Origin of the sequence: Emticicia sp. 21SJ11W-3 (assembly GCF_024138715.1) — a bacterium.
Lineage (GTDB): Bacteria > Bacteroidota > Bacteroidia > Cytophagales > Spirosomataceae > Emticicia > Emticicia fluvialis.
The window spans coordinates 2,133,062-2,363,747 of the sequence record NZ_CP092074.1; the positions used below are offsets into that span (position 1 = coordinate 2,133,062).

191 protein-coding genes, 1 other RNA gene, 1 pseudogene and 1 riboswitch (2 of these 194 cut by a window edge) are annotated in these 230,686 nt (G+C 41.4%); of the genes and pseudogenes, 92 read left to right on the top strand and 101 right to left on the bottom strand.

Translation table 11 applies throughout. The features are described 5' to 3' along the window. The 3 genes in view from MB380_RS09010 to MB380_RS09020 are tightly spaced (at most 26 nt apart) and all read left to right on the top strand, a layout consistent with a single transcriptional unit that may run on beyond the window. A protein-coding gene (locus MB380_RS09010) for a Maf family nucleotide pyrophosphatase (protein ID WP_253534743.1) crosses the window boundary here: on the top strand, positions 1-168 show its 3' portion. 408 nt of this gene lie to the left of the window's left edge; the window shows 168 of its 576 coding nt (coding positions 409-576); its start codon lies beyond the left edge, outside the window; it ends in the stop codon at positions 166-168. 26 nt (positions 169-194) lie between these two features. Beyond that, positions 195-1,922: an alpha-amylase family glycosyl hydrolase gene (locus MB380_RS09015; RefSeq protein ID WP_253534745.1), complete on the top strand. Its 1,728-nt coding sequence runs from the start codon at positions 195-197 to the stop codon at positions 1,920-1,922. 2 nt (positions 1,923-1,924) lie between these two features. After that, positions 1,925-2,167: a T9SS type A sorting domain-containing protein gene (locus MB380_RS09020; RefSeq protein ID WP_101727861.1), complete on the top strand. Its 243-nt coding sequence runs from the start codon at positions 1,925-1,927 to the stop codon at positions 2,165-2,167. A 3-nt stretch (positions 2,168-2,170) separates the two neighbouring features. Here the strand turns inward: MB380_RS09020 and rho are convergent, their stop codons facing one another. Then, entirely contained in the window at positions 2,171-3,898 is a 1,728-nt protein-coding gene (gene rho / locus MB380_RS09025) for a transcription termination factor Rho (protein ID WP_253534747.1), read from the bottom strand. A gap of 475 nt (positions 3,899-4,373) precedes the next feature. Then, positions 4,374-5,303 (bottom strand): homoserine kinase, encoded by a 930-nt coding sequence (locus MB380_RS09030; protein ID WP_253534748.1) that lies wholly within the window; start codon positions 5,301-5,303, stop codon positions 4,374-4,376. 365 nt (positions 5,304-5,668) lie between these two features. Between MB380_RS09030 and MB380_RS09035 the strand changes: the two genes are divergently transcribed. The 7 genes from MB380_RS09035 to metX all read left to right on the top strand — a co-directional run bounded on the left by MB380_RS09035 (position 5,669) and on the right by metX (position 12,485). Continuing rightward, complete coding sequence (locus MB380_RS09035) at positions 5,669-6,199, top strand: hypothetical protein (protein WP_253534750.1); 531 nt, start codon at positions 5,669-5,671, stop codon at positions 6,197-6,199. 283 nt (positions 6,200-6,482) lie between these two features. After that, entirely contained in the window at positions 6,483-7,049 is a 567-nt protein-coding gene (gene purN, locus MB380_RS09040) for a phosphoribosylglycinamide formyltransferase (RefSeq protein ID WP_253534752.1), read from the top strand. Positions 7,050-7,063: 14 nt separating this feature from the next. Continuing rightward, complete coding sequence (gene corA / locus MB380_RS09045; protein WP_253534754.1) at positions 7,064-8,008, top strand: magnesium/cobalt transporter CorA; 945 nt, start codon at positions 7,064-7,066, stop codon at positions 8,006-8,008. A 69-nt stretch (positions 8,009-8,077) separates the two neighbouring features. After that, a complete protein-coding gene (locus MB380_RS09050) occupies positions 8,078-9,070 on the top strand; it encodes a YheT family hydrolase (RefSeq protein ID WP_253534756.1) in 993 nt (330 codons plus the stop codon). Between the two features lie 29 nt (positions 9,071-9,099). Next, the gene (locus MB380_RS09055; protein WP_253534758.1) at positions 9,100-10,218 is read left to right on the top strand and encodes a mechanosensitive ion channel family protein; all 1,119 of its coding nucleotides are present in this window, start codon (positions 9,100-9,102) and stop codon (positions 10,216-10,218) included. A gap of 18 nt (positions 10,219-10,236) precedes the next feature. Then, entirely contained in the window at positions 10,237-10,989 is a 753-nt protein-coding gene (locus tag MB380_RS09060) for an SDR family NAD(P)-dependent oxidoreductase (RefSeq protein WP_253534760.1), read from the top strand. Between the two features lie 221 nt (positions 10,990-11,210). Beyond that, positions 11,211-11,330: riboswitch (SAM riboswitch) on the top strand. Positions 11,331-11,450: 120 nt separating this feature from the next. Next, entirely contained in the window at positions 11,451-12,485 is a 1,035-nt protein-coding gene (metX, locus tag MB380_RS09065; RefSeq protein WP_253534762.1) for a homoserine O-acetyltransferase, read from the top strand. Positions 12,486-12,565: 80 nt separating this feature from the next. On the opposite strand, the gene MB380_RS09070 is transcribed toward metX, so the two are convergent. Together MB380_RS09070 and MB380_RS09075 are read right to left on the bottom strand one after the other, a co-directional pair. Next, positions 12,566-13,153, bottom strand: coding sequence for a hypothetical protein (locus MB380_RS09070; protein ID WP_253534764.1), 588 nt, complete (start codon positions 13,151-13,153; stop codon positions 12,566-12,568). 76 nt (positions 13,154-13,229) lie between these two features. Beyond that, positions 13,230-13,832 (bottom strand): DUF502 domain-containing protein, encoded by a 603-nt coding sequence (locus MB380_RS09075; RefSeq protein ID WP_101727852.1) that lies wholly within the window; start codon positions 13,830-13,832, stop codon positions 13,230-13,232. Between the two features lie 342 nt (positions 13,833-14,174). On the opposite strand from MB380_RS09075, the gene MB380_RS09080 reads away from it, so the two are divergent. Continuing rightward, entirely contained in the window at positions 14,175-16,976 is a 2,802-nt protein-coding gene (locus MB380_RS09080; protein ID WP_253534766.1) for a pitrilysin family protein, read from the top strand. A 175-nt stretch (positions 16,977-17,151) separates the two neighbouring features. Here the strand turns inward: MB380_RS09080 and MB380_RS09085 are convergent, their stop codons facing one another. The 5 genes from MB380_RS09085 to MB380_RS09105 all read right to left on the bottom strand — a co-directional run bounded on the left by MB380_RS09085 (position 17,152) and on the right by MB380_RS09105 (position 21,173). After that, entirely contained in the window at positions 17,152-18,327 is a 1,176-nt protein-coding gene (locus MB380_RS09085; RefSeq protein WP_253534768.1) for a DUF4105 domain-containing protein, read from the bottom strand. Between the two features lie 85 nt (positions 18,328-18,412). Further along, a complete protein-coding gene (locus tag MB380_RS09090) occupies positions 18,413-19,417 on the bottom strand; it encodes a LiaI-LiaF-like domain-containing protein (protein WP_253534770.1) in 1,005 nt (334 codons plus the stop codon). 106 nt (positions 19,418-19,523) lie between these two features. Next, positions 19,524-19,997 (bottom strand): PspC domain-containing protein, encoded by a 474-nt coding sequence (locus MB380_RS09095; RefSeq protein WP_253534772.1) that lies wholly within the window; start codon positions 19,995-19,997, stop codon positions 19,524-19,526. A 59-nt stretch (positions 19,998-20,056) separates the two neighbouring features. Continuing rightward, positions 20,057-20,278, bottom strand: coding sequence for a PspC domain-containing protein (locus MB380_RS09100; RefSeq protein WP_253534773.1), 222 nt, complete (start codon positions 20,276-20,278; stop codon positions 20,057-20,059). Positions 20,279-20,570: 292 nt separating this feature from the next. After that, positions 20,571-21,173 carry an N-(5'-phosphoribosyl)anthranilate isomerase gene (locus MB380_RS09105; protein ID WP_253534775.1) on the bottom strand — a complete coding sequence of 201 codons (603 nt, stop codon included), beginning with the start codon at positions 21,171-21,173 and terminating at the stop codon, positions 20,571-20,573. A gap of 125 nt (positions 21,174-21,298) precedes the next feature. Between MB380_RS09105 and mnmA the strand changes: the two genes are divergently transcribed. Continuing rightward, positions 21,299-22,402: a tRNA 2-thiouridine(34) synthase MnmA gene (gene mnmA, locus MB380_RS09110; protein ID WP_253534777.1), complete on the top strand. Its 1,104-nt coding sequence runs from the start codon at positions 21,299-21,301 to the stop codon at positions 22,400-22,402. A gap of 168 nt (positions 22,403-22,570) precedes the next feature. Continuing rightward, positions 22,571-24,205 carry a S8 family serine peptidase gene (locus MB380_RS09115; protein ID WP_253534779.1) on the top strand — a complete coding sequence of 545 codons (1,635 nt, stop codon included), beginning with the start codon at positions 22,571-22,573 and terminating at the stop codon, positions 24,203-24,205. A gap of 64 nt (positions 24,206-24,269) precedes the next feature. Here the strand turns inward: MB380_RS09115 and MB380_RS09120 are convergent, their stop codons facing one another. Beyond that, positions 24,270-25,142 carry a glycosyltransferase family 2 protein gene (locus MB380_RS09120; protein ID WP_253534781.1) on the bottom strand — a complete coding sequence of 291 codons (873 nt, stop codon included), beginning with the start codon at positions 25,140-25,142 and terminating at the stop codon, positions 24,270-24,272. Beyond that, positions 25,139-25,681, bottom strand: coding sequence for an NUDIX hydrolase (locus MB380_RS09125; RefSeq protein ID WP_253534783.1), 543 nt, complete (start codon positions 25,679-25,681; stop codon positions 25,139-25,141). The genes MB380_RS09120 and MB380_RS09125 overlap by 4 nt, the downstream gene beginning before the upstream one ends. Before the next feature lie 65 nt (positions 25,682-25,746). Here MB380_RS09125 and MB380_RS09130 point away from each other — a divergent pair, with 65 nt between their 5' ends. After that, positions 25,747-26,628: a DUF2911 domain-containing protein gene (locus MB380_RS09130; protein ID WP_253534784.1), complete on the top strand. Its 882-nt coding sequence runs from the start codon at positions 25,747-25,749 to the stop codon at positions 26,626-26,628. Positions 26,629-26,861: 233 nt separating this feature from the next. Then, entirely contained in the window at positions 26,862-27,647 is a 786-nt protein-coding gene (locus MB380_RS09135) for a queuosine precursor transporter (protein WP_101727840.1), read from the top strand. A 67-nt stretch (positions 27,648-27,714) separates the two neighbouring features. Here MB380_RS09135 and MB380_RS09140 read toward each other — a convergent pair whose 3' ends face one another. The 3 genes from MB380_RS09140 to MB380_RS09150 are packed head-to-tail and all read right to left on the bottom strand — an operon-like array spanning position 27,715 to position 29,228. Beyond that, on the bottom strand, positions 27,715-27,876 hold the full coding sequence (locus MB380_RS09140; RefSeq protein ID WP_253534785.1) for a FeoB-associated Cys-rich membrane protein: 162 nt from the start codon (positions 27,874-27,876) through the stop codon (positions 27,715-27,717). Further along, positions 27,873-28,400 carry a YfiT family bacillithiol transferase gene (locus tag MB380_RS09145; RefSeq protein ID WP_253534786.1) on the bottom strand — a complete coding sequence of 176 codons (528 nt, stop codon included), beginning with the start codon at positions 28,398-28,400 and terminating at the stop codon, positions 27,873-27,875. Before MB380_RS09145 ends, MB380_RS09140 begins: the two co-directional genes overlap by 4 nt. Positions 28,401-28,421: 21 nt before the next feature. Beyond that, positions 28,422-29,228 carry an inositol monophosphatase family protein gene (locus MB380_RS09150; RefSeq protein ID WP_253534787.1) on the bottom strand — a complete coding sequence of 269 codons (807 nt, stop codon included), beginning with the start codon at positions 29,226-29,228 and terminating at the stop codon, positions 28,422-28,424. Between the two features lie 260 nt (positions 29,229-29,488). Here MB380_RS09150 and MB380_RS09155 point away from each other — a divergent pair, with 260 nt between their 5' ends. The 3 genes from MB380_RS09155 (at position 29,489) to MB380_RS09165 (ending at position 33,513) form a co-directional block, all read left to right on the top strand. After that, on the top strand, positions 29,489-30,562 hold the full coding sequence (locus MB380_RS09155; protein ID WP_253534788.1) for an Ldh family oxidoreductase: 1,074 nt from the start codon (positions 29,489-29,491) through the stop codon (positions 30,560-30,562). A 130-nt stretch (positions 30,563-30,692) separates the two neighbouring features. Further along, on the top strand, positions 30,693-31,559 hold the full coding sequence (locus MB380_RS09160) for a carbon-nitrogen hydrolase (protein WP_305882501.1): 867 nt from the start codon (positions 30,693-30,695) through the stop codon (positions 31,557-31,559). 49 nt (positions 31,560-31,608) lie between these two features. Beyond that, on the top strand, positions 31,609-33,513 hold the full coding sequence (locus MB380_RS09165) for an ABC-F family ATP-binding cassette domain-containing protein (protein WP_253534789.1): 1,905 nt from the start codon (positions 31,609-31,611) through the stop codon (positions 33,511-33,513). A gap of 143 nt (positions 33,514-33,656) precedes the next feature. On the opposite strand, the gene lepB is transcribed toward MB380_RS09165, so the two are convergent. From lepB to MB380_RS09190, 5 genes are all read right to left on the bottom strand, one after another. Continuing rightward, complete coding sequence (lepB, locus tag MB380_RS09170; protein WP_253534790.1) at positions 33,657-34,802, bottom strand: signal peptidase I; 1,146 nt, start codon at positions 34,800-34,802, stop codon at positions 33,657-33,659. A 60-nt stretch (positions 34,803-34,862) separates the two neighbouring features. Beyond that, on the bottom strand, positions 34,863-35,582 hold the full coding sequence (gene dapB / locus MB380_RS09175) for a 4-hydroxy-tetrahydrodipicolinate reductase (RefSeq protein WP_253534791.1): 720 nt from the start codon (positions 35,580-35,582) through the stop codon (positions 34,863-34,865). Between the two features lie 18 nt (positions 35,583-35,600). Continuing rightward, positions 35,601-36,308 (bottom strand): DUF5683 domain-containing protein, encoded by a 708-nt coding sequence (locus MB380_RS09180; protein ID WP_253534792.1) that lies wholly within the window; start codon positions 36,306-36,308, stop codon positions 35,601-35,603. A 97-nt stretch (positions 36,309-36,405) separates the two neighbouring features. Further along, positions 36,406-37,329: a ParB/RepB/Spo0J family partition protein gene (locus MB380_RS09185; protein ID WP_253534794.1), complete on the bottom strand. Its 924-nt coding sequence runs from the start codon at positions 37,327-37,329 to the stop codon at positions 36,406-36,408. Between the two features lie 72 nt (positions 37,330-37,401). After that, positions 37,402-38,184, bottom strand: coding sequence for a ParA family protein (locus MB380_RS09190; protein ID WP_101727831.1), 783 nt, complete (start codon positions 38,182-38,184; stop codon positions 37,402-37,404). A 213-nt stretch (positions 38,185-38,397) separates the two neighbouring features. Between MB380_RS09190 and truA the strand changes: the two genes are divergently transcribed. Genes truA through MB380_RS09205 form a run of 3 tightly spaced genes read left to right on the top strand, consistent with a single transcriptional unit; the run spans position 38,398 to position 40,577 of the window. Continuing rightward, on the top strand, positions 38,398-39,144 hold the full coding sequence (truA, locus tag MB380_RS09195; protein ID WP_253534796.1) for a tRNA pseudouridine(38-40) synthase TruA: 747 nt from the start codon (positions 38,398-38,400) through the stop codon (positions 39,142-39,144). A 6-nt stretch (positions 39,145-39,150) separates the two neighbouring features. Beyond that, entirely contained in the window at positions 39,151-39,621 is a 471-nt protein-coding gene (locus MB380_RS09200) for a GNAT family N-acetyltransferase (protein WP_253534798.1), read from the top strand. An 8-nt stretch (positions 39,622-39,629) separates the two neighbouring features. After that, positions 39,630-40,577: an L-threonylcarbamoyladenylate synthase gene (locus MB380_RS09205; protein WP_310587378.1), complete on the top strand. Its 948-nt coding sequence runs from the start codon at positions 39,630-39,632 to the stop codon at positions 40,575-40,577. Positions 40,578-40,580: 3 nt separating this feature from the next. On the opposite strand, the gene MB380_RS09210 is transcribed toward MB380_RS09205, so the two are convergent. Further along, positions 40,581-42,851, bottom strand: a complete 2,271-nt coding sequence (locus MB380_RS09210) for an OmpA family protein (RefSeq protein ID WP_253534802.1) — start codon at positions 42,849-42,851, stop codon at positions 40,581-40,583. 105 nt (positions 42,852-42,956) lie between these two features. Between MB380_RS09210 and MB380_RS09215 the strand changes: the two genes are divergently transcribed. From MB380_RS09215 to MB380_RS09245, 7 genes are all read left to right on the top strand, one after another. Further along, the gene (locus tag MB380_RS09215; RefSeq protein WP_253534804.1) at positions 42,957-43,598 is read left to right on the top strand and encodes a WbqC family protein; all 642 of its coding nucleotides are present in this window, start codon (positions 42,957-42,959) and stop codon (positions 43,596-43,598) included. Between the two features lie 153 nt (positions 43,599-43,751). Continuing rightward, complete coding sequence (locus tag MB380_RS09220; RefSeq protein ID WP_253534806.1) at positions 43,752-46,289, top strand: ATP-dependent Clp protease ATP-binding subunit; 2,538 nt, start codon at positions 43,752-43,754, stop codon at positions 46,287-46,289. A 70-nt stretch (positions 46,290-46,359) separates the two neighbouring features. Further along, positions 46,360-47,130: an O-methyltransferase gene (locus MB380_RS09225; protein WP_253534808.1), complete on the top strand. Its 771-nt coding sequence runs from the start codon at positions 46,360-46,362 to the stop codon at positions 47,128-47,130. Between the two features lie 84 nt (positions 47,131-47,214). Then, the gene (locus MB380_RS09230) at positions 47,215-48,432 is read left to right on the top strand and encodes a cysteine desulfurase (protein ID WP_253534809.1); all 1,218 of its coding nucleotides are present in this window, start codon (positions 47,215-47,217) and stop codon (positions 48,430-48,432) included. 18 nt (positions 48,433-48,450) lie between these two features. Beyond that, on the top strand, positions 48,451-48,879 hold the full coding sequence (locus MB380_RS09235) for a SufE family protein (RefSeq protein WP_253534811.1): 429 nt from the start codon (positions 48,451-48,453) through the stop codon (positions 48,877-48,879). Positions 48,880-48,886: 7 nt separating this feature from the next. Continuing rightward, positions 48,887-49,198 (top strand): DUF59 domain-containing protein, encoded by a 312-nt coding sequence (locus tag MB380_RS09240; RefSeq protein ID WP_101727822.1) that lies wholly within the window; start codon positions 48,887-48,889, stop codon positions 49,196-49,198. Between the two features lie 106 nt (positions 49,199-49,304). Further along, positions 49,305-49,727 (top strand): BrxA/BrxB family bacilliredoxin, encoded by a 423-nt coding sequence (locus MB380_RS09245; RefSeq protein WP_101727821.1) that lies wholly within the window; start codon positions 49,305-49,307, stop codon positions 49,725-49,727. A 92-nt stretch (positions 49,728-49,819) separates the two neighbouring features. On the opposite strand, the gene MB380_RS09250 is transcribed toward MB380_RS09245, so the two are convergent. Next, positions 49,820-50,548: a TIGR00730 family Rossman fold protein gene (locus MB380_RS09250; protein WP_253534813.1), complete on the bottom strand. Its 729-nt coding sequence runs from the start codon at positions 50,546-50,548 to the stop codon at positions 49,820-49,822. Positions 50,549-50,667: 119 nt separating this feature from the next. Here MB380_RS09250 and rpiB point away from each other — a divergent pair, with 119 nt between their 5' ends. Beyond that, positions 50,668-51,096 (top strand): ribose 5-phosphate isomerase B, encoded by a 429-nt coding sequence (gene rpiB, locus MB380_RS09255; RefSeq protein WP_253534814.1) that lies wholly within the window; start codon positions 50,668-50,670, stop codon positions 51,094-51,096. Positions 51,097-51,120: 24 nt separating this feature from the next. Here rpiB and MB380_RS09260 read toward each other — a convergent pair whose 3' ends face one another. After that, positions 51,121-52,530 (bottom strand): hypothetical protein, encoded by a 1,410-nt coding sequence (locus MB380_RS09260; RefSeq protein WP_253534816.1) that lies wholly within the window; start codon positions 52,528-52,530, stop codon positions 51,121-51,123. A 120-nt stretch (positions 52,531-52,650) separates the two neighbouring features. Here MB380_RS09260 and rbfA point away from each other — a divergent pair, with 120 nt between their 5' ends. The 6 genes from rbfA to MB380_RS09290 are packed head-to-tail and all read left to right on the top strand — an operon-like array spanning position 52,651 to position 60,232. Next, a complete protein-coding gene (gene rbfA, locus MB380_RS09265) occupies positions 52,651-53,031 on the top strand; it encodes a 30S ribosome-binding factor RbfA (RefSeq protein WP_253534818.1) in 381 nt (126 codons plus the stop codon). A gap of 31 nt (positions 53,032-53,062) precedes the next feature. Then, positions 53,063-54,268 (top strand): ABC transporter permease, encoded by a 1,206-nt coding sequence (locus MB380_RS09270; protein ID WP_253534820.1) that lies wholly within the window; start codon positions 53,063-53,065, stop codon positions 54,266-54,268. A 19-nt stretch (positions 54,269-54,287) separates the two neighbouring features. Beyond that, on the top strand, positions 54,288-55,292 hold the full coding sequence (locus MB380_RS09275) for a hypothetical protein (protein WP_253534822.1): 1,005 nt from the start codon (positions 54,288-54,290) through the stop codon (positions 55,290-55,292). A 5-nt stretch (positions 55,293-55,297) separates the two neighbouring features. Then, entirely contained in the window at positions 55,298-57,898 is a 2,601-nt protein-coding gene (locus MB380_RS09280) for a M1 family metallopeptidase (protein WP_253534824.1), read from the top strand. Between the two features lie 45 nt (positions 57,899-57,943). Then, complete coding sequence (locus tag MB380_RS09285; RefSeq protein ID WP_253534826.1) at positions 57,944-58,966, top strand: SPASM domain-containing protein; 1,023 nt, start codon at positions 57,944-57,946, stop codon at positions 58,964-58,966. Between the two features lie 60 nt (positions 58,967-59,026). Next, the gene (locus tag MB380_RS09290; protein WP_253534828.1) at positions 59,027-60,232 is read left to right on the top strand and encodes a nucleoside permease; all 1,206 of its coding nucleotides are present in this window, start codon (positions 59,027-59,029) and stop codon (positions 60,230-60,232) included. A gap of 75 nt (positions 60,233-60,307) precedes the next feature. On the opposite strand, the gene MB380_RS09295 is transcribed toward MB380_RS09290, so the two are convergent. Beyond that, positions 60,308-61,528: an FtsX-like permease family protein gene (locus tag MB380_RS09295; protein ID WP_253534830.1), complete on the bottom strand. Its 1,221-nt coding sequence runs from the start codon at positions 61,526-61,528 to the stop codon at positions 60,308-60,310. Between the two features lie 184 nt (positions 61,529-61,712). Between MB380_RS09295 and MB380_RS09300 the strand changes: the two genes are divergently transcribed. The 12 genes and pseudogenes from MB380_RS09300 to MB380_RS09355 all read left to right on the top strand — a co-directional run bounded on the left by MB380_RS09300 (position 61,713) and on the right by MB380_RS09355 (position 74,518). Next, entirely contained in the window at positions 61,713-62,675 is a 963-nt protein-coding gene (locus MB380_RS09300; protein ID WP_253534832.1) for a hypothetical protein, read from the top strand. Between the two features lie 28 nt (positions 62,676-62,703). After that, positions 62,704-63,669, top strand: coding sequence for a hypothetical protein (locus MB380_RS09305; RefSeq protein WP_253534834.1), 966 nt, complete (start codon positions 62,704-62,706; stop codon positions 63,667-63,669). A 34-nt stretch (positions 63,670-63,703) separates the two neighbouring features. Next, positions 63,704-65,167, top strand: coding sequence for an MBOAT family protein (locus MB380_RS09310; RefSeq protein ID WP_253534836.1), 1,464 nt, complete (start codon positions 63,704-63,706; stop codon positions 65,165-65,167). A 319-nt stretch (positions 65,168-65,486) separates the two neighbouring features. Next, positions 65,487-66,710: a sterol desaturase family protein gene (locus tag MB380_RS09315; protein WP_253534838.1), complete on the top strand. Its 1,224-nt coding sequence runs from the start codon at positions 65,487-65,489 to the stop codon at positions 66,708-66,710. Positions 66,711-66,847: 137 nt separating this feature from the next. Then, on the top strand, positions 66,848-68,134 hold the full coding sequence (locus MB380_RS09320) for an O-acetylhomoserine aminocarboxypropyltransferase/cysteine synthase family protein (RefSeq protein WP_253534839.1): 1,287 nt from the start codon (positions 66,848-66,850) through the stop codon (positions 68,132-68,134). Between the two features lie 166 nt (positions 68,135-68,300). Further along, positions 68,301-68,441: pseudogene (locus MB380_RS09325) on the top strand (hypothetical protein); the annotation flags it as partial. Between the two features lie 254 nt (positions 68,442-68,695). Beyond that, positions 68,696-69,130 (top strand): Rrf2 family transcriptional regulator, encoded by a 435-nt coding sequence (locus tag MB380_RS09330; protein WP_101727808.1) that lies wholly within the window; start codon positions 68,696-68,698, stop codon positions 69,128-69,130. A 102-nt stretch (positions 69,131-69,232) separates the two neighbouring features. Continuing rightward, positions 69,233-70,666, top strand: a complete 1,434-nt coding sequence (locus tag MB380_RS09335) for an NAD(P)/FAD-dependent oxidoreductase (protein WP_253534841.1) — start codon at positions 69,233-69,235, stop codon at positions 70,664-70,666. 58 nt (positions 70,667-70,724) lie between these two features. Then, on the top strand, positions 70,725-71,984 hold the full coding sequence (locus MB380_RS09340; RefSeq protein ID WP_253534843.1) for a YeiH family protein: 1,260 nt from the start codon (positions 70,725-70,727) through the stop codon (positions 71,982-71,984). Positions 71,985-72,194: 210 nt separating this feature from the next. Further along, the gene (locus MB380_RS09345) at positions 72,195-72,827 is read left to right on the top strand and encodes a redoxin domain-containing protein (RefSeq protein WP_253534844.1); all 633 of its coding nucleotides are present in this window, start codon (positions 72,195-72,197) and stop codon (positions 72,825-72,827) included. 54 nt (positions 72,828-72,881) lie between these two features. Further along, entirely contained in the window at positions 72,882-73,463 is a 582-nt protein-coding gene (locus MB380_RS09350; protein WP_253534846.1) for an alpha/beta hydrolase, read from the top strand. A gap of 152 nt (positions 73,464-73,615) precedes the next feature. Then, positions 73,616-74,518, top strand: a complete 903-nt coding sequence (locus tag MB380_RS09355) for an aldo/keto reductase family oxidoreductase (RefSeq protein ID WP_253534848.1) — start codon at positions 73,616-73,618, stop codon at positions 74,516-74,518. Between the two features lie 52 nt (positions 74,519-74,570). Here the strand turns inward: MB380_RS09355 and MB380_RS09360 are convergent, their stop codons facing one another. The 5 genes from MB380_RS09360 to MB380_RS09380 form a co-directional block, all read right to left on the bottom strand. Continuing rightward, on the bottom strand, positions 74,571-75,431 hold the full coding sequence (locus MB380_RS09360) for an MBL fold metallo-hydrolase (RefSeq protein WP_253534850.1): 861 nt from the start codon (positions 75,429-75,431) through the stop codon (positions 74,571-74,573). Further along, positions 75,418-76,338, bottom strand: coding sequence for a serine hydrolase (locus MB380_RS09365; RefSeq protein WP_253534852.1), 921 nt, complete (start codon positions 76,336-76,338; stop codon positions 75,418-75,420). Before MB380_RS09365 ends, MB380_RS09360 begins: the two co-directional genes overlap by 14 nt. A gap of 170 nt (positions 76,339-76,508) precedes the next feature. After that, the gene (locus MB380_RS09370) at positions 76,509-77,168 is read right to left on the bottom strand and encodes an oxidoreductase (protein WP_253534853.1); all 660 of its coding nucleotides are present in this window, start codon (positions 77,166-77,168) and stop codon (positions 76,509-76,511) included. Positions 77,169-77,248: 80 nt separating this feature from the next. Continuing rightward, a complete protein-coding gene (locus MB380_RS09375) occupies positions 77,249-78,529 on the bottom strand; it encodes a type IX secretion system plug protein domain-containing protein (protein WP_253534855.1) in 1,281 nt (426 codons plus the stop codon). A gap of 232 nt (positions 78,530-78,761) precedes the next feature. After that, the gene (locus tag MB380_RS09380) at positions 78,762-79,427 is read right to left on the bottom strand and encodes an ABC transporter ATP-binding protein (protein ID WP_253534857.1); all 666 of its coding nucleotides are present in this window, start codon (positions 79,425-79,427) and stop codon (positions 78,762-78,764) included. 181 nt (positions 79,428-79,608) lie between these two features. Here MB380_RS09380 and sucC point away from each other — a divergent pair, with 181 nt between their 5' ends. Beyond that, a complete protein-coding gene (gene sucC / locus MB380_RS09385; protein ID WP_253534859.1) occupies positions 79,609-80,829 on the top strand; it encodes an ADP-forming succinate--CoA ligase subunit beta in 1,221 nt (406 codons plus the stop codon). A 223-nt stretch (positions 80,830-81,052) separates the two neighbouring features. Here sucC and MB380_RS09390 read toward each other — a convergent pair whose 3' ends face one another. The 11 genes from MB380_RS09390 to MB380_RS09440 all read right to left on the bottom strand — a co-directional run bounded on the left by MB380_RS09390 (position 81,053) and on the right by MB380_RS09440 (position 90,092). Next, positions 81,053-81,403, bottom strand: coding sequence for a heavy-metal-associated domain-containing protein (locus tag MB380_RS09390; RefSeq protein WP_253534861.1), 351 nt, complete (start codon positions 81,401-81,403; stop codon positions 81,053-81,055). A 32-nt stretch (positions 81,404-81,435) separates the two neighbouring features. Further along, positions 81,436-82,473 (bottom strand): YncE family protein, encoded by a 1,038-nt coding sequence (locus MB380_RS09395; protein ID WP_253534863.1) that lies wholly within the window; start codon positions 82,471-82,473, stop codon positions 81,436-81,438. Between the two features lie 63 nt (positions 82,474-82,536). Next, positions 82,537-84,792: a TonB-dependent receptor gene (locus tag MB380_RS09400; RefSeq protein ID WP_253534865.1), complete on the bottom strand. Its 2,256-nt coding sequence runs from the start codon at positions 84,790-84,792 to the stop codon at positions 82,537-82,539. Between the two features lie 45 nt (positions 84,793-84,837). After that, positions 84,838-85,590 (bottom strand): heavy-metal-associated domain-containing protein, encoded by a 753-nt coding sequence (locus tag MB380_RS09405; protein WP_253534867.1) that lies wholly within the window; start codon positions 85,588-85,590, stop codon positions 84,838-84,840. Positions 85,591-85,650: 60 nt separating this feature from the next. Beyond that, complete coding sequence (locus MB380_RS09410) at positions 85,651-86,238, bottom strand: AraC family transcriptional regulator (RefSeq protein WP_253534869.1); 588 nt, start codon at positions 86,236-86,238, stop codon at positions 85,651-85,653. 108 nt (positions 86,239-86,346) lie between these two features. Further along, a complete protein-coding gene (locus tag MB380_RS09415; RefSeq protein ID WP_253534871.1) occupies positions 86,347-86,790 on the bottom strand; it encodes an HYC_CC_PP family protein in 444 nt (147 codons plus the stop codon). Positions 86,791-86,858: 68 nt separating this feature from the next. Continuing rightward, on the bottom strand, positions 86,859-87,212 hold the full coding sequence (locus tag MB380_RS09420) for a tRNA-binding protein (protein WP_253534873.1): 354 nt from the start codon (positions 87,210-87,212) through the stop codon (positions 86,859-86,861). Next, positions 87,205-87,807 carry a M949_RS01915 family surface polysaccharide biosynthesis protein gene (locus MB380_RS09425; protein ID WP_253534875.1) on the bottom strand — a complete coding sequence of 201 codons (603 nt, stop codon included), beginning with the start codon at positions 87,805-87,807 and terminating at the stop codon, positions 87,205-87,207. The genes MB380_RS09420 and MB380_RS09425 overlap by 8 nt, the downstream gene beginning before the upstream one ends. A 13-nt stretch (positions 87,808-87,820) precedes the next feature. Then, a complete protein-coding gene (locus tag MB380_RS09430) occupies positions 87,821-88,666 on the bottom strand; it encodes an HAD-IIA family hydrolase (protein WP_253534876.1) in 846 nt (281 codons plus the stop codon). A 14-nt stretch (positions 88,667-88,680) separates the two neighbouring features. After that, positions 88,681-89,724 (bottom strand): hypothetical protein, encoded by a 1,044-nt coding sequence (locus tag MB380_RS09435; RefSeq protein ID WP_253534878.1) that lies wholly within the window; start codon positions 89,722-89,724, stop codon positions 88,681-88,683. Further along, positions 89,721-90,092, bottom strand: a complete 372-nt coding sequence (locus MB380_RS09440; protein ID WP_253534880.1) for an MmcQ/YjbR family DNA-binding protein — start codon at positions 90,090-90,092, stop codon at positions 89,721-89,723. The genes MB380_RS09435 and MB380_RS09440 overlap by 4 nt, the downstream gene beginning before the upstream one ends. A 136-nt stretch (positions 90,093-90,228) precedes the next feature. On the opposite strand from MB380_RS09440, the gene MB380_RS09445 reads away from it, so the two are divergent. Together MB380_RS09445 and MB380_RS09450 are read left to right on the top strand one after the other, a co-directional pair. Next, on the top strand, positions 90,229-92,970 hold the full coding sequence (locus MB380_RS09445; RefSeq protein ID WP_253534882.1) for a DUF1553 domain-containing protein: 2,742 nt from the start codon (positions 90,229-90,231) through the stop codon (positions 92,968-92,970). After that, on the top strand, positions 92,967-94,451 hold the full coding sequence (locus tag MB380_RS09450) for a DUF1501 domain-containing protein (protein ID WP_253534884.1): 1,485 nt from the start codon (positions 92,967-92,969) through the stop codon (positions 94,449-94,451). The genes MB380_RS09445 and MB380_RS09450 overlap by 4 nt, the downstream gene beginning before the upstream one ends. A 103-nt stretch (positions 94,452-94,554) precedes the next feature. Here MB380_RS09450 and fumC read toward each other — a convergent pair whose 3' ends face one another. Next, on the bottom strand, positions 94,555-95,955 hold the full coding sequence (gene fumC / locus MB380_RS09455) for a class II fumarate hydratase (protein ID WP_253534887.1): 1,401 nt from the start codon (positions 95,953-95,955) through the stop codon (positions 94,555-94,557). 199 nt (positions 95,956-96,154) lie between these two features. Further along, positions 96,155-96,547, bottom strand: coding sequence for a Co2+/Mg2+ efflux protein ApaG (gene apaG, locus MB380_RS09460; RefSeq protein ID WP_253534888.1), 393 nt, complete (start codon positions 96,545-96,547; stop codon positions 96,155-96,157). Between the two features lie 193 nt (positions 96,548-96,740). Between apaG and ung the strand changes: the two genes are divergently transcribed. Both ung and guaA read left to right on the top strand, forming a co-directional pair. Continuing rightward, positions 96,741-97,406: a uracil-DNA glycosylase gene (gene ung, locus MB380_RS09465; RefSeq protein ID WP_253534891.1), complete on the top strand. Its 666-nt coding sequence runs from the start codon at positions 96,741-96,743 to the stop codon at positions 97,404-97,406. A gap of 219 nt (positions 97,407-97,625) precedes the next feature. Then, positions 97,626-99,155, top strand: coding sequence for a glutamine-hydrolyzing GMP synthase (guaA, locus tag MB380_RS09470; protein ID WP_253534893.1), 1,530 nt, complete (start codon positions 97,626-97,628; stop codon positions 99,153-99,155). A 210-nt stretch (positions 99,156-99,365) separates the two neighbouring features. Here guaA and MB380_RS09475 read toward each other — a convergent pair whose 3' ends face one another. The 3 genes from MB380_RS09475 to MB380_RS09485 all read right to left on the bottom strand — a co-directional run bounded on the left by MB380_RS09475 (position 99,366) and on the right by MB380_RS09485 (position 102,541). After that, positions 99,366-100,598 (bottom strand): glycosyltransferase family 4 protein, encoded by a 1,233-nt coding sequence (locus MB380_RS09475; protein WP_253534896.1) that lies wholly within the window; start codon positions 100,596-100,598, stop codon positions 99,366-99,368. 105 nt (positions 100,599-100,703) lie between these two features. Continuing rightward, positions 100,704-101,270 carry a WcaF family extracellular polysaccharide biosynthesis acetyltransferase gene (locus tag MB380_RS09480; protein ID WP_253534898.1) on the bottom strand — a complete coding sequence of 189 codons (567 nt, stop codon included), beginning with the start codon at positions 101,268-101,270 and terminating at the stop codon, positions 100,704-100,706. Positions 101,271-101,284: 14 nt separating this feature from the next. Further along, positions 101,285-102,541 carry a prephenate dehydrogenase gene (locus MB380_RS09485; protein ID WP_253534900.1) on the bottom strand — a complete coding sequence of 419 codons (1,257 nt, stop codon included), beginning with the start codon at positions 102,539-102,541 and terminating at the stop codon, positions 101,285-101,287. 210 nt (positions 102,542-102,751) lie between these two features. Between MB380_RS09485 and MB380_RS09490 the strand changes: the two genes are divergently transcribed. After that, positions 102,752-103,078: a DMT family protein gene (locus MB380_RS09490; protein WP_253534901.1), complete on the top strand. Its 327-nt coding sequence runs from the start codon at positions 102,752-102,754 to the stop codon at positions 103,076-103,078. A gap of 70 nt (positions 103,079-103,148) precedes the next feature. Here the strand turns inward: MB380_RS09490 and MB380_RS09495 are convergent, their stop codons facing one another. The 3 genes from MB380_RS09495 to MB380_RS09505 all read right to left on the bottom strand — a co-directional run bounded on the left by MB380_RS09495 (position 103,149) and on the right by MB380_RS09505 (position 109,003). Next, on the bottom strand, positions 103,149-104,459 hold the full coding sequence (locus MB380_RS09495) for a hypothetical protein (protein WP_253534904.1): 1,311 nt from the start codon (positions 104,457-104,459) through the stop codon (positions 103,149-103,151). Between the two features lie 126 nt (positions 104,460-104,585). Continuing rightward, positions 104,586-105,890 (bottom strand): amidohydrolase family protein, encoded by a 1,305-nt coding sequence (locus MB380_RS09500; protein WP_253534906.1) that lies wholly within the window; start codon positions 105,888-105,890, stop codon positions 104,586-104,588. A gap of 41 nt (positions 105,891-105,931) precedes the next feature. Then, positions 105,932-109,003 carry an amidohydrolase family protein gene (locus MB380_RS09505; protein ID WP_253534908.1) on the bottom strand — a complete coding sequence of 1,024 codons (3,072 nt, stop codon included), beginning with the start codon at positions 109,001-109,003 and terminating at the stop codon, positions 105,932-105,934. A gap of 120 nt (positions 109,004-109,123) precedes the next feature. Here MB380_RS09505 and MB380_RS09510 point away from each other — a divergent pair, with 120 nt between their 5' ends. Continuing rightward, positions 109,124-110,176, top strand: a complete 1,053-nt coding sequence (locus MB380_RS09510; protein ID WP_253534910.1) for an aminodeoxychorismate synthase component I — start codon at positions 109,124-109,126, stop codon at positions 110,174-110,176. A 7-nt stretch (positions 110,177-110,183) separates the two neighbouring features. Further along, positions 110,184-110,729, top strand: coding sequence for an aminotransferase class IV (locus tag MB380_RS09515; RefSeq protein ID WP_253534912.1), 546 nt, complete (start codon positions 110,184-110,186; stop codon positions 110,727-110,729). Positions 110,730-110,779: 50 nt separating this feature from the next. Here the strand turns inward: MB380_RS09515 and MB380_RS09520 are convergent, their stop codons facing one another. The 7 genes from MB380_RS09520 to MB380_RS09550 all read right to left on the bottom strand — a co-directional run bounded on the left by MB380_RS09520 (position 110,780) and on the right by MB380_RS09550 (position 124,417). Beyond that, positions 110,780-112,903 carry a PQQ-binding-like beta-propeller repeat protein gene (locus MB380_RS09520; protein WP_253534914.1) on the bottom strand — a complete coding sequence of 708 codons (2,124 nt, stop codon included), beginning with the start codon at positions 112,901-112,903 and terminating at the stop codon, positions 110,780-110,782. 37 nt (positions 112,904-112,940) lie between these two features. Beyond that, on the bottom strand, positions 112,941-116,237 hold the full coding sequence (locus tag MB380_RS09525) for a hypothetical protein (protein WP_253534917.1): 3,297 nt from the start codon (positions 116,235-116,237) through the stop codon (positions 112,941-112,943). 80 nt (positions 116,238-116,317) lie between these two features. Next, entirely contained in the window at positions 116,318-117,487 is a 1,170-nt protein-coding gene (locus tag MB380_RS09530) for a Gfo/Idh/MocA family protein (protein ID WP_253534918.1), read from the bottom strand. Positions 117,488-117,654: 167 nt separating this feature from the next. Then, entirely contained in the window at positions 117,655-119,781 is a 2,127-nt protein-coding gene (locus MB380_RS09535) for a heavy metal translocating P-type ATPase (RefSeq protein ID WP_253534921.1), read from the bottom strand. Positions 119,782-119,816: 35 nt separating this feature from the next. Next, on the bottom strand, positions 119,817-121,979 hold the full coding sequence (locus MB380_RS09540; RefSeq protein ID WP_253534923.1) for a TonB-dependent receptor: 2,163 nt from the start codon (positions 121,977-121,979) through the stop codon (positions 119,817-119,819). 88 nt (positions 121,980-122,067) lie between these two features. Further along, the gene (locus MB380_RS09545) at positions 122,068-122,391 is read right to left on the bottom strand and encodes a DUF6660 family protein (RefSeq protein WP_253534925.1); all 324 of its coding nucleotides are present in this window, start codon (positions 122,389-122,391) and stop codon (positions 122,068-122,070) included. Between the two features lie 169 nt (positions 122,392-122,560). Next, positions 122,561-124,417 (bottom strand): CocE/NonD family hydrolase, encoded by a 1,857-nt coding sequence (locus MB380_RS09550; protein WP_253534928.1) that lies wholly within the window; start codon positions 124,415-124,417, stop codon positions 122,561-122,563. Between the two features lie 441 nt (positions 124,418-124,858). On the opposite strand from MB380_RS09550, the gene hisG reads away from it, so the two are divergent. From hisG to hisD, 3 genes are read left to right on the top strand one after another with little or no spacing between them, the layout of a single operon-like run. Then, on the top strand, positions 124,859-125,728 hold the full coding sequence (gene hisG, locus MB380_RS09555; RefSeq protein ID WP_253534930.1) for an ATP phosphoribosyltransferase: 870 nt from the start codon (positions 124,859-124,861) through the stop codon (positions 125,726-125,728). 22 nt (positions 125,729-125,750) lie between these two features. Then, positions 125,751-126,056, top strand: a complete 306-nt coding sequence (locus MB380_RS09560) for a phosphoribosylpyrophosphate synthetase (protein ID WP_253534933.1) — start codon at positions 125,751-125,753, stop codon at positions 126,054-126,056. After that, positions 126,057-127,325, top strand: a complete 1,269-nt coding sequence (gene hisD / locus MB380_RS09565; RefSeq protein ID WP_253534935.1) for a histidinol dehydrogenase — start codon at positions 126,057-126,059, stop codon at positions 127,323-127,325. Positions 127,326-127,439: 114 nt separating this feature from the next. Here hisD and MB380_RS09570 read toward each other — a convergent pair whose 3' ends face one another. The 5 genes from MB380_RS09570 to MB380_RS09590 form a co-directional block, all read right to left on the bottom strand. After that, positions 127,440-129,197, bottom strand: a complete 1,758-nt coding sequence (locus MB380_RS09570) for a glycoside hydrolase family 9 protein (protein ID WP_253534938.1) — start codon at positions 129,195-129,197, stop codon at positions 127,440-127,442. Positions 129,198-129,282: 85 nt separating this feature from the next. Continuing rightward, the gene (locus MB380_RS09575) at positions 129,283-129,690 is read right to left on the bottom strand and encodes a Dabb family protein (RefSeq protein ID WP_253534941.1); all 408 of its coding nucleotides are present in this window, start codon (positions 129,688-129,690) and stop codon (positions 129,283-129,285) included. Positions 129,691-129,892: 202 nt separating this feature from the next. Beyond that, the gene (locus MB380_RS09580; protein WP_253534944.1) at positions 129,893-131,773 is read right to left on the bottom strand and encodes a glycoside hydrolase family 44 protein; all 1,881 of its coding nucleotides are present in this window, start codon (positions 131,771-131,773) and stop codon (positions 129,893-129,895) included. Positions 131,774-131,900: 127 nt separating this feature from the next. Beyond that, complete coding sequence (gene mgrA, locus MB380_RS09585) at positions 131,901-132,893, bottom strand: L-glyceraldehyde 3-phosphate reductase (RefSeq protein WP_253534947.1); 993 nt, start codon at positions 132,891-132,893, stop codon at positions 131,901-131,903. A 9-nt stretch (positions 132,894-132,902) separates the two neighbouring features. After that, on the bottom strand, positions 132,903-134,861 hold the full coding sequence (locus MB380_RS09590; RefSeq protein ID WP_253534949.1) for a sialate O-acetylesterase: 1,959 nt from the start codon (positions 134,859-134,861) through the stop codon (positions 132,903-132,905). A gap of 363 nt (positions 134,862-135,224) precedes the next feature. Between MB380_RS09590 and MB380_RS09595 the strand changes: the two genes are divergently transcribed. Then, positions 135,225-135,689: an SRPBCC family protein gene (locus tag MB380_RS09595; RefSeq protein ID WP_253534952.1), complete on the top strand. Its 465-nt coding sequence runs from the start codon at positions 135,225-135,227 to the stop codon at positions 135,687-135,689. Positions 135,690-135,766: 77 nt separating this feature from the next. Here the strand turns inward: MB380_RS09595 and MB380_RS09600 are convergent, their stop codons facing one another. The 5 genes from MB380_RS09600 to MB380_RS09620 form a co-directional block, all read right to left on the bottom strand. Then, entirely contained in the window at positions 135,767-137,119 is a 1,353-nt protein-coding gene (locus tag MB380_RS09600; protein WP_253534954.1) for a serine hydrolase, read from the bottom strand. A gap of 38 nt (positions 137,120-137,157) precedes the next feature. Then, positions 137,158-137,865: a LytTR family DNA-binding domain-containing protein gene (locus MB380_RS09605; RefSeq protein ID WP_253534956.1), complete on the bottom strand. Its 708-nt coding sequence runs from the start codon at positions 137,863-137,865 to the stop codon at positions 137,158-137,160. Positions 137,866-137,868: 3 nt separating this feature from the next. Beyond that, positions 137,869-139,413: a sensor histidine kinase gene (locus MB380_RS09610; protein ID WP_253534958.1), complete on the bottom strand. Its 1,545-nt coding sequence runs from the start codon at positions 139,411-139,413 to the stop codon at positions 137,869-137,871. A 131-nt stretch (positions 139,414-139,544) separates the two neighbouring features. Further along, positions 139,545-141,527 (bottom strand): S9 family peptidase, encoded by a 1,983-nt coding sequence (locus tag MB380_RS09615; protein ID WP_253534960.1) that lies wholly within the window; start codon positions 141,525-141,527, stop codon positions 139,545-139,547. A 99-nt stretch (positions 141,528-141,626) separates the two neighbouring features. Beyond that, entirely contained in the window at positions 141,627-142,481 is an 855-nt protein-coding gene (locus tag MB380_RS09620; RefSeq protein WP_253534963.1) for an AraC family transcriptional regulator, read from the bottom strand. Positions 142,482-142,757: 276 nt separating this feature from the next. Between MB380_RS09620 and MB380_RS09625 the strand changes: the two genes are divergently transcribed. Both MB380_RS09625 and MB380_RS09630 read left to right on the top strand, forming a co-directional pair. Then, positions 142,758-143,759 carry a phytanoyl-CoA dioxygenase family protein gene (locus tag MB380_RS09625; RefSeq protein WP_253534964.1) on the top strand — a complete coding sequence of 334 codons (1,002 nt, stop codon included), beginning with the start codon at positions 142,758-142,760 and terminating at the stop codon, positions 143,757-143,759. Positions 143,760-143,761: 2 nt separating this feature from the next. After that, positions 143,762-144,583, top strand: a complete 822-nt coding sequence (locus MB380_RS09630) for an aldo/keto reductase (protein ID WP_253534967.1) — start codon at positions 143,762-143,764, stop codon at positions 144,581-144,583. Positions 144,584-144,699: 116 nt separating this feature from the next. Here MB380_RS09630 and MB380_RS09635 read toward each other — a convergent pair whose 3' ends face one another. Further along, the gene (locus MB380_RS09635; protein ID WP_253534969.1) at positions 144,700-145,851 is read right to left on the bottom strand and encodes a LacI family DNA-binding transcriptional regulator; all 1,152 of its coding nucleotides are present in this window, start codon (positions 145,849-145,851) and stop codon (positions 144,700-144,702) included. Between the two features lie 443 nt (positions 145,852-146,294). Here MB380_RS09635 and MB380_RS09640 point away from each other — a divergent pair, with 443 nt between their 5' ends. The 7 genes from MB380_RS09640 to MB380_RS09670 all read left to right on the top strand — a co-directional run bounded on the left by MB380_RS09640 (position 146,295) and on the right by MB380_RS09670 (position 155,189). Next, positions 146,295-148,229, top strand: coding sequence for a sialate O-acetylesterase (locus MB380_RS09640; RefSeq protein WP_253534971.1), 1,935 nt, complete (start codon positions 146,295-146,297; stop codon positions 148,227-148,229). Between the two features lie 18 nt (positions 148,230-148,247). Continuing rightward, entirely contained in the window at positions 148,248-149,450 is a 1,203-nt protein-coding gene (gene uxuA / locus MB380_RS09645) for a mannonate dehydratase (protein ID WP_253534973.1), read from the top strand. A 39-nt stretch (positions 149,451-149,489) separates the two neighbouring features. Continuing rightward, a complete protein-coding gene (locus MB380_RS09650) occupies positions 149,490-151,589 on the top strand; it encodes an alpha-glucuronidase family glycosyl hydrolase (protein ID WP_253534976.1) in 2,100 nt (699 codons plus the stop codon). Beyond that, on the top strand, positions 151,586-152,389 hold the full coding sequence (locus MB380_RS09655) for an SDR family NAD(P)-dependent oxidoreductase (RefSeq protein ID WP_253534978.1): 804 nt from the start codon (positions 151,586-151,588) through the stop codon (positions 152,387-152,389). The genes MB380_RS09650 and MB380_RS09655 overlap by 4 nt, the downstream gene beginning before the upstream one ends. A 43-nt stretch (positions 152,390-152,432) precedes the next feature. Next, positions 152,433-153,479, top strand: a complete 1,047-nt coding sequence (locus MB380_RS09660; RefSeq protein WP_253534981.1) for a glycoside hydrolase family 43 protein — start codon at positions 152,433-152,435, stop codon at positions 153,477-153,479. Between the two features lie 29 nt (positions 153,480-153,508). Continuing rightward, the gene (locus tag MB380_RS09665; protein WP_253535551.1) at positions 153,509-154,558 is read left to right on the top strand and encodes an endo-1,4-beta-xylanase; all 1,050 of its coding nucleotides are present in this window, start codon (positions 153,509-153,511) and stop codon (positions 154,556-154,558) included. Positions 154,559-154,769: 211 nt separating this feature from the next. Continuing rightward, positions 154,770-155,189, top strand: coding sequence for a hypothetical protein (locus tag MB380_RS09670; protein ID WP_253534984.1), 420 nt, complete (start codon positions 154,770-154,772; stop codon positions 155,187-155,189). 69 nt (positions 155,190-155,258) lie between these two features. Here MB380_RS09670 and MB380_RS09675 read toward each other — a convergent pair whose 3' ends face one another. The 9 genes from MB380_RS09675 to MB380_RS09715 form a co-directional block, all read right to left on the bottom strand. Continuing rightward, positions 155,259-158,396, bottom strand: coding sequence for an efflux RND transporter permease subunit (locus tag MB380_RS09675; RefSeq protein WP_253534988.1), 3,138 nt, complete (start codon positions 158,394-158,396; stop codon positions 155,259-155,261). Positions 158,397-158,405: 9 nt separating this feature from the next. Further along, positions 158,406-159,467, bottom strand: a complete 1,062-nt coding sequence (locus MB380_RS09680) for an efflux RND transporter periplasmic adaptor subunit (RefSeq protein ID WP_253534990.1) — start codon at positions 159,465-159,467, stop codon at positions 158,406-158,408. A 45-nt stretch (positions 159,468-159,512) separates the two neighbouring features. Next, positions 159,513-160,862 carry a TolC family protein gene (locus MB380_RS09685; protein WP_253534992.1) on the bottom strand — a complete coding sequence of 450 codons (1,350 nt, stop codon included), beginning with the start codon at positions 160,860-160,862 and terminating at the stop codon, positions 159,513-159,515. 74 nt (positions 160,863-160,936) lie between these two features. Then, entirely contained in the window at positions 160,937-161,404 is a 468-nt protein-coding gene (locus MB380_RS09690) for a GbsR/MarR family transcriptional regulator (protein WP_253534995.1), read from the bottom strand. Positions 161,405-161,546: 142 nt separating this feature from the next. Then, the gene (locus MB380_RS09695) at positions 161,547-162,434 is read right to left on the bottom strand and encodes an AraC family transcriptional regulator (RefSeq protein WP_253534997.1); all 888 of its coding nucleotides are present in this window, start codon (positions 162,432-162,434) and stop codon (positions 161,547-161,549) included. 11 nt (positions 162,435-162,445) lie between these two features. Next, a complete protein-coding gene (locus MB380_RS09700; RefSeq protein WP_253534999.1) occupies positions 162,446-162,829 on the bottom strand; it encodes a DUF983 domain-containing protein in 384 nt (127 codons plus the stop codon). 187 nt (positions 162,830-163,016) lie between these two features. Then, a complete protein-coding gene (locus tag MB380_RS09705; RefSeq protein WP_253535001.1) occupies positions 163,017-164,735 on the bottom strand; it encodes a GMC oxidoreductase in 1,719 nt (572 codons plus the stop codon). A gap of 48 nt (positions 164,736-164,783) precedes the next feature. Further along, on the bottom strand, positions 164,784-165,302 hold the full coding sequence (locus MB380_RS09710) for a gluconate 2-dehydrogenase subunit 3 family protein (protein WP_253535002.1): 519 nt from the start codon (positions 165,300-165,302) through the stop codon (positions 164,784-164,786). 103 nt (positions 165,303-165,405) lie between these two features. Then, entirely contained in the window at positions 165,406-166,734 is a 1,329-nt protein-coding gene (locus MB380_RS09715; protein WP_253535004.1) for a DEAD/DEAH box helicase, read from the bottom strand. A gap of 220 nt (positions 166,735-166,954) precedes the next feature. Here MB380_RS09715 and MB380_RS09720 point away from each other — a divergent pair, with 220 nt between their 5' ends. Next, entirely contained in the window at positions 166,955-167,956 is a 1,002-nt protein-coding gene (locus MB380_RS09720) for an amidohydrolase family protein (RefSeq protein WP_253535006.1), read from the top strand. Positions 167,957-168,022: 66 nt separating this feature from the next. Here the strand turns inward: MB380_RS09720 and MB380_RS09725 are convergent, their stop codons facing one another. Beyond that, positions 168,023-168,469: a DUF2059 domain-containing protein gene (locus MB380_RS09725; protein ID WP_253535007.1), complete on the bottom strand. Its 447-nt coding sequence runs from the start codon at positions 168,467-168,469 to the stop codon at positions 168,023-168,025. Positions 168,470-168,765: 296 nt separating this feature from the next. On the opposite strand from MB380_RS09725, the gene MB380_RS09730 reads away from it, so the two are divergent. Next, complete coding sequence (locus MB380_RS09730; RefSeq protein ID WP_253535009.1) at positions 168,766-169,977, top strand: nucleotidyltransferase family protein; 1,212 nt, start codon at positions 168,766-168,768, stop codon at positions 169,975-169,977. 49 nt (positions 169,978-170,026) lie between these two features. Here MB380_RS09730 and ssrA read toward each other — a convergent pair. Continuing rightward, positions 170,027-170,400, bottom strand: a transfer-messenger RNA (tmRNA) gene (gene ssrA, locus MB380_RS09735). 125 nt (positions 170,401-170,525) lie between these two features. Continuing rightward, a complete protein-coding gene (locus tag MB380_RS09740) occupies positions 170,526-172,637 on the bottom strand; it encodes a Tex family protein (RefSeq protein WP_253535011.1) in 2,112 nt (703 codons plus the stop codon). A gap of 151 nt (positions 172,638-172,788) precedes the next feature. Between MB380_RS09740 and MB380_RS09745 the strand changes: the two genes are divergently transcribed. Together MB380_RS09745 and MB380_RS09750 are read left to right on the top strand one after the other, a co-directional pair. Further along, positions 172,789-173,214 (top strand): hypothetical protein, encoded by a 426-nt coding sequence (locus tag MB380_RS09745; protein ID WP_253535014.1) that lies wholly within the window; start codon positions 172,789-172,791, stop codon positions 173,212-173,214. A 115-nt stretch (positions 173,215-173,329) separates the two neighbouring features. Next, the gene (locus MB380_RS09750) at positions 173,330-174,553 is read left to right on the top strand and encodes an NAD(P)/FAD-dependent oxidoreductase (protein ID WP_253535016.1); all 1,224 of its coding nucleotides are present in this window, start codon (positions 173,330-173,332) and stop codon (positions 174,551-174,553) included. On the opposite strand, the gene MB380_RS09755 is transcribed toward MB380_RS09750, so the two are convergent. Together MB380_RS09755 and MB380_RS09760 are read right to left on the bottom strand one after the other, a co-directional pair. After that, positions 174,548-174,967, bottom strand: a complete 420-nt coding sequence (locus tag MB380_RS09755) for a DUF1801 domain-containing protein (protein ID WP_253535018.1) — start codon at positions 174,965-174,967, stop codon at positions 174,548-174,550. The genes MB380_RS09750 and MB380_RS09755 overlap by 6 nt on opposite strands. Continuing rightward, positions 174,945-176,336, bottom strand: a complete 1,392-nt coding sequence (locus MB380_RS09760; protein ID WP_253535021.1) for a sodium:solute symporter family protein — start codon at positions 176,334-176,336, stop codon at positions 174,945-174,947. Before MB380_RS09760 ends, MB380_RS09755 begins: the two co-directional genes overlap by 23 nt. Positions 176,337-176,570: 234 nt before the next feature. Here MB380_RS09760 and MB380_RS09765 point away from each other — a divergent pair, with 234 nt between their 5' ends. Next, positions 176,571-177,404, top strand: a complete 834-nt coding sequence (locus tag MB380_RS09765) for a tyrosine-type recombinase/integrase (protein ID WP_253535024.1) — start codon at positions 176,571-176,573, stop codon at positions 177,402-177,404. Positions 177,405-177,453: 49 nt separating this feature from the next. Here the strand turns inward: MB380_RS09765 and pdxA are convergent, their stop codons facing one another. After that, the gene (pdxA, locus tag MB380_RS09770) at positions 177,454-178,530 is read right to left on the bottom strand and encodes a 4-hydroxythreonine-4-phosphate dehydrogenase PdxA (protein ID WP_253535027.1); all 1,077 of its coding nucleotides are present in this window, start codon (positions 178,528-178,530) and stop codon (positions 177,454-177,456) included. 170 nt (positions 178,531-178,700) lie between these two features. Between pdxA and MB380_RS09775 the strand changes: the two genes are divergently transcribed. Beyond that, positions 178,701-179,657 carry an NAD(P)-dependent oxidoreductase gene (locus tag MB380_RS09775; RefSeq protein WP_310587379.1) on the top strand — a complete coding sequence of 319 codons (957 nt, stop codon included), beginning with the start codon at positions 178,701-178,703 and terminating at the stop codon, positions 179,655-179,657. 18 nt (positions 179,658-179,675) lie between these two features. Here the strand turns inward: MB380_RS09775 and ybeY are convergent, their stop codons facing one another. Beyond that, positions 179,676-180,092: an rRNA maturation RNase YbeY gene (ybeY, locus tag MB380_RS09780; protein ID WP_253535029.1), complete on the bottom strand. Its 417-nt coding sequence runs from the start codon at positions 180,090-180,092 to the stop codon at positions 179,676-179,678. Positions 180,093-180,118: 26 nt separating this feature from the next. Then, on the bottom strand, positions 180,119-181,102 hold the full coding sequence (meaB, locus tag MB380_RS09785; RefSeq protein WP_253535032.1) for a methylmalonyl Co-A mutase-associated GTPase MeaB: 984 nt from the start codon (positions 181,100-181,102) through the stop codon (positions 180,119-180,121). A gap of 162 nt (positions 181,103-181,264) precedes the next feature. Here meaB and gcvH point away from each other — a divergent pair, with 162 nt between their 5' ends. The 8 genes from gcvH (at position 181,265) to MB380_RS09825 (ending at position 187,695) form a co-directional block, all read left to right on the top strand. Next, on the top strand, positions 181,265-181,642 hold the full coding sequence (gcvH, locus tag MB380_RS09790) for a glycine cleavage system protein GcvH (protein WP_253535034.1): 378 nt from the start codon (positions 181,265-181,267) through the stop codon (positions 181,640-181,642). 84 nt (positions 181,643-181,726) lie between these two features. Then, complete coding sequence (locus MB380_RS09795) at positions 181,727-183,007, top strand: dihydroorotase family protein (RefSeq protein WP_253535037.1); 1,281 nt, start codon at positions 181,727-181,729, stop codon at positions 183,005-183,007. 23 nt (positions 183,008-183,030) lie between these two features. Continuing rightward, entirely contained in the window at positions 183,031-183,561 is a 531-nt protein-coding gene (locus MB380_RS09800; protein ID WP_253535039.1) for a DUF4199 domain-containing protein, read from the top strand. Positions 183,562-183,610: 49 nt separating this feature from the next. Continuing rightward, positions 183,611-184,126 (top strand): DUF4199 domain-containing protein, encoded by a 516-nt coding sequence (locus MB380_RS09805; protein WP_253535051.1) that lies wholly within the window; start codon positions 183,611-183,613, stop codon positions 184,124-184,126. 3 nt (positions 184,127-184,129) lie between these two features. Further along, positions 184,130-184,852 (top strand): gliding motility-associated ABC transporter permease subunit GldF, encoded by a 723-nt coding sequence (gene gldF / locus MB380_RS09810; protein WP_253535053.1) that lies wholly within the window; start codon positions 184,130-184,132, stop codon positions 184,850-184,852. 19 nt (positions 184,853-184,871) lie between these two features. Continuing rightward, positions 184,872-185,660 (top strand): PhzF family phenazine biosynthesis protein, encoded by a 789-nt coding sequence (locus tag MB380_RS09815; RefSeq protein ID WP_253535055.1) that lies wholly within the window; start codon positions 184,872-184,874, stop codon positions 185,658-185,660. 192 nt (positions 185,661-185,852) lie between these two features. Continuing rightward, the gene (queA, locus tag MB380_RS09820) at positions 185,853-186,905 is read left to right on the top strand and encodes a tRNA preQ1(34) S-adenosylmethionine ribosyltransferase-isomerase QueA (RefSeq protein ID WP_101727173.1); all 1,053 of its coding nucleotides are present in this window, start codon (positions 185,853-185,855) and stop codon (positions 186,903-186,905) included. A 91-nt stretch (positions 186,906-186,996) separates the two neighbouring features. Then, positions 186,997-187,695, top strand: coding sequence for a 2-C-methyl-D-erythritol 4-phosphate cytidylyltransferase (locus MB380_RS09825; RefSeq protein ID WP_253535056.1), 699 nt, complete (start codon positions 186,997-186,999; stop codon positions 187,693-187,695). Here the strand turns inward: MB380_RS09825 and MB380_RS09830 are convergent. The 12 genes from MB380_RS09830 to MB380_RS09885 all read right to left on the bottom strand — a co-directional run bounded on the left by MB380_RS09830 (position 187,677) and on the right by MB380_RS09885 (position 207,597). Beyond that, on the bottom strand, positions 187,677-188,483 hold the full coding sequence (locus tag MB380_RS09830; protein ID WP_253535058.1) for a hypothetical protein: 807 nt from the start codon (positions 188,481-188,483) through the stop codon (positions 187,677-187,679). The genes MB380_RS09825 and MB380_RS09830 overlap by 19 nt on opposite strands. 1 nt (position 188,484) lies before the next feature. After that, complete coding sequence (locus MB380_RS09835; RefSeq protein ID WP_253535060.1) at positions 188,485-189,201, bottom strand: SDR family NAD(P)-dependent oxidoreductase; 717 nt, start codon at positions 189,199-189,201, stop codon at positions 188,485-188,487. Positions 189,202-189,269: 68 nt separating this feature from the next. After that, complete coding sequence (gene sprA / locus MB380_RS09840) at positions 189,270-196,523, bottom strand: cell surface protein SprA (RefSeq protein WP_253535063.1); 7,254 nt, start codon at positions 196,521-196,523, stop codon at positions 189,270-189,272. 190 nt (positions 196,524-196,713) lie between these two features. After that, positions 196,714-197,307, bottom strand: a complete 594-nt coding sequence (gene ruvA, locus MB380_RS09845) for a Holliday junction branch migration protein RuvA (RefSeq protein WP_253535066.1) — start codon at positions 197,305-197,307, stop codon at positions 196,714-196,716. A gap of 105 nt (positions 197,308-197,412) precedes the next feature. Continuing rightward, positions 197,413-197,958 carry a hypothetical protein gene (locus MB380_RS09850; protein ID WP_253535069.1) on the bottom strand — a complete coding sequence of 182 codons (546 nt, stop codon included), beginning with the start codon at positions 197,956-197,958 and terminating at the stop codon, positions 197,413-197,415. Positions 197,959-198,178: 220 nt separating this feature from the next. Then, a complete protein-coding gene (locus MB380_RS09855) occupies positions 198,179-198,634 on the bottom strand; it encodes a DUF3299 domain-containing protein (protein ID WP_101727167.1) in 456 nt (151 codons plus the stop codon). Positions 198,635-198,737: 103 nt separating this feature from the next. After that, positions 198,738-199,949 carry an FtsX-like permease family protein gene (locus MB380_RS09860; protein ID WP_253535072.1) on the bottom strand — a complete coding sequence of 404 codons (1,212 nt, stop codon included), beginning with the start codon at positions 199,947-199,949 and terminating at the stop codon, positions 198,738-198,740. 45 nt (positions 199,950-199,994) lie between these two features. Continuing rightward, a complete protein-coding gene (locus tag MB380_RS09865) occupies positions 199,995-200,624 on the bottom strand; it encodes an ABC transporter ATP-binding protein (protein WP_253535075.1) in 630 nt (209 codons plus the stop codon). A 215-nt stretch (positions 200,625-200,839) separates the two neighbouring features. Continuing rightward, on the bottom strand, positions 200,840-203,224 hold the full coding sequence (locus MB380_RS09870; protein WP_253535078.1) for an ABC transporter permease: 2,385 nt from the start codon (positions 203,222-203,224) through the stop codon (positions 200,840-200,842). Positions 203,225-203,357: 133 nt separating this feature from the next. Further along, on the bottom strand, positions 203,358-205,754 hold the full coding sequence (locus MB380_RS09875) for an ABC transporter permease (protein ID WP_253535081.1): 2,397 nt from the start codon (positions 205,752-205,754) through the stop codon (positions 203,358-203,360). Between the two features lie 268 nt (positions 205,755-206,022). After that, positions 206,023-206,961, bottom strand: a complete 939-nt coding sequence (locus MB380_RS09880) for an NAD-dependent epimerase/dehydratase family protein (protein ID WP_253535083.1) — start codon at positions 206,959-206,961, stop codon at positions 206,023-206,025. 66 nt (positions 206,962-207,027) lie between these two features. Next, positions 207,028-207,597 (bottom strand): Crp/Fnr family transcriptional regulator, encoded by a 570-nt coding sequence (locus MB380_RS09885; protein WP_253535086.1) that lies wholly within the window; start codon positions 207,595-207,597, stop codon positions 207,028-207,030. 134 nt (positions 207,598-207,731) lie between these two features. On the opposite strand from MB380_RS09885, the gene MB380_RS09890 reads away from it, so the two are divergent. Further along, on the top strand, positions 207,732-208,541 hold the full coding sequence (locus MB380_RS09890) for a metallophosphoesterase (protein ID WP_253535089.1): 810 nt from the start codon (positions 207,732-207,734) through the stop codon (positions 208,539-208,541). 85 nt (positions 208,542-208,626) lie between these two features. Here the strand turns inward: MB380_RS09890 and MB380_RS09895 are convergent, their stop codons facing one another. From MB380_RS09895 to MB380_RS09905, 3 genes are all read right to left on the bottom strand, one after another. After that, positions 208,627-209,412, bottom strand: coding sequence for a sialate O-acetylesterase (locus MB380_RS09895; protein WP_253535091.1), 786 nt, complete (start codon positions 209,410-209,412; stop codon positions 208,627-208,629). Further along, a complete protein-coding gene (locus MB380_RS09900; protein ID WP_253535094.1) occupies positions 209,409-210,701 on the bottom strand; it encodes a Na+/H+ antiporter in 1,293 nt (430 codons plus the stop codon). The genes MB380_RS09895 and MB380_RS09900 overlap by 4 nt, the downstream gene beginning before the upstream one ends. Positions 210,702-210,799: 98 nt before the next feature. Beyond that, positions 210,800-213,499 carry a carboxypeptidase-like regulatory domain-containing protein gene (locus MB380_RS09905; RefSeq protein ID WP_253535097.1) on the bottom strand — a complete coding sequence of 900 codons (2,700 nt, stop codon included), beginning with the start codon at positions 213,497-213,499 and terminating at the stop codon, positions 210,800-210,802. Between the two features lie 279 nt (positions 213,500-213,778). Here MB380_RS09905 and MB380_RS09910 point away from each other — a divergent pair, with 279 nt between their 5' ends. The 4 genes from MB380_RS09910 to pgi all read left to right on the top strand — a co-directional run bounded on the left by MB380_RS09910 (position 213,779) and on the right by pgi (position 217,792). Next, entirely contained in the window at positions 213,779-214,321 is a 543-nt protein-coding gene (locus tag MB380_RS09910; protein ID WP_253535099.1) for a hypothetical protein, read from the top strand. 183 nt (positions 214,322-214,504) lie between these two features. After that, a complete protein-coding gene (locus MB380_RS09915) occupies positions 214,505-215,140 on the top strand; it encodes a peroxiredoxin (protein WP_253535102.1) in 636 nt (211 codons plus the stop codon). Between the two features lie 125 nt (positions 215,141-215,265). Next, on the top strand, positions 215,266-216,072 hold the full coding sequence (locus MB380_RS09920) for a glycoside hydrolase family 25 protein (protein ID WP_253535105.1): 807 nt from the start codon (positions 215,266-215,268) through the stop codon (positions 216,070-216,072). A 76-nt stretch (positions 216,073-216,148) separates the two neighbouring features. Beyond that, complete coding sequence (gene pgi, locus MB380_RS09925; protein WP_253535108.1) at positions 216,149-217,792, top strand: glucose-6-phosphate isomerase; 1,644 nt, start codon at positions 216,149-216,151, stop codon at positions 217,790-217,792. 467 nt (positions 217,793-218,259) lie between these two features. On the opposite strand, the gene MB380_RS09930 is transcribed toward pgi, so the two are convergent. Further along, complete coding sequence (locus MB380_RS09930) at positions 218,260-219,198, bottom strand: formylglycine-generating enzyme family protein (protein WP_253535111.1); 939 nt, start codon at positions 219,196-219,198, stop codon at positions 218,260-218,262. 48 nt (positions 219,199-219,246) lie between these two features. Further along, entirely contained in the window at positions 219,247-220,605 is a 1,359-nt protein-coding gene (locus MB380_RS09935) for a hypothetical protein (protein ID WP_253535114.1), read from the bottom strand. Positions 220,606-220,732: 127 nt separating this feature from the next. On the opposite strand from MB380_RS09935, the gene MB380_RS09940 reads away from it, so the two are divergent. The 5 genes from MB380_RS09940 to MB380_RS09960 all read left to right on the top strand — a co-directional run bounded on the left by MB380_RS09940 (position 220,733) and on the right by MB380_RS09960 (position 225,789). Then, a complete protein-coding gene (locus MB380_RS09940) occupies positions 220,733-221,881 on the top strand; it encodes a glycosyltransferase family 4 protein (RefSeq protein ID WP_253535117.1) in 1,149 nt (382 codons plus the stop codon). After that, the gene (locus MB380_RS09945; RefSeq protein ID WP_253535119.1) at positions 221,868-222,920 is read left to right on the top strand and encodes an acyltransferase; all 1,053 of its coding nucleotides are present in this window, start codon (positions 221,868-221,870) and stop codon (positions 222,918-222,920) included. The genes MB380_RS09940 and MB380_RS09945 overlap by 14 nt, the downstream gene beginning before the upstream one ends. A 237-nt stretch (positions 222,921-223,157) precedes the next feature. Beyond that, entirely contained in the window at positions 223,158-224,120 is a 963-nt protein-coding gene (locus MB380_RS09950) for a VWA domain-containing protein (protein ID WP_253535120.1), read from the top strand. Positions 224,121-224,141: 21 nt separating this feature from the next. Beyond that, a complete protein-coding gene (locus MB380_RS09955) occupies positions 224,142-224,807 on the top strand; it encodes a hypothetical protein (protein ID WP_253535122.1) in 666 nt (221 codons plus the stop codon). A 34-nt stretch (positions 224,808-224,841) separates the two neighbouring features. After that, positions 224,842-225,789, top strand: coding sequence for a phosphoribosylaminoimidazolesuccinocarboxamide synthase (locus tag MB380_RS09960; RefSeq protein WP_409014700.1), 948 nt, complete (start codon positions 224,842-224,844; stop codon positions 225,787-225,789). Positions 225,790-225,865: 76 nt separating this feature from the next. On the opposite strand, the gene MB380_RS09965 is transcribed toward MB380_RS09960, so the two are convergent. Both MB380_RS09965 and gltB read right to left on the bottom strand, forming a co-directional pair. After that, positions 225,866-227,371, bottom strand: coding sequence for a glutamate synthase subunit beta (locus MB380_RS09965; protein ID WP_253535124.1), 1,506 nt, complete (start codon positions 227,369-227,371; stop codon positions 225,866-225,868). A 99-nt stretch (positions 227,372-227,470) separates the two neighbouring features. Next, positions 227,471-230,686: the 3' portion of a glutamate synthase large subunit gene (gene gltB / locus MB380_RS09970; RefSeq protein ID WP_409014701.1), read on the bottom strand. 1,329 nt of this gene lie beyond the right edge of the window; the window shows 3,216 of its 4,545 coding nt (coding positions 1,330-4,545); its start codon lies beyond the right edge, outside the window; its stop codon occupies positions 227,471-227,473.

Here is a 230,686-nt window from a genome sequence, read left to right on the forward strand (position 1 = left end):
GAGTATTACATACAAAAATGGCAGCCGTTTGATAAAGCAGGAAGCTATGGCGTGCAGGATTTTATAGGTATGATAGGTATTACAAAAATAGAGGGGTCGTTCTATACCGTTATGGGTTTACCTATTCATAAGGTTTATGAGCAGCTTCAGCGGTTTATGGTTGTATAGTTTCTGCTGTTTAAAATTTAATCGGAATGATTGAGTACCTGACTGATACCAGTCTGACCTTAAGCCTGATAGCACCGTTAAAGCATACGGTTCATGTGGTGGGCGAGTTTAACGCATGGCAGGTAATTGATGAATATGAAATGCAAAAACAGCCTGATGGTGAAACTTTTGTAATTACCATCAATAATCTGAAGCCTGACCGCGAATACGCCTATCAATTTCTGATTGACCGCAAAATTGCTATCGCAGACCCTTACAGCGAGAAAATTCTGGACCCTCAGTTCGACAAGCAGATTTCTGCCAATACGTATCCTAATCTGAGAAGCTACCCATTCGATAATCCATTTCGCGGCACGGTATCCGTATTACAAACGAATCCTGAAAAGTATAATTGGCAGGTTGAGTCATTTTTGCCACCTGCCAAAGAAGAACTGGTTATCTATGAATTATTGATTAGAGATTTTGTTGAGTCGCGCAAATACAGAGATGTGGCCAACTATATTCCTTACTTTAAACAACTGGGTATTAATGCCATTGAGCTGCTACCGGTGCAGGAATTTACCGGAAATGATTCGTGGGGATACAACCCCACTTTTTATTTTGCCTCTGACAAAGCCTACGGTACCAAAAACGACCTGAAGTATCTGATAGACAAATGCCATGAAAATGGCATAGCAGTAATACTTGATGTAGTTTTTAACCATGCCGATAAGCATTTTTCTTACTACAAGGCTTATGAGAAGCCCGGCAAAGCTGATGAGGAGAATCCTTTCTTTAATGAGCAGGCTACGCATCCTTTCTCGGTGTTCTTTGATTTTAACCATGAAAGCAGGTACACGCAGGCCTTTTTTGATGACGTATGCCATTTCTGGCTTACTGAATACAAAGTTGATGGGTTACGGTTTGACCTCACCAAAGGTTTTACGCAGGTGTTATCATATCCTGATGTGCAGAGGTGGTCAAGCTACGATGCCAGCCGGATAAAATTGCTGAAACGATTTTATGATAAAATAAGAACTTACCATAAAAAATGTTATCTGATTCTGGAGCATCTGGCAGCTAATGACGAAGAAACCGAACTGGCCGATTATGGTTTTTTACTCTGGGGGCATCTGAATCATCAGTTCAGGAATCTGGTTAGAGGTAAAAAAGATAGCGTATCCTGGTTGAGCCATCAGAACAGAGGTTGGAAATACCCACACCTGGTAGGATATATAGAAAGCCACGACGAAGAACGCCTGTTATTTGACGCCCTCAGAAAATTAAAAGACTTACCCACTGCGCTGGTCCGCGCAAAAGCTGCAGCGGTTTTGTTTTTTATTTACCCCGGGCCAAAGTTATTCTGGCAATTTGGCGAATTCGGGTACGACATCCCCATTGATTTTAACGGCCGCACTGGTGTAAAACCCATCAGTTGGGAATACCTGAAAAACCCCGGCAGGCAAGCCTTGATGGAAGTTTACAGCCAAATGATTCATTTCAGAAAAAATATTGTTGCATGGAAAGATGGAGAATTCATTGAGGATTCAGACAGTTTAGTGAAGCAAATCAGTATTAATCACCCTGAAATGAAAATCAGACTACTGGTAAATTTTGGTTTGAAAGACGCATCGGTAAGAAGTAACCTGGAAGCAGGAATCTGGTATGATTTTTTTGGCGAGACAACCCGGGAAATTGCAGAGGGGAAACAGAAAATATTATTAAAGGCAGGCGAATACTACCTGTTTACTACAAAGAAGATAAACAAATTTTAAAAATGAGAAAAGACGACCTGGTGATATTTTATAACGAGCCCGATGAAAAAGTATATGTAAAAGTGCCACCGGGTTATGAAACGCATTACCAGCTATCTAATCTGGCCGGGAAAATCCTGCAGGAAGAAGTACATACAAAAGCCCTGCACGATTTTGATCTGGCAGGGCTTCCGGAAGGTATATATTTTGTTATCGTTAATCAGGATGATGTAATCCGTTCAAAGAAAATCATCAAAAATACCTGATTCCTAACGGTTCATAGTCATTAAAAACTCTTCGTTGGTACGTGTTCCTTTCATTTTGTCAAGCAAGAACTCCATAGTTTCCATAGGGTTCATGTCTGCCATATATTTACGCAGCAACCATACTTTCTGAAGGGTTTCTTTGTCCATCAGGAGGTCTTCACGACGGGTACCCGAAGCAAGAATATCAATAGCCGGATACACACGTTTATTAGACAACTTACGGTCAAGCTGCAACTCCATGTTACCGGTACCTTTAAACTCTTCAAAAATTACCTCGTCCATTTTAGAGCCGGTGTCTATCAGGGCAGTAGCAATAATGGTAAGCGAGCCACCATTTTCTACATTACGGGCTGCACCAAAGAAACGTTTTGGCTTATGGAGTGCGTTGGCGTCAACACCACCGGAAAGTATTTTACCCGACGATGGAATAACCGTGTTATAAGCACGTGCCAGACGCGTAATAGAATCGAGAAGAATAACAACATCATGACCGCACTCAACCAGGCGTTTGGCTTTTTCAAGTACCAGACCAGACACTTTTACATGGCGGTCGGCGGTTTCGTCAAACGTAGAAGATATTACTTCTGCGCGCACACTGCGCTGCATGTCGGTTACCTCTTCCGGGCGTTCGTCAATCAGTAGTATAATCAAGTATATTTCCGGATGATTACGGGTAATAGCATTTGCAATTTCTTTCAGCAATACAGTTTTACCTGTTTTGGGCTGTGCCACAATCATACCACGCTGGCCTTTACCAATAGGCGCAAACAAATCAAGCACACGCGTAGAATAAACATCTGGTTTGCTGCTTAGTTTGATATGTTCGTTAGGAAACAAAGGCGTGAGGTATTCAAACGGTATACGGTCGCGTATCTCTTCGGTAGTTTTACCGTTTACAGATAACACCTTAAGTAAGGCAAAGTATTTTTCACCTTCTTTAGGGGGGCGAATGGCACCCTTAACGGTATCTCCGGTTTTAAGGCCAAAAAGCTTTATCTGCGACGGCGACACGTAGATGTCGTCGGGGCTTGCCAGATAATTGTAGTCGGCAGAACGAAGGAAACCATATCCGCCTTCCTGCATTATTTCCAGCACACCTTCGTTTTCAATCAAACCGTCAAACTCTTTAATAAGATTATTGAACTGTTTCTTGATAACCTTGGTGTAATCGTCAACAAAGCGTTTGTCTTCTTTTTGTTCAACAATATCCGGAACGATGTCGTCTGTCAGGCCTTCAAATTCGCTCATTTCTGCGTCAATTTCCGACAAGTCAAAGTCTTCTGCTTCTTCCAGATTCATAATCGGCTCAAGGTCTGGCACAAGAAGCATATCCGGCTGTGGCTGGGCATCTTCATTCACCGGCTCAGGGGCAAATGATGGAGAGAATTCAGGTGCAGGGGCTTTATCAAACAGCTTTTTGCTGCCAACTTTTTTCTGTGGCTCTTTTGGCATGGCATTCATATCAGCTGCTTTGTTGTCGGCTGTTTTATTTATTCTAGTTCGGCCTTTCTGAACTTTATTATCGTTAAAGAGGGGCTCTTCAAAGTTACTTCCGGTTGCTTCGGCAACTTCCTTGGGTAAATTAAAAGTTAATTTATGGGACTGGTGTTCCAAAATCTTTTCAATTAATTCCGGCTTCGAGGCATTGCGGACATCCTTAATGCCCACTTCAATACAAATTTTTCTTAACTCTGATAGAAGTTTCAGATTCAGTTCTTCTGATGTATACATACGTGAGAATCAACTATACTATTTTGCGATGGTTAGAGACTAAAATCGATGCTGAAAAAAGAAAAGGACATTATAAGTTTGTGAACAGTTGAAAGCAAATTACAGGCAGTATTTGAACACTAACGGTTAAAAAGTATTTTACTTTAACTGGAGATTAATTTTAATTTTACTTAGTATCAAAATTTAACTATAATCAGGGATAAACCCGAATTAAGAAATTAGCAAGCAATATTTGGATTGTAATTTCAGAAATTGATTGATTCAAAGAGGGTGTTTTCTTAATTCAGAAAGCCTATTGAAGTTAAACTGGGATTTGAATGCAATTATATGGCAAATATTTTAGAAAATCAAAATTTTCTTAAAATATTTTTTTATCGGTACGCTTTTTTGATTCAACCGTATCGGTATGTCCTAAATTTCAGCCTTATGATTTTGTAACACTAAATTACAGGCTGAAAGTTCAATCTTTTTTAAATTAATTTAAAACTTTGGGGCCTTGTGTGTTTACACCAGAAACATAAGCATTGCAGTGTATGCTTGCTTTTTCGAAGGCTGTTTTCATAGCCATAGATACTTTCTCGGCGGTTTCCTGCCCACGGCTGAAAGCAAAAACAGATGGCCCGGCACCAGAAATACTGCACCCTAAAGCACCGGCTTCAAGGGCTGCATTTTTTACCTCCCAAAATTCCGGAATCAATATAGAACGAACAGGCTCAATAATAAAATCTACCATTGAGCGGGCAATCAAATCATAATCAGACTGCATAAGCCCGGCAATCATACCGGCTACGTTACCCATCTGAGCAATGGTATTTTTCATTGATACCTCATTACGCAGTATATAACGGGCATCTTTGGTGTTTACTTCAATATCGGGGTGAACTATTGTTACAAAAAGCTCTTGCGGGGTAGGTACATTAAAAAAATCAAGCGGGCTATAACTACGTATCACTACAAATCCTCCCATTAAAGCCGGTGCTACGTTGTCTGCATGGGCTGCCCCACAGGCTATACGTTCGCCTTCCATGGCATAAGGCAGCAGGTCTTTAACCGGTACAGGCCTGCCCAGTAATTCGTTTACGGCAAATACCCCGGCTACCGAGCTTGCCGAGCTACTACCCAGACCACTGCCCAGTGGCATTTTTTTATGCAGCTCAACATTAAAGCCTTGCGCCAGCCCCAATTTTTTAAGGTAGGTAATAACCGGAACCGTCACCGCATTTTTTTGAGGGTCAAGCGTTAGTTTGCCATCCTCACCACTTATTTTTGTAATTACTATCTTCGAATCGTCCCTTTTAGAAATGATAACTTCGTCGCCGGGTGCATCAACAGCAAAGCCAAAAATATCAAAACCGCAGGCAACATTAGCAACAGTGGCAGGTGCAAAAACTTTAATTGAATCCATCAGGACAAAATGAGATTTAGGTTCGCTCAAAATTAATCTTTTTGAAGCATTTACAGAAATATTTTTAAGTGCGCCATTAATTTGAATATGCAGGATGAACGATCATTGGTTTTTTTCTGCAAATTTAATAAAGAAATGCCACCTAAATGATTGCACTTAGGTTACTTTTTACTACTTTTCGCGCTTTAAATTGATTTGGTCCGCAAATTAATTTTAAACCTTTTCATTTTGTTATTTACAAAGTGTTTAGGTTATGGGGTTACAACGGCGCGAATCAATAAAATAAGGGTTTATAAACGGCATGAATATTAATTTCTAACCTAACCAAATATTAATGTATACAACAATTAAAAGAAATTGAGACCATGGAAAATCTACGCACAATTTTTACTGATTTCCCACTGGAAGTTTTAATAATATGGTTTTTGCTAACAGGGTTTTTGTGGTGGTTTATGAACAGGGAGCTTGGTAAGTGGAAGTCAAAATCTACAGAGTTATTGAATAGAATAAAATTTCTGGAAGGAGAGTTAGACGCCTGCCGTAAAACCAGAATATCGGTATCAGTTGATTCGGGTGCTACTACCGGCCAGACGGCTGGCTTTGCAGGCACCAGTGTAGCAAATGTTACATTGCCCCCGCCAGTAAAAGACGACCTGAAAATTGTTGAAGGCATTGGGCCTAAAATTGAAGAGCTTTTCAATAAGGCAGGTATTTATACATTTGCACAATTGGCTGAAACCCCGGTTAGCAAAATGAAAGAGATTCTTGACAAAGCAGGTAGCCGGTTTCATATACATGACCCTACTACCTGGGCCGACCAGTCTTCGCTGGCACGAGATGGGAAATGGGATGAACTAAAAAAATGGCAGGACGAACTCTATAAAGGGCGGCTATAATTCAGGCGCTTAGGGTGGTGATATAAAAAGTAATTTTAGGGTCTCCTGCATTATAAATGTCGGAGATTTTTATTTTTAAGGCTTAAAGGTTAATATCTTAAAATTTAAAAGAAAATCTAAGTGTAATAATAATCTGCGGGTTGCTTTTTTCTGGCTGAAAATGCAAATCTTTAAAAAAAAATACCGTGATTCGCATTCTGATTTGAAGCAGACCCGGTTTTTTTTTCGATTTCTGAAAGCTGGCAGATGGGTGCTTCAAAGCGTTGGAAATTATTTTTGAAAAATGAAACGACTTGCCATTTTAGCCTCGGGTTCTGGTAGTAATGCTGAAAAAATCATAAACTACTTTGCCAATAATGAGGCCGTTAGCATAGACTTATTACTTACCAATAATCCGCAGGCAGGTGTTATTGAAAGAGGCCGCAGGCTTGGTGTGCCGGTAGTGGTTTTTGATAAAAAATCATTTTCGCATACAGACAGGGTAGTAGAAATATTAAAAAAACAGGAGATTGACTGGATTATTCTGGCGGGCTTTTTATGGTTGGTACCTGTCAGTTTAATCAGCGCTTTTCCTGATAAAATTATCAATATTCATCCGGCGCTTTTGCCGAAATATGGTGGTAAAGGTATGTGGGGGCATTATGTGCATGAAGCCGTGCATGCCAACAAAGATACCGAGTCGGGCATTACTATTCATTTTGTGAATGAAAAGTATGACGAGGGAAAAATTATTTTTCAGGCAAAATGTGAACTGGCAGCGAGCGATTCGCCTGACGATATAGCTGCGAAAGTTCAGGTGCTTGAGCACAGGCATTTTCCTGAAGTGATAGAGGAATTGATTTCAGGCTAAAAAATCTTTGGCTTATGGTACGTATTTATTATAAAGAGGGTAAGCAGGTAAAGAAAGAAACAGATGTGCGTGAGATGGCACATCTTAAAAATGTAATGTGGGTTGATTTGCAGTCGGCGTCTCAGGACGAAGAGGAATGGATTGAGGCCAAAAGTGACATCAGTTTTCAGACACCGCAGGAAATAGTAGAAATTGAAAGCAGCGCCCGCTACTTTGAACAGAATAATACAATTAATGCCAACTCTAACTTTTTAAAAGCAGACCACGACGGCTATCATTTTTATCCGGTATCGTTTCTTATCCGCGACAACGTTTTGTTTACTTATCGCCATGGCGATTCCAGAACTTTTGCTGATACCGTAAAAAAAATTAAGCTGGGCGAAGAAGTTTTTAAAGACGGCGTAGATATTCTTTTGCTGCTGCTTGAAACCCGTATAGAATCTGACGCTGACCTTTTGGAGAACATGACCAAAGAGGTAAAGAATATCAGTAAGGCCCTAAGCAGAGAAAAGAAGCCGAAACAGGCATCATTGCTTAAAATCAATAACCTGCAGGAGAACACGATGCTCATCCGCGAAAGTATCATAGATAAGCAGAGGGTGCTCTCTCAGATACTCCGCAGTGCGTATTTCCCAGAAGACCGCAAAGAGCGGCTCCGAATTGTGTTGAAAGATATTACCTCACTACTTGAATACACCACTTTCAATTTTGAGCGTTTAGAGTATTTGCAGGATACCTTCATGGGTTTGATTAACCTTGAGCAGAACGAAATTATCAAGATTTTTACGGTAGTTACCATAGCCTTTTTACCACCTACGCTTATTGCAGGCATATTTGGTATGAATTATCAGGTTATACCTTCTTCTGAATATAAGTATGGTTTCTGGATAGCGGTGTTTCTGATGGTTTGTTCATCACTGCTGTTTCTTTTCTTTTTCAAAAAGAAAAAATGGATTTAATTCCTGATGTGTAAGGCACATTGCTTTATATTTTATTTAGTACGCTTAACAAATTAATTGTGACGGGTTATGCCAGTTTTACCAGTTAATACCGAGTATCGTCCTCCCAGATGGCAGTTCAATGCCCATATTCAGACCATTTATCCAAGTGTTTTCAGAAAAGTTGCAGTGCAATACCAGAGAGAAAGGGTAGAACTGGATGATACAGACTTTCTTGATCTGGACTGGTCTTTTGCGGGACCTAAGCCCGGCAAAAAACTGATTATTGTTACGCATGGCCTTGAGGGAGACTCCACCCGCCATTATGTAACCGGAATGATAAAGAAATTTAACAGTGCCGGGTATGACGGCCTGGGTTGGAATTGCCGCAGTTGTAGTGGAGAAATGAATCGCCTGCCAAGGTTTTATCATCATGGCGATGTAGACGATATACGTTTTGTGGTAGAGTATGCCATTAAAAAGCACCAGTATGAAGAGGTAGTGCTGGTGGGGTTCAGCATGGGCGGCAGCATGACACTCCGCTTAATGGGCGATAAACCAGAAGCGCTGCCTGAACAGATAAAATGCGGTATAGCGGTGTCGGTACCATTAGATTTATTTACCTCTGTTTACGAGTTATACAAACCCGGCCGCCAGTTTTATATGAAGCGGTTTATAAACAAACTGGGTAAAAAAATAAAACTGAAAGCCACGCAGCACCCGGGTAATGATTTGCTTAATCATGAAGGATACGAGAAAATAAAAAACTTTGAAGACTTCGATAACCGGTATACTGCCAGGCTTTACGGGTTTAAAGATGCGCATGATTTTTATAATCAGGCAGGAGCCAAGCCTTACCTGAAAAACATTACCAGACCCACTTTGATTATTCAGGCGCAGAACGACCCATTTTTGTCGCCGGAGTGTCTTAACCTGGGCGATGCCGCCGAAAACCCGCACCTATATTTACAGATACTGCATTTTGGAGGGCACGTAGGCTTTATGTTACCCAATTCTAACGAAACCTGGGTGGAAAGAAGAGTACTTGACTTTGTAAATACAGACATCAGCAAACTAAAATAGAACCTTACGGTTGATAAAAAGTAACAGAGATGGAAAAAATGCTAAAAACCACATTCTTTTATAATACATTCGAAAACTGGCTATGGTTTTTAGGTATACTAATTATCGGGTTTCTTTTTAAGAAAATTCTTTCGGTTAATTTAACCAGACTCTTTTACAGGGTTATGAAAAGAGAGACCAGGAGTATTCCGGCAACGCAATTTGTTGACCTGCTCAGAAGCCCCACAGAGTTTCTTTTATCATTGCTGATAATTTACGCTGCATTTAATGAGATTATCTTCCCGCGCAAATGGCGGATAATTCCATTAGGTAAAATGCGGGTTTCTGATTTTTTTGACCGTGTGCTTGATACCCTTTTTGTGGTGGCCATTACCTGGATTCTTATCAGGCTTGTCAGATTCTTTGCTTTGGTGTATTTAAAACGAGCAGAAGAAACAGAATCAAAAAAAGATGTACAGCTGGTGCCTTTTTTCAGAGACATCATCATTGTAGTTGTTTCATTCGTTTCTTTTTTTATGTTGCTGGGTTTTGTTTTTAAACAAGATGTGGTAAGTCTTATTACCGGTTTAGGTATTGGTGGTGTGGCTTTGGCATTGGCTGCGCAGGCAACTTTACAAAACCTTTTTGCCTCTTTTACTTTGTTTACCGAACAACCCTTTATAGTGGGCGACGATATTGAGCTGGGCAACATGGTTGGCAAGATAGAAAAAGTAGGTTTCAGAAGCACCCGTATCAGAAATGTGGATGGCAGCCTGGTGGTGGTACCCAACCAGATGCTTGTGTCACAGTCTTTAAATAATATATCGCAGCGAATGGAGCGCAGACACAAGTTTTTTGTAAGGTTGCAGCTGGATACACCCATACATGAGGTGAAAAAAGTGATGGAAGATGTACAAAGCCTGCTCGATAATCATGAAAACATAAGTACCGGGGCTCATGTGAAGCTAGACACCATTGGTGAGTACTCGATAAATGTATTGGTGGTGTTTATGGCGGCAACTGCCGATTACTGGGAAAGCAAGAGTATCCGTGAAGATATCAACCTGGGTATTATGAACATACTGGATAAGCACCAGTTAGAGCTGGCCATGCCTACCACCACACTAACCAGCCCGGCTGATGAAAAAAATATTGATAACGACTATTAATAAAGCACAGAAAACAATATGGCTCGTATTGCATTAATAACCGGCGCAACTTCTGGCATTGGCAAAGCCACGGCTATTGCTTTTGCTAATAGCGGCATTGATTTAATAATTTGTGGGCGCCGGCAGGAGCGTTTAGACAGTCTGAAAGATTACCTTTCTGCCAAAGTAAAGGTAACCACTTTAAAGTTTGATGTAAGCAATAAAGTAGAGGTGGTTAATGCCATAAATTCATTGCCGGATGAATGGCGGGCAATTGATATTCTGGTTAACAATGCCGGTAATGCACATGGGTTGTCGCCCATTCAGGATGGCGATACGGACGATTGGGATGCTATGATAGACGGCAATGTTCAGGGGCTTTTATATGTTTCCAGGGCAATTATCCCCGGCATGGTAGAGCGCCAGGCAGGTCATATTATTAATCTTAGCTCTGTAGCGGGTAAGTACACCTATGCCAACGGCGCGGTTTATTGCGCTTCAAAAGCAGCTGTTGAAGCCCTCAGTGAGGGTATGAGATTAGACCTTACCCAGCACGGCATAAAAATAACCAATATTGCCCCCGGGGCAGTAGAAACAGAGTTTTCTTTAGTGAGATTCAAAGGAGACACAGCACGTGCCGAAAAGGTATATGAAGGCTTTGAACCCATACAGCCCGAAGATGTGGCCGACGCTATTTTATATGCCGTAAATACCCCGGCGAGGGTAACAATTGCCGACATAGTGCTGTATGCCAAAGCGCAGTCGGCGCCCACAGTTATACACCGAAAATAAAGTAATCTTAAAACTTAATTTAATTATCAGGATGGCCTTTTTATTTGGAAAGGCCATTTTTTTTGCTGTAAATCAATCCGTATGGCCAGGCCTGTTTTAAGTGCCACATGGGTTTTTGAAGGTTGTATTTTAAAAAAGAATTCAAAATCTTGTTTTCTAACAATTCAAGTCAGATATTTGCAACATCAATTCAAAAGATACTTTCTTGTAGCTCATGGATTGATTTATACAGACGAGAGGAGAGAATAGGCTCTGAGAACCTCGGGCAACCTGTCCCGCTACTTGCGATAAGGTGCCAAAACCTACCGGAAGGTTCAACCAACCATTCGGGCTTATAAACCAATCATAGACAAATCGTTTTAAAATTGGTTTTGTTTGCCGTACTGCCGTAAGGTAGGCTTTTTTTATGTACGCTGAGTTTCTGTATGTCAGAAATCAGGTTGAAGATTTTGTATAAAAAAATGGAGAACCAACAGATATTTCGCTACGAAGAACCTTTTAAACTTGAGTCAGGCCAGTGGCTGCCTGAGTTCCAGCTGGCTTATACCACCTTTGGCAAACTGAATGCCGCAATGGATAATGTCATTTGGGTTTGCCATGCTTTTACGGGTAATGCCAACCCAACCGATTGGTGGAATGGCCTGATAGGCGAAAAACGATTGTATAATCCTTCCGAACATTTTATTGTTTGTGCCAATATTCTGGGGTCTCATTATGGGTCTACTAATGCTCTCAGCAAAAACCCGGTAACAGGCGAGCCTTATTTTCATGATTTCCCGTTTATTACCATCCGTGACGTAGTGCGGTCATTAGACCTGCTCCGCCAGCATCTGGGCATTTATAAAATCAATACCGTACTGGGTGGTTCGTTAGGAGGGCAGCAGGCTTTGGAGTGGGCCATTATGCAGCCAGAACTGATAGAAAACCTGATTTTGTTTTCAACCAATGCCATTCATTCGCCTTGGGGTATAGCCTTTAACGAGTCGCAAAGAATGGCAATCTCGGCAGACCCAACCTGGACAGAACGCAACCCTAAAGCCGGCATGAACGGCATGAAAGTGGCGCGTTCAATTGCTTTGTTATCTTACCGCAATTATGCTACCTATAACCGTACGCAGTCGAGAGATGAAGGGCAGGTTGACTTTTTCCGTGCCAATACCTACCAGAATTATCAGGGCGAAAAGCTAGGCAAACGTTTTAATGCGTTTTCTTACTGGACACTCTCCAAGATGTTTGATTCGCATGATGTAGGCAGAGGGCGCGGTAAAGTTGAAGAAGTGCTGGCAACAATACAATCAAAAACACTGGTGATTGGTATATCTTCTGACGTGCTTTTTCCGCCGGAAGAGCAAGAGTTTATTGCGCGTTGTATTCCGGAGGCCTCTTATACTGTTATAGAATCTTTATATGGTCATGATGGCTTTCTGATTGAGTTTGAAGCCATGACAGATACAATCAGAAATTGGAGTAAAAACCTGAAATTAATTAATGAATGATTGAGCAAGCAGCGATTCCAGATTGCAGACAATAAAGCAATCTATTCGCAAATCATTCATTTGCCAGTACATACCTCAATTTAAAAGCTCTGAAATACCCGTAGTCGGTAGTTTTCGGTTAGCTTTTTGCTTCTTAAGCTATTCTGTAAAATGGTAAATAACGGAGATACAGCCGTAAGGCCTGCCGCCAGAGGCAACTTAGGGTTAGTTATGGGGTCTACACCCCATGCCGCCCATTCAATAAGCAGGTAAGCAAAAGGTGAAAAATTGGCTATGCCAAAGTTAATGCGCTTTTTAGGATACTTGTAAATGCTTTTTACTTCGCTCAGTTTTATTTCTACGTATTCATACCTGTTCATTACTTCATTGAAAGTCGTGATTACAAAAGAAGAATCTGAGATGCTGAATAAATCATCTTCGTAGCTGATATTGTCTTTCGTTGTAAACCTGAACACATCTCCTTTATAGAACTTTTTACGTTTGCCTGATCTTACTTTTTCAAGCACCAGATATTTGTCTTTAGAGAACAGGCTTCTGGCCTGTGCAGGGTCTTTTTTATATAAAAGCTCTTCTACCGATTTGGCGTCCTGATGGTGAATCTCCTGCGCAATGGCAGCAGTACTAAGGCACAGCAATAACAAGCAAAGTATTTTTTTTAGTTTTGGCATACAATTGTATCAGCTAATAATATAGAGCAAATATAGAGTATAGATTTAAAAATCAGGAATAAAGAAAGCCGTCGACTCACATTTTGTCGTTAACAGACACCCCTCCCGAAACAATCAGTTTCATAATTTCTGCACTGGGTAAATCAAGCATCTGCACGTTTTCTCTGGGTACCAATACCAGATTCCCCGAAAAAGCATAGCTATGCGGAAAATACACAGCCACTAAATCATTAACGCCCAAACTACTTAAATCATTTTGCGTAATAAAGCCAATTTTATAAATGCGTGCATCTTTGTTCATCAGCACAATGGCACCCTGATTAAACTTTCGTTTGTCGCCCACAAATGCCGATATTAAATCTTTAAATGCAAAATAAAAGATTCTTACCAAAGGAAGATGTCTGATGGTGTTTTCAATAATGTTCTGAAGTGTCTGCGGAAGCAACACAGAAAAAATAAAACCAATCAGCATAGTTCCGAAGATAATAATCAAAGAGCCAAGCCCCGGAATAAACAGGTCTTCGTTCGGATTGGCCGTAGGGATACGAATCCTGATAATGTTATCTACAAAATCAAAAGCGCCCAGCAATATAAAGAAAGTAAACCCAAGCGGAGCTACGAAAAGCAGGCCACGAATAAAATAAGAAAATAAGCGACCAATAAATTTTCTGCCGGACATAGTTAAATTATTAATAGTATCATGTTATAAGGTAGCTAATATTTCTAACGCTTTAACTATTTGAAAAGTTTTGAAAATACTAATTATGATTATAAGACCTGCGATTACCTAAACAACACGCCAGCTTTGACAGCCAATTTATAATCCGTATTGTGCAAACGTAGCATCGGGCTTTTAAAATATAGTGCGGTTAATAGCGTTTTTACAATGAAAATTTACGGGTATGTTTGGGCTTAAAAACATTTTGCGAACCCAATAAAAAGTACTACTCTTGCAATGAATTAAAAAACGTACATAACCGGTATTACAGTAACCGATTAACCATTTCAATAATTATTATTTATGAAGAAGATTCTGCATCTGTTTTTGTTTTTGCTGCTGACGGCCCACACTTTTGCACAGAACCTGAATATACCCATTCAGAATGACCCTGCCGTAAAAACAGGAACCCTGAAAAACGGTTTAAAGTATTACATAATGAAAAACAGTGAGCCCAGGAATAGAATGGAGCTTCGGTTGGTTATAAATGCAGGCTCTATTCTTGAAACAGACCAGCAACGTGGGCTGGCGCATTTCATGGAGCACATGAACTTCAACGGTACAAAAGAGTTTCCTAAAAATCAGTTGGTTGATTTTCTCCAGAAATCAGGTATGAAATTTGGTGCAGACCTGAATGCAGTTACCAGTTTTGATGAAACCATATACCAATTGCAGGTGCCAACAGATTCAGCCAGATTGTTTGAGCGCGCCTTTCAGATATTGGCTGACTGGTCTCATTATGCAACGCTTGACACCGCAGAAATTAACAAAGAAAGAGGTATTGTGCTGGAAGAAGAAAGAGCCAGGCTGAAAAACGCACAGGGTAGAATTCAACAACAATTATTGCCCTTGTTGTTGAACAACTCAAGATACGCAGAACGCCTGCCAATTGGAAAGACAGAAGTGCTTACTACCTTTAAACCCGAACAGATTGTTAAGTTCTATCATGACTGGTACCGCCCTGACTTAATGGCCGTTGTTGTGGTGGGCGATTTTGACCCTTCAAAAGTAGAAAACCTGATTAAAGAAAAATTTGCGAATATACCTACGGCTAAAAATGCTCCGAAAAGAGTAAAATATGAAGTAGCGCCAAGCAAAGGCACACAAACCAAACTGATTGTAGACAAAGAAATGCCACAGTCGGCTTTTCAGATGCTTACTCGCTTTCCTAAAAAGACGATTCGTACCCAAGCCGATTTACGTGATGCCTATGTTGATATGCTTTTTAACCAGATGGTAAATACCCGCCTTCAGGAAATCACTAAAAAGCCCAATCCGCCGTTTATATTTGCCATTATGGGCTATGCTCCGTTTATGGCAGGGCTGGATGTATTTCAGGTTATTACGGTTCCTAAAAATGCTGATGGCATGGAAACCGCCATAAAAGCAATTATGAATGAGCATGAGCGAATCAGACGTTTCGGTTTTACAGCCGGTGAAATGGAACGCGCCAAAAAAGAAATTTGGACATCGGTAGAAAAAAGTTACAAAGAAAAAGACAAAACGAAGTCGGCCTATTTTGTGAATCCACTTGTTGTCAATTACCTGACAGGCGCTGCGTACCTTAGCAGCGATTTCAGATATGAGTTTGCAAAAAAATACCTGGAGGGCATTTCGCAAGCCGATATAACTGCCATGATAAACCGGATTTTTAAAGAAGATAACCGTCTGGGTGTGGTGATAGGCTCTGAACGTGACAAGGAAAAACTGCCATCAGAATCTAAAATTCTTGAGCTTATCAATGAAAAAAATCCTGATCTGAAACCTTATGAAGATGAAGCAGTGGCAAAGTCGTTACTTGAAAACATACCTGCGGGCACAAAGGTAGTAACAGAAAAGAAAATAGATGGGGTAGGGGTTACCGAACTTACGTTTGGCAACGGAGCAAAGGTAGCTTTGAAACCAACAACTTTTAAAAACGACCAGATTCTGTTTTCGGGGGTTAGTAAAGGAGGAACCTCACTTTATAGTGATGCTGATTATTTTTCAGCCGAACTGGCCTCGATGGCGGTGTCACAAGCAGGAGTAGGTAAAATGTCTGACACCCAGCTTGATAAATTTCTTGCCGGAAAAGTGGTAAATGTGTATCCTTACATTAACGAGTTAACAGAAGGGGTTTCTGGCAGCACAAGCCCTCAGGACCTTGAAACAGCGCTACAGTTAATGTATGCTTATTTGGTACAACCACGCCGTGACGATGAAGTGGTGAAGAGTTTTCTTAAAAACCAAAAAGAACTGATTGCCAACTCATTGAAGACACTTACGCCAGAGAAGGTTTTTAACGATACCATTAATACGGTGTTGTATCAGAACAATTTCCGCAGGGCATCTATCAGACCAGAGCATATAGACAAAGTAAATCTTGACCGGGCGTACGAGATATACAAAGACCGTTTCAGCGACTTCAGCGATTTCACCTTTGTGTTTACCGGTAGTTTTGAGGTTGATAAAATAAAGCCTTTATTGGAAAAGTACATTGGCGGGCTGCCTTCAACCAAACGTTCGGAAACATATAAAGACCTGCACATTGATAAAGTAAAAGGCAAAGTAGAAAAAACTGTTTTCAAGGGTCTGGAAGAGAAGGCCTCAGTCAGTCTGCAGTTCTACGGCGATTTTGATTTCAATGAAGAATTGCAGGTGAACCTGGATGCGCTTGCCGAGGTACTGGATATTAAACTGACAGAGAAACTACGTGAAGAAGCCGGTGGTGTTTACTCGCCCAGTATTGATGCTTCTTATGAAAAACTACCTACCCCAACCTACAGCCTAAACATTTCGTTTGGTTGTAGCCCTGCCAATGTTGACAAGCTGGTTAAAATAGCGCTGGATGAAATACAGAAGATTAAAACAAATGGCCCCGAAGCAGTAGATATAGAGAAAGTGAAAGCGGAGGAAAAACGCTCAGCCGAATTGCAGGTTAAAGAGAATGGTTTCTGGGACTCTTACCTTACCGAACAATACCTCAACAGCGAAGACCTGAACTATATTAACCGTTACAGCAAAGAACTGATTGATAAGTTAACCGTAGAAAGCGTGAAAAAAGCCGCAAAGCAATTAATAGGCGATAATTTTGCCAAATTTGTATTGCTGCCAGAAAAGAAGTAAGCAGCTATAAACACAAAAAAACGGGAGCCGATTGTAAAAAATACGGCTCCTGTTTTTGTATATATGAACCAGTTTTAACCCGTAATTCAATGCAATAGGTAAGATAACCAGCCACACAGGGGCGTGCCATTTAACCGACGGCAGGCGGTAAAAGTTAACATCTATTGGTGGGCAATTATTTCTTTAATCGCCACCAAACAAACAATGCACGTATGGCTAAAATCAATACTACTGGTATTAATGAATAATTGATTTGCTGTGGCAAAAATGCCCAGCTCATGAGGAGCAGAGTCAGAACAATGCCATAAACCAGAAAGCTTTTGACCAACCAATCAGGCGATTTGTCTTTCTTTAAAAACAAGGCCACTGGAAAAAGAAACGGGAAAGCCCAAATTATATTAAGATTGTATTCTGTAACGCCGTGATTGGTAAAGAACCACAGAAAAGCAATTATCCAACCCGCAATACCAGTTGCGGTAAAAAACACCTTATCGAACAGAAAAGTATTATTATTCTTTTTAAACTGAAAAAAGGTGCCTATGCCAACCAATACAAACAAGCCCCAGAATAAAACATTAGGTGTTATTTTTTCTTTTTCAATGACTTTGCCATCAAAAATATCCGGGTTTAAATCGTATTTTCTCAATACTAAAGGTTGCCAGTTGCCATTTCTTTTTATTCTGGCTTTATCAAAAGCATCCATGAGGTTGTCTGGCAAAAACATAGCACCCGATGCCCCGGTTAATTGGTCAGCCGGTAGCCCAATGGCCAGGTCCATGCCAAAATCTGCCCATAGTTTTTCGTTTTTACGGGCATATTTATCAATCCACTGGCGGTAGGTGCTGTCGTTATGCAAAGTAGCCGAAAACTGTAAGCTGTCTCCGCAAACACTTTTCATCACGTCGCGCAGCCTGCTCGAACAATTATCATAAAAAAACTTATAGGCATATTCCCGGTTTTCCGGCCTTAAATTATTTAACAGAAAATCATAAGTGGCCTGCTTCTGCTCTATTGATAAATTGAGCATCTGCTCGGTTACCAGGCGGCGTTCGTAGCTCCAGCCGTAAATTTCGTTATCAAAATAATCGGCGCTTATTTTATATGGTAGAGTACCTCTCAGAAATTTAATGTAGAAACCTTCAGTGCTAAACTGAAAAGACCCATAATTGTAGACAATATCTATACCCTGCATTGGGTCTTTAACCCTGATGGCACTATGACCAAAAGTTGAATAGAGGGCGTCGCCCGGAGAGATGGTCAGTAAACTAACAGAAGCGTATGGAGAAAGCTTTTGTGCATTAGAAACAACAGACAGAAAGGTAAATATCAGAGCTAAGGTGTATTTTCTCATTCAGAATAGTGTTTTATGCAAAGTTAAAAATAAAAGCACACAGGTATCAAATACCCGTGTGCTAATTTAAAAAGGTTTGCTAAAATTAATACCGGTTTATTTTAATTGAAGAAAGACCGGCATCTGCATCAATCTTTATTTTTTTAGAGGTGCTTTCGTAGCCCGGTGTTCTCCATAGCCCGCTTTTAACTTTTTCAAAGCCATCCAGTTCTTTAGAGTTCAGCGCGCCGTCCATGTGTAATTCGCAGCCTACACCCTGCGGAACACTGATTTTTACGCTTGTAACACCAGAATTAATGTCTACGTCTACGTTATCAACTTTATCGCCCAGTTTAACATCAATGTCGGTGGCTCCGGTGTTCAGGTCTAGTCTTTTAACTTTGTAATCACTGAAATCAAAATCCAGTTCACCTGCGCCAATGCCCATTTCAATGTCCCATACAGGGGCTTTGTTCAGTTTAATCAGCACAGTATTGTTTGAATTTTTATCGCTGTCAAAATTCAGGTTAAAACCTTTTCCTTTTTTACCTTTTTGCTCAAATTCAACTGTTTTTATACCATTATTCACTTCTTCGGTAAGGGTATATCCGGTTTTGTAACTCAGGTTGGTTTTAGCTTCAAATAGATTGGATGTTGTTTCTTCCAGGTCAAATTCTGCAGCACCACCCGCCAGTTTCAATTTGGCTTCCATTACGTCTGTTCCCATCGGAACCGAGTAGTCGTTTTTGTATCCATCATTGCTTGACGAGTCACTGTCTGAGTTATAGTTGTCATCATCATCATCGTCAATGGTTACGTGCCAGTCGTTATCAAACTCGTCTTTGAAATTGCTTACGCCGTCATCAACACAGGTAAAAATGCCAAGAGGTATAGCAAAGGCAATTAACAAAGCAGAGGCGGCATTAAAAGCGGTACGACTGCGATTCAGGAAAGCAAAGACCCCGGCTAAAATCAGCATTAGTGGCCAGAAGCGGGCAATCTGGCGAAAAGACCAGTTGAGTTCGAACCAGTCAAGATTGGTGCCCAAAAACAGGATACCTATCACAATAAGTATGGCACCCAGAAAGATATTACTGCTTTTTCGTTCCATTGTGTTATGAGTTTAGAGCCCTGTTATTTACCTGATGGGTAATAAAAACCCTTCCCCGTTTTTTAGGTGATACTCATAGCGGGAAAGGGTAAGGGAGTGAGCGTTATTAAAGGTTAATATCTGAATCTTGTTTTGGATAATTCGGAAAATTATCATCCTTACGGTCTCTGACAATTAACCATACACCTAAACCAACCAGAATAAGTGGCCACATCTGGCCAATGTATCTCCAGAGGTTTATGTGAAACAAGGTATTAAATGAGAAAATAATCCCAAGAATAATGAGGATTGCTCCTCCTACCAGATTATTGTTTTGATTGCGACTACTCATAGTTGTATAATTTGAGGTTTCTGAATTAATAGTTCCGGTACTTGCTGGCGCTGTAAAAACATAAGGGTCTTTTACTGGTAATACAACCCATAAAATAATGTAAGTCAATACAGCTGGAAACGGGGTAAAAAACAATAGTACAAAAACAGCCCGAATAAGTGTAACGTCGGTATTAAAATATTCTGCCAAACCCTGAGCTACCCCGCCCAATTTTTGGTTTTGAGTTATACGATAAAGTCTGCCTTCCATTTTTTTTATATTTGTGGGGCAGGTTTTTCATCTGCCCCCGGTTAACTTTTCTGTGTCTCTCAGGAATTTATGATGATGTTGTTTTCTCTCATTATCGATTCCTTGGTTGGCATTATCATCCATAGAACAATGTATGGGATAACCGACGGGATTGGAGCAAAGAATGCTACCACAAATAATACCCGTACCAATGTAACATCAATATCAAAATACTCAGCTAGTCCGGCAGCTACACCACCCAACATTTTGCTACTTTTAATTCTATACAATCGCTTTTCCATTTTCTTTATTTGTTTATGTTGTTTAGTTTTTCAACCACTATTGTGTGATTGATGAAACAAAGATATGGGCTAAAAACGGTACTATGTATAGCAAACTACATGAATGGAAATTTTTAATGTCAAAGGGATAAATTGATGGACGATTTCACGAAACAATGTCCGGAATTTCTCAATTTTTCAATAAATATGTGTAGATGCCTTTTAACAAATATAATGAAAAAAGTAGTAGAGTAAAAATAAAATTCTGATAGTCAGACTTTTAGGTATTGTTTGGTAGAAAATGTACCTGTGGTTAGTCTATCTCCAATAATTCCAGAATTTCGCTCAGTTCATCATAATCTTTATAACCGGGCCTAATCTCGTGGGTGCCTTTCAGGGCAATGCCTTTTATAGATGTATCTGCCAGCAATTCATGAATTTTGTCGGCATCAATGCCAAAGCCCAGAATTACAGGGTGTTCCTGCGCATATTCTTTCAGACGGAACAAGAAGAAATCACTCAATTCTTCACCTTCTATCAGGAAATACTCAACAAACGAGCCATAAAGTTTCAGGTAATCTTCCAGATACGTACTTTCGGCCTTAACTTTAAGAATAATAGGTTTACCGGCATCGGCAATTCGTGGCAATAAGCCCGGGTCGGCAATTTGTAGCAGGTCAATTTCATAGTTTTGCAGCAAAGCAATAACTTCATTATAGTCGGTAGTTTCTGTCTCACCCACAATTTGCACACCGGCAACCCACGACTGAATCTCTTTCAATTTTTCAGGAGGGGTGTAATCATTAGAGAATTTATCCATCACAAAGCCAATCATTTCAACGCCCATACCTGCACAGTAACGTGCATCAGATAAATTAGTGATATTACTTACTTTAACCAGTGTTTGTAGTGCCATTGCAGAAATCTATTAAAATTAGGCTTCAAAATTAGTTCAGAACTATTCAGAATCAAATTCTGTTGAGTAATTTTGCAGATTAATTAACTAAAACGGTAGACTTTGAATCTACGACTGTTATTATCATGAGTAAACACGGACGAATTCTGGTCGCCATGAGTGGCGGCATCGACAGCTCTCTGGCAGCAGTACTGCTACATGAGCAAGGGTACGAGGTCATTGGTATGACCATGAAAACCTGGGACTACGCCTCTTCTGGCGGAACAAAAAAAGAAACAGGTTGTTGCAGTCTTGATTCAATTAATGATGCCCGTAACATTGCTGTTAGTCTGGGTTTTCCGCATTATATTCTTGATATCAGAAATGAGTTTGGCGATTATGTAATTGACCATTTTACCGGAGAGTATCTGGCTGGCAGAACCCCAAACCCATGCGTACTTTGTAACACACACATTAAATGGGATGCGCTTTTGCGCCGCGCCGATAAACTTGATTGCGAGTTTATAGCCACCGGGCACTATGCCAATATCAGAGAAGAAAACAGACGGTATGTGATATCTAAGGGGGTAGATACCTGGAAAGACCAGAGTTATGTGCTTTGGGGTGTATCGCAGGAAAGCCTGTCGCGTACCCAACTTCCACTGGGGCATCTTAAAAAAACAGAAATCAGGGAAATGGCTACCGAAAAGGGATTTTTTGATTTGGTAAATAAATCTGAATCTTATGAAATTTGTTTTGTGCCAGATAACGACTACCGTGGTTTTTTGAAGCGGAGAGTTGAAGGCCTTGAAGAAAGTGTAAGAGGCGGCAACTTTGTAATGCAGGATGGCCGGGTGGTTGGTAAACATGAAGGATATCCTTTTTATACCATCGGGCAGCGTAAGGGTCTGGGTATTGCCCTTGGCAAACCGGTTTTTGTTACTGAAATCAGAAAAGATACGAACGAGGTTGTATTGGGAGAAGAAAAAGACCTTGAAAAAGACGGAATGATGGTTGGCAAGCTGGTAATGCAGAAATATGAAAACCTGATTGACCGTCCGCTTGAAACCATAACCAAGGTGCGTTACAAGCACGAGGGTTCGCCGGCTGAAATCATACAGGAAGGCGATAAAATGAAAGTTTTGTTTCATGAACCTGTGAATGGCATTGCACCTGGCCAGGCCGCTGTTTTCTATGAAGGAGACGATGTAGTTGGTGGAGGATGGATTCTGAAGAGTTTCAAGCAATAAGGCTTTCAGAGTTGCGTTTTATTGTTTAATTGGAGGATTTAACACGTTATTCAGAATAGTTGAGATTAAAAGTGCGCCAGTTTCTTATAAACTGGTGCACTTTTTTTATGATGTAGTAACAATTAAGTTTACAGGTCGTTATATTTGGGATAATTAACGGCATATTCAATGAGAAAGATTTTACTATTCGTTTCAGTATTTATTTATCAGTTTTCGGCTTTGGCACAAAACCAGTATCTGGTGGTTTTTAGAGACAAAGCTAACTCTACGTATTCCGTTAACAAACCAAAAGAGTTTCTTTCAGAGCGTTCAATACAGAGACGAGCCAAACAGAAAATAGCCGTCACCGAAAGAGACCTGCCACCTAATACGGCCTATCTGGCTGAACTATCTAAAGCCGGTGCAAAAGTTTTGTATAAATCCCGCTGGCTGAATGCAGCGTTGATAGAAACCAATACCGCCACATTAGATAAGATTCTGAAATTTTCTTTTGTTAAGGGTCTGGAGGGCGCTGGCGATATCCGCAATGCCCGTTTGAATACCGATGCCGGCGTTAAAACCAAAAAAGATAAATTTGCTGCTGAGCGCACCACCGACAACGGCTTATCGCAAACCCAGTTAGCCATGTTAGGTGCCGATAAGCTGCATCAGCGAGGTTTCAAAGGTGAAGGTATGCTGATTGGCGTGCTGGATGCCGGGTTTTTGAATGCCAATAACCTAACTTTTTTTAAAGATTTATATGCCGAAAACAGGGTGGTTGGAACCTACGACTTTGTAGCCAATGAAAAAAGCGTTTATGAAGACGATAACCACGGCACACGTGTATTGTCTTGTATGGCTGCCTATGAAGATGGTAAAATTGTTGGTACGGCATACAAAGCTTCTTATTTATTGTTGCGGACTGAAGATACGGCATCTGAAACCAGACGCGAAGAGGCCAACTGGCTTTTTGGTGCTGAAATGGCCGATAGCGTAGGGGTAGATGTTATTAATTCTTCTTTAGGATATACTACTTTTGACGACCCAAGACAGGACTACAAGCGTACAGATCTTAACGGAGACAGAGCCCTGGCAACACGGGCGGCAGATTGGGCAGCCCAGGCTGGTATTTTGGTAGTTACATCTGCCGGAAACGAGGGTAACGATAGCTGGAAATACATTGGCACACCTGCCGATGCTGATTCGGTGATTGCAGTGGGGGCTGTATCTGCCTCAAGAGTGATAGCTTCTTTTAGTTCTTATGGCCCTTCTGCCGACGGCCGGGTAAAACCTGAGTTGGCCGCTATGGGGCAAAGTACATTGGTAGGCGGGGCAAATAATACTATTGTAAATAGCAATGGTACTTCGTTTGCTTCTCCATTGCTGGCTGGTTTTGCAGCTTCTTTCTGGCAGGCTTATCCTGAATTTAACAATATGCAGATACGCGATTTTCTGATACGGTCTGCCAGTCAGTACGAATCACCAGACGACAGACTTGGTTATGGAATACCCAATTTTGAAAAAGCAGCTCAACTGGCAGAACTTGAACAGCTAATAGCAGTTATAAAAAAAGAAGGTAGAGACGTGGCCGTTTTCCCAAATCCGTTTAATGAAAAAACAGGAGCCGTAAAAGTGTGGATACTGAAAGATAATGCCGGCAAAAACTTTGAGTTTAATCTTGTAGACATGACCGGAAAGGTTATCTGGTCTATGGTTACTGACCAAAGATATGTAACGTTGCCATCAGACTATTGGCAGGCCAATTATATTTTAAAAGTAAAAGGAGAAAATCTTAATTTTTCTACCAGGGTCATAAGAAATTAGACGAATATCCGGCTGAAGAATAGCGCCATCGATATTTAACTTTTATGGGCATCTGAATTTTAAATTAAATTAGCTTATAATTTTTATATTCGCCGATCCGCCAGCCTGTCAGGCGTTCAATGAAAAACAAAACCTTGTTTTTTAAAGAGTACTTTTTTTCTGCTACATTGAAATGAAAGTTCCAGTCGGCATTTTCAATTCTACTACGCATTACTTGAGGGTGTGTTCCATGAAATACACTTAACGAATCAATTTTAGAATAATCGAATTCGGTATCTGCCAGTTGCATTTTCTCTATTTCTTCAGGTGTATGCCAAAGCGCATGGAAACTCCTGACTTTTTCGGCCATTTTCTTTGGGGGCCTTACCCAACCGTAATGGTAAATATGCGCATCAATAGGTTTTACACACAACTTGGTATTATCTGTTTTTCTGAAACCCTGGGCATCGCGGTAAGAAACCACGTTTCCTGTATGTCTGAAAACCCTTATTTCGTTTCTATACCATTTTCTGGAGTCGGCCACATAATTAAACGATCCATAAAAGTGGGTGTACTTAAATAGTAAGCCTTCTACTTCTAAATCAGCCGCATATTGTTTCATAGCCAGCCTGATGGCATGATGGTATTGCTCATGCACTACCTCGTCGCACTGAATATAAAAGGCCCAGGTGGTATCTTTACTGATGGCATCAATTGCCTTATTGGTTTCTACTGCCAGTACACGTCCACCAGTTTTCAGGGTTTCGTCCCATTCGGTTTCAATAATCTTTATTTTATCCGATTTTATGGATTGAATGAGCGACAGGGTCTCGTCTTCTGATTTTCCGACGGCAACTACAAATTCATCACATAGGGGTAAAACCGAAGTGATGGCTTCCAGGGCAGGGTAATCGTATTTAATAGCGTTCCGTACTATGGTAAAACCTGTTACTTTCATAATGCCCTTAGTGTTTTTCGTACCATTCTCATCATTGATTCAGAATCATTCAGGCTTTCAACGCTTGCAAGTTCAACCCACTGCAGGCCGTTTGATTCTTCGTTTACTAATAAAGGTAGCGTTTTATCGGCGCTGAACAAAAAACGAACGTCATAATGCAAATGTGCCGGTATGCCTTTTCGTTCGGGTATAGGGTGTATATCAATGTCAAATATGTCGTTGCTTAATATATCTATGGCATTCAGGCCGGTTTCTTCTTGTGCTTCTTTCAGGGCAACGCGTAGAACGTCATTATCACCGTCGCAATGTCCGCCGGGCTGAAACCATTTGTTCAGTTTTCTATGATGCATCAATAATACAAACTGGCCTGAATCGTCCAGAATCCACGCTGACCCCGTTACATGCCCGATAAGCAGCTCTCTGTCAAAGCATTGATCATTGTTTTGAACAAATGCTGTCATTTGTTCTTTCATGGCCGATTCACCGGCATCAGCTCCTGTATGATTGTGAAGCAATTCAAGCAATTTTTTTCGATGCATACCTCAATTTATTGTTAATTTGCATCGAAAATTAGTTTAATAAAACAACGAAACATCACAATTACATGAAAAAAATTACGACTTTTATTACAAGTTGTTTATTGTCAGCAACTTATACTTTTGCTCAGGTTGCTCCTGCTCCAAGCCCGGCCGCTACGGTGTCTCAGGTTGTTGGTACTACAAAAATTTCGGTTGATTATTCCCGCCCTGCCTTAAAAGGCCGTGAGATATTCGGTAAGTTAATTCCGTTCGATAAAGTGTACCGTACAGGCGCTAATGCAGCTACAAAAATTGAAACCTCGGCAGATATAACCGTGCAAGGCAATATACTGAAAGCCGGTAAATATGCCATTATGTCGATACCAAATGCCAATAGCTGGACAGTTATTTTCAGCAAAGACCTGAATGTTACAGAGCAAAATTATAGTCAGTCAAACGATGTTTTGCGTGTAACAGCCACCCCGAAGGCAGTACCGGCGGTAGAATCATTCACTATTGATTTTTCTGATGTGAAAGACGATGCAGCCAACCTGAATATTTCGTGGGAAAAAACCAAAGTAACTCTGGCTATTGGTGTTGATAATGTAAAAGCCATGGAAGCAGCGATTGCCATTAAAAGCAACGATGCAGCAGCGGCATTTCAGCAAGCGGCAGAGTATATGTTTCAAAAAGGTCTTGATTTGAATAGCGCGTTGTCGATGGTCGATAAATCATTGGCTCTGAAAGAAAATTTTCGCAACAACTGGGTGAAAGCACAGATTCTTGACAAACAAGGTAAACCTGCTGAAGCATTGGTTTTTGCACTTAAAGCACAGACTTTAGGTAACGGCGACGGCGTTTATCCGTTCTTTAAAGACAGTATTGAAAAGGGAATCAGCGAAATAAAAGCTAAAATTCCTGCTGTTCCTGAGCCGGCCACAAATACAAAAAAGAAAAAGAAGTCCTGATTTGATTCAGAGCTTTTGAATTGTCCCGGCCATGAATTAAATCTGGCCGGGATTTTTTTTGCAGCAGATTCAGAAGGCAATTCAAAGAAAATCATTCAGTTATTTGATGAAATAAGATTTCCAACTAATTTTAAGTCATTAAGAAACTAAACCGGACCCAATGCGAATTATGGTATAGAGTAAAGGCACTCAATTACTAATTTGCTTAATCAACCATTCACTCATTACCTTAAATGGCAACTGAATCAATCGCTTCAAAGAAGCAGACTCTTTATATTATTTTATGCGGCATTTTTCTAACTAATGCCATTATAGCTGAAATAATAGGTTCAAAAATCTTTTCTGTTGAACAAACCTTGGGCATTGCGCCCATGCAGCTACCGCTCTTTGGTCAAAAGTTTGACTTCAATATGTCGGCGGGGGTACTTAACTGGCCCTTTGTATTTGTTACTTCTGATATTATCAATGAGTATTTCGGTAAAAAGGGGGTGAGAAAAATCTCTTACCTAACGGCCATGCTTATTGCTTACGCCTTTGTAATCATTTATATTTCTACTATTGTTACTCCGGCTCAGTTCTGGGTTAACCATAACAACAAAGATTTTTCAGGCAATGCACTGAATATTAATGATGCATACAAAATTATTTTCCGTCAGGGGCTGGGGATTATCCTGGGTTCAATTATTGCATTTTTAGTAGGGCAAATTCTTGATGCCACGGTTTTTCATTGGTTGCGTACTTATACAAACAACAAAATGATTTGGCTGAGAGCCACGGGCTCTACGTTGGTATCGCAGTTGATTGATAGTTACGTGGTAGTATTTATTGCTTTTTATGTCTTTAATAACTGGACCTTAACGGAGGTATTTACAACCGGAACGAATAACTATATCTATAAATTTGTAGTGGCGGTGTTACTGACACCAGTGATATACCTGGCACATGGTATGATAGATAAGTATCTGGGCAAAGAACATGCCCATAAAATAATTGATGAGGCTACTTTTACGCCGATGTAACACGGAGTGCCACTCCGTGGAACGTTCGGCGGAGTGATACTCCGCAGTGGGTTAAAGAGCAGCCAGATTACTGCTCTTTAACCTCAGATAATTTAGAAAAATCTACATTACAGGTGCCGCATCCTTTGGCACAACCTGCATTTTTGGCTGTAAATTGCTTCCTGACCATGTTACCCAAATAGGCCAGGGCGCCCAGAAATACCACTCCGATTATAATATTTTCAATCATCTTTTTCCTAATGCTTGCAAAATGTGTTGGTAATGGTGTTCAGAATGCCAGGCATATAAAGCGATGACTTCCTGAATTTCAAACGACTTCTGGTATCCACCATGATAATAAGTTTTCTTTAAAGACACTTCATCAAGGCTCCTGAACAGATAGACCATCCGCTGGTGTACACCTTCTAAAATTTGTAATGAAGGTTTAATGGGTAAACTATGGTCTGGTAATTGCGCCCATGCACCTTCATCATAACCTTTTATTGCAGGATTTTGTTCAGTTAAAGCAAACCGAATACGGGTAAACATATGGATATGGCTCTCGGCCATGTGATGAACCACCTTGCGGACAGTCCAACCACCCTGCCTGTAAGGCGTATCCAGTTCTTCGTCATTCAATTTGGCCGTCAGCGCTTTTAACCGGGCCGGAAGTTCTTCCATTACTTTTATATGAGCATTGGTATCGGCAAGCGTGTATTCCCTGCCATATACAAAATCGCCAATAGGGTATTTTAGTTGTTCAAGAGTAAGCATAAAAAAGAAATTGTATTAAATTCAGAACCAATGTTTTTGAATCTCATCGAGCAGCTCTTTATGAACTGCCGAACCAGCCACTACATCGCCCCTGAAAAGGTGTTCGCCCGTGCCTGAAAAATCTGATACAAACCCACCTGCCTCGGTAATTAGCAGAATTCCTGCAGCCATGTCCCACGAATTAAGGTTGTACTCATAGAAACCATCAAAATAACCACATGAAACATAGGCGAGGTCAATAGCCGCAGAGCCCATGCGGCGTAAACCATGCGTTTTTTGCATCAACGATTCCAGTATCTTCAGGTATTTGTCCTGATTATCAAACTTGTAATAGGGGAAACCCGTAGATAAAAGGCTTTCTCCCAGATGTTTATTAGCCGAAACGCTGATGGCCTCACCGTTTCTGAAAGCGCCTCCTCCTTTGGTAGCAGAGAAAACCTCTCCTGTGCAAACATTATAAACCACACCTACCAGCACATTTTTACCTTGAGCTAATGCCAAGCTTACCGAATAATTAGGCAAACCGTGTATAAAATTGGCCGTTCCGTCCAGCGGGTCAATAATCCAGTTTAAGCCATCAAAATCTTTGGTTTCTACAGTTCCTTCTTCTGTTATAAATCCTGCCTCAGGCAAAATAGCTTCCAGTCTGCCTACTATCATTTTTTCTGTTTCTTTATCAACGTACGAAACTACATTATTGGTGGCCTTGTATTCTACCGATGCCGTGCTGAACTTCTTGGCTTCTGAAGCAATGAATTCTCCTGCTTCCTTTGCAACCAGAACAACTTCACTGCATATTTTTTCTAAATCCGCTAAGTTTTGTGACATTTTTTGCTTTTTGTGTGTTTAAAATTTATTAAACTTTCTTTGATTTAATGCCCTGTTTATTTGGCTGATGCGGTTTTTTTTGCCAACCGTTGGGTATTAAAATTTGTTGTTTGTGATGGCAATTTTAAGAAAAAATATTTGCTTTGCCGTTGTTTTATTTTGTGCGTTTGCAAAATAATTACTTAAAAGAAAAATATTAACACTTAGTTAATAGAACACCGCTGATAACCAGCGCTTTGTAGGTTTGATTTTAAAATATAATGAACATTAAAGAAAAGAGACTCAGACAATTTACCGAAAGAATATTTCAGGCACTAGGCTGTTCAACTAAGGATGCTAAACTGGCAGCAGATGTGCTGATTACTGCCGATTTAAGAGGAGTAGATTCTCATGGTACTGCCAGATTAGTTGGCTATGTGAGATTATATGATAATGGCCGCCTGAATCCTGCACCGCAAATCAGAATTATTCATGAAACACCTTCCACGGCAGTTATAGACGGCGATAAAGGCCTTGGCCTGGTAGTAGCGCCATTTGCCATGAAAATAGCCATGAAGAAAGCTAAAAAATACGGCTCAGGATGGATTTCGGTACAAAACTCAAACCATTTCGGGATAGCCGGTTACCATTCAATGCTTGCTTTGCAGAATGATATGATCGGCTGGGCCATGACAAACGCCGCCCCGTTGGTAGTACCTACTTTTGCTACCGAAAAGATGTTGGGTACAAACCCGATTGCGGTGTCTGTTCCGGCTGGTAATCAGCCACCGTTTGTGGCTGACTTTGCAACAACCGCAGTGGCCTATGGCAAAATGGAAATTTTGCAAAGAAAAGGTCTGCCTGCTCCGATAGGATGGGTGCAGGATGCAGCGGGTATGCCGACTCATGATGCCAATGCAGTTAAAAATGGTGGGGGTTTATTGCCCTTGGGAGGTGACCGCGAACACGGCAGCCATAAAGGGTATGGGCTGGGTGCTGTTGTAGATATTTTTTCAGGCGTTTTATCAGGTGCTAACTTTGGCCCCTGGGTTCCGCCTTTTGCAACGGCGGGTTTTCATGGTGTGGCAGCCGAACAGGTGGGTAAAGGCACAGGGCATTTTCTGGGTGCCATGCGGATTGACGGTTTCAGACCCAAAGAAGAGTTTAAGGCCAGTATGGATACATGGATTGAGCGTTTCAGAGCCGCTAAGCATGTTGAAGGCAACCCGGTTGTAATACCCGGAGACCCGGAACGCGAGCTGGAGAAAATCAGAAGAGCAGACGGAATACCTTTGAATGAAAAGGTGGTAGAAGATTTACAAACATTGGCTGAACGCTTTGGCGTGAAATTTTGAGCGGTAGAAACTTAACCTTTTTAATATTAAATATTGAACAAAAAGCGCTTAACAAAGGGCCGCAGGATTTTTCAGCTAAGAATTTATGATATTTTTTTCGTAATTTTGCAGTTCAAAGAAAGCTGAATACATGAAGAAAATTAAAGTTGGTCTGGTACAGATGTCTTGCACGGCCGATGTTGCAGAGAATATAGATAAGGCCATTGAGGGAATTAAAAAAGCTGCCGGTAATGGCGCCAATATCGTTTGTCTGCAGGAATTATTCACCTCGCTATATTTTTGTGATGTAGAAGACCACAGTAATTTTAATCTGGCAGAGGCCATTCCAGGGCCAACTACCATGAAGTTGTCAGCAATTGCCCGTGATCTTAATGTAGTAATAATTGCTTCATTATTTGAAAAACGGGCCGCCGGTTTATACCATAATACCACGGCCGTAATCGATGCCGACGGCACTTATCTGGGTAAATACCGCAAAATGCATATTCCTGATGACCCGGGTTATTACGAGAAATTCTATTTTACACCCGGCGATTTAGGCTACAAGGTTTTCGATACCAAGTTTGCTAAAATAGGGGTGCTTATCTGTTGGGACCAGTGGTATCCTGAGGCTTCCCGTATTACAGCCTTAATGGGCGCTGAGGTGCTGTTTTATCCTACCGCTATTGGTTGGGACGTTAACGAGCCACAGAATGAGGCCAACATTGAACAGTATAATGCCTGGCAGACCATTCAGCGTAGCCATGCTGTAGCTAATGGGGTACACGTAGTATCGGTAAACAGGGTAGGGCGAGAGGCTGAGCAGCAATTCTGGGGAGGCAGTTTTGTGGCCAATCCGTTCGGAAGCCTGTTATACCTGGCATCGCATGATAAAGAAGAAGTACACGTGCAGGAAATTGACCTGGCATTGACCGAAAAATACCGCACCACTTGGCCGTATCTTCGCGATAGAAGAATAGACAGCTATGAGCCCATCCTGAAAAGATATATAGATTAACATTGTCCAAAGAAAATATCGGCCTGCCGAAGTATAATAAAACATTTAAATGCTTACCATAAACAATTTATCGTTCTACTTTGGCGGAAGAGCCATCTTTGAAGGAGCGAGTCTACAGATTAAACCAAAAGATAAAATCGGTTTAATTGGTCTGAACGGAATGGGGAAATCTACCCTTTTGAGACTGATTGTAGGCGAATACCAGCCAGATGGCGGTAATATCAGCAAAGCCGGTGACTGTACCATTGGTTTCCTGAATCAGGACTTACTTTCTTACCAGACCGAAGACTCCATATTGTCGGTAGCCATGCAGGCTTTTGAACGCGAAAACTACCTGCAAATAGAAATAGACAAAGTGCTGCACGAGATGGAAGTAAATTACCGCGATGAACTGGTTGACAAGCTGGGGCATTTGCAGGAAGAGTTTGACCATCTGGGGGGCTACACCATTCAGTCTAAAGCAGAAGAAATTCTGGAAGGGCTTGGTTTCCGTACTGAAGAGTTACACATGCCTTTAAAGCAGTTTTCCGGTGGATGGCGAATGCGTGTTATGCTGGCAAAGTTGCTTCTGCAAAAGCCCTCATTATTATTGCTAGATGAGCCTACCAACCACCTTGACCTTCCGTCAATTCAGTGGGTTGAAAAATATATATTGAATTACGAAAACGCCGTTGTGGTGGTTTCTCACGATAGAGAGTTTCTGGATAACGTTTGTAACATGACGGTAGAAGTTACCCAGAACAAACTTTGGCCTTATGCAGGTAATTACTCATTCTTTGTAGAAGAAAAAGCCCTTAGAAACGAGATTCAGAAAAGTGCTTTTGAAAATCAGCAGGCGCAGATACGCCAGACTGAACGTTTTATTGAACGTTTTAAAGCCAAAGCGTCTAAGTCTCGTCAGGTGCAGTCTCGTGTGAAAGCCCTGAATAAACTGGAACTGATTGACGATGTAATTGATGCCTCGGCACGTGTAGCATTTAAATTTAAATTCAGTGTTAATCCGGGTCGTCAAGTTATGGCTTTAGAGCATGTTAACAAGGCTTATGGAGAAAAAGTAATTCTGAAAGACTCAACCATAAACATAGAGCGTGGCGACAAAATTGCCCTGATAGGCGCCAATGGTAAGGGGAAATCAACATTGCTAAGAATTGTAGCAGGTAGCGAAATTGTGGATGGTGTAAGAAAACTGGGCCATAATGTAAATTTCTCTTTCTTTGCCCAGCACCAATTGGAATCTTTGCATTTGGATGAATCTATTCTGGAAGAATTAAAATATGCCGATTCAGCCAAAACAGAAGCTGAATTACGTTTGATTCTGGGCTGTTTCCTATTTAAAGGAGAAGATGTATTCAAGAAAATTAAGGTGTTATCAGGTGGTGAGAAATCACGTGTGGCTTTAGCCAAGGTATTGATATCTGAGGCTAATTTCCTGCTACTTGATGAACCCACCAACCACTTGGATATGCAGTCGGTGAATATCCTTATTCAGGCTCTGGATCAATATGAAGGTACGTATGTGGTGGTCTCTCACGACAGACACTTTGTGAGCCAGGTTGCTAATAAAATATGGTACATTGAAGACCACCAGATAAAAGAATACCCGGGTACTTACGACGAGTACGAAACCTGGGTCGAAGATAACAAGGCTAACCGCCCGTCAACTGTTCCGGTTCCGGCTCCTGCAAAAAAAGAAGAGAAACAAGCTCCGGTTGTTGATGCGCCTAGTAAAAACAAAAATGAGATTAAGAAGCTGGAACGCGAGATTGAAGAAATAGAAGCAAAAATAACCGAGCAGGAAAAGAAAAAAACGCTACTGGAAGAAAAACTGGCCGACCCAAAGGTTTTTAATGATGCTGCTGCATTGCAAAAAGCAAACACCGAATATGAACAAGCCAAAGCTGAATTGAAAAAGCTGAACGAGGTTTGGGAAAACAAAATGTTGGAGATTGCCTAACAAAAAGTACTGATAATATTTATTATAACAGCATCACGTAAAACGGGTGCTGTTTTCTTTTGTATATGCTTGTAAACAAAAGCAGCTCATCTGATGGCCAAATGAGCTGCTTTTGTTATATTAATTGAAGTGAATTTCTGAAATTATCTGATGATGCTGAATAATCTGCTCCAACGAATTTTATTCAGGAAGTTTCCGTCTTTATTAATTGACATCCAGATGAAAACTGCTTTACCAACAATGTGGTCTTCAGGCACAAATCCCCAGAAACGTGAGTCGTCAGACCCATGGCGGTTATCGCCCATCATAAAATAATAGTCCTGCTTAAATGTGTATGATGTAATTGGCTTGCCATCCAGAATAATCTGCCCGTTTACATATCTGGCATCTTTGTTACCGTCAAAGGTGGTGATGATTCCTTTGTAAAGCGCCAGATTTTTTTCGTCAAGCTGTATCGTTACTCCCTTTTTAGGTATGGTTACCGGCCCAAAATTGTCTCTGTTGAAAGGAAACAACCTTGAGTTATACGGAAAAGTATTGATTCCGTATTCGGTTGTGTCTCCTTTGGTTGCAATAATGGGGGTAATGCTTTTTACAAAGTCAAGCGCCTTAATATCTTTTATGGCCTGGTCGGTGGCTTTTACATAATAGACCGTTTTATCTGTCTGATGTAAATCTTCTTCGTATTCGGTAATGTCTAATTTTTGAAAAATTTTCTCGTTTACCTGGGTAGTGGCTTCAATGGCATATTCGTTCTGCAAACCCGGAGGGTTCGGGAAAACTTTGTTATTCACATACAACTGACCAGCCCTTACCTCCACTACATCTCCCGGAATCCCGATACAGCGTTTAATATAATTGGTTCGTAAATCAACCGGATATTTGTCGTATCCGCCAAATTCATCAGGTCTTTCAGGGCAACCAGGGTAGTTGAAAACCACCACATCACCGTTTTTTACATGTGTAAAGCCCGGTAATCTGTATTGAGGCAACTGAATGGCATCAGAATACGAAGGTATATCTGTAAACCAGATTTTCTGGTGCGTAAGCGGCACCTGAAGTATAGTTTTAGGCGTACGGGTGCCGTAATGCAATTTACTTACAAAAAGGAAGTCGTTGATTAACAGGCTCTTTTCCATAGACCCCGTAGGGATGGTATATGCTTCCAGAAATAACCACCGGATCAGCGTTGCTGCTACTACGGCGAATAATACAGAGTCTACCCATTCTCTTAGCGCCGACTTCTTTTTTGCTGGTTTATTTCCGGCCGTTGATTGAACTTCTGCCATAAGGACTTGCTCCTGATTGGAGATTTAATGGTTTAGTGATATCGGTTAAAAAATAAATGATTAAAAGCCTAACATATCGTTCATTCCAAAAATTCCGGTTTTGTCGCGCAGCCACTCGGCGGCTATTACAGCGCCTAAAGCAAAGCCATTCCGGCTGTGGGCAATATGTTTTATTTCAAGCTGGTCAACATCAGATATATACTTTATCTCGTGGGTTCCAGGAACTTTACCCTCTCTCGACGACCAGATTGGAACCTCGTTTTCCTGTGCTATCTGATTATTTACCCAGGTAGTTTTATTATTAAGATTTTCGATCAGCCCCTGTGCTAAAGTAATGGCAGTGCCACTTGGAGAATCTTTTTTTTCTGTATGATGTATCTCGTTGGTAGAAACCTTGTATTCGCCCATGTAAGGGTTCATCAGGCGGGCAAGTGCCTTGTTGATTTCAAAGAAAAGGTTGACCCCAATGCTGTAGTTAGATGCATAAAAAAAGGCGCCGCTGTTATCCTGGCACAGTTTTTCAATCTCGGGCTTGTGCTGAAGCCAACCGGTTGTTCCGCAAACTGCCGGCAAGCCAAACTCCATACAATATTTTAGGTTGCCATAGGCAGATTCAGGCGAACTGAATTCAATAACAACATCGGTATTTTCGGGGATAACAGACAGAAGCTCGGTACGGTTACCGATATCTATTTTTGCAGAAATCTCGTGTCCTCTTTGTAAAGCAATCTGCTCAATTACTTTACCCATTTTTCCATAACCTAAAAGGGCAATACGCATATATTTCTATGTCAGATTCTATTTAAATTTAAAAACTAAACTGGCACCCACCGCACTGCCCATAAAAGTAGGCTGAACGCTGGGTTCAAATTTGATTGATATGTCGTCGCTCATATCAAAGTTTTTGAGGTGGGCAGACACATTAGCCTGCACTGCCTGGAGCGCCCAGCCAACTGCAAAAACAATAACCGTCAGGTCTCTATAACGGCGATAAGTATTTACCACGGGCTCAACCTGGGCTTTGGTAAATGGGCCTATCTGCTTATCAGACTGCTTTATGCCTATACCCACATAGTTGTTAAGCATTACTTCGGTAGCTCCGCCAACAACTAGTTCGGTCAATTTCCCTTTATAGTAATGATACCTGTGGTTATTAACATAAAACGAGAAAATGCCTCCGGCTGCTGCGCCGTAAACAATTGGCATAACCCAGTATTCTTTGTTGGTGGCTTGCCCCCAACCGGGTAGTATCAATGAGCGAATGAGCGCCTTTCGTGCAGGATTTGCTTTTTTTGCTGAATCTGCCTTGAAAATTCTGCTTATAAAACGGGCTCTTCCGGCTGAATCTGCTTTGATAAGTCTTTTACCTAAACCCGCAATTCTGGAAGAGTCAATCAATATTTTTTTCGACGAATCGGTTTTGGCCGTATTATTTTTTACAGAGTCTGTTTTTTGCGCAAAAGAAATATTTGTTGTCAGTAAAAGTATAACCAGCATCCGAACCATATTCCGAAATTTTAATTGCGTAATGAGAGACAAAAATAGGTTCTCATCTTTCTTTTTACAATCATTTAACAAATATTAAACTATTTCTTGGCTGATTTTAATCCTGATTTACTTTTATTGCACCTAAAATTCTGTCTAATTCATCTTTTGATGCAAACGGAATTTTGATTTCACCCTTATGATTATCGTCGGCCTTTACCTGTACTTTGGTGCCAAAGTACCCCTGAAGACGAAACTGTAACGACGAAATCTCTTGTTTTAAGGTATTCTGGTTTTTGCCTTTTACTTCTTCAGAGCCTATGGCAGCCAGTCTTCTTACTTCTTCTTCAATTTTACGAACCGACCAGCTCTCCTCAATTACTTTAGTAAAGAGTTTTATCTGGGTTTCGCTATTATCTATATTTATCAGTGCCCGGGCATGGCCCATCGTAATTTCATTGTCGCGTACGGCTGCCTGAATTATATCAGGTAATTTTAGTAAACGCAGATAGTTGTTAACAGTAGTACGGTTTTTACCTACTCTGTCGCCCAGTTCTTCCTGTTTCAATTGAAACTCACTAAGCAGGCGATGGTAACTCAGGGCAATTTCTATGGCGTTCAGGTTTTCACGCTGAATGTTTTCAATCAATGCCATTTCCAGCATTTGCTGGTCGTCGGCAGTACGCACATAAGCAGGTATTTTGGTCAGGCCTGCCAGTTTAGATGCCTGCAAACGGCGTTCGCCCGATATCAGAATGTATCTGCCCGGGGTTTCTTCTTTAACAGTAATAGGCTGAATAATACCCAGAATCTTGATAGATTCTGACAATTCCTGAAGCGCCTCCTGGTCAAAGTGGGTTCGTGGCTGATACGGATTGGTTACAATAGAGCTAATCAGTATCTCGTTCATTGAACCCGGTGATTCAGCTTTGCGTGGTATAACGTTATCATTGTCAGTACTTCCGGAGTCTGATAATAATGCGCCCAGCCCACGCCCAAGCCCGGTCATACCTTTTTTTGTATTGAATGTTTTAGCTTCCATAGGTTTTCATGATAAATGGGTCTTGCTTTCAGGTTCCCAAATACATTTGGTTTAATTCATCTCCAACACTTATCAGTTTTCGGTTACAAGCTTTCCGTTCTTGATTAATATCTCACGTGCCAGATTCAGATAGCTGATAGCCCCTTTACTGTCGGCATCCTGAGCCAGAGCAGGTACACCATAACTCGGCGATTCAGATAACCTTATGTTTCGAGGTATGAGGGTCTGAAAAACCATGTTCTTGAAGTGCGTGGTTACTTCATGCACCACCTGGTTTGACAGCCTCACGCGCAGGTCATACATGGTTAGTAAGATACCTTCAATTGTAAGGGCCGGATTGAGACGCTGCTGGATAATCTTGATGGTGTTCAGCAATTTACCCAGCCCTTCCAGGGCAAAGTACTCGCATTGCACCGGAATAATCACCGAGTCGGCAGCTGTTAGGCTGTTAATAACTATTAAACCTAAAGAAGGAGAGCAATCGATGATAATGAAGTCATACATATCTTTCACATCATTCAAAGACTCTTTCATCTTTTCTTCTCGCTTCGGAAGGTTAATCATCTCAATTTCAGCGCCCACCAAATCAATGTGCGACGGCAGCAAATCAAGATTCGGGAAGTCGGTCTGAATGATAATGTCTCTGGGACGAATATCATTAACCATACATTCATAAATGCTGTTTTCTACTTCCTTGGGGTTCAGGCCAAGCCCGGATGTAGTATTTGCCTGAGGGTCTGCATCTATGATAAGCGTACGGAACTCAAGGGCAGCCAGACTGGCCGCCAGATTGATTGATGTGGTTGTTTTACCTACGCCGCCCTTCTGGTTGGCTATTGCTATTATTTTTCCCATTTTTAGTGGTTCGAGAAAATTACGGATTCAAATATCCGACTTTTAATGTTAAGAAACAATTAAATGTTCCACGACGTGGATAAAACGTTCCACGATGTGGATAACATCTGATTGGGCCATACAGCGCATTTTTTCTATTCAATTTTCTACCCTGAATAGCGAAATTTGTTTGTTTGTTGTCTTTATTGCTTTCTGTAGTATTATCTTTGCCCCATGCGTTACTTAATTGAATGTTCTTACAAAGGTACATCATTTCATGGCTGGCAGGTGCAGGAAAACGCCGCCACTGTGCAGGGGCATATTGAGCAGGCTTTATCTACCGTTCTGAGAGTTCCAACCCAGATAGTTGGCAGCAGCCGTACTGATGCAGGCGTGCATGCTTATCAGCAGTTTGCCCATTTTGATTCAGAAACGCCCCTGAGCCAGATAGACAAGCTGGTTTATGCCGTGAACGGCATCTTGCCCAAAGCCATAGCCGTAAATAAAATAGCTGTGGTAAATAACAATTTCCACTCCAGGTTTGATGCCACCTACCGGCGTTATCTTTATAGAATAGCACTTCAAAAAACACCATTCTGGCAGGATTTTTCTTATTTTTACCGGGCGCCGCTTGAAATTCACCCAATGAACGCGGCAGGAGAGATAATGAAAAATCATATTGATTTTCAGTGTTTCAGTAAAGTGCATACAGACGTAGCCACATTTAATTGTAAAATTGAATTTGCCCGCTGGGAACAGCAAGACCAGTTTTTGCTGTTTCATATCAAGGCCGACCGTTTCTTGAGAGGTATGGTGAGGGCCATTGTGGGTACTATGCTTGAAGTTGGTACCGGAAAAATGAGCCTGGATGCGTTTGAGCAGGTTATTTTATCAAAAAACAGGCAGAAAGCCGGAAGAGCCGTTCCGGCCGAAGGGCTCACATTGGTAGAAGTGGGCTACCCGGACAGATTAATTACCTGACAAATCATGAAAATAAGCGTTGAAAAAATTACTACACCCGAAGACCTTGAAGCAATTAAGGGTCTGTTCCGGGAATATGAGAAGTTTCTGGGTGTAAGTCTTTGCTTTCAGAATTTTGAGGAAGAACTGGCCTTGCTACCTGCCAAATATGCCGAGCCGGAGGGTTCTATTTTTCTGGCTATGGTAGATGGCAACCCCGCAGGTTGTGTAGCATTATGGAAACTGGAAGAAGGCGTTTGTGAAATGAAAAGGTTGTATGTGAGGCCGGTTTATCAGGGTATCGGGCTGGGAAAAAAACTTGCTCAGACGGTTATTGATGAGGCAGCAAAAAAGGGCTACCGTAAAATGAAGCTCGACACACTGAAAAGGCTGGCGGCCGCCAATAAATTGTATCATGCTCTACAGTTTACTGAAACCCAACCGTATAACTACAATCCTGAAGGCGACGTAGCCTATTTTGAAAAAGATTTAGCATAATGGCCTTAATGAGCAAAGATATTGAACTGGCAGTGAAGCTTTTAAATGCCGGTGAGGTGGTTGGGATTCCGACCGAGACGGTGTATGGATTGGCCGGCAACGCCTTGAACACCGATGCTGTAGCCCGGATATTTGAAGTAAAAAACCGACCAACCTTTGACCCGCTTATTGTGCATACCCACAGCATTGAGCAGTTTGAAAAATACGTAAATGTAACTGATGAAAGGGTTTATGCCTTAGCTGAAAAATTTATGCCCGGGCCGCTGACCCTCTTATTACCAAGAAAAGAAATAATTCCTGATTTGGTTACATCAGGCCTGGACACCGTAGCCTTCAGAATACCCAATCATCCGTTAACGCTGCAGTTATTACGTCAATTGGATTTTCCGTTGGCAGCGCCTAGCGCCAATCCGTTTGGTTATATTTCTCCAACAAGCGCGCTGCATGTGAATCACCAGTTGGGCGAGCAGATAAATCTGATTCTTGATGGGGGAGAGTGCCAGGTAGGCATTGAATCAACTATTGTTGGTTTTGCAGGAAATGAAACAATTGTTTACAGAAAAGGTGGTTTATCGATTGAAGAAATTGAAAACGTGGTAGGTAAAGTGCAAATAATTGAGCATTCGTCTTCCAATCCGCAGGCGCCCGGTATGCTTAAAAGCCACTATGCACCAAGAAAACCCCTGCTTCTAACCAGTCATGATTCAGAAATCACTTCGAGTAACGAAAAAGTTGCTTATCTGGGCTTTAACGAATTAAGAGCCGATATATCTGCTGAGAATCAACTACTTTTGTCGCCTTCCGGTAATTTCAAAGAAGCGGCTAAAAATCTGTTTGCTTACCTGCGTGATTTAGACAACAGAAATGTTGAAGTTATATACACCAGCCTACTGCCGGAAAAAGACCTTGGCAGAGCCATAAATGACCGTATCAGGCGCGCTACTGTAAAAGATTGAAAATCAATTAGATATCACCTTAAATTCAACTCTTCTGTTCTTCTGGCGCGTTTCTTCGGTGTCATTTGATGCGACCGGCTGTTGCTGCCCTTTACCCGACGATGTCATGCGAGATGCGGAGACTCCCTTGTTGAACAGGTAATTTGAAACAGCCTTTGCCCGCAATTCAGACAAGTATAGATTCAGCCGCGGGTCACCCACGTTATCGGTATGGCCAATAATCTCTATATTCACTTTCGGATTCTCTTTCAGCATTTGAACCAGTTTATCTAATTCGGTATATGATTGCGGCTTGATAATTGGCTGACTCTGGTCAAAAAATACATTTTCAAGTTTTATAGGTTTACCTATTTCAATACTTTTAAAGTAATTGTCGGTAAGGGCTGCTGCCGGGGCAATAATTGTTTGTTTTGGTGGTGTAACAGGCTCAGGAACCTTGTCAATATTTGGTTGCACTGTTTTTTCTTCATTTTTTACTATCACCGGCGCATCGGTCTTAGGTTTGTTTTCAACCGGCTGGGGTGCCTTTTTTACCTCTGCTTTTTCAAGCAACACGTCAAAAGAAAAATTTCCAGAGGCCAGATTCAACAAATTAATGTCAGCTGTGTACAGCTTATAATCATCAGCATGTACACGTAATGTGTATTTCTTTCCGAAATCTGCCGGAGGTATTGGCGTTGTGGTTCTGCTGTTTTCCAATAAGGCCAGTTTATCATTATCAGATGCCACAAAAGATACCCTTGCATGAGGGATAGGCATGCGGGTTTTAGAATCGAGGGTGTTGAACGTAAAAATATACCCGTTCTTTTTCAGGGCAATCATCAGCACATTGTCAACCAGCTGGCTTGGGTTTACAGTTGTTTTAGATGGCTGGTATCCGGGGGCAGATATTTCAATTTCGTAGATTTTATCGGCACTCATTGAAGCCTTGTATCTGTTTCTCTCTGCATCTAATATCCCTTTAACTGGTGTTAAATCGGTTGATAACTTAAAACCGGCTGGTACTACACTTTTTGTGTAAAAGTCTGTTGCAATAAAATAGGTTTCTTTTACAGGTACCCTGGCTAATTTCAGGTACAAGGTTTGGCTATCTTTCACCAGCGGTGCGTTATAGGTAATATACCCCTGGCTTTTAACCTCGGCGGTGTAGTTTTCAGCTAACTTGAGTACGGCTTGCCATTCCGACTGCACATTGGTAGTCTGCAAAGGAACTACTTCATTGGTTGCATTGAAGATGGTTAAGCTGGCCCCGGGTATGTTTAGTTTCGTTTCTTCGTCTACTACTATTAATCTGTATCGGTTTGAAGTCTTCTTTTCAAGTATAATATCCTGAGCAAATTGCCTGCGCGAAATCAGTTCTTTTAAATCAACGTTTTGGTTGGTCTGGGTATATCCTTCCGACTCCACTTCAACTGAATACTCGGCATCCGGTGATAAATTGGCCGAAAAACCATCCTTCTCAATGCGTGCTGCAATAGACTGCCTGGTTTTCAGATTGATTATCCGCATCCGGGTATTGATAATAAATTCCTTCGTGTCTTTATCTACTATCCTGAATAAAAAGTTATAGTTTTCTCTTTTCAGCGGAAAACGTTTCATGGTAATGTTGGCCCCGGGATACTCAGTTCTGATGCTTTCAAAAGTAAGTTGTTCTGTATAGGGTTTATAACCTTCTGCAGTTATTTCAATGGTAAACTTTTTTTTAGGGCCAATTTCAATTTTGTATGGATTGTCTTTGTCTGATTTACCTGTAAGTATGGTTTCTTCAGGGCGAATAACCCTGAATGAGGCAGGAATTGTCTCTAACGTGATGGCATCAATGGCGCTCAATGCTAAAGGAGCCGAGTCATTTTTTTTAAGACTCAGACTAATAAATCTGTCGATTGGCCGCACAATTTTTTTGGGGTCAACTGCGTCTATTTCAATCTCTGAGCGATTATAGCCCGGAGCCTCAATTGTCACAAAATAGCTCTTGGTTTTATCAAGTTTAGCTTTCCATTCGCCAGTTTTGACGTTGAGCACTACCTCTATATCCTGATTATTTTTATCTTTTATTTTTACCAGTGTGTTGGTTATGATTTGTTTATCTCTGGCGTCGGTAAAAAGGAAAACGTATTCGTCAATGACCGGAACCGACTGGAAAAAGCTGGCCTCGTGAGAGATATGATTAATCCGGTAATCAGTATCAGGTTCGGAAACTGATTTATTGTTAGCAAAAGCCGTACAAATGCATTGAAATGTAAAAACAGCAGTAAGTAAAACTGAAATTCTCATAGAAATCGGCGAATATATCTGATGTCGCTTATTTAATCATATCTCATTAGAACGAAGAATTCGAAATGAATTGTAAGTTTTTATGAAATTATGTTGTTTTGTTAAATGGAAGAAAATGCAAAAAAAACAGTTTTAATTGATTTACACTATCTACCCTGTACTCAATTTTTTTCTGCGGTGCTGGAGGCCGATGCGCTGATGCTGGAAAGCCATGAACACTACATCAAGCAAAGTTACCGTAACAGATGCTATTTATTGGGTGCCAACCAGGTTGAAATGCTGATTGTACCAGTGGTTGACGGCAACAAAAAAATTCTGGTAAAAGATATACGGATAGATTACCAGCAAAGGTGGTATGATAACCACTGGCGCACCATCAGGGCGGCTTATGGTAAATCGCCGTTTTTTGAGTTCTTTGGCGATTACTTTCAGAACACAATACAAAAGAAGCCAACTTTTTTATGGGACCTTAATTTTGAGTTGCTGACAATTTGTCTGAAATTATTGCAAATTAACAAGACAATAAGTCTGACTGAAAATTATGAAAAACAACCGGATTCTTCTATTTATGACCTTCGCGGGCTAATAACACCTAAAAAAGCCTCTGAAAACGCAATTCCGTTTCATCCGGTGGCATATCAGCAAAACTTTGGCAGTGAATTTGTACCTAACCTTAGCGTTATTGACTTGCTGTTTTGCAGAGGCAATCAATCTTTAGGAATTTTAAAGAAATCTGCCCGAAATTGAACAGAGTTTATTAATAAATCGTTATATTGCAAATGCAAATGTTTTGCTTAAACCAAATATTTGAGTCTTAAAGCAATATTGACCATTACAAAATTTTGAATTATGGAAAAATCGATTCAGCTGATTTTTTCATCTAATCTATCGTAAAATTAAATGGAGCCTAAATTTTCACAAAAAGTCAAAGACATCATTACCCTTGCCCGTGAAGAAGCACTTAGGCTTGGTCATGATTACATCGGAACAGAACATTTGATTCTGGGGATGATCCGCGATGGAGAAGGTATTGCTTTAAATCTACTGAAAGGGGCTGGTGTATCGCTTGAGGAGTTGCGTATTACAATTGAACAAGCCACCAAGGGAACTGCGACCAATAACATTAAAAATTTGGCAAACATTCCGTTAACGCGCCAATCTGAAAAAGTTTTAAAGATTACTCATTTGGAGGCCAAAATCTTCAAATCTCAACTCATAGGAACCGAGCATCTGTTATTAGCGATTCTGCGCGATGGGGATAACCTCGGTGGACAGATTTTACAGAAATTCCACCTCAACTACGAGCAGGCCAAAGAAATGTTAGACTACCAGCTAACCGGCCAGAAACCTGTGATGGAACGCCCTGAAACAGATGACGATGATGAAAGATTTTTAGGTGGCGGTGCCGGAGGTTACTCTCAGCAAAGAAATGACCCCAAGAATCCGGAAAAATCGAAAACGCCAGTGCTGGATAATTTCGGTCGTGATTTGACCAAGCTTGCCGAAGTGGGCAAACTAGACCCGATTGTTGGGCGTGAGAAAGAAATTGAGCGTGTAGCACAGATTCTTTCAAGACGTAAGAAAAATAACCCGATTCTGATAGGTGAGCCTGGTGTTGGTAAAACAGCCATTGCCGAAGGCCTTGCTTTAAGAATTGTACAGAAAAAAGTGTCGAGAATCCTTTTTGGTAAAAGGGTAGTAACGCTGGATCTGGCTTCGCTGGTGGCAGGTACCAAATACCGTGGCCAGTTTGAAGAAAGAATGAAAGCCGTGATGAACGAGTTGGAGAAATCGCCGGATGTGATTCTTTTCATAGATGAGATACATACCATTGTAGGTGCCGGTGGAGCCAGTGGCTCGTTGGATGCCTCTAATATGTTTAAACCAGCTTTAGCCCGTGGGGATATCCAATGTATTGGTGCCACCACGCTTGACGAGTACCGTCAGTACATTGAAAAAGACGGAGCTTTGGCTCGTCGTTTCCAGATGGTAATGGTTGAAGCCACTTCTATTGAAGAAACCATTGAGATTCTGAACAACATTAAAGATAAGTACGAAGATCACCACCACGTTAACTATACGCCTGAAGCGTTGGAATCTGCGGTTAAATTATCTGAAAGATACATTACCGACCGCTACTTGCCAGATAAAGCCATTGACGTATTAGACGAAGTAGGGGCTCGCGTACACATCAATAATATTTCGGTACCACCGGATATCGTAATGCTGGAAGAGCAGGTAGAACTGATTAAGAAAGAGAAAAATCAGGTGGTGAAAAGCCAACGTTATGAAGAGGCAGCACAACTGCGCGACCGTGAGAAAAAACTGTTGGAGCAATTGGAAAAAGCCAAAATAGCCTGGGAAGAAGAAGCCAAAACCAAACGTTATAACGTAACAGAAGATAACGTTGCCGATGTAGTGGCCATGATGACGGGTATACCAGTGAAACGTGTGAACATGAATGAAGGAGAGAAAATCCTGAAAATGGGAGACGCGTTGAGAGGAAGAATTATTGGCCAGGACCCAGCGGTTGAAAAACTCGTTAAATCTATCCAGCGCACACGTGTGGGTTTAAAAGACCCTAAAAAGCCGATTGGTTCGTTCATATTCTTAGGGCCTACCGGTGTTGGTAAAACAGAGTTGGCCAAAACACTGGCAGAATATCTTTTTGATAAAGAAGATGCCCTTGTAAGAATAGACATGAGTGAGTACATGGAGAAATTCAGTATCTCTCGCCTTGTCGGAGCGCCTCCCGGATACGTTGGTTATGAAGAAGGTGGCCAGTTGACAGAGAAAATCCGCAGAAAACCTTATTCGGTAGTTTTGTTGGATGAGATTGAAAAAGCTCACCCGGATGTTTACAATATCCTTCTTCAGGTTCTCGATGATGGTGTGTTGACTGACAGCCTGGGTAGAAAAGTTGATTTCAGAAATACAATTATTATCATGACCTCGAACATCGGGGTGCGTGACCTGAAAGATTTCGGAACAGGCATTGGTTTTGCTACCAAGGCTCGTAACGAAAATCAGGACGAAATGGTGAAAAGCACAATTCAGAATGCTTTGAGAAAAACCTTCTCGCCTGAGTTCCTGAATCGTCTTGACGATGTAATTGTGTTCAATTCTCTGGGTCGTGAAGATATCCATAAAATTATTGACATCGCATTGAAACGCCTTACTTCTCGTATCAGTAGTATTGGTTATAAAATAGAACTGACCGAAAAGGCCAAGGATTTCTTGGGTGACAAAGGATATGATCAGCAATATGGCGCCAGACCATTAAACAGAGCGATTCAGAAATATGTGGAAGACCCACTGGCTGAAGAGATTTTGAAAGGAGAAACCAAAGAAGGAGATACCATTCTGGTTGATTACAGCGGAGAAGGCGAATCGCTTACTTTTAAAGTAATGAACAACGAAGCCGAAATTGAAAAGTAAAATTTGAGTTTCTTGGTAAATAAACAACAAAGGCACGGCTTTTAGCTGTGCTTTTGTTATTTTTGTGCTTATGATTCCTGATTATCTGAAATACATTTTTAGTGCCGGAAACGAACACGACCTGCACTCACCTTTTTTATTTGATTTTTATACAAAGGTGCTTAAAAATTCAAAAACTGCTGACGCATTTAAGGCAGTGGAGGAATTGAGAAAATCGTTGTTGAAAGATGAGAGAACAATTGAAATAACCGATTTTGGGGCGGGTTCAAAAATTAACCAATCGAACCTCAGAAGGATAAAGGACATTGCCCGAAACTCGCAGAAGTCTCCCAAACTGGCGCAGTTGTTCTTCCGGATAATTCGCTATTTCAATTACAATCAGATATTTGATTTAGGCACTTCATTGGGTATTACAACGGCTTATATGGCCACTGCCAGTTCTGCTGCCAAAGTTTATACGTTTGAAGGTTGTCCGCAAACAGCGGCAGTAGCCAGCCAAAACTTTCAGAAATTGGGCATTACAAACGTTGAGATAATAACCGGAGACCTGAACGAGAGCCTTCAAAACCAATTGCAGCAAACAAACCGAATTGATTTTGCTTTTTTTGATGCCAACCACAGATACGAGCCCACCGTTGATTACTTTGAAAAGTGTTTAGCGAAAGCACACGAAGACACGTGCTTTGTTTTTGATGATATCTACTGGTCTGAAGGCATGAAAAAAGCCTGGGAACATATCAAAAACCATCCGCGTTCAACAATTACAATCGATATTTTTTATGTGGGTATCGTGTTTTTCAGAAGCAAACAGCCCAAGCAGCATTTCATACTAAAATTTTAAAGCAAAACACTTTTCATATTTAAGGGGTACCAAACTAAAAGGCCTTTTTAGGTGTTAGGTAAAAACAGAAATTATAGAGCAACCATGTTAGATATACAGAAAATTAGAGCAGATTTCCCGATTCTGGATGAGCAAGTGAATGGAAAAGATCTGGTATATTTTGATAACGCAGCCACTACCCAGAAACCTTTGCCGGTACTGAATGCACTGGCCAATTACTATGGGCATTATAACGCTAATATTCATAGGGGAATACATAATCTGGCCGAGAAGGCAACTGCAGCATTTGAGGAGTCACGCAAGGCTATTCAGAAATTTCTTAATGCCAGACTTACCGAAGAAGTAATTTTTACCTACGGCACTACTGATGGTATTAATCTGGTGGCGCAAACATACGGTCGCGCATTTTTAAAAGCCGGTGATGAAATCATTATCAGCACAATGGAGCATCATTCAAACATTGTGCCCTGGCAAATGCTTTGTGAGCAAAATGGTTGTATCCTGAAAGTGATACCCATAAATGACAACGGAGAGTTGATAATGGAAGAGTACGACAAGTTGTTGTCAGAAAAAACCAGGTTTGTATCGGTGGTACATGTTTCTAACGCTTTAGGAACTATCAATCCGGTAAAACAGATTATTGAAAAGGCGCATCAGGTAGGAGCAAAGGTGCTGATTGATGGCGCACAGGCTACTTCTCATATAACTATTGATGTGCAGGATTTAGATGCAGATTTCTATGTGTTTTCTGCACATAAAATCTATGGCCCAACGGGCATGGGTGCTTTATACGGCAAAAAAGATATTCTTGATGCCATGCCACCTTACCGTGGCGGTGGAGAAATGATTAAGGAAGTTACTTTTGAGAAAACCACTTATAACGAATTGCCATATAAATTTGAGGCAGGTACCCCAAACATTGCAGACGTTATTGCAGTTAAATATGCACTTGACTACGTAAATGCGCTAGGGAAAGAGAATATTGCAGCCTACGAAAACGAACTGCTGGCGTATGCAACCGAGCAACTGTCGCAGATTGAAGGACTCAGAATTATAGGTCAGGCAAAAGAGAAAGTATCTGTAATCTCATTTGTGATTGATGGCGTACACCCGCAAGATATCGGGGTGATTCTCGACCAGCAGGGTATAGCCGTTCGCACTGGGCACCATTGTACCCAACCGTTGATGAAACGATTAGGAATACCCGGAACTTCAAGAGCCTCATTTGCTGTTTATAATACCAAAGATGAAATTGACAAACTGGTAAAGGGTATAGAAAAAGTAAAGAAAATGGTACTTTAATTAACCATAAACATAAGCATGACCATTAACGAAATACAAGATGAACTCATTGAGGAATTTGAACTTTTTGATGACTGGGAAGGGAAATATGAGTATATCATTGATTTAGGAAAGAAATTGCCGAAACTGGCCGACGCGTATAAAACAGAAGAAAATATAATAAAAGGCTGCCAGTCTGTTGTTTGGCTGCATGCTTATATGAATGGCCATAAACTGATATTTGAAGCAGACAGCGAGGCCATAATTGTGAAAGGCCTTGTGAGTATGCTCCTTAAAGTGCTTTCTGGCCATACGCCGGAAGAAATTCTTGGGGCCGACCTTTATTTTATTAATAAAGTAGGTTTAAGCAGCCACCTGGCACAAACCCGCTCAAACGGGCTTGCCTCAATGGTGAAACAAATGAAAACTTATGCAGTAGCGTTTCAGTCTTTAGAAGAAAATAAATAATATCCCAATGACCGACCAGGAACTTAAAGATAAAGTAGTAGAAGCCCTGAAAACAGTATATGACCCGGAAATACCAGTAGATGTGTATGAGTTGGGTTTAATATACGACATCAAGGTTTTTCCGGTTAACAATGTTTACTTATTAATGACACTTACCTCTCCTTCATGCCCTTCAGCAGAGTCAATACCTGTTGAAATTGAACAGAAAGTTAAGGCCATTGAAGGCGTAAGCGATGTAAGTGTTGAACTAACTTTTGACCCTCCGTACACCACCGAGATGATGTCTGAAGTAGCCAAACTGGAATTAGGTTTTATGTAATATGATAGTCCGGTTTATTAAAAAGAAACTGACCCCTTCTGTCTGGTAAGCCGGTTAATAAGTATTTTTTAAACCCCTGCGGGTCGGGGACTTATTCATAAATGTCATGTATCCTCCACATTTAGTAGCACCCATGAAAGCCGAATTAGTAAATGTCGGCTTCCAAGAATTACTGACTCCGTCAGACGTTGATAATTTCATTGAAAACCAAAAAGGAACATCTGTTGTAGTAATTAACTCCGTTTGTGGTTGTGCGGCAGGTACTTGTCGTCCGGGTGTTAAACTGGCATTAGACCGTTCTGAAGTAAAGCCAGATAACCTGGTAACTGTTTTTGCAGGTGTTGATACCGACGCCACTCAGCAATTACGCTCATATATTCCGTTCCCTCCATCGTCTCCGGCTATTGCCATTTATAAAGATGGTGAGTTGGTACACTTTGTAGAAAGACACCACATTGAAGGCCGTTCGGCAGAAATGATTGCCACGCACCTTACAGCCGTATTTGAAGAAATAGGCGAAGAAGCGTAAGCCAAATTAATAAAGAAAACCTCACCTTTTATTTCTCTTGTATCAGAACGAGAGAGCAAAGGTGAGGTTTATTTTCAGGCAGCTGCCTGAAATCAGAAGTTTGGCTTTAACAGGTATTTGGCATAAAAATCAGTAATTACTTTTACTGCATCTTCTGCGGTATCTACCAGCTTTATCAGATTCAAATCTTCCGGGTTAATATTCCGTTCGCTATTGCACATGGTTTCTTTCAGCCAGTTCAGTAAACCACTCCAGTATTCAGTACCGACCATAACAATCGGGAAACGCGCAATTTTCTTGGTCTGAATCAGCGTAAGGGCTTCAAATAATTCATCAAGCGTTCCGAAACCACCGGGCATTATAATAAAACCCTGAGAGTACTTCATAAAGCATACCTTACGGGCAAAGAAGTAGTCGAAGTTAATGCTTTTGTCTGGGTCAACATAAGGGTTGGGTACCTGTTCAAAAGGTAGTTTAATGTTTAGTCCTACCGATTTACCTCCGTTTTTATTGGCGCCCAGATTTCCGGCCTCCATAATACCCGGGCCACCGCCGGTTATAACACCATAACCTTTTTGTACCAGTTGCTCGGCTATTTCTACCGATAGTTTATAGTATTTGTGGTCAGGTTTGGTTCTGGCAGAGCCATAGATTGTAACACAAGGGCCAATTTTGGCCAGTCTGTCAAAACCATCTACAAACTCAGCAACAGTTTTAAGTATTTGCCATGAATCCTGGCTATGAATTTCGTTCCATCCTTTTTCAACAAATGCCTCACGGATTAACAACTCCTCGTTTGATTCTATTTCGTTTTCGCTCATAGTTATAATAATAGTAAGTTTGTCGTGCAAAATATAATTCTTCCCTTCCAATATCACAGGAAATGGATAATGAAAACGTATATTTGCAAAAAAAAGTTTGAACCAACAAATTTATATCAATGAAAGTTGCAATAGGCGCCGACCATGCCGGGTACGAGTACAAGAATATTATCTTACAATGGTTGCAGGAACAAAACAATGAAGTAACTGATTTTGGCCCTGATTCGGCCGATTCAATGGATTACCCTGATACGGCACATCCATTGGCAAGTGCGGTTGAAAGTGGTGAATATGAATACGGTATTCTGATATGCGGCAGTGGCAATGGCGTATGTATGACAGCCAACCATCATAAGGGAATCAGAGCCGGATTAGCCTGGAATGTTGAGGTAGCAGAACTGATTCGCCAGCATAATAATGCCAATATTATTTGTCTCCCTGCCCGCTTTATAGACATTGATTTGGCCAAAGCATGTGTAACTACTTTTCTGAATACAGCTTTTGAAGGAGGCAGACACGCCAGAAGAGCCGATAAAATATCGTGCTGATACTACGGTTTATCAAAGGAAGTTTCAGAACTTCCTTTGATAAACACCTTTCATATCTGTGCTTTTGTAATCAACTGCCAGTGCCGGCAGGCGTTCAAAAATCTTAGGAACAACGTTTTGCTTGTCGATAATTATCTTCGGAGGGTCTTTTTTGAAATTATCGAAAATATTAATGATACTCTCGTAATTGTCGGGGTTTTGTAAGTCAATCTTAGACAATTCCCAATTCAGGTAACAAGTAGCGGGCGTTCCCCATTTATACTCATCAATTCTTTCGCCTATTATCAGCATCTTTTGGCCACGCATATTTGCGGGCAGGTCACGAGGCTTTATTCTCATATCAGACAATTGCTCAAAGCCTTTACCAAAAATTGGCGTAGCACCCTGATACTGTACAAACAATATAACCAGTACTAATGATGTGAAAATAAACTCTGGTAAAAATGTGCCCTTAAAATGCAAAAAGAAAGCCGTACAAAAAAAGGCAAAGCACGGAATAAAAATAATAAACTGCATGGGCGACACCGTTGGCGAAAGAAACAAAGCCAGTAAGGCCACCACAACCCAGAGGAGCATAATTTGCTGAATACGCTGCTGATAATTGCTGTATCTGGTTGCCTGAGACTGCCTCAGGAAACCCAGAAATGCAAAAGCTGCAGGTAATGTAATAGCCAGCAGCGAGCTCTTGAAGTCTTCGAGGCTATATTGTTTTATTTTCAGCATACCGTTGAACCAGTTATACTGAAATTCGTCGAGGCTATCGTTAAAATAAAAAAACAGGGCGGCCAGTACAACAGGAATAATAAAGCCCAGCAGGGTAAGGAAATACTGTCTTAAATTGGCGTTGGTAAAGAAAATAAGCGAAGCGGCGCACCAGATAATAAAAACCATGGCAGGCTGATAAAACAACACTGCAATACCAATATATAAGCCGATTTCAAAAACCTCGTCTGACACACCTTCGCGGCGTTCTAATTGCTTAATGGTTTTGTTAAAAGCAAAAAGCAGAAAAGTAGTGGCCAAAAGAACCGGCGATAACTTGCTCATATCGAACGACAGGTTCATGAGCAAAATATACAGCAAACCAGGGGCATAGTTTCGTTCAAGAAACGCGTGGCGCGTGTTACATATAAAAACAAAATACAAAGCCTGAAAATACACCAGCAGCATAGCAATAAACTCATAGGCAAACTGGCTACGCCCGAAAGATAAATCAATGAGCCAGTAAATGAATGCCGACAGCGGACCCACGTTTGTCCATAATTCTTTATAGAGAAAGTTTCCTTCATGAATCTTCTCTCCAACCAGCATCCATTCCAGTTCGGGTAGTAATACAGGTAACTTTTCCCCCAGAAAAGGAAGCTTCAGTAAAATCACCAACAATAGCAATGACAGAAAATGGAAAAGCGTATTGAATCTGAAAAACGTTAGCAAGGCTGTATTGTTTATATATTTTTGGCAAAGTTATGAAAAAAGTGCTTGATGCGCGTAACTTTACTTTACATAACCGAAAATAGTGCTGATATTTGTATATTATTATTGAATTTGAATAAAATGGAATCGAAAAGACAAAGACAAGTAGCGAAACAAATTCAGAAAGATTTGGGAGAGATTTTTCAGAGAGAAATGAAACAGGTGTTTGATAAGGCTTTTGTTACAATTACAGACGTAAAAACTACTCCCGATTTAGGTATTGCCCGTGTTTACTTGAGTTTTTTATTAACCAAAGATAAAGAAGGACTGCTGGAGAGCATCAGAGAAAACACCAAAATTATCCGTAATCACCTCGCTGCGCGCGTACGTCATCAATTACGTATTGTACCTGAATTGCAGTTTTATCTGGATGATACTGCCGAATACGCCCAAAAGATTGAGAATCTTTTTGCCGGTATAGTTATACCACCTGCCCCTGAAGAAGACGAAGAAGAAGAGTAAACCAGATACCTAAGATAACTTACGAAACAATTTGAATCTAGCTTTTTTAATAGCCAGACGTTATTTTTTATCAAGAAAGAAAAGAAGTTTTATTAATTTCATTTCTTTCATGTCTATGTTGGGCATCGGGGTAGGCACCATGGCAACTGTGGCAGTTTTGTCGGTTTTTAACGGCCTTGAAGAACTAAACAGAAGCATTTTTAAGTCGTTCGACCCGGATATTAAAATAACTGCTAACGTAGGTAAAGTTTTTACGCCTGACGCCGGTAAATTGGCTCAGCTAAAAAAACTGCCGGGTGTTGATTACGTTACGGAAGTAATTGAAGACAACGCCCTTGTAATGTATCAGAACGGCAAAATGGTGGTTACGCTCAAAGGGGTAGATGATACATTTCAAAAAAACAGTCGCCTGAAAGGGTCTTTGGTAGAAGGGCAGTTTTTGATTAATCAGGATAGCATTGATTACGCCTTTATAGGTGGGAATGTCTATGGCGCTTTGAATGTCTCGCTTGATAACGTGCTTGAACCACTGGAAATCTGGTATCCAAAAAATCAGAAAAAGCTATCGCTCATTCCGGAAAACAACATTAATAAAAGAGTTCTGAATATTTCTGGCGTTTATGCATTGGAGCAACTACACGACGACTACGTGTATGTGCCTCTTTCTGTAGCCAAAGAACTGACAGAATATACCAGCCAGCGCACAGCTTTGGAAGTTCAGCTGAAACCAGAAGCCAATACAGAAAAAGTACAAAAGGAGATAGACCGCATTTTTGGAAGCAAGTATGTGGTAAAGAACAGAGAAGAGCAGAATGCCAATTTGTTCAGAGCTATCAAAATAGAAAAATTGTTTATTTTTATTGCCCTTATTTTTATAATCGGCGTGGCATCGTTCAATATTTTCTTCTCTTTAACAATGTTGGTGATTGACAAAAAAGAAGAAGTCAGGACATTATATGCGATGGGCGCCGATGATTCGTTAATAAAGATGATATTCTTTAGCGAGGGCGCCATAATTTCAGTTATCGGCACTGTTACCGGCCTTGTTTTGGGGCTGGTTTTCTGCCTGACACAAGAACGCTTCGGGTGGTTGGGCATGGGAATGGATACCGCGCTGATTGATGCCTACCCGGTTAAAATCAATCCGTTTGATTTTCTGATTACTGCTGTGGCCGTTATCATTATTACCTTGCTGGTTTCTTATTTTCCTGCCAGGCGCGCTACCGGTCATATCTGACTAATAAATGTTTTTTTCAATGAACCTACTCTATAAAATTTGCTTGCCGGCACTTTTTGTTACACAATCGTTTGCGCAAGACCTAAGCCTGCTGTCTAAGAAATGGATACTGCTGAATAGCAGAATCGAAAATAAAGATATTTATCTGGCTTCTTACAGCCCTTCAAAACTAAAGGCTGATTCGTTTGTTATTCATTTTCTTCATGATGGTAAAATCGATTATGATTATGAGACCAACCACACATCAAAACATAGCAGAAGAACGGAGTTTCTTGACCTTGACACCGAGGTTTCGGGATGGCAATATGAAGCTTCCGAAAATATAATGTCCCTGACACTGAAAGGGGGTTACACCAGCATGGATGAATTTAACTTTAAACGGAGGTACAAAATTGAAAAAATAGTCGGAGGATATGTGCTGAAAAACACCACAGATATAGTTAATGAACTTACAGTGGTTAGTGTGCCAACGCAACCGGAGGTATCGAAATTATTGGTTAAAGAAAGTAATGTTGCACCTGCCGCCATGGCAACAAGCTTTGTTGAAGGCCATTTGCCTGAATCTGCAAAAGAAACGGTGCATGAAAAAACCTTAAATGTAAAAGACCATAAAGCCATTAGTAAGGCCGTATTAATGCCAGCCAGACGCTGGATTCTGGTAGGAAATAAAATAACTAAAAATGTTATACGTTTAACTTCTTTTGATGCATCAAAATTCAGAATCAATACGCTGGTGTTAAATTTTGAGGCCGATGGGAAGATTAGCTATGAGTATGAAATGGACCCTGACCTGGAAGCTTGTGCTGGCATAAATTTTCTGGATATTGATACCGACGAGTCTGGATGGGCTTTTAACGAGACTACCAATGTGCTAACATTAACCATTAAAGGGGGGGTATCAAGTCTGGACGATTTCAAGTTTAAAAGAGATTACAGAATTGAACAAACAGGTAACGAGTTTGTGTTGCATAAATTAACCGAACACTATTTTATAGATTTTAAAAAGCCGCATCGCAGCAGATAAAACCAATGGCATTTAATATAGGTAGTTCATTACAAAACTATAAGTGGGGTAAGTACAACAAAATTTTATTTAATCAACAATGTAGCCTTATGATGCGCAAGTATTTTCTGTTTATATTTTTGAGCATTACTTTTAGCATTCAGGCGCAGGAAATGCAACGTCTGGTGCCTGCAAATGGAAGATATAATCCGGAACGCACCAAAAAAAATGACCTGATTCATACAAAACTTGAATTGAGGCCCGATTGGAAAAAACAATATATGTACGGAGTGGCTACCATAACTTTTAAGCCACATTTTTATGAACAGCATACACTTGAACTTGATGCCAAAGGTTTTGAGATTCAGAAGGTAACCATGAAGGGTCAGAACCTGAAGTTTGATTATGACAAACGTGTACTGAGCATCAGCCTGGGGAAATCATTCACCAGAAAAGATACGGCTCAGGTACAGATTGTTTATGTGGCCAAACCAAACGAACTCCCATCAGGAGGCAGTGATGCCATAACAGCCGATAAGGGTTTATATTTTATCAATGCAGATGGCACAGACCCTGAAAAGCCCAGACAAATCTGGACTCAGGGAGAAACTGAGGCCAATTCCTGCTGGTTTCCGACTATTGACACGCCCAATCAGAAAACCACGCTTGAAATTTATATAACCTTAGACAAAGCCTCTGCAGACGCCCGGTTTATTACCCTTTCTAATGGAAAACTGGTGTCTTCAAAGATAAATACTGATGGTACCCGCACCGACTACTGGAAACAGGATAAACCCGCTGCCCCGTATCTGACCATGATTGCCATCGGGGATTTCAGAAAAGTAGTTGACCCTCGCTACAAGACTTTTGAGGTAAGTTATTATGTAGAGCCAAAGTTTGAAAAATATGCCATGAATATTTTCGGGCGTACACCCGAAATGATTACTTATTTTGAAAACCTGCTGGGTGTAAAGTATCAATGGGATAAATACGCCCAGATTGCAGTAAGAGAATATGTGTCGGGCGCTATGGAAAACACCACCGCAACCGTGCATGGCGATTTTATTCAGAAAGATAACCATCAACTGGCAGATGATAATGATGATGGAGTAATTGCCCACGAGTTATTTCACCACTGGTTTGGAAATTTGGTAACCTGTGAGTCGTGGTCGAATCTGCCATTGAACGAATCTTTTGCCAATTATTCAGAATACCTCTGGGCGGCGCATAAGTACGGACAGGATGAAGCCGATTTAGTGGCTCATATAGCTTTTAACCAGTATTTTGGCGAAGCCCAGGAAAAACAGGAGCCGCTTATCAGATACAGATATCATGATAAGGAAGATATGTTTGATTCTCACTCTTATGCCAAAGGAGGCAGGATTTTGCATTTGCTTCGTAAACAGGTGGGCGATGATGCTTTCTTTGCCGCACTGAAGCTATATCTTACCCAGAATGCCTTTAAAACAGCCGAATTAGACCAACTCAGACTGGCTTTTGAAAGTGTAACAGGCGAAGACCTCCACTGGTTTTTTGACCAGTGGTTTATGAAACCCGGCCACCCTGATTTACAGGTTTTGCAGCAGTTTGCCAACGGTAAACTAAAATTAACAATCAATCAGGTTCAGGATACCACTTATGCCCCTGTTTACCGATTGCAGCTACCTGTAGAAGTTTGGGCTAATAATCAGAAAACTACCCATGAGGTGGTAATTGATAAAGCTACGCAAACTTTTGAGTGGCCATTGTCGGCTGCTCCACAAATGGTTTTGCTTGACCCTGAGAACGTGCTGGTTGGAAGAATTTTGCATCAGAAAACCCAGGAAGAGTATATTTATCAGTATTACCATGCCGAGCGTATTCCGGCTCGTTTGCTGGCGCTTGAAATACTCACCTTTGAGCCTGATGACGACAGCACTGCTACTAACCCGGCTCTTGATAAAACCATAAGAAAGGTATTGCTTGATGCAACCAAAGATAAATTCTGGCGGATACGCCAGCTGGCTGTACAGAAATTTAATGATTATGACGGAGACGATTTTCTGGAAGTAGAAAGAGCTTTGCAGAGCCGCGTGCAGTCTGACGACCGCTCTTATGTGCGTGCCGATGCCATTCTGGCAATGAAGGGTTTTCAGAATGCACAGAACGATAAGCTATTTCGGCAGGCACTTACAGACACCTCTTACACGGTTCAGGCTGCTGCGCTTGAGGCGATTCTTGCCAGCAGGCCACCAGATGCAGAAGAACTGGCAAAAAAATATGAGCAGTCTGGCATCACAGACATTTTTGCTGCCGTTGGCGGTTATTATGCCGAATCTGCATCGCCAGAAAAATTCAACTGGTTTTATGAACATTTAAATAAAATGAATGGCGGAGACTTGTACCAGGTTTTAGGTATATTTGGTACTTATCTGGTTAAATCGCCACAAGATGTTCAGAAAAAGAGTCTGCCTCTGCTAAAGAGAATAGCAATGAATAATACCCAGTGGTATGTAAGATTTGCCGGTATGCAAACGCTGGCCCTGCTTACTGATATTCCGGAGGCCAAGGCGCTTCTGAAAGAAGTAATAGCTGCCGAAAAAGATGAGCGTTTGCAAAAAGTATATCAGCAATATAAAGATTTGTAAACAAATGTTCTCAGTTTTGAGAACCATAATGTTTTAATCCACTCTATGAACAGGAATCTGAAAGATGGTCTGAATTTTTTCTCAAAGGTTACCCCGGCCCGCGCCTGGAATGCTCTTATGAATGTATTCAGTTATATAGCGTCTAAAATGACAGGCAAACCTGTACATAGAGGATTACCCATTGCTATATCAATTGAACCTACCACCTCGTGTAATTTGCGCTGCCCTGAGTGCCCCAGCGGTTTAAGGAGTTTTACCCGCCCGACTGGTATGCTTGAAGAGAAGCTATTCAAACAAACCATTGACGAACTTTCTGAAACACTTTTATATCTTATTTTCTATTTTCAGGGTGAGCCTTATCTGCATCCCAGGTTTCTTGATTTGGTAAACTATGCTTCGCAGAAAGGTATTTACACGGCTACATCAACCAATGCACATTATCTGAGCGATACCAATGCAAAAAGAACCGTGGAATCGGGTCTTGACAGGATGATTATTTCTATTGACGGCACCACACAAGATGTTTATCAGCAATACAGAGTAGGAGGGAACCTCTCAAAAGTAATAGAAGGTGCCAGAAATATTGTAAAGTGGAAGAAAGAATTGAAATCGGCAACACCACATGTAATTTTTCAGTTTCTGGTAGTAAAACCCAACGAACATCAGTTAGAAGAAGTAAAACAACTGGCTGCTGAAATTGGCGTAGATGAAATAGCCTTTAAAACAGCACAGATTTACGATTATGAAAACGGTTCAGATCTGATACCTACCATTGATAAATATGCCCGCTATGCCCAACAGGCCGACGGCAGCTACAAGATAAAAAATAAACTACTGGACCACTGCTGGAAAATGTGGCATTCGTGCGTTATTACGTGGGATGGACTGGTGGTGCCCTGCTGTTTTGATAAAGACGGAGAATACCGTCTTGGAGACCTGAAACAAACCAGCTTTAAAAACCTTTGGCAAAGTACACCTTACATCATTTTCCGGCAGTCGCTTATCCGGTCCCGTTCTGAAATAGAAATGTGCAAAAATTGCACAGAGGGAACCAGGGTCTGGGGTTGATATTTCGCCTTTCATTTTATAGATTTGCCCTTCTTTCATTTTTTAACCAACCGAACCTCTATGAAGCTCGACTTACGAATTAAATTAATGCTCATGATGTTCCTGATGTTTGTTACCTGGGGGTCATGGTACGGACAAATGGGCAAATACCTTTTTACTACACTTAAGGCCACCGGCGACCAGATTGGGCTGGCTTATACTACCTTTTCAATTGCTTCAATTGCTGCTCCATTTTTTATGGGCTTAATAGCCGATCGCTTTTTTTCGGCGCAAAAAGTAATGGGAGTTTTGAATATTCTAGGTGCTGTTATTCTTTATTTTCTGATTCAGGTAAAAAGCGCCGACACTTTTATATGGTACATTCTGGCCTATACGCTCACTTTTGCGCCTAATCTGGCGTTGTCGAGCTCTATTGCCATGAACCAGATGAAAAATCCTGAAAAGGAGTTCCCGACTATTCGTGTTATGGGTACCGTAGCCTGGATTGTAATTACCAATATTATCGGATACTTTGGCGTAGGTGATAAAGTTGAAATTTTCCAGATTGCCATGGTTACATCTTTGGCCTGGGGTTTGTTTGCCTTTACTTTGCCTGATACTCCTCCAAAGGCTACCAAGGCTACCTCGTTCGGACAGATTCTTGGTACAGATGCCTTTGTGCTTTTCAAAGACCGCTCATTTCTGGTTTTCTTTATCAGTTCAATTCTGGTTTGTATTCCGTTATCGTTCTATTACGCGCATGCCAACCTTTCGTTAACTGAATCGCACATGACCAACGTTGAAAACAAGATGTCTTTAGGGCAGGTTTCTGAGGTCTTATTCATGTTACTGATTCCATTTGCCTTAACCCGCTTTGGTATCAAGAAAATGTTGATTGTTGGTTTGATTGCCTGGATTATCCGCTTTATATGCTTCGGTTACGGTGATGGTATTTCTTCAGAGTGGGTTCTATACATTGCCATTGTGCTGCACGGCGTATGTTATGATTTCTTCTTTGTAACCGGCCAGATATATACAGACAACAAAGCAGGCGAAAAAATCAAGAGTTCGGCTCAGGGGCTTATTACCTTGGCTACTTATGGTGTTGGTATGGCTATTGGCTCGCTTCTTTCTGGCCGTGTACTTGATATTTACACTACCAAAAATGCTGCCGGTGAGTCTATTCATAACTGGCAGGGGGTATGGATGGTTCCGGCAGGTATTGCGGCAGCCGTTTTGGTTTTCTTTGTATTAATATTTAAAGACAATACACGTAAGGCAAAATAAGAAATTGTTTTATCTGCTATCATAAAAAATGCTCTATCGGCCGATAGAGCATTTTTTATGATACATTAAGATTGTTTATTCTTTAAATTTAAGGGCTTCCACTACCCGCATTTTAGATACAATAAATGTAGGAATCGTTATTACCGCCAGTATCAAAATAACGGTGGCAATGTTCAGAATGGCTATTACTGCCCAGTCCCACGCAATGGGTACATGGTCAATATAATAATTCTCAGGGTCCAGCGGTATCAGCTTAAAGTAAAACTGAATAAAGCTAAGCCCAATACCCAGCATATTGCCATATACCATACCTTTCAGAATAATTTTCAAACCATTATAGACAAATATCTTGCGTATCTGGGTGTTATCAGCTCCAAGCGCTTTTAGCATCCCTATCATTGAGGTTCGTTCCATCATCATTACCAGCAGAACCGATATCATATTAAAAGAAGCAACCACCAGAATAAGCCCCAGCACAATCAGTATGTTTTTGTCCAGCAGGCTAAGCCAGTCAAAAATTGCCCTGAACATATCTGTAACGCGCTTGGCTTTCATGTTGAGGTCAATTTCTGAATTTATGGTTCCGGTGGCATAATCCAGGTCATCAAAATTTTTGAGAAAAACCTCATAGTGGCCACAGGTGTTGTTATCCCACTCGTTCATTTTCTGCACCAGAGCAAGGTCGCCGATAATAAAGTTCTTGTCAAACTCTTCCAGTCCGGTTTCATAAATGCCAACAACTTTTACTTTTCTTACTCTGGGTGGGCTTTGTATAAAATAAACAAGCACGTCATCGTTAAGTTTTATTTTTAATTGTCCGGCAATGCGCTTGCTGATTATTACTTCGCTTGAAAACGTAGAATCTGCAAAGTTTAATTGTCGCCCTTCAACCAGATTCTGCGAGAAAACATCCCAGTCATAATCTTTACCTACGCCCTTTACAATAATCCCTGCCAGTTCTTCATTAGATTTAAGCATGCCTGCCTTGTTTGCAACTGCCTGCACGTGTTCAATCATTGGGTTTTTGCGGTATCCGGCATAAAAATTTGTTTTTATTGGCATCGGAATTTCCTCATACGATTGATTCAATGTAATTTTGCTCACTTGTATGTGTCCGCTAAGGCTGAAAAGTTTATCTTTGATGGCCTGTTTATAGCCAATCAGGATTCCGAAAGAAATTATCATTACGGCCAGGCCAATGGCAATACTGGCGATACCGACTTTAACTACCGTAGAGGTAAAAGATTCAGACTTGGTTTTCTGGATTCGTTGAGAGATAAAGCGGGGTAAATTCATATTTTGTTCAATACAGGCCTGCAAAATTGCCGGGCAGCGTTTTTTTGCCCAAGATTTTACAAAACTATCATTTTTGTTTATTATTACCTTTATATTTTAAACAAATGAGCGGGCAAAGCATCGGTTTTTACATCAATAAAAGCCGTTTGATAATGGTCAGGAAGCTGACAAAAAGATGTAATTCATGAATCAGAAAATTAAGCTGCTTTTATTTAAAATAGGTATTCTTGGATTAGCCACACTCGGAACCATCGAAGCCTTATATCAGATTAACCCCTATGCAAAAAAAGAAGCAGAGATATCGTACACTGCAAGTATAATAGAAAAATACGGCAGGCTCAAAGCGCTTCCCTCACCCAAAATTGTATTAGTTGCAGGTTCTAATTTTGCTTATGGCATTAACAGCCAAATGATACAAGACAGCCTGCACCTGCCGGTTGTGAATATGGCAATGCATTATAATTACGGTTCTGATTTTATGCTTCGCCAGATAGAACCGCAATTGCATAAAGGCGACATTGTGGTGATGGGCTTTGAGTATATTGTAGAAAGCAAAGGCAATATAGGCGAGAAAATTACAATGGCCAGAATGTACCCTGAAGCCGCCAGATGGTTCGACTACGAAAGCCCTATTCAATACCTGAAAGAAAATGCCATAGCCCGTATTGCTAATATGAGGCTCACTATAGACAGATTTATAAGTAATGATATACCTCCTGCTGTTGAAGACACAACGAGTATTTTTTTCAGAAGGGCCATTAACAAATACGGCGACCTCATAAGCCATTTAAATAACCCATCTCTTAAAGTAATTCCGCCTGCCATTTTAGACGACAGCACCTCAATGCTGCCAGCTATTGCAGACATGAACCACTTTTACAGCAGGGTAAGTAAGAACGGCGTAAAAGCTTATTACACTTTTCCATCTTACGCAAGGTCTTCATATAAGGCTGATAAGCCAGTGCTTGACAGGCTGAACAAGCAGCTTACGGAAGGATTAATGTTTCCGGTTTTAGGAAAACAACAGGATTTTATTTTTGCCGATAGCTTGTGCCAGGACATGGTATACCACCTGAACGCAAAAGGACGGGACCTAAGAACAGGCTTGCTGATTGGCCTGATGAAAAAAGAAATGAATAAGAAATAGGTTATTATATGAGGGATGAATGGAATCGATGCGAAAGTTTATAATAAAAGTTTTAATATTCAGTATTTCTTTAGCCGCTTCTGTAATTCTGCTGGATAGCCTCTATATCGGCACTAATTACCGGTACGATTATCTGGGAGGAATACTGAATGACAAACATAAAGTGGCTGCGCAAATGCCTTCACCTAAGCTAATATGGGTTGGTGGGTCGAGCATTTCTTTTGGTATAAATAGCGATACCCTGCAACGTCATGTGGGTATCCCGGTAGTTAATATGGCGTTTGTTGCGCCGCTGGGTACTTATTTTTTAATGAATGATGCATTGAGGGAGGTAAAAAAGGGCGATAAAGTATTTATTACCACAGAGTACGATATATCAAGATTCGGCAATGAAGAGGTTATCAGGTCTGCCATAGATTTTTACCCGCAAGGCGCAAATTTTGTGCTGAAAGAAAAATCTGTTTTGAAGCGGGTGAGCGCTGATATCAGACACAGATTTTCTAATATCCGTAAACTGTTCTGGAATTCGATGGGTAATAATAATAGTGCCTATGCCCAAATTGAAGACAGCACGTCGGTGTATTTCAGAGGGGCGTTTTCTGCCAGAGGAGACATTGTGAGCCACGTTAATAATCGGTCTTCCAGGTTTGTGTTTACCATGTTTCCTAAAGATACCATCGATTATTCAGGCCAGATAGAAGATATTAACCATTTGATTCTGGAGGCTGAAAAAAGAGGGGCTGAGGTAAACTTTGTTTTTCCGCCGATAGCCAAATCTACTTACAGGCATGGCAAAAAAGCCGTAGAGTCTGTAGAAAGCCAGATTAAAACAAGCCTGAAATGTACAGTTTTGGGTAGTGCCATAGATTTTGTTTATGAAGATAGCTCTTTTTTTGATACATTCTATCATTTAAAGCCGTCGTCAAGAGATGATAATACCCAGAAAATACTGGATTTATATAACCATAAGTCTTTAGTACAACAAATAGACTAAAATCAGCCATAAAACTTTTCAAGTTTTTATAACTATGATATTCAATTCAATAGAGTTTGCCATATTTTTTCCAATAGTAACTCTGGTGTATTTTCTGTTGCAGCACAAACATCGCTGGTGGTGGTTGCTGGCTACCAGTTGCTATTTTTATATGTTTTTTAAGCCTGAGTACATACTAATTCTGGCTTTTACTATTGTAGTTGATTATTTTGCCGGAATACTCATTGAGCAGTCTGAAGGTAAGACCCGAAAGTGGTACCTGATTATGAGTCTGGTTGCCAATATTGGCGTGCTGGCGGTGTTTAAGTATTATAATTTTTTTAAGCTGGCATTAGGCGAAGCCGGATTGGTAAGCTGGCCTTTGCTTGACATTCTGCTGCCCATTGGGCTCTCTTTCCATACTTTTCAGGCTATGAGTTATACCATAGAGGTATACAGGGGTAATCAGAAAGCAGAGCGGCATTTTGGGATATATTCGTTGTATGTAATGTTTTATCCGCAGTTGGTGGCAGGGCCAATTGAACGCCCGCAGAATATTCTGCATCAGTTTTATGAAAAACATACCTTTGATTACGACCGGATAACAAGTGGATTGAAACTGATTGGCTGGGGTTTGTTTAAAAAAGTTGTGATTGCCGACAGGCTGGCGCTTTTTGTAGATAAAGTTTATAATGCACCGCTTGACTACGAAGGCCTGCCTATAATTGTAGCCACCATATTTTTCTCATTTCAGATTTTCTGCGATTTCTCAGGTTACTCTGACATTGCCATTGGCACCGCGCAGGTAATGGGCTTTAAGTTAATGAAAAACTTTGACAGGCCTTATTTTTCAAAAAATATATCGGAGTTCTGGCGCAGATGGCATATCTCATTATCTTCCTGGTTCCGCGATTACCTCTATATTCCATTGGGTGGCAACAGGGTAAGCAAGTGGCGATGGTATTTTAATCTGTTTTTTGTTTTCACAATCAGTGGTTTCTGGCATGGCGCTAACTGGAATTATATTATCTGGGGCGCCATACACGGCCTGTTTCTGGTGGGGGCTATTATAACGGCAAAGCCCCGTAATTTTATAAACAACCTAACGGGGCTTACCAAATGGCCATGGCTGTTTAAAGTGGTACAGATTGTAACCACATTTGTGCTGGTTTCTTTCGCCTGGATATTTTTCAGAGGTAGCTACATGGAACTTGGCTGGACCTGGCACCTGGTTACTCACCTTTTTACTAACATGCCTGGTATAGCCGAACTGTCAGATGCTGACTACATTGCCCGCAATGTTTTTCTTGGTAATGGTGCCAGAGAATTTTTTACAGCTGTATTTCTTATCATTTTTATGGAGATTATTCATTACATTGAGCGCGACAGAAGCATCCGCAACGTAATTTCAACCAAGCCTGCCTGGGTGCGTTGGGGTATTTACTACCTGTTTGTAATGATGTTTTTTATTTTAGGGATATTCGACTCCCCGGCGCAATTCATTTATTTCCAGTTCTGATTTTTAAATTATTGATTCATTAGAAAATTTTTATCTCAGTGGGAAGAGGTGAAAATTTTTTTATTAATCTACTTGTTTGGTAGATTAAATGTGTTTTAATTTGTGTCAGAATCAGATAATCATCAACAGACGGAGAATTTCTTCAGATTTATTATTTGAGACCACGGTCGTGAGTCTTATACGGAAGACAAAGAGTTTCATAAACTCTTTCAGGTGGTTCGAAACCACTCACGACAACCACAGTTTTGAATCTTGATTTAGTTGGATGTTGAACCACGCTATTGATTCAGTAAATTATTTAACAAAAATCAAACCTGCTATGGTACTCAATTATTTGGCGCTGGCTGTACCTTTCTTTTTGTTTTTTATCTGGCTTGAGTATTTCATTGCCAAAAAGCAAGGTAAGTCTTACTTTAAATTCAATAGTTCAATAGCTAATCTGAATGTTGGCATAGCTGAAAGGCTGATTGATTTATTTACGGCCGGAGGTTTCTATTTTTTTTATGACTACCTGCATAAGAACTTTGCCATCTTTGATATTCAGCCAAGTTTGCTTTTATGGATTGCTCTTTTGCTGGCTACCGATTTTCTATGGTATTGGTATCATCGTTTCGGGCATGAAATTAATCTTTTCTGGGGGTTTCATGTAGTTCATCATACAAGCGAAGAGTTTAATTATACTGCCGCAACCCGAATAACTATTTTTCAGGCAGTGGTACGCACTTCATTCTGGTCTGTTTTACCGGTTATAGGTTTTCCGGCAGAAATGATTACCGTTATTCTGTTAATACATGGTATATATCCCTTTTTTACACATACCCGTTTGATAGGTAAACTGGGCTTGCTTGAGTACATTATCGTTACCCCGTCGCATCACAGGGTACATCATGCCAGCAATGAGCAATACCTGGATAAAAATTATGGCGATATGTTTATCATCTGGGATAAACTCTTTGGTACTTATGCCGAGGAAAAAGAGGAGCCGTCTTTTGGGTTAACCAAACAATTGGATAGCTATAGTTTTTTATGGCAGCATTTCCATTTTCTGGTTGAAATTGCCTACGCAACCAAGGAACAGAAAGGTTTAGGGAACAAACTAAAAGTAATTTTTGGGAAACCCTCAGATTTTGACCCTGAGATTCGGGCCAGAGCTGAGAAGCGATTCCTGGCTGTAAGAAAAGTACAGGCCTATACCACAAAATTCAGAGCTTATGTAATAGCCCAGATAGCATTTATAGTTACTGCTTTATTTTTGCTTTTACTGTTTGAACACTACGTGCCGGTATTTTTGCAGGTATTGGCAGCATTATTTATTTTGATAACCCTGATTAACTGTGGCGCTATTCTCGACCAGCGCCGCTGGGTTTTTTATCTCGAATTTGCTCGCGCAAGTCTGGTTCTGATCGCCACCTTTTATTATTTCCCTAACCCAACTATGGTGGGTATGGCAATTTTGTTAATATTAATAAGCCTGGCTCGCTTTTCAAGCCTTCAAAGGCACTACCTGTGGTTTATTTACGGAAAAAGAAAGGCTTTTAAATAGTTATAGATGTTTTATCATCGTAATAGGTTATGGTAATTAAATTAGCTTGGTTAATTTTTAACCAAGCGTAATTTTTTTCGTAATTATGAAAAAAAATTTTACTCAATTTATAAAGTACAATTAAAACCAATTAGAACATGAAATTTGAAACCCTTCAGCTGCATGCCGGACAGGAAATTGACCCGACAACCAACGCCAGAGCAGTACCTATTTTTCAGACAACCTCTTATGTATTTAACAATGCCCAGCACGGCGCAAATCTTTTTGCGCTGAAAGAGTTCGGCAATATATACACCAGAATTATGAACCCCACCAACGATGTATTCGAAAAGCGCATTGCCGCTTTAGAAGGTGGGGTAGCCGCGCTTGCGGTTAGTTCAGGCCATGCAGCGCAATTTGTGGCTATTAATAACATTACAACCGTTGGCGACAACTTCGTTACTACCTCTTTTTTATATGGTGGTTCGTATAATCAGTTTAAAAACTCGTTCAAAAATATTGGTGTAGAGGCTCGTTTTGCAGATGGCGACAAAGTAGAGAGTTTTGAAAAACTGATTGACGAGAAAACCAAATTTTTGTACCTGGAAACCATCGGTAATCCGGGCTTTAATGTGCCTGATTTTGAAGCTTTTGCCAAACTGGCACAAAAATATGATTTACCACTAATTGTAGACAACACTTTTGGCGCGGGCGGCGCTATTGCACAGCCCATTAAATATGGCGCGCATGTAGTGGTAGAGTCGGCCACTAAATGGATTGGCGGGCACGGTACAACCATGGGTGGCGTTATTGTTGATGCCGGCACTTACAATTGGGGCAATGGCAAGTTTCCTCAGTTTACTGAGCCTTCGCCTAGTTATCATGGTCTGGTGCTGAATGATGTATTTGGTATCGGCGGTCCATTTGGTAATATTCAGTTCATAATCAGGGCAAGGGTAGAAGGTCTGCGCGACTGGGGCCCGTCTCAGAGTCCGTTTAACTCATTCTTGTTAATTCAGGGTCTTGAAACTCTTACGCTAAGGGTAGAGAGAATCAGCGAAAACGCCTTAAAACTGGCACAGTGGCTACAGGCGCACGAGCAGGTAGAAAGTGTCAATTATCTAGGTCTGGAAAACAATCCTTACCACCAACTGGCTAAAAAATACCTCAACCGCGGTTTTGGAGGTGTGCTGTCATTCAAATTGAAAGGCGATAAAGACCGTGCATCGAAATTTGTGGATAGCCTGAAATTAATCAGTCATCTGGCTAATGTGGGCGACTCAAAGACATTGATTATCCACCCTGCATCCACTACGCATTCGCAGTTGTCAGATGCAGAACAGGTTACAGCCGGAGTTGAACCTACTCAATTGCGCATATCGGTTGGTATTGAGCATATTGATGACATCAAAGCAGATATTGAGCAGGCTTTTGCAGCGCTTTAAACAGTTACAGTTAAGACCTGCAACGGCAGTATTTGCAGGTCATATACTTTTACAAGTAACATTGCAAACTAATTTGCTGATGCAAAAATAAAAAAGAGATTTACCGTGCCGGAAAGTTTTATATACTGACAAACCTTACAAAAACGGAAAGGTATATCTTGATTTCAATAAAGCCATAAGCCCTCCATGTGCTTTTACACATTACGTCAATTGTCCTTTACCCCAGGCAAAATACGTTGCCGGTTGCCATTCAGGCAGGGGACAAAACGTATGGGCAGCACTGAAAATTTTACGTACCTTTAGTTAAGGCCAGGTAGCCTCAAAAAAAGCAATGTGGTTTTTTGTACTCTGAGAGGCTTCATTGCTTTTTTAAACTAATGAAGCAGTCTGGCCTGGCTTAGCATTAGCCGGGTCAGATTTTTTATGGGGTAGATAAGCCCTACAATTTATAATAATTTAATCTACTAAATTGGTAGATTATATAGAAATATAGATTATATTTGTACATCAATAAACTAAACTAAATACTATTTCATCAATTACAATTAACAACCGGGCGCCATGATTTCTAAAAAAGCTAAATATGCCTTAAAAGCCCTGAAGGTTTTGGCAGAAAAATATGGTGAAAAAGATTCACTTACTGTAACCGATATTGCCAGTGAAGAGAGCATACCGAGGAAGTTTCTGGAAACTATTTTGCTTGAATTAAGGAATAATGGCCTGCTAACCAGCCATAAAGGCAAAAACGGTGGTTATTCTTTAAGCATGGAACCCTCTAAAATTACGCTTGCAAGAATATTACGCATAACAGATGGCCCAATTGCGCCCACATTATGTGTATCTATTTATTATTACGATAAATGTGATGATTGCGGCGACGAAGAAACCTGTGCCATACGACCCATTATGCTAAAAGTGAGAGACGCCAACCTGAAAGTTTATGAAAACACAACCCTGCTGGATTTCGTTAATAAAAAAGAGCTGGCCCTGGCATGATTCAGCTTATAGCTGAATAAAAAGGCAGGAACACTTTTTTAAGTTAGCTCAAGTGAGTATTTTCAAATGGGCTAATTACGTAAATTGGTAAATTGAGGTAAAATGGCAAAGAAAGAGTATGATGCGGTAATAGTAGGGGCTGGGCCAAATGGCTTGGCTGCGGCTATAACCTTACAGCAGGCAGGTTTATCAGTATTACTGATTGAAGGACGGGGAAAAATTGGTGGCGGGCTACGGTCTGAAGCACTCACATTGCCTGGGTTTTTACATGATGTTTGTTCGGCCATTCATCCAATGGCACTCGCATCGCCTTTTTTCAGGTCGTTGCCTCTGGCTGATTTCGGACTCGAATTTATCCAGCCTCCGGTAGCAGCTGCTCATCCGTTTGACGGTGGTTCAGCTGCGTTGCTCCACCGCTCTGTGGTAGAAACTGCCTCCGCTTTTGGAATAGATGAAAAAGCGTATTTAAAGTTAATTCAACCATTAACTGCGGGTTTTTCAGGGCTGGTAAATGATATACTGGCACCTTTACATTTGCCTGACAATATATGGCAGTTTACAAAATTTGGTCTCAATGCCTTGCAACCGGCTTCAATGCTTGCCGGGCGTTTTCGGTCAAAAGAAGCAAAAGGCTTGTGGGGTGGTATGGCAGCACATTCAATGCTTCCGCTTGATAAATTAACCACCGCCGCCATCGGTCTGGTTTTACTTTCAGCTGGGCATGCGCATGGGTGGCCTATACCCAAAGGAGGCTCAAATCAGATAGCCACAGCTTTGGCAGCTTATTTCCAATCTTTAGGCGGGCAGATAGAAACCGGTATATATATAAAGTCATTGCAGCAATTACCTTCATCAACAGCTGTATTATTTGATGTTACCCCCCGGCAGCTATTACAAATAGCTGGCCATACCTTCTCTTCAGTTTATCAATCACAACTGAAAAGATACAGGTATGGCATGGGGGTTTTTAAAGTCGACTGGGCATTGGCAGAGCCGGTGCCATTTACTAATTCCGGTTGCCGACAGGCCGGTACGGTTCATATCGGGGGTACATTTGAAGAAGTTGCCAATGCAGAGAAAATGAACTGGGCCGGCAAGCATCCTGATAAACCTTTTGTTTTATTAGCGCAACAAAGTATATTTGATACCACTCGCGCACCGGAAGGGAAACAAACATTGTGGGGTTACTGTCATGTGCCTGCCAATTCAACCCTTGACATGACAGACCGCATTGAACAGCAGATTGAACGCTTTGCGCCCGGGTTCAGAGACAGGATTCTGGCCCGGCATACCATGAATACGGCACAAATGGAAGATTATAACCCTAATTATATAGGGGGTGATATTAACGGTGGGGCTCAAACGCTTTCGCAGCTTTTTACAAGGCCCGCACTCAGGTGGTCTCCTTATCGTACCTCCACCAAAGGTCTTTACATTTGTTCTTCCTCAACGCCTCCGGGTGGTGGGGTACACGGTATGTGCGGATACCACGCTGCACAAAGATTTTTGGAAGATTTGTTTCCTCAGCACAGTTAAACAGTAATTAAGTATTTGAAACATAAACCACTATAACCCTCTAAAATTTCGCATTGACATGCCTACACCTGCCAAGAAAATCTTTTTTACCGAAGACTCAACCGTTATTTTACTCGGATTTTCAATCATTATTTTATCTATTCTGGGGGTATTGTTACCAACACCTTCATTTGGCTGGCAAACCAGCAATGATCTGCTAACGAAAGTACTGGCTTATGATAACATTGTAAAAATTCTGGTGTTATTATTAGCCGTGCTTACCTGTGCTATTATTGGGGCCTTGGCACTTGGCAAGCCGGTAGTGCCTTTACTGGCTGGTATACCGGTTATTTTTGTGCTTACCATGCTGGCACTTATTATAGCCGGCAACAATAAAGTAAAAAACCTTAACCTGGAGGCGGTGATTTTTAGTTTGCTGATAGGCTTAGTTATTGGTAATACTGTACAATTACCTTTGTGGTTAAAAAAATCTTTGTCAACCGAGGTTTTTGTGAAAATAGGGCTTGTAATTTTAGGTACCAGCGTAATATTTTCCGATATCCTGCAAGCAGGTTTGCTGGGGCTTATTCAGGCTTTGGTAGTGGTAGTATCAGTGTGGTATTTTGCATTCTGGGTATCTAAAAAATTAGGTATTGATGAAGAAATGGCCATTATGCTGTCAAGCGCTGTTTCTATTTGCGGCGTATCTGCGGCTATTGCTACTTCAGGGGCCATTAAAGGAGACTCTAAAAAGTTATCGTACGTTATCTCACTGGTGCTGATAACCGCTATACCTATGATGATATTTATGCCTTACATTGCCAAAGCGTTGGGTTTGTCTGAAGAAGTAACCGGTGCTTGGCTGGGTGGTACAATAGATACCACCGGGGCTGTAGTTGCATCAGGAACACTGGTTGGGGAAGTGGCGTTGAAAACCAGCACAATTGTAAAATTTTCGCAGAATGTTTTGTTGGGAGTTGCTGCTTTTGCCATCTCTATTTACTGGACCTACACTAACAATCCGCTGGCAAAAGATAATGAAACAAAACCATCATTGACCGTAATTTGGGACCGTTTCCCGAAGTTTGTACTCGGATTCCTGGCTGCTTCGTTGCTTTTTTCTTTCTTTGTGCCTGCCGATACCATCAATGCAGTAAAGGGAAGCCTGAAAAATCTGCAAGGTTTATGGTTTGCTTTGGCCTTTACCAGTATTGGTCTTGAAACAAACTTCAGGGATATTTTCAATAAAGACAACAAAAAGCCACTGTATGCCTTTTTAATTGCTCAAACATTTAATATTTTCATTACCCTGATAATAGCTTATTATCTGTTCAGATAATTGACTTAGAAAAAACATTCCTTATGGCATGTTTAGTTTAAGCATGCCATTTTTTTTAATTCAACAGGTACTGCAATAGTATCTTGTTGTAGCTGATATGCAAAGATTATTTTATCTAAAATTAATCTACTAACATACTAGACTATATAGATTATTTATTATATTTGCATCGTTAACGGAAAATAAAGTATTTAAATCGATTCAGACGTTATGAGCAACTACACACCCAAATATGACCCGGCTTTCTGGGATACTGATATTCAGGTAAAAAGAAACAACAGTAAGTTGTTGCCATTGCTTACCGGCTCTAATGCACCCGATATTACTTTCAAAAAAGATATGGGTATCTGGCAGCAGGTTTCTTATCGATTTAATTATACCCAGGCTACCATAAAGTCAATTATGGATAATAAGCCTCTGGTTATCAGTTTTTTATCTGGCGGCTGGAATAACTACGGTTTAAAACACCTGAAGTTACTGAGCCAGGCATATCCTGAGATACTTGCTTTAGGAGGTAACCTGCTGGTAATTGTGCATGCTATGTATCAGGACGTTAGAGAAATGGTGCAATACTTTGAGATTCCGTTTAATGTAATTGCAGACCCACATAACGAGATATCGGAAAAGTTCGGGCTTTTTTCGAAGGATGTTCCTGTTTGGGATAAGGTGTCTGGCATTTCAGAAGAGGTACCTATTCCGGCTACCTATGTACTTAATCAATATGCAAATGTCATTTATCATACTATAGACGAAGATTTTTTGCATACATTTTCGGCAACCAAAGTGCTGGGGGCTGTGTTTGCGGCTGTCAACAGGGTTCCGTTTGTTAATTATGCTGCCTGATACGCAGACACAAAGTTTATCCGTTTATTGTTTATTTAATAAACAAATAATAGCATGCAATTCAGAACAGACATCAATTATCTGACAATCCCGGGTCTGGCAAGTTCTGGTCCGAGGCACTGGCAGACTATTTGGGAAAAACAGAGTCCGGCTATTTTTACCAGAGTAGAACAGGATAACTGGGACCTGCCCAATCGTGCCGAGTGGGTAGACCGTCTGAATAGTTATATAAGTAATTTTAAGCAACCTACCATATTGGTAGCACATAGCCTGGGGTGCTTAACTGTTGCGCATTGGGCTCAAAAGTTTTACTCTCCATTCGTTAAAGGCGCTTTGCTGGTTGCCCCTGCAGATGCAGAATTATCAGAAAGGCTAAGTTTTGTTGAAGGGTTTAGTCCGATACCAAATACAAATCTGCCGTTTGAAACCCTTGTTGTAGCAAGTACCAATGATATATATGCCTCTATTGAGCGCTCAGCATATTTTGCACACCAATGGGGCAGTGCATTTCTCAACATAGGGGCAAAGGGGCATATCAATGCCAGTTCAGGTTTTGGTGAATGGGCGGAGGGTAAAGCTATTTTGCACGATTTTACCAGCAGGTTGACAAAACCAGCTGAGGTGGCCTATTTGTAAAGCTGGTATTTGTCAGGAATAAAATATTAACTGGCCTTGATATTAGAAAGGCTTTGCGCTGAACGGTTGATTGTATTTTCACAATTTTTTACATTTACATGAAATATCCGAATTTTAATTATTTTTGTGGCGGATACAATTAAACTAACCTAATGAAAAAAGTTTACCTGAGTGATTCGGGCCCTAAAGTTTCGGAGGCAATTTACGGGTTCTGGAGATGGAACGATGAGGGACAAAGTACCACGGCACAAATTGAGAAGATAATTAATCTCTGCCTTGAGCTGGGTATTAATACTTTTGACCATGCCGATGTTTATGGAAACTATACCATTGAAGAGCATTTCGGTAAAATTATTAAAAGCAAGTCTTTTAAGAGAGAAGACATTGTTCTTTTTAGTAAATGTGGTATCCGGAAGTCTGATGATGGTTCGTTTGATTACTATGATACATCAAAAGAGCATATTCTGAAAAGTGTTGATAATTCACTGAAAAGGCTAAAGACTGATTATCTTGATATTTTTCTGCTGCATCAAAGCGATTTTCTTTCAGACCCTGAGCAAACCGCAATGGCCTTGGCACAGGTGGTAAATTCTGGCAAGGTTAATCATATTGGTGTGGCCAACTTCACTGTTTTTCAGCATCAACTTTTGGCCTCTTACCTGTCTATTCCGATTGTAACTAATCATATTGAGTTAAATCTGATGAACACAACCGCCATTGAAGATGGCCGGATAGATTTCATTAAGCAAAGTTTTAGCAAACCATTGGCTTGGGCGCCTTTGGCTGGTGGTAGGATTCTTAGCGGAGAAGACGAAAAGGCCGTTAAATTAAGAACAGTGCTTGAAAGAATTGGTACCAGGTATAATGCTAACATTGAGCAAACGGCCGTAGCATGGCTTATGAAACTAGGCACATTGCCCATCATAGGGTCAACATCAGAAAGCCGCATCCGTAATGCTGCCAGTGCCTCAGCTGTTAAATTAACTCATCAGGAATGGTATGAGATTTACAGAGTGGTTGGTAACGCTGTAAATACAGATATAGGGCATGAATAAAATGCTGGCAAATCCATTGCAGGCCTATAATACCTGCAATGGATTTTATTTGTCAAACTATTTCAGTGCTTTCTCCTAATTCCAATACCCTGTAAGGTGTTTCTAATTCTTTTGCTTTCAAAATAAAATTTTGGGGGTCTTCTGTGTTAAACTCAAACAGGTCATAATGGTGCGGAATAGTAAGCCTTGCGCCCATTTCTTTACCCAGCCTTGCTGCTTCTTCAAAATTCAGATTCCCGGCTACTTTTCTTTCTGGTTTATTGCCGTTTATGGGCAAAAATGCTACATCAACCTGAAAAGGTTTCAGTATCTCAACTATACCTTCATACCATAGCGTATCGCCTGAGTGGTAAACTTTATATGGTCCGAATTCGGCAACAAACCCCATGTATTTCAGGTTTCCTGCCTCGTCTCTTTCAAGTTGGTTATGTGCAGCAGGCACTCCATAAACTCTGAATGGGCCTATTTCGGTACTTTCATTATCGTTTAAGCCAATGGGCCAGTCGTAGGTACATTTTAATTTATCCACAACAAAACTTCGGTTAGCTTCCGGGATAATCATGCTAATGGATGGATTAACCTCTAAAAGAGGTAGTAATGTTTCTGCATCCAGGTGGTCGGTATGATTATGAGACGATGTTACCACGTCAATCATATTCAGCAATGCAGGTTCAATAACTAATTCGCTGATGCGTGTATGCGGCTTATCTGTCTGCGCATATTTTTTGGTGAGGGAATCTGACAGGTATGGGTCAAAAAGCAGGTGCCTTCCATTATACTGAATCAGAAACCCACTTTGGCCAAGCCACCAAAGCCTGAATCCCTCTCTTTTATCAATCGTGCTTTGTATCTCCTGAAGTAACTCCCCGTCTTTTTTGTAAGCCTGTATCATGTTGTATTTAGAATTTATCATAGCCATCAACCGGTTTCCATTTTGATTTCGGTTCATAATAATGCCACAGTAAGGCACTTACTTTACGCAATAATTCAAAGCCTTCGTTGGTGCGGGTCCAGGATTCGTCCTTCTGGTTTTTTGTAATAATGCTGTAAACGTATTCTCCACCTGGCGCGTGTACCAGAACAGTTTCAGAGCGAGAGCGGTTCACGGCTCCGTTTTTGGTAGCAACCTTTACATTTTCAGGAATCTGTGATAATCCGTGGCTATCCCAGAACTGCCTGCCCAGATTCCGGTACATTCTGTCTGAATAAGCCGGAGATATAATTTCACCTCTTCTCAACAAAGTTAATAACTTCGCCATTTCGCGGGGGCTGGTCTGTCCCCAGCCATATTGGCTACGGTACGCTTCCCTGCCGGGAGTTCTTGAGTTAACTCTTGTTACAACAAAGCCTAGGGAGTCGAGGATAGCATTGATACGCTTTCCGCCACCTGCTAAAGCCTGTAGCCATAAGCTGCCGGTATTGTCGCTAATGGTACACATCAGCATCATTACATGACTCAGCGGAATTTTCGCGCTGTCGCGAAGCGAGCCGACGATGCCATCGTCATAATGTAAAGAATCCCGGTAAATCAGTTCCTGCTCGTATTGCAAAGAACCCTGGCGTATTTTATCAAAAGTACCAATCATTATGGGTATTTTAACCATGCTGGCCGTAGGAAACACCGTGTCTGCATTAATAGCCACATACTTGTTGGTTTTAAGATTCTGAACATAAATGCCTGCATCTCCATTAAAACCATTAAGAATTTCCTGTAGCTGCGCTTTCAGTTTCTTGTCTTCTTTTAAGGTTTGGGCAGTGGCAGAAGATACGTAGGCAATCAGGCATAGGGTAAGGATGAAGTAAGTTCTAAGATTTTTCATTGAGTATCGGTAAAGCCACGAATATATAAAATTTCGGTGGCTTTAGCTGTTTCAAAACACTAGAAATGCTTACCTTCTCAACTAAATGCCATTTACCAAGCCTGATTAATAATTGAACAAACAAGTTTTATGGCAAGAATTATTGATTTGGTTGGAGCAACATCAAGATGTTATAAGGTGATTGGAGTAATTGACGCAAAAGATTGCATTTCGGCTGATGTTACAATTTTTTTGCCTTTATGGCCTCTTTGCGCAATGGTAATCATGGCATTGGCAACGGTTTCACCTTTAATGGCCTTATATTTGGCCGGAATCAGGAAGTCAAGGCCTTTCATAATAACAGAAGCCATGCCCTCACCGGCTCTTGATTCTTTTCGCTCTCCTAAAAGTAAGGAAGGCTGAAAAACCACAAGGGTAGGGAAATGCAAATCGGTAAGAGACCTTTCAACTTCGCCTTTTACACGGTTATAGTAAAACATTGAGTTGGCGTTGGCACCCATTGCGGTTACAATAAAGTATTGTCTGGCGCCATTTTTAAGTGCAGCTTTTGCAATTTCAAAAGGGTAAACAAAATCTACCTTATAAAAGGCTTCTTTTGAGCCCGCCTGCTTCATAGTTGTTCCCAGGCAGCAGAAAATATCATCGGCCACTACTAAAGACGTATCTAAATGGTCAAAGTCAACTATTATCTGCTCTAATTTGGGGTGTTGAAAACTCAAAGGTTTTCTGACCAGCGCTTTTACTTTTGAATAGGCCGGGTGATTAATCAACTTTTGGGTGAGATGACCACCAATTAAACCCGTTGAACCAATTATTAAAGCGGTTTTCATAAATTTAAGAAACTGATATACTTCTTTAACAGCAAAAATCTGTGTTTGTTCGCAGCCACAAAAAATTTAATCAGGTTTTATTATCTGCGCTTGTTAAAGTCTATGAGTTTATAGCCCACAATTCTTTCAGAGCGGGCAGTAACAGGTTTATGATAGACAAAAATCTCATAGGTATTCTCGGTTTCTGCAAAGTTTCCTTCAAATGCGGTTTCGTCCGGCTTGCCGTCTTTTACTACAACAAAATCGTAGTTATAAACGCCCTGCTTTAACTGGATAGTAGCAGTATAGCCTCCGAAATTATTGTCATAGGCCATTTCATTTAGTTTATCCAGCCGCCAGTCATTGAAACTGCCGTTTACATATATTTTTTCATTGGCGGCTAGTTCCTGGCTTTTCAGGCCGAATGTCATAAAAATATAATCAGCATCGGTTTCGGCACGGTTACCTTCTCGATTGTCAATTATATACATACCGTTGAAATCGTTCTGTTCAATATAAACTGCTTCGCTTCTGTCTCTCTGCGGTGCAACCCACATATCATCTTCTTTCCCCCTTTGTATTTTGTCTATGAACAAACCCCTGTTATAAGTGCTTCGCGAGTCAAAGAAACGAAACTCGTTTCCGGCGGCAAAAGTGTTTTCATCATCAAAAAAGCGGTAATCCAACGCACTGCTTGAATTATTAACACTGAAAGGTTTTAGATTTCTGATGGTTTTATCCCATCGGTAATTCTGCCGGATAATCACCTTAAATTCATCGCGAGGCGACATCACATTATATCCTGCATAATTTAACTGAAAATCAATTTGCTGGTGCGTTTTAAATTTTGATGGATTCTGAGCCTGTCTGATGGTCCCTCCGGCGCCTACGGCATTTTCATAAACCATAAAACGGCGGGTTAGAATTATATCATCCCGTTTTCTGTCTCGCCAAACCACCACCAGATAATTGCCCGACAACAACATGCCTGGCAGTGCAATTTTATAATGGTAAAAAGGTACTTTAGTGTTCTGAGATACCTGGTAGTCGTTGATAATGAGGTCGTTATATTCTGGCATATATTCTATTTCAGAAAGCGCCGACTGTTTCCAGTCTATACCGCAATGTAGAATTTTAACATGATATTGCTGGTATCCTGCGTTCAAATCGTCAAATTCAAGCCAAAGATTATGATTGTCTTTTAAAGCTATCACAGGCGGATTGAGACTTTTGGAAGGGTCGTCGGCATTTCCAACCAGTGGATATAACTGCACCGACCTGATGTTGGGTTCATAGGTATAGTCTTCAAATCGCAATTGCTTATTTTGAGCTGCCAGCCATTGAGTCGGGAAAAGAAGCAATACAACAAAAAGGTTTTTCATAAACGGAGTGGAAATATTCTTGAATTTTACGGGATTGACATACCATTTTAAGTGATTAAATGATAACACCGTTATAATATTGTGCCTGAAAGACAAATAAATGATTTCATTCTAAAAAAAGACTTATTTACTGTTAAGTGAGATTTAATATTTATGTAGCACAGCGTAATCAGGTTAATCAAACAAATCCGCCGCGGTGGCACACTGTTCAATTACAAATCAATAAAGTATATCAAAGCATTTGCCCGTCTTGCATAACCAGTTTACGGTCTGACATCTCAGCCAGGTTTTCATTGTGCGTAATGATTACAAATGTCTGATTGAGCTTTTTACGAAGTTCAAAAAATAAATGGTGTAATTCTTCAGCATTTTTAGAGTCCAGATTACCACTCGGTTCATCCGCAAAAACTACTGAAGGCGAATTTATGAGCGCTCTTGCCACGGCCACTCTTTGTTGTTCGCCCCCGGACAGTTCAGATGGAAAGTGCTTGATGCGCTCACCTAGTCCGAGCAGTGTAAGCAATTCTGTTCCTTTTTTTTCTATATCAGTATTTGTGCCGGCTTTACCTCTGCTTTGTTGTATCCAGGCAGGAATGCACACGTTTTCAAGCGCGGTAAACTCGGGCATCAGGTTATGAAACTGGAAAATGAAACTTATTTTTTCGTTTCTGAAACGAGCCATCTCTTTGTCTTTCAGTGACTGATAATTGATGCCGTCCAGGATTACTTCTCCCGAATCGGCCTTATCAAGGGTGCCAAGTATATGCAACAGCGTAGTTTTGCCTGCACCTGACGCACCGACGATAGAAACAATTTCTCCCTGATTAACAGAAAGGTCAATGCCTCTTAATACTTGTAAATTGCCGTAACTTTTTTTTATGTTTTTTGCTTGAAGCATAGTTGATGCGCCGGAGTGATTTCTGTGGATACAGTGCCCGTTTTTTCTTGATTACCTGACTCATGTTACGATTTCTTTAAATCGTAAAAAATGATTAGGCAAAGTAAACGATATTTGATTGATAATTAATAATTGTTCACTAATTTAGCGAAAATTTTATAACCTCTAAAATCTACTTTACATGAACGTTCACGAGTATCAAGGTAAAGAAATACTAAGCCGTTATGGTGTAAGAATCCAACGTGGGATAGTTGCCGAAACTCCGGAGCAGGCTGTAGAAGCTTACAAGCAGATAGCTGAAATGACAAATTCTAAGTTTGCGGTAGTAAAATCACAAATACATGCGGGTGGACGTGGGAAAGGTAATATCGTCGGTACCGAACAGCGTGGTGTACAATTAGCAAAGTCTGCCGAAGATGTGGAGCGTATTTCTACCAACCTTCTGGGGAATGTCCTGGTTACACTACAGACAGGTGCCGAAGGTAAAACAGTTAACAAAGTTTTAGTTGCTGAAGATGCATATTATCCGGGCGACAGTGAGCCTAAAGAATACTATATGGGTATTTTGTTAGACCGGGCCAAAGGTTGTAATGTTATTATGGCCTCAACTGAAGGTGGTATGGACATTGAAGAAGTAGCTGAACATACGCCTGAGAAAATTTTTAAAGAGTGGATTGACCCTCGTGTTGGTTTGCAGGCTTTTCAGGCTCGTAAAATAGCCGACAAACTGGGTTTGACAGGTGAAGCCAACAAAGAGATGGTTAAATTTGTGGGTTCACTTTACAAAGCCTATGTGGAGTCTGACTCAGCCATGTTTGAAATCAACCCTGTTTTAAAAACATCTGATAACAAAATATTGGCTGTTGATGCAAAAGTAAATCTGGACGATAACGCTTTATATCGTCATAAAGATTTAGCTGAAATGCGTGATAAAGCAGAAGAAGACCCATTAGAAGTTGAAGCTGCCGACAACGACCTTAACTATGTAAAACTAGATGGTAACGTAGGTTGTATGGTAAATGGTGCCGGTCTGGCTATGGCCACTATGGACATCATCAAATTATCTGGTGGTGAGCCTGCCAATTTCCTTGACGTAGGTGGTGGAGCCAATGCCAAAACGGTTGAGGCCGGTTTCAGAATCATTCTGAAAGACCCGAACGTGAAGGCGATTCTGATTAATATTTTTGGTGGTATTGTTCGTTGCGACCGTGTAGCTACCGGTGTTGTTGAGGCCTACAAAGCTATCGGCAAAATTCCAGTACCTATTATTGTTCGTTTGCAAGGAACCAACGCTGCTGAAGGCGCTGCCATTATTAATGAGTCAGGGCTGGAAGTTTACTCAGCTATCTTGTTAAAAGAAGCAGCAGAATTAGTTGAGAAAGTACTGAAAGAAAATGCTTAATTGAAGTTTTCTGGTTAACTATAACGGAAAAGGAGGTGTTATCACCTCCTTTTTTATTGGCATTCGATATGTTACTCTTCCTAAGAGAAATCCATGAATAAAGTGGTGCACCACCCCGGTCACCGGCTATCAAAACAAAGGAACATTTTGTTTAGTGAACCCGACTAAAGTCGGGATATATAGCTTGGTAACTCGCTGCACAAAGCCCAATGCCCTCTGCCACTTAATCTTTATGCGCAGCCGCTGTTTTCTGACAGCAAGATGGAAGTGCATCATGTGACTTCTGGTCTGCAACTACCTCATCTGCATCATAACCAATTTTAGAAATAGCTCCCTTAATTTTCTCGGGGCTGGTTTTCTTGGGGTTATAAGTAACAGTTACTACTTTATTATCCAGATTAAGGTTCGAGCCTACAATTCCTTTGGTTAGGCCCAGGTCGCGTTCAATGCGTTTTTTGCACATACCGCATATAGCAGAAGTTTTAATTTTTACTTCAGCGGTTTTGGGTGGGTCTAACTTGGCAAAACCGTTAAAAACAACGCCAAAGAAGACAATGAACAATAAATTTTTCATGTTGGTAAATTAATTGTTTAGTTATAAAACTATTATTCTCTTAAAACAATTCCGTTTGGGTTCAACCCGACAGGTATATCCATTATTTTTTCGTGTGTGGCAGTATTAATGACAGACACCGTATTGCCGCGCTGATTGGCCACATATGCAATCTTTTCATCTTTAGAAAACTTAACAGCATGGGCATCATCACCCGTAACAATAGTTGATTTCAGCACCCACTTGTTATTCTTTCTTTCAAAATAGGCTATTTTTTTCTGGCCTGCCTGGCAAACCCATAATTCGTTTAATCCTTTATGATAAGCCACCTGCCCGGGTTTAAAATCTAAATCTATTGATTCGGTGGCATTCATGGTGGCGGGGTCTACTACATTAATAGTCAGCAGGTTTTTGTTTTCAACATAAATATATCCGTCATCGGCCAGCCAAACATTCGTTGGAAACTGGTCTACCTTAATGTATTTCTCTACTTTTTTCAGCTTTACATTCACTGCCAGAATAAAACTACTTTCGCCTAGCGCCACAAACGCGTAACGGCCATCTTTCGAAAAAACCACTTCTGTTGGGTCGGCTCCCAGAAAAATCTCGTCTTTAAGTACACCAGTGGCTGTGTCAAACACGTGCATTTCTCCGGCATGATTGGTAGAGGCCGTCCATATCTCTGTATTATCGTGCGTAAAAACAGCATTGAAATTTACGCGGTCAAGCTGCATTTTTAACAGACTTTTGCCATTATCGGCATCAATAATAGCTATTCCACCTTTTAAATTGGTTGCATTGTGCAACTGATCATGGCTTAATGTAAAATCAAATTCCGGTAGGGCAACTGACAGCTTTTTGCCGTCGGGCGATAACTCAATATGGTGCGGAAAACGCCCCAGGTCTGTGAGCTGAATTAATTTCTTTACTTTACGTTCGTTCAGGTCAATTATTGAAATGGTATTACTACCTCCGTTTACCACATACGCAGCAGGAAAATCAATACTTTCGGTTGGTACTTCTTCTTTATCTTTACACGAAACCAGAAATACTGAAAACGAGAATAAAAATACCTTATAAATTTTGTTCATAAGTCTATTGTTCTTTTCATTTAAACGTTCAATTGACTGCCGAACGTATAAAAACCCATTTACTTAAATCCGGCCCCCTAATTTATATCTGGTGCCAAAATAGATCATTCTTCCAACTACCGGCCCCCAGGCGCTTCCGGCATCAAATCTTGAACCAAATGGGGTATCCGGGGTTACAATCGGGTCTTTTTGTGTAAAGTTATTCAGGTTTTCTCCGCCCAAATATAAATCCCATCTACGAAACGACCTGCTTATCTGAGCATTGATGTTAATAAATGCAGGCGCATATTGAATAGGCATGGTTTCATAACTGGTATGCTGATAACTTGGCGAAAGGTTCGGTACACGCCTTGTACCGTTATATTGCAGGGTAAAGTCCCATTTCCATTTATCATAGGGTAGGGCATAACCTACATTGAACAAAACTCTATCGCGCGGTATAAACATTTTTCTCACCGTAACTGCCTGGTTATAAGGCTTACCCAGGGTTTGATAAACATCGGTGTACCTATATGCTATTTTAAATTCTAGTCTGCTAATGGGAACCAGATTTAATTCAATCTGTGCCGAGTTGGCATAGTTCTGTTTGCTGTTTATGCTGCCATCTGAGTTGTAAAAATACAAAAATTGCGGATGTTCAGTATCAGCAATCAGCTGGTTTACAAAATTGGTATGATACAAATCAAGAATGAGGTTTGATTTTCCGAAATGCCGGGTATAGCTCAATCCGTAATTCCAGCTGATTTCAGGTTTAATTTTATCTATGAACTTTACCGTTCTTGAACTTACCAGATTGCCGAAATATTCTGCCAGTGGGTTAGGCGTCCGGAATCCTTTACCGGCCGACAGCCTGATGGCATTGTCAGGATTAACGTTATACAAAACATGCAGGCGAGGTGTGAAAATTGTGCCATACAAATTGTGAAAATCGGCCCTTGCCCCAGCCACTGCCGTAATTTTGTCGAGATATTTATAGGTGTACTCAAAAAATGCCCCCGGTACTACTTCCGTACGGGCCAGCAGGGTATCAGCAAATGTTTCATGGTAATTGTCGTAAATGATACTAACACCCGTTTTGTAGGTGTGGTTGGTATTGCCTATGATGTCCTGATAAATCAGATTCCCATACATTGAATTCTGCCTGCCGTTGTAAGGCCTGAAACCAAACTCAGACCTTGAGTCATGAATAACGCCATTCAGAATTAACCCCAGACCCCGGTACGGCTTATTCTGGTATAATTTGGCTGTTTTTGAAAATAATTCAACCCGGTTGGTGGTATTGGTAAATTTGTAAATGGTGTTGTCAAGCGCCAATGGGTTTTTGGTTATCTGCCCACCCAGACGGTCTTCGTGTAGAAACTTTACACCAAATTGCGCCATCATTTTATCTGACTCGTATTTCCATCGGTTTATAAAATTCACCTGCGTATATTTGGGCAAATCATAAAAGTTGTCGTGGTTGTTATCAATGTTCGTCTGTAAAGTAGAGCCATGCGTTAACAAGCCGACAGACCATTTTGGTTTGCCTGTTTTAGGTTTCAGAATTTTAGCAAGATTCAGGTTTACCTCGCCGCGTCCGAGGCTGTTTACATAGGTATTCAAATATACTTTTTCTGCTAAATCCGGTTTTTGAAGCTCAACATTTATCTGGCCAGTCATAGACTCATAGCCGCTTACTACAGACCCTGCGCCTTTGCCTACATCAATAGACTGAACCCATGTGCCAGGTATATAATTCAGGCCAAAAGTAGTTGCCAATCCCCTTATAGCAGGTATGTTTTCTGCGTTGGTTTGCACGTAAGTACCGGCTAATCCTAATAACTGAATCTGCTTTGAACCTGTAACTGCATCGGTATAACTTACCGAAACCGAAGCATTGGTTTCAAAACTCTCAGACAGATTGCAGCAGGCGGCTTTGGCAAGAGCTTTAGAAGTAATGATTTCAGTCTGTATCGGCGACATTCTGTCTATGGCAGTTGAACCGCTTTTTACTACTACTTCCTGTAGCTGATTCTCAGATTTCAGATAAACTTTCAGCTCGGTTTCATTGGTAATGGTAAGGGTATCTGACTTGTAGCCAACAAAACTGATAATCAACCTGCCAGACTTGGTGCGCGGAATTGTGAATTTTCCTTCAATATCGGTTTGGGTAGCCACTTTGGTACCCAGCCAGTACACCGTGGCGCCAATGATGGCTTCTTCTTTGGCATTTGAATTGTCCAGCACTGTGCCGGTAACATTCTGGCTAAAGGCAGTACCTAAAGACCCGGCCAATAAAAAGAACACACGAATTAATCTATTAATTTTAAAGCTGTTCATGTGGTTTAAGTTTTACAAAGCCCTGTGCTTTATAAATGATTAAATTTAAAATGCCAGCAACATGGCCACTGCCATGCCTACCATCAGCAAGTCTTCAATTATTGTAACCGTACTCATAGGTAGGTTAAAAACAGCTCCCAGGCAGGCACACCGTATTTTTTTCTTGTTTAATACGCTCAAAATAACTCCTATTGAACTAAAACTCATAACTATAATGGTTACAATATTGGTTAGTTGAGGTTGATAATTTATCAGGTAAGCCAAACCTAAAGCTAACTCAATAAAAGGATATATGTAGCCATAGGCAGGCGCTTTCATAGCCAGTATGTCATACATGGCATAGCTTTCTGCAAAGCCTTTCAGGTCTAAAAACTTAAAGAAAGAGAAAACAATAAAAAAGCCGGCCATAAAATGATTCATGAAATGCATCGGGCTGAAATGCGCCGGCTCAAAAATGTTGGCATGAAAAGCCGTGATGGCAGATATGCCAGTAATGAATCCGAAAATTAGCAACAATGGTTTGTAAGTGGCCAGCCAGCTTCCTGGATTGGCTTCTTCAAAAGCCTTTGCCTGTGATACTGCGAAGGCAACTTTGTCATTAATGTTGTATTTGGGATACGGTTTCAATGCGTCCTGGAATAGGGCTAATGGAATATTTTTTTCCATTTCAATAATAGCCGTATTATTGGTTTTGTCTGGCTTAACTGATTTCACCCCGTCCACGTTGCCTAATACATGTTGTATTTTATATTCACATGCCTCGCAGGTCATGCCTGTAACTTCATAAGTTTGTGTCATTGGTTTATATTTTAATGATACAAAAGTAGTGGGTAGCCTGCACTACCGCATTACAGAATTTTATGCCAGACTTACATGTTTTTTGACAGCATCAATAGGTATAAGCGTATTCTCTTTCCTGGACTTAAAAACTGTAGGACTAACACCCACCACCTGCTTAAACTGATTGGAAAGGTGCGCTACACTGCTGTAATCTAGCTGCCAGGCAATTTCAGACAGACTTACATCTCCGTTCATAAGTAAGGCTTTGGTACGCTCAATCTTTTGGGCAATAATGAATTTTTCTATTGTAGTTTTTTCAGTTGCAGAGAAAAGACTGCTCAGATAGGAGTACTCATACCCGGTTTTCTTGACCAGAAAATCTGAAAAATTTTGAGAGACGTTTTTTTCGCCTTTATGATGGTGGATTTCATTAATTATGAAATGCTTGATACGTTCCACAATTGTGGTTTTGTGGTCTTCTATCAGTTCAAAACCTTCTTTTTGCAAGGTTTGCCGAATAAGGTTGTACTGAAAAAACTCGTCGGTGTGGTTTATAGTTACCATGCCCAGTTCAACTTTTAAAACACTTAAGCCTATTGCCTCAAGCTCTTCACGCACAACACGCACACAGCGGTTGCAAACCATATTTTTAATGAGTAATTGCATAAGTATGATAAAATTAATAATTAATTATTGGATATTATCCTAAAACAAGGATAAACGCAAAAGCCACAAATCGTGAAAGACTTGCGGAAAATTAATTACTTAATTGTATCAGATTATAAAAGATTGATGGGCAATAACTATATCACGCCCGACGAGCGGATTGGGGGAGGAACTCTGAGCCAGAGATGATTCCTGGCTTTCAAAGATAGTTTCGATAATGGTTTTGAAAAGCTCAGTAAATGTAGCTTTTAGCCAATCGATACTACTTTGTGTAAACTTGGCTACAAGTTGAGAAACAGACGAAGAATACTCAACATTTTCGTATTTTTCTTCTTCAGTACAACAGGCTGATTTTTTAACAATTGCACCTTTGTTGGCAGGCAAGGTAGTTTTGGCATTCTTGGCAGCACAACAAAATTCTCCATTTTTATGAAGTGAAACAGACTTACCCTTTACTATACAGCTATGTTCAACAAAGCCAAACCCTGTGCTGCTTAGCAACACAACCACGGCCATGATAACACTGAAAAGTCTGGATAATGCTTGTTTCATTCGTATAATTAGAATTATATACAAATGTACGTATAATAACTGATACTTCCAAGACAATTTAATAATATTTATGCCAGCCTGCTACCATTCGGTACTTGCCTTTCCGCTTCGGCCAATACGACCGAGCCGTCGCCCAGAATAAAGCCCGTAGTGAGAACCTCCGACATAAAATCGGCAATTTGTCTGGGCGGGAAATTGGTAACGCAAAGCACTTGTTTGCCTATAAGCTCTTCTTTTGTATAAAAAGTAGTTATCTGAGCAGACGAGCGTTTGATGCCCGTTTCAGGCCCCAGATCAATCAATAATTTATAGGCCGGTTTCCGGGCTTTCGGAAAATCATCAACCTGAATGATGGTACCGGCACGTAGTTCAACTTTTTCAAAATCTTCCCAACTGATGTGTCCTTTTGGCATTTTATTCATATTCAGTTTTAAATCTGTTCCATAAATTATCAGCGTCCTGCCTTATTACCTGTGGCAATGCCAGAAAATCAGCATCCTGCTGTTTTTCATCAGTATTTTTAATGCCTTTAATTAACGTTTTACCTCTGATGGCAGCCTTTTTACCATTTTGCAGCACAATGAGTTTTAATCCTGACGGACTTACGTCGCCCTTGCAGCCGGTTTTATACATAAACATAATTTCTGCATAGCCGTTTTTATCCAGGTCGGTTACTTCAAATGCTTCATCAATTAAGGCAAGCTGGTTATCAACCGGGCAGTCTTTTTCAAAATCTACTACCTCTTTCAATAACTTAAGCGTTTTGGTTGTGCCTTTAACATAATGCTCAATCCACAAAGTTCTGGAGTTATAATCATCTTTGGCTGCTTCTTCCATGGCAGCAATTACGTAGTTAATGCCGTTTTTATCTTTAAATTCAATTTTTTTTAAAAGCAAAGTGCCAGAGGTCTTGAACTGCTTCAGGGTTTCGTCTGAAATCGGCCTGGTCTCTATTCTTTGTGCAAAGCCATACTGGTAAGCAAACACTAATAAGGCAAACAGGTATAAACGGCTCATTTCTTTTCTGATTTTACTCTACTATTGCCGCTTCACATATATAAGTAGGAATAATTCCGGTGCTCTGAATATTCACTTCTACATCTTCAGCCTGCGTGTTGCCACTTAATACCAGCACGGTATCAAGGCCAAACTTATTACCTCCCAGAATATCAGTATGCAGGGTGTCGCCTACCATCAGAATATCTTTTTTTTCTATGTTTTTACTTTTGATGTGTTCATAGGCAAAAATAAACATCTGGGAGTCCGGCTTTCCGAAACCTACAAACTGCTTGCCTACAATGGCTTCAATCATTCTTGACAGGCCGCCCATAGCTATGGCAATTTCCTTTTTTGATACCGGATAAGTGCCATCTGTATTGGCCACAATTACCGGAATGTTTTTCCTACGCAGCAGGTTGATGGTCTTGTTCAGGTCATCTTTCCAATCAAAGCCCTCATCGTCAAGAAATGCGAGCGCCTGAATATCATTCAGGTTGTTTAGGTCCAGTTCACTAATGGGCACGGCCTCTAAGCCCAGGGTTTCTATATAATAAGCCGAATCATCAGTGCCTAAAAAAACAACTTTACCACCTTTTACCTTTTGTTTCAGGTAGTCCATAGCCAACATACCCGACGATATAATATTATTAATAAATACGTCTTTAATGCCTAATGAATGATAAGAGTCTGCCAGTTGCTGGGGTTTTCTTGAGGCGTCGTTTGTTAAAATATAAAACTCTTTCTGCGTTTCTTTCAGGTATCTGAACGTATTTTCAACGCCGGGTATTAATCCTTTATAATTTTTTAAAACTCCGTAGGCATCAAAAAATACTACTTTATAATTATCTATTACTGTCTTGAAATCGTGTATCTGCATAAAAGTTTCGGGTTTTAAATATTGAGTGCTTTCAGAATCTTACCGGCATCAAATTCTTTATCTATAGATGGTAAATAAATCTCGTAGGCTTCTCGCTGCAATTTAGTGGCATAAGTACGGTGAAAGAAATATCGGCCATATTTTATTACATAATTAAGAATAAAGAAACGGTAGGCTTCTTTCATAAAAAGCACGGCGTTTTCGGTAAGCGGATACACCTTATGATATTCTTTAAGAAACAAAATAAAGCGGTCTTCCATTAAAGGCCCTATTAAATAGCTGAAAGCCGTTCGGTCGCCTACGTCTGATGTTACCCTGCTGAAAAAGTAAAAATCCATTACCCGGTAACTGATTCTGAACCAGTCGTAGTCCCACCTTGAATATAATTCAAGATTTTTGGTAACAGAAAAGTTACCGAGGTTCCAGTCCATAAAAACAGGCATGGTTTCCACAACACCTGCTACCAGGTTCTGGCGGTTTTCCAGAAATATCTCACATTGCTCACGTAGATACCCAATGTGCATGCGGTGTTCAAATTGGCCTACCTCGGTATCAAGTATGTTCAGCAGGTCTTGTATATCAGAGCGAAGCGTTTTTGATGCCTGCGGTAAAACTGTACTTACTCTGGCACAAGCCTTATGAAATTTGGCAATCTCGCTTCCCAGTTTTTTTATATGACCTTCCTCCAGTCGGCGAGGCAAACGATGAAGACTCCGGATAGGATTATAAAACACCACCCAGGCATCGGTTATGCCATCCTGATAACGATAGGTGTACACTTCATTGTCTTTCACCAGCGACTTCGCCAAAACGTTCTCAAACGGATACAGCAGGTTATTCTGCAAGGTGTGAATAATCTGGTGGTCTTCTTTAAAATGCTCATAAGTGCCAAAATAAGAAAGTTTGGCAATGATGATGTCGTCGTTATCAAACCTTACCCTGAAAACATGGTTGGTTGAAACCTTGGCGCTGATGTCTTCAATGGTATCTATGGTCTTTGAATCATCAAAGTTTTGCCAGGCAAGTTTAATAATGGCCGGATAATCAATTAGTCTCATGGCATGGTGGGTTTAGTTTTTATTTTTTTCCTGGTTACTTCATTATAGGCGGTTTCAAGTGCATCCAGCATCAATTCTTGCTCCAGTTTTTCAATTTCAAAGAGTGTCCAACCCTGCTTACCCCATTTATTCGGCACAGGATAGATGCCTCCTGACTGGTGTGTGCTGAATACCGACTGGTCAATTTCAGACAGTTTCAGGCAGGCGCGTTTATCTGCTGCCGAATACGTAGCAAAGATTTTCTTTTTTATTCTGAACGATGTTTTTTCAAAATGTGGCTTTTCTTCTGAATCGGCAAAAGAAAGCGCCATCTCTCTGAGAGTTACTTCATCAACCATAATCTTAACTGAAATTAGTACCAAACTCAAATATAATCAAGACTATTTAATTTGGAACTCATTTATAATGGTAGTTTTTGGCTACACTACAGTATATTCATAAAAAAACTTGTATCCATACTATTTTTTAAGGATATTAGAGAGGTTTTTTATGCCCCAATTAATAATGAATTTTCAGAAATTAACCTGGATAAGTCTTGCCGGGGCTGCAATTATTGCAGCTGCCTCAGTTTTTTATTCCACCCGTGGGCATATCAGTTATAATGAAGATATCCGTCCGGTTTTTAACAAGAAATGTATAGTTTGTCATGGCGGCGTAAAAAAAAGCGGGGGTTTTAGTCTGCTTTTCAGAGACGAGGCACTTGCAAAGGCCAAGTCGGGCAGGTTTGCTATTATTCCGTTTGATGCCGAAAACTCAGAACTTGTAAAAAGACTTAAAACGCATGACAAAGAAGCGCGCATGCCTTTAGATGCCGAGCCTCTCAGCGATGAAGAAATAAGTAAAATAGAAAGGTGGATAAATGAAGGCGCAAAATGGGAGGACCACTGGGCTTATATAAAACCGGATAAATCTATTGCGCCACCAGATATTAACGACCCATGGATTGTAAATGGAATAGATAACTTTATTATAGACAAGCTGAGAAAGGAGGGTTTAACGCATTCGCCGGAGGCAGATAAAACGGCATTATTGCGCAGATTAAGCCTTGATTTAATTGGTTTACCGCCCACCATGCAAGAAACCCAGGCCTTTATTAATGATATAAGTGCCAATGCCTACGAAAAGCAGGTGAACCGACTGTTGATGTCGCCCCAGTTTGGTGAGCGATGGGCAACCATGTGGCTGGACCTGGCTCGTTATGCAGATTCAAAAGGTTATGAGAAAGATTTAGACCGGAGCATCTGGCAGTACCGCGACTGGGTAATCAGGGCATTTAATGCTGATATGCCTTTCAATCAGTTTACGATTCATCAGCTGGCCGGTGATTTATTGCCGCAATCAGCTGACATCAGCGCCGGGGAAATTGAAAACCGGCTGATAGCCACGGCTTTTCATAGAAACACGATGGCTAATGATGAAGGTGGCACCAACGATGAGGAGTTCAGAAATATGGCTCTGCTCGACAGGGTTTCAACTACATGGGAAGTCTGGCAAGGCACTACCATGGCCTGCGTGCAATGCCATAGCCACCCTTATGACCCTTTCAGGCAGAAAGATTTTTATCAGTCGTTTGCTTTTTTTAACAATACACAAGACCGCGACCTTTATAACGACAAACCCCTGCTGAAAACCTACCACCCTGCCAAAGAGAAAGAACTGAAAAAACTGCTTACATGGCTGAAAAGCATTGAGCATAACCCGGAACCCATTTCAGCGAAAATTCCACTTGATAGGCAAAAACAGGATTATTTACGCCGGATGGGTTTATATAGAATTGAAGCCGAAGATTTTGACAGCGCCAGCAGACACATTGAGCTATGGAATAACCAGAAAACCATTATGCAAACCACCGAGGGCGCTTATACGGTTTATGAAGATGTAGATCTGACAGGCATTACCCAGGTTACCTACCGATACCAGAGCGGTGCTGAAAACGCTTTTATTGAAATGCGGCTCGGGAGCTCGGAAGGAGAACTGATAAGCAAAGTTGAAACCAGATGCAGTGAAGAAACCGTTAATGACGGGTGGTCGCGCTGGAAAGATTACACCACTACTAGCGGTAAAATAAAGCCAACCAAAGGTGTACATGATGTGTATCTGGTTTACAGAAAGGGCAGGAGTTTCTGGACAGACCTGATACATCTGGACTGGATGGACTTACAACATAGCGCCCCTTTGAAGAATAAATTTGGCAAGGCATTCAGCGATTCTCTTGACAAGCTGGTGATGATTGAAAGCATTGCTACCCCTGTTGTATTGGAAATGGCTCCGAACAGAAGACGTAAAACCCATGTTTTCGTCAGAGGAAACTGGATGGTGCATGGCGACCAGGTTAAGCCTGATGTACCTGGCTCATTGCCTGATTTGGGGAGGCTTAAAGCAGACCGTCTGGGCTTTGCACAATGGCTGGTAAGCAATGAAAATCCGCTTACGGCGAGAGTGATGGCAAACAGATTCTGGGAGCAACTGTTCGGTAATGGAATTGTGGAATCGCTGGAGGATTTCGGCACTATGGGTGCCAGACCTTCGCATCCTGAACTACTCGACTGGCTGGCTGTGCGTTTCAGAGATGATTATAAATGGAGCGTAAAGAAATTACTGAAACTAATGGTGATGTCGGCAACTTACAGGCAAACAGAAATGGTGAATAAAGATTTGCTTGAAAAAGACCCCCGCAATCTGTTACTGGCTCGCGGGCCACGGGTAAGGTTGTCGTCAGAGCAAATAAAAGACCAGGCGCTGTTTGTAAGTAACTTACTAAACAAGCAAATGTATGGCCCAAGTGTAAAACCACCCAACCCGACTGACGAAAGCTGGCGCCGAGAACCCAAAGACAACCTTTTCAGAAGAGCAGTTTATACCTATTGGCGGCGCACTAATCCATATCCGTCTATGATTACGTTTGACAGCCCTCAACGCAATGTCTGCACCTCGCGCCGGATTCGTACCAATACGCCATTACAGGCCTTAACCACTTTAAACGATACCGTTTTTTATGCGGCAGCACAAAATATTGCCCTGAAAATGCAGGCAGTTAAAAGCCCCAGGGTAGAGGAAAAGCTGAAACAGGGATATCAGTATCTGTTTCAGAAAGCCCCCGGCGATACTAAAACCCGTTTGTTGTATCAATTGTATCAGGACGCGCTCCTTGAATTGAGAAAGAAAAAAGACCGTGAAGCAGAATTGGGAGCCTTAACCCTGACAGCCAACGCCATGATGAACCTGGATGAATTTTTGACCAAATGAAAAGAATATCGATTACAGAAGAGGCTTTTTTAGAAGAAGCCAAGTTAAATACCCGGCGCCATTTTCTGAAACAATGTACTTCAGGCCTTGGCGGTTTAGCTGTTTCTTCTTTGCTGGGCGGTTGCTTTGGTGGTTCTTCAGATAAGCCACAACTCAACGAAAACCCGCTGGCTGTCAGACCATCGCATTTCAGCCCCAAAGCCAAACGTATTATCTTTATGCACATGGAGGGGGCGCCGTCGCAGCTTGAATTGTTCGATTACAAGCCAGAACTGGCAAGGCTTGACGGACAGCTTTGTCCGCCTTCCCTGCTTGAAGGTAAGCGATTTGCTTTTATTAAAGGGGTACCCAAAATGCTGGGACCGCAGTCAACCTTTCAGCAATATGGGCAATCGGGTGCCTGGTTTTCAGACTACTTCAACTATTTGCCAAAGCTGGCTGATGACCTCACCTTTCTGAAAGCTATGCATACCGACGAATTTAACCATGCACCTGCGCAGTTGTTTATGCATACGGGTGCTTCAAGAGTCGGCCGGCCGAGTATGGGGTCTTGGATAACCTATGGGCTTGGTTCTGAAAACCAGAATCTTCCGGGTTATGTGGTGTTGGTGTCTGGCTCTGAGCCAAGTGCTGGCAAATATCTGTGGGGCAACGGCTTTTTGCCATCTGTATACCAGGGTGTACAATGCCGGTCGAAAGGTGATCCGGTTTTATACATTAACAACCCGGGTAATATTGATAGCACACTCAGAAAAAAATCTATTGAAACCATCAATAAAATTAATGAACTGACATATCAGGAAGTAGGCGACCCCGAGATTCTGACACGTATATCTCAATATGAGTTAGCATACAGAATGCAGGCCGAAGTGCCGGGAACAATGGATATCTCTGGCGAACCGGCATATATACATGAAATGTATGGTACTGAACCCGGCAAGGCCAGCTTTGCCAATAACTGCCTGCTGGCCAGAAAACTATTGGAGAAAGGCGTAAGGGTAGTGCAGCTGTTTGACCGCCGGTGGGATAACCACGGAACGGATGCCGGCAGTGGAGTAGATATTGGTTTAAGAAGAAACGTAGAATATGTTGACAAACCAATATCAGCCTTGATACTTGACTTGAAACAACGAGGTTTGCTGGAAGATACCCTCATTGTGTGGGGGGGCGAATTTGGCAGAACGCCCATGATGGAAAACAGGGCAGGGGATAACAATACGCCATTTAAAGGCCGCGACCACCACGTGGATGCCTTTACTATGTTTATGGCTGGTGCAGGTTTGAAAAAAGGGTATTCGCACGGAGAAACCGACGAGATAGGATATTACGGTATTAAAGGCCGCACCCATATACATGATTTGCAGGCAACTATTTTGCATCTGATGGGCTTTGACCATGAAAAGCTGGTGTTTCCGTTTCAGGGCAGAAATTTCAGATTAACCGATGTAGCAGGCAAAGTGGTGAACGAGGTACTGGCTTAATAATACTTTGTGTAATACATGTTTGACTCAGCGGTATGCCGTGGTAAAATTAAACCCTGCTTCCAAACTGGTTGAAAGCAGGGTTTTTATTGAGGTTGGAGTACTATTTCAAACTACCCACCATATCTTCAGGTTTTACCCATTCGTCAAATTCTTCAGCTGTCAGGTATCCAAGTCTGATAGCCGTTTCTTTCAAAGTGCTTCCTGTTTTATGTGCAGTCTGTGCAATTTCAGCTGCCTTATAATAACCAATTTTGGTGTTAAGGGCAGTAACCAACATCAACGAATTATCAACATGCTTTTTGATATTTTCTTTCAAGGGCTCAATACCAACGGCACATTTATCATTGAAAGACACGCAACCATCGCCAAGCAAACGTGCCGAATGCAGAAAGTTGTATATCATTACCGGTTTAAAAACGTTCAGTTCAAAATGACCCATTGAACCACCTACGTTAATGGCCACGTCGTTACCCATTACCTGCGCGGCAATCATGGTTAATGCTTCGCATTGGGTTGGGTTTACTTTGCCCGGCATTATTGATGAACCTGGTTCGTTGTCTGGTATGAAAATTTCACCAATACCTGAACGTGGGCCAGACGATAACATTCTGATGTCATTAGCAATTTTCATCAGGCTAACCGCTACTGTTTTCAAGGCACCGTGTGCTTCAACAATGGCATCATGCGCTGCCAGGGCCTCAAATTTATTTTCTGCTGTTACAAACGGAATACCCGTAAGGCCGGCAATATGTTTTGCTACCAGTTCTGAATACCCTTGCGGTGTATTAATACCTGTGCCAACAGCAGTACCACCCAATGCCAGCTCTGAAAGGTGCGCCAATGTGTTCTTGATGGCTTTCAAGCCATGATTCAGCTGAGACACATAACCAGAAAACTCTTGTCCGAGTGTCAAAGGCGTGGCATCCATAAAGTGGGTGCGGCCAATTTTAACTACATTTTTAAATGCTTCCGATTTCTCAGCCAGTGTATCACGTAGTTTTTCTATACCCGGAATGGTCGTTTCAACCAGCATTTTATATGCTGCAATGTGCATGGCAGTCGGGAATGTATCGTTTGATGACTGCGATTTATTTACATCATCATTCGGGTGAAGGAATTTGGTTTTATCGCCCAATTCACCACCTTGCAGAACGTGTCCGCGGTAAGCAATTACTTCGTTGCAGTTCATGTTAGATTGTGTGCCAGAACCAGTCTGCCATACTACCAGCGGAAACTGGTCGTCCAGTTTACCATCCAGTATTTCCTGACAAACAGTGCCTATCAAATCTGCTTTTTCTTTAGGTAGTACACCTAAATCAAAGTTGGTCAAGGCTGCTCCGTGTTTCAGGTAAGCAAAAGCTTTGATGATTTCTTTCGGCATTTTATTGATATCCTGCGCAATTTTAAAGTTTTCAATAGAGCGTTGCGTTTGTGCACCCCAATATACGTCAGCAGGCACCTGCACCTCGCCCATTGTATCTTTTTCTATTCTGTACTGCATAATTATTTATGAATTAGATATAATAAGTTAAATAGGAATTTTGGTGCAAAAGTAAGTCAGAAAAAAACAGGTAAATAGTTTTTTTCTGTTTTTTTCAATGAAAAATTCATTAAAAAAGCACAGCCTGAGCTGTGCTTTCATATATACTGTTTGTTCAGATTTAATCAATGCAAAAGTTTAAAATCAGGTAAGCATAACCTTAGTTTAGTCTGTAAGGCGTTATCAGATTAAACTCCGGAATCTGGACACTGAATTTGTTGCCGTCAACAAGACGCTCCATAATAAAAGTGCCCACCATCTTACCTATGGATGATTTCAGGCTACAGCCCGAAATGTATTCATGACTTTCACCCGGTTCCAGAATGGGGGTTTGGCCTACCACCCCTTCGCCTTCTACTTCTTTTACCGGTGCAACAGAGTCATATATCAGCCACTTTCTTCTTTGTAATTGTATGGTGTTGTTACTGTGATTTTCAATTCTTATTCTGTAACTGAATACAAAATGCGATTGAAATGGGCTTGAATAGTCCGGTTGAAATTCCGTTTTTACACTAACTTCTATGCCCTCTGTAGTTGCCGTAATCGTGTTCATAGTTTCTGACATCTACATCATTTTTGCAAAAATGATGTTTAAAAGTTTTAGCAATTTGAGAATCTAATATGTAAATTAACAAATAAATATTTTTTGAGTGTGTTTTTTTAGAAAAAAGTTGCTAAACGGTAGCATTATCTATTGGCATAACAATTTTTTTTATCTTTGTTCCGCACCTAAAAAAACAAAAAATATGGATGTAAGGATTGCCGAGAGTTGGAAAATCCGGCTGCAGGATGAGTTTGAAAAAGATTATTTTAAAAGTCTCAGTGATTTTGTACGCAACGAATATAAAACAGCGGTTTGTTATCCGCCCGGCAGGTTGGTTTTTAATGCTTTTGATAAATGCAGCTTTGACGATACCCGGGTTGTTATTCTGGGGCAAGACCCGTATCATGGCCCCGGGCAGGCAAATGGCTTGTGCTTTTCTGTCAATGATGGTATCCCGTCTCCACCATCGCTCATCAATATTTTTAAAGAGATTCATGACGATTTAGGCAAGCCTATTCCCAAAAGTGGAAACCTTGAACGCTGGGCAAAACAAGGGGTTTTGCTTCTGAATGCAACACTAACCGTTAGAGCTGCCTCGGCAGGCTCACATCAAGGCAAAGGTTGGGAGGTTTTTACTGATGCGGTTATCAGGCACCTGAACAACGAAAAAGACGGCATAGTTTTTATGCTTTGGGGAAAATACGCACAGGAAAAAGGCAAAATAATTAATGACAAAAAACACTTTGTTCTACGCGCAAAACACCCGTCACCCATGTCGGCCAATTTTGGCGGGTGGTTTGGTACCAGGCATTTCAGCCAGGCCAATAATTATCTGGTAAGCAAAGGCCTGCCAACTATTGAATGGTAAATTGCTACCAGGTATAATTTCAGCACTTTTTAAACTTCCAATTTATGATTCATTTGGGTGCTTAATTGGCTGATTATTGCATACTGGCAATACTTTTTGTGCGTAATTACAAATAATTTAACTGATACAGCACTTTTGCAGTATCAAATTAATACTTTTTTATAAACTTAATTGCACAGGCATACTAAATCTGCTAATTTTGCATTTTAGAAACCTATCATGACAGAACAAATTCTTATTCTTGATTTCGGCTCGCAATTTACTCAACTTATTGCCCGAAGAGTTAGAGAACTTAATGTGTATTGTGAGATACACCCTTTCAATAAAATTCCAGCCATTACTTCTGATATTAAGGGAATTATCCTTTCCGGAAGCCCCTGCTCAGTGCGTGAAGAAGATGCCCCCATTGTTAACTGGCAGGATTTCCCCTCTCATGTACCAGTACTGGGTATTTGCTACGGTGCGCAAATGATGGCACAGACAGGTGGAGGTGAAGTACTTCCGTCTTCCATCAGAGAATATGGCCGAACCATCCTTAATAATCTGGATAACCGCTATGCCCTTTTTAAGGATGTGGCAGATAACACACAGGTATGGATGTCACACAGCGATACCATTGCCGCACCTCCTGCCGGGGCAGATATTATTGCCTCAACAGATACCGTAAAGGTAGCTGCTTTCAAAATGCATGACCAGCCTCGCTATGGTATACAGTTTCACCCCGAGGTTACCCATACCCTTCAGGGTAAAACCATACTTAAGAATTTTGTGGTAGATATCTGCCAGTGTTCTCAAAGTTGGACACCCGATTCTTTCGCCGAAGCTGCAATCAGAGAATTAAAAGAAAAGTTGGGTGATGACAAAGTCATTATGGGTCTTTCGGGTGGTGTTGACTCATCGGTTGCAGCCACACTGATACATCATGCCATTGGCAAAAATCTATACTGTATTTTTGTTGATAACGGCCTGCTTCGTAAAAACGAGTTTGAAGAAGTACTTGAATCCTATAAAGGTCTTGGCCTAAACGTAATAGGGGTTGATGCCAGAGAGCAGTTTTACAAAGCACTGGAAGGTTTAACAGACCCGGAAGCAAAACGAAAAGCCATTGGTAAAACCTTTATAGATGTGTTTGATGCCGAGTCTCATAAAATTGAAGGAGCTAAATGGCTTGGACAGGGAACCATCTACCCCGATGTTATCGAGTCTGTATCGGTAAAAGGGCCTTCTGTTACCATCAAGTCTCATCATAATGTTGGTGGATTGCCCGACTTCATGAAGCTGCAAGTGGTAGAACCGCTTCGGCTTTTGTTTAAAGATGGCGTGCGCGAAGTAGGCAAATCTTTAAATGTACCTGATAACATTATTGGTCGCCATCCTTTCCCGGGTCCTGGTTTGGCCATACGTATTCTTGGCGATATCACTCCCGAAAAAGTAGATATTTTACAGGAGGTAGATGCCATTTTTATAAATGCCCTGAAAGACACTGGCCTTTACGATAAAGTTTGGCAGGCCGGAGCCATTTTGTTGCCTATACAAAGTGTAGGTGTAATGGGCGATGAAAGAACATACGAAAAGGTGGTAGCGCTTCGTGCCGTAACCAGCGTTGATGGTATGACAGCCGACTGGGCTCATTTGCCTTATGAGTTTTTGGCAGATGTTTCAAATGAAATTATTAACAGGGTAAAAGGGGTAAACAGAGTGGTGTATGACATCAGCTCTAAACCACCAGCTACTATTGAGTGGGAGTAAAATTTGCGCTCATTTATACCATCAAAAAAAGCTCTTTCACAGGAAGGAGCTTTTTTTGATGGCAACGGATTGACAATGATTATTTGCTTCTTGTGTTTTGGAGGCAATTCAAAAAAAGAACCCCGAAACCATTTCTTATAAAAGTTTCGGGGTTCTGTTATAATGCTGAAATATATGTCGTAAGTTTTTTGAACCAACCTTCAAAATAGATTAGTTTGCGCTGATTTCGCGTAACTCCAGTTTTTCTTTTCCTGCAATTTTTCCACCGGCTGGTTTCGGGTCTGTATCGCTACCGTTAGGTTTCTCAACCAGGTTAGCTTCCACCGTATTTTCTTTTTGTTTTTTGGCTTGTAAAGCTCTTAGTCTTCTAACTTCAAGCCAATTGGCAGTAAAGAAATAGCATACCAACAAAAACATAATAAAGAAACAAAGTTCGGTATTACTAAAATATACCCTTGCCGAGTAGGTAAGCACCGTTAACACAATTGTAACCGCATAGAGTATAAAAGACGCCTGCATGTGCGAAAGGTTGTTGTCTATCAATAAATGATGCATGTGCATGCGATCTGCCTTAAAAGGAGATTTGCCTCTTAAAATACGAACCGAGAATACGCGTATGGTATCAAAAATTGGTACCACAAGTATAACTACCGCGATGATGGGCGCACTGACAAAAGCACTGGTGGGGTCCCACTGATGCATGACATTGAAATGAATAAACTTAACCGCCAGTACCGTAATGATATAGCCCACTATCAGCGAGCCGGTATCACCCATGAATATTTTACTGCTTTGCGAGAAGTTGAATCTTAAGAAACCCAACAATGAACCCGAAAGACATAAGGCCAGACAAGCCAGAGAATAATGGTGGTTAATTAAAAACCACAGACCAAAACCTCCACCGGCTATCATTCCAATTCCGCCTGCCAATCCATCAATACCATCAATTAGGTTGAAAGCATTAATCATGGCAACAAAAATGAAAATGGTTAATCCTATGCTTAACAGGTAGGGTATCTGGCCAATGCCAAAAATGCCGAAAAGGTCAGAAATTCGGAGGTCGCATCCCACCACTACTATGGCCGAGGCAATAATCTGAATACCCAGCTTTTTGGTTGGTGACAATGCGTATAAATCGTCTTTTATTCCAAGAAAGAAAAGAATGGTAATACCGGCAAAAACTTTATGAAGTAAGATACCTTCGTCTCCAAAATTCCAGAGCATGTAACCAATCAGGATACCGGCAAAAATAGCAACTCCACCAAAAGTAGGGGTTGGCGCGCTATGTGAACTCCTTTTTACAGGATTATCCATCAAACCGCGCAAGCCACTGATATTTATAATGACAGGTATTGAACGCAGATTAATGAAAAGTGCGATAAGTGCAGAAATTAAAACTTGAATATTCTTATCAGGTATCAGCGATTCAAATGTTGGAAACATTATATATTTTTTAAGATTAAAAAATACTTCAGAGGCATCTTTAATTACAAAATAAACACTTTTTTTTGGGTAAAAAGAAAAATGTTTATTTCTTTTTCAATAATTTTATTCTGTGGCTGCAGTTCTCTGACGAACAAGAACAGCCGGATTACCCTGGTATATACCATAGGCTTCCAGATTTCGGTTAGCTACAGAATTAACAGCCAAAACCGAATGAGACGCACACCTAACACCCGTGCAAACTACCGCTCTGGCGCCAATCCAGACACCGTCTTCGAGAATGATATCTTTAATAATCAGGTCAAAGCTTTCTTTTTTGTAATTATGATTACCGGAAAGCAGCAATGCGCCTTGCGAAAGGCAGACATTATTTCCGATTTTTACTTTAGCTAAGTTATCAATCCATACATTTTCGCCAATCCATACGTAATCTCCAATTTCCAGGTTCCAGGGTGCTTTAATGTTAACCATTGGTTTAATTGTAATGCCTTTGCCCAGTTTGGCTCCAAAAGCTCTCAGAATCCTTATTTTTATAAAACCAGGTAATGGCAGATAAGAATTAATGAAAATTCGATTACAGATGAACCACAATAATGTTGTCAGGAAACCTCTGGTAAAATCAGAATTTTTATACCAATCGTTGTTATATTTTGATAAATCGGTTTTTACCATTGCAAGGTGTCTTTTTAAATGCTTCGCAGTTTGTTGATAAGTAAACCACTTTTGTATCGACCTTCTTCCAGTCTTGGTGCAAGATACTCTTTTGTGGCTTCAAAGTGTTTTTTGTAACTTTCTTTATCGCCCATTTCCACTATATTGGCCCATTCATGCACGGCTGTATGAAACGCCAGGTCTTCTCCTCTGATGCTCTTATCAAACAAAGCAGTTTTTATGGTTTCTTCCAGTAGATCTTCATTCATAAAGAGGTATTCGGCCATGCCTACCCGCAGCTTGAATGGGGGGGTCTGGCATACCAGATTCTTGTATGGGTTTGTACCCAGTTTATGCCAGGTATCTACCATTGCCAGCAAACTCAGGTGCGAATTAGGTTTGTGGCCTGTATCCTGGCTCAGGCTAAATTCGCTCATGATTTTGTCGTCCAGCATCAGTGTTTCGTCTTTGTCTTTAAAAACATGATCGCGGGCAGCATAAATCCGTTTACGGAATTTCTTCTCGTCTTCCTCAATCATCATTTCAAACAAATCCATTTCGCAACTGGCATATTTGCGCACGTCTTTTTTGGCATAAGGATTCAACATTGCCAGACCCGAATACACATGAAACTTATAGCTGTAAATACGGAGTGTCATCAGAAATTTGACGTTGTCAAGCCCGTTAGGATGCAGCGGGTTCTCCCACGGATACACCCTCCTGTGCATACAGGCAGTGCCTATGCTTTCAAAGCCAACATGGGTAATGGCCTGGATATCGGCCATCATTTTGTCATGTTCATGGTAATCGGCCAGTTCATGAATTATCGATCCAATTTTATTAAAAATATGCAAAGATTCATCAAAAGCCTGTTTACTTGCCCTGTGGTTAATCACTACCAGCGTCTGGTTTTCCGGATTAACACTCGGGCCATATAAGGCATGGCAGGTAACTATCTGGGTATCTTTGGGTAAGTGTTTTTCAAAAGATGCAATTTCAGGTGTTTTTACTGACGTTTGGCCGGCCACAATGGCGCCAAATTTTGTAGCTGCACCGCACTGCGCCACCACCTTTTCGATGTTTTCGGCTTCAACAGAATATAAAATAAAATCACATAGTCTTGATACCGCCGTTCCGTCTTTTAGCACCTCAATTCCATCAGGCTCCAGTTCTGCTTTTAGTGCTTCAATGTTTTGTGGGAGGTCGCACCCGTACACCTGAAAACCAGCTTTGGCCCAAATCCGGCCAAACATTTTCCCCATATCTCCCAGACCAATTATCCCTATTTTCATTTATTTTCTGTTTACACTTTTTTAATTAAACGTAAAGCTGGCAAGGCTTTTTGAACGCTCTAAAATTAAAATTTGCCTAATTGCTTTAACTTTTAAAGTTTTGTTGGGTTTTAGCAATATTTTTGCTGCCTTTACCAGATAAAATCTATTGATTTTGCCCACTGCAAAATTAATAATAATTATAAATCACAAACGAACTAAATTTTTATCATGCGTACAATTTTGTTGCTTATCGTATCAAATACCTTTATGACATTTGCCTGGTATGGTCATTTAAAAACACCGAATATGCCTATCTGGAAAGCCATTGCTATTAGCTGGGGCATAGCCTTTTTTGAGTATCTGTTTATGGTGCCAGCCAACAGATTAGGTTATGGGCAGTTTAATGCCTTTCAGTTAAAGACAATTCAGGAGGCCATCACCCTTTGTGTTTTTGTGGTTTTTGCGGTTCTTTATTTAAAAGAACCCTTAAAGTGGAATTATCTGGTTGGTTTCGGTCTTATATTTCTGGCTGTATGGGTGGTATTTAAGAAATAGCCGGGTATCACGAAGTTCAATATTTAAGCTTATACATAAAGTATCCATTGAAATCTGTGATACCGTCGCATTACTTTTCAAACTCAATCAAATGTTCTGATGCGTAGGAGTCGTCTCCGGGTTTGATGCGTTTTACAAAAAAACGTGCTTTTTTGCCCAGCTTCAGACAGGTATTACGTGCTTCAATATCCTCAGGTGTATTTAATGGCTGTAATGACGGATACCATAAAATATACCCTGGTTTTTCGAAAACCAGCTGTGGTTTTGTCCATTCCTGTGAATTTAAGGCACTGCCCAAATCTGGATTCTTATTGAATGAAATATACACTTTATCGCCTTTCCATGATTTTTCTTCTGTTTTTGCCATCATCATTACCCAGCAATTAAGGTAGGTATTCCAGCTGACAGATGGCCCCCAATGAAAGCCTGTTGATGGTGCTGACGCCGGGCCACCGCCCTGAGCCATTGGTATTTGTAAAGCGGCCACTGGTTTGCCAACGCCATTATGCGGGGCGTTAAAGCCTTGCCCATCCCATCTTTTTGCTTTTCCAACCGGGCTATCTAAATCGGCAATTGCAATGCGGGCTACGCTGATACATTGCCCTGCCCATTCAGTTTTTGGGTCGTAGCTGGTTTCGTTGTATACACCCGGGTAGCCGTATTCGCCATAAAATAAATACAGGTAGTCGCCACTGGCAACGGCTGAAGGGTCTCCTACACCACCCGCAAATGTATTTGACCTGTTATGAGGCTTCATAATCATGCGAGGGTTGAGGTCTTCAATAAAAATGCCTTTGTTGTTCCAGCTTTTTCCTCCGTCAACCGACTTCATAATGCCTATCCGGCAAACGGCAGCCGGACTGGTCTCGCCAGTAAGACCCTGAGGCCATTTTTTATTATTTTTGTATCCCTGTCCTGTTCTTTCGTCATAAGGCAAGGTTTGAGGATAGTTTTCGTTATGGTACACGGCATACAGCGTCTTACCGCTGGCATCTTTCGGTGATTGATAAACGGTCTCAAACCATACGGCCCCATGCAGGCCTTCTTGCCCGATTGCAGCATTGGCAGGCATTATGGGTTGGTGAAAATTATCAGCCTTGCTTTTAAATGCCTCATCGGCATTTTTGCCGTCGGCATATTTCAGGTCACGGGCATCACCCCAAAGCGGGTCTTCACCATATTTGCCAGGGAAAATCCTGAAAGTGTCACCCACCCAGACTTCGGCCATGTTGCAATCTACAAAAGAATTGAAAGTGATTTTTTCAGCAGAAATAAGTTTAAATTTAGGATTAAACGCATTTTGTTTATCGCCCGGCGAGCAAGCGTTAAATAACAATAGGCTTACAGCCAAGGCAATTACAGATTTAAATAGAAGTTTCATAGGTTAATAGCAGGATAAAGGAAAAATTATAGGTTAAATAGATTGTATCAAAGTTATCATTTACCTGCTGAAAACAAAAAAGGATTGCAAATTTCTTCGCAATCCTTTTCGTAAATTTTACCAGAATTATTTCTCAGAAATACCGTATTTGCCTACGTATTTCTTATATAATCTTTTTTGTTTGTCGTCAAGGTCAATCTTTTTACCTCTTATAAATGCCTGCTCCACTTTGCTTGTGCGCATATCCAGAATATCTCCGGCCGATACCACAATGGTAGCGTGTTTACCAACTTCCAGCGAACCGACCTGTTTATCGATTCCCAGAATTTTAGCATTATTGAGTGTTATCATTTTCAGGGCATCTTCCGGCGACATACCATAAGCAGCAGCAGTCCCGGCTGCAAAAGGCAGATTTCTGGTTCGCCAGAATTCAGGTGTATAGTACATACCTACCGTTACGCCGCCCTTCATTAATGTGCCTGGTAATTTATACGGATTCCATACATCCTCATCAACGGTATTAGGTAAGCGGTGAGTACCGTTTACAATTACAGGTATATTGTTTTCTTTCAGAAAATCAATTGCCAATTCCGCCTCTTCTCCGCCAACAATTACAATTTTTCTGATTTTGTATTTCTGAGCCAGTTTTACTGCCTCAACAATTTCTTTTCCGTATTCAACCCGGATAAACAATTGCTTCGAGCCATCGTATAATCCTTTCATGGCTTCAAGCGGCGCATTTTTTGGATTTGGATTACTGATTTCAGAATAAGCCAAGGCTTCAGAGAAAAGTTGCTCCAATTCAGCTTTTTGCTGAATGTATTTGTCGTTTTTCTTGATAGCAAACTTCATTTCTTCAAAGCTGAACTGACGCGTTACCAGGGCGGGGTAGTTTAGCCAGATACCGTCATCCTTTTTCAAGGCTGCATCTTCCCAGTTCCATCCGTCATATTCCATAATGGCCGATGTGCCTGAAACAATGCCACCTTCAGGTGTGCTTTGCCCAATTAAGATACCATTCCCTCTGAAAGTTGGTATTACCTCTGAATCAGTATTATGAGCAATCAAAGCTCTAACGTGTGGGTTTAAATCACCTGTTTCGCGTTGATCAAGTGTGGCTCTTACCGAGGCGATTTCAACAAGACCCGCTAATGCCGACGGAGCGATAATGCCCGGGTAAACGGCTTTGCCGCTAACATTAATTACCTCAGTGGTGTTTTTATTGAAGTTGGTAGATGCATCACCAATGGCGGTAATAATACCTTTGTCGAACACCACGGTGCCATTCTGGATAATTCTGCCGTCGCCCACGTGAATGGTTCCGCCCACCAGTGCAATCGGCTTGGTTTGTGGTGAAGCAGGCGCCTGATTCTGCGCTTTGCTGCACAACCCAAGCAATGATAAACCAATAATTATTATATATTTTTTCATTTTGAAAATCTTATTTTAATGGAACGCTATTAATTAATGTATCAGTCTTTGTTGTTGAAAAATCTTGCTTCGGCTTCGTGGTCGTGTTCATCGGTACGGTTTTCGGTTACGCCCATTTCCATGATAGTATCGCAATGTACTTCAAGGTTGCGTCTTGGCGCAGGTCTTTGCATGGGTGCACCTGTCGATTTTTCAGCTAACATTTTCAACATTAAACGGTTACGTTCTTTCGCTACTGACTGACGCATTTGCTCATCTTTTTCTACATCAAAATAAACGGCACCGTCAATGATTGTTTTTTCAGGTCGCGCATATATAGAAAGTGGATTGTTGTTCCAGAGTACTACGTCTGCATCTTTACCCGTTTTTATACTTCCCAAGCGGTTATCAAGGTGTAGCATTTTTGCCGGGTTCAATGTTACCATTTTCCAGGCTTCTTCTTCCGAAATACCACCATATAACACAGTTTTGGCAGCTTCCTGATTCAATCTGCGAGCCATCTCGGCGTCATCAGAGTTGATAGCGGTTAATACACCCATTTTGGTCATAATAGCTGCATTGTAAGGAATAGCCTCTTTTACTTCCATTTTATAAGCCCACCAGTCAGCAAATGTTGAAGCAGCCACACCGTGGGTTTTCATTTTGTCGGCAACTTTGTAGCCTTCCAGAATATGGGTGAAGGTATTCATTCTGAAATTGAAATACTCGGCCACTTTCATCATCATGTTAATCTCTGACTGCACATAAGAGTGGCAGGTAATGAAGCGTTTGTTGTTCAGGATTTCTACCAATGCATCAAGCTCAAGGTCTCTTTTAGGAGGGGTTACACCGGTTTTATTGGCCAGCACTGTGTAATTTTTCCAGGCTCTTTCGTATTCCTGCGCTCTCTGGAAAGCATCCATATACACTTGTTCAACACCCATACGTGTAGCCGGGAAACGGCTCGTTGCCTGTGCACTGTTGCCTTGTTTTACGTTTTCGCCCAATGCAAATTTGATAAAACCATCGGCACCCTTAATTAAAAGATTATCAGGGTTTTCGCCCCATTTCAATTTAATCAATGCCGATTGACCACCGATACAGTCGGCCGAACCATGCAGTAATTGAGATGACGTAACGCCACCTGCCAGTTGGCGGTAAATGTTTACGTCTTCAGAGTTTAATGCGTCTTCCTGACGAACCTCTGCCGATACCGTTTGTACCTCATTGATTGAGAACAAGGCAATGTGTGAGTGCTCATCAAAGATTCCGTTGGTAAGGTGTTTGCCTGTGCCGTCTATGGTTTTGGCACCTGCCGGGGCTGATAAGTTTTTACCTATCTTGGCAATTTTGCCATTTTGTAGCAATACATCTGTATTTTGTACAATTCCTTCTTTCTCATTGGTCCAAACCGTTGCATTTTTTATCAGCATGGTTTCTTGCTGAGGCTTTGTTTCACTGCCATAAGCCGTGAACGGAAACAACACTTTACCCAAAACAGGTGTCTTGGCTTTTGTGGTGTCTTTCTTTGTAGTTTCTTTGCTGGTTTCTTTAAACAAGGCAGCCCATTTTACTTGTTTGCCATCTGGCAGCACGGCATCGCCTTTCAGGTTTTTGCCATCATAATAGCCACTTAATCGTGTATCGCCTGCATCTTTTTTGTCCAGCTTGGTTGTAATAGTAAAGAGGTCAGAGAAGCGCGTAACTTTAGTAGCCAGCTTAATGCTGTCGCTTACTATAATCTGATATTCAGGTTTATCTATTTTACCGGTAATGTTTAGTTTCAGGCCTGTTTTATCACCTACGGATAAATCATAAGTACCTCTTACATCGGTCACATCTGCTTCAGTGATAATATATCTTTTACCCTGAATCCAGTTTTCATAAATTACGTTGTCTTTACTGAACAGGTTGTCTGAGGTTATAATGAAGTTGGCCATCATGCCTTTTTTAAGACTACCCAGCTGATTATCAACTTTCAGTAATTTTGCAGGGGTAGTGGTAAGGGCCTCAAGAGCTTTGCTCTCTGGCAAGCCATTTTCAATGGCTTTTCTCAGATTAGCCCAGAACTCGGCTTTGCTTCTTAAAGCATTGGTAGTGAATGCGAAACTGATACCCGCGTTAGCTACTGCAGCAGGGTTGGCAGGGGCCATTTCCCAGTGTTTCATTTCTGATAACGACACCTGAGCCGCATCAAATGGGTCTTCAACGTCAAATGCAGACGGGAAATTCAAAGGCAATATTAATGAACTGTTGGTAGCCTTGATTTCATCAATGCGTTGATATTCATCTCCGTTACCTTTAAAAATGTATTGAATATTAAATTCTTTACCTATTTTATTACCTCTCAGAATACCCAGTTTATCATTGGCTTCATAAATTTGAGGCAGGTCTTGCTGCGCATTAAACGCTTCAAGAGAAAGGTTTCTTTCTTCTTTAACCCCGCCTTTTTTATACCAGTCGGCATCGTAGTAAGTCTGGCGAAGTAAAGCTACCGAACCCATCATTGATACTGGGTAGGTCTGGGTAGAAGTACCCTTGTTTAGTGAATAATGTGCCGAGGTTTTTTCTTTTATCAGCAACTCATTTTCTTTACCATTACCCAAAGACACCAAAGCGCCTGTTCCTCTCACAATACCGTCGGCAATATGTACACCTGCCACACTAAAACCTATTTTTCTCAGTTCTTCGGCTTTTGCAGTGTTGGCTTTAAATTCTTTTGCCGCGTCAATTTCAGGCTTTACGGCCTGGTTCCAATCATAAGCGCCTTTTTTGTTGCTTTCCATCTGAGACGGGCCGCCAAATCCCCGGCCACCTTGCGGGCGGGTAATTTCAGGCATGCCGTAGTCTGAGTAAATGTCAATCAGACCCGGGTAAATTCTTTTACCTTTCAGGTCATAAACTACTGTTCCGCTTGGTATTTTTAAATCTTTGCCAACCGACTCGATAATGCCGTTTTTGATGTAAATCATGGCGTTGTCAAGTACGGTTTGTGCATCTACAACAATGGTTGCATTTTTAAAAGCATACTGAGCCGGACGCTCATCATACACTCCGTTGCGAGGAAAAGTTACCTGAGAAAACGCTTGAATGTTGATGAATAAAATGAAAAAACTGAGAAGAATTTTTTTCATGGATAGGTTTTTGATGTTTGGTTAATGATATTGCGAAATTGACAATTTTGCATTAATAAACAAAACTATCTGTACTTTTGTACTGATTATCGTCTAAATGTATAAAAAACGCTTTTAAAAGTGGAAATCAATAGACAGAGCGCAATCTCGAAAATTATTTTTTTTTCATCTGAAAACATCCCTTTTTTATTCCTGATAGATTTTACAGGTAATAATTGGGTGGTAGAACCGCTAGACAATATTGATAGTGATGAAATAAAATTCTGGATTAACGGGAAGACAAACGACCACAGCATTAGAACAGAAGGGCCAGACATTGTGCTTGAAAAATATCCGATGGATTTTGCTCAATACAAGGCCGGATTCGACTATGTAAGGCAGCAGATTATCCACGGTAACAGTTTTTTGGTAAATCTGACGGCAGAAACGCCAATTGCCCTGAATATTAGCCTGGAAGAGGTTTTTAAAAGAAGCGAAGCAAAATATAAACTTTGGTGGAAAGACCATTTTGTGTGCTTTTCGCCGGAAATATTTGTAAAGATTGACGAAAGCGGGTTGATGTCGTCTTTCCCGATGAAAGGAACCATCGACGCAGGCTTATTAAATGCGGGAGAGATTTTGTTAAGCGACCGAAAGGAATTGTATGAACACACCACAATTGTTGATTTGATAAGGAATGATTTGAGCCGGGTAGCCGAAAAAGTGTGGGTTGAGCAATTCAGATACATTGATAAGATAGAAACCCATAACCGGAGTGAGTTACTTCAGGTAAGTTCTCAGATATGCGCAAAGCTAAACTCCCAATGGCATGAGCAACCCGGCGAAATTCTGGCTGCCTTGTTGCCTGCGGGGTCAATAACAGGCGCGCCAAAAACTAAAACAGTTGAAATTATACGCGCAGCCGAAAAACTTACTTACCAGGAAGGTAGCCAAAGGGGCTACTACACAGGGGTTTTTGGTATTTTTGATGGAAAGTCAGTGGATTCAGGGGTGATGATTCGTTACATTGAACAAAAAAAAGACGGAAGCCTGACTTTTAAAAGCGGAGGCGGAATAACTGCCAATAGTATTGCAGAGAAGGAATATGAAGAATTGATTCAGAAAATATATGTCCCTATTGTTCGAAACCATTCAATTACAAAACCGGAAACTCCACAACCTTGCCTACCATAACCAACGGATGCAAAAAAGCCGTACAGAGCTTTTGGGAATTGATAAAGAGGTGAGTTTAGCAGAGTTAATAAACATACCTGATTGGGTAGGTGAGGGGCTATATCGTTGCAGAGTAAGCTACGAGCATGATATTGAAAAGGTTGAGTTTTTCTCTTATAAGCCAGTGCATCCGGGCAGAATTGACTTGATAGAAAACCGCCAGCTTGAATACCCTTACAAGTTTGAAGACCGGAGCGGGTTTAAGCAGATGCTGGATCAAAATCCTGAGGCTGATGATTTGATTATCCTACATAATGGAATGCTGACTGATGCTACTTTTGCCAATGTAGCTTTTTATGATGGCAGCCAATGGCTAACACCCCACACACCTTTGCTGAATGGAACCAAAAGGCAGTTTTTGTTAGATACCGGAGTTTTAAAAGAAGCATCTATTAAATCCGAAGACCTGAAGTATTTCAGTCAACTGGCCTTAATAAATGCCATGCGCGACCTGGATATTATTTATAAATACCGCTTTCATGATAATTACCTGCTTATTCAGGGCAATTACTGAAACACTTATGCGCAATCTATAGCCGCAAGGCTATTTGTTTTATGAGGCAGTCAGGGTAATGCGAAAGCCACATACTGGTTGCCTTTTTTTGCCCCCAGTTTGGTGCCGCCGCAAGCGATAACAATATACTGCTTTCCGTTAAGCATATAGGTAGAAGGCGTGGCGAATCCGGCTGCTGGTAATTTGGTTTCCCAGACAAGCTCCCCTGTTTTTTTGTTAAAAACCCTGAACTTCTCGTCTTTCGTGGCTGCAATAAAAATTAAGCCATTAGCTGTTACCAATGGGCCACCATAATTTTCGGAGCCGGTTGTGGGTATTCCCTTCTGCCTCAGCGATTCAAATTCTCCCAATGGTATTTTCCATAAGTACTCGCCTGTGTTCATATCAATTGCATTCAGTGTTCCCCAGGGTGGAGTAATGGCGGGCAGGCCTTTGCTGTCAAGAAACTTATTGTAACCTGTACTTACAAACGGTAAATAAGGGTTTTTAAAGCCTTTGGTGTCTGCAATGTTTACTTCTTTTTTTTCTTCGCCAAATAAAAATGCTACTAATGCCTGCTTTTCAGCCTGGCTTAAAGATGTAAAACCCGGCATCATACCTTTGCCGTTGCTGATGATTCTGGTTACGTAATCTTTTTCTTTTCGCTTGTCTATATCAATCAGCGACGGATAACCACTTTTGGCATTACCTTTTCTGTCGGCTCCATGGCAGCTAATGCAGGTGGTGGCATAAATTCTTTCGCCGGTACTTAACCCAGCCAAAGCATCTTGTCTGGGGGTGGGTTTCATGGTGAGTATCCAGGCCATTTCGTTGCTGTTTACATAGAGTATCCCGTCATGTGGGTCAGCAGCAGCGCCGCCCCATTCTGCGCCTCCATCAAAACCGGGCAAAATAACCGTACCTTCTTTGCTTGGAGCTGCAAATCTGTTCCGCTTAAAGGTTCTGAATCTGGCTAGTAACGAATCGCGGTCTTCAGCATAAGCACTAATGTCTTTTTCGGTTAAGGTATGCGCCTGCCGGGCAAATGGCGCTGGTTTAGTAGGTATAGGTTGCGTTGGCCAGGTTTCCTCACCGGGCAGGTCAGATTTTGGCGCAGGTATTTCCTGAATCGGGAAAAGTGGTTTCCCGGTTACCCTGTCAAACAAATATACATACCCCTGCTTGCTTACCTGAGCCACTGCATCAACTTTCCTGCCTTTATGCTTTACGGTAATCAGGTTAGGCGGCGCGGGCAAGTCTCTGTCCCAAACGTCATGGTGAGTAGTCTGGAAATACCACAGCAATTTACCGGTTTTGGCGTGCAGGGCTAATAAACAGTTGGCATACAGGTTTTTGCCTTTTCTTTTGCCGCCATAAAAGTCATAGCCCGCCGAACCGGTGGGTACATAAATAATACCTCGCTTGCGGTCTATGGCCATACCAGCCCAATTATTGGCTGCGCCTACTTCCAGGTTTTTGTAGGCACTCTTTGGCCAGGTGTTATAACCCGGCTCACCAGGGTAGGGGATGGTGTGGAAACTCCAGGCCAGTTTACCTGTCTTTACATTAAATGCCCTGATGTCGCCCGGCGCAGCATCTGCCCCTTCAGATAGTCGCACGGGCATCACAATTAAATCTTCATAAATAGTACCGGGGGTATTAGAAATAATAAATTTAGAGCGGGCAATTTCTGGCAGGCCCGTATGTAAATCTACCCGCCCGTTATTACCAAAAGAGGTTATTGATTTGCCGGTTCTGGCATCAATAGCATATAGATATGCACCAATGGTATGTAAAATACGCTTATCATTTCCATCGCTCCAGTAAGCCACTCCCCGGCTGGTACTTGCATAATTGTTCAGCTTATCGCCAAAACGCCAAAGCTCTTTTCCTGTGGCTGCATGAAGCGCAAAAGCCTGTACAGATGGAGTAACGCCATACAAAATACCCTCTACAATAATAGGGTTAACCTGCATTTGCCCCGAGTCTGGTGTTGCATAAGACCAAGCCACTTTCAGATTTTTCACATTTTCAGGATTTATCTGATTCAGTCTTGAATAGTGGTTACGGTCGGGGCCTCCCAGATATTCACCCCATTGTGTATACTCATCGTTTTCCGGTTGATTCTGCTTTTGAATTGCAGCAATCAATAGAAAACATCCGGCCAGAATCAGGGCAGAAATATGTTTTTTCATAGGTTATAAAGGGGTATGGCTTACTTCATTTATAAAACTAGTTTTTATTTTTGTCGTCTATTCTGTCTGAATCGTATAATCGGGTATCTTCCTGATTTGCAAAAATATCAGGGTATTTTGTTTTTATCCATCTGTACTGACTGCCCGATAAAAAGATATACTGTGGACCGGGTTGCTCGTCTTCTTCGTTAAGTAATTCATAGAACAAATACTCAGAGTTTTGGTCTGTAAGCGCTTTGTTTACAAACTCTAAAAATTTAACAGTATCAAAGTCAAAGTACTCATAGTCAGACTTTTCTGTTTTGCCTTTAGGTTTGGGCGTTGCTTTTACAAACTGGCTTTCTGTATACTTTTTGCCATTCAGTTCAAAGCCATACTTAAAGGTTCTGTTGGCGTATTCGCCTTTTTTGAGCATCTGTTGAAAATTGTCTTCAAGCCGTACCGGATTAAATTGCCCGCGGGAAATGGTTTTTAGGGAATCTATCATTGACCTGAAAAGATCTATGAAGTTGTCCAGCTCCCAGATATTGGATGTAATTACTACTTTGGGCAGATTTTCAAGCATACTTTTACCCGTGGTATAGTTGCGTCTCAATTTTAAAATAAATGCTTCTCTTTGCTCTTCATCCATCGGGTTGAATAACCCTAAACGCCCTAGCTCAAACAGTGTATTGTGCAGGCTGTCGCGGCTGAAATCCCGACTGTACAAATTAAAATCTACGTAATTATTAGGCAGAGATTCCTGCACAAGTGAGGCCTGGGTACTGTCGAAGAGAACAAACGATAGAAAAGGGCTGCGGTAGTCGCAGACAATTACCAGACGATACGGATTGCCGGAGTCAGTCAGGAAATCGTTTATAATTTTGAACTGATGCTCTCCTATGCCAGGGAAATATTGTGAATTGGGGCTTTTGAGTGAATCTATGGCATTTTTAACTACCTTGGGTAACGGTACATACAATATTTGCTCGTAAGGTTTGCCGTTGATTACCATTGAAACAAGATGTTGGCTAATGCCGCTTGAATCATCTTCTGAATTTAGATTTTTTACGCTTATATTACTGAAACCAGCATCTGGCAATAGCTTTTCATTGATTTTACCGATAACATACGTAAACAAGTCTGCATCATTTTTACCGGTGAGTTCATTCATGTTTATAAGCAAAGCCTGTTTACTGGCTTTTAGAATGTCAGATGGTTCTTTGGTTTTGGTCAGGTCTAAAGATTTAAATGCCTCTTCGGTTAGCATATTTTCTCTTTTCAACGCTTCTGCAAAAGCATCTGTTCTGAATGACGCAATCTGCGATTGGTAAGACTCATACATTTTCTGCTCAACAGGCTCATTGAAAACTTCTGAATGATTGGCTTCAAGGTATTCATATTGTTTATGTGTCAGAAATATATAATGACTCGCTTCACCAATACTGAATAAGTTAAATCCGGTGCTTATTTTATAAAATGCCCCGTCTATTTTGCTTTCTTCAAGCGACGAATTTATTAACTCAATAAGCTCGTATTCATTCAGGCTTAATGCACCGATATTGAAAATATTGTCTTTTAGGGGTTCAGCATCTTTTTCCTGCTCCTCTTCAGTCTTAGGGATGTCTTGCCGGTACTCATACTTTTTGTCATTGAGTTTGTAACTCATTAACAGGCTTCTGTCTTTTGAGCCGGGTTTAAGGAGCTCTACATCTAAATTGTCAGTAACTTTTTGCGGACTGAACCTGCCTTGCGTAACACGAGCCAGCTCTGCAATTGCTGATTTAAATGTATCTGCATTTCTGGCATCTCTGCCCAGGTTGAAATTGACGCCGGCTACCAGAGAAGGGTAACTTAATAACAGGCTTCTTTTCAGGTATTCGGGTTTGCGTGATTCAAATCTGAAATCTGAAATGGCTTTATCTGCACCCACGGTGTCGTTGGCAGGTAAAATGCCGTTTTCCTGAAAATCTTTTATTATTTGCAGGAGTTTATCTTTGCTGTATTTATCAGAAAAATCAACTTTGGATTTATTGGGGAAAATCGGTAAATCAATTAAATTTTGCCAGTCATTTTTAAATAGACCTGCCTGAGAGCTATCAACCAACATCAGGGCTTTGCGTCCGTCTTTAAGCGGAAGCAAGGGGTTCATTTCATTGGCAACCACCATTAAACGTCTGGCCGACCCAATGTCTGTCAGGTAATCGTTGACAGCCTGAAAATCTTTGGTGCCAATGCCTGTAAGCGGAGATAAAAAGGTGGCATAGGATTTAATAACTACGGTATCCAGATTGATATCCGGCGGAAGGCTCTTCGATATGGTTTTAACCCACCAGAAGTCGGTATCTGCCTTTTGCGCATAACTAAATCCATTTGCTTTAAATACCAGCTTGAATGTCTTTTTGTCTTTAGAAGTGCCAAAATCTAATACTGAACCAAACATACCGGAGGGCGAATTGGGATTATTTTTTTTGATTTCTGAAATACTGAAATCAGCGTAGGTAAAATCGGGTATTAGTTTGGCAGTTATCTGTTTGTATATATTTTCGTATATCTCTTGTCTGGTGAAATTTCCTTGTTCTTCCGGTATCAGCAGGGTGTTGGTGCAATAAGACAGCAGCTCAACCCTACTTTTTAGCTCGAAAGGCTGGTAAGATTTTCTTAGGTTTTCTGCACTTTGCGGTGTAAGCATCCTGTTCGATACCAAGGAGTCAATAAACTTAAACTGTTTTGCTTTTAGCGACCCGTAGTTGTCATAAAACCAGGTTTGCCGGGCGGCATAGATAAAGAAACTAAAGTCTTTAATGAGTTTAATGTGGTCTTTTTCAAGCCATTTTATAAGCTCCTGGTAAACATTTTCATCGACCAGACCGATGCGCCTTAATTTTTCGGCTACCTGAAGATATTGTGTTTTTGAGTTTTTCAGGTTTTGCTCAAGCCCAAGAAACGAAAACGGATTTTTAGGGTTGGGGTCTCCTTCTATTTCCGGCTTGAAATACATGCTTTCGCCCAGTATTTTTTCAGACATCTCTCTGAATCGTACCAGCTCATCAGCTGCCGAACCTACATTACGGATGAGTTCATACACCCCAACAAAACCAAGAATAGCGCCTCTTGACATAAATACTGAGTCGGGGAAATTACCCAAGGCGCCAATGGGCATGGTTGAAAGCCGTTGTTTGATGGCAGAATTCTCTTTGTCGAAGGCTTTCAGATAACCGTCTTTACCGAATTCAGAAATTATTTCTTCTTTTTGTAGTGCATCCAGGTATTGCCTTACCTGTTGTTCAGATAAGGTCTGGGCATAAGAATTGATTGCAAAAATTGTAAGAGCAAATAAAAGTATGTGTTTCATGTAAGGAAAAATTAAATCAAAAGATGTTGTTTTAGTTAAGCAAAAAAAGGTGGTTTATGTAAAAGTGAATGATTCTGAATTTAAAGTAATGGCCATTTGAAGTTACTGGTAAGTTTAATTTTCATACCGGTTGCTGATGATTTCCGGGCTGCTTCTATAATTTCTAAAACGTGCAGGGCATGTTCAACATTAATAATTGGCTCAATACCTTTTACGATACTTTCGCCTACTACTCGCGCACCTTCCTGCCATTCGTATCCGCCCTTTTCTGTACTGGTCAGTACAGGTGGGTCTGTCCACGACGTATCCAGTACAACGCCGTTTGTTTCCCAGTCATACCCTATTAACCGCATATTACCGCGGTCGCCGTAGATCTGAATCGAATGTAAAGATTGATTGGTGGCCTCATGCCCATGGGGGTCGAAATAATTAAACCCACACATAATATGAGAAATCACGCCTTTATTATGTTCAAGTAACACATGGGCATTGTCTTCGGCTTCCACTTTTACTTTGCCTTTGTCGTCAACGGTTCTTTCAGGATTTACAATGCTGGTCATGGCCATTACGCTTCTGGCAGGGCCAAGCAGGCCGGTCAGGGTTGCCATATTATACACACCCAGGTCTGGCATGCTGCCGCCTCCTTTCTCGTAGAAAAAGGCGCTCCAGGTGGGCCCGGTATGCCCATACTGCCCATGCGCAGCCGCCAGTCTGCCCAATTTGCCTTCCTGAATAGTTTTGTTCATCAATGCAAACTGAGGGCTGTTTACCACGGCTGGGGCTCCCCATATTCTTAGTTTTTTGTTCTTTGCCAGTTCAAGCAAGGCTTTACCTTCTGCATAAGTGTTGGCCATTGGCTTTTCGCTCCAGACGTGTTTCCCGGCAAGCAGGGCTTTTTTATTTAATTCTCCGTGTGCCTGCATATCGGTGAGGGTAACCATCATGTCAAATGGTTCTCCGGCCAGCATCTGGTCTATATTTGCATAAGTTCTGGCATTTACCTTGTATTGCTTGTTTTGCTCAACCGCTCGTTCAGGCTTAATATCACAAAGGCTAACCACCTGAATTAAAGGTGATGAAATTAACTGAGGCAGGTATCTGTTGCTCACGCTTCCGCAGCCAATAACGGCTACCCGTAGTTTTTTTTCGGTGGTTTCCAGGGCAAAACCCTCAAGTGAAGAAAGAAGCAACGCTGCACCAGCAGACGCGGTATAATGTAGAAACTTCTGTCTGGAAAGCGTTTCGTTCATTGAAATAATATTTATGTTGAATAGAGGCTGAATAAATATACAAGTATAGCTAAAAAAATGATATTGCCGTATCTGAACCTTGTCAAATTGTGGGCAATGGGCTTGAAGCGTGACAGGTATTGGGGCAGCATTGGTTTAAAGCTACCCCATTTGTAATTGTAATTTACTCAGAATTGCATTTTCTGTATTCTTACGGCATTTAAAATGGCCAGCAGTGCAACACCAACATCGGCAAATACGGCTTCCCACATAGTGGCCAGCCCCCCGGCGCCGAGAATCAGAACCAATATTTTTACGGCAAAAGCCAATGCAATATTCTGAAACACAATGCTTTTGGTGGCTTTACCAATTTTAATGGCCGTTGCAACTTTAGAAGGCTGATCAGTCTGAATAACCACATCGGCGGTTTCAATGGCTGCATCGCTGCCCATAGCACCCATAGCAATGCCTACATCACTCAATGCCAGCACAGGGGCGTCGTTAATGCCATCTCCAACAAATACAGTTACCCTTGTCGGGTCTTTACGCAGTTCTTCAACTTTCTGTACTTTTTGTTCAGGCAGCAAATCGCCGAATGCCGTGTCAATACCAATAGATTGTGCAACTTTTTGTGTAATAGAATTTTTATCTCCGCTTAGCATAACAATTTGCTTAATGCCATTGGCGTGCATTTGGCTGATAGCCTCTGCAGCATCTTCTTTTACTTCATCAGCAATAATAATATACCCTGCATATTTGCCGTCAATGGCCACAGCCACAACACTTTCAACAATGTTTTGCAGTGTTCTGTCATAATCAATATTAAACTTTTGCAACAGTTTAATATTTCCTGCCAATACTTCTTTCCCGTTAATGATGCCTTTCAGGCCATGCCCGGCTATTTCTTCAATGCTCCCGATTACGAGTGCTTTGTCTTTATTGGCGTGTTCGGCAATAGCTTTGGCGATTGGGTGGGTTGATTTACTCTCAAGCGCTGCCACTAACTGCATAAATTCATCTTTATCTATGCCTGTGGTTACTACTTCCTGAACCTTGAAAACGCCTTTGGTGAGTGTTCCTGTTTTGTCTAAAACTACTGTATTTACCTTGGTCATCAAATCCAGATAATTGGAGCCTTTGAAGAGAATGCCATTTCTGGATGCAGCGCCGATTCCACCGAAATAACCCAGCGGAATTGAGATAACCAATGCACATGGGCACGAAATAACCAGGAATATCAAGCCCCGGTAAAGCCATTCGCTGAATACATAGTTTTGTACGAACAACGCAGGCAATACTACAACAGCCAGCGCCAGAAAGAACACAATAGGGGTGTAAATACGGGCAAACTTACGAATGAGTAACTCTGTTTTTGCCTTGCGGGTAGTGGCATTCTGTACCATATCAAGAATACGCGCCAACGAGCTGTCCTGAAAGGCTCTGCTTACTTTCAGTTCAATCACTTTGTCCAGATTCAACATGCCGGCCAGTACAGTTTCGCCTTTATAAATACTGCCAGGTTTGCTTTCACCGGTTAAAGCCGAAGTATTGAAACTACTGCCCGCACTTAACATTTCACCGTCAAGCGGTACTTTTTCTCCGGCTTTAATCTGTATGATATCTCCTATGTTTACTTCTTCCGGTTTCAGGTTTATAAAATGATTGTTTCTGAGAACACTGGCTGATGATGGCCGAATATCAAGTAAGGCTTTGATATTGCTTTTGGCTCTTCGCACTGCGGCACTCTGAAATAATTCGCCAACTGCATAAAAAAGCATTACTGCCACCCCTTCGGGATACTCGCCAATGGCAAATGCGCCAATTGTAGCCAGAACCATAAGGGTAAATTCAGTAAAGAACTCTCTTGCTTTAATACCTGCCCAGGCTTCTTTTATTACCGGAAACCCAACCGGAAGATACGCTGCCGCATACCAGATAAGCCTGATATAGCTATGGAAGAACGAGCCTGAAAAATTGGAGTCTAGCACAATGCCCGATATCAGCAGTAAAAAACTGATAATGGCAGGGCGGTATTGAACCCACCCGCCGGTATTACCGTGGCTGTGGTCATGGTCATGGTCGTGGTCATGGTTGTGGCTCTCCTGATTCATGTGAGTATGACTGCTACAGCAACTATCATGGTTTAAAGACTCCGTAATTTCATTTTTTGATGCAAGCAGTTCTTCGGCATTGGCTTGCGTGTAAATTCTCTCCTCCAGCGAGCAACAGGTTATTCTGCCTTCTGCATCATAAGTATGCACATGGTTAGGGTCTGTATTAAGCCCTTTTGGTGTATGGTTATGCCCGTGTTTCATATATGCAACGTTTTACCAATTGGTCAATTAATAAATTAAAATTTAACCTTAATGCCACCATTAAACGACCGCCCCTCGGTATGGGTATATACCTCATTGAAACGTGGCGTGTTATGAGCATCAGTAACTACTTTTTCAAATCTGTTCTGCCGGGTATCTGTAAAGTTTTCGGCATTGGCAAAAACACTTAATTTACCGAAGGTCTTTTCTAAGAACAATCCAAATTCCCAGAAAGGTTTGGTTAATCGGCCGTCGCTCAGTACCTGTCTGTCAGAATAATAAGCCTCGAGCCCAATTTTGAAGTTCCTGTGTTTTTCTGCCAGTAAAGCCATGTTAATTTTGTTTTTTGGTAACAAAGGCACTGTCTGATTTCCGTGCTTATAAGTGGCTTTGGCATCTGTAAAAGTGTATCCTGCAAAGAGCTTTATCCAGTCGGCAAAGGTGATTCGTACATTAGTTTCGAAACCTTTTGAAATGACGGGTTTCACGGCATTTTCAAAATAGAAGGCATTGTCTGCGATATTGGTCAGTACCAGTGGTCTATTGATTTGTGTTACAAAGAACAACTGATTAACTGTAAAACTCAGATTTTCTCCTATACTGTTCTGGTAATTGAAATCTATTGTACTACCATAAGATTTCTCTGCTTTGGCTTTATTATCTATGGCCAGCACATGCCGGAACGCCAGCGTTTCAGTTGCCTCTGTAAACATAGTGGGTAGTTTGTAACCCAGGCCACCCCCTAAACGGCTACTCCAATTTTCTGAAATTTTATATAATGCCGATACTCTGGGTAAGGCAAAAAGGCCATAACGGTTTGCATAATCAAGCCTGAAACCACCTTCAAACAGAAGTTTTTCTGTTAAATCCCAATTGTCCTGCACATAAGCTCCGGTAATCAAGTTATTTTCTTTTCTCGGAGTATCACTTTCTTTTTCTCTGAAATTATCAAAAATCAGATTTGCACCCGTTACGATTGTTTGTTTATTGAGCTGGGTTATGTATGAGAAATCGGTATAAGCATGGGTTTGCAAACCTCTGAAACTATAGTCCGGAATTCTGATTTTTCTGTCAAAAACACTCAGGCTTTGTTTTAGTACCCATTGACTATTCCCGGAAATCTGCCTGCTTAACTGTGCCGTTGTAATATTCCTTACTGATTCGTTTTTTTCATAATAAGCGTGATGGTCATCCCCCTTTCCTTTAATTACATACATATCGCCGCCAAAACGATACTGAAAAGTGGTGGAGTTGCCTAATACTAACCTGGTTTTATCATTGAAATAGACAAACAACCGGGGGTTGATGTTCAGATCCCGGCTTTTGGGAATCTCCGTAAAATCGTCTTTATCTACATCATAAGGTTTCTGAATAGTACCCGATACCAGAAAGGAATAACCCACTTTTGCATTTCTTTTAGCCGAAAAGGCGCTGAAATTTGTTCCGCCACCTGTTGATGTCTGGTTGATAATGGCTGAAAACTCCTGTTTTTCACGAGGCTCTTTTGATATAAAATTGACAACTCCGGCTATTGCTCCACCGCCATAGAGTGTTGATGCAGAGCCTTTAATGATTTCAACCTGCCTTAAGTCAAGCGGCGGAATATCAAGAATGCTTAATCCGCTCGAAAAGCCTCCGAACGCAGGGAAACCGTCTTTGAGAATCTGGGTATACCGGCCATCAAGACCCTGTATTCTGATACTCTGGTTGGCAGATGTATAACTGGTTTGTTGTACCTGTATGCCCGTGCTTTCGTGCAGCAGCATTGATACATTATTGGGTCTCATATTGGCTTTTTCATCTATTTCTTCCATTGAAATAGCCTCTATGCGTGTGGGAATACTCTCAATGTTGCGGCTGATGCGCGTGGTAGAAACCACCACTTCTTCCAGTTCTTCATCATTGCTTTGCAGCAGAATTATGGTATCTGCCATCAGCGGGAATGTGATTTTCTGGGTGAGTGTCTCATAGCCAATGAATGAAATTACCATGGTTTGTTCGCCATCAGCTACGCCTTTAAGGTTTATTCTCCCTTCTGCATCGGTCGTGCCTCCGTTTGTAGTGCCTTTAAAACTTACTGTTGCCCCTATTAAACTCTCTTTGGTTTTGCTGTCTTTTACAATAATACCGGGTATGCTCTGGGCAAAACTGTTATGTGCTACAACGAAAAATATATATAGTAATCTTAATTTTTTCATGATTCCAATTAGTTAATACAATACTTGTTGAGGCTTACTGTTGAGTAAGCACTGGGTTTTCGCAGAGCGAAAATTTATCTAAGTCGTATTAAACTAATTGTGGCGGTTGCCAGAGCAAGGAAATAAAACCTGCGGTATCTTTGGTTTCGGTAAGATACACCGTTCTGGCTGAAACAACGTTGCGCTCAACGGCCTGTACGGTATAAGGAGAAATCATTAGATTACCACAGCAGGCACAACTGCAAAGAGGCGAACAGAGGTCAGACTCCTCACCATGCCCCGCCTGTGAATCGGTGTCGGCACGTACAACAGCCTTAGCCATAGTATCTACACTGCCGGCGGTATCATGGCAGGGCATACACGCCAGAAAAAGCAGATAAAAGCTAAAGAATATGTTCGAAAACCGACTCATGCTGCAAATGTAGATAAGAAACCCATGCAACAGGAGTGCAAGAAAAATATTTATTTTTTTCTGAAAAAGATGGCCTGTAAATCATTATTCTATACAAAAACCCAGTATTTAAACAAAAAAAAATCGCAGGAGTTGCCTGCGATTTTGCGTATACCAGAATTAACTACTGTTAGTTCAATACCTGTACTTCAATGCTCGAATCAGAATAAACCTTGTGTGTGGCTTTAATAAAATCAGCCTCATCAGCTTTGTAAATATTCGGTACAAATTTCTGCGGGTTGCGGTCAATCAGCGGGAACCACGTGCTTTGTACCTGAATCTGTATCTTGTGGCCTTTTTTAAAAGTATGCAGCACATCCTGCAGTTGAATATTAACGTCAGTCACTTTGTTTGGTACAAATGCCTCGGGTTTCTCAAAACTGTTTCTGAAACGCCCTCTCATTACCTCACTGCGGACCATCTGGTGATAATTAGCCAACATTACATTTTTATTTGGCATATAGGGGTGGTTCACCTCGTTGCCCGGGTACACATCAATCAGTTTTACAACCCAGTCGGCATCGCTGCCGGTTGTGCTTACTTTCAGTTTTGCAAAAATCTCTCCTCCCAGAGTTATGTCTTCGGTTAATACATCTGTCTCAAATACCAGTACATCCGGGCGTTTGGCGGCAAATCGCTGGTCTTCCGACATATAATTGAAAGGAGTAAAGCCTGTCATAGACTGTAGGTCTTCGCTGTAAGGCACTGGTTTTTTAGGATCGCTTACATATTCGCTGGCGCCAGCCCTGGCCGCTTTGGCCTTGTCAAGTTTTCCGTTTGTATTCAGGTAAAATGTTAGCTTTTGCGCATTAGCCGCAGGCCATTTTTCAAATTGTTTCCATTCTTTGGTACCTGTGTCAAACAGATAAGCGTCTGGCAGGCCTGTTTTACCGTCACCTGCCTCTTTCAGAAAGTGGCGGAAGAATTTAGCTTCGATATTTCTCTGATAAAAAGTGGCTATACTGTCTCCAAAATATACATTGCTGTGCAGGGTATGACCAGTCTCTGCCGACCACCGACCATGCCCGAAAGGCCCCATAACCAAAGTGTTATAAGTACCCGGGTTATTTTTTTCTATTTTTTTGTAAACATTCAACGGGCCATATAAGTCTTCGGCATCAAACCAGCCACCCACTGTCATAACTGCATGTTTGATGTTTTTCAGATGAGGAATAATGCTTCTTTTTTGCCAGAAATCGTCATAATTAGGGTGGTTTATGGTTTCCTGCCAATAGAAATTGTCTTTGTAGTATTTCTGAGCATTTTTCAGCGGGCCTAAATCAAGCTGAAACTGGTAGCCATCTTTCATCTGGCTGGTGTTAATCATCTGGCTGTTATACCAAGCCTGAGACGTAGGGCCGGGTGTTTGAACACCAAACACAGGAAATGTGAAAAGATAAGCCTGAATGAATGCTCCGTTGTGGTGGAAGTCGTCAAAGAAAAAGTCGCTCACAGGGGCTTGCGGCGATGACGCCTTTAATGCCGGGTGGGCATCTACGGCTCCGGCCACGGTATAGAACCCGGGGTACGAGATTCCCCATTGTCCAACGCGGCCGTTATTTGAAGAGATATTTTTTAATAGCCATTCAATGGTATCGTAAGTATCAGAGCTTTCATCAGGCGCTGTGTTGGCACCATTGCCCGGGTTATTGGGTGTCATGTTGGTCCAGGTACCTTCCGACATCCAACGGCCTCGTACATCCTGATAAACAAAAATAAATTTGTCTTTCATTAACGTTTGTGACGGCCCCAGTCGGTACGGATATTTGTCTTCACCATAAGGCGCAACACTATAGCAGGTTCTCTGCATCAATATCGGGTACTTGTTAGACTCCGAAGCATCGTTCGGTACATAAACTGCTGTGTGCAGCTTGGTGCCGTCGCGCATGGGTATTTTGTATTCGTGTTTGGTATAATTTTGTTTTACAAAATCATTTTGCGCTAAAGCTACAAACGAGCATAGCACAAAAAAGATAATCTTTTTCATGAAGAGGTAGTTTGAAATAAAGTATGAGTAAAAAACCTGACGCTAATTTAGAAGGAATGCCAGAGCATTTCATCAAAAGCGAACAGAATTTTTAAAGAGAATTTCTGAATGGGCTAAAGAACTTGAATCAGAAAAAAATGGCAAGCAGACAAATCAAAACGACAATAATAGCCGAGACGATTTTTTTTACTTTATTTAGTTTCATATCACGAGTAGCCCGGTAACTGAGATGCACCGAATGTCTCATAAATTCTAGGGTGTTTTAGGAGTGGTATTAAAATTTTGCAACGCGTTTAACGTGATACAAATATAGTTGATTTTAAGCGTTTTACAAGTTAAGCTAATGTTAATATTCAACTAAATTGCTTTAAACAATATATTCCTTTGTGAAAAGCGTTCCAAACTGTATTTTTGCAGACTTTTCAATGAAATCAAAAATAAATGGCGAATAAAGATTCTATTTTACGCATTGCCCTGCAGAAATCTGGCAGGCTGAGTGAAGACTCCTTTGGACTTTTCAAAGAATGCGGTATAAAGTTTGAAAGTGGCACAGGCAAGCTGAAAACTTCGTCGTCTAACTTTAATGCAGAGTTCCTTTTTCTTCGGGATGACGATATTCCGGGCTATGTGGAAGACGGCGTGGCTGATATTGGCATTGTTGGCGAAAATGTTTTTGTTGAGTCAAACCGTGAAGCCGAACTGGTTTACCGGCTGGGTTTTTCGAAATGCAGGTTATCAATAGCCGTGCCTCGTGGCGTTGAGTATAATGGTATTGAAGATTTCAATGGTAAAAGCATAGCTACTTCATACCCGCGTATTCTGGGCGGTTATCTGAAAAGCAAGGGTGTAACGGCCGAAATACATGAGATCAGCGGGTCGGTTGAGATTGCCCCCAGCATTGGTCTGGCCGAAGGTGTTTGCGACATCGTCAGCTCGGGTAGCACCTTGCTCAGTAATGGTTTGAAAGAAGTAGAGGCCATTTTTAAGTCTGAGGCCATTCTGGTTGCCAGCAAAAATTTGTCTGACGAAAAGCGTGAAACCCTTAATAAATTGTTGTTCAGAATAAGGGCAGTACAAACCGCACAGAATTACAAGTATATTCTGCTGAATGCACCCAATGATAAGCTGGATGAAATTATTAGCTTGCTACCGGGCATGAAGAGCCCCACTATTGTGCCTCTGGCCATGTCTGGCTGGTGCTCGATTCATTCTGTACTGGAAGAAAACCAGTTCTGGGAAAACATCGAGGCTATTCGCGCCGCAGGTGCAGAGGGCATTCTGGTGATTCCGATAGAAAAAATGATATATTAAAAACTACATTTTCTTAATAGCCATGACCACCTACGATACCTCTGCCGATGCTATAAATGCTTTAACAGCGAATGGCTATGTGCATAATTTTAATCTGAAAAACGAAGCAATGTATTGTCATACCCACGACACGCACCTGCCACCGGATGATTTTCAGATAGATGAGGTACATCGTTTTGAGGGCGAAACTGACCTTGAAGATGAGTTGGTGGTGTATGCCATTTCTTCGCCATCTACGGGTTTAAAAGGAGTTTTAGTGAATGCTTATGGCGTATATGCTGAGGGAATCTCGGCAGAATTGGTAGAAAAACTGAAAATTATCAGATAAATGAAAATAGTTTCTTTTCCTCCACGAGCTGAGTGGAAACAGTTGCTGGCACGCCCCGTGCAGGAAATGGCAGATATTGAGCAAAAAGTACAACCAATTTTAGCCAAAGTAAAAAAAGAAGGAGATATTGCCTTGCGTGAATTTGCTTTGAAATTCGATAAGATTGAATTAGGTGCCATACAAGTACCACAATCGGAAATTGATGCTGCCGGCGAGCATCTTTCAGAAGAGCTGAAAGCGGCTATTCATCAGGCATATCATAATATTTATACGTTTCATGCTGCACAAAAGCAAGAACCACAGGTAATTGAAACCATGCCGGGTATAAAGTGCTGGAGAAAAAACGTGGGTATACAAAAAGTCGGGTTTTATATTCCGGGGGGTACTGCCCCACTTTTTTCAACAGTATTGATGTTGGGTGTACCGGCACAAATTGCCGGTTGTCAGGAGGTGATCCTCTGTTCGCCAAGTAACCATCCGGCTATTTACTATGCAGCTAAACTGGTAGGTGTAACAAAGGTTTTCAGGGTAGGAGGGGCACAGGCCATTGCGGCTATGGCCTATGGTACTGAAACTATTCCGCAGGTATTTAAGATTTTCGGCCCGGGTAACCAGTATGTAACGGCTGCTAAACAATTATTGAGCAAAGAGGGCGTAGCCATCGATATGCCCGCAGGACCATCAGAAGTGGCTGTTTTTGCCGATGATTCAGCTATTTCGTCTTTCGTAGCTTCTGACCTGCTTTCGCAGGCTGAACATGGAGCCGATAGCCAGGTATTACTGGTAACAACCAGCAAGAAACTGGTTTCGGCTGTTAATCTGGCTGTATCTGGTCAATTAAACCGCCTGCCCAGAAAAGAACTGGCTGCACAGGCTATAGAGAATTCAAAGATAATTCTGCTTGAAAATGAAGCTGATTGCATTGAGTTGCTGAATGATTATGCACCTGAACACCTGATATTATCGGTTGAGAATTATTCTGATGTGGCAGAGCAGATAGTCAATGCAGGCTCGGTATTTTTAGGTAATTATACCCCCGAATCTTGCGGTGATTACGCATCAGGTACTAACCATACCCTGCCAACCAATGGCTATGCACGTGCTTACAGTGGCGTATCTTTAGATAGTTTTGTAAAGAAAATTACTTTTCAGGAAATATCAGAAACCGGCATCAGAAACATCAGCAAAACTGTAGAACTAATGGCAGAGGCTGAGTCGCTGGAAGCCCATAAACGAGCCGTTAGCCTGAGAGTAGAAAGTCTGGGCTGATTGTAAAGCGCTTTTATATAATCATAGAAAAATCCAGTCCTGCCAGAACTGGATTTTTTTATGCCTTCGGGCAAGCCCCGCAACACGTTAAGGCGTCAGTATTTTGCTGCCCGTTCAGAACTGCTTTTGCAGGGCCTCTATTGCCGCTGCCAGATAAACCATCGGGGCATTCCAGTTGATGGCAATTTCGTTTGATGCATAAGAGCACTCATCATCTGTAAATGACTCGTCAGCAAACAAAGAAGTATAAGAGGCGCATTTATCTTGTCTGCCAACATTAGGCCCGCCAGATAGCAAACCCGGCACCGGTTGTGGAATGCCGTCGGCTACTGATGGCCTGTGGTGTGCGTGCATAACCTGCTTTGAGCCATAACCGGTAAGAAAAGAATATCCGGTTGCATTTCTTCCAAACAAATAATCCAGATTATATAAGGCCGCTTCAAGGTACCTCTTGTCAGAGGTAATTTTGTAGGCTTGCAAAAGTGCAATTCCCTGATTGGCCGCATGAGAACTACTACCCCACATGTAATCCTGGGCGCTTTTGCCCATTACAGTGTTAAAGGCCTGTTTGTCAGAACCGTCTAACAGTTTGTCGGCAAAGGTTTTCAGCAACTCTTTTACTTTAGGCAAAGCAGCCAAAGCTTTAGGTGTAAGCGTTTTCTCCGACCTCACTAAACTGTAATACCCCAGCATTCTGACCTGATTCCACGAGGGTAATTGTAAAGGGGTTTCAGGGAACAGATTGTTTACGTCGGCATAGTTATCATCTTTAGTGCTTATCCAGAGTTCTATTGCTGCCCAAATCCACTCATCAGTTGCGTTTCTGTCGCCATATTCACCGGTTACAATATCGGGGTCAAACTGTTTATTGATTTCATTTTGCCTGTAGAACGCATTTTGGTTGGCCCTGGCCCATGCCCAGGCTTTGGTAGCGGCTGTTAGGCATGAGTCTGCAAGGCTGGGTAACTGCTTCTGATAGTCTTTCAATATCCGGCTGGCTTGTGCCATCACGGCTACGAAATCTAACGAGGCTGTAATGCTTTTTTGTACCACATAGCGTGGCTTTGTGGCTTTGTCTGGCATTATCATTCCGTCGAACGAAGGGTTGGTCAGCTTATGATAAACACCGCCGTCGGCTGGGTCTTGCATAGTTAGCATCCATCTTAAATTATAAAGTGCCTCGTCCAGTAAATCTGGCATGGCATTCTTGCTTTCAGGAATATTGGCCTTGAAGGTCTTAAAGTATACCGGATGGTCTTCATACAATGAAAACAGCGTAGCCATTGTTATGCCCGAGTTTACAATATATTTGTTGTAGTCTCCGGCATCGTACCAACCGCCAGGCGAAGAAATTACTGAATTTTCAGGCCTATCTGTTGAAACCGCCGAGGCATGTATCAATACTTTGTCATCCGGATGCCCGGCGCTTCTGTGCCATTTGCCTGCATATTTTTCAGGCAGCTCAGTAGATGCCCTCTGGTAATAAAAGCCTTTCAGCGAAGCAATGGCAGCACTACGATGTACATCGTTTTTGATTTCGAAAGGATATGAAATCCCTTTTTCTCCGATACTTACATAGTAAACGCCTGTCTTCTGGAAGGCAGAAAAATCGGCAATCTGAGTGGTTTTCTGAGAAATACTGTTAGTTCTTTGCTCAGACAGCTTCCCTCTGTAAACCACATCTTTTTTGTTTGGTGCCAGTATACTAAAATCACTTTGTTTTTCGCCTACCCAAACAGCCATTTTAGGTGCTTTTGGATAAAAACCCAGTTGATTAAGCCTTATGTTTTCTGTTTGTGCAGCGGCATCGGTCATCCTGCCAATGGCGACAAGAAACAGTACAATTAAATACAGGTTGAATATACGTTTCATAAGATACAGGTTTTTTAAAAATTAAGCCACACTCATTGTTAAAACAGAAAGTGTGGCTTTTTAAATATTATTGGCATAGAGATAATTATCTTTTGGGCCCTACTGAATCATAAACATTCACTTTTTCCCATAGATGTGAGTATTCTTCTACAAATTTTAAGTGGATCGGATGTTTCTGGTATATTTCTTCTTCTTCAAGGCTATCAAAAAAGCATAGCCATGAAACAGAGTAGTCGCGTATAATTACACTGCGGTTGGTTGTTGCAGGAGAGCCGATATGTGCCATTCTGATGGTTGGAACTTTTGAGAGTTTCTCCAGTCCTTCCAGTAATTTAGTTTTGTCGGCTTCGCTATTCGGGTTCTTCAGGTAAAAAAACACATGATGCACAAACAATTCTTTAGCAGTTTTTGCCTCAGCGGGTGATGTTAACCCTGCGGCTCCAACAGTTAACGCAGCATTTTTTACGAAATTACGACGGGAAATTCCATTCATTCTCTTTGGGTTGTTTAAATGTATAACCGATACTGACGGTCTGCTTACAAAAACTAATGCTAATAAAAGAATTAAATGTCAGAATGACAATTAATTCTTTTATTATTTTTCTACTGACTATTTAATTGAATCAACTATTGAAATCACCAGCATTTATCAAAAGATTACTTTTTTTGAACAAATTCTTTAATGCCAAAAAGAGTCATTCAATCATAATTTTTCTTACAATGGCGCCTTCGTTGTTGGTTAATCTCACAAAATAAGTTGCCGCAGGTAAAAAATGCTTTATTGCAACCTTACGGCTCTCTTTGCTGATTGTTTCCTGATAAATCACTTTTCCTTGTACATTTGTTATTTCTAATTCTTCAAATGCCCCGGTTTCCCATTCAATAAATACTTTTTCTGATGATGGATTCGGGAAAACCTTCACATTAACCCCCTGATTTATTTCAGTACCCAATAAATTAATCTGGCCAATATGGCCTGCCAATTGTAATGAAGTAACCGACATAGGTGGTAAGTTAAGGGCCAGTGTATTGCCTGCAACATCAATGTCGCTTTCTGTTAAAGCGTTTTTTGTATGAGAAAAAAAAGTCTCGGTGACGGGTAATGATTTAAGGCTCATCGCCTTAGCTTTGGTACTGCTGACAATGAAATTATCAAAGCTGATTGTTGCAGGTTGGCTGTTGGCCGCGCTACGGTTCACCAGAACCACAGTCATAGAATCTTTGGCCGCATTGATACTCGGGTAAGCCGATACCAGTATTTCGTTAGATGTTTCTGCGTTAATGTAATATGATTTGTTAAATCTGCTGAAAAGGTGCAGGGTTTCCCACATACCGGGCTTCCATTGCCAGGGTGTAAGAATCTCTACGCCATTTTTCATAAACTCTCCTATAGTTGAAGCATACCAAACTGCGGTTACGTTTGCATTTTCGCTTTCAATACCTGCTTCAGTCAGGCCCAGCGTTACTCCATGATACGCGCCCATATATTGAGCGAGCCAGTCGTTTATTCTACCAAAAATATATTCTTTGTTCTGGCTGTTGTCCCAGTTGCCATTTACGTTCTTAACACCATTTGCGCCCGGAAAAGCATAATTTCGATCGAAAAACACCCTATGCAGTTGTACAATTTCATCAGCTATTTTTGTAGACGGGTAAAAGTGTATGTCCAGTACATCCAGTAATTTCACACCGCTTGCTTTTTGCTCTTCTGCTACTCTTTTAATGAAGTACTCCAGCCACGGAAATTTGCGTCCCTCGTAGTTAATACCAGCGGGCCAGTTGTACCACTGCCACTCATTGGCAGTTACCGGCCCAACCAGTTTAATTTCAGGAAACTTCGCCCGGGCTTTTTTTGCAACGGCAAAATACTTCTGCATAAACTCCTCAGCCAATGGCTGTGTCGGCATTACGTCATCATGTGTGCCGCTCCAAATTTCAGGTTCATTATCCATGTTCCAATAGATAATCTTGCTTTTGCTAAGGCCTAAACCATTGTTACCAAACCAATGGTCAAGAATACCGATGGTTGAGTCAGCCGGCCATTTTTCAAGATATAGGCTGGGGTCTCCGTCTGTTTTTGCTTTATTTCCGGTTGGGCTTAGTATACCATTGCCGGCCAGATTCTGGGTTACACCTTCCCACCAGGCCGATTGGTTATAGACCCAGTCATTAAAATTAAAGGCATTGGTTTTGGCTGCCCGGCCTATAAGCTGAAAAGCCCACATACCTTGTGCGTAAGGCACATGCTTTTGCAGGTTCTTTGCGGCGTTATCCCAGTTGTTTACATATACATTATTGTACCAGTCCGGGTGGCTCGATAATTTCCTGCGCCAGTTGTATTTGGTGCTGTTGTTGCCTGTACTTTCTCTGAAAAACTGTACACCGGCTTCTTTTACCCGTATCAGGTCTTCGGCAGAAATTTGCTCATTGGGGTTGGTAGAGGCAAAAGAGTTATTGCGCCCGTAAAGATAAGGTGATACAGGCTTCAGGTTTTTTGCCGGGTTTATTCTGATACTGACCTGAGCCAAAGCAACCTGATATATGAAGAGTATAACTACAGCCAATAGTCTTTTCATAGGGTTTAAAGAAAGGAAGAATCAAAGCAATTAAAACAAAAACAGGTCTTTTATTTTTTAAACTGCAATGCTACCGGCACCCATAAATTAGGCCATAATCAGTGCCGGTAGTATTAAAGGCTAGATTTTAACCTTTTAAAATCAATTCAATCTGTTTGAGTTCCTGATGGGTGAAATCAGTATTGTTCAGGCATTTGAGAGCGTCTTCCAGCTGAGATACCCTGCTGGCGCCTATCAGAACTGAGGTAACCCGGTTGTCTTTTAACACCCATGCCAGCGCCATTTGAGCCAGTGTTTGGCCACGCCCAATGGCGAGGCTATTTAATTGCTGTATTTTGAAGACTGCATTTTCGGTTACCTGGTTTTCCTGAAGATGCCCGTGTTGTTTGGCAGCCCTTGAGTCTGCCGGAATCCCCCTCAGGTATTTATCAGTCAGAAGTCCCTGCGCCAAAGGCGAAAACGGAATACAACCAACGCCATGCACCTCAAGGGCATCAAGAAGGCTGTCTTCAACCCAGCGCTCAAACATTGAATATTTGGGCTGATGTATCAGGCAGGGTGTACCCAACTGTTGAAGAATGTTGAAGGCCTTAACGGCATCCGGAGTTTTATAATTGGATATGCCGACATAAAAGGCTTTACCCTGACGGACAATTAAATCAAGGGCACTCATTGTTTCTTCAAGCGGCGTTTGCGGGTCTGGTCTGTGATGATAAAATATATCTACGTAGTCAATACCCATGCGTTTCAGGCTTTGGTCTATGCTTGCTGTCAGGTACTTTTTTGAACCCCAGTCTCCATACGGGCCAGGCCACATCGGGTATCCGGCCTTAGATGAAATAATGAGTTCGTCCCGATACGGTGCAAAATCTTTTTTCAGCAGTAAGCCGAAATTTTCTTCTGCCGAGCCAGGCGGCGGCCCGTAATTGTTTGCTAAGTCAAAATGGGTGATGCCGTTATCAAACGCAGCCCTGAGTATGGCCCGGTAATTGTCAAACACATCTACCCCTCCGAAATTATGCCATAAACCCAACGACACGGCCGGCAGTCTGAGTCCGCTTTTACCGCATTGGCGGTAGGTCATTTGCCCGTATCGGTTATTATTTGCTGAATACCCCATGTTTTAGCTTTATTCAAATTTACCGTTAATGGTTATACCTTTCCAGTCGTCAGTTCTGAACGGGCTTGCGGGTAATCCATCTGCATTAAATAAGTTGGCATCTTCTGGCGCATCTGCCCAGGCATACCTAACAGCAACAGGTTTTAATCCTTTCGGATGAAACACCACTACTTTATCACCCACTATGTCTGCTTTGGCAAAATAAAACACCTTATCGTCTCCGGCTATTTCAAAACCTTTCAGGTAACCGAATTTGTCTTTGGCAGTTAAACCTTTGCCTATATATTTAAACGCCAAAGTGGCTTTACCTTTCTCAAATTTTACGGATTCGTACATCGGGCCTGAATGCAGCAACTCTTGTCCGTAATCAAATTTCAGCGCATTCAGGGCAAGCCTGTGGCCTACGTCCTGTTTGTTGGTGGGATGAATATCTTTCGGGTTGCCTACATCTGTAGAAACTGCCATTCCGGTTTTCGGCAGGCTCAAGGTCATGGTTTGTGCTTCGCGCAGCTCACCCCAGTTACTGCCCTGATTACTGTTCTGGTATCCACCATAACTAGACAATTGTACAAAATAAAAAGAGAACTCATCATTCCATTGTTTGCGCCAGTCGTTTATCATCAAAGGAAAACTCTTGCGATATTGGTAGGCACGTCCGACATTGCTTTCTCCCTGATACCACAGTGCACCACGAATCGCAAAAGGTACCAAAGGGGCTATCATGGCATTATAAATAGTGGTGCCTACATTGTTACTCGAGTGCAGGTACTCATGCTTATCAGCAAATGACGGCAGGATTCTCCATTCATAGGCCAGGCTGATTTTATCAGTTCCGGCACTCAGGTATAAATCTTCATTACTGCCCATTATGCCTAATCCGTACCATGAGGGGTCAGCCATTTTACCAAATTTTATGGTTAGGCGGTTGTTGCCTGCTTTCCAGGTATTGGCAGGAACAATAATTTTACGGTTTCCTTTCAGAATACCTTTAAATAGCAGCTGGCCATTTACATAAATTTCATTTGGGCTGTCCTGAATACCCAGCCCAAGGGTGGTTTCTTTGCCGGCCATGTCGGCAGGTACATTTACATTACGGGCCATGAAGCCATTCCCTCTGAACATCCACACGCCTTTCCAATCCCATTGGCCAAGCGGGCTACCTGCATTAAGCCATTTAGAAATGTCATAGTTTTCTTCCAGATATTTCTTTTCATAAGCCGCATCGGGGTTTATATCTGCACTGCCTAGTAGTGCTTTTCTGGTTTTGGCATCATGAATGGCATCTGCCGCCTCCCAATTGTCGGGCAGTTTTTGGGCATAAGTTTTCAGTTCATTGTCTGTCAGCATCGCCTCTTTGCTTATCCAGCCTTCAATCTGCGAGCCTCCCCACGATGAATGCAGTAAACCAACCGGGATATTCAGTTTTTTGTATAAGTCGCGGGCAAAAAAGAACCCTACCGCCGTAAAATTGCCAAATGTTTCTGGTGTGCAAACAACCCATTCGCCAGTTTTCAGATTTGTTTGTGGGGTCATGGTAACTTCATGGTCCACATAAAAATGTCTTATCTGCGGATAGTTAGCATCATTCTTTTCGTTCATATAGTTGTCGGCCTGTATTACTCTCCATTCCATGTTCGATTGTCCTGAACAAAGCCAGACTTCACCAATCAGAATGTCTTTTACGGTTAGATTACCTGATTGCGCCGATACACTTAATTGATGAGGCCCGCCTGCTTCCAGCGGGTTCAGTTTTACAAGCCATTTGCCCGAGGCATCTGCCTGAGCTGACTGTGTTTGGTTAGCCAGGGTTACTTTTACGGTTTCATTTGGGTTTGCCCATCCCCAAAACGGAATAGGCTTTTGGCGTTGCAGCACTACGTGGTCAGAGAATAGCCTGGCCAGTTTTAATTGAGCAAATGCAGTGGCGTTGAGCGTAAGCAGCAGCAGAACCGACAGGAATCGTTTCATATAAAAAATATTATAATTGGTTGAATAATGAATTAGATACAATGATAAGCAAAGTTTTATGAAAAACGCTCCTTTTCGGGAGTTCCCGGCTTAACATTAATACTGGTTTAATTTTATTGATTGAAATAGTAGCGATTAACGGATTGACTATTAATAAAACCGGTTACAATTGTTGTTTAATTTTCTTTTAAAAAACAGAGTTTGTGGCAAAATGAGAAGGAAAAGAAGGTAGTTGTGAAGTTCATTTCAGGCTTTGTATTCATCTTTTTTTGCCGTGGGTATTAATAATATAATTAAAAGACACCAAAAAATATTAAAACATTTAATAGAAGCCATTGGTTAAATAAAAAAACTGCCTTTTAAATGCACAGCCTGTATAAAACTCAAAAACTACCCATAGATATAGTAACCGCCTGGAAGTTCCTGTCGGTTCCTGAAAATCTTAAAACTATTACGCCCTCCTATATGGGCTTCGAAATGACCTCCAGACATCATGGAAACGTTATGTATGCAGGTCAGATAATTACGTACCTGGTAAAACCTGTGATGGGGATACCTCTGAAATGGTGTACTGAAATTACCCATGTTCATGAGCCGCACTATTTTGTTGATGAGCAACGCATGGGGCCTTATCAATTCTGGCATCATCAGCATAAGTTAAAGGAAATCAAAAATGGTGTTTTAATGGAAGACATCATTCATTACAAACTTCCTTTGGGTTTTCTGGGTAATATTGCCAACAGCATCATGGTCAGCGGGCAATTAGAAGAAATCTTTGAATACAGACAAAAGAAGTTAATCGAGCTCTTTGGCGATTATAAAGAATAAGCCGCTGGTATAGGAGTTAATATAATCAGCGCTGGCCATTTTGTTAAAGCCAGCGCTGATTTTTTGTTTATTAATGGTTAGCGTATCCTGTGTCCGGTTCTGATAATGCCACCAATATCCAATTTTAGTTTATTGTATTTTCCGGTTTCATCTTTTGCAAAAGATATCTCTACGGCTTCCTGCTCAATATCGAAAAAGTTGGTTTCGTCTGCTGCCGCCAGAACTGACCTGGGCCCATTAACAGGGTAGGCAATTAATATACCATTTTCTATCCTGAAATCAATGACCAGTTTCTGTTGCTCAACCTCAAAGGAACCTGCGTATTGAGCTAATATATCGGTCGATAATTTTACTACATGCTTAACTTTTGGTAGTTTGTACGGCTGGTTAAACAAAACAGCCAGAATATTTCTGGTTATGATACTCATTCCGGGGGTTTCGGTATTGTTCAGCAGAATAATGCAAACATCATCTTCTACAATTCTGGCAAAGTTACTTCTATAACCCGGTATGCCTCCGCTATGAGATACTACGCGCTTACTAAAAACTGAATCAATTATCCAGCCGTATCCATAATTCTGCTTTACTGGTGTATAGGCTTTGGCTGACGTCTGGATTTTAATAATCTGATTTTGCTGTAAAGCCTTATGCCATTTGTATAAATCCTGAACGGAAGAATAAATCGCTCCTGCCGCAAATACAACCGACGAATCATACAGTGGAGCCAGCTTGTTATAGTCTTTTCCGGAGTCTGAGTAATAACCCAACGCTATCTTATCTTCCGGCTGGCTAACAAAATCAAACCCACTGTTTACCATACCTGCCGGTGTGAAAAGGTATTTTCTTACTGCTTTTTCATAAGACATGCCACTTACTTTTTCAATAATGTATCCTAAAAGGATGTAACCTGAGTTGCTGTAATTCCAGCCCTTACCAGGTCGGAAATCAAGCGGTTGGTCTTTAAATAAAGATAACATTCTTTCCTGGCTTGCGTGCCTGGTTGCTTCTTTAAACATAAAGTCGCTGTTGTTGGTGTAGTTATAAATGCCCGCCGTATGGCTTAGTAGTTGTTCAATGCTTATGCTATCTCCCAGCGGATAATCAGTATAATATTTACTCAGTTTGTCTTGTAACGATAATTGTTTCATTTCAGCCAGCTTTAGTATTAAAGTGGCTGTAAAGGTTTTGGTTACAGAGGCAATGGGGTAGAGGGTAGCAGTATTGTTATTTAGTTTTTTTTGCAGGTTCTGAAACCCATATCCTTTTTCTAATAATATTTTACCCTTTTTAGCCACCAGAACGGACCCGTTAAACTCGCGGTTTTGGGTATATGCGCTCATCAGTTCATCCAGCTTTTGCGAGGTACTTTGGGCGATAATTGTATTTGATAGGCTTACCAAAAGGCAAAGCGCTGCCATTATCTTTCTCATAAGATAAAAATTTAATGCGTAATAATGATAATTGAGATTTATGCTTTAGCGTGCGCCAGAATAAACTTCTCTAATTCATTGCTGTATGCTGCGCCGATAGGTAATTCTTTGGTTCCAATCCAGACACACCTTTTGTCTGTCTTAATGATTTTTTTGCGCGCCACAATAAATGATCGGTGAATACGGATGAACGCCTTGGCCGGCAATAGCAATTCGGCCTCTGTCATGGTAAGTCTTGAAATGACAGTTTGTTTGTCTGTAACAAATTTTATGTAGTTACCCGTGCTTTCGGCATAGAGTAAATCTGCCAGGTCTACCCTAATCTGTTCATATCCGCTTTTAATAAATATGGCCGGAAGCGCAACTTCATTATACTGCCGGTTGTTCCGCACCTCATATAGCTCATTGGCTTTGGTACAGGCTTGTAAGAAACGGGCAAATGAAAACGGTTTCAGCAGGTAATCAATGGCGTTTAGTTCAAAGCTTTGCACGGCGTGTTCGCTGTAGGCGGTGGTGAATATCACAAATGGGTTGTGCGGCAAAGCCTTTACCAATTCAATGCCAGAAATACCCGGCATTTTTATATCCAGAAACAACAAATCAATTTTTTGAGTCTGCATCAATGATATTGCCTCAGCAGCCTTGGTAAAACCGGCCGACAAATTAACAAAGCTGATTTGAGCTGCCAGATTTTTAATAATTTCCAGCGCTATGGGTTCGTCATCAATGGCAATGGCGTTCAGCATAATTTATTGATTCGGATGGATGATTAATACGACTTTGAACTCATTTCCGTCAGACTCGATTTGAAGTTCATGTTTGTTTTCGTAAAACAAATGTAATCTTTCCCGCACATTTACCAAGCCAATACCCGAGTGTTCCTTTTCAGGGTCATTGTCAGCGGCAGTATGAATGCTATTCCGTACTTCAAACCTGATACTATGGTCGTCACAATTCAGTCTGATTTTTATCCAGGATGGTTCATAGAGGTGAACCCCATGTTTAAATGCGTTTTCAACAAGCGGAATCAGCAACATAGGGGCAATTACATGGTTACAGCCTTGCTCTGCAATGTTTTCTTCAATAGTAATACTCGGGCTGGTCTGTATACGCAGTTTTTGTAAACTGATGTAGTTTTTCAGATAGTTGATTTCGCTACTCATAGGTATAAAATCCAGGTGGTTTTCGTGCAGCATAAAGCGCATCATGTCTCCGAGTTTTTGTATGCCCTCGGCTGTTCGTTTTGAACCGTCTATCAGAGCAGTACCATACAAGGTATTAAGGGCATTGAACAAAAAGTGCGGATTTATCTGCGAACGCAAGAACTGTAAATCAGCCTTCGATTTCACCAACGCTTTTTCGGTGCCTCTTAATTGCAGCAACTTGTCTTTTTGCATTGTATAAATCAGCCAGCTAATAGGTGTTACCATCAATAATTGGGCTATCCATGAGGTGATGAAAAGTGGCAATGGAGCAAACCGCCGGAATAGAAGCAAACACAAAAAAGTATAAAATAATGAGAACGCAATGGTTAGCACAATGGTGCGGATATTCAGCAAGGGCTTTGAGTCTGACAACGGAAAAATCAAGAAAATATTAGTCAGCGAAACAAAGAGAGCAGGCGTAATAATTGAGAAATAGATAATAAAAAAAATCTGGTTATCTCCACTAATAAATGTTAAAGTAAAAAACGGTATAATCAGATAAACTACAATCGCTAAAGCTATTTGATTGGCAACCAAAATGCGGTACTCTTTCTTTGCTGATTTTTGAATGAGCAGAATCAGGTATTCTCTGAGGCAGGCAAAAATCAGATAAAGGCTGATAAAGACAAAAGCTCTCTGAAAACCAAAAAAGATATCGGTAAGCGGAGCATCATTATACCCGAACAAAGCAAGAAACTGATACCCTTTATAGCTAAAAAGGTAAGGATGCGCAAAATAGGTAGCTACATTCGCATTAAGTGCCAGTAAAAATGTTACTGTAATTATAAATGCCCCGAGCCAGAAATACTGTAAATTGCTTTTATTGCGGGTAATGAGTAGTTGAGGAATACTGAACAGATGCAGGCTTAAATACAATATATAGAAAAAAATGATGCTGCCTATGCGGGGAGATAACACATTGGTGAAATAATGGAACGACAATCCATTGGCTGTAAATATTTTTTGGTAATTTTCATAAATAGCATCATTACTGATGTTAAAAGCCTCCCATAAATAGTTGGCGAGCGTAATACCTGCCAGCAAGGTAACTAATGTTAATTCGTAACTTCTGATTCTGTTTTTCATCATCTTGTATTTTTCTGACAAGATTACGGATTCTTCAGGTACATTTCCAGCAAATGTGACAAAGCCTTAAAAACAGTGATAGAAATAAAAAAGCGGCTTTCTTTTGGATGAAAGCCGCTGCCTAAACCTATAAGTTATTTTTTTAGATACTTGTCAAACCAGTTGATATAACGTTCGAACCGGTCTTTCTGAAAGGCCGGATTGGTTATGCCATGAAACTGACCCGGATAAATTATGAGTTCTGTCGGGATGCCCAATGATTTAAACGCCTGATACATTTGCTCGCTTCCAACCGAAGGTACGTTGAAATCGCTTTCGCCCACCATAAATTGCGTTGGCGTTTTAATGCGGTCTGCCTTTAGAAACGGATAACTCAATGCCACATATTTATCAAAGTTTTTCCATGGCGAGCCCAATTCGTTTTCATATTGAAGAATGTATTGGTCGACACCATATAAAGACGATATCATGGCCACACCCGCACCGCTAGATGCCGCTTTGAAACGGGTATCCGTTGCAATGGTATAATTTGTAAGTATACCTCCGTAGCTCCAGCCACCTATGCCCAGTCTGGTCGGGTCGGCTATGCCGTTTTGTACTACGAAGTCTGCGGCACCCAATATGTCAATTACTTCTTTGTTGCCCCAGTCAGCCCAGATGGCCTTGCAAAAATCAAGACCTCTGCCTGTTGAGCCTCTGTAATTAACGGCCACAACGGCATAACCTGCGGCGGCCAGCATCTGGCGGCCCAGGTCGAAACTATACTCATCCTGTGCTACTGGTCCGCCATGGATAAAGAATATAGTTGGGAGTTTATCTGACTTACCAGCATTGGCAGGGCGATAAAGTATATTAGACACCAGCGTGCCATCTTTGCTTTTTGAAGTGAAGCCTTCTACTGTTGCCAAAGATACCTTAGATAAAAAGTTTTCCTGATGCGTGGTTAGTTTTCGTAAATTATTGTTTTCAAGTACATAAATTTCTGATGGTGTTTGCGGGTCGCTCATGGTAGTCAGAAAACTGCCTGATGGGTGTCTTTCCAATCCTCCAAAGCTTCGGTTACCACCCATTACTTTGGTCATTTTGCCATCTGTTGCATTAAATTGTGCCACGTAGCGAATGCGGTCGTCGGCTACTAAGGCATAAATACTATTGCCATCTTTGGCCCAACGCAAAGTGCTTACGGGTCTGTCTAAAGATTGGCTCAATAATTTAGGGTCTCCACCATCTTTTGAAACAACGCATAATATGGATTGGTCGTACATGATGTAGTTTTCGCTTGATGTACTTCTCAAATAGGCTATCTGTTTACCGTCGGGGCTCCATTCAAAACCAGAATCCCGGCCAGGCCATTTAGTAATTTGTTTTATCTGAGCATTGGGTCTGGCATCAACCACCCAAATATCCGCATTAGAGTTTCTGTCGGGGTCATCTGTCCGGTTACTGCTAAACGCAATCTGGCTTCCATCCGGCGACCACTTCGGGTTGGTTTCATCAAAATTGCCTTTAGTAAGAGTATCCAGTTTTTTGGTAGCTATATCATATAAATACAGGTGAACAGGCGCTTTGGTGAGATAACCTTCTACATCCTGCTTAAAATGGAATCGGTCTACTACGATGGGTTTCGGAGTTTTAACCTTTGCGGTATCGGCAGGGGTTTTAATAGCCAGCACCATTTTTTTACTGTCCGGCGACCACGCGTAGTCTGTCAAAGAACCTTTTTTCAAATCTGTCAGTTGCCGGGCTTCGCCACCTCTTCTGTCCATCAGCCATATCTGGCTGCTTGTAAGCCCATTTCTCGACGATACGAATGATAAGAATCTGCCATCAGGGCTCCATCTGCCCTGCGACTCCCCATCGGGTGTATGTGTTAGCTGTATGGTTTCTTTTCCGTCCCACGATACCATCCAGATATCGGCATTGCGTTTATTTTTGGTCGAATCCACAGCAGACAAGGTATAAGCAACCCACTTGCCTTCGGGCGAAATCTGTGGGTCGCCCAGTGTTTGAATTAGGTAAACATCAGATGGCTTCAGTGTTCTTTTGGCGGGTGTCTGGGCAAAACCAATCGTTTTAAATAAAAGTAGAAGCGCCAGAAAAGGCAAAGTCTTTTTCATGGATAGACAGTATTGTTTAGTGCTTTAGTTTGAGAAAATCAAATTTAAAGTGCCGTAGCTGATTTTGAAAGTATAAACGTATTTAATATCATATAATTTCTACTTTGCGTTATGCAGAAATCGCTTTTTGAAGCCAAGTGGATTTTCGCCGGTAACCTTTTTAAAGGTTCGGTTAAAGTAAGACAAACTCTCAAAGCCGCATTCAAAGCAGGTTTCTGTTACGTTTTTATCCAGAAGCAGTAATTTCTGTGCCTGATTGATTCGGTAATGGTTGAGAAATTCAACGAAGGGCAGCCTGGTTAATTTTTTGAAATACCTGCAAAATGCCGATTTACTAAGGTTTGTCAGCGCGGCTACATCGTCAAGTTCAATTTTTTGCTGATAGTTTTCATCAATAAAATGGTAAATGCGTTTCAGCCTTTCCTGTTCTTTTTTATTGTGCTGGTTTTCTACAGGTTTGTTGTGCAGTAAATTCTTTTCAGTGCTATGGGCCAAGACCTGTAAAATGCTTAGTATTTCAAGAAACTGTTCAAAATGCCCCAGGTTTTTAAGATTCAGTAATCGTTCTCTTAATTGCTGCTTGGTTTCTTTGCCAAATGCCAGCCCATGTTTTGACTGCTCAAATAGTTGATACACTGCCGATAGCTCTGGTATATTGGCAAAGGCATTGCCCAGAAAATCCTGGCGTATCTGTACTACTACTTTTTCGCATTCGGTTTTTACGCCGTAGTCAAAGTTAAGATGAGGTATGTATGAACCTATAAAGACCAGGTCGCTTTCTTCGTATCTGCTAATGTGCTCGCCTACATGGCGTGTACCATTGGCACCCTCAATATAAACCAGTTCCAGTTCCGGATGAAAATGCCAGTAAAAGACGTCGTTCAGGCGAGGGTTAATAATTAACCTGAATGAGCTGTCTGAGTCGGGTGTAAATTCTTCAAAATGGAGCTTCATAGCGTAGGCCGGAGTGGTACTCCGGCAATTAGTTTACCAGAGTGTGTTCTGAAAAAACTCAGCGAATCTTCAGCACAGTTTTATTTAAAAAAAACAAAATGTTAGCAATTGAAAAGCGATTAAGTACAGTGATTATTGTCTGTTATTTTCAATGGTTGCCTAAATATATAAACAAAATGTCAATATTGTTCAAATAATGGTAATTATCGGAGTAGAAATGCACTTGCCTGGGTCTGTACATTTGTATCATTATTTCAACCAAAAATAGAACTAATTATGGAACCCGAACAAACCATGATACCAACGATGGCCCCCACCATGGCTCAGCCAATGCAAAACAATGCACATAAAGAAATACCGGGTAACCCCTCAACAGCTACCAGCAGCGCCATTAAACTTAACGACCGCTCTAACGGAAAACCATTAAGAGTGTTAAGCGAAGAAGACTGGGATTTCTGGATTAAAAATGGCTATATTGTTATTAAAAATGCCGTACCGCGCGAACAGGCTTTGGCAACCGCCGGTTTTATATGGGAATTTGAAGAAAAAGACCCCAATAACCCCAATACCTGGTATACCGCCCCGCGTGCCGATATGCAGATGAAAGAACTGATTGGCAGCGGAATGGTAGAGGTTTACAATAATCAGCACCTCTGGAATAACCGCCAGATGCAGAAGGTTTATGATGCCTTTGTTGATATTTGGGGCACCGAAAAACTATGGGTTACCATTGACAGAGCGAATCTCAATTTCCCGTTAAGGCCGCAAGATGAATTTAAGGGTTTTATACACTGGGACTACGACCCTGAAACCAAACCACAGAACGTGCAGGGGGTATTGGCATTGGCCGACCAGACCGATGAAAATATGGGTGGTTTTCAGTGTATTCCAGAACTTTTTCGTACTTATGATACATGGAAGCTAACGCAGCCGGAAGACCGGAACAGATTTAAACCAGATATTACAGGCTTTGAAGATAAGCTGGTAAAAGTAAAATTAGAAGCCGGCGATTTACTGATTTTCAACAGCAGCCAGCCGCACGGAATCAGACCCAACCGCTCAGCAGACAAAGTAAGAATAGCTCAGTATATTTCTATGATGCCCGCAGAAGAAGATAATGAGAGCCTGCGTCAATGGAGAATTAACTCATGGAAAAACCGTATTGCTCCGGAAGGTTATGCTTTCCCCGGCGACCCCCGGAAATGGGAACAAACAAAATATAGCGTGGCCGGGCTAAACGAATTAGGCGAAAAACTTTTAGGATTGAAAAACTGGTAAATATGCAAACGAAACAGTTAATGATAAGCCTCAGCAATGGTGTGCAAATGCCGCTGTTGGGGCTTGGTGTGTACGATATGTACAAAAAAGAAGCCGTTCAGGCAGTGCTTTATGCATTAGAAACCGGCTACAGGTTAATTGATACAGCAAGTATGTACAGAAACGAAACCGAAATTGGTAATGCGGTAAACCAAAGCGGCATAAACAGAAACGAACTGTTTATTACCACAAAAGTAAACAATGACGAGCAAGGCTATGAAAAAACCCTGCGTGCATTTGATGCCAGCCTCCAGAAAATGAACCTTGATTACGTTGATTTGTATATGGTGCACTGGCCAATAAAATTGACAAGAAAATTTACATGGAAAGCGCTTGAAAGGCTCTATCACGAGGGCCGTGTAAAAGCCATAGGTGTAGCGAATTACCTGATACCTTTCCTGGATGAACTATCCATTGAAGCTACTGTGATGCCTGCCGTGAATCAGGTCGAATTCAGCCCGTATCTGTTTCAGGAAGAACTGCTGAATTATTGCCGGGAAAAAAACATTCAGTTGCAGGCATATTCGCCATTGGTAAGAGGGCAGCGCATGAACGACCCCAAATTGCTGAGCGTAGCACAAAAATACAATAAAACACCTGCTCAGATTATCCTGCGCTGGGCAATGCAGCTTGGTATATCTACCATTCCTAAATCAGCCAACCCGGAGCGACTGAAAGAGAATTTTGATGTGTTTGACTTTGAAATCAACCAGGAAGACATCAGCTTTATTTGTAGTTTTAATGAAAACCTGAGAATTGTTGATGACCCGATGGCGCTCTTATAGGTTGACTTCAAAGTCTGAATTTGCGTTATTCGTCAATCAAACTTCCGGGCTAGGTATTTCATTTATTAAAAAGGATTGCGAGAGAACCACGTTTTTATAAAACCCTTGTTTACCGATCAGCGTCTGCGGGAGGACTTCCTGATTATCAGTTCTCCCTCTATGGTTCGGGTATAAGGTTCGAAATTATCTTTATTGATGATGTTGTCTATTAAAACACGTGCTGCGGTTTCGCCAATGCTGAATGGAAACTGCTGAAAGACCGTGAGCGATGGCTCTATTAACGAGGCTATCAGCTCATCTCCAAAAGCAACAACGCCCATTTCTTCAGGTATTTTTATGTTTCTCTTCTTTAGCTCCATAATGAGTTCTATTCCATTACCATAATGAACCGTAAAAACGCTGTCAGGTTTTTGTGGTAAGGCCAGCCAGTATTCTAGCGCTTTCAGAGACTCTTCGGTACTGAAATTGCTATAGAAGACTAGCTTTTCATCAAATTCTATTCCGTATTTCTGTAGTGCAGCCTTATATCCTTCTAATCTGTTTTTACTGATAAGTAAGTCGGCGGGTCCTGCCAGAACCGCAATTCTTTTATATCCTTGCTCAATCAGATGCCGGGTAAGTATAAAGCTGCCTTCATAGTCCTGCTGAACTACCTTTGCGGTATCAACCTCGTTACAAACCCGGTCGAAATGCACAATCGGAACCCCTTTTTTCAATTGCAGTTTAACGTGTTCAAATGAACTCGTCTCTTTTGAATGGCTTATCAGCAAGCCATCTACCCGGCTTGTAACCAATGCCTGCACATTCAGGGTTTCTGTATGATGTGATTCATTAGACTGGCAAATCATTACTCTGTAGCCGGCTTCTGTGGCTACTTTCTGAATGCCAGCCACTACTCCGGCAAAAAAAGGCCTTTGTATATCCGGAATAATCACACCTATGGTATGCGTTTCACCGCGATTGAGACTTTGTGCCAGAAAATTTGGGCGATAGTCCATTTCATTAGCAATCCTGAGTACCTCTCTTCTGGTGTTTTCATTGATTTCGGGGCTGTTATTCAATGCCCGCGATACCGTCGAAGCAGCTATACCAAGCACCTTGGCTATATCAATAATGGTTGTCTGGCGAGGTTTTTTGGCTTGCGCCTGATGGTCTGTTGCAACCGTAAAATACAGATCGCATGCTTTGCAATAGAGCCGCTGTTTCCCTCTGACGAATCCGGCCCTCACTATTTGGTCGGTATTACCACATTTTATGCAAGGTGTCATTCAAATTAGATTATTTCAATATTGGTTTCAGCCATTATTTTTAACAATGGGTTTTTAAACCGGGCTGGTTTTAAATGTATTAATCAATACTAATCTGCCTGTAAAAATACTTTTTGGTACGGAAACGTTTCCGGAAACGCAACCGATAGATGCCTGGCTCAAAACTATTAAAAATAGCTATTTAAATCTTTCATTTATACAAAATTAGCCATAATATACATGGCTGTAACCGGTTAAGGAGCGTCTGATACAATCAATTCAATTGTATTATTTGAAGAAATACTTCTTACCAACCATCATCGCCATGAGACAGTATCCGACTGGATACACCCAAAAAAGTACCTAATTTTATATTCATACATTTGTTTTTAGACAATATCGGGTGGTGTTTTTCACCACCCTCATTTTTACAGCCCGAACAAAACCTTTGTCAGTATTAACGCATGAAAGCCCTTACCAGGTTTGTAATTTTTTTTCTTATCTGCTGCTTCAGAGATTCGCAGGCCATCGTGAAACTCCCGCGTCTAATCAGCAATGGTATGGTTTTGCAGCAGCGATCAAAAGTAAAAGTTTGGGGGTGGGGCGCCCCTGCAGAAAAAGTTAGTGTAACTTTTAATGGTCAGGTTTATGATCCAACCACCGGTGCAGACGGCAAATGGATAACCATCATTGCCACACCCAAAGCAGGCGGCCCTTATGAAATGAAAATTAAAGGCGAAAACGAACTGCTGGTGACTAACATTTTGGTGGGCGAGGTATGGCTTTGTTCGGGGCAGTCAAATATGGTATTGCCATTAGAGAGAGTGAAAGAAAAATATGCAGACGTAATAGCAGCCACCAACAATCCGCAGATACGTCATTTTTTTATACCTACCCGGTTTGATTTTAACGCGGCGCTGGATGATTTTCAGTCCGGTAGATGGGAGACAGCCACCCCAGAAAACATCTTGCGGTTTTCTGCCACCGCCTATTTTTTTGCTAAAGATATTTTTGAAAAATACAACGTGCCTGTGGGGCTGATAAATGCCAGCGTAGGAGGCACACCCGTTGATGCCTGGATAAGTGAAGACGGCCTCAGGGAGTTTCCCGGGTCACTGGCTTTGCTCAATCAGGTTAAAGACAGTAGTTATGTAAACAGAATCAGACGACACGAAAACGCAGTTTCCAGAGAATGGTACACCAGACTCAGAAGAAATGATGAAGGCATGAATGGGCAGATAAAATGGTTTGAGGTTGATTATGATGCCTCTGGCTGGAAAACCATGAACTTGCCCGATTTTTGGGATAACCAGGGCCTGCCGAATACCAACGGCGTAGTCTGGTTCAGAAAAGAAATTGAAGTGCCTGCCTCAATGGCTGGCAAAGCTGCCAGGTTCTTTATGGGACGCATTGTAGACAGCGACTCCGTTTACGTTAACGGTCGGTTCGTTGGCACCATTGGGTATCAGTATCCACCCCGAAGATACCAGATACCTGAAGGGCTTCTTAAACCCGGAAAAAACATAATAGTAGCAAGGGTAATCAATACATCCGGACGCGGAGGGTTCATTAAAGATAAAAACTATGAAATCAGAACGGCCGATGCCTCTATAAACCTCGCTGGATTATGGCAGTATAAACTGGGTACACGACAAGAACCCCTGGCCGACGTAACTTTTTTTCAGTACAAACCTGCAGGCCTTTACAATGCCATGATATCGCCTGTTATCAATTACGGCATCAAAGGTGTTATCTGGTATCAGGGCGAATCCAATACAAGCAATCCATCGGGGTACAAATCGTTTTTTTCTACCTTGATTACTAACTGGCGGCAAAAATGGAATCAGAGAGATTTCCCTTTTATTTATGTGCAGCTTGCCAATTTTATGGAAACAAAAAGCCAGCCCACAGAAAGCCAGTGGGCGCAGCTGAGAGAAGAACAAAGGCTGGCACTAAGCGTAACTAATACTGCTATGGCTGTGGCCATTGACGCCGGTGAATGGAACGATATCCACCCGCTTGACAAGCAAACCATAGGCAAAAGACTTGCTTTGGCGGCCAGAAAACTGGCTTATGACGAACAAAAGCTGGTATCTTCCGGCCCGCTTTATCAGTCAATGCAAATCCGTAAAAATAAAATTGTTCTTTCCTTTAGCCATACCGGCTCCGGTTTAATGGCAAAGGGTGAACCACAATTAAAGCATTTTGCCATAGCCGGTGCCGACAAAAAATATGTCTGGGCAAATGCCCGCATAAAGGGCCATAAAATAGTAGTTTGGAGCTATGAGGTAAAACAACCCATAGCCGTACGTTATGCCTGGGCAGATAACCCGGCATCAGCTAATTTATATAACAAAGAGGGGCTTCCGGCTTCTCCGTTTTCAACAGATTTAAATTAAAATAAGTAAGAAAAAAGTATGATTCATACCATGCGATGGTTTGGGCCTAACGACCCGGTTTCATTAATGGATATCAGGCAGGCCGGATGCGCAGGCATCGTTACGGCTTTGCACCAGATTCCGGTAGGTGAAATCTGGACAGTTGAGGCAATAGAAGAACGAAAAATGATAGTTGAGGCCGATAATAATAAGTTCACGCCCTTAAAATGGCTGGTGGTTGAAAGCCTTCCTGTACATGAAGATATAAAAAAGGGATTGCCTGAACGAGAAAAGTGGATTGAAAACTATAAAACTTCCCTCAGAAATCTGGCGTTGTGTGGCATTAAAACGGTGTGCTATAATTTTATGCCTGTGCTTGACTGGTCAAGAACCAATCTTAATTATGAAATGCCAGACGGTGGTAAGGCTTTAAGATTCGTATGGGAAGATTTTGCTATTTTTGATTTATATATATTGAAACGCCCCGGCGCAGAAAAAGACTACACCTATGAAGTGAAAACAGGTGCATTGAATAAAATGCAGGCCATGTCGGCCAGTGAAATACATACCCTTACCAATACAGTTTTGCTGGGCTTGCCAGGGTCGGAGGAAGCTTTTGATTTGGCCACTTTTCAGGGGCTTTTAGATGCATACAAACAAATAGGAGATACCGAGCTGCGTGAGCATCTGTATTACTTCATCCAACAGGTGGCACCTGTAGCCCAAGAGGTTGGCATCAACTTATGTGTACATCCGGATGACCCTCCGAAACCACTTTTAGGGCTGCCCAGAGTGGTTAGTACTGAAAACGACTTGAAACAACTCATGGCCGCCTGCAACATCCGCAATAATGGTATTACATTCTGTACGGGGTCTTTGGGGGTTCGGCCGGATAATGACCTGCCGGGTATGATTGAACGATTGGGAGACCGCATTCATTTTCTGCATCTGAGAACCACCCGGCGTGAAGCAAATCCGCTTGATTTTCATGAAGCAGCGCATCTGAATGGCGACGTAGATATGTATGCAGTTGTGAAAGCTGTAGCCAAGGAGGCGTTAAAAAGAAAGGCGAATGGGCTTGACGATTACGAAATACCAATGAGGCCAGACCATGGACACCAGATTCTGGACGATTTGAACAAAAAGACTTATCCCGGCTATTCGGCCATTGGTCGCCTAAAAGGTCTGGCAGAATTAAGAGGGCTTGAAATGGCCATCGACAGGAGTCTGACTAGCATATAAGATTTAATTGATAGACAAAAACCTAAAGACAGCAACCACATGATAAAGAAAATATTTGTTTTGTTGATGGTCTTTTCTTTAGCTGCCCGCGCGGATGATGGCTCCAGACTATGGCTTAAGTTTGATTTACTGAAAGACCCGGTTTTAAGAACTTCATACACCTCATCTACCCGGTTTATTGTTGCGCATGATGAGTCACCCATCATTAAAACGGCCGTAACCGAATTGCAATCAGGGCTTGGCGGACTACTGGGCAGAAGGATACAGGTTTATAGCAAGGCAGACACCAGAACCGGAGGCATAATATTACATTTAGATAATGAAGCGCCACTATTGATTCATGATGGTTTCAGCATTAGGTCGCAAAAAGGAAATATTGTTATTTCTGCCAGGAATCCATCCGGTATTCTTTACGGTACTTTTGAATTGTTAAGATACATACAAACCGGCAAAAGCCTGCAAAACCTGAATCTGGTTAGTAACCCCAAGGTAAAGCTAAGAATGCTGAACCATTGGGACAACGCCAACGGAACCGTTGAACGCGGCTATGCGGGCTCGTCTATGTGGAAATGGCCCGAGTTACCTTTCAGAATTGACCCACGGTATATTCAATATGCCAGGGCAAATGCTTCTATAGGTATCAACGCGGCTTCAATAAATAATGTAAATGCCAGTTCAAGGTTTCTGACTGCCGAATACCTTGAAAAAATAAAAGCTGTGGCAGATGTGCTACGCCCTTATGGCATCAGTGTGTTTATTTCTGTTAATTTTCGTTCTCCTCGCACATTAGGAGGCTTAAAAACCTCTGACCCGCTTGACCCCGAGGTAAAAAAATGGTGGAATGAAAAAACCAAAGAGATTCATCAATATATACCCGATTTCGGAGGTTTTCTGGTCAAGGCTAACTCAGAAGGCGAGCCGGGCCCGCAAGACTATGGCCGTACCCACGCTGATGGAGCCAATATGCTGGCTGAGGCCATGAGACCTTATAAAGGTATCGTTATCTGGCGGGCCTTTGTTTATAAAGCAGACCCCAACGGCGACCGCTTCAAAGAGGCCTACGAACAGTTTAAACCCCTTGAAGGGACTTTCGACCCAAAAGTAATTGTGCAGGTGAAAAATGGTCCAATAGATTTTATGCCTCGCGAGCCTTTTCATCCAATGTTTGGTGCATTTCCTAAAACTACCCTGGGTATGGAGTTTCAGATAACGCAAGAGTACCTTGGGCAGTCAACCCATCTTACTTATCTGGCACCTATGTTTAAAGAATGCCTGGATGCTGACACTTACGCCAAAGGAAAAGGGTCAACAGTTGCAAAGGTAATAGATGGCAGCCTTGACGGACACCAGCTGTCGTTAATGGCTGGGGTTGCTAATACCGGCTCTGACAACAACTGGACAGGCCATCCATTCAATCAGGCCAACTGGTATGCTTTTGGCCGACTGGCCTGGGATTACACCCTGAGTTCAGAACGGATAGCGTCTGAATGGATAGCCATGACCATAACGCCAAATAAAGTTGCCCAACGCAAAATAAATGAAATGATGATGAGGTCATTACCCATATACATTAGTTACACGTATCCTCTGGGCACAGCACACATGATGGGCGAGGGCCACCATTATGGGCCGGAACCCTGGCTGGAAAAAAGTGGCAGACCCGACTGGACCTCGGTGTATTATCATCGCGCCGATACCATAGGTCTGGGTTTCGACAGAACCGGTAAAGTAAGTAATGCACTGAGTCTGTATCAGCCTGACGTACAGAAAATATGGGGAAACCCGGATAATTGTCCTTTAGATTACCTGCTTTGGTTTCATCATGTTTCCTGGAAAATGAAACTGAGTACAGGCCGAACTTTGTGGGACGAGCTATGTTGGCGCTATTATGATGGTGCTGAGCAGGTAAAAGTTTTGCAAGCAGATTGGGAAAGCCTTAAGCCACTGATTGACAAAGAAACGTATGAAAATGTAAAAGGGCGGTTAATGATTCAGGAAAAAGAAGCGCTCTGGTGGCGTGATGCCTGCGTGTTGTATTTTATTAATTATGCTAAAATGCCACTTCCGGCGCCATTGAAATTACCGGCGAGGTCGTTGGATGAAGTAAAAAAACTTGTTGAAATATACCATTTAAGATGACGGAAGATAAAAGTATGGCCAAGGAAGAGAAACCTGCCGCAGCAAACACGGTTTTTTCTTTAGAAAACAAACTGGCTTTAATAACAGGTGGTGGCAGCGGTATTGGCTTTAATATTGCCCAATGTATGATAGCCGCCGGTGCAAGAGTGGTTATAACCGGTCGGCGTGAACACGCCCTTCAGGAGTCAGTGAAGGCTTTAGGAGAATCGGCCATGTATGTAGTAAATGATGTTACAGAGTTAAGCACGCTCAATGGCCTTGTTGAATACATTGAATCCAGCATTGGGTCGATTGATATTCTGGTTAATAATGCGGGTATAAACATGAAAAAACCTGCGTTGGAGGTTTCTGACGAAGACTTCAACAAAATCATTCATACTAATCTGAATGCTGTTTTTGCCCTTACACGTGCCTGCGCAAGCCGTATGATTGCCCGTAAAAGCGGCTGCATACTCATGATATCATCTATGGCTGCCTATTATGGAATTGACAGGGTGGTGGCCTATGCGGCCTCAAAGTCTGGCGTTGAGGGTATGGTGAAAGTACTGGCCTCAGAGTTTTCAAAATTCAATGTGCGCGTTAATTCCATAGCGCCTGGCTTTATTGAAACTTCGATGATGAGAACCGCCATGAACAGCGACCCCGACAGAATGAACCGCGCATTAGGCCGTACACCAATGGGTAAATTCGGAAAGCCCGACGATATCGGCTGGGCGGCAGTATTTCTGGCATCAGAAGCAGCGGCTTATATTACCGGAGCTTCATTGCCCGTAGACGGAGGTAACTCTATTGGATTCTGATTATTTGCAAAACAATCAATTTTTTAATTTAATACTCAAATAAATGCATAGCCTTAAACAAAAAACGCTTGCGCTGTTGGCCTTTACTGTTGTAGCAACAACAAGCCATGCCCAAACCAAGAAGCAACCCATTTCTCAGCCATTGGTGAGCCATATTTTTACTGCAGACCCTTCGGCTCATGTTTTTAAGGGCAGGATATATATTTATCCGAGCCATGACATAGAGTCTGGCATTAAGCAGGATGACAACGGCAGCCATTTTGACATGAAAGATTACCATATTCTTTCAATGGACAGCCCGACCGGTAAAGTAACTGATCATGGCGTAGCACTTGATATTAAAGATATTCCCTGGGCTGGCCGCCAGCTTTGGGCGCCTGATGCGGCCTATAAAAACGGTACCTATTACCTGTATTTTCCGGTAAAAGATAAACAGGATGTGTTCAGAATAGGGGTGGCCACCAGCAAAAAACCGGAAGGGCCGTTTAAGCCTGAAAAAACACCAATGGCAGGTACGTTCAGTATTGACCCGACTGTTTTTCAGGATACCGACGGAAAATATTATATGTATTTTGGAGGTATCTGGGGCGGACAATTGCAACGCTGGGCCAGTGGCAAATACGAGGCCGACGGAAAACTAAGAGCAACCAATGAACAGGCGCTTTTACCCAAAATTGCCAGACTAAGCAACGATATGCTTACCCTTGCCGAACCCGCAAAGGATATCCGGATTGTTGATGAAAACGGCAAGCTGTTTACAGAGGGCAATAACGACAAACGTTTCTTTGAAGCCGCATGGTTGCACAAATACAAAGGTAAATACTATTTGTCTTATTCAACCGGCGACACGCATAATATCTGCTATGCCATAGGCGATAACCCTTACGGACCATTTACTTACAAAGGTATAGTATTGAAACCGGTAGAGGGTTGGACAAACCATCATTCAATTATTGAATTTAAAGGTAAATGGTACTTGTATTATCATGACGTTCAGATTAGCGGCCAGACTCACCTGCGCAACATCAAGGTAACAGAATTGAAGTATAATCCGGACGGAACCATCCAGACCATCGAACCTTATAAATAAGTAATCCAATCATGAAAATAATTGTGGCTATGGCCTGGGTTATTCTGATTTGCCTGGTTACAGCACAGGCACAGGAAACCAAAGGATTGAAAGATTATTACAAGGGGTATTTTCCGGTTGGGGTGGCCGTTAGCCCCCGAATGATGGAGCCGGGGCCGGAGTCTGCCCTGATATTGCAGCATTTTAATAGTGTAACACCCGAAAACGCTATGAAAATGGGGCCGATTCATCCGGAAGAAAACCGGTATAACTGGGAGCCTGCCGATAAAATTGTAGACTTTGCTGTTAAAAATGGTCTGAAAGTACGGGGTCATACGCTTTGCTGGCACACCCAGGCGCCCAATTGGTTTTTTACCAAAAATGGTCAACCGGTAACAAAAGAAGAGCTTCTGGCGCGCATGAAGCAACACATTACCGACGTAGTAACGCGCTATAAAGGTAAACTTTATGCCTGGGACGTAGTGAATGAGGCCGTGCCAGATGTAGGAGAAGAGGTTTACAGAAAAACCAAATTTTATGAGATTATTGGTGAAGAGTATATCGAAAAAGCCTTTGAATATGCCCATGCCGCAGACCCTGACGCCGTTTTGTTTTATAATGATTACAACACCGAGAACGCATCGAAGCGCGATAGGATTTTCAGGCTTGTAAAGAAACTGAAAGATAAAGGAGTGCCTATTCATGGCGTTGGCTTGCAGGGGCACTGGTCTGTTTATGAACCAACAGCACAAGAACTGGAAGAGTCAATCACTAAATTTGCTTCTTTAGGTTTGCAGGTGCAGATTACTGAAATGGATGTTTCGGTATATGTAAAAGAGCATGAACGCAGGGAGAAACGGCCTACTGATATAACGTCTTACCCGCCTGAAATTCAAAAAAAGCAGGCAGAGCATTATAAAATGCTTTTTGAGGTATTCAGAAAATACAAAGGTCAGCTGACAGGTGTTACCTTCTGGAATTTGTCTGATAAATCAACCTGGCTGGATGCCTTCCCTTTTGTGGGTAGGAAAGACTACCCCTTGCTATTTGATGAAAACTATAAGCCTAAGCAGGCTTATTGGGAAGTAGTTAAGTTTTAATTGAGTACTATGATGAAACGTTCAAGGGGGTGATTGCAAAATCGCTCCCTTTTTTAATATCTGGTCGAACGCCTATTATGCGAAAGTTCATTGATGAAGGTTTCTTAATGGCCAATGGAATAAGTGCTGCTTTTGATTATAAGATTTATTATGGCTGCCTTAATCTTTTATCAGGACTTGTGTATTTTTGAATTTTTAAAATTCCTTTCGCATGAAGAAATTATTTATTTCAATCGCAATTCTATTTACTGCCAGCAGTTTGTTGGCACAAACCAAGGCTCCTGAAATACAAAAGGGTAATTTTATGGACGATTATAAAATTACCTATACCATTAATGATACCCTCTGGACACAAAAGCCCAATGCTAAATACCATATTATTAAATGGAATGAAAAAGAGCAGTATCTGATAGCCAGAAATGACGTGGGGAATCCTGCCGATGGCGGGTTGTACACCAGAATTGACTACATGGCATTTGAAAACATGAGCCCATTTTTATGGGGATTCTGCCTGAGCGCTTATAATGCCCCTACTGCAAAGGCCGCAGAAGCCGTAAAAATTGCCGACAGAGCCAATCCACGTAAAGGCTGCAACGGGTTTCCGTTTTCGAGAATGAAGCGGGTGGAGTAGTGGAGATGTAAAAATAAAAGCGGATGAAAATTCACCCGCTTTATCCGTTCAACTATTATTTGACATCATTTAAACCGTTTCAACCTTTGATACTTTGGCATTGGTTTTTTGCTTTCCGCCAATGCCAAAGATTTTATTTACTTTTATTCTCCAGCCTTCAATTACCAAATAAACTGATGGAACAAGAATTAATGTCAGTACCATTGAGCTTGTTAAGCCTCCGATAATAACCCACGCCATACCATTTTTTGTTTCAGCACCTGCGCCAGATGCCAATGCTATGGGCAGCATACCGAATATCATGGCCAGGGTGGTCATTAATATCGGGCGTAAACGTTCTTTACCCGCTTCAATCAACGCTTCTTTTACGCTCATGCCTTCGCTTTTCAGGTGGTTGGTGAAGTCTACAATCAGAATCGCATTCTTACAAACCAGGCCAAGCAACATAATCAGACCCAGAATAGCGAAAATAGTGAGCGAGTTCATGGTCAAAGCCAGTGCCAGAATGGCGCCAATCATGGCTACAGGTATAGAGAATAACACCACAAACGGATACACCACACTTTCGTAAAGGGCTATCATAATCAGGTAAACCAAAAGAATCCCGATACCCATTGCCAGACCTAAACTTCCGAAAGCATCTCCCTGGTTTTTGGCGTCTCCCAGATAATCAATAATCACGCCTTCCGGCAATTTGGTTTTGGCCAGTTCTTTCTTGATGTCTTCAACAATGGTACCCGATGGGCGACCCACAGCCGCTGAGTTAATTTTAATTGAACTCAGCCGGTCTGTTCTTTCAAGAATAGACTGCCCAACTATTTCAGTAATATTGGCAAAGTCGGTCAGTTTTACGATTGCACCGCGGTTGTTGCGTATGGTCAGGTTTTTTACGTTCTCAATATTGCGTTTATCTGACTTATCAAAGATAATATTGATACCGTATTCTTCACCCTTATCCTTAAATTTGGTGTTATTGTTTCCCTGAAAAGCTATCTGAACGGCAGAGCCTACTTCCGGAATACTCAAACCCAGTTTAGACATCCTGTCGCGGTCTATGTTAATAGCCACTTCTGTTTTAGGGCTTTTAGTACTGTATTTTACGTAGTCTGTGCCGGGTACTTTTACCACAATCTGTTTTACAATGGCTGCGGCTTCTACTACGTCGTCCATTACGGTTCCTTTCACGGCAATGGTAATCGGCGCCTGCGCATTACCCGTAGCCGATATAGGCTGAATATTGACACTCAGACCAGGAATCTTCGAAATGGTATCGCGCATGATTTGCCCAAACTCATCAGTTGATAGTTTTCTATCATGCTTATCAACCAATGTTACTGTAATTTCGGCAAGGTTACTGTTTGAAGAATTACCTACTACCGATGATTGTGTACCAACATTCGAGAAAACATTGGTTACTTCTGGTCTTTCCAGCAACATTTTCTCAACTTTTGCAACTGCCTGATTGGTCTGTACTAATGGTGTTTCAGGCGACATATCCAGCTGTATAGACAACTCACCACGGTCTGCATTGCCTATAAATGATGCCCCTACAAAACCTTTTGCAAGCAGGGTGAATGTAGCAACAAACAAGAGTATGATACCAATAAACACGTAACGCTTATGACCAAGAGACCAGCTGAGGGCAGATATGTACATATCACGTATCTTGTCAATGATGCTCTCAAAGCCAAGGTTTAGTTTACCCCAAAGCGTTTTTTTATTCAGAATCTCAAGTTTACCCCATCTTGAAGCCAGCAGAGGTGTAAGAGTAAATGAAACAAACAAGCTCATAAGGGTAGAGAACACAATTACCAGCGAAAACTCTTTCAGGATGTTTCCAATTAACCCACCCGCCAGTGCAAGTGGTAAAAACACCACAACATCAACAAGGGTAATGGCCATCGCAGTAAAGCCAATCTCATTTCTTCCCTCCAACGATGCTTCGCGTTTGTCTTTACCCATTTCAAGGTGGCGGTAAATATTTTCTAACACCACAATGCTATCATCTACAAGAATACCTACAACTAAAGACAAGGCCATCAGGGTCATCAGGTTCAGCGAGAAACCAAACGCCCACATCAGTATAAAGGTGGGTATCATGGCTGATGGAATAGCCACCAACACAAACAACGAGCTTCTGATACTGTGCAGAAACAACACCATAACCACACCAACAATAATAATGGCCAGGTATAAATCGTGCATAACGGCATCAGCAGAAGCGAGGGTATAAACCGACTGGTCAGAGGCGATTTCGTAATTGAAATCTTTTGACGGATAACTAGCCTTGATTTTAGCCAATGCCGCTTTTGCGCCTTTACTTACTTCTACAGCGTTGGCATCGGTTTGCTTCATTATCTGTATACCAATGGCCGGTCTGCCGTTTATGCGGTTAAGCGTACTGGCTTCTGTTTGAGAGTCGGTTACACTGGCAATGTCTTTCAATAATATACGGCTGCCGTTAGTGTTTTCGCGTATTACCAGATTTCTGATGTCTTCTACTTTTTTCAATTTCGCATCCAGTCGCAATGAAAAACGCGACTGATCGGTTTTAATACTACCCGCCGGGTAAGAAACACCACTACCCGCAATAACCTGATTAACGGTTGATGATGAGATATTGTAAGTCTGCAGTTTATCGTTGTCCAGATATACTTCAATCTCCCTTTCGTTGCCTCCAATAATGTTTACCTGTGCCACACCGGCCACGTTGGTAAGCAAAGGTTTTACCTGCAGGTCAATGAAATCGTAAAGCTCGGTTTGCGGTATTTTTGATGTGGCGCTCACTTTCAGAATCGGCAGGTCATCAAGGCTTAGTCTGGTTACCACCGGGTCATCAATGTCGTCAGGAAGTCTCGATTTTATCTGATTAACCTTTCGTTCAGCATCTTGTTGGGCATTAATTACATTAAAACCCGACTTCAGGGTTACGGTTATCAGAGAAAGACCCTCTTGAGAAGAAGAGGATATCATGTCTACCCCTTCAATAGATGATACCGCTTCTTCCAGAGGTTTAGTTACACTGCTTTCTACTTCGTCAGATGCAGCGCCTCTGTAAGTAGTCTGCACCATAATTACATTCGTTTCAAATTTCGGTAACAGGTTATAATTCAATGTTTTATAACTGATAAAGCCGAATAGTATGAGGGTAACGAAAATTACTGTAATCAGTAAGGGTCGTTTAATTGATAATTCTGTTATTGACATAGCTCAGGATTATTTATTAGGTGAAATCAGCACATTACTACCGTCTACAATGTTGATGATACCCTCTGTAATGATAGTTTCACCTTCGTTTAAACCACTTAAAACTTCTACGTTTTCGCCGATTTCTCTGCCCAATACAATTTTACGCAACACTGCCTTCTTGCCTTCAACCACAAATACATAAGGGTTTTTCATGCCGTCGCCCAGGGCTTTTTTAGGTATCTGCAAAGCATTGGCGCTTTTGTTCAGGTTAAATTCCACTTTTACGTAAGTACCGGCTTTCAATGCCGCATTGCCATTGGCCAGTAAAACATCTACTTTGTAGTTGTGGTTGTCGTCTCCCTGAGGGCTGATATAGATGATTTTACCGTTGAAAGTTTTGGTAGGGTAAACGTCTGTAGTAACCGTAGCGGGTTGACCCAGTTTCAGTTCGTACACATCTTTTTCGTTTACATAAACAACTGTTTTTAACTGGCTTACATCAACCAGCGAAGCAATTACGGTACCCATGTTTACGTACTCACCGGCTGTCAGCTTTTTATCGGTTACTATGCCGCTGATTGGTGAAATAATGCGCGCATCGGCAATTTGCTGTTTCAATTGCGCCGCCTGTAGCTGGTTGTTTTCGTAGTTAAACCGGGCATCATTTACAGCGGTTTCGTTAATGGCGTTTCCGGCAAGCAAATCTTTATTGCGTTCGTAGTCAGTTTTGGCCTTATTGATGGTCAGCTCTGTTGATTGCAGGTTGATTTGCTTCACTTTTGAATCAATGGTACCAATTACCTGGCCTTTGTTTACTCTTGAGCCCAACTCAATATTCAGGGTTTCAATTTTACCCTGGGTTCCTGTGGATATAGTAGCTTTTTCTTTGGGTTCTAAAACGGCAGGCAAGGTCAGGTTGCCGCTTACGGGCAGCAGTGCCACTGTTGTGGTAGCCACATAAACAGGCACCTGGCTGCGGTCTACCACCTTTTTGCTTTCGTCTATTTTCTTTTTGTTGGCCACCAGCTTAAACGAAATGGCACCAATAATGCCCACGATAATAGCTATTGTGATGATTCTTGTTTTCATTTTTTTGTATTTTAAAAGCTAAGGAAGCTATGGTTTTTAATGATGTTACTTTAATTGATTTACATAGGTTGATAGGTTGCCCTGAGCCTTTTCAAAGTCAACGCGGGCGGTTAAGAAGTTGAGCAATGATGATATATAATTGCTTTGTGCTTCTTTGTACGAATAGTCAGAGTTCAGAAAATCGGTGAGTGATGCTGTTCCTTTCTGATACTGCAAACTTGTGTTTTTAAGAATGTCGGCAGCCAGGTCAAGTGTTTCTTTGTTGTCGTTCATGCTGGTGTAAGAACGGAACAAAGCAGTGTTGGCATTCTGAAACTGCAACTGGTAATTTCTTGAGCTTATTTTCAGATTCTCTTCTGCATTCAAGAGGCTTAGCTTGCTTTGTGTCAACTGGCTTTTCTTTCGGTTACCGTCAAAAATCGGTATGTTGAGTTTTAACCCAACAGAAGAGTAATCGAACCAGTTACCGAAAGATTTGCCGAAGTCGTTGCCGAATGTCTGCGCTCCATAGCGCGCATACCCGGCCAGCGTGGGGTAAAAAGCAAACTTTTTACGTTCCACATCTAATTGCTGAAGTCTGATATTGTTTGATAAAATCTTGTAATCGAGCAGGTTTTTGGTTTCCAGTGTTGTATTAACCGGCATACTTACCTGCATAGAATAGTCCAGCGAATCATTGATGGCAATATTTTGTGCCAGATCCATGCCCATGGCAAATTTCAGTTTGTTAAGTGCCAGCTCTTTATTGGTTTTTAAAAGCGACAACTGCGACCTGATGTTGCTCTGGCTTACACGCATACGGTCGTAATCTATCTTTTTGGCTACACCTTTTTCGTACTGCAATTGCAGGATTCTCAGTAACTCTTCATATTTTTTTTCGTTCTCAACCAGTAGTTTTTCCTGTTCGTTCAGCGTCAATATCTGGTAGTAGGCTGCTACGGTATTATAAACGATGGTTTCATTGTTTTGCAACAATTTAAGGTCTGCCAGCAGGGTATTTACGCGGTTGGCTTCTTTAGCTACAGTTATGGTTCTGTCAAAAATGACCTGATCTACCTGTGCCACCACATTGGTGTTATACTGGTTACCAAACTGAATCTTAATTTCTTCTTTACTGAAAGCCCCTGCAGGAAGCACCGTTACCTGGCGTTTCAGGTTGTCGTCAAAAGTTCCTGTCCCATTTACTTGTGGCAGGTATCCGGCCAGCGCCTCGGTTTTCTTTTGCTTGGCTATCAGAACCTCATTTTTATAAATAGTACTGCTGGGGTTGTTGGCAAGGCTGTAAGCAATGCTTTCTTTCAAACTAAAAATAGTAGGGTTTGCCTGTTGAGCCTGAGTTACTACGGTGGCACATAAAGCAAAAACAGCAAGTGGTATGACTTTTACTTTTTTCATTATTTTGTACAATATTGAGAATTAGTTTTATTTTTTTAGTTCAGAAATAAAAGAACCAAAAAGGGTAAAAAATTTTATTTTTTAGATTGTTCCCACTTTTTGAATAAAGCCGGAATTTCTCTACCCATAAACTCCATAAACTGAATAAATTCTTCTAGTTTTTGATTAAACTCTTTGGTAGCGTGGGGTCTTTGGTCAAGTACCTCACGCATAATATTATTAACCTTGTCGAAGTCAAGAAACTTGGCTTTCATGGTTTCTTTCCAGTCAGACAAATTACTTTTAAAATACCTTTTTCTGTCGCCAGGTTTTGTAATATACTCAATTCTGTTCATGTTAAGCAATAAATTAATGGCATTGCTGGTAGCGCTTTTGCTCAGATTCAGTGCTTCACATATTTCATCAAAGGTCAATTCCAGCCTGTCAGAAACCAGCAGCAGGGCTGCAATTCTGGCAGCTGCCGGTTGTAAGCCCTGCTCAAACATGAGGCCTACTTTTTCAATAAGTGCTAATTTTTCGTCGCTTAATTTCAAACTGTCCATCGTATCACTGAATAACGTTACAAAAGTAATTGGTTTTTTTAGTTCTGCAAATAGAGAACTAAAAAAAGTATAAGAAAGTTTAATATTTACGACAATATCTTTTTTTTGTACAATTTATTGGGCGGGCATTGAAGCATTTACTCTATATTTGAACCTGGCTGGTCTTTTTTCTGAATTCCTCAGGGGTAATGCCTTCATATTTCTTGAAGAATTTTGTGAAGTAAGAGTTGTCGCTGAAATTGAGTGCGTAAGAAATCTCAGAAATGCTCTGATTCTGGTTTACCAGCATTCGCTTGGCTTCAAGCAAAATCCGGTTTCTGATAACTTCACCGGCAGTTATGCCCAGATGTTCTTTGCAAAGGGCATTGAGATGGTTAGGCGTAATGTAGAGCAGCCCGGCATAATCCATCGGTCTTTTAAGGCTTATGTATTGTTTTTCAACCAATTTCTGGAAATTCTTTAACAAGGTGTAGTTAAAGGCCGGAACACCCGGCAATTTATAAACCTGGGTGTGTTTTTCTATTTCAATAAATGCCTGCAATAGTAATACACGTACCAGGTCACGGCTGATAGTATTGTTCTGCTGTAACTGCCTGATTGTTTCTTCAAAAATATGGATGATTGTGTCTTTTATCTCGTCTTGAAGTTGAATGACACCGTCTTCGGCAATGCCGTTGAAAAACGAGAAAGACTCCAGGTAGTCGGGCCTGAGCAGGAAAGATTGAAAAAAGGAGGTGGAGAAGTTAATAACGTAGCCGTCAACCTCGCCCTCAAAACTCCAGCTATGTACCTGCCCCGGCACCATAAAATAGATTTGATAGGGAATAACCGGGAAATTGCTGAAATCGATGGTATGTGAACCACCTCCTTTGGTAAAAAGCAATAAGTGATAAAATGTATGCCTGTGAGCCGAACACAAATTATGATGGGCTTTCAGATAGTCGGCAAAGCGGCTGACAAGGATATCATCTTCTCTGAAATCTGTCAGATTGCAAATATCAACTATCGGAATTTGATTGGTTGGGCTCATCCTTTTTGTGCTTAATTAACGGCTTCTTTGTGTTGTGGCTGGTAATCGTTAAAGAACTGTAACCATAAAGACCTTGAGAAACGGTAAAATACCGGAAATAAAATGAAGGTTACAAGTAAATAGAGCCAGATATAAACCCGCCAGTCTACTCTGGTTTCAAAATACACATAATACGCTACGGTGGCCATCACAAAAAGTGCAATATTAAATGCATAGCTCAGATACATTGAACCATAAAAGAAACCCACCTCTTTTTCATATTTCAGGTGGCATTGTGGGCAATGTTTGTGCATGACCGTCATTTTGCCCAGCGCAAACGGATTTTTAGTTTCAAATATTTCGCCCTCATGGCAACGGGGGCATTTCATTTTTATAGCTGCTTCGAGTTTGTTCATTTTGGTTTCTGTTTTATGCTTACAAAGTTAAAGCAGGTAAAACTGAAACTGTGGTAGGCGACATTGAATCTATGGTACTAATTACTGATTTGTATTTTTTTGGGATATATCATTTTACATTAAAATACTAAACCAAAAAGCCCGGCAATTCAATAGAATCACCGGGCATGCAGCATTCATATCAGTATTATAAATTTCCTTTCTTAAACTCTTTCACTGCGTAGTCTGCTGCACGGGCTGTGATAGCCATAAAGGTAAGCGACGGGTTTTGTGTTGAGTTAGACGTCATACAGGCGCCATCGGTAACAAAAACGTTTTTACAATGGTGCATCTGGTTCCATTTATTCAGTAATGACGTTTTCTCGTCTTTGCCCATCCTTACGCCACCCATTTCGTGAATATCAAGCCCCGGAGCCTTTTTAGGGTTGTCATTGGTTCTGATATTCTTGAAACCGGCCAGCGTGAGCATTTCTGTCATTTGCTCGTGGAAATCCTTAATCATCTTCTCGTCGTTGTCGTCATAGGCAACAGACGTACGAATCAGCGGTATTCCCCATGCATCTTTCTGGTCTTTATCAAGGGTTACAAAATTACTTTCTTTTGGTATGGTTTCGCCCATCATGTGCGAGCCCACACGCCAGTTGCCGTATTTACGGTTGAAAAGACTAGTTTTCAGGTCTTCACCTATACCACTGTTATCGGTGTATTCCATACGGCTACCGCTGAAACCGGCTGCATAACCCCGAAGAAAGTCGGTCTCCTGTTTGAAAACGTTCCGGAAACGCGGAATATAACTACCATTCGGACGGATACCTTCTGTTTTTGTATCCAGGAATCCCTCATATTCAGCTGATATAGTAGTACGGAAATTATGGAAGGCTATATATTTACCCAATAAACCGTTATCATTGCCTAATCCATTAGGGAAACGGCTTGAGATTGAGTTTAGTAAAATGAGGTTGGTATTGATAGTAGCCGCATTTACAAAAATAACCCGGGCATAGTACTCGGTCATTTGCTTGGTATGTGCATCAACCACTCTTACGCCGGTTGCCTTGTTTTTCTTTTCATCGAAAATGATTGAATGCACCACAGAGTCTGGTCTTAATGTCAGTTTTCCGGTTTTGGCTGCCCAGGGAAGGGTAGAAGAGTTACTGCTGAAATAGCCGCCATAAGGGCAGCCACGCTGGCACAGCGAACGGTTCTGGCATTGCCCGCGGCCTTGTTGCAGGTGTATGGGTTGCGGCTTGGTAAGGTGTGCACAACGGCCAATAATAACCGGCCGCGCTCCTTTATAATGTTTGGCCATTTCGTTGGTAAAGTGTTTTTCAACACATGATTGCTCATGCGGTGGTAAAAACTCACCGTCAGGTAATTGTGGCAGGCCGTCTTTATTGCCCGATATCCCAGCAAATTTCTCTACATAGCTGTACCAAGGTGCTATGTCTGCGTATCTGATAGGCCAGTCGACGGCGAAACCATCACGTGCGGGGCCATCAAAATCATATTCCGACCACCGCTGGGTTCCTCTGGCCCACATCAGCGATTTCCCACCTACCTGATACCCGCGTATCCAGTCGAAGGGTTTGTCTTGTATATATGGGTGTTCGTTATCTTTTACAAAAAAATGGGCGGCATCTTCATTGAAAGCGTAGCAGCGGCTGGCGATTGGGTTGGCATCTTTCAGCGCTTTGGGAATCTGGCCCAGATGCTCAAACTCCCAGGGCTGCATCATGGTGGTAGGGTAGTCGGTTACGTGCTTTACGTCTCGCCCTCTTTCAAGTACCAGCGTTCTCAGACCTTTTCCTGTTAATTCTTTGGCAGCCCAGCCTCCGCTGATACCAGAGCCAACCACGATTGCGTCAAAGGTGCGGTCTTTGACAGAATCAATATTCAAATATGACATAATAGCTTATAGTGTATGAATAGATTGTAATAATTGTTGTACTTCGGTTTATGCTTTTACAGGCACACAACCATGATAGAAACCCGGAGCCATGTTAAATTTGATAACATTTACCATATAAAATTCAGAATTGGTGTATCCCTGAATGGTAAGCCGTTTAATGGTATTGGCAAATGTTTTTGAGGTAGTGTCTGATGAATTAAGCATCTGTGTGAACAGTGCTTTTTTCTGGTTTGAATCTAACGCTGTGAAGGATTTCTGGTAGGTTTGCTGTGCCAGTGCCTCGGTGGCTTTCAAACCGTCTTTCAGGTTTTTCTGTGCTGCTTCTCCGTAGCAATCGTTAATCATTCTTAGGGCAAACTGGTGCACTTTTAAAGATTTGGCTCCTGGTGTAGATGTTTCCGGAATAATGGTTTCAACGATTTCGCCCAATAGTGCTTCATCATCAAATGGTAAGTTAGAGGTTGTGCCGATTGACTCGGGTGTCCAGCCTGATGCCCACGAAGGCAGCGAAACCAGACCACCAAATGCCAGCGACAAGTTTTTAATTGCATTGCGCCTTTGCATAATTATTCAAATATTTAATTGTCGTAAAACTATACAAACTTAGATATTAAAATTGAATAATGCCACCGGCCAATGCTAATAAAATGAGAATAGGTAAAAATACTTAATTTCTTGAACGCTTCTCGTACGACTTCCCGTACTTCTTTTTCTTTTCGGCTTCGTAGTCGCGCCGCACATTTGTTTTCCTGTTTTTCTCTGCTTTTTCATGAAAAGCCGGCCCGATATCTTCTTTTTTTACCCTTTTCAGTGCAGGTTCTTTCATAAAAACCCTGGGTTTTTCATCTTCTGTCAACTTGTCTGAAATTTCCAGTTGCTCAGGCAAAGGCAGCATGGGTATCTGGTAATTCATCAGTTGTTCAATGGCTTCTCTGGCTTCCAAATCCTTCTCGATAAAGAAACTGATGGCTATACCTTTTTTATCCTGCCGGCCTGTCCGGCCAATACGGTGAATATAACTTTCTGGCACTTCAGGCACATCGAAATTAATCACATGCGATACCTCCGAAATATCAAGCCCGCGCGAAACCAGATCGGTGGCAATCAGTATACGGTAAGCGCCAGTCTGAAACTTCTGAATGGTATCAAAACGATTATTCTGCGATTTGTTTGAGTGGATAACCCCAATCCCAGGCGAGAACTCATTTTCCAGTTCTTCAAAAAGCTGGTCAGCCAGTTGTTTAGTAGCCACAAAAATCAATACTTTGGCGGCTTCCTCTCTTTTGGCAATCAGTAGTTCAAGCAGGTTGACCTTTGTATAGAAGTTAGGCAATTGATAGCCTGACTGTGCTATGTTTTCCAGCGGTGTGCCTGCCGGAGCTGCCTCAATGCGTACAGGCAGATTAAAATACGTTTGTATAATTTCTTCTACTTCCTCGGTCAACGTGGCCGAAAACAAAAGATTCTGGCGTTTAGCGGGCAGTAAATCAAGAATGTTAATCAGTTGAGGCCTGAAACCCAGGTTCAGCATTTCATCAACTTCATCAATTACCAGTTTCTTAATCGACTTTGATTTTACAATACCAGCAGCCAGTAAATCTATTAATCTGCCCGGGGTACCTACCAGCACATCTACTCCGTTGGCCAGTTCTGCCACCTGCTGTTTAATGTTTACCCCTCCGTAAACACCCACAACCTGCACACTCTGGTATTTACTTAATTGCTCAACGGCTTCAACTACCTGAGTAACCAGCTCTCGTGTAGGTACTACCACCAGTATTTGAGGGTTTTTCTCTTTCGAAAACTGATATTGTCTTAGGCATGGCAACAAATAGGCAAAAGTTTTACCTGTGCCGGTTTGAGCAATACCGCATACATCCTGCCCCGACATCACTACCGAGAAAGCCTTTTGCTGAATAGTAGTTGGTTTGGTGTAACCTAAATCGTTTAAGGCGTTTAGTATGGGTTTATTCAGATTTAATTCTTCGAAAGTCATTATTGAAAAAAATTATGGGTCTTGGATTAAGACCTATGGGTACCCCGCTCAATTTTATTAGCAAAGGTGAACAAAATTAACGCCTTTTGCTGAAAAGAAGTTTCAAATTTGAAATATAAGTAGATTCGCCCTTTGATAGACAATGTCCGGGTTTCTGTCGACTGTTATTTGACTTATGATGGCTTTGCTGTTATTTTAAGCCTTTAAACAATAAAAAACTATGATGAAACAATTCTCTGTTAAACAAAATCTCCTTTTTGTTTTGGTGGCTGCTTTGGTCGGTTTTCAGACCCATGCACAGGAAACCAAAAAACGCCCGCCTATTATTGATGTACACGTGCATGCCATGAAGGTAAACCCTGCCTTTGCCAACGACCTTTGCCCCTGGTTTCTTAAAAATATGCCAGGCAGTGACCCTAAACAACCTGCACCGTCTTTCCTGAGCAATGGTTGTGCCGACCCATTGAAAGCCGCCAAGTCTGACAAAGAAATGAAGGATGCACTCTTGGCTACAGCCGAACGCCTGAATGTAATTATGGTAGCCAGTGGTGATGTAGGCGTTTTGCACGACTGGCACAAGGCTGCACCAAACCGAATTATTCCGTCTATTGGTATCAGTAATGCTAATGAAATGACTGTAAAGGCTTTTGAAGATTCACTGACGAAAGGCTTTTACAAAGTTATGGGAGAGGTAGCGCCACAGTATCAGGGTATGTCGCCTAGTGATATGAGTCTGGATGAATATTTTGGTGTGGCCGAAAAACTGGGCGTGCCAGTAGGTATACACATGGGTACAGGGGGCAATGGGATGGCGAATATCACCGCGCCTAAATACCGGGCTTCATTAGGCCGCCCGTTTTTATTGGAAGATATGCTGGCCCGCCACCCGAAACTGAAAATTTGGGTGATGCACGCCGGGTACCCGATGATTGACGAAATGATTGCCCTGATGGGCGCCAACGCTTATGTATATGTTGATTTAGCCGGATTTATCTGGAGCTACCCGCTTGAGGAAGTCCATGCCTATCTGCAACGCTTGATTCAGGCAGGATTCGGCAAACGCATTATGTATGGTACAGACCTGATGGTTTGGCCTAAATTACTCGAGACCTCAATAAACGTAATTGAAAGTGCCAATTATTTGTCAGAAGACCAAAAAAGAGACATTTTCTTTAACAACGCCGCCCGGTTCTTTAACCTTGACGTTAATAAGTATAAGTAATTTTGAACAATAAGCATAAACCCAATGACCTGCCATAAGACAGGTCGTTGGGTTTATGGTAAATAATTAGTTAGTATTTGCCTGCTTCTTCTGCATTTTTTCATAAACCTTTATACCCATCTTTTGCCCCCATTCTCTACCAGCGTTCATAGATTCTGTTAGCAGCATAGGTGTTTTTTCAACCAATTTTTTCCCGGTAGGGGTCTCATAAAATATAATCATGTCCCGTATTTCCTGATGAGAAAAATGTTTATCATAGATTGGTATATAGAGTTCAACAAATTCCTGATAATTGATTTCTTTTTTGAATTCATCAAGAAAACCTTCCGGTAAGTTATTGTTGGCTGTTGAATTTTTCATCGAATTGACCATGTTTTCAATGGTTACTTTAACAGCATTAATCGCACCGCTTACTACCAGAAAATGCTTTATGTCTTTGATTTTTGCTTCATTGTTTTGTGCCAAAGATGCAAACGAAACGAATAAAAAGAGGAGAGTAAGTGATTTTTTCATTTTTTGAAGATTTGAGTGTTAACAGCTAAAAGTGATATAATTTTTGTAATAGTAACCTATTTTTTGTTCTTCAGCAAAATTTCAGAAAAGTATTTTAAGTGTGTTTTCTAAATGGCAAAAGACCATAAACAAGGTAAGCACTATATGAATGGCTTCATTAAAGATATGTAATCTCTTCTTCAATTTATCTGCTATTTTCGTTTACTTTGAATATATTTTCAATGGGAATCGCACCAAAACTTATTTCGTGACTTTAACTGCACCCTCAGTTATATAGATTTATAGCAAAACTTAATATGGATAAACGTACAAAACAATTTACGTTAGAGCTGCTGATTTTGATAGAGGCAATTAAATTGACGCTTTTAAAAGAAAATTCCACCTATTTTGAAAACCTGATTAATGACCCTAAAGTTAACTGGACACGCCTGCATGGACTGGCTTTTTACCATCGCATACGTCCATTTTTATATGAAGCCTGCCGCAGGGTAGGTATTCAGAACGAATACGTGGATAATCTGAAGAGATTTACACACCAACAGGTTATTAACCACCTGGCAAGTAGAAAAGAACTGGGTAGGATTCTTCATTTTTTTAGTGAAAATAATGTTCAAGCCATACCTTATAAAGGTATTTTGTTTTCAGAGAAAATCTATAAAAACCAAATTGTAAGAGAAAGTGTAGATGTAGATATAATCGTAAAGCCTGAACACGCCATGAAAGGCGTTAAGTTGCTTCTGGAAGATGGGTACATATTAAGTCTGGGTCATTATAACCAGAAAGATTCTGTTGAAATAAATGACGAACTGATAAATGAGCTGCTGACACGCAATGAAAATCAGGAAATTGGTTTTGATAAAATTTTTGGCCCTGCCGTCAGAGTACATATTGATTACCACTGGTCGATAAGTGAAAAATTTCATGATTATGTATTGGAGGTAGATGATATGCTTAGCAAGTCTGTGGTTGAAAACTTCCAGAATCAGCAATTACTGGTACCCAATTCTGAAATTATTTTCAAGATGATTATGAATCACCACGGAGGCAGGGGGTGCTGGGTAAGGTTAAAAGATTTTTGTGACCTGATTGCTTACCGGAATAGTTTCCCTGAACATGATGACCAAGTTTTAAGTAATTGGTCGGCCGAGATGAAGATGCGGAAGGTGTTTGAAGTGGGTAATGCCATTATGAATAATCTGTTTTTTGAGCCTGCAAATTTCAACAGTTTTGAACAGCAGATACAACAAAGAATTTTTGATTTCTGGGAGGCAGGCAAGCACTATGACCGCGTATGGCCTAAATTCAAATATAATATTATCTATAAAAACCTGCAAGATAAACCCCTCAGCTGGATAGGCCTAATCAACAAATTGGTTCAGTTTTATTCTGTAACCAGTAAACTTGAGCGGCCCAGGTTAATTGTTTTTCCGGATAGATACATTTATCTGAACGCATTTACAAAGTTCGTATCCTATCTGTGGTTCAGGGCAAAATCAAAGAAGAACTAAGTTTTTTTACTGGCTGAAAAAAGAAAAAGCACCTTTAAAGGTGCTTTTTTTGTGGAGACGCAGAGAGTCGAACTCTGGTCCGAACATGGCACTTGTCGAGCCTTCTACATGTTTATTCGGTCTTAATTTTCGAGAAAAGGTAGGTGTCCGACATACCGGATCTTTTCCTTAGAAACCTAAATACTAATCAAGAACAAGTTCCCCGCACTTAATCGCCTCTGCAGGTCGACACTCCGGAATCCCCGCGGCAGAGGTTAGCCAGGGCGGAATGTGGCTAAAAGTTTAATTCACTCCGGAATTAAGCAGCCATGGCATACGAAGTATTGCCAGTTATTGTTCGGAAGAATTTTTAACAGGAGGTTCTACCAACTCCTGACATGCTTTTACTCGCAACCACTCACGCCGTCAAAACCGGTCGTCCCCATGGTCATTATAAGACAAAAAAAATTTATGAAAAGTTCGTGCCATTAAGAAATTATTGTTCACCAGGGGGAACCAATCAATCATACTTTTAAAACATATTTATTCGTTCCGCCTGGGTAATGGCATCAGAACTTCATGCTCAGGGCAATACGTTTACGGGGTATGTCTACTTCTGTTACTTTCACCTGCACTTTCTGATGCACCTTTACTACTTCATTGGGGTCTTTAATAAAACGGTTGGCCATTTGTGAAACATGCACCAGCCCGTCCTGATGCACTCCTATATCAACAAAGCACCCGAACGCCGTTATATTGGTTACAATACCGGGTAACACCATACCTTCTTTCAAGTCATCTATTTTGTGTACATCAGCCGAAAACTCAAACTCTTCTAATGCCTCGCGGGGGTCTCTGCCTGGTTTTTGTAGTTCAGATAAAATATCGTTCAGTGTAGGCAAACCCACAGTTGGGGTTACATAGTTATTCAGGTTTATTTTCGATTTTATGCTTGCATTATTTATCAGGTCAGACACCTTCAAGCCTAAATCTTTAGCCATTTTCTCAACAATCGGGTAGGTTTCCGGATGCACTGCCGAGTTATCCAACGGGTTTTTTGCACCATTAATACGCAAAAAACCTGCACATTGCTCAAATGCTTTAGCGCCTAGACGAGGTACTTTTTTCAATTCGGCTCTTGACCCAAATGCACCATTCTGCGCGCGGTACTCAACAATGTTCTGAGCCAGAGCAGGGCCCAGACCAGATACATAGCTAAGCAAATGCTTACTGGCAGTGTTGAGTTCTACACCCACCAGATTCACGCAGCTTTCAACCACTGAATCCAGACTTTCTTTCAGCATTTTCTGCTCAACGTCGTGCTGGTATTGACCGACTCCGATTGACTTGGGGTCAATTTTAACCAGTTCGGCAAGTGGGTCCATTAATCGCCGGCCAATAGAAACTGCGCCACGTACTGTTACATCTTTTTTAGGAAACTCATCTCGTGCAATTTCAGAAGCCGAATAGATAGAAGCCCCTTGTTCAGACACCACATGCACCTGTATTTTATCCAGCTTTAATGATTTCACAAAACCCTCGGTCTCACGGCTGGCAGTACCGTTACCAATGGCAATGGCCTGTATTTTATAATCAATCACCAGTTTTTTTACCATTCCTTCGGCCTCCATTTTCTTATCGAACGGATATATAACCGTGTCGTAAATCAAATCGCCCTGCTCGTTCAAAACCACAGTTTTACAGCCTGTTCTGAAACCCGGGTCAATGGCCAGCACACGCTTTTGCCCAAGCGGAGACGCCAGAAGCAATTGCCGTAAATTGCCTGTAAATATCTTGATGGCCTCTGCATCTGCTTTTTGTTTCGAGAGGTTCGAAAACTCCGTTTCAATACTAGGTTTCAGCAATCGGTTATAAGAATCTGTGATGGCATCAGCCACCTGATCTTTGGCTTCAGGCAAGCCTCGCAGATAAATTCTGTCAAGGGCATCTACACCGCGTTCTTCATCTATTGATATAACAACAGACAATATTCCCTCTTCTTCGCCTCGCCTGATGGCCAGCAAACGATGAGATGGAATGCGCGATAATGGTTCTGAAAACTCGAAATAATCCTGATATTTGGCTCCTTCTTCCTTTTTGCCCTTTTTTACTTTGGCTGTAACAATGGCTTCCCGGTCAAATATCTTCCTCACGGCATTTCTCGCTTGTATGTCTTCATTAATCCATTCGGCCATTATATCTCTTGCACCTTGCAGGGCATCATTAATGCTTTCAACTTTATCGTTCAGGTATTTTTCGGCTATGGCTTCAATGTTACGGTCTTTTTGCGCAAATATGATTTTTGCCAGCGGTTCCAGACCTTTTTCAATAGCCATGGTGGCACGTGTTTTTCGCTTTTGTTTATAAGGCAGGTATAAATCTTCCAGTTCGTTCAGATACAAAGCATTGCGAAGCTTTTCCAACAGCTCTGGAGTCATTTTCCCCTGTTCTTCAATCGACTTAATAATGGCCTCCCGCCGCTTATCCGCCTCCTGAAATTTTCCGTACAAATCTTTCACCTGGGCTATCTGCACTTCATCCATACTACCTGTCATTTCTTTACGGTAGCGGGCAATAAAGGGTACAGTAGCGCCTTCCTCCAATAAGTTTATGGTATTGGTAACATATTTTTCAGCTGCGTTTACAGCTTGTACTATTATTTGTATTTGTTTTGTTGTCATGGTTCCAACCTTTTTATTAGAAACTGAATCCTTGAGTATAGAATCAATTCAAACACAAAAATCTATTATAAAAATGAAAATTCAACTTTTTATAGGCATCATTCTTTCCACATTATCTTTTGTAGGCTGTGAACAACAATCGGATGATGTTATGACGAAAAATTCAAAGGATTTGAATACAATGGTCATTAAGCACGGTACCTCATTTGGTATGTGCCTGGGCCCATGCAAAAGAGAATTGACATTAATGGGCGACGAAGCCTCGTTTACAATTTATTTTAACAGTGGCCGTGGTTCTCAGGGTGGTGACCCACAAACGTATAAAGAGAAACTTACTACAGATTATATGAATGAGCTGGTAAAAAGTGTTGATTTTGACCAGTTTAAAAACTTGAAAGAGGTGATTGGCTGCCCTGACTGTGCTGATGGCGGTGCTGAATGGGTTGAAATAACCATGAACGATTCGAGACATAAAGTTACATTTGAGCATGGACAAGACGTGAAAGAAATTGCGCCGCTTTTGAAAGTGCTTCGTGAAAAAAGGGAGTATTTTGAAAACAAATATGTAAAATACTGATATTATTCAGCAAGTATTTTGAAATCTGCCTTATAAACACTTGCTTTGCAGCCATTAGTCACCTTAGCTTGAATATCAGCTAAGGTGACTTTTTTTTAACCTTTTTAATTTTATCATGTACGACCTTCTCATTATTGGTGGTGGAGCAGCAGGTTTTTTTACGGCTATTAATGCTGCCGAAAAAAACAAAAACCTGCGGATTGCTATTCTGGAACGCGGCAGAGATGTTTTACAAAAAGTTAAGGTGTCTGGCGGTGGGCGTTGCAATGTAACCCACGCCTGTTTTGAGCCTTCGGCACTCATTAATTTTTACCCGAGAGGTAACCAGGAATTGCTGGAGCCCTTTAAAAGATTTAATCCGGCACACACCATTGATTGGTTTGAAAGGCGGGGAGTAAGAATAAAAAAAGAATCTGACGGACGGATGTTTCCGGTCAGTAATTCATCGCAAAGCATTATTGATTGCTTTTTAGAAGCCTGTTATAAAAACAGGATTGAAATTATTACCAATACGCGTGTTGAAAGCATTGAAAACAATGGCGGAAACTGGCAATTGAATGCCATTGGTGACAGGCAGTTTACTACAAAAAAGCTAATGATAGCCACCGGAAGCGATAGCGCTGTCTGGAAATTATTACAGAACCTGGGTATTGAAACGGTGTCGGCTGTTCCTTCTTTGTTTACTTTTAATATTAAAGACGAGCGCATACAGGATTTAATGGGTATCAGCACAGAAAATGTTATCTGCAGGCTGAACGATTCTAAAAATAAAGCACTGAATGCCTACACTTCTAATGGAGCCTTACTTATTACCCATTGGGGTTTGTCTGGCCCTGCTATTCTGAAATTGTCGGCCTGGGCTGCCCGTGACCTGCACGATGCCAACTACGAATTTAACATATCTATAAACTGGCTGGGTGCGCCGGATATTGAAAAAGTTAGGCAGCACCTACACCAGCAGATTATAAACCAGCCTAAAAAGAATGTGCTGGCTAATGCAGAGTTTGGTATGTCAATCAGGCTTTGGAAAAGCTTGTGCATGGCCGCTGGGGTAGGAGAATACCAGAAATGGGCAGAAACAGGTAAAAAACACATAGCAAAACTGGTAGAACAATTGACCGACTGCCGCTTTAGTGTTAAAGGTAAAAGTACATTTAAAGAAGAATTTGTAACAGCCGGAGGCGTTGACCTGGCAGAGGTAGATTTCAGTACTTTCAGCCTTAAAAAATATCCCAATCTATACATGGCCGGCGAGGTACTGAATATTGATGCCGTAACGGGCGGTTTTAATTTTCAGGCGGCTTGGACAGGCGCCTGGATTGCCGCACAAAGTTTATGATTTTTTCCGGCGGGCTGTCTGAAGCATATCGGTAAATACGTTTCGCTCATTCATTTCATCAAGTATCAGCGCTTCGTTTAGTATTTCAATAAAAGACTGTTTTTTGTTCTGTAAGTCGTCAATATCAGTAAAAGTGATGCCTTGTATATACTTTCTGCCTTTCGCATCTAAAAGTCCCTGCTCGTTAGATAACTGATAACCTCTCAGAAAACACAATTCCAGACCCTTTTTGGGGTGTATTTTGCCTATATAGCACACATCATGCTTCACTTTGTACATAGGGGTATTGATACTGAAATGCTCCTGCATTTTAGGATGAGCATTCATAATCAGTTCCTGAAGACCTGCAATCAATTTGCCAATATGTGGTAGCTGATGACTTTTAAAGTCTTCAACCGACAGGTAGTTTGTCATTGGGTTTAATGAATGAACCGACGATCATTCCTGTAATACTGGCCAGCAGACCATAAATAATACCGGGTGTATCGGTCGGATAAAATTGTAAAGTAAGCCAGACGGTCATGCCCATAACCATTGAAAGTAACGCCCCTAGTGCCGACGCTCTTTTCCAGTACAGGCCACATGCCAACGGCACAAACAAAGCCACCAGACTAACGGCTGATGACTCGCCCACCAACTCATATATTTCAGCCTTGTTGAGCGATAATATAACGCTCACCATTGTAATACCAATTACTGAAAGCCGCATAATTTGCAAAAGTCTTTTGTCAGACAGCTTATGACCGTATAGAGGCTTAAGCAGGTTTTCGCCTACAACAGTTGCCGGCGCCAGCACAGCCCCACTGCATGTACTTAATATAGCAGAAAGCAAAGCCCCAAAAAAAAGTATTTGTATACCCAGGCCAGAATGACGCAGTACCAGAAACGGAATGGACATCTGGGTATCACCTGCTTTTATGTCAGGATACAGCAAACTTCCGCACAGCGCAATTACTAAAGGCATACAAGCCACGCTCATATACATAAACGCCGACCAGTACGCACCTCTTACGGCAACTTTCTCTGATTTGGCCGACAAAACCCGTTGAAAAATATCCTGCTGAGGTATCGAACCCCAGCCAATGGTTATCCAGGCAGCAAAATAGGTTATCCAACTGCTGAATGAATGCTCTTTGGGTACAAATCTGAAGAAACCCGTTGGGGTTTTGTTTATCAGTTCGCCCCAGCCGCCAATTTTACCCAAAAGCTCTAGCATTAAAATAAGCATACCTACTATAATAATGGCTGTTTGAATGGTATCTGTAATAGATACCGACCACATACCACCCACATAGGTATAAAACACAACCACCGAGGCGCATATCAAGACACCATAAACAAAGGGGATACCCGCAATGGCCTGTAAAACTATGGCAAGGGCTACTAACTGAGCAGCGATCCAACTGAAATAAGAGGGTATAAGAAAAAGTGCCGAAATCCATTCAAGGTTATTGCTGTACCTGATTCTGAAATAATCGCTGAACGTAAGAATGTTTAGTTTATAAAGCGGGCGTGCAAAAAATAAGCCTATGAGCAGTAAGCATAACGACGCCCCGAAGGGGTCTTCAATGACACCCAACAGGCCATTCTGCACAAATTCTGATGACGCCCCCATAACCGTTTCTGAGCCAAACCAGGTAGCAAACAGACCCGACGCAACCACGTAGGTTGGCATTCTGCGGCCTGCAATGGCAAAATCACTGGCTGTTTTAACAAATTTAGAGGCAAACCACCCTACAAGTACTGTTCCCAGAAGGTAAATAAAAATAAACGTTAATAGCATGCTTAGTCAGCTTTGATACGGTTGGCTTTAATCAGGTTTTGAAAATAGTAATTTTTGGAGTTCAGTGCCCGCTAATGTGGTTTTTTATTTAAAAATAATGTTTCATTTGCAAAATTTTTTAAAAAAGGCGCCTAGTTTCGTTTTTTAATATCAACTTTGTGCTTTCATCTCTGACATAGCCAAACACCACAGAGAAAAGTTTAAACCATTTCTTAATTAAAAAATTGCCCAACAGTGACCCATCTCATTGAGCGATTTACAGAAATTCTGAAGAAGGGAAAGTACAACTCCCAAACTATAGCCGCTTATAGAAACGCCATTTTTGTTTTTTACAACCATTTTCGTGACCTGCCGCAAAGCAAAATCACCGATGAACTTGTATCTAATTATCTTTTGGAACTGAGCGAAAGGAAGGGGGCCGGGTCTGAGGCTTCAAAGCAGGCAGGAAAAGCCATTAAGCTTTTTTTTGAACTGATTTTCAAGCGCAAGCTGGGAATAAAGAGTTCAGGCCGCATGAAAGAAGATACGCTGCCTGAGGTACTGACCGAGAAAGAAATTGAATGTATTATAAGCGTGCTTGATAACCCCAAGCATAAAGCTTTAATGGCCACAATTTATGCCCTTGGCTTAAAGCTGAGCGATGTGCTTGTGCTTAAAATTAATGATATTGACTGGCAGGCCCGCCATATTACCATTCCTTCTTCAAAAACAGATAAAGGCCGCAAACTCAGGATTCCCTCAAAACTGATTCCTATTCTGATTGCTTACTTTGAAAAACATAAACCTGAAGAGTTGTTATTTGTAGGCGAAAAAGGAAAAACATACAGCCCGCGTAGTGTGCAGTTGGTTTTTCAGCAGGCTTTGCAGAAAGCTAAAATTGATAAAAACGCCACGGTTCACACACTTCGCCATAGTTATGCGGTGCATTGTCTGGAACGAGGAATGGACATACACCTGCTTAAAGATATTCTGGGCCATAAGTACCTTCAAACTACTTCAATCTATTATCAACTGGCCAATATTGACCTGGCCAACCTCAGAAGCCCGTTTGAAGATCTTGAAATTTAAGGTTCTAATAAAAAACCCGATGAAACTAATTCCATCGGGTTTTTTATGCTTAATCTTCCATGCTGGCTTCTTTCAGCACTATATTTTTCTTTTTCAGCGAATTAGCCTCCAGTTCACTTAATTCAGCCCTGTTTTTGGCCACATCAACAGCCGTATAGATGGCATGAATCATAGACGACTCATCTGCCTCATTTTTTCCGGCAATATCATAGGCTGTTCCGTGGTCTGGCGATGTGCGCACTTTTGGTAGCGCGGCTGTAAAGTTTACACCGTTTTCAAATGCCAGCATCTTAAATGGCATCAGCCCCTGGTCGTGGTACATGGCCAGAACAGCATCATACTGTTTCCAGGCGGCAGTTCCGAAAAAGCCATCAGCCGGAAACGGCCCAAAAACCAACGTGCCTTTTTTCTTTAGTTCTGTTAAAGCCGGTTGTATAATTTCTTTCTCTTCATTACCCAGTAAACCGTTTTCACCCGCATGCGGATTCAGCCCCAAAACCGCAATGCGTGGTCTCTGGACACCGAAATCTCTCTTCAATGAAGTATGTATCTGCTCTATTTTCTTAATTATCAGTTCTTTGTTTATTTTTTGTTTTACCTGCTCAATAGGTACATGTCCGGTGGCTACGCCTATCTTAAGTGTTTCGCTCACCATAAACATCAAGACGTCTTCTACTTCAAATTCACTGGCCAGGTATTCAGTATGGCCAGGAAACTTAAACTCATCGCTCTGTATATTATGCTTATTAATAGGCGCTGTTACCAAAGCATCTAACTTGCCTGCTTTCAGGTCGGCCACGGCTCTTTTCAATGACTCAAACGCCAGTTTACCGGCTTCCGGCGTTACTTTACCAGGTTGTAGTTCCAGGTTCTGGTCGTTCATGCAATTAATTACATTTACCTGCTTATGGTTAATCTGGTCAATTTTCTGTATCGTAAAAAACTGCCAGTCTTTTAGTTCAAGCATTTGCCGGTACCTGTTTATGATTTTCCCTGAGCCATAAATAACAGGTGTACATATTCTGTTTAAACGATTTCCTCCAACTGCCTTCAGTATCACTTCCGGTCCGATGCCGTTCATGTCGCCGATACTAATGCCAATTACGGGTTTATGTTGTTCGCTCACTTTTCTATTGATTTAATTATTTCAATTCTTTCTTAAATGATATGTTATCGGGCAGGCGGTGGGTTTTCCGACAAATATGTATTGATTCTTGCCGATATTTGTTTGACAATATGGTTGGCAAACGTAATTTTGCCGCAATTTACTGACAAACATACGATAAAAAAAATACTGTGAATACAATTAAGCCCGGTAAGAAAGGTTCTGTTTTGATTGTGGATGAAATGCACCCGAGTATCATGCCTATGCTTGACGGTATTGGCCTGGTACCAGATTACCAGCCCAAAATAAAACGGCAGGAGATAATTACGTGTTTGGGTAATTATGTGGGCATGATAATCAGAAGCAAAACCTTTGTTGATGACGAACTACTGCAAAATGCAAATTCGCTGAAATTTATTGGCAGGGCAGGGGCGGGGCTTGATTTAATTGATGAAGAGCTGGCAAGCCAAAAAGGCATAGTAGTATTTGCAGCTAATGAAGGCAACAGGGTTGCCGTTGCCGAACATGTACTGGGTATGCTACTGGTTTTAATGAATAATCTGCTCATAGCAGACAGGCAGGTAAGAGAAGGCAGATGGCTGAGAGAAGAAAACAGAGGTTATGAGCTTTACGGAAAAACCGTAGGTATTATAGGCTATGGCAACAATGGTTCAGAAACCGCCAGAAGGTTTGCTGCTTTTGGATGCAAGGTACTGGTTTATGACAAATACAAATCGGGTTTTTCTGATGAATACATAAAGGAGGCAGCAATGGAGGCTATTTTTGCAGAGGCCGATATCTTAAGTTTGCACATACCGCTAACCCGCGAAACGTACAAAATGGTAGATAATACCTTTTTAAACAATTTTGCCAAAAGTATCTATTTTGTAAATGCAGCCAGAGGAGAAATAGTAATGCTTGATGCTATTCTGGCGGGCCTTAAATCGGGTAAAATTACAGGGGCCTGCCTCGACGTGCTTGAGAACGAAAAACTTCACCAGTTGTCAGAAGATTCGAAAGGAACTTTTGAACAGTTAATTATGTCAGACAAGGTTATTTTTACACCCCATATAGCCGGTTGGACTCACGAATCGTACATACGGATTAATGAGGTACTGATACAAAAAATAAAAGAAATGATTAAATAACCATCTATACTGATGCGCTTACTGAAACAATTGCAAATATTGATTTTCTTTTGCGCGCATCAGTTTTTCTTCTTCATCTGTTTTATCCATATAGCCGCAAAGATGTAAAACCCCGTGTGCCAGTACACGTTTCAGTTCATGTTCAAAACTAGCCTGAAATGCCGTGGCATTGTCTTTTACGCGGTCAATACTAATAAATATGTCTCCTTCAATGCGTTCTTCTTCTTCCGAATTGTCAAAAGTGATAATATCCGTCAGAAAGTCATGATCAAGGTATTCAATATTAATTTTCAGCAGGTAGTCGTCTGAGCAGAAAATGTAATTGATATCTCCGGCCTTAAAGCCTTCCTCTTCAATAATACGCTTCAGCCAGTTTTTAATCTTAAGCTTTTGCTGCAACCTGAAATCAATATCTTCAACATGAAAATTAATCATACAACACCTGTCTTTATTTTTTCTAATTATTTTCTGATACTGTTTAGCAACTCTCTGGCACCCTGAATAGCCAGCATTTTGCCCGATAAAATGTTTGTTTCAACCTCGCTCATCCTACTCCTTATAACAGGATTACCGAAAAACTCTTCTTCCAGTGTCTGTTTTATATATGTATGCAGCCATTCAAGGTTTTGTTTTTGTCGGTTTTGCTGCCAGAAACCGTTCTGCTGCATTTGGTTTACATAGGCAATTACCGTGTTCCAGATTTCTTCAATACCTGTATTATTGAAGGCAGAACAAGTAAGAACAGGAGTTTGCCACCCATTGCCTGCGGCGGGGTACAAATGCAGTGCCTGCAGGTATTCAAGCCTGGCATTTTTAGAAGCCTGCATATTATCTCCGTCGGCTTTTGTAATGGCAATGGCATCTGCCATTTCAATAATGCCACGTTTTATACCTTGTAGTTCATCGCCTGCTCCGGCCAGCATCAATAGCAAAAAGAAGTCAACCATTCCTTTTACCACTGTTTCCGATTGCCCGACGCCAACGGTTTCAACTAATATTACCTCAAACTGAGCCGCTTCGCATAATAGAATTGTCTCGCGGGTTTTATTGGCTACCCCCCCAAGGCTGTTGCCTGCCGGCGATGGGCGTATATACGCAAGCGGGTCATGCGCCAGCTCTTCCATGCGGGTTTTGTCGCCCATTATACTGCCTTTGGTAATCTGGCTGGTGGGGTCTATGGCCAGTACGGCAATTTTTTTGTTCTGGGCGGTAATGGTTTTACCAAAAACCTCAATAAAAGTGCTTTTACCCACACCGGGTACACCGGTTACCCCCAGCCGGATAGATTTACCTGTATAGGGCAACAGTTGTTCAAGTAGTTGTTGTGCCAGAGCCTTGTCTTGTGGTAACTGACTTTCAATAAGCGTAATAGCACGGCTAAGTATCATCCTGTTGCCGGATAATACACCCTCTATATATGTTTGTATTGAAAGCCTTTTTTGCATTGTATATAATTGTGTGCCAAAGATAAGCGCGTTTTGTTTCGTAATTCAAAAACAGTAAAGGCTTATTTTGTTGGCTTATCAGCTTTTTTTTAACCGGGAATTTTTCAAGTTTCCGACAAATCTACTAACTTGCGGTCGAAATTATAAAACACTTCACGAAAAATGAATTTTCCTTCAGATTTACGTTACACCCAGGAACACGAATGGATTAAGCTAGAAAGTGGCAATGTTGCTGTGGTTGGTATTACTTATTTTGCACAAAGCGAATTAGGTGATATAGTTTTTGTTGAGATAGAAACCCAGGGACAGGAACTGGCGGCTAACGCCATCTTCGGTACTGTTGAGGCCGTTAAAACCGTTTCTGACTTATTTTTGCCGGTGTCCGGAAAAATAATTGAGGTAAATTCAGCACTGGCCAACAATCCGGAATTGTTAAACTCTGACCCTTACGGTGAAGGATGGCTGATTAAAGTGGAGGTAGCTAATGTTGCTGAGATAGACTCTTTGTTAGATGCTGAGGCTTACCAAAAAATTATCTAAGCATAAGATTATGACATTCGAATCGAAGATATTTTAAACAGAGATGCCCTGCTAAGGGCATTTTTTTTGAATTTTTATAGGAAAATGAAAACTTTGCTAAAATCTGTAAAGATTATAGACGCCAAATCTGACTACAACAGCCAGATAAAAGATATACTAATTGAGGACGGTAAAATCAGCAGGATTGCTGACCTTATAGACGAAAAAGCAGATAAACTGATTGAAGGAGAAAACCTGCATGTATCTACTGGCTGGATAGACCTGCGTGTATCGCCGAAAGACCCCGGGTACGAATCGAAAGAAGATTTAAGTTCTGTATGCCGGGCTGCAGCAGCAGGTGGTTTTACTACTGTTGTTACCTTACCTAATACAAAGCCTGTTGTTCAAACCAAAGAATCTATTGCTTATTATAAAGGTTTTTCTAAAACCCAGGTGGTAGACATACTTCCTGCAGCAGCCGTAACAAAAAACTGTGAGGGAAAAGACTTTACAGAAATGCTTGACCTTCATCATGCCGGTGCCGTGGCTTTTACAGATGGCGACCACCCGCTTTGGAATGCCGACATCCTGCTTAAAACGCTTCAGTATTTATATCCTATAGATGGTTTATTGATGAATAGACCGGAAGAGACCACGCTGGCTATGTTTGGCCAGATGCATGAAGGCATAGAAAGTACGTTGTTGGGTATGAAAGGTATTCCGTCAACGGCAGAGGAGTTGATTATTATGCGCGACTTGAAATTACTTGAATATGCCTACAGCCAGGTAAGTGAGAAAAAAGAAAACCCTGCTTTGCATTTTTCAACTATTTCAACCGCCAGAGCAGTAGAATTAATAAGAGAGGCCAAAGCCAAAGGCTTGCCTGTCAGCTGCGATATTGCCGCACATCAACTTGTATTTACAGATGCTGATTTGAAAGAGTTTGATACGAATCTGAAAGTAAACCCGCCTTTCAGAACCGTTGCTGATATAGAAGCACTAGTAGCCGGCCTGGCCGATGGCACAATTGATGCGATTGTGTCTGACCACAACCCTCAGGATGAAGAGTCTAAAAACCTGGAATTTGATATGGCAGATTTCGGAATTATAGGGCTTGAAACCACTTTTGCGGTAGCCAATACCTACGGGCAGTTATCGATTGAGAAACTGATAAGCAAGCTTACCACTAATCCGGCAGGTTTATTGCGTTTAACATCTAACACCATAACAGAAGAGTCTCCTGCCAATTTAACTGTGTTTAACCCTGATTTAGAATGGATTTTCACTGAAAAAGATATCCGCTCAAAATCTAAAAATACACCATTTGTGGGGCATACTTTTAAAGGCAAGGTAGTTGCGGTAGTTAATAAGAACCTGGTAGCCTGAGCGCTGCTTTTGAAAAAGATATTATGCTAAAGAACAGAATTATCAGACACTCGCTGCTTTATGGAAGCATGGCAGCTGCCATTTGTATATTGGTGGCGCTTATTCAGTTTTATGGTATTCATAAAAGTCCGTTCGGGCGTTACAAACTACCGGCCTTTGGTATAAACGTTCTTTTTATTCTGATTGCCATCTGGACCTACCGGGCCACTAACCGAGGCGTTTTAACCTTTACCGAAGGCTTTTCGGTGGGTTTTCTTACCAATTTGTTTGCTGCTTTTATTACTGCCACATCGTATTTCATTTTTTTGCAATTGGCAGGTAATGAAGCCATTATGCTTTGGGTAAATGAAAACATACAGGCCATTGAAAAAATCAGAGACAGCCATGTCAAGAACTTCGGCTTGCAGGAATACACCCAACTGTTGGAACAGGCTAAACAGGTACCGTCTGCAGGGTATGTTTTTCTTGACGAAATAGGCAAAAAACAGATTTGTATTATTGCCGTAACAATTATTTCTTTGATTTTCAGACGACATACCTTCAATATCTCGTAAATTTTAATAATTTTAGTTTAAATTAGAATTTAAAATAGAATCAACAATTATGGAACAACCCTCAACTGCGCGTGTAGCTCTTAAGTGGGGCATTATTATTGCCGTAATTACAGGTATTTATTCAGTGGTAAGCTATACAACCGGTTTGTTCAAAAGCGGTTTTTCTAGCGCTGTGAATTATCTTTTTCTTTTATTCGGTATTATTCTTGCCATCAGGGAATTCAGAGCCTTGAACGAGAATTTTATTAGTTTTGGTGAGTCGCTTGGCGTTGGTACGCTGGTTAGTGCCGTTACCGGGGTAATTTCTTCTGTTTTTGCCTACGTTTACATTTTTTTTATTGATACAACACTCATGGGTCAAATGCAAGACCTGCAACGTGATAATTGGGAGGCCCAGGGCTTAACAGAAGAACAGATTAATCAGGCTATTGAAATATCTGCTCCTTTTACAACACCAGGTTTTATGTTTCTTATAGGGCTTTTAGTTTATATGCTAATTGGTTTTGTGTGTTCTTTAATCATATCAGCTATAATGAAGAGAGATAAACCGGAAATGAATTTTTAATACATGCTAAATATATTCAGAAAAGAGCTCAGTAGTTTTCTTAATTCGCTGGTGGCCTACATAGTTATCGGGGTTTTTCTGGTTCTGGCTGGCTTGTTTACCTGGGTTTTTGAGGGCAATGTGCTAGACTACGGCTTTGCCGACATGACAAGCTTTTTTCAGTTGGCGCCCTACATTTTTATTTTTCTGATTCCGGCCATTACCATGCGTCTTTTTTCGGAAGAATTTAAATCAGGTACCATTGAGCTTTTATTTACCAAACCACTAACCGACTGGCAAATTATTATCGGTAAGTTTCTGGCCTCATTTGTTTTAATAGTAATAGCGCTTTTACCTACATTGCTTTATTATTATTCGTTGTCGGTTCTGGGTAACCCCAAGGCCAATATTGATACTTCTTCGGTAATCGGCTCATATATAGGCCTGTTTTATCTGGGTGCTGTATTTGCATCTATCGGGCTGTTTACGTCTTCGCTTACCGATAACCAGGTGGTTGCCTTCATTTTGGGTTCGGTTGGTTGTTTTATTCTTTATGATGGTGTTCATCAATTGGCCCAGCTATTCAATGGGGTTACGCAATATTCAATAGATTACCTTGGCCTCAGCTTTCATTATGAATCAATCAGCCGTGGCCTGGTAGACTCCCGCACGCTAGTCTATTTTACAAGCATTATTGTTTTAATGCTCTACTTTACAAAAATTCAGGTTTCAGGTAAAAAAAGCTGAAATTAATTAAAATCTACGTATGCAATTACCTATATATCAGGTTGATGCCTTTACTGATAAATTATTTGGCGGGAATCCTGCGGCAGTAGTGCCTCTGAATGAATGGTTGCCAGAAGAGCTTATGCAAAACATTGCACTTGAAAACAATCTTTCAGAAACTGCTTTTTTTGTACCAACAGATAACGGTTATCATATCCGTTGGTTTACTCCTGTTGCAGAGGTTGCCCTGTGTGGCCATGCAACCCTGGCTACTGCCTGCGTTTTGTTTAAAAGGCTTAACTATATTGCAGATGCTATCTTGTTTGAGTCAAAAAGCGGAGTGTTAAAAGTAACAAATACAGGCGATTTATTGGAACTTGATTTTCCTGTACAGCCAATTGCAACTGCTTCTGCGCCCGATTTACTTGTAGATGGCATTGGTAAATTACCTTTGGAAATTTACCGCGCAGCAGACGACTACGTACTGGTATATGCCGCACAAAATGATATTGAAAACCTGCAACCTGATTTCGGTATACTGAAAAAGGTAAAAGCCAGAGGCATCATTGTTACGGCGCCGGCGGCCTCTGATGAACTAGATTTTGTTTGCAGATTCTTTGGCCCCGCCGTAGGTGTTAACGAAGACCCCGTAACAGGTTCTGCTTTTACAAAACTGGTGCCTTATTGGGCAAAAAGAACCGGTAAATTTGCATTGAAGGCCGAGCAGGTTTCAGCAAGGAGGGGTAAAGTACTTTGTAAAATTCATGAAAACAGGGTATTAATTGCAGGCTCAGCCAGAATTTATCTGGAAGGCACCATAACCGTTTAATCTCATTTTCAAACATTTATGTCAAAAGACTTGACACCCCCTATCTTGATTTAGTACATTTGCGACCTAAAAAACTGAAGGTCAGGGAATATTCCTTTACCTTTTTTTCTTCATGCAGGTAAAATTTATCCCCAAACATGAAGAAATTCAACAAAAATTTTCCGTTCTCTACGGAATCGGGGATTCTATAAAATGAAACTTTCAGAATTTAAATTTGATTTGCCTCATAGTCTGGTGGCCATGTATCCTCCTGAACAACGCGATGGAGCGAGAATGATGGTTGTAAACAGAAAAACAAAAAAGATAGAACATAAAATGTTTAAGGATATTGTTGATTACTTTGGTGAAAAAGACACCCTGGTAGTTAACGATACCAAAGTTTTTCCGGCTCGTTTATATGGGTCAAAAGAAAAAACCGGCGCCAAAATTGAAGTTTTTTTATTGCGTGAACTGAACAGAGAAATGCGTTTGTGGGATGTGCTGGTTGACCCCGCAAGAAAAATCAGAGTAGGTAATAAATTATATTTTGGTGATAGCGACCTGGTTGCAGAGGTAATAGATAATACTACTTCCCGCGGGCGCACTATCCGTTTTCTTTTTGACGGCTCGCATGAGGAAATGATGAAAACCATCCACGAACTGGGTGAAACGCCGTTGCCTATTGATATTATCAAAAGAAAAGTTACTGACCAGGACCGCGAAAGATACCAGACCATATTTGCAGATAAAGAAGGTGCAGTAGCGGCTCCAACTGCCGGTATGCACTTTACAAGAAACGTGCAACGCCGCATGGAAATAAACGGGGTTAATTTCTGCCCGGTTACACTTCATATCGGTATAGGTACGTTCCGTCAGGTTGATGTTGAGGATTTAACCAAACATAAAACCGACTCAGAGAATTTCTTTATTCCGGATAACACCTGCCAGATTGTGAACGATTCAATAGATAAAGAAGGTAAAATTTGTGCTATTGGTACTACCGTGCTGAAAGCGCTTGAGTCTTCTGTATCTGCCAGTAATCATCTGAAACCAGTGGATAACGGTTGGACGGATAAATTCATTTTCCCTCCGTACGACTTCAAGATTACCAATTCACTGCTTACCAACTTTCATTTGCCTGAGTCTATTCTTATTATGATGGCTTGTGCTTTTGGTGGCTACGAATTAATTATGCAGGCCTACCATGAAGCCATCAAAGAAAAGTATAAGTTCTTTACTTATGGCGATGTGATGTTGATTCTTTAACACAGGAATTAAGAAAATAAACTATATATTGAACCGGGAAATGGAGAGCGCTTTCATTTCCCGGTTTGTTTATTACCTAAAACACATTCTGATGGAAAAGCAAAAATTTGCTGTTTTAGTAGCAGGTGGCAGCGGTTCGCGAATGGGTAGCGATATACCCAAGCAGTTTCTGCCCTTATCTGGTAAACCTATACTGCTGCATACTATTGAAAAGTTTCTACAAGTAGAGGGTATCCGGATTATACTGGTTTTGCCAGAGAAAGATATTGAATTCTGGGGCGAAATTATTTCTTATGAAGACTTCGCCAATCCTCATTTAGATTCGCTGCAAGTAGTTGTTGGTGGCAAAAGCCGTTTTCAGTCTGTAAAAAACGGCTTGGCATTTGTGCCTGATGATGCCCTGGTTGCCATACATGACGGCGTAAGACCATTGATTGATATCCAGACCATCAAACAGTCTTTTGATTTAGCAGCAGAAAGTGGAAGTGCAGTTACCAGCGTACCGCTGAAAGACTCTATACGGCAAATAGATGATAATGGAAAAAATCTGGCTGTTGAAAGAAGTAAATACCGCCTGATGCAGACGCCTCAGACATTTCAGTCTGGTTTGATTAAAGCTGCCTATGCATTGACCGAACAGGATTCTTTTACCGATTGTGCCAGTGTTTGTGAAATGGCAGGCTATTCGGTGAACCTGATTGACGGAGCCTACGAAAACATTAAAATTACTACGCCGGAAGATATGATTGTGGCAGAAGCGCTCTTGAGAAATTACTTAAGGCAGTCGTAGCTGAAAGTAGAAGTGTTTGATACTGTGCCTGGCGGGTCGTTTCTGATGATTCTGATCTTATCCGGATACCCCTTGTCGTTATAAGTAAGTTCTCTTTTGGATTGCAGGCTTTCAGTTTCTTTGAATGAATCTGACTGAAAAGTAAATACTTTTGAGGAAACTATGTTGTTATCGCCGAATGGAAGAAACGAATTGAGGGGGCGTACAAGCCAGTAAAATTTTATTTCTGGTATGCCCGAAAAGAAATTGCGTTTATTGTCGAAGGTATGTTCGGTTATGGTAGGCGGGGCGACCAGGTCAGACCTGAAAACCCTGAAGGGATTCCCAAGATTATTGTATTCTATACTTCTGTTTATACCCAGCTTATACCTGCTCAAAACATTAATGGGTCTGTTTCGTAGGTCATATTCCACGGTTATTTCATCATCGGGGTCACCGTTGGTGGTCTGAACAATTTTAACGGCATTATCTCGGCCGTCATAAGTTCCTTCAAATCTTTTTATATTTTTCAAATCTGCCTCATCTCTTACTGCTTTTACTCTGCCTTTTGAATCATACTCAAAAAATGCAATTACTTTATTGACTGTATCTTTACTGGCATTAAGGTCAAAGCTGAGGAGTTTTTCTATTCTGCCATCTTTTAAAGTAATAAAATCATAATGAAATGTTTTATTGTTTGGGTTTTCTTGCACAAACCTTACCAACCTGCAGGTGTCCAGGTCTTCAACCTTACGGCAGGCAGATACAAACAATACCAGAAAAATAGTCAGTAGAAGAAGAAGTCTCATTTCAGAAGATTTTGGCCAATAACCATTCGGGTAATATTTTCATTAAAGTTGCTAATAAAACATACCTTTTGGTAACATAAACCACACTTTTTTTAGCTGCTATGGCATTCGCAATCTGTGCCGCTGCTTTTTCAGGAGTAGCCACCCAAAACATACCTTTATTTTGTTTGGTCATGGGTGTATCAACAAAACCCGGCCTAATATCTGTAACCTGAATATGATGGTTGTTTTTTGCCGAACGTAGCCGCAGGCCTTCCATATAGCTCGAAACAAAGGCTTTAGAGGCATGGTACTCCGGCGCATAAGGGCTGCTACGCACAGCTGCAACTGATGAGACCCCTACAATGTGCCCGCCACCTTTCTTTTTAAAATAATCGTAAGCCCATTGGGCAATGCCCACAAAGCCTCTTACGTTAGTGTCTATGGTTTTTATTTCTTCATCAAATGTAGCCTTACCAAAACCCACCCCGGCATTAATAATAATCTGGTCAAATCCACCATTGATATCGGCCAGCATTTGCATGATTTTTCTGGCGTTTTCAAAATCTGCCATATCCATTTCAGCTATATGCACCGGTTTATCAGGATAGGCATTCCTGATTTCTTCAAGCAAGGCTAAACGACGGCCTGTTAGGGTTACTTCATTGCCCTGTGCAATCAGTTTTTCTGCCAAAGCCCGACCTATGCCCGATGTGGCGCCTATAATGATGGTTTTCATTGATGTATAATAAGAAAGGGTTACAGTTTTGAAACGGTAACCCTAATGTATGAATAAACTTCCGGTTTTTACTGGTCTGATAAATTAAATCTGAGGTTGATACCGCCTGTAGTGGTTCTTCTCGGATACGAGAAGTTGGTAACAAACGGGGTATTATTGGTGTGGTCAACATAGAAGTTCAGCAAAACGCGTTTATTTACCTGATAGGTAATTCTTGGCCCCCATTGCAGGTTATAGTTTCCTTGCGTTGGCTGGGGGTCTCCATCCAAGCGGCGCTGAATCGCTTTTATGTCACGAATGGTGAATGCAAACTGGAAATTAAGGTCATTTTTTAGAGTAACAACTCTGCCATCCCGACCTCTCAAAGGTAGTTTTACTCCACTTTTTCTGAATCCCAGATTGAAGACCAGATCTGAACTGCTATACTCAGCCACCTGCGAATTGGAGAGGTTCAATACTGCTCTGCGCTCGCGGTTCCAGTCAAACCTACCTGATATTTTACTTTTGGTAGTAAACTGTACGCCGATGAAAGGCGCAAACTTTTCTTCTAATGAAATGGTGCTCATTATCAGTGCTGGCAAGTACAGATTACGCGCACCCACCATTACGTTTTCATTCACTATACTAGCCAGAGGGTAGCCTGCCAGTGCCCAGTCTATTTTTTGCGCATCATATAACAAAGACGAAGTAAAATTGCCTACGTTGTAGCTGGCAGTATAGCTATGGCTGATAGCAATAGAACTGAAAACATTTTTGAAAGGCTCAAGATTTGCCAATCCGGTATAGTCAATGCGCCAGTTTGGCATAGGCATTGTGAGCTTTTTATCAGAGAACGGGAACCTCTTCAGGTTTAGTGTTTTGGCATCTTTACCGCTATAGGCAGCAATAAATGCCGGTATAAGCACATCCTGAGAGTTTTCTGCATAGGCGCCTGCTTCACCATTGCCGCTTCCTGCCTGCATGGTATTTAAACGGTTAATGATAATCTCACGGTTGGTTTTCATGTTTTCAAAAACCTGATACCTGTAATTATTGCCCACTTCCATTTTTTCAAAGAAAGTATTAAATGCCCAGAAAGACATACCGAAGTTTCCGGTTCTGATAGGGCTTTTTCTTTCATATTGCTGGCTTGTTGCATTGAAAACGTAGTATTCCTGATAACTATCTCCGCGGCTGAAATTGCCACTTATCTGCATTCTGAAATCCTTGAATGGCTCAATCGTTGTCCGGTAGCTGAATCTGCGTTGCAGAGACTGCGTGTAGGGTTGGGTGATGAGGTCAGTTTTTGATAACCAACCTTTCTCATCGGCCTGATTAATAAAGGCCCGGTTACGGTACTGATTACCCAGTACAAATCCCATGCTCTCTGAGGTAAGGTATGAGCCGTCTAAACCAAAGAATTTGGGCTCAGGCATAAAGCCGGGCAGAATGGTTGTTTCAATAACCGAGTAGTCGTAGTCTATACCACGTACTGCCATCAGCAGGCGCGTAAACGACTTGGCTACATTGCTTGGCGCTACTTCCAGGTTTTCGTCATCACCCGGGGTGCGGGTAAATCTTTTTCTTTCCTGATTTGGCGAATTGGCAAAACGCAGGTATTTAACCTTGTTATAAAGTTTTACGAAATCTATTTTTCCTCTTATTCCGGTTTCTCTTCCGTTTCTGATTGTATTGCCAAATGCCTTTCCGTTGGCATCTGCCAGGTTCAGCGCCATAGCCTGGTAATTAAAATTATTATTGTATTTAAAATCACCTGTTACCCAGTCCAGCAGGAAGAACTTATCAAGAGGCAGCCTGTAAGTAAAGCGCATCTCCTGATTAAAGTTTTTGGCTCGTCCGGGTTTTACAATATTGCTTAATAATTTACTCTCATTGTCGCCGTATGGTTCATCAATAACGGCATTCATGTTGGCGGTGTAAGTAAAGAGGATGCTCCTTGACAAATTCCACTGTAAATCGTACTGGCGGTTTAGCAGGAAATACTTCTCAAAATAAGGTACCACACCATTGGTGGTTAAGTCAGAGTTTCTGAGTTGGGTTCTGGCAAAACTTCTGTCAAAGTCTGTTCTGAAAGCCATTACCGTTGGCACAGGAGACAAGTTGAAGTCTTTCAGCCAATACAAAAACGGGCGTTCCATTTTCTTGTTGTTTTTGAACGGCTCCCACTTTATCTCTTTTGGTTGATACTGATAAGTTAAGCCACCTCTGTTTTGGGTAAGGCTGTAATCATCAATCAGAATATTGCTCCGGTTTACATTGTTTTGCGCATAGGTAAATGAAAAGTTTTCAATATCATAGATATGGGCTTTGGCATCTTCTTTTGTTTTTACCTTTCTTACGTTCGAGAAATTGAAACCTTTACGGGTGCTGTTATCAATTACCATACGCCTGTAGGCTTCTCGCCGCGCAGCGTCTGTAATGTTGTTCAGCGCGTTTTCAAGAGGCATGTCAGGGTCTAGCGGATTAAAATGAGGCGTAATGGTCTGTTTGTCGAAATTGACAAAAAACGGAATTCTAAGTCCCCACTTTTCAGGGAAAAACTTATCCATTTCAACATTTGAAGCAATACCTATGCCTTTTCCGGTTTCTCTGGCTCTTTCAGAGATGCGGTCCTGCACACCACCAAAGCCAAAAGTTTTAAGGTTTGCATTTACCGAAAGCGTGGCAATATCAGCCAGTTTAATATTGGCCGACATAATTGCTGCATCGCCGGATGTCTGGTCAAAGCCATAAGCACGTAATTCGTTGGCCCATATAGTATAGGTTTTCAATTGCTCAGTGCCGGTTGATGTGTTACGCAAACCAATCATTATGCTTAACACTGCGCTTAAATCAGGATTCCCCAGAACGGTAATTTTGTAAGTATTGCCATCTGTGCCGTTTTCAATGGTGCCGGTGGTGGTACCTGAGTAGGGTTTGTTGATATTGACAGCATTGCGGTTGCGTTCACCTTTCAGCGCCACCAGGTCTTGCAGGGCTACGTCAATAAAGTTTTCTGAAGGCCAGATTACATTTTCGTCAATAGAGCCATTCGGGGTTAACTTTAGCTGAGGAATCTCGATTTCGTAATAGTGCTGCGACAAATCTGTTCCGATTCTGATAAACGCGCCACCCACTTTATTCTGGTCGTTGGCTTCATTCTCTGCATGAATAAACATTCTTAATCTTTTATAATTAAGCATGTCAACACGGGTATTGCGGAACACGCCTCTGGAATCGCCATTGCGCAGGTCTGTTACAGCCAGAGACATCGATTGTTCGTTGAATTTTACATTAAACTGCTGTTGGGTAATATCCTGGTCGCGTATGAATCCCGGAGGAACCTTATAGGGTGTTTTTCCTTCTTTTATGTTACAGTTTTGTCCGTCTTCGCCACAGCCGTTTTCTTCAATATTTACTACACCCATTTTAAACCTGGCATCGTATAGCTGCGGGGTTTCGGTCAGGCTTTTGTCATATACACGATACTGATTAGACTCTAGCTGAAGGGACGCAAAACGAAGCACCACCGGTTGCTCAAATTCGGTGAGCATCATACGCATAAAGCGGATTGACTTAAAACCGTTAATGTCGCCAACTTTATTGGTAAATTGCTTGACAGGCACCCGAAAAAGGTACCACTTGGCTTCTGAGCCGTTTGGCGCGTTTACGCTTACCTGGTCAACAATATAGCTGTTCCCTACGCTTAATCTGCCGGGCGTAAGATTAATTTCGTATTCGTAGTAGTTTTCAATGTCATTGATTGTGTTGTCGCCGTTGATATCTTCTTTGTCTGGCGTTACAGAGTTGGCCAGCGTTGGGCTGGTGGCCGAATTGGTATTGCTTGGCGGCGAATTGTTTTCAATACCCAGATAGTTTTTAAAACGTTCTATTAAAGACTGGCTGGCTGTAAATTCAGGGTCGGTAAAGAACTTGAAGTCATCTGCCGACGGGTCTTTTTCTATTTTTTCTCTGGCCGTTGGGCTTAATTTATCCAGAAATGTTTTGATATGGTCAAAAGTTCTTTCCTGAGCATTGCTTAAGCCATCCAGACCCACATCCTGTTTTTCGCGCGAGCCGGGCTGGTTGTCGAAGGCATCGGTCATAAACTGCACATTTGGGGCAAAGCCCCATTTGGTTTGAACCGGTCTGGATGAATTGCTTACTGATTCGTTGGCCGGGAAACCGTTTTCAAAGCTATTTCGGCCGTCTGGTATTAAATCTTCTGAGATGTCGCCCAGATGAAATTTCAGTTTCCCTCCGGTTGTGTTTATTTTGTTTCCGTTAGGAGAACCATCTTTAACAATATCCTTGAATGGGTCCAGCATCCAGAAGGTAAGGTATTCTGTATTGGCGTTGTCAAAATCATTATCAGCGGTTATACCCCTCATCACCGAACCAAAGTTCTGCTTCGGGTTGGCCAGATAACCATCGGTGGTCAGATTCGGATTATAGTTATACATGCCTCTTTCTGCCGGAAAATAAGAAACATCAAGCAGGTTTACAGGTACCGACTGGCTGAAAGTAGGTATTGACCGCCCAGGGAAAATCTCTAGCGGATTATACGCTTTTTCGTATAGGTTCTTGCCGGCTGCCTCCTGCACCTGTGGGGGTAGGGTACCTTCTGCCGCAAAACCGTTATCAATATAGGTAGTCTGGTCTATTGTGTAGACAGATATTTTTGCTCTTTTATAGTTATACTCATAGCCAGAGTGGCTTCCCTGTAAACTCTCCGGTACGGTGCCGGGTCTCCAACGGGTAGGCTGGCGGGTAAGGTCATTGATGTTTCTGGTAGCCTCAAAATCATCAATCATGGCATTGCCATTGGTTCTTTTATTATTAACAGCCGGAAACAACTTGGCATACTCGGCCGCAAACTGAATAGCCGACATTTCCTTGGTCTGAATCAGCGGCAGGGCATCCAGCCATCTGGTCAGAAACCGGGCATCTTTTCTATAATTGATATCAAGCCCTACTATGGTGTTGTTAACCGGCTCTTGCCCAATGGCGGTACGGGTCATAAATGCCGGCGTACTTTCGCGGAGGGTCATGGCAGTGGCGCCTATTCTGATGTCTTTGCTCAGGTTGTAGTCAAGCCTGGTACCCACCATCATTCTGATTTGCGTATTGAACATGTCTGGCCTCTCATAGTCAATTTTAATCTGGCGCGACGAGTTAAGTATACTTTGATTCAGAAATCTGATTCGGCCCAATTGTGGTTCAATCATGTAGTCAATACCATCCTGCAATTGTATACCACCTGCAAAAATCCGGACAGATTGCGGTGAAGCGCCCAATGGGAGCGGCACCTCTGCCGAATTACTGGCCTGCAGGCTACCGCGTATAAAAAACTTATTTTTGGTTGTTACCTGCTGCGCATCGGCAAGGGTAGTGCGGTATAATTCGCTAAATACGTATTTGTCTTTAAGTGCCTGTTCGCTCGCATCAAATTTGGCATCCAGTGTTGCACCGAATGGCTCAAGAACCGGAAAAATCAACCTGCCTGTTTTGGCATCAATGGTAACGTCTTCAATGAAGTCAAAATTCCCATCTCCACCAGGCTGGGGGTCATTATTCGGGTTAAGGTTATCCATGTTCATTACCCTAACCAGCGGTACATCTTTCAGATTCCTTCCTTCCTGCAGGTTGGGGTTGTCAATGCCTGTTTTGTCGTCTTTATAAATAATTCTAAGCTGAAAACCCAACTTACCAACACCGGGCACACCTAATGAGTAGATATTTTTCATCATCAGATCCCACATGGGGTCGCTGGTGCGATTCCTAATGGTAGACGACTTAATGAGTTTCAGCATAATGGCTTCATTCTCAGGCCGAATGGCGTAGTCTTCTGTCAGCTCACCCACTTTGTAGGTATTGCCGTTGTAGGTGTATTCGTACGCAACAGCAAGAATTTCATCATTACGGAGCGGTGTAACTAACGAAATATAACCCAACTCGGCATTAAACTTGAAGTCACGTTCTGTCAGTCGTTTGGCGCCTCTTAAAACTTCATAATCAGTTCCTTTTTTAAGGTTTAATGATGCCAGGGCGTCACCGGAGCCTGAATCATCTATCTTACGGAATACAGGATTATCAACCAGGCTGTTATAAAGTGGGTTGCCCTGGTTTTTTACAGGCTCATAACTATTATTGCCAGATTTTGTATCACCCAGGCTTGTAAAACCAATCAGGTTTCGCATCGATTCAACCGTATTGGTGCGGTTGGTAACGTAAACTTCAATACGGGTAACCCTTACGCCCGAAAGCACCAAAGGCAGGTTGCGCAAGGCTCTTTCATAGTTGCTTCTGAAAAACTGCGCAAGAAAAAAGTGCCGGTTTTCTTCGTAGTTATCGGCTCTTATTTCAAAAGAGCGGTTTTGTGCACCGCCGTTCAGGATGATTGACTCGGTTTTTGAACGTTGCTGCGCTACCACGGCCGTTACATCTAATTTGCCGAATGTAAAGGCTGTTTTCACCCCGAACAGGTTCTGAACCCCGGGTATTAACTGGCTTTTAACAGGCATGCTTATGTTGCCGGCTTCTACTTTCTGAATAATATCTTCAGGTCCGTTTTTAAAGTTCAGCTTTAGTTGATTTTCGAAGTTAAAAGCCGCTTTTGTGTCCAGGTTGGTAAGCATACCCAGTTTTTCACCTATCTGGCCATTAAAGTTGATATTAATCTGCTCGTCGAAATTGAAGCGCGTTTGCCTGCGCTGAATGATTGGGAGCAGCGGATTATCAATAAATTGATGAATAACTTTGAAGTCGAGCGTTACGAAACCGTTTGGCTTTAGCTGCTCAATCATGCTGCTGCCGAAAATGCGGTCTACCAGGTTGCCTTTTTGCAGCAGAGGTCTCAGGCCGCGGTCAGTGGTGGCGCTTTTACCGTCCTGCAGGTTTTCATATTCGCGAAGTATACTTTTTCTAACATAAGCGTTCTGCAGACTTGAATACTCATTGAACGATAGCGCCTGTGGTATTTTATAATCTAGGTTTTTTCCGGCTTTTTCAGTAATTGAAATTTCTTTTGAGTTGGGAGAAATACTGAAATCGTTACGTATATTGCCGGGGTCTTTCAGATAAAACGGCGATTGCGGCGTGCTTTGCGAGTACCTGTTCAGGTATCTGTCCTGCCATCTGTAAGCCGGTTGGCGGCCCGTACGTACAATAACGGTATCAATCGCCGGGGCAACCAGCGAATCCGTTCGGGAATTATCAGTTTTTGTTGTGGTATTTCTTCTCCTGCCTCCTATTTGAGCCTCCGCATCTTCACTTATCAATCCAAAGCTGACAACAAAAAAATAAAAGAATATATAATTTTTTCCAAATGGCTGTCCGAGCATAAATTTTGGGGAGTATCAATAGGTATTTTGAATTTAACGACTAAAAACTTACCTGTAGTCTGTTATAAATCAGAAAAAATTGCGCGTTTGTTTATTCTTATTCACAGATGTTCAGACCTGTTAAATTCTATCATAGCAAAAATGGATATTTTTCATTAAAAAAAACTTTGCCGCCAGTTTGCGTCTGGTATTATCTCAGCGCCAGTTTAATCAGTTGTTCTAATGTCAGGTCGTTACCTTCTTTTTTCAGAATGGCATCAATGCTTTTTTCAGCTGCGGCTCTTTGAAACCCTAACGTAACCAATGCCGTAAGGGCTTCGCTACGCAAAGCAGCATTGGCAGGCGCAAATATATTTGCTGTGGTGCCGCCCAGCAACGACTCTTTTTTAAGCTTATCTTTCAGTTCAATAATGGCTCTTTGGGCGGTTTTCAGGCCAATGCCTTTTATGCTTTGAATGGTGCGTACATCTTCTGATACAATGGCATGTTTAATTTCACCAGACGAAAGCGATGAAAGCATAATTATGGCTGTACCCGGCCCTATGCCAGACACACTGATGAGGTCTTCAAACAGTTCTTTCTCGGCGTTGTCGTAAAAGCCATAGAGTGTATGTGCATCTTCTCTTATAATCAGCAGGGTATGCAGTTTGCATCTTTCACCTGTATTGTGCAACGCTGCGTAGGTCTGAAGCGAAATTTTTACATGATAACCTACACCTGCCACATCAATAATTACAAAGGTAGGGTCTTTGAAAGCCAGTTTACCGTCTAGATAAGCAATCATAATATTCTACAGCACAAAGTAGCCTGTAAGCGTGGTTTAATAATCAGTAACACGTATTAAAATGTAAAGAAATAAAAAATAAGGCACTTTAACACCTTTTCTGGTCTATTTTACCATATTAACACGCAAACCGGCACTCATTTGCCCGTTCAGAAAAAATGGCGATGGCAGTGCTTCTACATAAACGCCGGCATCAATGAAGAACGCCAGCCCAGGGCTGGGTAGTTTAAACTCGGCTCCGGCTGTTCCTGTTGGCCCTAATGATATTTTGCTGACCGATTTTACACTTTCAAACCGCCAGGCATCCGGAAAATGCCTTCTGCTGTTTATTTGCCCGCCAAAGCCATAATATACATGGCCCCAGTCTTTACCAAACAAGGGTTGATGAAACAGGTATATACCTTGTACCATGAAACCTGCGGTTTTGTATTCTCCGTTATTATACCGGCGATTATTATTATACACTAGTCCGTAAGTGCCAACGTTTACATCAAAGGCTCTCGCTCCGTCCTGAAAGTACTTTCTGATATTAGCTCCCAGTGGCTCTCCTAAACGGAAACCTACAGCCCAGTTGTTATCATATTGCGCCTGAACAAGGTTTACTGATGAAAGAATAATGGCAGGAATGAGGAGGAATAGTGTTTTTTTCATAAGTGAGAATTTAAGTGTTTAATAGCGCTTTTTGAACAAGACAACCGAAACTGATTTTACCCTGCTAAAAAAGCTATGTGTTTGCGTCTGTTATTATCAGATGCTTCATTAACGTACAACGCACACACAAAATTTTGCATCTGTTTTTAGAATTTGTTTTTCAATAAAAAATGCGCCAGATAGCTGAATCAGGCGCATTTGAAAAATATTGATTCATAACTTACTGAATCAAATCAGCATTAGCCATGATGTAGTTTAACTCATTAATATCATCGGCATTCAGTTTCAAAGTACCTTTTACTGTTATTCTGTCGTCGGTATTAAATCTTTTGGTCGTTTTTTTGAATTTAACCTGCACCACAGATTCAGGACCTGCCTGGCCGCAGAAAAAACAAGAGCTGTAAGGGTTGGCAGAAAGCACATACATGTTGGCATCAACATCAACGGGTATCATATAACCTGTAAGCACCACCTCTTTTCCCTGCAAGCCGGCTACTTTCTGGCCAAAAGTAGGGTAGAGCACAAACATTGATTCTTCTGCACTCCATTTCTTTTTAAAAGTTACGTCTCTCAGGGTTTCCCAGGTAATTTTTGTAGGCTCTTCTGCCACAAAACCAAATGAAAGCGCGCCTAAAAAGAAAAGGTTGATGATGAAGTACTTCGATAGATTTTTCATTTTATTGACATACCCTTTGATAAACAAAGGACGTTTAGTTTATAGATGTTGTCCTGATTAAAGGAGCTAAGACAGAAATTATTGTATAAAATTAAAATATAATTTATTCTTCAGCAAGTGTTCGTGAAATATTCAGCCTGTAAATATTGACAGACGGCAGGGCCGCTGCCAGAATGCCGATTGCTAAAGCACCGATAAACAGGTATATTTCGCCGGTTTGAAGGCCAATCTGGCTAACGTCAAAATGGAATTTCTTGCTGATACTATTTGATATTAATAATACACCTGCTCTGCTAAAAACCACACCGGCTACAAAGCCAAACAGGGCTAGCAGTACGCCTTCCAGCAATAGCATCAGAAACAAGCGTGTACGGCTGGCACCCATTGAAAGCATCAGCGCCATTTCGTATTTGCGTTCTTTTAAAGAGTTGTAAAGCGAAACAAAAACGCTGATACCCGATATAAGCATAATAACGGCCGCCAGAATCTGTAATCCATCCATGCCAATGCCCAGGAGCTCAAACAAACGGTTTACTTCAATAGCTGGCAGGGCGGCCTGAAGTTTAGAGTTCTGGTTAATGTTACGCGGCATGGTCATAAGCCCCATAGGCGAGCGGAACTTGATAAGCGCACTGGTAATTTCTTTTTTGCTCATGTCTGCCTCACCTTCTTCATGTGCCTCGCCCTCTGCATGCGCTTCTTCATGGTCATGGATGTTCCAGACACTGCTCAGGCTGGTAAGTACAACGTTATCAATAACAGAGTTATTAAATTCAAGAATACCCACAACTTTATATTTCTTGTCGCCGTGTTGTTCTCCTTCGGCGTCAAGCCCATGAGAGCTTATAAAGGTATCACCCGGTTTTAATCCGGTATTAGCAGCTACCTGAGCGCCTAAAACCACATCAAGGTCTTTTTTGAAGATTGCACCTGTGGCAAAGTTTGCTTTAAAATGCTCAAGATATTTTTTGTTGGTGCCTACAATCCGGTACCCACGGTAGTTGTCACCCATTGATAAAGGTATCATTTCTTTTACCAGGGGGTTCTGCGCAATTTCCTGCACATCGCTCATATAAACATTTCCGGTTGGGTTATCTATCTGGTAAACGCTAGACAGAATCAGTTGCAAAGGGCTGCCTTTAGCGCCAACAACCATGTCAATGCCGCTTATGTTTTTGGCAAATTTATCCTGTAATTGTTTGCCGAGCAGCAATAGCAGTGAGATTATGGCTATGCCCAGGGTCATGAGTAATACGCACAAAAAACTGTTCAGTTTTTTATCGAGTATATTTTTCCAGCTTATTTTGAGTAGCATCGTTTATTGTTTAGTAAAGGGTATTGGATATAGGCCTTAATTGGCTCAGCTCAATATAATTTTGTTATTAAACTTATCTTTCAGGCGTTGGTCATGCGTTACAATTACCAAAGAGGCACCAATGTTTTTTGATTGGTTTTCAAGCAGGTTAATTACCTTTTCGCAGTTCTCGTCATCCAGGTTAGAGGTGGGTTCGTCTGCCAATATCACCTCAGGGCTGTTCATTAAAGCACGGGCAATGCTTACCCGTTGCTGCTCGCCACCACTCAGCAGTGTTGTTTTTTTATCGAGCAACTCATAAAAGCCCAGGCTTTTGGCCAGTTTTTCAGCCTGCTCTCCGGCCAGCGCTTTATCTGCCAGATAATTAGCCAGCAAGAGATTATCAAGCACGGTGAGCGAACTCACAAAATGAGATTTCTGATAAATAATACCCAGGTGTCTTGCCCGCATTTTTGCCGCTTCTTTTGGGTTTAGAGTGGCAAATTCCTGATTGTCAATTTGAATAGACCCACTTTTGGGGGTTAGCAAAAGTGCCAGCAGGTGTAGCAGCGTAGTTTTGCCAGTGCCTGAATTACCCAGTATAAGCAGGGTGTCGGCCGAGGCACATGAAAAAGACGGAAAACTGAATTGCTTTTGTTGATTATAAGCAAATGTAAGGTTGCGGCAAGTTAGCATTAAAGTTTTTTGTTCAAAGATACATATTTGCAACTATATTGCACAAATGTTCGAGTATCTGTTCATGAAAATTTAATCCAAAACTACATAGCACATTGGAATGTGAAAAGCCTTAAGGTGATTTTTGGAGAAATATTTTGAAACTACAAAAAAAAGCGAGAAGGCTATCTTCTAACCTTCTCGCTTTCATATACCCTTTTAGGGCTAGGAGGGCGTTAATCTGTCTTTAAAGTTTTTACCGGGTTCATTAAAGCTGCCTTTATGGCCTGATAACTCACTGTCAATAAAGTAATTAATACTGCACCCAAAGCAGTTATCGCAAATATCCACCAAGAAATATCTGTCTTGACGGTAAATTTGCCAATCCATTGGTTCATAAAATAGTAGGCAACAGGAGACGCTATTACTATTGAAATAACTACCAGCATTACAAAGTCTTTTGAAAGTAGCTGCCAAAGTCCGAAAACGGTGGCTCCGAGTACTTTTCGTACACCTATTTCTTTGGTTCTTTGTTCTGCCATAAAAGATGCCAGGCCAAAAAGACCCAGACAGCTGATAAGTATTGCCAGAATAGCAAACGAAGTAGCAATTTTACCTACTCTTTCTTCATCGGCAAATTTTTTATTGAAGTCTTCATCCGCAAATCTGTATTCAAAAGGTTCAGTCGGATTAAATTTCTTAAAAGTTGCCTCCAGTTTTTCAACTGCTGCCGATGCACTTACAGAGGTATTTATTCTGGCTAAAACAATGCTTTCGGCAGTGTTGCTAAGAAAATATACGATAGGGTTGGCGGCTTCGTAAGGAGAGTTTACCACCATGTCGGGTACTACGCCAATTACAGTTGCAGGCCGGCCAAACCATTTCAGTACTTCGCCTACCGGTTTTTTAAAGCCCATAAATCTGGCGGCCGCTTCATTGATGATCACTGCTGATGAATCTGAGGCGAAATCTTTTGAGAAATTCCGTCCTTCTTTAAATTTCCAACCAATAACTTGTGCATAATTGTATGATATTCCGGTTATTGGCAGGTCGGTGGTCATGGCCGGGTCTTTACCGCGCCACTCAATTCCGCCTGTTGTACCCCAGAAAGCCGTAGTCGGATTGCTGGCTTCTGCCATTTCAGTTACCGCACCTGATTGAATCAATTCTCTTCTGATAGCTTCCTGGTGTTTATGAAATTCCGGGGTTGAAACACTGATGGATATTAGCCCATTGGTATTATACCCTATCGGACGGTTTTTGGCGTATTGTATTTGTTTAAACACAATGATGGTTCCTATAACGAGTGTAACCGATACCGCAAATTGTACTACCACCAGCACCTTACGCGGCACAGCCGCAAAACGCCCTGCTTTAAATGTGCCTTTCAGAACTTTTATAGGTTGAAACGAAGAAAGATAAAGAGCAGGATAGCTACCAGAAATAAGCCCGATAAGGAGGCAGAAAGCGATTCCTGTATGCCAGAAAATAATATTGCCAAACGGAATGGTCAGATGCTTGGAAGCAATGTCATTAAAAAAAGGTAAACTAAGCTGAACCAAAAGCAAAGAAATGATAAATGCCATGCCCACTACTACAATTGACTCGCTCAGAAACTGGCCAATCAGTTGCGATCTTAAAGACCCGATTGCCTTGCGGATTCCCACTTCTTTGGCCCGTTTTTCGCTGCGCGCTGTGCTCAGGTTCATAAAATTTATACAAGCCAGTATCAGTACAAAAATACTGATGATACCAATAAGCCTTACGTATTCAATTTTTCCGCCTGTATTTACGCCGTCTTTGTATTCAGAATACAGGTGCCAGCGGCTCATCGGCAACAAAAATAATTCTGGCTTTTTTCTGGCCAGATACTCATTTACCTTATTAAGTTTGGCATTTTTTATTTTGAATGACACCCTCTCAACATCAGCCTTGTCGGTAAGTTGTGCGTAAATCTGAAAAGCATTTGGCCGCCAGGGGTCATCTTCTTTTTTTATCCAATCAGTATTGTTGAAGTACAAAGCCCATGGGGCAACAAACGCCATGTCATGAAAAGTTGTGTTTTCTGGCAGGTCTTCGTAAACTCCGGTAACTTTTACGTCTAGTTCATTATTGATTTTTATGATTTTGTTCAGAGGGTCTTCATTGCCAAAAAATACGCTGCTTAAAGATGCTGATAATATAACAGAACCCGGTTCTTTCAAGCCTTCGCTGCTGCCTTTTATCATTTTAAGGGTTAGCATATCTGCAAACTGCGGTTCAGCAAAAATGCCCTGCTTGCTTAGTTTATTGTTACCCAGCGTGAGCAGATGTGAACCCACGCCCGTTGTTAAAGCCACCGATTTAAAATCGCTTCCGTAGCTTTTACGTAGCTCTTCAGCCAAAGGATATGGCACATAAGGTTGTGTGGTTTTTTTACCATTGTTGGTAAGGTTTTGCATTATCTGCATAACGCTGTTCTGGTTTTTATGGTAGGTATCAAAAGATACTTCGTCAAAAACCCATAGCCCAATTAAAATGGCCACGGCCATACCCGTTGCCAGACCGAAAATATTAATAAATGAATAACCCTTGTGTTTAAGGATATTTCTAAACGCTATTTTGAAATAATTAAGTATCATCAGACTCTTAGCCCCTAACGCGTGACTTGCCTTTGTGGAGCATTACCTTTTTAAAAACAAGATAAGCTCCGGATTAATAGATTTAACTCTAATGTGCGGCTTACTGTATGTTGCCAGGGTGGTTTAGGAGTATTTACTCTGCCTTCAATGATTTTACCGGATTCTTCAATGCTGCTTTAATAGATTGATACCCTACCGTAGCGATTGATATTACAAAAATTAGCAGACCAATAGAAGCATAAAACCACCATTGAATTGTAATGTGATATGCGAAGTCCTGTAACCATTTATCCATAAAGTAATAGGATAGAGGTATAGCGCAAACAAATGCAATACCCACCAGTTTCAGAAAATCGGTAGAAAGCAGTACGGTAATGCCTGCTACCGATGCCCCTAATACTTTTCGGATACCAATTTCTTTGGTGCGCTGCTCGGCAGCAAAGGCTGCCAGGCCAAAAAGTCCGAGACATGATACCACAACAGCTACAATGGCAAAAGCGTTAAAAAGGGTTGCAGTGCGCTGTTCGGTCTTATAAAGGTTGTGGTAGGTTTCATTAAGAAATTTGTATTCTAATGGGCGGTTAGGGATAAACTCAGACCAGATTTTTTCTGAAGCGCGGATAGCCTGCTGCTCTTTGCCTTTGGTTGGTTTCACAAAAACGCTGCCTCGCCAGTTAGTGCTGTTAAAAACCACTAGTGGTTCTATTTTTTCGTGTATGCTTTTGTAATGAAAGTCTTTTACTACCCCAATAATTACCCCTTTACGGCCATGCAGATTAAAACGCTTACCAACCGGATTTTTAATTTTAAACTTTCTGATGGCTGCTTCATTCAGCACTACATTATCGTTGTCGGCAGTGTTGTTTTGTTCAAACCACCGGCCATCTGCCATTTTGAGGGCAAAAAGTTTCTGAAAATCATATTCAGCTGAAACCTGCGCTACTGTCGGCTCAAAGTCGGCAGGGCGGCCATCCCAGTCAAGGCTTCCGCTATGGGTACTTTTTATTTCAACAATGTTCTGGCTGGCTAAAGTTACCCCTTCCACGCTGGCTTCAGCGAGTAATCTGCTTTTTACGCTTTGAATATCAATCTTTTCACGGATGTTCCATGGAATGGTAAACTCAAAGATATTGGCTTTTTCGTAGCCTAATTTCATGTTTCTGATAAACTCAATTTGCTGAAAAACAACCAATGTGGCAATAAGGAAAACAGAAGAAACTACAAACTGAACTACAACCAGGGTTTTTCTGAAAGAACTGTTATTTGATTGAAGCACATTAATACCTTTGAGGGCTCTGATAGGCTGAAATGAAGAAAGAAGAATAGACGGGTAAACACCTGTTAATAAAATAGCCATGGTGGTGGTTCCGGCCAAAACCTGCCAGATGGTAATGTTGGTCAGGTCTATTATGAATTTTTTATCGGCCAGATTATTAAATACAGGAAGTAGGCCATAAATTAACCCCAAGGCGGCTGCCAGTGCAACCAGGCACATCAGAATTGATTCTACCATAAACTGAACGAGTAGCTGACGGTAGCCGGCCCCTATAATCTTTTTAACGCTTACTTCTTTGGCTCTCAGGCTGGCACGCGCCGTGGCCAGGTTGACGTAATTGATACAGGCAGTAAGCAGAATAATAAATGCCAGCACCAGAAAAACATAAGTTGTTTTGGCATTGCCCTGAGGTGCACCGGTGAATCTACCTATACCGTCTGTATGAATAGCCGCAAGTGGTTCGGCTTCCAATACAATATCCTTGTTTATTTCGCCGGTTTTAACATCCCGGCGTGCATATTGAATAACACGGGTAACTTTCTGATCAATTTTTGATGCATCGGCACCGGGTTTAAGTAATACAAAAGTTTCATAATTAAAGTTATTCCAGTTGTTTTCGTTTTCAAACGTATTAGGGTTTGACAAATGAGCTGCCATTGGCAGAATAAAGTCATACTGAAAACTGGAGTTGGTAGGGTTATCTTTAAAGACTGCACTCACCATATAATCAAGCGTATCAATTCTAATAATTTTTCCGCTTGCTTTTGTTGAACCGAAAATTTGCATTGCTTTAGATTCGGTCATGATAATACTTCTTGGATTCTGCCCAAATTCGTTCAGATTCCCATCCACCAGTTTATAGTCAAATATATCAAACCAGTTTTCGTCTACACAGGCCACCTTTTTTTCAATTGAGGCCCAGTTGCCTGTTTTCATAGATGCTCCGTTCCAGAATGGCCCGGTTACTCTTGTTACTGATTCAATTTCAGGCAATTGTTTCACCTGTGCTGCCAGCGGCAGCGGGGTAGTAGCCCAGTGCCAGGTGTCTTCTTTATTTACCTTGTTATGGGTGATTATCTGTCTGATCCTATCTGCTTTTTCATGATAGGTATCAAAACTCAGTTCGTTCTGAACCCATAACAACATCAATACGGCTACGGCCATACCAACAGCCAGCCCACCAATGTTAATGAATGACGACACCTTGTTTTTTAACAGGTTTCTGATTGCGAGTTTAAGGTAATTGCTTATCATAAATTAATGTTGCAGAAGAATGGGTGAAAGTAAACATTTACAGGGTAAACGCATTACCGGTCAAATAACCTGTAAGGCATTTAAAAATTAAGCAACATTAATGATTATCTCAAATGATATGCCAATATGGAAATCTACCTTAAACGCGCTCAAATATTAGATTTATTGCGTTTTAGTGTCCGATATCGTACAGTTGGTTTGTCCGAAAGCGTACAAAAAAAACAGCCATTTTCATGGCTGCCTTTTAGTTATTACAACGCATTAAAAATCAAAAAACCGGTTTTTTTCTCAATATTTCCAGGGTTTCCTTTACACCATCCTGATAACTCGTCGGCTTTACTTTGAAGTACTTTTCAAACTTGCTGCTATCAAAAAAATAGTCTCTGTCGAATTGATAACGCATCTCATACATCTCTTTCATAAAACGTACAAAAAGGCCAGTTACCCAAACCATCCATGCAGGTATTAACTGGTATCTGGCGCTTTTGCCCATTTCACGGGCAAACAACTCAATCCATTCTTCTCCTGTCAGGCTGTGTTTATCAGTCGGTAAATTCCATATCTGGTTATAGGCTTCAGCAGTATTGCCCAACAGGGCGGTAGCTTTGGCGGCATCGTACACATATATAAAAGAGTGCTTTACTTTGGCATTGAACATCCACTGTGCTTTTTTGCCGGCAATCAGGTTTTTATATATCAGTTCAACAGGCATGCTTCTGTCTTTTACGGCTCCGTAAAAATCTGGTGCACGGGCTATAATGGCTTTCAGGTTTCGGTTTCCAATGGCATTCAATATCAATTTATTGAGCTGCATGCGCATTTCGCCTTTTTTACTGGTAGGGCTGAACGGAGAATTTTCAGTGATGTGCTTTACGTTATTGCCGCCTATCATATATACACTATCAAAAAACACAAGCCTGGCGTTGTTTTCAATGCAGGCATCAATCACGTTTGTCATCAGGGCTATCCAATACTTTTTCCATACTTTCAGGTTGTATTCAAAACCAACGGTAAGATATACAATTTCAGACCCCTTAATGGCTTTGAAAACCTCTTCTTTTACAGTAAGGTCGGCAGAGAGAATGGTGTCCGTATCGTTTATTTTCTTCGGATTACGGCTTACCAGACGAATATCATTTGTATAGTTTTTGAGTGCTTTGGCGAGTTCGGTACCTATGGCACCGCTGGCTCCTAAAATAGTTTGCATAAGGCGTTTTGTTTAATTTGATAATGCAAATTTGAGTAACAAAAGCCTTGTTGGTCTTGACAAAAATCAAGAAATGGTTTTACGCCTGATACGGCTGAAAGTTTCGGGGGTCATGCCCAGCATAGAGGCAAGGTATTGTAACGGAACCTGATTAAATAATTCTTTATTTTGCTCGAAGAAAAACTGATAACGTTCTTCGGCAGACATGGAAAGATGCCGGAAGATGCGGTCTTCTAACATAATAAAGCAACGGGCTATGAAGAGTTTTTCAAGCAGGTGCCATTTCGGAATCCGTGAGCCAAGACGGCTGTAATCTTCTTTGCTGATGGTAAATAGTTCGGTGTCTGTTAGTGCCTGAATAGTCCAGCGGGCTGGTTTTTCGAAAACAAAGCTGGCAAGGTCAGTTGTGAAATATCCTGCGGTAGAAATCCACTGGGTAACCTCTCTGTCATCGGTTGTGGCATAAATCCTTATCAGGCCAGACCTGACAAAACTCATTTTTTTACAATAACGGCCCGTTTTTAGATAAAAGTCTCCTTTTTTTAGGGTTTGCGGTTTAAATAACGAACTAATGTGCAGTAGGTCTTCTTCTTCTACTCCAAAATAAGAATTAATGTATCTTTCTAACTCTGTCATAACCTGTGTCTGGCTTGCGTGTAACTAGGCTTGGTATACGAACCATTTTTTACTGATTCTTAATACGGCCACTCAAATTAAGAATAATATTTTATGTAGTTTTGAAAAATCTAAAACTTAACACCTATTTGCTCATGGAACGCCGCGATTTTATTAAAAATATTTCTCTGGCAACACTCTTATTGGCCGATGGCAGCATCTTACCGGCACTGGGTGCTGATGCCTTTGCAAAAAAGCCGAAATTAAGATTTGCAGTGGCATCAGACGGCCACTACGGACAAGCCAAAACCGACTTTGAACAGTATTTTGCTACTGCCGTAAACCAGATTAATGCACAACATAAAAAATCAAAACTTGATTTTTGCGTTTTTAACGGCGACGTTATTCATGATAATCCTGATTTTTTGCCCGCTTCAAAAAAAGCGCTTGACGGCCTGCAAATGCCTTATTATGTAACCCAGGGAAACCATGACCGCGTTGAACCGCAGATTTGGGAAGATACCTGGAAAATGGCGCTCGATTATGATTTTACATCCAAAAACAATGCTTTTTTGCTAGGTACTACTTCTAACGTGAAAGGTCAGTACCTTTGCCCGAATGTGAGCTGGTTCAGAAACAAACTGGAAGAGCATAAAGACAAAAAGAATGTATTTATTTTTGTGCATATAACGCCGGTAAAATGGACAGACAATGGCAAAGACTGTGTGGAGTTTCAGGAATTGCTTAAACAGTATAAAAATGTAAGAGCGGTTTTTAACGGGCATGACCACGACCAGGAAGGGGTAAAGTTAAAAGATGGCATACCTTATATGTTTGACTCGCACATCGGAGGCAGTTGGGGTACGTCTTATCGTGGATTCAGAATTGTTGAGCTAAACAAAAATAATGACATTCTTACTTATCTTCTCAATCCTGTTGATATAATTAATCTGGATAATTTCTGAAATTGAATATCCTTATTTTAAAAAAGCAGGGAGACGGAGAATCCAGAAGAGTATTGTCTCCTTGCTTTTTTTAATGGTTAAATAACTACTTTTTCAATTTCAGATAAGCCTCGGCGTATCTTTGACCCATCTGGCGCTGGCCATCTGAGTTGAAATGCACAAAGTCTCCTTTATGGGTCAGGTCGCTGGTAATGATTAATGCTGTATGCGGGTCTGATGCCACATATTTTTTCATAATATCATTAATAGCACTCCAGTTTTCAGGTGTTTTAGAATAAGAACCCAGTTCGCCTAAAATTATGGGTAGTTTATCATTGCCAGCATAAGACCTGAAAATACCAAATAGTTTCCGGAGGTTTTGTTCATAAACCGGTATTCGCTTGGCAGTGGCGTCACTTTCTCCCTGATGCCAGATAATGCCTTTAACTATGCCTTTTGTTTTGGCAAATGCCATTTTTTCTTTGAAATTGGTCAACAAACGAACTTTTCTTTGAACCGAATCACCTAGCCACTGGCCTATATAGCTACCCCCAACAGCTGTGGGTATTAATAAAATTGTTACCTTTTTGTTAATGTTCTTTTGCAGGGTTTTGGCAAAAGATAGTCCACAGTCAAGCCCTTTCATGTTTGGTTCATAAAAATGAATAGGTTCTTTGGCTTTTATAATATTATTGTCTTTATCAATGGTTAGTATTTTTTCGTCAGTGAGGGTATCCTGGGCTTCAACTGCCCCTCTGCCGGCCATGTTAGATTGCCCGGCCATCAGAAAAACCCAGGTTTCTGTTTTCTGTTGGCCTTTTGTATTGTTTTTAGTTGAGTGGCAGGCAATAAGCCCGGCTAGCATGAGTAGGGTACAAATAAATAATTTCATAGTGTCAGGTTGTCGGTTTTATGTTGGGTTTTATTTAAAATTTTCACCAGCAGCGGCAGAGTCAGCCCCTGCACAATAAGCGTAATAAGTACAACTACAATTGATATAAATATAACTGCATCTCTTTGCATAAAAGGGCTGCCATCCTGCAGAACAAACGGCAGCGAAAGCGCCGATGCCAGTGAGACTATTCCGCGCATACCAGCCCAGCCAATAATTAATGAATTTCTCCAGTCAATTTGTTCATCTCCATATAGCCTGGTTCTGAAACCCATCAAATTCTGCGTGCGTTTATCAATGGCTTTTTTTAAGTTATTACTATGCCCGAAAATCCAGGCAATTCGCAGCACAAGCATAATGAAGGCAATCAGAAAACTGTAGCCTATGTAAGGCATAATATCGGTGTGATTGATACTTTTAATAACATGCGGAAACTCAAGGCCTATAAGGATGAAAATCAGTCCATTGAGCAAAAATATGATTACGTCCCAGAAAGCCTTGTTTTGTTTTTTGGTTTCAACTGAAACCAGCCTGCCTGAATGCACTGCCAATGTTATACCCAGTGTTACCGCAGAAAGCACACCAGATACATGAAATTCTTCGGCCAGCAGATAAGCAATAAACGGAGATAACAAAATGGCGCTGATGGCTATGAGATTATTTTGATATACCCTCAGAAGAAAGAAGGCGAGTATGCGGCCAATGCAAATACCAACAAATATGCCCCCCAGTGCTACCCAGACAAACTGCAACTGGGCTTTCCAGAGTACAAAGCTGGTGCCTGTAATGGCAGCCACTGCAAAGCGGAAAGCAATAAGCCCCGAGGCATCATTTACCAGGCTTTCGCCTTCAAGTATAGTAATTGTTCTGTGAGACAAACCTAAGCCTTTGGTTACGTTGGTTGCCGCTACTGCATCCGGCGGCGACAAAATGGCCCCAAGTGCAAACGCCACCGGCCATGCAATACCGGGTATGAGGTAATGTGCAATGACAGCTATGGCTGTTGTGGTTAAAAAAACAAGCGGAATAGCCAGCGTGCTTACGGTTGAGAGGTTTTTGTGAAGGTCTTTATAGGATATATTAAAGGCGGCGTCGAACAGTAAAGGAGGTAGAAATATCAGGAATATGATTTCGGGGTTAATAACTACGGTTGGCACACCGGGCAAAAAACCAATGCCTATGCCGGCAGTTACAAGTAGAATTGGGTACGAAACTTTTATGCGGGTAGCCACAGCTGATAAAACTATCATGATACCCAGAATAAACAAAACAATGCTATAGTTTTCCATTTCATTCAGTTTGCGTAGAAAGGGGCAAAGAAGAATAAAATTCGGTAAAAACAAAAATTATCTGTATAAATGATGGCGCAGGTTAAGCTATTTTTAATTTACTTTTTGGTTGTTATCACAATTACGCCATTGCCGCCCCTGGCACCGAAAATAGATGCACTGCTGTATTTCATGGCTCCGAGACTCTGGATATCGCGCACATTAATAGAATTTAATAGCGTGTTTATACGCTCAGGGTTGTCTACCAGATTACCATCCAATAACAAAGCCGCGGGTTGAAAAGCGCTTTTAAAAGACATGGCACTCGAAAAAGCTGCCGTGTAGGTGGCGGTGTTCGGGTCATATTTAACTATCATGCCGGGTATCCTTTTCAATAAATCAAAAATGGTAAGGCTCATATCCTGCTCTAGTATCTTTACATTGAAATCGTTGGCAAGGCTACCATACCCGGTGGCTTTTTCTTCTTCAATAGTTGTTTTCTTAAACAAAATACCATTGCCTGCCAGCTTATTAACTATTTCAGTATTGACAGTTTGTACATTTGGCGCAGGCTTAGTACTTATCATGTCAGCGGCATCAAAATCTATTCTGTTAACATTGGGTAGGTCCGGACTAAAATCATCAGGCAAACTGCCTGATAAACCTCTGTAAGCCCAGAAATCACGAATTTCAGTGTTGTTATCATTCGTTATGGTGCCATCTGCCGTAAATTCAAGATAGAAATTCTGTAATATAATCTGTGACCGTTTGTAAGGGTAGTCAACAAATGTAAGCCTTAGCGGCTCGTTTCTGTTTGTAAGAAACACCAGAAGCGGATAATCTGAGTGCAGATAAAAGCGATTTGCGGTGGCGTCAAACTTGCACAATTCGTTGGCGGTGCAGGATACCAACGAGCTGTCGGCCACTTCAGACTTAACCGTAACATAGGTATCGTAAATATCCTGAATTTTAAGCATTTTAAAAACTTCAAATCCATTTTCTTTCAGCTTGTTTTGACCTAACGATACAAGGAAATACTTTAGTGATTCCTGATAAACCTTTAACTGGTTTTTTTCCCAGCTTATCCTCTGTTTATCATCTTTTGGTGCTAGTTTTTCAAAATATTTATCTCCGGTTATCTGGTTTTCTTTACCGTTATTTTCAAAGTGAGTCAGTTGATAAGTTATTTTATAACCAAGCGCATTGTTTTGCATAATAAGTGGTCTGGTTGCCTGGGCTGTCAGTTTTTTTGGCTCCTCCTGAGCAAAGTTTACCACTTCCGGATTCAATATCTCGCAGTTTTCAGTAAACAACGTTGGGGCCATGTCCATGCCGGGGTCGCCGAGTAAAGCCTTCTCAAAAGTTTTCCAGTTTCTTTGAAAATCTCTGTTTTTCTCGTTGGCAACAGAAAAATTATCAGGTTTAAGGTTGATATTCAATAGCCTGGTATGGTCGCCGGCGTTGAATGATTCTTTTGCCAATAAAAACCCGGGGCTTGTAACCAGCATTTCTAACACCTGGATTGTGGCCGGAACCCTCAGCGTGAATTTCCCTTCCGCATTGGTTTTTGTACCGGTACTGGTATGATTCATAAATACATCGGCATTGGCAACTGCCAAGCCCCCCGGTGCAGTTACTTTGCCACTAACAAACCAGAATTTCCGGTCATTTTCTGCAAAAAGGTTGGCTAATAAATCGGGCGAGGCATCCTGTGGCACAACCACTTCATCTTCGTAATCGTCAGGCAGTAAATTTGAGAAACCTTCGTTGCCCCAATGGTCGGTTACAACCATACTATTGGGTTTTGTAATCCATCCATTGGCGGTAAATTCAATCGAGTCAAGGGGCAAAGAAATCTGCGAATATTTGTAGGGATAATCTCTGAACACCGGTACTGTATTAAAGTTGTCTAGCAGAAAAACCAGCAACGGTTTTTTGGAATGCAGAATATACCGCCTTGAAAGACTATCATAACTGCACAGGCTATCGGCAGTGGTTTTATAAAGGTTACCTTCTTTCAGTTCGTTTGCCACGCTTGTTCTGCTGTATAATCCTTCTCTGATTTTGTTCTCCTGAAAAACCTCAAATCCATTAACCGATAATTTGTTTTTTGCCAGCGACACCAGAAAATTTCTTAAAGAGTTGTTATAGGCACGGCTTCTTAGTTTCTTCCACCGGTTTGCCTGTTTATCATCTTTGGGTTTCAGGTGTTCAAAGAATTTGTCTCCGGCAAAATAAGTCAGCTTCCCGTTAGATATAAACGTTTCCATCTGAAACATAATCTTATATCCCAACCCTTTATTTACAATAAAAATTGGCTCGCTGGCGGTAGCAATTACGTTTTTGTCTTTGTCGTATTCAAGTCTTACTGCCTCCTGATTCTGTATCTCGCAGTCGTTGGTAAATTGAGAATCACCCAGTACACCGTCTTTAAAAATCTTCCACTTTTTCTTCCAGTCGCGGTCTCTTTTGGCGGTTACTTTTACTTCATTCAGCACAGTAGACCCCTCGAGCAAAAATATGACACCCCGTACCAGTTCATTTGGCTGCAATACTTTTTTTAATGTATTATACCCAATAAATGAAACCACAACTTCTATTTTCTGAATAGACTTTGGTATTTTCAGTACAAAACTGCCATCGGCTTTTGTGGTAGTACCTATAGAGGTATTGTTTACATATACATTCACAAATTCTATTGGGGTTTTGTCAATTTCCAGCACTTTACCTTTCAGCGTCCGTGTGTTTTCCTGCGCCAGGGTTAAAGTAAGGCAGGTTAACTGTAGCAAAATACACAAGAGGGTGAAACGCTGTTTCATAAATTTACAGATTCTGATAAGCTGGTACCAATCAGGCCTTTTTTTAAGGTTTTATTCAAATGTACTAATTTTTTGTAAGCACACTTCCAAACTGCAAATGATTTATTTTGTAGGTGGGTCAGTACGAATTTGAGAGGAATGAATTAGGTTTTATAAAAATAAATCAAAAATATCTTTGAATTGTAATATATTATTTCTAAATTAAAACCAGAGTTTTGTAGTGATACAGTTAAGCTAGTTTTCTATAACGGAGTTTTTTCACTCTTTAAATTATCTACCATGAAAACGAATTTATTATCGCTCATGCTGATTTCAGCACTTGCTTATGCCTGCCAGACAGCCAATTCTTCATCCAACAGTTTTCAGGACACCGAGAACGAAAAAAAAGAAATAATGGCTGTAATTGAATCTGAAACCGATTGTTTTTTTAAGCGCGACTACAACTGCTGGCAAGAAAAATTTGCTCATTCAGACTATGCCTATCAGGCCTGGAGCAATGCCGACGGTACTTTTGATGCCAGCGTAGGTTGGGAGAATATCAATAAAAACCTGGGGAAATCTATTAAGGAGAATCCAAAAGAGAAAGAAGAGGCTGGCCACAGCCACCCGATTGTGAAACGAAAAAACGTACGTGTTAAGTTTTATGGTAACAATGCGGCACATCTTACCTGGGACCAATACAATAGCGACCGCAACAAACAATACTACCTGCAAAGCAAGGAGGTACGCCTGATGGAAAAGATTGACGGACAATGGAAAATTGTAAATGTTTCTGCCTTCTGGAATTACAAAAACAAAATTCCATTGGCGCAGGTAAGGTAGTGGAAAGGTGAAAGGGGGCTTCGGAAGAAGCCTCTTTTTGTTGATAAGATAATGTATAGGTACCCAATATTTTCTGCACAATTTTTGAGTACATTTGGAACTAAATAGCATTTAAATTCATTATCTACTAAACTAGTAGATTATTGCTATTAAATATTATTCATCTTTTAAATATAAAAGCTTATGTCACTCAGATTAGGAGATATCGCACCAGACTTTACAGCAGAAACTACCCAGGGAACCATTAATTTTCATGAATGGCTTGGTAACTCTTGGGGTCTTTTATTTTCTCACCCTGCCGATTTTACTCCGGTTTGTACAACCGAACTAGGCAAAACCGCACTTTTAAAAGGCGATTTTGAGAAAAGAAATGTTAAGGTAATTGCTGTTTCGGTTGATGACCTTGATTCTCATAACAAATGGGTGCCGGATATTCAGGAAGTAAACAACGTAGTGGTTAATTTCCCTATTATTGCAGACCAGGGCCGTAATGTAGCCACGTTATATGATATGATTCACCCGAATGCTTCTGAAAAAGCTACCGTTCGGTCTGTTTTTGTAATTGGACCTGACAAAAAAATAAAATTAACGCTTACTTATCCGGCTTCAACGGGTCGTAATTTTCAGGAGATTCTCCGTGTGATAGATTCTTTGCAGTTAACTGCTAATTATCAGGTGGCTACTCCGGCTGATTGGAAAGATGGCGACGACACCATTATTGTTCCGGCGGTTTCTACAGAAGATGCCATTGCCAAGTTTCCGAAGGGTGTAAATGTGGTAAAACCTTACCTGCGCTACACGCCTCAACCAAATAAATAATATTATATTGTTATATTTTAACAGAAAACCGGTGGTGTAAACCTCCGGTTTTTATTTTTTGATTATTTTTGCGGATTGTTTATAATTTTGCTTCACCAGAATTAATATTTGCGTTGCTGCCTTGAATGAAGACCCAGAAAAAAAACTCCGCCCGGACACCCAAACAAAAGCAGTCGGTAGCAAGGCAGGTTCTGGGTTTAAAGAGTCTTTACATACTAACGGGTATATTGATTGTGGCGGCGTACTATTTTTATGTAAGAGACGCTGAGCAATGGACATACGTTAAGGATTTTGGTATTAAAGTTCCGATGCGGTATAGCATACATGGTATTGATGTGTCGCACCATAATAGTAAAATAAACTGGCAAAAGCTGAATAAAGGCAATAGTGAAGTTGAAATCAGTTTTTGCTTCATAAAAGCAACCGAAGGCGCAAAGCTGAAAGATAAAGACTTTAATAAAAACTGGAAAGAAGCCAAAAAGGCAGGTTTCATAAGAGGTGCCTATCATTTTTATGTTCCTTGGGCTGACCCCGTGGCGCAGGCTCAGAACTTTATCAGCACAGTTAATTTAGAAAAAGGCGATTTTGTACCCGTTATTGATTTTGAGGTGCACGGCACGAGTCGTAAAGTCAGGAAAAACCTGGTGGCAAACGTTACCACCTTTAGCGAGTACCTCAAAAGCCACTATGGTGTTACGCCCATTATTTATACCAACCGACATATTTACCGGCAGTATGTAAAAAGTAATTTTGATAACCACCCACTCTGGATTTCAGATTATGACAGCCGCAGGCTTGAAGGTTATAACGAAGCAAGTCTGATTCTCTGGCAGCATAGCACCAATGGGCGTGTGGCAGGTATAAGCGGCGATGTAGATTTTAATGTTTTTGTGGCTTCTGAAAGCCAATTAGACGATATTTGTATTAAATAAAGATTATTCCTATCCCCTGAGGAACAATTAACTAATCAAATTAAGCCTCATTTCAGGGGGCTGAGGTATTCATACTATGCTACCTACTACAAATTTTACGCAAACGCCTGCATTTAAGAAACTTAAAAGTCATCATAAAACCATTAGTAAAAAGCAATTAAAAGAACTTTTTGCTGAAGATCAGAACCGATTCAAGAAATATTCAATCAGATTCAACGATTTACTGGTCGATTTCTCCAAGAACAACATCAACGGTCGTACACTTTCGTATCTTACCGACCTTGCCCGCGAATGTAACCTGCAGGAAGCCATTGAGCAGATGTTCTCAGGCGCAAAAATTAACCAGACAGAAAACCGCGCGGTGCTTCATGTGGCTTTGCGCAACAGAAGCAACACACCGATACTGGTTGATGGGGCGGACGTAATGCCTGATGTAAATGAGGTATTGGCCAAAATGAAAGATTTTTCAGAAAAAGTAAACGCTGGCGCCTGGAAAGGGTATACCGGTAAATCAATTACCGACATTGTAAATATTGGTATAGGTGGCTCAGACCTGGGCCCGGTAATGGCAACTGAGGCGCTTAAACCTTATGCCAAAAATCTGAAAGTGCATTTTGTGTCTAACGTTGATGGCACTCATATTGCTGAAACTTTAAAGGGGGTGTCGCCTGAAACAACACTCTTCATGATAGCTTCCAAGACTTTTACAACCCAGGAGACAATGGCTAATGCGCATTCAGCACGTGCCTGGTTCCTGAAAACAGCCTCTGATGAAGCCTTTGTAAAGAAACACTTTGTGGCAATTTCAACTAACCGCACCGAAGTAGAAAAATTTGGTATTGACCCTGCCAATATGTTTGGGTTCTGGGATTGGGTAGGAGGGCGCTACTCGCTTTGGTCGGCCATCGGGCTTTCAATTGCCTGCTACATTGGGTTTGAAAACTTTGAAGCGCTGTTATCTGGTGCGCATGACATGGACAACCACTTCAGAACCACACCGTTTCAGAAAAATATACCTGTGGTATTGGCACTGCTTGGGGTTTGGTACAATAACTTTTATGGGGCTGAGTCTCATGCCATTTTGCCTTATGACCAATATATGCACCGCTTTGCTGCGTATTTCCAACAAGGAGATATGGAATCGAACGGTAAATATGTCGATAGAAATGGTAATCAGGTTAATTATCAGACAGGACCTATCATCTGGGGTGAGCCAGGTACAAACGGACAGCATGCCTTTTATCAGTTAATACACCAGGGTACTAAATTAATACCTGCCGATTTCATCGCACCGGCCATTTCGCATAATCAACTGGGCGAACACCATAAAATGTTACTTTCTAATTTCTTTGCGCAAACCGAAGCCTTAATGAACGGCAAGACTCTGGATGAGGTTTTGGGTGAACTGAAAGGGAAGTCTCAGGAAGAAATAGATAAAATAGCCCCTTATAAGGTTTTTCAGGGGAACAGACCAACCAACTCAATATTGGTTAAGAAAATAACTCCCAAAACACTGGGTAGCCTGATTGCCATGTACGAACACAAGATTTTTGTGCAGGGGGTTATCTGGAACATCTTTAGTTTCGACCAATGGGGTGTTGAACTTGGTAAACAGTTAGCCAACAAAATTTATCCTGAATTGCAGGACGAAGCAGCCATATTAACCCATGATAGCTCAACCAATGGTTTGATAAACCAATATAAAAAATGGCGTAAATAAAATGATGAACATAACCCGCTAAAAGCAAGCGGGTTATGTTTTATTGTAGTTTTTCATTTTTTATTGAAAAAACAATTTTATTAGAATTTATAAAAAAAATAAGTTTACATTTGGAAATGCAAAAACTGTGTTTTAATTTAGACTCAGAATTACAAATATGCTTTCCTAATTAAATAAAAACGTTGGATGCCTCAATAGTAGCCAGTCGTTGCGAGAACGCAAGTTCATCCGGAAATCCGCGTAAAGTTATCATGCTGTTATGGGAGATGCCCAGGTGTCTCCCTTTAACAGATAAACTTCACAAAACGCTCTATTCAACAGCCCTCTGCCGATTTAGTCATCTCCTCAAATAAAATGTTGAGTTCCCCTTTTTAAATGCTATAAGTTTTTTGCAGGTAACTTAGAAAATAAGTAGAAGTGTAAGCAAACAGTTTGATAAGTCAGTCAACTGTAATTGAGTGGCTGATTCAGATATCCTTCACGCATCTGAAACCCACGTGCATGAGGCTTGTTTCTGGGCTGGTGAATGACCTGCCTGATACCCGGTAGCCATGACACCACGAGGGTTCACAAAGAAAAGAGCCGCCTCTTTGTACTTTTTCTTTTTTCTCAGCAACTGTGTCCACTTTGTTGGCAATGATTGTATGGTAATCGGTCCTCCAATCTTCGCACCATTCCCATACATTACCGCTGAGGTCAAACAATCCGAGAGGTGACTTGGCATAAGAACCAACCGGCGCAGCATAATGAAAACCATCAAGCGTTTTATCAAATTCAGGGAATGAGCCATTCCAGGTATTGGCAAGATAACTACCGTTAGCAACTATTTCATTTCCGAACGGATAATCCATTCTTGAATTGCTGCCATTGCGGGCTGCGTGTTCCCATTCAATTTCATAAGGCAGCCTTTTCCCGGCCCATTTAGCATAGGCGCTGGCATCATTCCACGAAACCTGCGTTACAGGATAATTATCTGCTGCTTTTGGTTTGTTTTTTCCAAAGGGATATTCCCAGTTTGCACCTTTGGCTAAAATCCACTGTTTGGTTTCTTCGTTCAGTATGCCGGCATCACCAAATTTTTCAGCCTCTGTCTTATAATGCGTAGCCACTATAAATTTCCTGAACTGCCCAACGGTAACTTCGTGCGCATCCATTAAGAAAGGCCTTACTTGTGCCCAGAAGGTCGGCTTTTCCCATTCAACACCTTCTTCAGAGCCAATAAGGGTAAATCCACCCGGCACATACACCATATCTGCTGGAATATCCTGCGGGGGTGCATTAACCACCGTTTTTTCAGTAGGCTCAACACTATAAATAGTAATATTTGAATTAAATGAATACCCCTCTGGTTCATTCCTGCAGGATAAATAGAGTACTGAGATTATTAATAGAGCAGTGTATTTCATAGTGTCATAAAGCAGCGTGGTGTGTAAAAGGGTAATTTTAACTTTCAATCAGGCAGAAACAGTTGAACCGGCAGGCTTGGTAACCACCACCTTTTTGTAATCTAAGGCAAAGCGCGCCACAAAGAGCATGACTGTCCACCGCTGGTAGTCGTAGGGCATTCCGAAAGTAAAGTTCTGAATAACCGTTGCCAGAAAAGTATAAGCAACAAACAAAGTAAAACCACAGGTTGGGTTAAGTACCTGCCTGCCCACCCAGGCCAGTAAAACCAGATGAATAATGGCAAAAAAAGAAAAACCTATGATACCCAGGTCGTTAAGTGTTTGAAAAAAGGGAGAGTCGATATACTTATGCTGATACCCTTGTCCTAATATTACACTTAGCCAGTCGCCGTCTTCAATTCTTTCATTCATGTCTTTAAACATGGCAGTGATATTGGTTACGCGAGTAGAGGCAGAATCATCGCCAGCCACAATAGTAGGAGTAGAAGGTTCTGTACCGGTTAGGGTCATAAAAATTTTCTCAACACGCTCAGTTATCAGGCCTGAAATATGACCAAAAAACTCGCTGAAACGTGTATGCTCAACCACATAATATACCAATAAAGCCGTTAATGCCAGTAAGGCAAAGCCTTTCAAGCCTGTTAACCATTTAAGCGATTTATAAATGTTATTTGAATTGAAGCTGGAAATGTAATATAAAAAGAAGAAAATACCCGTAACCAGAATCATGGCCATTGCCTGGCAAAGCGCCAGCACAACCAATAATAAAAATACACAGCCCAGATACATTAACCGATACAGAATACGCTTCTCTTCTCGCAGCAGTATAACCCCGGCCACTAAACCGCAATAAGCGCTTTTGGCATAAATATGCGGGTTACCCATTGAAGACATGGCGTCGTCGCCGCTAAAGCTGATAGACGCACGCATACCTATTACATACATGGGGTTCTTGAAAATATAATAAAGCAAGCCAAGCCCGCCTATAACGCATATAATAAGTGTAATTTGAAGAAAGTTGTCTTTCAGGCTATTAATAGACGTACCAGCAAATATAAACATCGATAAAATGATGATGCCCTGATAAACAGCCTCAACCGTAGTATTGGTAAACCAACCCCTGTTAGGGGTATAAACAGCCAGATAAAAAACTGCCAGTATGGTATAGCCAATGCACATCAGATACCCAACCGTATTGGTCTGATACACTTTTTTAAGATTGAACGGTATGGCTATTAAAAGGCTGCCCATAGTAAAGGCGCCTGTAAAGGCTGTACTGCCCGGGGCTAGTTTTATGCCGTCTCTTAAAAAATATATTAACGGCCCGCCAAAAAAGAACAGGCTCAAACCTACGCTCTGGCGATACTTAAATAATTTATTGAGTATTAAATCTATAAACTTTATCATCCGTTAATATTTTTACAAATATACTCTCCGTGTTTATAAATGTTATTTATTATCCCTAAATTTTCTGTTTTAGGCGCATTTTTTCTTAATTTTGGCGCCGTCAATAATAAAGATAAACCGGCGTAGAATGAGGATACTTATTATTCATCAATACCTTTGGTCGCATTACAAAGGTAAAATTTATACAGAGCTCCAGAAAGTTGTCGATAGTAATAAAGGAGATGAATTATTAGTACTTCAAACCTCATTAAATGAAATAACCCGCGCTAATCTTGGGCCAGTCGATAGAAGTATCCATCAATACAATTACCAGGTACTGGTTGATGACTATTATGAGAACATTCCGAATCTTACCAGAGCAAAAAAAATGCTATATTGGGTTCGGAAATTCAAGCCAGATGTGGTAAATATTTCCGGCTATTATGAAGGCGGCATGAATACCGTACTTATTTACTGCCGGATGGTTGGTATAAAAGTAATTATTTCGGTTGATTCTACCGAAAACGATAATCCAAAAGTATGGTGGAAAGAAGCATTCAAGCGTTTTGTTGTTAATAAAGCACAAGGCTTTTTTTGTTATGGCTCTAAGGCCGCCGAATATATGCTTAAGTTTGGTGTAAAACCTCATCAGATTCTGCTGAAAAATAATGCTGTCGATAACGCAAAGGTTTTGTCTGTTTTTACAGATGCGCTGGCAGAACGTAATGTTTGGAAGCAAAAGTATCGGCTTAGGTCTTATAATTTTATTTATACAGGCAGGTTGATGACCATCAAGAATGTAGCCGGGCTTGTTACGGCCTATTCGCAGTTAAAGTCAAAAGACTGGGGCCTGATTATTCTGGGTGACGGCGCGGAAAAAGATAACCTACAAGCTTATGTTGCTTCTAATCACATAGATGGCGTAACGTTTATAGAAGGCCAGGCATGGTATAATGTGCCAAAATATATGGCAATGGCCGACGTCTTTGTTTTACCGAGTTACTCTGAACCCTGGGGATTGGTTGTGAATGAAGCGATGGTTTGCGGGCTTCCGGTTATAGTTTCTGAAAAGTGCGGTTCGGCATTCGACCTCGTTAAAAATGGCCTGAATGGCTATACTTTTAACCCCTATGATACTGCCCAACTGGCAGAATTAATGGCCGGTTTTATTGCTGAACCAGAAAAATTAAAGCAGTTTGGAAGTGTTTCTCAAGAAATAATCAGAGACTATTCGCCCGGGCAGGTAGCTCATCAAATGTATGATGGCTTTAAAAAGGTAATGAATGACTATCAATAGAACAAATAATTTCGATTTGCTCCGGCTCATTGCAGCTTTTCAGGTGCTAATATGGCATGGGGCTGTGCAGTTCAAGGTTTTCGATAACATGTGGGGTTTTCTGTCTTTGCTGTTTCATATACCGGGTGTTCCTATTTTTTTTACCATTAGCGGATTTTTAATCAGCCATTCTCTCGAGCGCAATCAGTTTAATCTCAAGAAATATTTCAAAAACCGGGCATTAAGAATTTATCCGGCCCTTTGGGTTTGTACAGCCATTACAGCCTTGCTGCTCATTTACTTTGTAAAGCCAATAATACTAAAAGACCTGCTTTTATGGCTGGCTGCACAGGTGTCTTTTTTGCAATTTTATGCAAGCCCTTCCTTAAAAACGTGGGGGGCGGGTCACCCGAACGGCAGCCTTTGGAGTGTAGCCGTTGAGCTACAGTTTTATCTGGTTTTGCCGGTGTTGCTGTATGTCATTAATCTACCTAGAAAACTATGGCAGACAAATTTACTACTGGCAGCTATTTTTGTTGTTTCTGTTATACTAAAGCTGGTTATTAATACCAATAGCTGGGTTTTAGCACATGAGCAGGTGCATAAGCTTTTTGGCAACACTGTGCTTTATTATCTGCACTTTTTTTTAACCGGCATTGCCATTTACAAGAACTTTACCTGGATTGAAAAACTGGTGAAGGATAAGGTTTTGATTTGGCTTATCATTTATGCCGCTTATGTATTAATAGCTTGCACTTGGCTTAAATTGTACGTAAACCCTTACGATGTTTCTGTATGGGGCATTATAGCCAATACGCTGCTATCTATGCTTAGTTTGTCTTTTGCTTTTTCATACATACATCTGAGCAAACGATTATTGCATGAGAATGATTTGTCTTATGGAATCTATATTTATCACCTGCCGGTTATTAACGTAATGCTGAGCTTAGGGTTTACCGGTAGTATATGGAATTTAATTGCGATGTCGGCAATTGTATGCCTGATATCATACTTTAGTTGGATATGGGTTGAGAAACCAGCCATGAAAGCTAAGTTTTAGCTACTTTTTATGTGCCGTGCTAAGCCCTTCAATGTTTGAGCAGCAAAAAGTAGGTACAAGTAAAATGTTTTTGAGGGCAGACAATTGAAAAGCGCTGTTACTATGTTAGCAGGATTATTTTTGATTAACAAAAACTTTTAACAAAGCCAGAGGTTTAATCTGATATTTTTTTGGCAATTTTGTGTAAAACAAGCCGTTTATTATATCATTTTAGATAGCCGGATTACATAACTCAGTATGAATTGGATAAAACCACTCACCATTGTTGAATACGTTTTTATTGGCATATTCTTGTTGGTATATGTGGTCTACTTTATTAGGAGTTATATTATTGCAACCCGGCTGGGTACATCGGCAAGGTCGGTGGCTATCAAGTTTTTTATCAGAACAGCCTACCTAAGCCTTTGTATACTGGGTTTGCTTGGCCCTAGTTTTGGTGTAAGCGAAATAGAAACACAGGCAGCCGGTAAAGATGTGTATTTTGCTTTTGATGTTTCGCGCTCGATGGACGCGGTGGATATTGAACCTACCCGCCTTGAAAAAGTGAAATTTGAACTTGTGAAAAACCTGGCGGCCCTTAAATCAGACAGGGTAGGGATAGTAGTTTTTTCATCAGATGCATACGTTCAGGTACCTCTTACTTTTGATAAAGATTTACTTAAGCTATATATTCAAAAACTCAATAGCGACTTGTTTACTGACTCCGGCACTGACCTGAATTCTGCCTTTAAACTGATTCAGACCAAGTACCATTCTGTAAGTGCACCTGCCAGAAAAGCAAAGGTTGTTATACTGATAAGTGATGGTGAAGATTTTGGTGAGCTTGACCCCTCTGTGATACAGGATTTAAAAAGAAACAGGGTCAGTTTCCTTGCACTGGGTGTTGGTACGCCGCAAGGTGGAAAAATAAAAATGGGCTACGACTATAAAAAAGATAAAGAAGGAAACGTTGTGGTGTCAAAATTAAATGCCGACTACCTGAAAAGGCTGGCAAGAGCATTTGGGGGAAAGTATTTTCAGTTATCGAACCGGGTAAACGATGTGCCTGCTTTATTAAAGGAGGTGTCGCAGTTAAACAATAACTGGGTAGATACCCGGAAAATGACCGTGGCTAATAATAAGTACTTTTATTTCGTTTTTCTGGCACTGGTTTTAATGATAATTGATATTCTGGTTACAATAAGAACTATAAAGCTTTAAGGCCGAATACAAATAAACTCAATGAACACCTGGTTTTTTTACATATTGTTATTGTTTCTGAATATTCGTTCGTTAACGAATGTCTCTGAACGGAACAGGTTAAAAATTGAGGCAGGTACAGCCTTTAATAAAAAGAACTATGCAGTAGCCCGTGAAAAGTACCAGAATCTGGCTAATATTTCGTTTAATCTGGAGCCTGAAGCCCGACTGAATATGGCGCACGCCTATTTTTATACGCAAGATACAGCCCGCGCCTTACTTGAATATAAACGGCTTTTGAGGGTAAGCGATGAGATGATTTTCACGGGGGCCATTATTCAGATTGGCGTTATAAACGCTATGCAGAAAGATAGCGCAACTGCCCTACAGTTGTTCAAAGAGGCGCTCAAAAAGAATCCTGATAACCAGATTGCCCGCTATAATTATGAACTGATGAAGAAGCGAATGCCTGATAACAATCAGCCTCCGCCTCCACCTCCACCACAAGCTTTGGAGAATCAGCCTGAGTCAGCAGAAACAAAGCAATCTGATGTAAAAAAAGATGAGTTGCAGTCTACCATGCCCGAAAAAATGAGTCGCGAAAAAGCATTGCAGATATTAGAGGCCATGAAAACCAACGAGTTACAATATGCCCCCTCAAGGCAGACCAATAAAAAGAAAGACAGCAAAAACGAAAAAGACTGGTAGCGCCAGGCAGCAATATAAATTTAATGATTTTAGTATGACAAACATTTCTGTAGTAAAAGAAACAAATTTTAAGTTTGAAGGCCAGACAGGATTTTATAGAGGCAAAGTTCGTGACGTATATGATTTTGATGATAAAGTGGCTATGATAGCCTCCGATCGTATCTCTGCCTTTGATGTAATTCTTCCCAGGCCAATTCCGTCAAAGGGTCAGGTGCTGAACCAGATTGCCTCAAAATTTCTTTTTGCAACCAAAGATATTGTTCCTAACTGGCTGGTAGCAATACCAGACCCAAATGTATCAATAGGTATTAAATGCCAGACCTTCCCGGTAGAAATGGTAGTGCGGGGTTATCTGGTTGGGCATGGGTGGCGTACTTATAAAAGTGGGTTAAGAACGCTTTGCGGTGTAAGCCTGCCGGAAGGCATGGTGGAGAATCAGAAATTTCCTACACCCATCATAACTCCAACAACCAAAGCCCATGAGGGGCATGATGAAGATATTTCTCGCGAAGAAATCATCAGCCGTGGGCTGGTATCTGAAGAAAAATATACGCGACTTGAAAAATATGCACTGGCATTGTTTGAAAGAGGTACCCAAATGGCTGCTGAAAAGGGTTTGATACTGGCAGACACCAAATATGAGTTTGGTGAAAGAGATGGGGTGATTTATCTGATAGACGAAATTCATACGCCAGATTCATCCAGATACTTTTATGCCGATACATACGAAGAGAATCTGGCTAAGGGCTTGCCACAAAGACAGCTTTCGAAAGAGTTTGTGAGAGAGTGGTTGATAGCTAATGGATTTCAGGGAAAAGAAGGACAAACGGTGCCTGAAATGACAGATGAGAAAGTGGCAGAAATATCGCAACGCTATGTTGAACTTTACGAAAAAGTAACAGGGGAGACCTTTGAACCCGCAGCAATCGGCGACATTCTGAAAAGAATTGAAGATAATATCAATAATTATCTGAAAGGCTGATTTTTCTGATAAAATCCTCCTTAAACAAAATGAGCCACACCTTACGTGCGGCTCATTTTTATTTATAAAGCAAAAATCAAATCCCAATATAAGCCGGCGAAATCATGGAAACTGATTTGGCTTCAAGTAATGACTCTCCCATCAGATATTCGTCAACTTTTCTGGCACACTCACGTCCTTCCGAGATAGCCCAAACTACCAGCGATTGTCCGCGACGCATATCGCCAGCTGCAAACACTTTAGCATTATTCGTCTGATATTCGAGCGCTTTCACGTTTTTGCGTTCGTCTACTTCTATTTCCAGTTGTTCAAGCAAATCCTGTTGCGGATTAAGAAACCCGGCAGCAATCAGTGCCAATTCGCAAGGAATTTCACGTTCATTCATTTCTACTCTCTGGCCATTAAATATAGCAGATTCAGAAATAACCACGCCTTTCAGATTGCCGTTTTCGTCGCCCACATATTCTTTTACGTTAATGCTGAACAAACGCTCACAACCTTCTTCGTGCGATGTTGACGTCCGTTTGGTCAAAGGCCAGTTTGGCCACGGTGTAGTTTCTGCTCTGAATTTATAGTAAGGCTGTTTCTTATCGTCCAAACTCGGTTCAGGCATAACCTCTACTTGGGTAATGCTCTTTGCTCCGTGGCGGTTAGATGTACCCACACAGTCAGAACCCGTATCACCACCACCAATAACCAATACATTTTTGCCTGTTGCAAAAATTTCGCCGCTTGCGTAGGCCTCACCTCTGTGGTCGGCTACACGCTCAATACCTGCTACTCTTTTATTTTGCTGGCTCAGAAACTCCATAGCCGGGTAAATACCTTTCAGTTCTTTGCCTTTAATATCAATCATTCTTGGCACGGTAGAACCACCAGCCAGTACTATGGCGTCAAAATCGCGTAATAAATCATTGGCTTTTACATTTGCACCTACGTTGGCGTTGGTTTTAAATACAACCCCTTCTGCTTCCATTACTGCCACTCTGCGTTTTACTACCGATTTATCTAGCTTAAAATCCGGGATACCATATCTTAACAAGCCACCCACTTCATCGGCTCTTTCAAAAACTGTTACCCAGTGGCCAGCTTTATTTAGTTGGGCAGCTGCCGCAAGACCCGCAGGGCCTGAGCCGATAACCGCCACTTTTTTGCCTGTTCTTTTACTTGGAATGTTAGGCTGTACCCATCCGTTTTCATAGGCTTTTTCAATAATTGATTTCTCAATGTACTCAATGGCCACAGGTGGTTTGTTAATGCCCAATACACAAGATGCCTCACACGGGGCAGGGCAGATACGACCGGTAAACTCAGGGAAATTGTTGGTAGAACTCAGAATCTGGTAGGCATACTCCCAGTTTTGTTCATAAACGGCATCGTTAAACTCAGGGATGATGTTTCCCAGAGGGCAACCATTATGGCAAAACGGAACACCGCAGTCCATACAGCGGGCCGCCTGTTGTAGTGTTTGTTGGGTATCATAATTGGTTTCTACCTCATTATAATCTTTTTTTCTTTCCAGAACATCTCTTTTGAGGGATGGCTGGCGTTCGAACTCCAAAAAACCGGTTGGTTTTCCCATTTCTTTATTATGATTTTGTGTATGTCTAAAGGTTAAATATTGCCTCTGAAAGATAAAACCACTGATTTGCAAGAGTTTCATCTTTCAGAGACGGCGGTGTTATGCCAGAACGTTTTCGGTTTCTGCTTTTTTCTTTCTTTCAAGCAAAACGCGTTTGTAATCGGTAGGTATTACTTTTACAAAGCTATTAAGTGCCTCACTGAAATTATCCAGAATTGATTTTGCTATGCTACTGTTCGTAACAGCCAGGTGTTTTTCAATAAAGGCTTTCAGCATTTCGGCGTCTTCCGCATCCGGTTTTTCAAGACCTACCATTTCTTTATTACATTTCGACTCAAAGTCTCCATCGGTATCATAAATGTAAGCCATACCACCACTCATACCTGCAGCAAAGTTACGACCAGTTTTGCCTAATATGATAGCCAATCCGCCTGTCATATATTCGCAGCCGTGGTCACCCACACCCTCAACCACTACTTTGGCGCCTGAGTTTCTTACGCAGAATCGTTCTCCCGCCATACCTCTGATGTAGGCCTCGCCAGATGTAGCGCCATAAAACGCCACGTTACCAATAATCATGTTTTCTTCTGCGGCAAAGGTGGCTTTTCTATCAGGGTACACAATCAGTTCGGCACCACATAAACCTTTACCGAAATAGTCGTTTGAATCACCTTCCAGCTCCAATTTCAAACCTTTGGTTGAGAACGCCCCGAAAGACTGCCCTGATGTACCACGGTATTTATAATGAATAGTGCCATAAGGTAAACCGTCGCCTTTAAATACTTTTGAAACCTCGTTTGAAAGCATCGCTCCGATACTACGGTTCAGGTTGTTAACGGTATATTTGGCAGTTACTTCCTGTTTGCTTTCTAATGCAGGCTTGGCATCTTTTATCATCTGCCAGTCAAGCACGTGGTCAATGCCATGGTCTTGTTCTTCTTGTTTGTATTGAGCTACATCAAGCGCAGTTGGTTCTTTAAAAAGAATACCGCTTAAATCAATTTTCTTGTATTTCCAATGCGACAGGTCGTCACGTTTTTCAAGTAACTGAACCTGACCAACCATTTCGTTTACAGTACGGAAGCCCAATTCGGCCATTATTTCACGCATTTCGCGTGCAAGATAAGTAAACATATTTACCACGTGTTCAGGTTTTCCGCTAAACATGGCGCGTAATTCCTTATTCTGAGTGGCAACACCAACAGGGCAGGTATTCAGGTGGCATTTACGCATCATAATACAACCAACCGAAACAAGCGCCGCAGTGGCTACACCAAATTCTTCTGCACCCAACAGAGCCGCAATAACTAAGTCTCTACCTGTGCGGATCTGTCCGTCAGCCTGCACTACCACTCTGCCACGCAATTTATTTTTAACCAGTGTCTGATGGGTTTCAGCCAAACCAAGTTCCCAGGGCAACCCTGCATGGCGGATAGATGAAAGCGGAGAGGCTCCGGTTCCACCGTCATGGCCAGCAATAAGTATTACGTCTGAGTGGGCTTTGGCAACACCTGTTGCTACAGTTCCCACACCTGCTTCCGAAACCAGTTTTACTGAAATACGGGCATCGCGGTTTGAATTTTTGAGGTCATATATCAGCTGTGCCAAATCCTCAATTGAATAAATATCATGGTGAGGCGGAGGAGATATCAAACCTACACCCGGCGTACTGTGGCGAACACGGCCAATCCAATCGTCTACTTTATGGCCGGGTAACTGTCCGCCTTCTCCGGGCTTGGCACCCTGTGCCATTTTTATTTGTAATTCTTTGGCGTTGGTTAGATAATAACTGGTTACACCAAATCTGCCAGACGCCACCTGCTTAATGCTTGAGCTCAGATTATCACCATTGGCATCAGGCTGATAACGGATTTCATCCTCACCACCTTCGCCAGAGTTAGAGCGGCCACCGATGCGGTTCATGGCAATAGCAAGCGTTGTATGGGCTTCCCATGATATTGAACCGAACGACATAGCTCCGGTAGCAAAGCGTTTAAAGATGTTTTCAACCGGCTCTACTTCTTCAATAGGAATAGGATTTCCTTTTCTGAAACGCAACAGGCCTCTGATTGTTAAAGCATCTTTGCTTTGGTCGTTAATCAGTTTCGAGTATTGTTTGAAAATCTGATAGCCTTTTTCTAAATCCTTTTCACCGACTCTGCCGGATTGCTGCAATAGGTGGATACTTTGAGGATTGAACATGTGGCGCTCGCCGCGTTGTTTCCACTGGTAAACCCCACCAACTTCTAATCTTTGTACCGATACCTGTGGTACGTCCGGATACGCCACTTTATGGCGTACAATGGCTTCTTTGGCTATATCTGCAATACCCATACCGCCAATGCGGGAGATGGTACCTGTAAAGTACTTGTCAATTACCGGTTTGTTTAGCCCAATACACTCAAAAATCTGCGCGCCCTGGTATGATTGAAGTGTTGAGATGCCCATTTTTGAGAATATCTTCAGCAACTCTTTATTAACCGCCTTGATATAATTTTTGTAAAGAACGTAATCCTGATTTTCGCCCTCAATTAAACCTTTTTTGTTCATCCAGGAGATGGTCTCAAAAGCCATGTAAGGACAAATAGCCGAGCAGCCATAGCCTATCAATGTAGCAAAGTGGTGGGTTTCCCAGATATCGCCTGCTTCAACTACAATGCCTGCTTTGCCTCTGATTCCTTTCTTAATTAAGTGGTGATGAACCGCCGCCGTAGCCAACAAAGACGGAATAGGGGCGTGGTCTGAATCAATGGCCCTGTCTGACAGAATCAGAATCTCGAAACCGTCTTCAATGGCATCTTCTGCATAACGGCAGATTCTGTCAAGGGCAAATTCTAATGCTTTACCGTAATCAGGTACTTTGGCATTAAAATAAGTGTTGATGGTTTTAGCCTGAAAACCTTTGTAATCTACAAAGCGTAGTTTGTCAAATTCTTCAACAGTTAATACAGGTTGTTCCAGTTCCACCATTCGGCAATGAAGCGGTGATTCTGCCAGAATGTTTTCGTTTGAACCCACAAACGAAATCAAAGACATGATGGCTCTTTCTCTGATAGAGTCAATAGGCGGGTTGGTAACCTGCGCAAATAATTGCTTGAAGTAATACGATAAATGCTGGCTTTGGTCTGAAAGTATGGCCAGAGGGGTATCAACACCCATTGAGCCGATAGCTTCCTGCCCGGTTTGTGACATAGGAGCCAGTATCATTCTTAAATCTTCTGATGTAAAACCAAAAGTGATTTGTCTTTTCAGAAGCACATCTTCGCTGTAGTTCTGATAAGGGCGAATCGACTTTGGCAGCACAGAAGTTTTGAT

Coding starts and splice junctions, on each gene's coding strand:
- MB380_RS09300 (WP_253534832.1), top strand. CDS start 61,713: ATGAATCAGAAAATTAAGCTGCTTTTATTTAAAATAGGTATTCTTGGA.
- MB380_RS09115 (WP_253534779.1), top strand. CDS start 22,571: ATGAGAAAGATTTTACTATTCGTTTCAGTATTTATTTATCAGTTTTCG.
- MB380_RS09730 (WP_253535009.1), top strand. CDS start 168,766: ATGGATAAACGTACAAAACAATTTACGTTAGAGCTGCTGATTTTGATA.
- lepB (WP_253534790.1), bottom strand. CDS start 34,802: ATGGCAGAAGTTCAATCAACGGCCGGAAATAAACCAGCAAAAAAGAAG.
- MB380_RS09865 (WP_253535075.1), bottom strand. CDS start 200,624: ATGCTAACTTGCCGCAACCTTACATTTGCTTATAATCAACAAAAGCAA.
- fumC (WP_253534887.1), bottom strand. CDS start 95,955: ATGCAGTACAGAATAGAAAAAGATACAATGGGCGAGGTGCAGGTGCCT.
- MB380_RS09690 (WP_253534995.1), bottom strand. CDS start 161,404: ATGGACAGTTTGAAATTAAGCGACGAAAAATTAGCACTTATTGAAAAA.
- MB380_RS09825 (WP_253535056.1), top strand. CDS start 186,997: ATGGAAAAGCAAAAATTTGCTGTTTTAGTAGCAGGTGGCAGCGGTTCG.
- MB380_RS09830 (WP_253535058.1), bottom strand. CDS start 188,483: ATGAGACTTCTTCTTCTACTGACTATTTTTCTGGTATTGTTTGTATCT.
- MB380_RS09900 (WP_253535094.1), bottom strand. CDS start 210,701: ATGGAAAACTATAGCATTGTTTTGTTTATTCTGGGTATCATGATAGTT.
- MB380_RS09855 (WP_101727167.1), bottom strand. CDS start 198,634: ATGAAAAATCTATCGAAGTACTTCATCATCAACCTTTTCTTTTTAGGC.
- truA (WP_253534796.1), top strand. CDS start 38,398: ATGCGTTACTTAATTGAATGTTCTTACAAAGGTACATCATTTCATGGC.
- MB380_RS09220 (WP_253534806.1), top strand. CDS start 43,752: ATGGAGCCTAAATTTTCACAAAAAGTCAAAGACATCATTACCCTTGCC.
- ruvA (WP_253535066.1), bottom strand. CDS start 197,307: ATGATTGCTTATCTAGACGGTAAACTGGCTTTCAAAGACCCTACCTTT.
- MB380_RS09875 (WP_253535081.1), bottom strand. CDS start 205,754: ATGATAAGCAATTACCTTAAACTCGCAATCAGAAACCTGTTAAAAAAC.
- MB380_RS09520 (WP_253534914.1), bottom strand. CDS start 112,903: ATGAAAAAACATATTTCTGCCCTGATTCTGGCCGGATGTTTTCTATTG.
- MB380_RS09425 (WP_253534875.1), bottom strand. CDS start 87,807: ATGAGCCGTTTATACCTGTTTGCCTTATTAGTGTTTGCTTACCAGTAT.
- MB380_RS09905 (WP_253535097.1), bottom strand. CDS start 213,499: ATGAAACAGCGTTTCACCCTCTTGTGTATTTTGCTACAGTTAACCTGC.
- MB380_RS09015 (WP_253534745.1), top strand. CDS start 195: ATGATTGAGTACCTGACTGATACCAGTCTGACCTTAAGCCTGATAGCA.
- MB380_RS09705 (WP_253535001.1), bottom strand. CDS start 164,735: ATGTCATATTTGAATATTGATTCTGTCAAAGACCGCACCTTTGACGCA.
- MB380_RS09085 (WP_253534768.1), bottom strand. CDS start 18,327: ATGAGAAAATACACCTTAGCTCTGATATTTACCTTTCTGTCTGTTGTT.
- MB380_RS09950 (WP_253535120.1), top strand. CDS start 223,158: ATGAATTGGATAAAACCACTCACCATTGTTGAATACGTTTTTATTGGC.
- MB380_RS09610 (WP_253534958.1), bottom strand. CDS start 139,413: ATGATGAAAAACAGAATCAGAAGTTACGAATTAACATTAGTTACCTTG.
- MB380_RS09550 (WP_253534928.1), bottom strand. CDS start 124,417: ATGAAAAAGATTATCTTTTTTGTGCTATGCTCGTTTGTAGCTTTAGCG.
- meaB (WP_253535032.1), bottom strand. CDS start 181,102: ATGCAAAAAAGGCTTTCAATACAAACATATATAGAGGGTGTATTATCC.
- MB380_RS09490 (WP_253534901.1), top strand. CDS start 102,752: ATGCGTACAATTTTGTTGCTTATCGTATCAAATACCTTTATGACATTT.
- MB380_RS09305 (WP_253534834.1), top strand. CDS start 62,704: ATGCGAAAGTTTATAATAAAAGTTTTAATATTCAGTATTTCTTTAGCC.
- MB380_RS09420 (WP_253534873.1), bottom strand. CDS start 87,212: ATGAATAAAATGCCAAAAGGACACATCAGTTGGGAAGATTTTGAAAAA.
- MB380_RS09400 (WP_253534865.1), bottom strand. CDS start 84,792: ATGAACAGCTTTAAAATTAATAGATTAATTCGTGTGTTCTTTTTATTG.
- MB380_RS09345 (WP_253534844.1), top strand. CDS start 72,195: ATGAGCAACTACACACCCAAATATGACCCGGCTTTCTGGGATACTGAT.
- MB380_RS09495 (WP_253534904.1), bottom strand. CDS start 104,459: ATGAAACTTCTATTTAAATCTGTAATTGCCTTGGCTGTAAGCCTATTG.
- MB380_RS09935 (WP_253535114.1), bottom strand. CDS start 220,605: ATGATAAAGTTTATAGATTTAATACTCAATAAATTATTTAAGTATCGC.
- MB380_RS09505 (WP_253534908.1), bottom strand. CDS start 109,003: ATGAAAAAAATTCTTCTCAGTTTTTTCATTTTATTCATCAACATTCAA.
- MB380_RS09145 (WP_253534786.1), bottom strand. CDS start 28,400: ATGCTTACTCTTGAACAACTAAAATACCCTATTGGCGATTTTGTATAT.
- MB380_RS09185 (WP_253534794.1), bottom strand. CDS start 37,329: ATGGAAGCTAAAACATTCAATACAAAAAAAGGTATGACCGGGCTTGGG.
- MB380_RS09655 (WP_253534978.1), top strand. CDS start 151,586: ATGACGGAAGATAAAAGTATGGCCAAGGAAGAGAAACCTGCCGCAGCA.
- MB380_RS09135 (WP_101727840.1), top strand. CDS start 26,862: ATGGCAACTGAATCAATCGCTTCAAAGAAGCAGACTCTTTATATTATT.
- MB380_RS09680 (WP_253534990.1), bottom strand. CDS start 159,467: ATGAAAACAAGAATCATCACAATAGCTATTATCGTGGGCATTATTGGT.
- MB380_RS09310 (WP_253534836.1), top strand. CDS start 63,704: ATGATATTCAATTCAATAGAGTTTGCCATATTTTTTCCAATAGTAACT.
- MB380_RS09575 (WP_253534941.1), bottom strand. CDS start 129,690: ATGAATGGAATTTCCCGTCGTAATTTCGTAAAAAATGCTGCGTTAACT.
- MB380_RS09450 (WP_253534884.1), top strand. CDS start 92,967: ATGAAAAGAATATCGATTACAGAAGAGGCTTTTTTAGAAGAAGCCAAG.
- MB380_RS09050 (WP_253534756.1), top strand. CDS start 8,078: ATGCCAGTTTTACCAGTTAATACCGAGTATCGTCCTCCCAGATGGCAG.
- MB380_RS09075 (WP_101727852.1), bottom strand. CDS start 13,832: ATGTCCGGCAGAAAATTTATTGGTCGCTTATTTTCTTATTTTATTCGT.
- MB380_RS09745 (WP_253535014.1), top strand. CDS start 172,789: ATGACGAAAAATTCAAAGGATTTGAATACAATGGTCATTAAGCACGGT.
- MB380_RS09165 (WP_253534789.1), top strand. CDS start 31,609: ATGCTTACCATAAACAATTTATCGTTCTACTTTGGCGGAAGAGCCATC.
- rbfA (WP_253534818.1), top strand. CDS start 52,651: ATGGAATCGAAAAGACAAAGACAAGTAGCGAAACAAATTCAGAAAGAT.
- sprA (WP_253535063.1), bottom strand. CDS start 196,523: ATGCTCGGACAGCCATTTGGAAAAAATTATATATTCTTTTATTTTTTT.
- MB380_RS09090 (WP_253534770.1), bottom strand. CDS start 19,417: ATGGAACGAAAAAGCAGTAATATCTTTCTGGGTGCCATACTTATTGTG.
- MB380_RS09245 (WP_101727821.1), top strand. CDS start 49,305: ATGTATCCTCCACATTTAGTAGCACCCATGAAAGCCGAATTAGTAAAT.
- MB380_RS09540 (WP_253534923.1), bottom strand. CDS start 121,979: ATGAAAAAATTAAGATTACTATATATATTTTTCGTTGTAGCACATAAC.
- MB380_RS09430 (WP_253534876.1), bottom strand. CDS start 88,666: ATGCAGATACACGATTTCAAGACAGTAATAGATAATTATAAAGTAGTA.
- MB380_RS09860 (WP_253535072.1), bottom strand. CDS start 199,949: ATGCTACTCAAAATAAGCTGGAAAAATATACTCGATAAAAAACTGAAC.
- MB380_RS09675 (WP_253534988.1), bottom strand. CDS start 158,396: ATGTCAATAACAGAATTATCAATTAAACGACCCTTACTGATTACAGTA.
- mgrA (WP_253534947.1), bottom strand. CDS start 132,893: ATGGGGTATTCAGCAAATAATAACCGATACGGGCAAATGACCTACCGC.
- MB380_RS09480 (WP_253534898.1), bottom strand. CDS start 101,270: ATGGTAAAAACCGATTTATCAAAATATAACAACGATTGGTATAAAAAT.
- MB380_RS09580 (WP_253534944.1), bottom strand. CDS start 131,773: ATGAAAAGACTATTGGCTGTAGTTATACTCTTCATATATCAGGTTGCT.
- MB380_RS09290 (WP_253534828.1), top strand. CDS start 59,027: ATGAAGCTCGACTTACGAATTAAATTAATGCTCATGATGTTCCTGATG.
- MB380_RS09035 (WP_253534750.1), top strand. CDS start 5,669: ATGGAAAATCTACGCACAATTTTTACTGATTTCCCACTGGAAGTTTTA.
- MB380_RS09360 (WP_253534850.1), bottom strand. CDS start 75,431: ATGATAAATTCTAAATACAACATGATACAGGCTTACAAAAAAGACGGG.
- MB380_RS09800 (WP_253535039.1), top strand. CDS start 183,031: ATGCTAAAGAACAGAATTATCAGACACTCGCTGCTTTATGGAAGCATG.
- MB380_RS09030 (WP_253534748.1), bottom strand. CDS start 5,303: ATGGATTCAATTAAAGTTTTTGCACCTGCCACTGTTGCTAATGTTGCC.
- MB380_RS09665 (WP_253535551.1), top strand. CDS start 153,509: ATGGCCTGGGTTATTCTGATTTGCCTGGTTACAGCACAGGCACAGGAA.
- MB380_RS09315 (WP_253534838.1), top strand. CDS start 65,487: ATGGTACTCAATTATTTGGCGCTGGCTGTACCTTTCTTTTTGTTTTTT.
- purN (WP_253534752.1), top strand. CDS start 6,483: ATGAAACGACTTGCCATTTTAGCCTCGGGTTCTGGTAGTAATGCTGAA.
- MB380_RS09635 (WP_253534969.1), bottom strand. CDS start 145,851: ATGACACCTTGCATAAAATGTGGTAATACCGACCAAATAGTGAGGGCC.
- MB380_RS09920 (WP_253535105.1), top strand. CDS start 215,266: ATGAAGACCCAGAAAAAAAACTCCGCCCGGACACCCAAACAAAAGCAG.
- MB380_RS09640 (WP_253534971.1), top strand. CDS start 146,295: ATGAAAGCCCTTACCAGGTTTGTAATTTTTTTTCTTATCTGCTGCTTC.
- MB380_RS09805 (WP_253535051.1), top strand. CDS start 183,611: ATGGAACAACCCTCAACTGCGCGTGTAGCTCTTAAGTGGGGCATTATT.
- MB380_RS09230 (WP_253534809.1), top strand. CDS start 47,215: ATGTTAGATATACAGAAAATTAGAGCAGATTTCCCGATTCTGGATGAG.
- MB380_RS09120 (WP_253534781.1), bottom strand. CDS start 25,142: ATGAAAGTAACAGGTTTTACCATAGTACGGAACGCTATTAAATACGAT.
- MB380_RS09885 (WP_253535086.1), bottom strand. CDS start 207,597: ATGACAGAGTTAGAAAGATACATTAATTCTTATTTTGGAGTAGAAGAA.
- MB380_RS09210 (WP_253534802.1), bottom strand. CDS start 42,851: ATGAGAATTTCAGTTTTACTTACTGCTGTTTTTACATTTCAATGCATT.
- apaG (WP_253534888.1), bottom strand. CDS start 96,547: ATGAACACGATTACGGCAACTACAGAGGGCATAGAAGTTAGTGTAAAA.
- MB380_RS09280 (WP_253534824.1), top strand. CDS start 55,298: ATGGCATTTAATATAGGTAGTTCATTACAAAACTATAAGTGGGGTAAG.
- MB380_RS09630 (WP_253534967.1), top strand. CDS start 143,762: ATGCAAACGAAACAGTTAATGATAAGCCTCAGCAATGGTGTGCAAATG.
- MB380_RS09500 (WP_253534906.1), bottom strand. CDS start 105,890: ATGAAAAAATATATAATAATTATTGGTTTATCATTGCTTGGGTTGTGC.
- MB380_RS09960 (WP_409014700.1), top strand. CDS start 224,842: ATGACAAACATTTCTGTAGTAAAAGAAACAAATTTTAAGTTTGAAGGC.
- MB380_RS09355 (WP_253534848.1), top strand. CDS start 73,616: ATGAAAAAAGTTTACCTGAGTGATTCGGGCCCTAAAGTTTCGGAGGCA.
- MB380_RS09895 (WP_253535091.1), bottom strand. CDS start 209,412: ATGAAATTATTTATTTGTACCCTACTCATGCTAGCCGGGCTTATTGCC.
- MB380_RS09525 (WP_253534917.1), bottom strand. CDS start 116,237: ATGAAACACATACTTTTATTTGCTCTTACAATTTTTGCAATCAATTCT.
- MB380_RS09750 (WP_253535016.1), top strand. CDS start 173,330: ATGTACGACCTTCTCATTATTGGTGGTGGAGCAGCAGGTTTTTTTACG.
- MB380_RS09140 (WP_253534785.1), bottom strand. CDS start 27,876: ATGATTGAAAATATTATAATCGGAGTGGTATTTCTGGGCGCCCTGGCC.
- MB380_RS09710 (WP_253535002.1), bottom strand. CDS start 165,302: ATGCAAAGGCGCAATGCAATTAAAAACTTGTCGCTGGCATTTGGTGGT.
- MB380_RS09105 (WP_253534775.1), bottom strand. CDS start 21,173: ATGGCACTACAAACACTGGTTAAAGTAAGTAATATCACTAATTTATCT.
- MB380_RS09180 (WP_253534792.1), bottom strand. CDS start 36,308: ATGGTTCGGATGCTGGTTATACTTTTACTGACAACAAATATTTCTTTT.
- guaA (WP_253534893.1), top strand. CDS start 97,626: ATGACAGAACAAATTCTTATTCTTGATTTCGGCTCGCAATTTACTCAA.
- uxuA (WP_253534973.1), top strand. CDS start 148,248: ATGATTCATACCATGCGATGGTTTGGGCCTAACGACCCGGTTTCATTA.
- rpiB (WP_253534814.1), top strand. CDS start 50,668: ATGAAAGTTGCAATAGGCGCCGACCATGCCGGGTACGAGTACAAGAAT.
- mnmA (WP_253534777.1), top strand. CDS start 21,299: ATGAGTAAACACGGACGAATTCTGGTCGCCATGAGTGGCGGCATCGAC.
- MB380_RS09395 (WP_253534863.1), bottom strand. CDS start 82,473: ATGAACAAAATTTATAAGGTATTTTTATTCTCGTTTTCAGTATTTCTG.
- MB380_RS09380 (WP_253534857.1), bottom strand. CDS start 79,427: ATGCTTCAAGCAAAAAACATAAAAAAAAGTTACGGCAATTTACAAGTA.
- MB380_RS09560 (WP_253534933.1), top strand. CDS start 125,751: ATGACCACCTACGATACCTCTGCCGATGCTATAAATGCTTTAACAGCG.
- MB380_RS09445 (WP_253534882.1), top strand. CDS start 90,229: ATGAATTTTCAGAAATTAACCTGGATAAGTCTTGCCGGGGCTGCAATT.
- MB380_RS09545 (WP_253534925.1), bottom strand. CDS start 122,391: ATGAGTCGGTTTTCGAACATATTCTTTAGCTTTTATCTGCTTTTTCTG.
- gcvH (WP_253535034.1), top strand. CDS start 181,265: ATGAATTTTCCTTCAGATTTACGTTACACCCAGGAACACGAATGGATT.
- MB380_RS09160 (WP_305882501.1), top strand. CDS start 30,693: ATGAAGAAAATTAAAGTTGGTCTGGTACAGATGTCTTGCACGGCCGAT.
- MB380_RS09695 (WP_253534997.1), bottom strand. CDS start 162,434: ATGAGCCCAACCAATCAAATTCCGATAGTTGATATTTGCAATCTGACA.
- MB380_RS09890 (WP_253535089.1), top strand. CDS start 207,732: ATGGAACGCCGCGATTTTATTAAAAATATTTCTCTGGCAACACTCTTA.
- MB380_RS09275 (WP_253534822.1), top strand. CDS start 54,288: ATGAACCTACTCTATAAAATTTGCTTGCCGGCACTTTTTGTTACACAA.
- MB380_RS09570 (WP_253534938.1), bottom strand. CDS start 129,197: ATGAAACGTATATTCAACCTGTATTTAATTGTACTGTTTCTTGTCGCC.
- MB380_RS09835 (WP_253535060.1), bottom strand. CDS start 189,201: ATGAAAACCATCATTATAGGCGCCACATCGGGCATAGGTCGGGCTTTG.
- MB380_RS09530 (WP_253534918.1), bottom strand. CDS start 117,487: ATGAACGAAACGCTTTCCAGACAGAAGTTTCTACATTATACCGCGTCT.
- MB380_RS09240 (WP_101727822.1), top strand. CDS start 48,887: ATGACCGACCAGGAACTTAAAGATAAAGTAGTAGAAGCCCTGAAAACA.
- MB380_RS09515 (WP_253534912.1), top strand. CDS start 110,184: ATGCAAAAAAGCCGTACAGAGCTTTTGGGAATTGATAAAGAGGTGAGT.
- MB380_RS09235 (WP_253534811.1), top strand. CDS start 48,451: ATGACCATTAACGAAATACAAGATGAACTCATTGAGGAATTTGAACTT.
- MB380_RS09410 (WP_253534869.1), bottom strand. CDS start 86,238: ATGCAATTACTCATTAAAAATATGGTTTGCAACCGCTGTGTGCGTGTT.
- MB380_RS09375 (WP_253534855.1), bottom strand. CDS start 78,529: ATGAAAAACCTTTTTGTTGTATTGCTTCTTTTCCCGACTCAATGGCTG.
- MB380_RS09870 (WP_253535078.1), bottom strand. CDS start 203,224: ATGATACTTAATTATTTCAAAATAGCGTTTAGAAATATCCTTAAACAC.
- hisD (WP_253534935.1), top strand. CDS start 126,057: ATGAAAATAGTTTCTTTTCCTCCACGAGCTGAGTGGAAACAGTTGCTG.
- MB380_RS09330 (WP_101727808.1), top strand. CDS start 68,696: ATGATTTCTAAAAAAGCTAAATATGCCTTAAAAGCCCTGAAGGTTTTG.
- pgi (WP_253535108.1), top strand. CDS start 216,149: ATGCTACCTACTACAAATTTTACGCAAACGCCTGCATTTAAGAAACTT.
- MB380_RS09225 (WP_253534808.1), top strand. CDS start 46,360: ATGATTCCTGATTATCTGAAATACATTTTTAGTGCCGGAAACGAACAC.
- MB380_RS09390 (WP_253534861.1), bottom strand. CDS start 81,403: ATGAAAAATTTATTGTTCATTGTCTTCTTTGGCGTTGTTTTTAACGGT.
- MB380_RS09915 (WP_253535102.1), top strand. CDS start 214,505: ATGTCACTCAGATTAGGAGATATCGCACCAGACTTTACAGCAGAAACT.
- MB380_RS09910 (WP_253535099.1), top strand. CDS start 213,779: ATGAAAACGAATTTATTATCGCTCATGCTGATTTCAGCACTTGCTTAT.
- MB380_RS09095 (WP_253534772.1), bottom strand. CDS start 19,997: ATGGAAGGCAGACTTTATCGTATAACTCAAAACCAAAAATTGGGCGGG.
- sucC (WP_253534859.1), top strand. CDS start 79,609: ATGAACGTTCACGAGTATCAAGGTAAAGAAATACTAAGCCGTTATGGT.
- MB380_RS09605 (WP_253534956.1), bottom strand. CDS start 137,865: ATGCTGAACGCCATTGCCATTGATGACGAACCCATAGCGCTGGAAATT.
- queA (WP_101727173.1), top strand. CDS start 185,853: ATGAAACTTTCAGAATTTAAATTTGATTTGCCTCATAGTCTGGTGGCC.
- MB380_RS09670 (WP_253534984.1), top strand. CDS start 154,770: ATGAAGAAATTATTTATTTCAATCGCAATTCTATTTACTGCCAGCAGT.
- MB380_RS09940 (WP_253535117.1), top strand. CDS start 220,733: ATGAGGATACTTATTATTCATCAATACCTTTGGTCGCATTACAAAGGT.
- MB380_RS09365 (WP_253534852.1), bottom strand. CDS start 76,338: ATGAAAAATCTTAGAACTTACTTCATCCTTACCCTATGCCTGATTGCC.
- ung (WP_253534891.1), top strand. CDS start 96,741: ATGGATGTAAGGATTGCCGAGAGTTGGAAAATCCGGCTGCAGGATGAG.
- MB380_RS09760 (WP_253535021.1), bottom strand. CDS start 176,336: ATGCTATTAACGTTTATTTTTATTTACCTTCTGGGAACAGTACTTGTA.
- MB380_RS09700 (WP_253534999.1), bottom strand. CDS start 162,829: ATGAACAAACTCGAAGCAGCTATAAAAATGAAATGCCCCCGTTGCCAT.
- MB380_RS09205 (WP_310587378.1), top strand. CDS start 39,630: ATGAGCAAAGATATTGAACTGGCAGTGAAGCTTTTAAATGCCGGTGAG.
- MB380_RS09100 (WP_253534773.1), bottom strand. CDS start 20,278: ATGGAAAAGCGATTGTATAGAATTAAAAGTAGCAAAATGTTGGGTGGT.
- metX (WP_253534762.1), top strand. CDS start 11,451: ATGGAGAACCAACAGATATTTCGCTACGAAGAACCTTTTAAACTTGAG.
- MB380_RS09320 (WP_253534839.1), top strand. CDS start 66,848: ATGAAATTTGAAACCCTTCAGCTGCATGCCGGACAGGAAATTGACCCG.
- MB380_RS09535 (WP_253534921.1), bottom strand. CDS start 119,781: ATGAAACACGGGCATAACCATACACCAAAAGGGCTTAATACAGACCCT.
- MB380_RS09595 (WP_253534952.1), top strand. CDS start 135,225: ATGCACAGCCTGTATAAAACTCAAAAACTACCCATAGATATAGTAACC.
- MB380_RS09615 (WP_253534960.1), bottom strand. CDS start 141,527: ATGAAAAAGACTTTGCCTTTTCTGGCGCTTCTACTTTTATTTAAAACG.
- corA (WP_253534754.1), top strand. CDS start 7,064: ATGGTACGTATTTATTATAAAGAGGGTAAGCAGGTAAAGAAAGAAACA.
- MB380_RS09620 (WP_253534963.1), bottom strand. CDS start 142,481: ATGAAGCTCCATTTTGAAGAATTTACACCCGACTCAGACAGCTCATTC.
- MB380_RS09060 (WP_253534760.1), top strand. CDS start 10,237: ATGGCTCGTATTGCATTAATAACCGGCGCAACTTCTGGCATTGGCAAA.
- MB380_RS09215 (WP_253534804.1), top strand. CDS start 42,957: ATGGAAGAAAATGCAAAAAAAACAGTTTTAATTGATTTACACTATCTA.
- MB380_RS09370 (WP_253534853.1), bottom strand. CDS start 77,168: ATGAAAACCGCTTTAATAATTGGTTCAACGGGTTTAATTGGTGGTCAT.
- MB380_RS09475 (WP_253534896.1), bottom strand. CDS start 100,598: ATGTTTCCAACATTTGAATCGCTGATACCTGATAAGAATATTCAAGTT.
- MB380_RS09740 (WP_253535011.1), bottom strand. CDS start 172,637: ATGACAACAAAACAAATACAAATAATAGTACAAGCTGTAAACGCAGCT.
- MB380_RS09070 (WP_253534764.1), bottom strand. CDS start 13,153: ATGCCAAAACTAAAAAAAATACTTTGCTTGTTATTGCTGTGCCTTAGT.
- MB380_RS09200 (WP_253534798.1), top strand. CDS start 39,151: ATGAAAATAAGCGTTGAAAAAATTACTACACCCGAAGACCTTGAAGCA.
- MB380_RS09660 (WP_253534981.1), top strand. CDS start 152,433: ATGCATAGCCTTAAACAAAAAACGCTTGCGCTGTTGGCCTTTACTGTT.
- MB380_RS09795 (WP_253535037.1), top strand. CDS start 181,727: ATGAAAACTTTGCTAAAATCTGTAAAGATTATAGACGCCAAATCTGAC.
- MB380_RS09080 (WP_253534766.1), top strand. CDS start 14,175: ATGAAGAAGATTCTGCATCTGTTTTTGTTTTTGCTGCTGACGGCCCAC.
- MB380_RS09150 (WP_253534787.1), bottom strand. CDS start 29,228: ATGTCACAAAACTTAGCGGATTTAGAAAAAATATGCAGTGAAGTTGTT.
- MB380_RS09020 (WP_101727861.1), top strand. CDS start 1,925: ATGAGAAAAGACGACCTGGTGATATTTTATAACGAGCCCGATGAAAAA.
- MB380_RS09945 (WP_253535119.1), top strand. CDS start 221,868: ATGACTATCAATAGAACAAATAATTTCGATTTGCTCCGGCTCATTGCA.
- gldF (WP_253535053.1), top strand. CDS start 184,130: ATGCTAAATATATTCAGAAAAGAGCTCAGTAGTTTTCTTAATTCGCTG.
- MB380_RS09590 (WP_253534949.1), bottom strand. CDS start 134,861: ATGAAACGATTCCTGTCGGTTCTGCTGCTGCTTACGCTCAACGCCACT.
- MB380_RS09415 (WP_253534871.1), bottom strand. CDS start 86,790: ATGAAACAAGCATTATCCAGACTTTTCAGTGTTATCATGGCCGTGGTT.
- MB380_RS09755 (WP_253535018.1), bottom strand. CDS start 174,967: ATGACAAACTACCTGTCGGTTGAAGACTTTAAAAGTCATCAGCTACCA.
- MB380_RS09405 (WP_253534867.1), bottom strand. CDS start 85,590: ATGACACAAACTTATGAAGTTACAGGCATGACCTGCGAGGCATGTGAA.
- MB380_RS09930 (WP_253535111.1), bottom strand. CDS start 219,198: ATGAAATACACTGCTCTATTAATAATCTCAGTACTCTATTTATCCTGC.
- MB380_RS09650 (WP_253534976.1), top strand. CDS start 149,490: ATGATAAAGAAAATATTTGTTTTGTTGATGGTCTTTTCTTTAGCTGCC.
- MB380_RS09250 (WP_253534813.1), bottom strand. CDS start 50,548: ATGAGCGAAAACGAAATAGAATCAAACGAGGAGTTGTTAATCCGTGAG.
- MB380_RS09130 (WP_253534784.1), top strand. CDS start 25,747: ATGAAAAAAATTACGACTTTTATTACAAGTTGTTTATTGTCAGCAACT.
- MB380_RS09055 (WP_253534758.1), top strand. CDS start 9,100: ATGGAAAAAATGCTAAAAACCACATTCTTTTATAATACATTCGAAAAC.
- MB380_RS09155 (WP_253534788.1), top strand. CDS start 29,489: ATGAACATTAAAGAAAAGAGACTCAGACAATTTACCGAAAGAATATTT.
- MB380_RS09965 (WP_253535124.1), bottom strand. CDS start 227,371: ATGGGAAAACCAACCGGTTTTTTGGAGTTCGAACGCCAGCCATCCCTC.
- dapB (WP_253534791.1), bottom strand. CDS start 35,582: ATGCGTATTGCCCTTTTAGGTTATGGAAAAATGGGTAAAGTAATTGAG.
- MB380_RS09720 (WP_253535006.1), top strand. CDS start 166,955: ATGATGAAACAATTCTCTGTTAAACAAAATCTCCTTTTTGTTTTGGTG.
- hisG (WP_253534930.1), top strand. CDS start 124,859: ATGGCGAATAAAGATTCTATTTTACGCATTGCCCTGCAGAAATCTGGC.
- ybeY (WP_253535029.1), bottom strand. CDS start 180,092: ATGATTAATTTTCATGTTGAAGATATTGATTTCAGGTTGCAGCAAAAG.
- MB380_RS09815 (WP_253535055.1), top strand. CDS start 184,872: ATGCAATTACCTATATATCAGGTTGATGCCTTTACTGATAAATTATTT.
- MB380_RS09880 (WP_253535083.1), bottom strand. CDS start 206,961: ATGCAAACTATTTTAGGAGCCAGCGGTGCCATAGGTACCGAACTCGCC.
- MB380_RS09715 (WP_253535004.1), bottom strand. CDS start 166,734: ATGACTTTCGAAGAATTAAATCTGAATAAACCCATACTAAACGCCTTA.
- MB380_RS09600 (WP_253534954.1), bottom strand. CDS start 137,119: ATGAGAAAGATAATGGCAGCGCTTTGCCTTTTGGTAAGCCTATCAAAT.
- MB380_RS09485 (WP_253534900.1), bottom strand. CDS start 102,541: ATGAAAATAGGGATAATTGGTCTGGGAGATATGGGGAAAATGTTTGGC.
- MB380_RS09625 (WP_253534964.1), top strand. CDS start 142,758: ATGGAACCCGAACAAACCATGATACCAACGATGGCCCCCACCATGGCT.
- MB380_RS09435 (WP_253534878.1), bottom strand. CDS start 89,724: ATGAGACTAATTGATTATCCGGCCATTATTAAACTTGCCTGGCAAAAC.
- MB380_RS09335 (WP_253534841.1), top strand. CDS start 69,233: ATGGCAAAGAAAGAGTATGATGCGGTAATAGTAGGGGCTGGGCCAAAT.
- MB380_RS09685 (WP_253534992.1), bottom strand. CDS start 160,862: ATGAAAAAAGTAAAAGTCATACCACTTGCTGTTTTTGCTTTATGTGCC.
- rho (WP_253534747.1), bottom strand. CDS start 3,898: ATGTATACATCAGAAGAACTGAATCTGAAACTTCTATCAGAGTTAAGA.
- MB380_RS09340 (WP_253534843.1), top strand. CDS start 70,725: ATGCCTACACCTGCCAAGAAAATCTTTTTTACCGAAGACTCAACCGTT.
- MB380_RS09295 (WP_253534830.1), bottom strand. CDS start 61,528: ATGAATTTACCCCGCTTTATCTCTCAACGAATCCAGAAAACCAAGTCT.
- MB380_RS09350 (WP_253534846.1), top strand. CDS start 72,882: ATGCAATTCAGAACAGACATCAATTATCTGACAATCCCGGGTCTGGCA.
- MB380_RS09850 (WP_253535069.1), bottom strand. CDS start 197,958: ATGAAAAAAACACTATTCCTCCTCATTCCTGCCATTATTCTTTCATCA.
- MB380_RS09955 (WP_253535122.1), top strand. CDS start 224,142: ATGAACACCTGGTTTTTTTACATATTGTTATTGTTTCTGAATATTCGT.
- MB380_RS09190 (WP_101727831.1), bottom strand. CDS start 38,184: ATGGGAAAAATAATAGCAATAGCCAACCAGAAGGGCGGCGTAGGTAAA.
- MB380_RS09285 (WP_253534826.1), top strand. CDS start 57,944: ATGAACAGGAATCTGAAAGATGGTCTGAATTTTTTCTCAAAGGTTACC.
- MB380_RS09725 (WP_253535007.1), bottom strand. CDS start 168,469: ATGAAAAAATCACTTACTCTCCTCTTTTTATTCGTTTCGTTTGCATCT.
- MB380_RS09125 (WP_253534783.1), bottom strand. CDS start 25,681: ATGCATCGAAAAAAATTGCTTGAATTGCTTCACAATCATACAGGAGCT.